The sequence below is a fragment of the Bacillus sp. PS95 genome, from assembly GCF_037963565.1.
Taxonomy (GTDB): Bacteria; Bacillota; Bacilli; order Bacillales; family Bacillaceae; genus Bacillus; species Bacillus subtilis.
Genome location: NZ_CP150160.1, coordinates 2674476 through 2905161, shown reverse-complemented (window position 1 = coordinate 2905161; position 230686 = coordinate 2674476). Strand labels below are relative to the sequence as shown.

Below are 230686 nucleotides of genomic sequence, written 5' to 3'. Positions count from 1 at the left end.
AGGGGCGCCGATTATTTTATACGGTACGAAAACAACCATTCAAACGAAGGCCCCGTCTGCACTGTTCGCTGATCTGGATCTATTAAAAGCGGCACCGCAGTCAATGGTGGCGGCTGGATTTGGTGACATGCTCGGTAAAATCACGTCTTTAGCAGATTGGGAAATATCCCGGAATCTTGCCGGTGAGCCTTATTCGCCTGCAGGAGCTAAGATTGTTCAGGAGGCGCTTGCTGCCTGCATTGAACACACAGAAGACATTGCGATGAAAACGGAAACAGGCATACGGGTTTTGATGGAGTCTTTACTTGTATCGGGGCTTGTCATGCTGGCATTAGATCATTCCCGCCCGGCATCAGGCGGAGAGCATCATATTTCACATTGGATTGAGATGGAATTAATGGAGAAAAAACGGCCACAGATTCTTCATGGGGCAAAGGTGGGCTGTGCAGCTGTTTTATTAACTGACACATACAGAAAGCTCGCTCAGGATGACGGGCTGAACGAATTTTCACCGAGTCGGCGGCAAGCCATCCAATCGGCTTATCAAACTCTCCCGGAAGGAGAAGTGCTGGCTGATTGGCTGAGATCAGCCGGAGGCCCTGCGTATTTTGACGAAATCGGTGTCGGGCAGGATTCCGTCAAGAATGCCTTCAGACATGCGCACACCTTAAGAGACCGCTGCACCGGATTAAGAATCATCAATGAAAACAAAACGCTGATCAACCATGGTCTATATGAATAGCCCGCACCTCGAATGGAAGGGGTAACGCAGATGAAAAAAATGACTGTCTGTTTTCTTGTGCTCATGATGTTGCTGACATTGACATTACTCATTGCCGGGTGTTCAGCAGAAAAATCATCCGGCAAATCGGGTGAAACTGAGCTGACCTTTTGGACATTTAACGGGCTTCATGAGCAGTTCTATGTGGAAATGGTGAAGGAATGGAACAAAAAATATCCTGACCGCAAAATTAAGCTGAATACGGTCGTTTATCCATATGGACAAATGCACGATAACTTATCTATCTCCCTAATAGCGGGAGAAGGCGTTCCTGATATTGCAGATGTCGAATTGGCCCGTTTTTCAAACTTTTTGAAGGGCTCTGACATACCGCTTGCCGACTTGACTCCGCTGATTGAAAAGGATCGCGATAAATTCGTTGAGGCGCGGCTGACATTGTACAGCAAAAACGGCAAGCTTTACGGACTCGATACACATGTAGGGACAACGGTCATGTTTTATAACATGGATGTTATGAAAAAAGCCGGCGTCAATCCTGACGATATTAAAACATGGGATGATTACCATAAAGCCGGACAGAAAGTGCGCAAAGTGACCGGGAAGCCGATGGGAACGGTGGAAACAAATGATTCCGCAACGTTCTTATCTATGATTTCACAGCAAAACTCAGGCTATTTTGATAAAAACGGCAAGCTGATCCTCAATAATGACACCAACGTAAAAACACTTCAATATTTAAAAGACATGATCAATGATAAAACGATGATTCCTGCGCCGGGCGGCGGGCATCACAGTGAAGAATACTACGGTTTTATGAACCAAGGAGGAGCTGCTTCAGTCCTCATGCCGATTTGGTATATGGGAAGATTTATAGATTATATGCCTGATCTGAAAGGGAAGATTGCCATCAGGCCGCTCCCGGCATGGAAAGAGGGAGGCGACCGCTCGGCAGGTTTGGGCGGTACGGCAACCGTTGTGCCGAAGCAAGCCAAGCATGTTGAGTTAGCAAAAGAGTTTTTGGCCTTTGCGAAGGGCTCTGAAGAAGGAAATAAAAAACTCTGGAGCGTACTCGGCTTTGACCCGCTTCGCTGGGATGTTTGGAGCTCCAAGGAATTGAAAGAGAAAAACAAATACACGGATTACTTCCAAAACGGAACAGGCATTTTTTCTGTGCTGCTCGATATCAAGGATGAAATCAATCCAATTTATTTACATGAGGATTTTGCCAAGGCTTCAGACCTTGTCAACAGAAGCGTATTGTTCGACGCGCTTAAATCTCAGCAAAAAACGCCTAAACAAGCCTTGGACAGAGCGGCAGGTGAACTGAAACAGAAATAGAATCCCATTCAAAAAGTGAAAGCGGGGAGGTTCTCATGAAACCTGTGAAAACAGGAACGGTTCATCCCGTTCCTTCAGCTGCGAAACAATCAGGCTGGCGAGATGTATTTTATTCGAAAAAAGCGGCGCCCTATCTGTTTACAGCGCCATTCGTTTTATCCTTTCTCGTATTTTTTCTATACCCCATCATTAGTGTCTTCATCATGAGCTTTCAAAGAATATTGCCGGGAGAGGTGTCCTTTGTCGGATTGTCTAATTATACAGCGCTAAACAACCCGACGTTCTATACCGCCCTTTGGAATACGCTGGAATACACCTTTTGGACGCTGATCGTGCTGATTCCTGTTCCATTGCTTCTGGCCATATTCCTGAATTCAAAGCTGGTCAAATTTAGAAATATATTTAAATCAGCACTATTCATCCCGGCATTGACCTCCACCATTGTCGCGGGGATCATTTTTCGGCTGATCTTCGGAGAAATGGAAACGTCTCTGGCCAATTCCATCCTACTCAAACTCGGCTTTTCACCTCAGAACTGGATGAACAATGAACATACCGGCATGTTTTTGATGGTGCTGCTTGCTTCATGGAGATGGATGGGAATCAACATCCTTTACTTTTTAGCCGGTTTGCAAAATGTGCCGAAAGAGCTGTACGAAGCCGCTGATATAGACGGTGCGAATACAATGAAAAAATTTATGCACATCACGCTGCCGTTTCTCAAGCCTGTAACCGTATATGTGCTGACCATCAGCATTATCGGCGGCTTCAGGATGTTTGAGGAAAGCTACGTCCTTTGGCAGAATAATTCCCCGGGTAATATTGGTCTGACGCTTGTCGGATATTTGTATCAGCAGGGACTTGCCTACAACGAAATGGGGTACGGAGCGGCCATCGGCATCGTGCTTTTGATTGTGATCCTTGTTGTCAGCCTGATTTCATTAAAGCTGTCAGGCTCGTTTAAGGGGGAGGGATAAATGTTGCGGCACAGTCCTCAGTTTAGCGTTTATAGAATTGCGCTAACCCTGTTTTTTATTATGCTGAGCCTATTGTATCTTTTTCCGATTTTCTGTTTGCTTTTAGGATCATTAAAGCCGTCATCTGAGCTTTTGCGTGTGGGGCTGAATCTTGAAATTGATCCAAAAGTGATGAGTTTTGATAACTACACATTTCTGTTTAATGGCGGCAGCATTTATTTCAAATGGTTTTTTAACAGTCTTGTACTCGGACTTTTTACGACCGTGCTCACTCTGTTTTTTTCTTCGATGATCGGGTACGGGCTTGCGGTTTATGATTTTAAGGGCAGAAATATCATCTTTGTTCTTGTGCTGATTATCATGATGGTTCCGCTGGAAGTGATGATGCTTCCTTTGTTTAAGCTTACTGTCGGACTGCACTTGATCGATTCATATACAGGTGTCATATTGCCGTTTATCGTTTCACCTGTTGCCGTTTTCTTTTTCAGGCAATATGCTCTTGGCCTTCCAAGAGATCTGCTGGACTCTGCAAGGATGGACGGCTGTACGGAATTCGGCATCTTTTTCAGGATTATGGCACCGCTGATGAAACCGGCTTTCGGCGCGATGATTATCCTTCAGTCCTTAAACAGCTGGAACAACTTCTTATGGCCGCTGATTGTGCTTCGGTCGAAAGAAATGTTTACGCTTCCAATAGGGCTGTCCAGCTTGCTGAGCCCTTATGGCAACAACTATGACATGCTTATATCCGGCTCAGTATTTGCGATTTTGCCGGTGATTATCATTTTCTTGTTTTTCCAAAAGTACTTTATCTCCGGCCTGACGGTAGGGGGAGTCAAAGGTTAATGAAGGAGGAAACGTGTGATGAAAAAAGCGCGAATGATTGTAGACAAAGAATATAAAATCGGTGAAGTAGATAAACGGATTTATGGCTCGTTTATCGAACATATGGGTCGTGCGGTATATGAAGGCATATACGAGCCTGATCACCCTGAAGCGGATGAAGATGGATTTAGAAAAGATGTCCAGTCGCTGATCAAAGAATTACAGGTTCCCATCATCCGCTATCCGGGCGGAAACTTTTTATCCGGATACAACTGGGAGGACGGTGTCGGACCAGTCGAAAACCGCCCGAGACGGCTTGACTTGGCATGGCAAACGACAGAAACCAATGAAGTGGGAACAAATGAATTTTTATCTTGGGCCAAAAAGGTGAACACTGAGGTCAATATGGCCGTCAACCTTGGCACAAGAGGCATAGATGCCGCCCGTAATCTCGTTGAATATTGCAACCATCCGAAAGGCTCTTACTGGAGTGATTTAAGAAGATCGCATGGCTATGAACAGCCGTATGGCATCAAAACATGGTGCTTAGGAAACGAAATGGATGGACCATGGCAGATCGGCCACAAAACAGCTGATGAATACGGACGGCTTGCCGCAGAGACAGCAAAGGTCATGAAGTGGGTTGACCCATCAATTGAACTCGTTGCCTGCGGCAGCTCAAACAGCGGCATGCCGACCTTTATCGATTGGGAAGCGAAGGTGCTTGAGCATACGTATGAGCATGTCGACTATATCTCTCTTCACACTTACTACGGAAACCGGGATAACAATCTGCCAAACTACTTGGCACGTTCTATGGATTTGGATCATTTTATCAAATCAGTCGCTGCGACCTGTGACTATGTAAAAGCGAAAACACGCAGCAAGAAAACTATCAATCTCTCTCTGGATGAATGGAACGTATGGTACCACTCAAATGAGGCTGATAAAAAAGTCGAGCCGTGGATCACTGCGCGTCCGATTTTAGAGGATATTTACAATTTTGAAGATGCCTTATTAGTCGGCTCTCTGCTCATTACGATGCTGCAGCACGCAGACCGTGTGAAAATTGCGTGTCTTGCACAGCTTGTCAATGTCATCGCGCCGATCATGACGGAAAAAGGCGGAGAAGCATGGAGACAGCCGATTTTCTATCCATACATGCATGCTTCTGTTTACGGAAGGGGCGAGTCACTGAAACCGCTTATTTCTTCTCCTAAGTACGATTGTTCTGATTTCACTGATGTGCCATATGTTGATGCTGCTGTTGTGTACTCTGAAGAGGAAGAAACACTCACTATTTTTGCGGTAAACAAGGCTGAGGATCAGATGGAGACGGAGATTTCGCTCAGAGGCTTTGAATCCTACCAAATCGCAGAGCACATCGTACTTGAGCATCAGGATATCAAAGCAACAAACCAGCATAACAGAAAAAATGTCGTTCCGCATTCCAACGGATCATCGTCTGTCAGCGAAAACGGCTTAACTGCTCATTTCACGCCGCTTTCCTGGAATGTGATTCGCCTGAAAAAACAGTCATAAGAATAGCAAAGCCGGAGAGATATCTCCGGCTTGTCTTTCAACTGCCACGAGCCGGCCCGTTCAAGCCGGCTTTTTGTATAGGAAAAAATGACCGCTTTTCACCATAAAATTATGATATATTTATGAAAAACAGCAAAGGGGATGGGAGAAAATGAATGCGGTTACAATTGTGATAGCATCAATGTGTATTTTGGCTATTGCCTATCGTTTATACGGAACATTTATGATGGTGAAGGTTCTCAAAGTGAATGATGACAAGCCAACACCTGCTCATGCGCTTGAGGATGGGAAAGACTATGTGCCTACAAATAAATGGGTTTCGTTCGGCCACCACTTTGCCGCGATCGCAGCGGCCGGGCCGCTGGTGGGACCAATTCTGGCGGCGCAGTTTGGCTATTTGCCGGGATTATTGTGGCTGTTAATCGGGGCGGTAATTGGGGGAGCCGTCCATGATATTGTGGTGTTGTTTGCATCGATGCGCAAAAACGGAAAATCGCTGTCGGAAGTGGCAAAGGATGAGCTTGGCCCTGTTGCAGGATTTTGTACAGGACTGTCCATGCTGTTTATCATCACGATCACAATGGCGGGCCTGTCGATGGTTGTCTTGCATGCGCTTGAACGTAATCCATGGGGAACATTTGCGGTAGGGATTACGATTCCGATTGCGATGGGTGTGGGCTTATTTTATAAGAAAACGGGAAATTTAAAGCTCGCTTCAACGGTCGGCTTTCTCTTTTTAATGGCAGGAGTCTTTATCGGTCCATGGGTACAGACTACCGCGCTCGGTGACTTTTTAACGCTAGATACGAAAACGCTTGCAATCGCGCTTCCTGTTTACGCGTTTTTTGCGGCTGCGCTTCCCGTTTGGCTGCTTCTGGCTCCGCGTGATTATTTAAGCAGCTTTATGAAAATCGGTGTTTTTATCGCTTTGATTGTTGGTGTGTTTGTCGTCAATCCGTCCATTCCGTTCCCTGCGTTTACAGAATTCGTAAAAGGCGGCGGGCCGGTGCTGGCAGGACCTGTCTGGCCGTTCATCTCAATAACCATCGCCTGCGGGGCGATCTCTGGGTTCCATGCCTTTGTCGGTTCAGGAACGACACCGAAAATGCTGAATAAATGGAGTGATATGAAGCCGGTTGCGTTTGGCGCAATGCTTGTTGAGTGTCTTGTCGGCATCATGGCGCTGATTGCAGCGACCGCTTTACAGCCTGCTGATTACTTTGCGATTAACAGCACGCCTGAGGTTTTCCGTACGCTTGGCATGAATGTCGTACATTTGCCTGAATTGAGCAGGGAAATCGGTTTGGACTTAGAAGGAAGAACAGGGGGAGCCGTCACGCTTGCGGTGGGGATGACTTATATTTTTACCGGAATGCCGTTTTTCAGCCATTTGGCCTCATACTTTTTCCAATTTGTCATTATGTTTGAAGCGGTCTTTATTTTAACAGCGATTGACGCCGGCACACGTGTCGCCCGTTATTTGATTCAGGACTTCTTCGGGGAGGTGTATAAGCCGCTGAAGAAAACAGACTGGATTCCGGGATCTGTATTTGCCAGCGCGCTTGCCTGTTTGATGTGGGGGTACTTGCTGTATTCAGGAGATATCGGTTCCATTTGGGCGCTGTTCGGCGTTTCTAATCAGCTGATGGCTTCAGTGGGGCTGATTATCGGAGCGACGATCGTGCTGAAAATCGCCGATAAACGCCGGTACATTCTGACCTGTCTTATCCCGCTTGCCTATTTATATGTCACTGTCAATTATGCGGGCTATTGGATGGTGCGCAATGTGTATCTCAATCCTGAAGCAGCAGGATATAGTGTATTGAATGGCGTATTATCTATCATCATGCTGGTGTTAGGCTTCATCATTATTGTGGCGGCTGTGAAAAAATGGGCGCAGATGTGGAAAGATCCGAGCTTAAGGATGGAAGCATCTATACCGGGCTAGAAGGACTATTGAAAATGCTGAGGGGGGGGGTTGGCAATGAATCTATCAATGAAATATCTTATTCTATACGTATCGGACAGCAAGCGGGCTATTCATTTTTACCGGGATATTTTAGGACTGCCGATTCGTGCTGAACACGGCACGTATGTCGAATTTGATACAGGGTCTACGATATTGGCGTTTAATACGCGGGAAAGCGCCAGAGACATCACGGCGCTGGACATTCCGGATTCATCTGCTTCAAACACATTTGAAATCGGGTTTGTTACTGAAAATGTAGAAGCGGTCATCAAAAGGATGAGAGAACAAGGCGTATCGATTATCGGGGAGCCGAAAGTGAAACCATGGGGGCAGACGGTCGCCTATATCGCTGATCCGGATGGACATTATATCGAAATTTGCAGTCCGATGGAATAACGCACAAAAGCCCAAAACAATATCTGTTTTGGGCTTTCTCATGATGTTTTGTGCCCGGCTGCTTCCAATAGCAAATCAGCCAGGTGAACGGCTCTGACTTTACCGCTTAGTCCTTCGCGTTCAATGCCGAGCTTCATCTGCAGCAGGCAGCCGGGATTTGCTGTTACAATGAGGATCGCTTCGGTTGCTTTAACGGCAGCCATTTTGCTGTCCAGTATTCTCATAGACATTTCAGCTTCGACGATGTTGTAAATTCCCGCTGACCCGCAGCAGCTGTCTGCTTTCTCCATTTCTTTGAATTCAGCCCCTTTGATGCTTTTAAGAAGCTGGCGGGGCTCAAGCGACGTATGCATTACATTTCTAAGGTGGCATGAATCTTGGTAGGTAACGACCTGAGGCGTCTCGAGCGCTAAGTCCATTTGATGGAAATCAAGTTCAACCAAAACGGAAGAAAAATCCTTTAGCTTTTGAACAAAAGCGGCGGCCCGCTCCGACCATTCCGGGTCATCCTTCAGCAAATGATCATATTCGGTCAGAAAGGCTCCGCATCCTCCTGCGTTTGTAATGACAGCATCCACATCTAACGCTTCAAAAGCAGCGATATTTTGTTTCGCGAGCTCTTTCCCTGTGTTTTTTTCACCGCTGTGTCCATGAAGCGCCCCGCAGCAAGCCTGTTCAGGCGGAATGACAATGTCGCAGCCTGCCAGCTGTAAAAGCTTCAATGTGGCGTTGTTGGTCGGTAAAAACATTGTATCCATTAAGCAGCCCGAAAAAAAGGCGACCCGTTTTTTCATGGGACCAATGGACGGCAGGAAACGCGGCCGATGTTTCATGTCTTTGCTTTTTGGAACATCAGGAAGAACAGCTTCCATCGTCCGCAAATGCTCAGGCAGGACCCGAAGCATGCCTGATTTTCGCACAGCGGTTTGCAGTCCTGAACGCTGATACAAACCGATAAGGCTTACAGCTGAGCGCATGCGGTTTTGATGCGGAAACAGCTCGTGAAAAGCCGTCTTTCGCATGACACGTTCACCAAGCGAGTGTTTTTTATTTTGGTGGATAATATCTCTGGCTTCCTCAAGCAGCTGCCCGTATTTCACGCCAGACGGGCATACAGGCTCACAGGCGCGGCAGCCGAGGCAAAGTGACAGCGACCGTTCGACATCTTCATCCGGTTCAATCATACCGTCGGCTACGGCTTTCATTAAGGCGATACGCCCGCGCGGAGAGTGTGTTTCCTGAAATCCCGATTCGATATAGGTCGGACAGGAAGGAAGACAGAAACCGCAGCGCATACAATTTAATAACTCGCCTTCATCCATACGCTCTTTAAATTCATCTTGGATCTGTTTCATTTCTTTTTCTGTTGTCATCTTTCCGCCACCACACGTTTTCTGGCATCTTTCGCAAACATTTTGCCGGGATTTAATATGTTCCGGGGGTCAAATGCCGCTTTCAACGCTTTCATCGCATCAATGCCTTCTTTTTTCAGCTTCATTTCCAAGTAAGGCGCTTTCATTTCCCCGACTCCGTGCTCTCCGGTTATCGTCCCGCCAAGTTCAATCGCTTTCTCAAAAATCTCGGCAAAAGCCTGTTCGACACGTTCCATTTCATCCTTATTTCTTATGTCTGTCGTGCATGTCGGGTGAAGGTTCCCGTCTCCCGCATGGCCAAAGGTGCAGATGGAAATATCATATTTAGCAGCAATATCATTAATCGCTTTAACCATATTGGCGATTTCTGAGCGAGGAACGGTCGCATCCTCTAAAATCGTCGTCGGTTTGAGGCGGGCTAGGGCAGAAAGTGCAGAACGCCGGGCTTCAGTCAGGGCAAACGCTTCCTCCTCTGTTTGTGCGGTCTGAACGGAAACGGCGTCGCCTTTTTTGCAGATCGCCTCAATCTTTTCCATATCCCGTTCAACAGTTTCAAATGGCCCGTCTTGTTCAATTAACAGAACTGCTTTTGCGCTTGTCGGAAGTCCGATTTTGGCATAATCCTCAATCACCAAAAGTGTAGGCTGGTCGAGAAATTCAAGCGTAGCGGGTATAATTTTTGCGGCAATAATGTCCGATACCGTTTGAGCAGCGGCATCGATGTTTTCATAAAGGGCAAGCAGCGTCTTCTTTGTTTCCGGCTTTGGAACAAGTTTGACGATGGCTTCTGTCACAATGCCGAGTGTTCCTTCTGAGCCGACAAAAAGACGTGTGAGATCGTATCCGGCCACATCCTTTGCGAGTTTTCCCCCGGTGCGGATGATGTCACCATTTGCGAGCACAACCTCCAGTCCAATAACATAGTCGCGGGTGACGCCGTATTTTAATCCGCGGAGCCCGCCGGAATTTTCATTGATGTTTCCGCCCATGGTTGATATTTTCATAGAACTCGGGTCAGGCGGATAAAACAAACCTTTGCTTTCAACCGCGCGGATCATATCCAGCGTAATGACGCCCGGCTGAACTGTGGCAGTTAAATTTTCTTCATCAATTTCAAGAATCTGGTTCATGTGCTTAAAGAGAAGCACAAGTCCGCCTTCAGTCGGGCACGTGCCGCCGCACAGGTTTGTCCCTGATCCTCTTGGAACGATCGGCACTCGATGTTCGCTGCAAATTGTTAAAATGCGTGATACTTCATCAGTATTCCTCGGAGCAATCACGGCATCAGGCATAGACTGATACTGAGGCGTCGCATCATATGAATAGACGAGACGGCCGGCATTCGAGTCATCAAAGTTTTCTGGTCCGGAGACCTGAATCAGCTGTTCCTTTACATCCTTGGTGATCATTTCACCCATCCCCCTGTCAAAAAACGCTTCCAATCTATTGTAAGAGAAAAAAAGCAAAGCCTTCCATGGAGAAACATACAAAAAATGAAACTGAAACTCTCTCTATTTTGTATCTTGATCTAAAAAATAGAGGGCGACGTACATCGTGACGATGTCCTCGGTACGGTCAAAACGTAAACCCGTCAGCTGTTCAGCCTTAGACAGACGATAACGCAATGTATTGATGTGTATATGCATGTCTTCAGCGGTTTGTTTCAAAGACAAATCGTGATGAAAGAAAGTCCGTATCGTATTCATAAGTTCCTGATGCTCTAGCGCCTCTCCTAATACTCTTTGCGGAAATTCGTTTCGGGTTCCCGGGCTGATCTCCGTCAGACACATATCAAGCTTCAGATCCTCTTCAAATATGGGCGTTTTTCGCTTAAGGCTGACAGCCAGCGCTTTTTCCGCTTGCTCGTATGAATCTGTCAGGCTGGAGCTTGCGACAGCCCTTCCGGCGCCAGCTGCTGCAAATTGGCTGTTTGCGGTATTGGCAAACGAACAAATGTGAAGGATCTTCCGTAAAAGCCGATCCCTTTGTTCATGCTGCGGCACTTCATGATTAATCAAAATCCGTTCATTTCCCCACCTGATGAACAAATCCGCAGGGTACGAGGATTTCCAGCTGCGTGCCATTTGTTCAATATCATGACGTGACCACTCATACCCCTGAATAAGAATCATTTGGCGCCGGGAAGAAAGGTCAACACCAAGAAGCTGAGCTTTCTCAAGAAAACTGGGAGACCACTCCTTTAATTGCAGCCAATCGATCATAAAGGACTCCAGCATTCTCTCACGCCACTGGGATTGCTCTAAGTGCCGCGATTCCTTAATGAACAGTTCTGTCATTTTTCGAAGCAGTTCTCCGAATGGCTGAATCTCTGCAGGCTCACCTGTCAGCCCGAAGACGGCAATCACATCATGGTCAAAAAATACAGGGAGGTTTATGCCTGCTTTCACTCCTTTTAACCTTGTTTCATCTTCTTTTGTAATAATCACGCTGCGTCTTTCTTTTGCGCAGATAAGCGCTCCCTCATGAAATTGTCCGACACGCTCATCGTTTGTGCCTGCCATAATAAGACCGTCCGTGTTTACAATAATGACTTCACGTTCGTACATTTTTTTAACTTCAGCAATAATTTTTTTCGCTAATAACGGCTGTAAAAACATGGCGTTCCCCCTCATCATGTTTTTATTATATAAGAAAAAAACCGGGCGCTGTCACCCGGTTTCATGTCTTATTCGGCGGGTTTTAATCCGCCTTCAAGCGTTTTCAGCATTTCGTTTTTCTCACTTTCGGATGCGTGCTGCCAAATGACTTCGAATAATACGCCGAGCCCTGGAAGCATTTTTTCTTCACCGCTTTGAATCGCATCTACGATTGTATGCTCAAGCTGCTCCTGATTATTGCCGGTGACATTGGAGATGACGGCATGACGTAAATTAAGATCCATGTAAAACGCTCCTTTTTCTAAAATGTAATACGTATATTCTAACCCTGCACCTGGTTTATTATGTGCTGTTCTTGCGATATAATAACATCATGTTAAAAAAAGGAGCGCCACATAGACAGTGAAACAAATAGAATCGGCAAAAAACCAAAAAGTGAAGGATTGGAAAAAGCTTCACACAAAAAAAGAACGAACAAAAACAAATACATTTCTGATAGAGGGAGAACACCTCGTTGAAGAGGCGTTGAAAAGCCCGGGCATTGTGAAAGAAATCCTTGTAAAGGATGAAACGAAGATTCCTTCAGATCTAGAGACTGGTATCCAGTGCTATATGCTGAGTGAAGATGCGTTTTCAGCTGTGACTGAAACCGAAACGCCGCAGCAGATTGCTGCTGTGTGCCATATGCCTGAAGAAAAGCTGGCAACGGCACGCAAGGTGCTGCTGATTGACGCTGTTCAAGATCCGGGAAACCTTGGCACAATGATTCGAACGGCTGATGCGGCCGGTTTGGATGCGGTTGTACTCGGTGACGGCACGGCGGACGCCTTTAACGGAAAAACACTGCGATCTGCTCAAGGATCTCACTTCCATATTCCTGTTGTGAGAAGAAACCTGCCTTCATATGTGGACGAATTGAAGGCAGAGGGCGTAAAAGTATACGGCACGGCGCTGCAAAACGGAGCGCCTTACCAGGAGATTCCTCAGTCTGAATCCTTTGCGCTCATTGTAGGAAATGAAGGTGCAGGGGTAGATGCTGCATTGCTGGAAAAAACGGATTTGAACCTGTACGTGCCGCTTTACGGACAGGCTGAATCACTAAACGTTGCGGTTGCGGCTGCCATCCTCGTGTATCACTTGCGAGGATAGTGTTGCGCCAAGCGTTGGATTTCTCTATAATAGAACATAATATTTCAAAAACCGTGACAGAGGACCTCAATTTCTGATCAACTGCTTTCCAGGGAGAAAATGCCGCTGACTGAGAGCATTTTTAACGCAGCCGGAAATTGGCTTCACCTCTTGAGTTGTCGCCGGGACCGCGTACACTGCGCGTAAAGGTGAACCGGAATCTGATTCCGTTATGTCAATGAAGCTGACGACAGCATCAGTCTGTCTGAAATAAGGGTGGTACCGCGGCCACAACTCGTCCCTTGTACAAGGGACGGGTTTTTTTTATTTTCCAAAGACATATGACGGTTTGTTTACATAAAAGGAGGATGCAAAATGGAAGAAAAGCTAAAACAGCTGGAACAAGAAGCTTTAGAACAAGTAGAAGCGGCAAGCTCATTGAAGGTTGTCAATGATATTCGGGTGCAATATCTCGGAAAAAAAGGGCCGATTACAGAAGTGCTGCGCGGAATGGGCAAGCTTTCTGCTGAGGAACGTCCAAAAATGGGGGCGCTCGCGAACGAAGTAAGGGAGCGTATTGCCAATGCGATTGCTGACAAAAACGAGAAGCTTGAAGAAGAGGAAATGAAACAGAAGCTTGCAGGACAGACAATTGACGTCACGCTGCCGGGGAACCCTGTTGCAGTCGGCGGCCGCCATCCGCTCACTGTTGTCATTGAAGAAATTGAAGATTTATTTATCGGTATGGGCTACACAGTCGAGGAAGGGCCAGAGGTTGAAACGGATTACTACAACTTCGAATCGCTCAATCTTCCGAAAGAACACCCAGCGCGCGATATGCAGGACAGCTTTTACATCACAGAGGAAACTTTGATGAGAACGCAAACTTCTCCTGTCCAAACACGTACGATGGAAAAGCATGAAGGCAAAGGTCCCGTTAAAATCATTTGCCCGGGTAAAGTATATCGCCGTGATAACGATGATGCGACGCACTCTCACCAATTTATGCAAATTGAAGGGCTTGTCGTTGACAAAAACATCAGCATGAGTGATTTAAAAGGAACGCTTGAACTCGTTGCGAAAAAAATGTTCGGGCAAGACCGTGAAATCAGACTCCGCCCAAGCTTCTTCCCGTTTACTGAGCCTTCAGTAGAAGTGGATGTGACATGCTTTAAATGTGGTGGAAACGGCTGCTCAGTATGTAAAGGAACAGGCTGGATTGAAATCCTCGGTGCCGGAATGGTTCACCCGAACGTGCTTAAAATGGCTGGCTTTGATCCGAAGGAATATCAGGGCTTCGCATTCGGAATGGGTGTTGAGCGCATCGCGATGCTGAAATACGGCATTGATGATATCCGCCACTTCTATACAAACGATGTCAGATTTATTTCGCAGTTTAAACAGGCGTAAGAGGAGGATGCAAGGATGTTTGTTTCTTATAAATGGTTAGAGGATTATGTTGATTTAAAAGGCATGGACCCGGCTGTTCTTGCTGAAAAAATTACAAGAGCCGGTATTGAGGTTGAAGGAATTGAATACAAAGGAGAAGGCATTAAAGGCGTTGTCATCGGCCATGTGCTGGAGCGCGAGCAGCACCCGAATGCTGATAAGCTGAATAAGTGCCTTGTGGATATCGGAGCTGAAGCCCCTGTACAAATCATTTGCGGCGCGCCGAATGTGGATAAGGGACAAAAAGTCGCAGTTGCAACAGTCGGAGCGGTGCTGCCGGGCAATTTCAAAATCAAAAAAGCCAAGCTTCGCGGTGAAGAATCAAATGGCATGATCTGTTCCTTACAGGAGCTTGGTATCGAAAGCAAACTTGTGGCGAAGGAGTATGCAGAAGGCATTTTCGTATTCCCGAATGACGCTGAAACAGGAAGCGATGCCTTAGCGGCTTTACAGCTTGACGATGCGATTCTTGAGCTGGGTTTAACGCCAAACCGCGCGGATGCCATGAACATGCTTGGTGTTGCTTACGAGGTTGCCGCGATTTTAGACACTGAGGTAAAGCTTCCGCAAACGGATTACCCGGCTGCTTCAGAACAAGCGTCTGATTACATTTCAGTCAAAATTGAAGATCAAGAAGCGAACCCGCTGTACACTGCAAAAATCATTAAAAATGTCACGATTGCTCCGTCACCGCTTTGGATGCAGACAAAGCTGATGAATGCAGGCATTCGTCCGCACAACAACGTCGTTGACATCACAAATTTTGTCCTGTTGGAATACGGACAGCCGCTTCATGCGTTTGATTATGACAGATTTGGCTCTAAGGAAGTTGTAGTAAGAAAAGCAGCTGAGAATGAAATGATCGTCACTCTTGATGATCAAGAACGTAAGCTGTCCGCCGATCACCTTGTTATTACAAACGGAATGAAAGCGCAGGCCGTTGCGGGTGTCATGGGAGGAGCAGAGTCAGAGGTTCAGGAAGATACGAAAACGATTTTGCTTGAGGCTGCGTATTTCAACGGGCAGACGGTTCGCAAGGCTTCCAAAGACCTTGGTTTGAGAAGTGAATCAAGCGTAAGATTTGAAAAAGGAATTGATCCGGCGCGCGTACGTCTTGCAGCAGAACGGGCTGCGCAGCTGATCCATCTGTATGCCGGCGGTGAGGTGCTTGCTGGAACAGTTGAGGAAGATCACCTGACAATCGAAGCAAATAACATTCACGTATCTGCTGACAAAGTGAGCAGCGTTCTAGGCCTGACGATCAGTAAAGAAGAACTGATCAGCATTTATAAACGTCTCGGTTTTACGGTCGGTGAAGCGGATGAACTTCTCGTTGTGACTGTCCCATCACGCCGCGGCGACATTACAATAGAAGAGGATTTAATTGAAGAAGCGGCAAGACTGTACGGATACGATAACATTCCGTCTACGCTTCCTGAGACAGCGGGAACTACAGGCGGATTAACGCCATATCAGGCAAAACGCCGTAAAGTCAGACGCTTCCTTGAAGGCGCAGGCTTATCACAAGCCATCACTTACTCACTGACAAACGAGAAGAAAGCGGCAGCGTTTGCGATTGAAAAATCACTGAATACTGTGCTTGCGCTTCCAATGAGTGAAGAAAGAAGCATTCTCAGACACAGTCTTGTTCCGAATCTGCTTGATTCTGTTTCTTACAACCTTGCGAGGCAGACTGACTCAGTTGCACTGTACGAAGTTGGCTCCGTTTTCCTGACGAAGGAAGAGGACACAAAACCTGTTGAAACAGAACGCGTAGCAGGAGCTATTACCGGATTATGGCGCAAGCAGCTATGGCAGGGTGAAAAGAAACCAGTTGATTTCTTTGTTGTCAAAGGAATTGTGGAAGGGCTGTTAGACAAACTCAACGTCCTAGACAGCATTGAATTTGTACAGTCTGAACGCAAACAGCTGCATCCGGGCAGAACAGCGAACATTTTATTGAATGGTTCTCTGATCGGCTTCATCGGCCAAGTCCACCCTTCATTGGAAAAAGAACTGGATATAAAGGAAACATACGTATTTGAGCTCGATCTTCATGCGTTGCTCGCAGCAGAAACAGCACCGCTTGTTTACACGGCGATTCCAAAATATCCGTCTGTGACACGTGATATCGCCCTTGTAACAGATAAAACCGTCACGAGCGGCCAGCTCGAGAGCGTCATTAAAGAGGCTGGCGGCAAGCTTCTGAAAGAGGTAACCGTCTTTGACGTATACGAAGGCGAACATATGGAGGAAGGCAAGAAGTCAGTCGCTTTCTCACTCCAGTATGTCAACCCTGAACAAACACTGACTGAAGAAGAAGTGACAAAGGCGCACAGCAAAGTGCTGAAAGCGTTAGAAGACACATATCAAGCTGTTTTAAGAGGCTGATAAAAAAGCTTGCAGAGAAATCTGCAAGCTTTTTTCTATGAGCGTTTTTTATCAGCAAGGCGCTGCGCTTTTTGCGTATTGGCGAAATGGAGTTTTGTAAAGGTTCTGAGTGCAGATGCCCCTTTTTTGAGGATCAGCTTGGCGGCCGCTTCATCGACGTGAGGACCGGCCCCTTTTGGAAGCGTCATTCCTGCCGCGCGTGATAGTTTATCCATTTCCATTAAAAACGAATATCTTGCAATGATTGAAGCAGCGGCGACAGCCAGGTGAATACCTTCAGCTTTTGTGCTAAAATAGGTCCGCTCCTTCACAATGTCTCTGCCCTTTAAATGATTGAAGTAGACGCCTGGCTCAGCGAATTGGTCAATCAAAATGGCTTCAGGCTTTACTCCATCCAATTTTCTTAATAAATGTGTGATCGCCTGATTGTGCAGCAATGCTTTCATTTTCCCTTGGCTCATGCCTTTTTCCTGCATGCTGTTATACTTTTCATTTTTTAAAACCAGCAGGCTATATGGAATAGTTTTGATCAGGTTTCGGGCAATCTCGATGATTTGCGGATCTTTTAAATCTTTAGAATCCTTAACACCGAGTTCCTTCATTAAAGGAAGCATGGTTTTGTCGACGTACGCGCATACAACCGTCATTGGGCCAAAGTAATCTCCGGTTCCGACTTCGTCAGAACCGATAACAGACATTCCGGCGATATCTGCCGGAGGGGCATAGCGGGGATCAGCCGGCTTTTTGGCCATTTTCTTCTTTTCCGGCTCTGCTGTTCCCCAGCGCGCGGATTCTGCCGCTGCGTTTTTGCCTTGAAACAAGACCTTGCCGGATTGATATGCTGTAATGGTACAGCCGGGCGGTTTCGCCTGAAAAACGGCTCCCTGCGGAACAGAGGCTGTAAGCGAACCGCTGTACGTCATTTTCATTTGGTCAATAGCAGACAACGATACTTTTATCACTGAATGGGACACGTAATAATCTCCTTTTTTTACACTTTTCACTGTATATACCAGTGTATCATAACAGCGGGAGGCTCGTCTTTCCATTCATTTAATAAACGTGTTATGATAAGAACTAGGATTCTCGCGGAATGGAGGAGAAACGTTGTCTGACGGCAAAAAAACAAAAACAACCGTTGACATTTACGGCCAGCACTTCACGATTGTCGGTGAAGAAAGCAGAGCCCATATGAGGTATGTCGCCGGAATTGTTGATGATAAAATGAGAGAAATCAATGAAAAAAATCCATACCTTGATATAAATAAACTTGCAGTGCTGACAGCGGTAAATGTGGTGCACGATTATGTCAAATTACAAGAGAAATGTGAAAAACTGGAGCGTCAGCTTAAAGAAAAGGATTGAACAACTATGCTAGATATCATCATCTTAATCTTGCTCCTGATGGGGACTTTACTGGGGTTAAAACGCGGTTTTATCCTGCAGTTTATCCGCTTGACGAGCTTTATTTTATCAATTGCCTTTGCGGCTTTATTCTATAAAAACGTGGCACCGCATTTACATTGGATTCCCGCACCCGATTTTTCAGCGGGACAGCCGGCTCTTTCTTTTTTTACGGGGAATTTGGAAGCAGCGTACTATAATGCGATTGCGTTTATCGTTTTATTTATCATTGCTAAAATCTTACTGAGAATCATCGGCTCGTTCCTGAGTATTGTAGCCGGCATTCCGGTGATTAAACAAATCAACCAGATGCTGGGAGCCGTTCTCGGTTTTCTAGAAGTCTATTTATTTACATTTGTGCTGCTGTATGTCGCATCCGTTCTGCCGGTAGATGCGTTGCAGCAAATGATGGGGCAATCGTCTCTCGCAAATGTGATCATTAACCATACACCGTACTTGTCAGGGCTTTTACAAGAGCTGTGGACACAGTACGGGGCATAAAAAAACTTCTCTTGTCCGGAGAAGTTTTTTTCAAGTATGATGGAAACATATGTGAACGTCTGGGGGTTATGATATGCATAAAAAAGATATTATCCGGCTGCTTGAAACCATTGCAGTCTATATGGAACTCAAAGGGGACAACCCGTTTAAAGTATCCGCCTTCCGAAAAGCGGCGGCAGCTCTGGAACAGGACGACCGAAGCTTATCAGAAATGGACGATATGATGTCGCTGTCCGGCATTGGAAAAGGAACGTACAGCGTCATTAAAGAGTATATAGATGAAGGAAAGTCAAGCACGCTCGAATCGCTTCAGAAAGAAGTGCCGGAAGGACTCGTGCCTTTATTGAAGCTGCCGGGGCTCGGCGGCAAAAAAATCGCAAAGCTGTATAAAGAGCTCGGCGTACACGATGCAGAATCTCTGAAGGAAGCCTGTGAGCAGCAAAAGGTCCAGGGTCTTGCGGGCTTCGGCAAAAAATCGGAAGAAAAAATATTACAGGCGCTCGGGGAAGCCGGAAAACAGCCTGAACGGTTCCCGATCGGATACGCCCTCCGGATCGCGCGGGAAATTGAGGAGCATCTTTCTCAATTTACGCATATCATCAAATTTTCTCGTGCCGGAAGTCTCCGCAGAGCGCGGGAAACGGTGAAGGATCTGGATTATATCATTGCTACAGATCATCCGGCTGAAGTAAGAGAGCAGCTTCTTGAGCTGCCAAACATCAAAAGCGTGATCGCAAGCGGAGATACGAAGGTGTCCGTCATCCTTTCCTTTGAATATGAAACAAGCGTCGATTTCCGTCTTGTGACGGAAGAGCAGTTTCCGACAACACTCCATCATTTTACGGGATCAAAGGATCACAATATTAAGATGCGCCAAATCGCCAAAGAACGCGGCGAGCGGATCAGTGAATACGGCGTTGAGACAGTTGAAACCGGAGAGATCAAAACATTTCCGAGTGAACGTGAATTTTATGCGCACTTCGGCCTGCCGCTGATTCCGCCGGAAATTCGTGAAAGCGGACAGGAAGTGGAAACCTACAGCGACAGCATTGAACTGATAGAGCTCGGGCAAATCAAAGGTGATCTCCACATGCACTCAACGTGGAGCGATGGCGCATTTTCGATCAGAGAGATGGCTGAAGCCTGCATCAAAAAAGGCTATCAATACATGGCGATCACCGATCACTCACAATATTTAAAGGTCGCCAACGGCCTTACTGCAGAAAGACTTAAGCAGCAGGCAAAAGAAATTGACGCGCTGAATGAGGAGTTTGAAAACTTCCGTATTTTGAAAGGCGTTGAGATGGATATCCTGCCTGACGGTACGCTCGATTATGATGACGATGTGCTTGCGGAAATGGATATCGTTATTGCATCGATTCATTCCAGTTTTAATCAGCCGGAACACGTGATTATGAAACGGCTTGAGACGGCACTGACAAACAAGCATGTTGACATTATCGCACACCCGACCGGGCGCCTTATCGGCAGACGGGCCGGTTACGAAATCGATATTGATCAGCTGATTGAGCTTGCGAGGAAAACAAATACGGCGCTTGAACTCAACGCCAACCCTGCGCGCCTTGATCTGCGCACAGAGCATTTAATGAAAGCAAACGAACAAGGGGTTACATTGGTGATTAATACTGATGCCCATAATATTGAGATGTTAGACGATATGAAAACTGGCGTTACTGCCGCGCGCAAAGGATGGACGGAAACGAAAAACGTTCTGAATGCCCGGTCGCTTAAAGACGTAGAGGCATTTCTGAAGCGCAACGATTAAGTAAGGAGGCTCACACAATCGTGCAGCAAAAAGTATTATCAGCTCTTGAATTTCATAAAGTGAAAGAACAGGTTATTGGGCATGCCGCTTCATCGCTCGGAAAAGAAATGCTTCTCGAGCTTAAGCCTTCTGCTTCTATAGACGAAATCAAAAAACAGCTGGATGAAGTAGACGAAGCTTCTGACATTATCCGGCTGAGAGGCCAAGCGCCATTTGGCGGCCTTGTAGATATCAGAGGAGCGTTAAGACGGGCGGAAATCGGCAGCGTTCTCAGTCCTTCTGAATTCACTGAAATCTCAGGCCTGCTTTATGCAGTTAAACAAATGAAACATTTTATCACGCAAATGGCTGAAGACGGTGTCGACATTCCGCTGATCCATCAGCATGCTGAACAGCTTATCACGCTGTCCGATTTAGAGCGGGACATTAATTCCTGCATTGATGATCACGGAGAAGTGCTTGATCATGCATCGGAAACATTAAGAGGAATCCGCACACAGCTCAGAACACTCGAATCAAGAGTCAGAGACCGGTTAGAGTCGATGCTGCGTTCCTCTTCCGCATCGAAAATGCTGTCTGATACGATTGTTACGATTCGGAATGACCGCTTTGTGATCCCGGTCAAACAGGAGTACAGATCCAGCTATGGAGGAATTGTGCACGACACCTCATCCTCTGGTGCGACACTATTCATTGAACCGCAGGCGATTGTAGATATGAACAATTCCCTTCAGCAGGCGAAAGTGAAAGAAAAGCAAGAAATTGAACGGATTTTGCGTGTGCTGACAGAGAAAACGGCAGAGTATACAGAGGAGCTATTTCTAGATTTGCAAGTGCTGCAGACGCTTGACTTTATTTTTGCAAAAGCTAGATATGCAAAAGCGGTTAAAGCGACAAAACCGATTATGAACGACACCGGCTTTATCCGTTTGAAAAAAGCCCGCCATCCATTGCTTCCGCCTGATCAGGTTGTTGCCAATGACATCGAGCTTGGCCGCGATTTTTCAACCATTGTCATCACAGGGCCAAACACCGGGGGGAAAACAGTCACCCTTAAAACGTTAGGCCTGCTAACCTTAATGGCGCAGTCAGGTCTTCATATCCCGGCAGATGAAGGGTCAGAAGCGGCAGTATTTGAGCACGTATTCGCTGATATCGGTGATGAACAGTCGATTGAGCAAAGTTTAAGTACGTTCTCATCCCATATGGTGAATATTGTCGGCATTTTAGAACAGGTCAATGAAAACAGCCTTGTGCTTTTCGATGAACTTGGTGCAGGGACAGATCCGCAGGAGGGGGCGGCCCTCGCCATGAGCATCTTGGATGACGTGCATCGCACCAATGCACGAGTGTTAGCTACGACGCATTATCCGGAATTGAAGGCGTACGGCTATAACAGAGAAGGCGTCATGAATGCCAGCGTTGAATTTGACATCGAAACGCTGTCACCGACCTATAAACTTTTAATTGGTGTGCCGGGTCGAAGCAATGCTTTCGAAATTTCAAAACGCCTCGGGCTCCCGGACCATATCATCGGGCAGGCGAAGTCAGAAATGACGGCCGAGCATAACGAAGTCGATACGATGATTGCGTCGCTGGAACAAAGCAAAAAACGTGCGGAAGAAGAGCTTTCTGAGACAGAATCAATCAGAAAAGAAGCGGAAAAACTGCATAAAGAGCTGCAGCAGCAAATCATCGAGCTTAACAGCAAAAAAGACAAAATGCTTGAAGAGGCAGAACAGCAGGCTGCTGAAAAAGTAAAAGCGGCAATGAAAGAAGCCGAGGACATTATTCATGAATTGCGCACCATAAAAGAAGAACACAAATCCTTCAAGGATCACGAGCTGATTAACGCGAAGAAACGGTTAGAAGGCGCTATGCCTGCTTTTGAAAAGTCCAAGAAACCGGAAAAGCCGAAAACGCAAAAACGCGACTTTAAGCCTGGCGACGAGGTGAAAGTCCTCACTTTCGGGCAAAAAGGAACATTGCTCGAAAAAACAGGCGGCAATGAATGGAACGTTCAAATCGGTATTTTAAAGATGAAAGTAAAAGAAAAAGATCTGGAGTTTATCAAATCAGCTCCGGAGCCAAAAAAAGAAAAAATGATTACAGCGGTCAAAGGAAAGGACTATCACGTATCGCTTGAACTTGATCTTCGCGGCGAACGCTATGAAAATGCCCTCAGCCGGGTTGAAAAATACTTGGATGATGCGGTGTTAGCCGGATATCCAAGAGTGTCAATCATCCACGGAAAAGGAACCGGCGCTTTAAGAAAAGGCGTACAGGATCTTCTGAAAAACCACCGCAGCGTCAAAAGTTCCCGTTTCGGTGAAGCAGGTGAGGGAGGATCAGGCGTTACGGTTGTTGAACTAAAATAAAAGGGAGTATGGCCATGAGTGATTTTTGGGAAAACGAGCTTGTGGAAATCGCGGCATATTACAGTGTCGCGGTTCTCTGCCTCGTCCTCTTTTTGACTGTGTTTGAGCTGGTGACGGCTTATAAAAACTGGGAAGAGATTCAAAAAGGAAATCTTGCGGTGGCAATGGCGACCGGCGGAAAAATTTTGGGAATCGCAAACGTATTTCAGCATTCCATCTCCCAGCATAATTCGCTGCTGCAAATGATCGGCTGGGGCGTTTACGGGTTTGTTATGCTTCTGATCAGCTACTTTATTTTTGAGTTTTTGACTCCGCGGTTTAAAATTGATCAGGAAATCGAAAATGATAACCGGGCTGTCGGCTTTATTTCATTTGTCATTTCTGTCGGGCTTTCTTTTGTGGTGGCAGCCGGAATATAAGGGGACGGAGAATAGATGGAAAAGCTTGCGAAAATACTGCTCGCCGCAGCGGGAATCTTTTTGTTAATTGGTCTTATATATCTGTTCATATTATGAGAAAAAGAAAGATTTACCTTTCTTTTTCTTTTTTTTGCCGTCCATCTGCTATAATGATAAGGTGGATCTCTAAAATCGAAAGGGGAGGTTTTATGCAGTCTCAAAAGCCGTGGCTTGCCGAGTATCCCAACGATATCCCGCATGAGCTTCCGTTGCCGAATAAAACCCTGCAATCCATCCTGACAGACTCCGCCGCACGATTCCCTGATAAAACCGCAATATCGTTTTATGGAAAAAAACTCACCTTTCATGACATTCTGACGGATGCTCTTAAACTTGCAGCTTTTTTGCAGTGCAATGGCCTGCAAAAAGGAGACAGAGTGGCTGTTATGCTGCCCAATTGCCCGCAAACAGTGATTTCTTATTATGGCGTCTTGTTTGCCGGTGGCATCGTGGTGCAGACGAATCCGCTTTATACCGAGCATGAGCTTGAATACCAGCTTAGAGATGCTCAGGTAAGTGTGATCATCACCTTAGATTTACTTTTCCCGAAGGTAATAAAAATGAAAACGTTATCAATAGTCGACCAGATTTTGATAACCAGCGTAAAAGACTATTTGCCTTTTCCGAAGAATATTCTTTACCCGCTGACGCAAAAACAAAAAGTGCATATCGACTTTGACAAAACAGCTGACATTCACACGTTCGCTTCCAGTATGAAGCAGGAAAAAACTGAACTCCTGACAATCCCGAAGATCGATCCTGAGCATGATATCGCTGTCCTCCAGTATACCGGAGGAACAACCGGAGCTCCAAAAGGGGTCATGCTCACGCACCAAAATATTTTGGCAAATACTGAAATGTGCGCCGCTTGGATGTATGACGTGAAAGAAGGCGCTGAAAAAGTGCTGGGCATCGTTCCATTTTTTCATGTCTACGGACTGACGGCAGTCATGAACTATTCGATTAAACTAGGCTTCGAAATGATTCTTCTTCCTAAGTTTGATCCGCTCGAAACACTGAAAATCATCGACAAACACAAACCGACGCTCTTTCCTGGCGCACCGACAATTTACATTGGCCTTTTGCATCACCCTGAATTGCAGCATTATGATCTGTCATCCATTAAAAGCTGTCTTAGCGGATCAGCCGCGCTCCCCGTGGAGGTAAAGCAGAAATTTGAAAAGGTGACTGGCGGAAAGCTTGTGGAAGGCTATGGTTTGTCTGAGGCATCCCCAGTGACGCACGCCAACTTTATCTGGGGAAAAAACAAGCCGGGCAGTATCGGCTGTCCTTGGCCGAGTACGGACGCTGCGATCTATTCTGAAGAGACGGGTGAGCTTGCCGCTCCGTATGAGCATGGAGAAATCATTGTAAAAGGTCCGCAAGTCATGAAAGGATACTGGAATAAACCAGAGGAAACCGCCGCAGTGCTGAGAGATGGCTGGCTGTTCACCGGGGACATGGGCTATATGGATGAAGAAGGCTTTTTCTATATTGCTGACAGGAAGAAGGATATCATCATTGCCGGCGGTTACAATATTTACCCGCGTGAGGTAGAAGAAGCGCTTTATGAACATGAAGCCATCCAGGAAATTGTTGTCGCAGGCGTTCCCGATTCCTACAGAGGAGAAACAGTAAAAGCATTTGTCGTATTAAAGAAAGGCGCAAAAGCCGATGCAGAAGAACTGGACGCTTTTGCGAGATCACGTCTAGCTCCCTATAAGGTGCCCAAAGCCTATGAGTTCAGAAAGGAGTTGCCGAAAACGGCGGTGGGAAAAATTTTAAGAAGGCGTTTACTTGAAGAAGAAACCGAAAATCATCATATCAAATAAAAAAAGAGAACGCCTATGAATAAACTTGACAAACCTGAAAATCCTTCTTATCATGAAATTATGAATGAATAGTCATTCATTTCTATAGGAAGGAACGATGAACATTGAAGCAAAAACGGCCAAAGTATATGCAGATTATTGATGCAGCAGTAGAAGTCATTGCAGAAAACGGCTACCACCAGTCACAGGTATCCAAAATTGCCAAACAAGCCGGGGTAGCGGACGGCACCATCTATCTCTATTTTAAAAACAAAGAAGATATTTTAATTTCTCTTTTCAAAGAAAAAATGGGTCAATTTATTGAGCGGATGGAAGAGGACATTAAAGAAAAAGCAACAGCGAAAGAGAAATTGGCGCTTGTGATTTCAAAGCATTTTTCCCTTTTAGCGGGTGACCATAATCTCGCGATTGTCACGCAGCTTGAGCTCCGCCAATCCAACTTGGAGCTGCGCCAAAAAATCAACGAAATATTAAAAGGCTACTTAAATATTTTGGATGGCATTTTGACGGAAGGTATACAATCAGGCGAAATAAAAGAAGGCCTCGATGTCCGCCTCGCCCGGCAGATGATTTTTGGAACGATTGACGAAACTGTGACAACTTGGGTGATGAATGACCAAAAGTACGATCTCGTTGCGCTTTCAAACAGCGTTTTAGAATTATTGGTATCCGGAATTCACAATAAGTAAAGGAGTTCTGTCCTATGAATGCAATTTCACTTGCGGTTGATCAATTTGTGGCAGTCTTGACGATTCACAATCCGCCGGCAAACGCACTTTCCAGCCGGATATTAGAAGAGCTGTCTTCCTGTCTTGATCAATGTGAGACAGATGCAGGCGTACGAAGCATTATCATTCACGGCGAGGGAAGATTTTTCTCAGCCGGCGCTGATATTAAAGAATTTACATCGCTTAAAGGCAATGAGGATTCCTCATTGCTCGCTGAGCGCGGCCAGCAGTTAATGGAGAGAATCGAAAGTTTTCCAAAACCGATTATCGCAGCGATTCACGGCGCTGCTCTCGGAGGCGGGCTGGAGCTTGCGATGGCCTGTCATATCAGAATCGCAACAGAAGATGCTAAGCTGGGGCTCCCGGAGCTTAATCTCGGTATCATTCCGGGTTTTGCGGGGACACAGCGCCTTCCGAGATATGTCGGTACAGCCAAAGCATTAGAGCTTATCGGATCAGGAGAACCGATATCCGGAAAAGAAGCGCTTGATCTCGGACTTGTCTCAATTGGAGCGAAAGATGAGGCAGAAGTAATTGAAAAAGCAAAAGCACTTGCCGCTAAGTTTGCAGAGAAAAGCCCGCAAACGCTGGCATCTTTGCTTGAGCTTCTTTATTCCAACAAGGTGTATTCCTATGAAGGCAGCTTAAAGCTTGAAGCAAAGCGATTTGGGGAAGCATTTGAGTCAGAGGACGCCAAGGAAGGCATCCAGGCATTTCTCGAAAAAAGAAAGCCTCAGTTCAAAGGCGAATAAAAGGGGATATGATCATGAATCTATTTGTACTGATGAAACGGACGTTTGACACAGAAGAAAAAATTGTCATTGAAACAGGAAAGATTCAGGATGACGGAGCGGAATGGATCATTAATCCATATGATGAGTACGCGATAGAAGAAGCCATCCAGCTGAAGGAAAAGCATGGCGGCACGATCACCGCCGTCACGGTCGGCGGTGAAGAAGCGGAGAAAGAATTGCGTACGGCGCTTGCCATGGGTTGTGACCAAGCTGTTTTAATCAACATAGAAGATGATCTTGAAGAACCCGACCAATATTCCATTTCTCAAGTTTTATACCACTATATGAAAGATCAGGAGTTTGATTTGATTCTCGGGGGAAATGTTGCCATTGACGGAGGATCAGGACAAGTGGCGCCTCGGCTTGCCGAGCTACTGGACATTCCGTGTATCACTACGATCACCAAACTCGAAATCAACGGCACTGATGCAGAAGCAGAAAGAGACGTCGAAGGGGATGTTGAAAAAATCAAAACGACGCTCCCATTGCTTGTCACAGCTCAGCAGGGCTTAAACGAGCCGCGCTATCCATCGCTTCCGGGAATTATGAAGGCTAAGAAAAAGCCGCTTGAAGAGCTTGAACTTGATGATCTTGACTTGGACGAAGAGGATGCCGAACCAAAGCTGAAAACCATTGAACGTTTTCTGCCGCCGAAAAAAGAAGCCGGGAAGCTTCTCCAAGGTGAGCCTGCTGAACAGGCAAAAGAGCTTGTTTCATTGCTCCGCAGCGAAGCTAAAGTCATTTAAAGCTTGGACATTCAAAGAAACAGGGGGATGTTAGAATGGGAAAAAAAGTGATCGTGCTTGGAGAAATACGCGATGGGGAATTGCGGAATGTCACCTTTGAAGCAATAGCTGCAGGAAGAACCATTTCAGGAGATGGGGAAGTCATCGGTGTTCTCATCGGTGAAAATGTACAAAGCATTGCACAAGAGCTTATTCATTACGGAGCAGATAAAGTTCTTACCGCTGAGGACCCGAAGCTGAAAACATACACGGCAGACGGGTACAGCCAGGTCATGAGAGGTGTTATCGAGCAAGAAAATCCTGATTCAGTCATCTTCGGGCATACGGCAATGGGCAAGGATCTTTCACCGAAGCTTGCTGCCCGGCTGCAAACAGGCTTAATTTCTGATGCTATAGATGTAAGCGTTACCGGAGGGAATGTTGTGTTCACACGGCCGATTTACTCGGGGAAAGCTTTTGAACGCGTCATTTCAACCGATCCGATGATCTTTGCAACAATTCGCCCCAATAACATTCAAGCTTCAGAAAAAGACACCAGCAGATCGGGAAGCATCGAAAGCATAAATGTCTCTCTTACTGACCTTCGCACCGTGATTCAAGAGGTCGTCAAAAAAACGGCGGACGGTGTTGATCTCTCCGAAGCGAAAATTATCGTTGCGGGCGGCCGAGGAGTCAAAAGCATGGAAGGATTTCAGCCTCTGCAGGAGCTTGCAGAGGTGCTAGGGGCCGCAGTCGGGGCTTCTCGCGGGGCATGTGACGCTGATTATTGCGATTATGCTCTCCAAATCGGGCAGACGGGGAAAGTCGTTACTCCGGATTTGTACATTGCATGCGGCATTTCCGGCGCCATCCAGCATTTGGCCGGCATGTCAAACAGCAAGGTGATCGTCGCCATCAATAAAGACCCCGAAGCCGATATCTTTAAAATAGCGGATTACGGCATCGTCGGTGATTTATTTGAAGTTGTCCCGTTATTAACTGAGGAATTCAAACAATTGAATATACACTCATAAAGGAAATCCCGGACTTTAAAAGTTCGGGATTTTTTCATATTTATAAATACATACGTACAAATATAAAAACAATAGAAAATATCGTTGACATGTACGAACATATATAATATGGTTACTTTAAAAGCGCTTACATTCATGCTGACTCCTCAGGCAAACGACAGATCACATATTTGACTGTGGTGCTTTTCATATTCGTATGAAAGGAATGATCAGAGGCATGTCTGAACATCAAGCAGTGATTCAAACAGATATCGCAAAAGGAACCATTAACAAAAATATATACGGTCATTTTGCTGAGCATTTAGGAAGAGGGATTTATGAGGGGATCTGGGTCGGAACGGACTCAGACATCCCCAATATCAACGGGATACGAAAGGACGTGCTGGAGGCGCTCAAACAGCTGCACATTCCTGTCCTCAGGTGGCCGGGCGGGTGTTTTGCGGACGAATACCATTGGGCAAACGGTGTCGGTGACCGTAAGACAATGCTGAACACTCACTGGGGCGGTACAATTGAATCAAATGAATTCGGAACGCATGAATTTATGATGCTTTGCGAGCTGCTTGAATGCGAGCCATATATTTGCGGCAATGTCGGAAGCGGAACCGTTCAGGAAATGTCGGAGTGGATTGAGTATATGACATTTGAAGAAGGCACGCCGATGTCAGACTGGAGAAAGCAAAATGGAAGAGAAGAGCCTTGGAAGCTGAAATATTTCGGTGTGGGCAATGAAAACTGGGGCTGCGGCGGCAACATGCATCCCGAATACTACGCAGATCTGTACCGGCGTTTTCAGACTTATGTCCGCAATTACAGCGGGAATGACATTTATAAAATTGCAGGCGGCGCAAATGTGGATGATTTTAATTGGACGGACGTGCTTATGAAAAAAGCCGCTGGCCTGATGGACGGGTTGAGTCTTCATTATTACACGATTCCGGGGGATTTCTGGAAGGGCAAAGGATCAGCCACAGAATTCACGGAAGATGAATGGTTTATTACGATGAAAAAAGCCAAATACATCGATGAATTGATTCAAAAACACGGCACGATTATGGACCGGTACGATCCGGAGCAGCGGGTCGGGCTGATTATTGATGAATGGGGCACGTGGTTTGATCCCGAGCCAGGCACGAATCCCGGTTTCTTATATCAGCAAAACACCATTCGTGATGCACTGGTGGCGGCTTCTCATTTCCACATTTTCCATCAGCATTGCCGCCGGGTGCAAATGGCCAACATCGCCCAAACAGTAAACGTTCTGCAAGCGATGATTTTGACTGAGGGAGAGCGGATGCTTTTGACACCGACGTACCATGTATTCAATATGTTTAAGGTGCATCAGGACGCTTCTCTTTTAGCCACAGAGACAATGTCTGCCGACTATGAATGGAACGGTGAAACGCTTCCGCAAATCAGCATTTCAGCGTCGAAACAAGCTGAAGGCGATATCAATATCACAATTTGCAACATCGATCACCAAAACAAAGCGGAGGCGGAAATCGAGCTGAGAGGCCTACACAAGGCAGCGGACCATTCCGGAGTCATTCTTACGGCAGAAAAAATGAATGCGCATAACACGTTTGACGATCCTCATCATGTCAAACCGGAATCCTTCAGGCAATACACGCTCAGCAAAAACAAACTGAAAGTAAAACTCCCGCCAATGTCAGTCGTCTTACTTACGCTGCGTGCTGATTCTTAATCGCGCAAGAGCGCCGGAGCTTCATGCCGGCGCTCTTTTTCAGGTTTTAAAACAGCTCCGGCAGGGCATGGTAAAGTACATGACAGTGAAGAGGAGATGTGATCTTATGCTTCGTACCATTTTAATGATTATTGGGGCAATTGTTGTGATCGGGGCCATTATCAGATTTGTGTTTTAAAAAAAGAGCATATCCCATTCAACCATATAAAAATGAGTAAACCGGCTGTGATCAGGAAAAAATAATTTGTAAGCATTAAAATAGCGTGAACGAATGGGAGATGCTATACTAAAAATCATCATTTCACATTGGAGGAATTCAATAATGGCTATCGTAAAAGCAACTGATCAATCTTTCTCAGCTGAAACAAGTGAAGGCGTCGTACTGGCAGACTTCTGGGCTCCTTGGTGCGGACCTTGTAAAATGATTGCACCTGTTCTTGAAGAATTGGATCAAGAAATGGGAGACAAACTGAAAATCGTAAAAATTGATGTAGATGAAAACCAAGAAACTGCCGGAAAATACGGCGTTATGAGCATCCCGACTCTTCTTGTGTTAAAAGACGGCGAAGTAGTTGAAACTTCAGTCGGCTTCAAACCAAAAGAAGCGCTTCAAGAGCTTGTAAACAAACATCTTTAATTTTCCGCTGCTTACATGCCAGAGCGATTCCGATTGAGGGATCGCTTTTTTTATTCGCCAATTGTGAATCATAGAGAAAAACAAACGTTCGTGTTAAACTGGAAATAAAGGATTAAACATAAGGAAGGGTAACATATGAACAAACAACTGAAAGAAAAACTCGCCCTCCTTCCTGATCAACCGGGTTGTTATCTCATGAAGGACCGGCAGCAGACTGTGATCTACGTAGGGAAAGCAAAAGTGCTGAAAAACAGAGTGCGCTCCTACTTCACCGGTTCTCACGACGCGAAAACCCAAAGGCTTGTGACGGAAATCGAGGATTTTGAATATATCGTGACGTCCTCCAATCTTGAAGCGCTTATTTTAGAAATGAATCTGATCAAAAAGCATGATCCGAAATACAACGTCATGCTCAAAGACGACAAAACCTATCCTTTCATAAAACTCACCCATGAACGCCACCCAAGGCTGATTGTCACCCGCAATGTCAAAAAAGACAAAGGGCGCTATTTCGGGCCGTATCCGAATGTACAGGCAGCAAGGGAAACAAAAAAACTGCTCGACCGTCTGTATCCTCTCAGAAAATGCTCCAAGCTCCCGGACAGAGTGTGCCTTTACTATCATCTGGGCCAATGCCTCGCTCCGTGTGTAAAGGATATTTCCGAAGAGACGAACAGAGAGCTGGTTGAAAGCATTACACGTTTCTTAAGGGGCGGCTATAATGAGGTCAAAAAAGAGCTTGAAGAGAAAATGCATGAAGCTGCTGAGAATCTTGAGTTTGAACGAGCAAAAGAGCTTCGTGACCAAATGGCCCATATTGAATCAACGATGGAAAAACAAAAAATGACGATGAACGATCTAGTCGACCGTGATGTATTCGCGTACGCGTACGATAAAGGCTGGATGTGCGTGCAGGTCTTTTTCATCCGCCAAGGAAAGCTCATTGAACGCGATGTCAGCATGTTCCCGCTTTATCAGGAAGCAGATGAAGAGTTCCTCACGTTCATCGGGCAGTTCTATTCAAAAAACAACCACTTCCTTCCGAAGGAGATTTTAGTTCCGGACAGCGTAGATCAATCTATGATCGAGCAGCTGCTGGAAACAAACGTTCACCAGCCGAAAAAAGGCCCGAAAAAAGAACTGCTCATGCTTGCCCATAAAAATGCGAAAATCGCATTGAAAGAAAAATTCTCTTTAATCGAACGGGACGAGGAGCGTTCAATCGGGGCAGTGCAGAAACTAGGTGAGGCATTAAATATTTATACGCCGCACAGAATTGAAGCGTTTGACAACTCAAACATACAGGGGACAAACCCGGTTTCCGCGATGATTGTGTTTATCGATGGCAAACCATACAAAAAGGAATACCGCAAATATAAAATCAAAACTGTTACAGGGCCGGATGATTACGGTTCTATGAGAGAGGTTGTCAGAAGACGCTATACGAGAGTGCTTCGTGAGAATCTGCCGCTGCCCGATCTGATTATCATTGACGGAGGAAAAGGGCAGATCAACGCAGCAAGGGATGTCATTGAAAATGAACTCGGCTTGGATATCCCGATCGCCGGTTTAGCGAAAGATGAAAAACACAGAACCTCAAATTTACTGATCGGTGAGCCGCTGGAGGTGGTGTATCTGGAACGAAACAGCCAGGAATTTTACCTCCTGCAGCGCATTCAGGACGAGGTGCACCGTTTTGCAATCAGTTTTCACAGGCAAATCCGCGGCAAAAGCGCGTTTCAATCCGTTTTGGACGACATCCCGGGTATCGGAGAGAAAAGAAAGAAAATGCTGTTAAAGCATTTCGGTTCCGTTAAAAAAATGAAGGAAGCAAGCCTTGAGGACATCAAAAAAGCCGGTGTTCCCACAGCGGCGGCTCAGCTCCTTTACGACAAATTGCAAAAATAATGTTGTCCTTTTAAATAAGATCTGATAAAATGTGAACTAATTTCATAGTTAGATCGTGTTATATGGTGAAGATAGAGGTGCGAACTTCAAGAGTATGCCTTTGGAGAAAGATGGATTCTGTGAAAAAGGCTGAAAGGGGAGCGTCGCCGAAGCAAATAAAACCCCATCGGTATTATTTGCTGGCCGTGCATTGAATAAATGTAAGGCTGTCAAGAAATCATTTTCTTGGAGGGCTATCTCGTTGTTCATAATCATTTATGATGATTAATTGATAAGCAATGAGAGTATTCCTCTCATTGCTTTTTTTATTGTGGACAAAGCGCTCTTTCTCCTCACCCGCACGAACCAAAATGTAAAGGGTGGTAATACATGGGTCTTATTGTACAAAAATTCGGAGGCACTTCCGTCGGCTCAGTCGAAAAAATTCAAAATGCGGCAAACCGCGCAATTGCAGAAAAACAGAAAGGCCATCAAGTCGTTGTCGTCGTTTCAGCAATGGGAAAATCCACTGACGAATTGGTCAGCCTTGCAAAAGCTATTTCTGACCAGCCGAGCAAACGCGAAATGGATATGCTGCTGGCGACAGGCGAGCAGGTCACGATTTCACTCCTTTCAATGGCATTGCAGGAAAAAGGCTATGATGCTGTGTCTTATACTGGCTGGCAGGCGGGAATCCGTACGGAGGCCATTCACGGAAACGCCAGAATTACAGATATCGACACTTCGGTTTTAGCAGACCAGCTTGAAAAAGGAAAAATTGTCATTGTTGCAGGATTCCAAGGCATGACAGAGGATTGTGAAATTACGACATTGGGCCGGGGCGGTTCAGATACAACAGCAGTTGCTTTGGCTGCCGCTTTAAAAGCTGATAAATGTGACATATACACAGACGTGCCAGGCGTGTTTACAACTGATCCGCGCTATGTGAAATCAGCGAGAAAACTTGCGGGCATCTCATACGATGAAATGCTTGAGCTTGCCAATTTAGGCGCCGGCGTTCTTCATCCAAGAGCAGTTGAGTTCGCGAAAAATTACCAAGTGCCGTTAGAAGTGCGTTCAAGTACAGAAACCGAAGCGGGAACATTAATTGAGGAGGAATCATCCATGGAACAGAATTTAATTGTCAGAGGCATTGCATTTGAAGATCAAATCACAAGAGTAACCATTTACGGGCTGACTAGCGGCCTGACAACTTTGTCTACTATTTTTACGACACTTGCCAAAAGAAACATAAACGTGGATATCATTATCCAAACGCAGGCCGAGGACAAGACTGGAATTTCCTTCTCTGTCAAAACAGAAGATGCAGACCAAACCGTTGCGGTGCTTGAAGAGTATAAAGACGCGCTGGAATTTGAGAAAATCGAGACAGAAAGCAAATTGGCTAAAGTATCCATTGTTGGATCCGGCATGGTCTCAAATCCTGGTGTAGCGGCTGAAATGTTTGCTGTACTGGCGCAAAAAAACATTTTAATCAAAATGGTCAGCACTTCTGAAATCAAAGTGTCAACAGTCGTAAGCGAAAATGACATGGTGAAAGCAGTCGAGTCGCTTCACGATGCATTTGAGCTTTCAAAACACCCTTCAGCTGTGTAATGACAATCAAAAAGGCGGGACTATGCAGTCACCGCCTTTTTGATTACACTGGGTCTTTCATATCCCATTTCACAGTCAGAACCACTTTATCGGCTCTCTTTTTCACTTGTTCATATGATTCGGCAATCTGATCATTCATCAATTGAATTTGTTCAGCGATAAAACCAGCCTCCAGCTGAAAGCAAGGTTCTTTCTGATGTTTAAGCCGGTTGGAAATAATCGGCCCTTCAAGTTCAAATTCAAGCTCCTGTTTTTTAGCGCTTACGTTGGTGAGGGTTCCCCAGCCCGCTTCTTCAAAGAAGGCCGGAAATTCCTCCCATGATTTAAGAGGAAACTTACGGGCGAGATGTTTTCCTGCCCAATACATCATGGAAGAGTAATCTTGGCCAAGCATATCTGGGAGAACGATCTCTCGTATTAGTTCGTAGGCATAGGCGTTCATTTCAATTTCTTTTAGGTTGTCAATAGATGCTTCAAATTTAGACTTCATATCTGTCTCCCCTCTCTCCTGCGTATATTATAGCTCAAACAGGGGGGAGGATTACAGAATGATCCTGTAATTCTTATGAAAAATTAAGCAAGAAATATATATTGATAAAATAAAATTTTTCAATCAACTAATCAATTCGGAAAATTATAATTTATGTACGCGTTTTCTTGACGCCCTTTTGAGGGAGGAGTAAAATGAAATTGTCAATAAATCTTAATAAAGTGCTTACAATTGAAAGAAGTGGGGGAAGAGATTTAGCACATTTCGCACTTATCAAACAGGGGGTAAAGTAATGTCTGGGAACAGAGAGTTTTATTTTCGAAGATTGCATTCCTTGCTTGGCGTCATACCGGTCGGCATCTTTCTTATTCAGCATTTAGTCGTCAACCAGTTTGCCGCAAGGGGCGCTGAAGCATTCAATAGCGCTGCTCATTTTATGGATAGCCTGCCTTTCAGGTATGCCTTGGAAATTTTTATTATCTTCTTACCATTAATTTATCATGCAGTTTATGGTGTGTACATAGCGTTTACTGCGAAAAATAACGCAGGCCAATACAGCTACATGAGAAACTGGCTATTCGTCCTGCAGCGTGTAACCGGTATCATCACCCTCATTTTCGTCAGCTGGCACGTGTGGGAAACCCGCATTGCCGCACAAATGGGTGCTGAGGTCAATTTCGACATGATGGCGAATATTTTGAGCTCTCCGGCTATGCTTGGTTTTTACATTGTCGGTGTTTTATCAACAATTTTCCACTTCTCGAACGGTTTATGGTCTTTCGCTGTTACATGGGGCATCACGGTAACGCCTCGTTCTCAAAGAATTTCGACATACGTTACGCTGATTATTTTTGTTGCACTGTCATACGTAGGCTTAAAAGCGATTTTCGCATTTGTTTAAGAGTACTAGATTACTAGAGGGAGAGGGGCTATCATGAGTCAATCAAGCATTATCGTAGTCGGCGGGGGTCTTGCCGGCCTCATGGCGACAATTAAAGCAGCGGAATCAGGAATGGCGGTTAAGCTGTTTTCCATCGTTCCTGTCAAACGTTCTCATTCGGTTTGTGCGCAAGGCGGCATAAACGGAGCGGTCAATACAAAAGGGGAAGGTGACTCTCCGTGGGAACATTTTGATGACACGGTATACGGGGGAGACTTTCTTGCCAACCAGCCGCCAGTCAAGGCGATGTGTGAAGCGGCGCCTTCGATCATCCACTTATTAGACCGGATGGGCGTCATGTTTAACCGGACGCCTGAAGGCCTGCTTGATTTCCGCCGATTCGGGGGTACACAGCACCACAGAACTGCTTATGCTGGTGCGACGACGGGACAGCAGTTGCTTTACGCACTGGACGAGCAAGTGCGCAGATACGAAGTTGCGGGTCTGGTCACAAAATACGAAGGCTGGGAATTCCTTGGCGCTGTTTTAGATGATGACAGAACCTGCCGTGGAATTGTTGCACAAAACCTGACAAACATGCAAATTGAATCCTTCCGTTCAGACGCTGTCATTATGGCGACGGGCGGACCGGGAATCATCTTTGGAAAATCAACGAACTCCATGATTAATACAGGATCTGCTGCATCAATCGTTTATCAGCAGGGAGCTTATTATGCAAACGGAGAATTCATTCAAATCCACCCGACAGCCATACCGGGCGATGACAAACTAAGACTGATGAGTGAATCAGCGCGTGGTGAAGGCGGGCGCGTGTGGACATATAAAGACGGCAAACCATGGTATTTCCTGGAGGAAAAATATCCGGCATACGGAAACCTGGTGCCGCGTGATATTGCAACACGCGAAATATTTGATGTGTGTGTGAACCAGAAGCTCGGCATTAACGGTGAAAACATGGTATATCTCGATCTGTCTCATAAAGATCCGAAAGAGCTTGATATTAAGCTTGGCGGCATCATTGAGATTTATGAGAAATTCATGGGAGACGACCCGCGTAAGCTCCCAATGAAAATCTTCCCGGCGGTCCATTATTCTATGGGCGGTTTATGGGTGGATTACGATCAAATGACAAATATCCCTGGACTGTTTGCGGCTGGGGAATGTGATTATTCTATGCACGGCGGCAACCGCTTGGGAGCGAACTCCCTGCTGTCTGCGATTTACGGAGGCATGGTGGCCGGTCCGAATGCGGTGAAATATGTAAACGGCTTAGAATCTTCAGCGGAAGACATGTCTTCATCTTTATTCGACGCTCACGTTAAGAAAGAAGAAGAAAAATGGGCTGATATTATGAGTATGGACGGAACCGAAAATGCCTATGTTCTTCACAAAGAGCTCGGTGAGTGGATGACGGCGAACGTAACGGTTGTCCGCCATAATGACAAGCTTTTGAAAACGGATGACAAAATTCAGGAGTTAATGGAGCGCTTCAAAAAGATCAACATTAATGACACGACAAAATGGAGCAACCAGGGAGCGATGTTCACACGCCAGTTCTCAAACATGCTTCAGCTTGCTAGGGTGATTACCCTTGGCGCATACAACCGTAATGAAAGCCGAGGCGCCCATTATAAACCGGATTATCCTGAACGTAATGATGATGAATGGCTCAAAACAACAATGGCTAAACATGTAAGCCCGTATGAAGCGCCGGAATTTGAGTATCAGGATGTCGATGTATCACTGATAACGCCTCGGAAACGGGATTACTCGAAGAAGAAGGTGGCGAAATAATCATGAGTGAACAAAAAACCATACGATTTATTATCACACGTCAAGATACAGCCGACAGCACGCCTTATGATGAAGAATTTGAGATTCCATACCGCCCGAATCTGAACGTCATTTCCGCTCTGATGGAAATCCGCCGGAATCCGGTTAATGTCAAAGGTGAGAAGACAACCCCTGTCACATGGGATATGAACTGCCTTGAGGAAGTATGCGGCGCATGTTCAATGGTCATAAACGGAAAACCCCGCCAGTCTTGCACGGCGCTTATCGACCAGCTTGAACAGCCGATCCGTTTAAAACCAATGAAAACATTCCCAGTCGTTCGTGATTTGCAGGTTGATCGCAGCAGAATGTTTGATTCATTGAAAAAAGTAAAAGCGTGGATACCGATTGACGGTACGTACGATTTAGGACCGGGGCCGAGAATGCCGGAAAAACGCCGTCAATGGGCATATGAATTATCAAAATGCATGACATGCGGCGTCTGCCTTGAAGCTTGCCCGAATGTGAACAGCAAATCGAAGTTCATGGGGCCTGCACCGATGTCGCAAGTCCGCCTGTTTAACGCGCATCCGACAGGCGCCATGAATAAATCTGAACGATTAGAAGCATTAATGGATGAAGGCGGCCTTGCAGATTGCGGCAACTCGCAAAACTGTGTTCAATCCTGTCCGAAGGGGATTCCGCTTACCACTTCGATTGCAGCCTTGAATAGAGATACAAACTTACAAGCGTTCCGCAATTTCTTCGGAAGCGACAGAGTATAAGAAGAAAAAACCTCTTCCGCATGGGAGAGGTTTTTTTAAACAATAAGGAGATGAAAAAAGATGAAGCTTCCCGCTTATATTGATATGCCGTTTCAAGAGTGGAAAACATCCTTTTCTTTTTTTAATGAGGTATCCGTAAGATTTTCCGAGACAGACATGTTTGGGCATATGAATAATGTAACCCCTTTTATATATTTTGAGGAGGCGCGGATTTCTTATTTTAAACAGCTGAATATGATGAGTGAAAACAAACAGACCATGACAGTCGTGGCAAGCCAGCAATGCGATTATTTGCGCCAAGTCATGCCTTATGAAGAGTTGCGCATCTATGTGAAAACAAGCGCAGTCGGCAGTTCATCTCTTACCTTGCACTATCTCGGAGAGAACCTCGAAGGCGAACCCTGCTTCACCGGGGCAGTCGTGATGGTTCAAGTCTCAAAGGAAAGCGGCAAGGCTGTCAGCTGGACGGATGAGGAGAAAGAAACGCTTCTTCATACACGATAAACTAATTATCTTGTAAACGTCACCTCCTGCGCCCTTCTTACATATGATATCTCGACTATATCAAAACCCATTCGTTTCTGATTCGCTCTCACCTTAGCAAGGAGGGTTACAATACTTGAAGGAGAAAGAATTTCAATCGAAGCCGCTGCTAACGAAAAGAGAAAGAGAAGTGTTCGAATTGCTCGTTCAAGATAAGACAACAAAGGAGATTGCAAGCGAGCTATTTATCAGTGAGAAAACCGTTCGAAACCATATTTCAAATGGTATGCATACCGGTCGCAAACTAAGAGCCCTTTAGAGGCTCTTTTTTTATATGATGAGTCGTTTTTTATTGAAGTACATATTGATGCGGGTCATCGCAAATGACTCTGGAACCTTGAAGGCATCGGCAATGACTTGAACTGCGTCGTATAGATTACGGGGGATGTCCATTGCTCGGAGCATGAAAGTAGGTATACAAAAGTGATACGCAAAATAATTGGCCTGGTACTCTAAATATCGTTTCCACGAAGCAGGCATGATCTTATCATCGTTCATGTGTCTAAAATCATGGCAAACCTCATGAGCAAAATCCAGCCACTGTTCCTGTCGTGTCTTTCGTGAATCTAAAGAAATTGTATACATGCCGTTGAATCGCAGAGCAAAACTCGTTTCCGGATTGTAAACAATTAAGATGTCCAAGGCCTGAGCAATTCTATCAAAATTAATCTCATGTGGCTTTGTAATATTGATCTCCCTGTAAAGCTGTTCAATCCAATCTTCTAAATGGCTGTTAGTGTATCTCAAAGATGAAACCTCCCTTAAATAACCAAATATGTGACTTTTATCATAGGCTTTATTGTATCTTATCACCTATTTTGTCGAAGGTGAACAAACATATGTTCCTTTTTTAGCGAAAAGAAAAGCCCCCTTTAGGGGCTCAATTTAATTTGAATCTTTTTTCTTAGCTTCTTCAAAACTCAAGATATCAAAATCTAGTCTTTTCTCGCTTCCTAAATCATCATAGGTTTTTGCATCACTTGGAGGAGAAATAATCATTTTCAAACTAGTGATATCTTTTGAATTATCTTTAAGTATCCACCATGCCTGGCCTTCTTTTTTAACTTTTCCTAAGAAGTCTCCGCCTACTTCACCCATTAATCCCATTTCAGATTCAAGCTGTTCTCCTGTATTTGTAACAATAACAGCTTGGTTAGGGTCAAACGTTACGTCCTTAGAAGAAGTGTTTTCGGCCTTCATATCGACAACAATAGCCCGAACCTTATCTTGATCATTAAAATAAAGTGATTTTGCATCATCATCTGGTTGAATTTCGAGAACGTCGACACTGTTAATATAAAGCTTCATGCTGCCCATCGTAACAGGTTTTATAGGAGTGTCTTTACCGTCAATTCCGACTTCGTCGTTATATCCAACGCCGATATCTTTAACGTGGCCCAGTCCTTCAATATCACCTTCGCCAGTTTTTTCAAACTGTTCTTTTAGTGCAGCATCTTGTTTAGCTTGCTCTTTTTCTTTATCAATTTTATCGACGTAAACGGCTTTCACTTTAGGAAGGGCACTTCCTTCAGCTCTGCCTTCATATGTACCATAAATTTTAACCGTATCGTTTAGTTTGAACTTATCAGCGCTTTTATTGCTTACTGTGTAAACTTCAGATCCATCGCTATTTTTACTTACAGTAAACTCAACATTTTTAGAAACTGTATCCCCATCATCATTGACGTTATCGGCATAAGTAACATCGCCTTCAATGACAATTTTTGTCCCTTTCTTAATGCCTGCGCTATTTACTTTTTCATAGGCATATGATTTTGCATCTTTTTTAAACTGGTCTTCAGCACTAAGTGAGCTTGTCTTGCTTGAAGAAGATTTTTCATTACTACTTGAAGAGTCAGAACTACATGCAGCTAAAGAAAAACTAAGAGTCAATGCTCCAATACCTAATAACCATTTTTTCAATTGTAATTTCCCCTTTTATAATGAAGTGCAATCTCTTTCTTTGTATCGTCTAAATAAAGGATTTTTTTACTTTTTCTCTCTAAAATCTGAGTGAAAAACCCTGAATGTTTTACCTCAAAATTTGCGGTTGAATGCAGAAATAACCTCACGGATCACCTCAAAAATTGAGGTTGAAATGGTTTCAACTGAATAGTTTACCTCAAATTTTGAGGCGAAGTGTTCAGCATTAATTAAACTAAACTAAACAATAATAATAAATAAAGATAAAGAGATCCTTATGTAACTATTTTTTGTTTCCGTTTTTTATATCTCCGGGTTGTCTACCTGATTTTAATTGCTCAGCAATAATTCTTTGAGCTGCCTCTAAAATTGAAGCTGTTATCTTTCCATCAGCAGCAGCTACCAGAGTATCAGGATCTTCAAGAATCTTTCTTGCTTGTTCGTTGAAGATTTCATCTTGTGTCTCCTGGCTTTCTCCTCTCAAAAGAAAATCAATAGTGACGTTATAGTAGTCAGCAATTTTTATTAGAGTCTCATGATCTGGCTCTCTTTTCCCTTGCTCATATGAAGCGTAGGTTGTACGAGCAATACCTAGCTTATCTGCTACTTCCTGTTGCTTCATCTTCTTTTCTTCTCTTAATTTCTTTATTTTGGTTGAAAAGTTCATATTTTATCGCCTCTCACATTTTGTGGCACTAAGAACATTATAACTACACAATAAGCGTAGTATATTAAATTACTCGAAAAGAGTATTTTTTTTAGGGAAAGGGGTTTACATTACTCTAAATGCGTAGTATATTATATTCAACGACACGAAATGAGTAGTGGAGGTGAAAGGAATGGCCACTAAATCAAAACAGCGAGAATGGTTAAAGTGTCATCGTTTAAACAAAGGATTAACTCAAAAAGATGTTGCTGCTAAAGCAAAGATCGCACGAACTACTTACGCTTCAATTGAACAAGGCGAGCGTAATGCGGGAGTTCAAACAGCTAAGTCTATAGCAGAAGTTCTTGATTTTAACTGGACTCTTTTTTTTGATGATCAAGTACGCATTTCGAGTAATGAGCGTAATGCAGTACATTCTGCTTAATTTCTTGGTTAGTCCAACCGTCCAACACGAATACACTGACGTGAGGTGATCACATGGCGAAACAAACTAAGAAAAAAACAACAAACATCAAGATGGGCAAAGAATATTACGGAACGATGGACAGAGAAGAGTGTTTCCGTAAAGCTCTTGAGCCGTACTTCACTTCTAAAAAAGAATTAAGGCTACACGCTTAATTATCTGCTTCACCTTTTTTTGGTGGACAAGCAAGGAGGTAACAGCATGAATCAAATTGTTTTTATTGAAGGCAACCAAGCCGTAACAGACAGCCTAACAGTGGCTGAGGTATTCGGAAAACGACACGCCGATGTAATAAAAAGCATTGAAACACTGAATTGCTCTAAAGATTTTACTGAACGAAATTTTTCGTTGAGTGAATATGAAGATCCAACAGGACGATCATTGAAAAAATATCTGATCAAACGTGATGGACTCGCATTTTTGGTTTTTGGTTATACGGGTGCAAAAGCAGCAGTGTTCAAAGAAAAATACATTGCTGAATTTAACCGGATGGAAGCCGAGCTTCAAAAAATGACTCAACCGTCCTACATGATCGAAGATCCAGTCAGCCGGGCAAAGCGATGGATCAGCGAGCAGGAAGAACGGCAGCAACTTGAACAAACAGTGAAAATTCAAGAACCATTGGTCAACTTTGCACAGAGTTGCATGGCGGCTGAAAAATCATTGCTTGTGAGAGAACTGGCAAAGCTTGCTTCGAAAAACGGCATCATGATTGGTGAAAAGCGATTGTTCCAGAAGCTGCGCGAATGGAAGATGATCATGACCAACAAGAATGAGCCATACCAGGAATACATCGAGCGAGGTTTCTTTGAGATCACACAGGGGGTGCGCCAAGTAAAAGGTACGCCGAAGTCCTGGCTGACAATGCGCATTACTCCGAAGGGACAAGCCTTCATCATCAATAAGCTGAAAAAACAGCAAGCCAGCTAGTTCCTTCATTACTTAAATTTTACCAGTTAAAACTAAATATATCAGGGGGCGAACATATGTCGAACAATCCATACAATATGGACAATTTACCCCGCATTCTCAAGCAGGAGCGTAAAAGGGCGGGATTGTCGCAGTATCAAATTGGCAAGGTTATCGGGAATAGAGATCAATCGTATGTCTCCAATGTCGAAAACGGTATTTTTCCTCTAACGCCTGATCTGTGTATCAAGTGGTTTGAAGCTTGCGGAGCATATGAACATATTGATTTAGTGCACTTCTTGTTTAAGCTTCATCCAACAGCGGCGGCGCCTATTGATCCAGCGTTAAACGAGAGCGCAAGTAGCGCAGTTATCAATATGATTCATCAGCTCGAAGAGGCATTGCAAGCGACAAAACATCTGGCACGTTGGTTGGCAAATGATCGGCCCGGAAGGTCAGATGATATACCGATGGGGGACATCAAACAAATATTTGATCTGATCCCAGCAAATAAAACGCTGATTTATTCATTAGTGCGGAGTCACGGTTTAAGCATGCAAGAGCTGGCCGATAGGTGGACGCGTAAAGCATTAATGGATCGGGTTGCAATGGCAAAACAAGAAGAAAGAAAGGCGGTACTGGCATGAAAACTAATCAATTTTTGAAGTCAGATGTAAATGCTGCAAAAAGAAAAATTGAATCAGCGGAAGAGCTTTCTATCATGCTTTCAGAGGCATTGCGTGATGGTGATTATGAAGAGGCAATTAGTCTAGCCGGAAGTATCAAAGTTCTTACAGAGGATATCAGCCGACTGGCGAATAAAGGGCGGTTGTATGAAACAGCTATGAAAATGCAACAGCGGGGAATCAATTTGGCAGTGATAAGTAGGTGTTTGGGATGAATCTCAGAAAATTTGAGCTCGCGGCAAGCTTCTTGCGACATGCCCAAAAGGCGGCATATTCAGAGGAAGATATCAAAGGAGCTGTGAGCATTCTGCATAAGGAATTTTACTCTTTAGAAAATGCAATCGACAGTCTTGCTGAACTTGCTAAAGCAAAAGAAGGAGCTGAGGAAAATGGAAGTCGAAAACCCAATGATTCTGAACAACTGGCACGACAGGCTGACTGAGCCGGAAACGCAAAAGGATTTTTTCGGGGATGAAGTTACGCCAGTCGATGATTACGTGATAGATAACGCTGAGGGTGAAGTCATCTTGAGAGAAAACCTTGAGCGGTACTTAAAAGAGCATCTTGGTTTTGAATTTAAAAATGAGCAATAAAAAAGCCCACTCTGGCAAGTGGACTCAAATAAAAGCTATCTGAAAACTCATGTACCAATAGTTTACCAGATAGCCTCAAGAAAATCAATGGAGGTTTTATACATGGCTAAAGCAGTAAAAGTGGCATTCAGCGAGCGTGCGGAGGATCAGCAACGTTTAAGACAGGTCGGCGGTTCAATTGTATTCGCCAAAAACGGTAAAGCGCAGTTTAGTTTCCCTTCAATGGACCATTACCGGGAATGGCAGCGGCTTGGTGCGGAAGAGTACAAAAGAAAGGTAGGGCTGATCTGATGCTTGCACAAGTTTACATGCCGACGGACAACATGACGGAGGATCAATGGCTTGAGGCTCGGCGCGCTGGCATCGGGGGTTCCGATGCTGCGGCAATTGCTGGGCTGAGTAAGTGGAAAACGCCAATGTCAGTTTATCTGGACAAGCTCGGACAGGCACCTAAAGAGCATATAACCAGTGAGGCGGCATACTGGGGGCACATTCACGAAGAAACCGTTGCCCGGGAATTTTCAAAGCGGACTGGTAAAAAGGTGCGGAGGCGGAAAGCGATCTTACAGCATCCTGATTACCCGTTTATGCTTGCGAACGTTGATAGATTAATAGTCGGCGAACGAGCAGGACTAGAATGTAAAACAGCATCAGAATACTTGAAAGGTGAATGGGACGGCGAGGAGGTGCCGGACGCGTATCTGGTTCAATGTCAGCATTATATGGCTGTTACTGGGTTAAGCGCTTGGTGGATCGCTGTTCTGATCGGCGGCAACAAGTTTGTTTACAAAAAGGTTGAACGAGACGAAGAGCTCATTGCATACCTGATTCAAATTGAACAGGACTTTTGGAAAAACCATATTGAGAATGAGATCCCTCCTATGTTTGATGGTTCTGAGGCTTCTGCTGAGCTTTTAACGCATATGTACCCTGTAGGATTCGAAGATGAAACAGAGCTTCCTCTGGCAGCAAATAAGCTCATTGAGCAATACAAATCAGCTAAGGCTGAGGAGAAAAATGCCAAAGAAAGGCTCAAAGAAGCTGAAAACCAATTAAAAGGGATGCTCGGGGAGTATGAGGTAGGCAATGCTGAAAAAGCGCTTGTTACTTGGAAAACCGTAACGACGAACCGTTTTGATACAAAAGCATTTGCTGCTGAACACCCTGAGCTCTTTGAAAAATTCAGTAAAGTATCGACTCATAGACGATTCAATGTGAAGGAGTTAAAAGACAATGGCTAAAAATGACGACATTCGCAATCAGTTAGCAAACAAAGTGAATAGCGTTCAAAAAGAGGATAAGCCTAAAACGTTAGCTGATTATCTCAATGATATGAAACCGGAGCTTCAAAAGGCTTTACCTGAACATATCACACCTGAACGGATCACAAGGATTGCTTTAACAACTATTAGAAGCAACCCGGGATTGCAGCAGTGTTCCCCAGCTTCATTGCTCGGTGCAGTCATGCAGTCAGCTCAATTAGGACTCGAACCTGGGTTGGTTGGACATTGTTATTTTGTACCGTTCAACAAAAAGATCAAAGGTCAAAATGGGGCGCCGGATCAATGGGTAAAAGAGGTTCAATTCATAATCGGCTATAAAGGAATGATTGATCTTGCCAGGCGTTCGGGACACATCGAAAGCATATATGCTCATGCAGTTTATGAAAAAGACGAATTTGACTACGAATTGGGTCTGCATCCTAAGCTGGTTCATAAGCCGAGCACGGGACACAGAGGCGAAATGACTCATGTTTATGCGGTTGCTCACTTCAAAGACGGCGGGTATCAATTCGATGTATTCAGCAAACAAGATATTGAAAACGTACGTTTGAGAAGTAAATCAAAAGATAACGGGCCATGGCAAACAGACTATGAAGAAATGGCGAAGAAAACAGTTATTCGTAGAATGTGGAAGTATCTGCCGATCAGTATTGAGATTCAAAGACAAGTAGCTCAAGACGAGACGGTCAGAAAAGATATTACAGCAGAAGCTCAGTCCGTATATGACGATAATGTTTTAGATTTAGGCGGCAATCAGTTTTTGAGTGAGCCTCAACAGCCGAATGAAAAACCAAGTGCGCAGGATGCTGACCCTTTTGACGGTAAGCCTGTAGACATCAGCGAAGATGACCTCCCATTTGATTAAGGTCGGCATCCCCTTCTGTTACAAGTGGCTGACGGAAGGGGCGCCAAATCGCGCGCAGCTGTTCCGTGCTTATGTCGAAGGCTATCTCAGAACAAATGAACCTGGCTTACGTTTAGTCCGCATCAGCGGAATGACAGCACTGTGTGAAAGGAAGTAGGTGAGCCATGAACTACCTGAAAGAAATGAACGGCTTCATGAATTGGCTAGAAACGAATCCGTTGTCTGCTACAACTCAAGCATTATGGTTTCATCTTTTGCACATCAACAATAAAGCAGGGTGGCGGGAGTGGTTCACCACTTCAAATACCACTCTGCAAGCAAAGATTGAGATTTCCGAAAATACGTTGATCAAACACCGAAAGATGCTGATTGATCTTAAAAGAATTGAATATAAGCCGCAGGGGAGGAAGGCAGGACAATACAGGCTGATCTCATTTGAAACTCCTGTATCAGAGCAGGAACCATCAGAAAAGCCTGTTCCTGAACTTGCACCAGCACCACAAGAAACGCAGGAGGTTGATCCGAAAATGAAAAACGCTTTTGAGCTATTCGAAAATAAGGTCGCTCGTTCTATCGGCTCCATTGAGGCGCAAAGAATCGGCTACATGGTGGATGATTACGGCGAAGAGAAGGTCATCGAGGCAATGAAAAAGGCTTTCAGAAATAAAGGCAGCAACGTTGGCTTGAACTACATTGAGGCGATCCTGTCCAACCCATTAAGCCAAAAGAGAAAGGAGAAACAACAGTATGGCAATAAACAAAGCAGTCAGTATAGACACAGCGTTCCAAGCAATGATGAAGGGTCTTCAAGCAAGATCGCGTTCCTGGGAAACAGAACAGGCCGAATCAGAAGAAAAGGTTGAATATGAATGCTCTGAGTGCAAGGATCGCGGCGTTGTGATCTACCGCATCCACAAAGACACTGAGCTGCGGTTGAGAAAAGAACACAAGCCATTGGATAGCCTATCACTTGATGAAATGGTTCTTGAAGATGATTACCTTGCAGGAAAGGTTTGCACGCCGGATAAGGCTCGGGAATGGAAAACGACGTATTCCAAACAATGTGAGTGTGTGAAACAAAAGAAAATAGCGAAGCTCATGGCAGCCAGCGGCATTACAGAAAAGTTCGAAAAGCTGTTGTTTGGCAACTTCAAATTAGATGGCAAACCCCAAATGATTAAAGATGCCTATGAATGTGCGGTCGAATACTTCAAAGACTTTGAAAAGATCAAGGGAGAGCGTGCCAATAGCATTGCTCTGCTGGGACAGCCAGGCAGCGGCAAAACGCATCTGTTAACGGCCATCATGAACAATCTCATTAAGAAGAAATCAACTCATTGCCTGTACTTCCCTTACGTTGAGGGCATGAGTGATCTGAAAAATGACTTTGACCAGCTGGAAACAAAGCTGAACGCCATGAGAAAAGCAGATGTGCTGTTCATTGATGACTTATTCAAGCCAGTTGATGGGAAGCCAAGGGCAACTGAATGGCAAGTCGAACAGATCCAGTCAGTTGTGAATTATCGCTACCTGAACCATAAACCTCTGCTGATCTCTTCTGAGCTCACAACGGACGATCTGCTGGACGTTGACGAGGCGCTAGGGTCACGGATTTACCAGATGTGCAAGTATTACACGGTGATCATTCAGGGCAACCGGATGGAATTAAATCATAGATTGGGTGATTGGGATTGAACGAGAAAACGAACGTTATAGGATCCAAAGGAATGTATTTGTTCGGGCCTACTGAACAAAAGGGCGGCAAGGACCTCACACCGGTTATTCGGGTGCTTGAGGAAAAGATCAGACAAATGGAGCTGATGCGCAGTGCTTAAAGCGGTGATCCTGCTGCCGGCCATCATACTCACGGCGCCAGCAAAAGAAAAGCAGATTCAGCAATGGGAAGAAAATGACGGGAGGTAAGGAGAATGAGGGAAATCAAGTTTCGGGCTTGGAGCAATAAATATCAGCACATGTTTAGGGTGAGTGAGATTTCACAAGACAGAAGCGGTTATACACACGGAATAGTCGATGCAGAGTTTAAAAATGAATTTGAACCGGAATTTGACAGTCCGTTTGCTTGGATTGGCCGTGTAGATTTTAAAAAGTCATCTGATGGACGTGTTGCTGCTTTAGGTCAGAACCCAGATGATGAACCCTTTTATTTGATGCAATACACCGGATTTAAGGACAAGAACGATCGAGAAATTTATGAGGGAGATATTGTGAAAGTCACTAACGGCGCGGAAGAGTTAGGCGGAGTTGATACCGGTATAGGAAAAGTTGAATGGTTAACTAAATGGGGATTTTGGAACGTTTCAAAAATAGAAAATGGTCTGGGCGATTTGCTTTTTAACGGTTATGTGGAAGTCATCGGCAACATATACGAAAATCCTGAGCTTTTGGAGGCGGCAGAATGATGCCAAGATTCTTCTGGGGATTGGCATTGCTAAATTGGAATATCGGTTTTGAAATCCTTTCAGTTGGCGGGATGCGGTTTATAAAATTCTCATTCCTTCCTCTTACACTACTAATCAGAATAGGGGAGGCACCACATGCCAGCAAATAAGTACGGCGCCAGAAAAACACAGGTGGATGGCATCACGTTCCACAGCATCGCCGAAGCCAAATACTATGAGCAGCTGAAATGGCTCAAGGTGAGCAAGCAGATCAAAGATTTTAAGCTGCAGCCACGGTTCCTGCTGCAAGAGGCATTCAAAAAGAACGGCAAAACTTTTCGGAAGATTGAATATATTGCAGATTTTGAGGTTCATAATTTGGACGGCAGTATCGAGATCATTGACATCAAAGGCGTGGAAACAAAAGAATTTGCCATCAAACGCAAGTTGTATGAGCGGCGTTATGAAAATCCACTCAAGGTACTGGCTTTAGATGATTTTTTAGGCTTCATCGAGCTGGACGAGTTGAAAAAACTCAAAAGAAAGGCGGGAAAGTCCACTGCTAAACGTGGTAATCGCAGACGATCGGCCGTTGTGGGTGCAGGAAGAAGATAAGCTCATGGCCTGTATGACACGTTGCTCTCAGTTTAAGGCATGCGCCAGCCGAATGGGTTCTGATTGCAAGAAGCTCGGCGGCACGGAAATTCCCAAGATCAATTCAGGAGGTAGATACCATGGAACAGCAAAGCATCAATCCTTACAAGCCAGGACCGGTTGAAGAATGGAAGATGACTCCGGAACAACTGGCGGAATACGTGAAAAAGCATCCAATCGTTTACAGGGAGGATCTGAAACCATCGCCAGCATTCACGATGGCCGGATGGAAACCGGATCACTATTAAACACAAAAAAAGCACCGAAGCAGAGCCCCGGCGCTTTGATATGAACTGGTACTTCTATCATAGCACAGGGGGCGCTAAGAATGTACAACCCAAGAGAAATTAATTTAAGCAAAGATACAACAATCGAACAGGCAATGGAGCCAGACAAAATACAGATTATCGTTTTAGACGGGAGCCAGGGCACCGCACATGTCTTGGAAGCCCCGGAGCATGGCAAAACAATCATTCAAACGGCAAAGGGAAGCTTTGCTCGAGTTGATCATGAAATAGGTTTCAAAATCAAATAGCAGGGGCTTTCCCCTGCGGGGGAGGAACGGCATGAATAAATTGGATGAAGTTAAAAAATTTGATATTACCATCTTCACGAGTTGGTTAAAGAAATACGCCGAATGCGGGGAAGGTTTAGAAAAAGCTTGGCACTTTCTGATTGAACAAGCTGAACTGGCTGAAAAGCGTCAGGAAATCATCGAGGAAAACAAGCGTCAGCAGGAAGTAACGGTTCATCAATTCCGGCAGGCTCAGAAAGAAATTCAGCGGATCACTAAAGAGAGTGATGGTTTCAAACAAGCATTAGAAAAAATCGCTACTCTCAAGCCTTCGACTAACAATGATATTAACGCTTGCAACTTTCAATTTGCAATTACTACAGCCAATTTGGCATTGGAAGGTGTTGCGGAATGATCCCTTTACAAGTTGAGCTTCAACGGGCAGTCAAAGCCGCGAAAGACGAAGCGATGACAGTTGAGCAGGCGGCGGAACTTCTAAAAGTGCATCCAGATTACATACCGGTGCTCGTGGCAAAGTCAGATGACCTGAAAATGATCGGTGATGAAACCATCATTGCAAAGCGTGATAAGACAAACGGTTGGCTCATTGGGGCGATGGTTTTGGTTTTATTCTTTGCAATCGCAGTCGGCTGGGAATAGGGGGATGACAGCATGATCGAATACAGCTGCCCTGAATGTGGTCACAAAGAATTAGATATAATAATCCGCCCAGATGCACGCTGCCCGCATTGTGGCTGCAGCATGGGCGTTGAGGAGGAAATAGCGTGAGCGAAATCGACTATAACAATTGGAAAGCAATGATCAAAAAGATGAACGAGGGCCAGCCTAGTGTTTTGGATCTGGTTAACGAACAAATTGAGTCCTATGAAAAGGAAAAGGAGGCCGAAAACAAATGAACACAGCATACAGAGTTTGGGACGGCGAGCAGATGCATTATTGGGACGAGGATCATTTAAGCCTAACTTTAAAAAATGACGGAAGTTGGCTTTTATGGCACAGTTCTGGCGGTGGTTGTGTCGTATCCAGTGATGATGAAGAGGCGGTGCTCATGAAAGGGACAGATCAATTTGATATTTGGAAAGATGAACAGGAAGAAGAAGCTCGCATTTATGCAAGGGACATCGTCCAGCAGGAGGAAACAGCGATCGGAAGTGTATATGGCCCGGAACCGTTCATAGGCGAAGTGAAAATGGTTGACGGCTCATGGTGCATCGTCAATGAGAAAAAAGAAGAGTGCCGACCGTTGTTTTCCGAGACAGCAACAAACACAATTCTAGGGGATGTATTTCAAAATCCTGAGTTATTGGAGGGCGCGGAGTGATGAACGCAAATGACAAATTAGGTGCTTATGTCTTGCTGGCGATGCATGGATTCAAGAAAGATGAAATCAAGGACATTATGAAAAAGGTTGAGTCTGATATGAAAAATAAGGAGGGCGCGGAGTGAAATTCACATTAAGAATATTGGCTGTTATCTTGTTTCTGTTAATCTCTGATTCTATAGGTATAATTCTGGCGTATTATTTCGACAATCCGAGTTTGAGATTAAACTGTGTGTCAGTTACTGCGGCGATCAGTGGGTACTTAGTTCGTGGATGGTGGCCGCCGGAAGAGAAGGAGGGCGCGGAATGACAAAAGATGAATTGCATAGCTACTATTGCGAGGATTGTGAAGAATGGACATATATCGAAGAGCTTAAATATCCAAATGGTGTTCATTGTGCACACTGTGGAACGGAAGGTGTTTCTATAAGCTCGGAAGATTACAACAGATTGAAATGGGCATCAGAACAAAACTAAATAAGTCCAAGATGGAAAGCCTGCGGACACTGAACTTACAGCTTAAGCGCTGTTTGTTTGGTGTCCGTTTTTTATTTGAGCGGAGGGATGACATGAAACAGGAAAAGAAAAAGCCCAATAAAAACGCGCAGGAGCGTTCTGAACGGTTTTGGCGGCAAATGATGGGGCAAGACAGGCAAACACTCAGAAGAGGCAAAGGCGGCGCTTTTAAGCGTAAATAAGAGGAGGATAAACATGCAGGATTTAATCATTGAATACAAAAGAGCGTTAAAAGAAGCGAGAAAGATGTACCGAGCATTCTCGGAAACACCAGAAATTGAAATGACAGCAGAACAAAAGAACGATAAGAAAATCATTGGCAGTATGATCAGCGATATTGAATTCACTCTCGAATGGCTGCAGAACGGGAGACAACCAGGAGCGCGCCGGGGAGCTGACAGAAGGGACGTTTACCAAAGAACGATTCTTGCTGATCCTCGTATCATTGATGCAATGCCAGAAGAATATGCGATCAATCAGGAGCCAGAAGGAGAGGTAAGCGATTGGGACAAAGAAAGAATTGCTGATGCCCTTTCTGTCCTTACCGAAAGAGAAAAGGACATTTTCATCATGCACACTGTGCAAAACATGTCTTTCGAAGAGATCGCCCAGCTGCTGAACATAAAAAAAGGAACAGTGCAGAAAAACATTGAGCGTTCCCGTTTGAAAATGAAAAATAGAGCAGAACACAGCCTATTCTGTTTAGCATGAATAGGTTGTTTTTTGTGAGAATAAAGGAAAAAAATTCTCTAATTAACTTGACGTGAGTAAAGTTATCGTATATAATTAAAGTATAGAAAGGAGGGAACGAAAGTGGCTAAAATCGCAGTGATACTGGGCATCATACTTACAGCACTCACTATCTTTGAAAAAATTCTCATCATCAGAGAAAAGCTTAAAACAAAAAAGCCCAAAATCAAAAAACGCCAACGTCCTAGAAAGCGCAGATGATTTTGAGCCGAGGGAGAAGGTGGAGCTTCTCCCTTGGTAAAATTATAACAGAAACAAAAAATAATGAAAAATTAATACAGCCACTTTCAACAAATGGAAAAACTCAGAACGTCAACTGATATTTTTGTCCTTCTTGCTTTGGGATACATGTTATTTGTTCGGCAGCATGTCGCAGCCAGTCCATTAAAGACAACTTTAGATATATGCATAATTGTTTTGTTTGCTGTTTCAATTGTGGAAAAGTCAATTTCCCTTTATCAAAAATATCGAGAAAAAAGAGGGTGATGCTTGGTGTACAGCCTTAAAGAACGTGATGCAATTAAAAAGTTTTTGAATGAGGAGATCGTTAATACAAGTGAAGCAATTGAAATATTGGGCTTTACTCGTCAATATCTTAATCAGCTAATTAAAACCGGTCAACTTGAACCGGTTAAAGAAATGCCGAGGGACAGGCTTTTTATTAAAGAGGATATATTGGAATTCCAAAAGCATAGGAAGAAATGAGCACCCGTAGCTAAAGGGTGCTTTCGTTCGACAAATTTTGCAAATGGTTCCTATCCTTACAATTTCACCGATAATAAACTGGGAGGGTAAGGTATGAAATTAACAGATATTAAACCCGAAAAAATAGATACTGAACATGATTTAGACTATCTTATTTCTAAATTAAAAAGCAAAAAGAAAATAAAATCACTCTATCATTATACAAATATCTATGGAGTTGAAGGGATTTTAAAACGTCAAGAATTCTGGTTATCTGATGCAAATTTTTTAAATGATAAAAATGAACTTTGGTATACTTACAATTTGTGCGAAGAGGTAATATCAGAGATTTGTGGTAAATCAAAAGGCAATTTTTTAGATCGTTTTAATTATGCTATAGCATCTGAGGATTTAAAAAAACCAGTCTACGTAATGTCACTTACTACAAATTCAGATTCAAATTTACTTTGGTCTAATTATACAAATAATGATGGTTATAATATTATCCTTGACCCCAAAAATTTATTCAATGAATTAAAATTGGATAATTATAATTTATTAAAATTCCCTGTTATTTACGATAAAAAAGTACAAAAGAAAATTATAGTGGAACTAATGAGTAAGTTTATTGGAGTAACTATGTTTTTTCAAAACAAATTAGATAAGCTTGACCATGATTTGAGTGATTTGAGTGATTTGAGAGATTTGAGTTACGAATGGGGTTTTCAGGATGGGGTTTTAGCACTATTGGTAAAAGCTTTTTCTATATTTTTTAAGGATTCATGTTTTTCTCAGGAAGAGGAGTATAGAATAGCATTAGTCCCTAAAAATTGGAAGTCGCAATGCTTAGACTATTCTTGTAGAGTTTCAAATGGTACTTTTATTCCTTATCTCACTGTGCCAATTCATGATAAAAATGCAATTAAAGGTTTAACAATTGGTCCAAAGAATAATATGGATATAGCAAAAGACGGAATACTGAAATTTTTAGAAGTCAATGGTTATGACCATCTTGATGAAAACTCAGTTAATAAATCTAAAATACCTTATAGATATTAGTGATTCAAAGTGGTTTTTTGTCTTACGACTGCCACCTATTTATGAAGGGCGCTTTCGTTCGACAAATTTTGCAAATACTTCCTTTGTTACGCTCCTTAACCGATAATAAGGTGGGAGGTGAGAACATTGGCTTTTTCAGAAGAACTAAAAAGAAAGATACAAAAATCTATACAAGAAAAAGGTGCTCTTCGTCCATGTGACAAATGTGGTTGCCAAGATATTATCCTTCTAGACCAATACGTAAGGGTAGATATGCAAGACAGTCCATATGATACGGTTTTAGGAGGGCATCATATCCCTGCAATTGGTCTTGTTTGTGACAGATGCGGGAATATTAATTTGTTTGCAGCAAAATCGATTATACCTTCAGAAATTTAATCAAAAGCATCCTTCGGGGTGCTTTTTTGTTCTTTGTTCCCTGTAAACTGCTTCCGGTAAGTCTCAGGATAGACAATTGGCGGTTAACGGCTTGAGCACGGTGGTGGTTTAGAGGGAATATCTTTTCCAAAACAACTCAATTCAAAAGGGGGCGGCGGTGAATGTAGATGGCTGAGAAGCACATTCAGGCGCAGAAAGATTACGTCAAAGGTATGAAATACAAGGACCTTGCCGAGAAATACGGGGTGTCAGTGAACACCATAAAATCGTGGAAACAGCGGCATGGGTGGGAAAGAAAAAAGGGTGCACCCACTGAAAAAAGTGTGCACACAAAAAAGGCAGGCGCACCACCCGGCAATAAGAATGCATTAGGGAACAACGGCGGCGCACCACAGAGGAATCAAAACGCTGTGACTCACGGCTTTTTCTCTAAATTCCTGCCAGAAGAGACGCTTGAAATCATGGAAGAGATTCAAGAGCGTTCGCCAGCTGATATGATATGGGATCAAATTCAGATTCAATATGCGGCTATTCTTCGGGCGCAGCGCATTATGTTCGTGCAGGATAAGGACGACATGACTAAGGTTTTGAAAAAAGAGAAGCCAGGTATGTTTGGTGATGAGCGAGAATGGGAGTTTCAATTCGCTTGGGATCGTCATGCTACATTCTTGAATGCCCAATCACGGGCAATGGGAGAGCTAAGAGGCTTGATTAAACAGTTTGACCAGCTGGCTCACGAAGCAGACGAGCGGCGCCTTAAATTGGAGCAAATGCGCTTGAATATCGAGAAGGCGAAGAAAGATATTGACGGTGATAACGGAAACTCTCAAGAAAATGAAGTTGCTGCCATGTTGCGGAAGATGGTGAAACCTTATGGAACTTAACTCCAAGCAACAAGAGGTATGGAATAGCTTTATTGAAGAGCAGCCAAAAATCTTAATATGCAGCGGGGCGAAAAGGGCAGGAAAAACATTCGTGCTCCTTTTGACGTTCCTCGGGCATATCAGCAAGTATCAAAACATGGGGCTTTCGTTTATCATCGGAGGGGCAACTCAGGCTTCTATAAAGCGGAATATCCTAAATGATTTAGAACTGATCCTGGGGAAAGAATTGCGGCTTGATAAAGCGAATGCCGTTGAAATATTCGGCAACCGTGTTTATTGTTTCGATGGCGCAAATGCAGACTCATGGAAAAAGGCACGGGGTTTCACATCAGCTGGCGCATTCTTAAACGAAGCGACGGCCCTGCATGATTCATTCGTGAAAGAAGTTATTTCTCGTTGCTCCTATAAAGGCGCAATGGTCATGATGGATACAAACCCGGAAAACCCGATGCACACCGTCAAAACTGATTATATTGACAAAGACGGGCAACGGCTGAAAAACGGCCGGCTGAATATCCGTTCTTTTCACTTCTCATTGTTTGATAACAACTTTCTTGATCCTGAGTATGTCGAAAGTATTGTTGCTTCAACACCAAGCGGCATGTTTACGGACCGAGATATTTACGGCTACTGGGTTGCTCCGGAAGGCGTAATATACAAGGATTTCAAAAAAGACATACACTATATCAGTTCTAAAGAATTGGAAAATAGAAAAGTCAACTTCACAAAATACTTTGCTGGCGTTGACTGGGGATATGAGCACCCGGGTTCTATTGTCGTAATTGGACAAGATGACCAAGGGTGTTTTTATTTGCTCGAAGAACATTGCAAACAGCACGAAGAGATTGACTACTGGGTGAAGGTAGCAAAGGACATCAAAGAGCGGTATGGCAACATTAATTTCTATTGTGATACAGCTCGGCCTGAACATATCGTGCGTTTTCGCAGAGAGAAGCTGCGTGCGTTAGATGCTGATAAAGCAGTTGTTTCAGGTATCGAAGAAGTGGCGCGGCTGTTCAAGCGGGATCTGATTTTTATTGTTGAAGATAAAGTTAGTCGCTTTAAAAAAGAGATATTTATGTATGTTTGGAATCCGAATACAGGCGAGCCGGTTAAGGAATGGGACGATGTTCTGGACTCCATACGTTATGCCATTTATACACACAACAAACCTATGAGACGCAAAGGAAAGGGGTGAGAACATGAACAAGTTTTTAAATTATCTTCGAAATAATGAGATAGACGGTCCAATCATTGAACAGATTATTGAAGAGCATAAGCCGATCAAAGATAAAGCCATAGCTCAGTATGAACGATATATGGCTAGTGTTGCCGGTGTGCCGATCTTACAGCGTGAGGCAGCTCAATTCGAGGATTTTGAAACAGGAAAGGTTCGGCGTATTGACCATCTGGTAAACAATCGCCTGAATAATGCTTTTGATGCTGAGATAGTGGATACAAAGGTTGGGTATATGTTCGGCCATCCAATCTCATACGAGACGGAGAAAGACGGGGAAAACAAAAATACGGCCTTGGCAGAGCAAATCAATAACTTTAACACCATAAATAACATTGCTGATGCTGATAGCGAATGGGGTAAGAAAGCAGCTATTTGTGGATATGGTGCTAGACTTGTGTATATCGCTCCTGACGGCTTGGTAAGAGTTGCGAATGTAAATCCATGGGAAGTTGTCATTATTGCTGAGAATGACATCACAGAGCCTTCTTTCGCACTTAGATATTATAAGGTATTTGATTGGGTTAATAATCAAAGCATAGAGCGTGAAAAAGCGACTTTTTACGATGACAAGATGGCCTATTTTTTTGAAAAACAAAAAGGTGGCTGGACTTTATTAGAGAAGAAGCTCCACTTGTTTGATTATTGTCCTTTATTCGGGTTGCCTAACAATGATGAACAGATGGGCGACGTGGAAAAGGTAATTAAACTTATAGATGCATACGATCGCACACTTTCAGATGCATCAAACGAGATTGAACAGCTACGGCTAGCTTATTTGATTTTAAAGGGCGCTGGTATGGATGATGAAGACATCCAAGAACTGAAAAAGACCGGTGTGCTTGAAATGTTTGGGAAAGATGATGATGCCAAATTCCTGACAAAAGACATTAATGACACCATGATCGAAAACCATCTCAACAGGCTTGAAGAAAACATTCTTCGTTTTGCAAAGTCGGTCAATTTCTCTGATGAATCATTCGGCGGGAATGTGACAGGCGTTGCAATGAAATACAAGCTGATGGCCCTTGAAAATAAGTGCATCACGATGGAGAGGAAAACGACTGCTGCCCTTCGGTATCAGTACAAATTGCTTTGCTCAGCATGGGCGAAAAAAGGTCTTGTGTCAGCAGGTGATTATTTAAAGGTATGGTTCTCATTCAAGCGCAATCTGCCGTCAAATCTCTTGGAAGAGGCTCAGACATCCGGACAACTTAAAGGCCAGGTAAGCGAAGAGACACGCCTTTCAACACTCTCTATTGTCGATGATGTGCAATACGAGATTGAGAGAATGAAAGCTGAACAAGATGCTTATGATTTTGAGGATGAAAAGGACAATGATGACATTCGAGGTGTAAGTAATGACGTTCTTTGAAGTTGAGTACACGAGTGATGATTATTATGACTGTTATCCCCATAAGGTAGGAATCTACCCTACATTCGAAAAAGCTATGGAGAAAGCAATTGCGTTGTCAAATGGAGAGAATCCGCCTGCTGAAATAGATATATGGCAATGGGAATTAGCGAAAAATGAATACAATACAACGAGAAACTGGCATAAGAATCGACATGATGATGACTTCAAAGAGGTTGCAAAGTGATCATCTGTATTTGTCCTGAGCATGACTTTAAAAAGGCTTATTTTTCATGCACTCATAACAGGCGCGCACTGTAGAGGGCGAAGGAGGAAGAAACGTAATGCCAACTTTAGAAGAAGTGAAAAAATTTCTCGAAGAAAATAAAGACAATGAAGAAGTAAAAGCATTTGTAGGAGAACTTTCGGCCGTATCAGCAGATAAGGTGAAAGGGTTCCTTGAGACAGAAGAGGGAAAACGATTCATTCAGCCACGGCTGGACTCTTACTTCACAAAAGGTCTTGATACATGGAAGTCAAACAATCTTGAAAGTCTGATTGAAGAGGAGTTGCAAAAACGTAACCCTAGCAAGACACCAGAACAGATTGAATTGGAGAAATTAAGAAGCGAGATTGAACGAGAAAGAGCAGCACGTAATCGTGAAGCGCTAGTCAATAAAGCCTTGAATGTAGCTGATGAAAAGCAGTTGCCTAAAGGAGTTATTGACTATTTTATTGGCGAAGACGAGGAAACAACGCTTGCCAATCTCAGTAAGTTTGAAGAGACATTCAATGCAGCAGTTCAGAATGCCGTAGATATCAAGTTTAAAGAGAGCGGCACTAACTTCGAAAAAGGTGATCCAACACCAGCTGGCGGGGCGGTTGATATTGGGGCACTCGCTAACCAAGCAAATATCAGAAAATAAGGAGGGCTATTATGCCAACATTTAATCCCAAAACAGTATTACTACAAGATGCAGTAACTGGGAAAATCCCAGAAGAACAAGCAGAAATTGTGTTGAAAGAATTTATGCAGACATCTGCAATCACACAGCTTGCTAAATATGAACCGATGACAAAACCGGTAAAGACATTCACGTACTTAGCAGAAGGACCTGGCGCTTACTGGGTTGGTGAAGGTGAACGCATTCAAACAAGCAGCGCCAAATGGCTCACAGCAAAAATGACATCGAAGAAACTTGCGGTTATCATTCCAGTTTCAAAAGAATTCTTACGCTACACAGTTGCTGACTTCTTTACTCAAATGCAATCAGCTATTAGAGAAGCTTTTGCAATCAAGTTTGACCAAGCCGCACTGTTTGGGGTGGGATCGCCTTTTGAGACAGGTGTATCAATCATGGAAAGAGTCAACAAGTCCGGCCAAAAGATCACATCTGGTACTGGTGCGGGTTCAGGGGCAACTGTTTATGACGATCTCGCTGCAGTAATGGCGCTTGTAGAAGATGCAGACAAAGATCCTGATGCATTTACAACTATTAGACGTTTCCGTCAAAAGTTACGCGCTGCAAAAGATAATAACGGGCTGCCACTATTTAACCAAGTGACAGCAGATGCAACACCTCAAGCTCTTGGGTTGCCTATTGGGTTTGTTGACAGCAAATCATGGGATAAAACAAAAGCTGACCTTATTACAGGGGCTTGGGACTATGCGCGTTATGGTATTCTTCAGGACATTGAATATACCATTTCTCAGGATGCAACGTTGACAACAACTGTAGATGAAGCCGGCGAACCTCTAAACTTATTCGAGCGTGACATGTTCGCACTTCGAGCAACTATGGAAGTCGGATTCACTACTCTTGCAGAGGATGCCTTTGCAGCCTTAGTCCCTGCTGTTGATGGAGGTGCCACTGCCTAATGGTTAGGATCAAGAAGGGGAGAGACTCTTTGGAAGTGACGGAACGTGCTTTCGAGGTAATTTATAAGGGACTTGGATATAAGCTGGACAAGGGCACAAATAAAAAAGAAGCCGAGGACACACAAGAGTCTGACGCCAAAGAAACAGCCGAGGAGTAGGAGGGTAAGCGGTGGATAAAGAACAAACTGAAAAAGAGCTTTTGAAGCCGTTGAACCGTAAAACCAAGGAATTCTTACGGAAACTCAAGCGGCTTTTTCAGCGTGCTTCAAAAGATGTGCTGTCAAAGCTGACTGCGTTATTCGTCAAGCTTGATCAAATCGAAGAACCGACACTTGCTGACGCTAATCGACACGGTGATCTAAACCGTATAAAGCGGGAAATCACATCGTTGATTAGTGATCTTTCAGCGAAAGTCAAAGCTATGATTATAGAATTCCTCGAAGAAACCTACAAATCATCTTACAGTTGGCTGATCCTTGGCGTTCTGGCTTCGTTAGGGATAAAACTTGTGCAGCCAAAAGCAACACTAAATCAGCCGAATTTGCCTGCTGAATGGGCTCCTAAAGATGTTCGGCAGGCCATTAAAAGTAAACAAATGGACAAAGCCATTGAAACTGATCGCAAAAAGACAATACAGCAGATTAACAAGACAATCGAACGCGGTTTTATTGAGCGGAAACGCTTTGCTCAGATAGCGAAGGAGCTGCAGACAGATGTCGGGCTGAGTTACAGCCGTTCGAAGCGCATAGCCAATACAGAAATGCATCGCACAAGGGAAAAAGCAACGCTTGACGCTGCTAAAAAAGCTCAGTCACGGGGCATCAACATGAAAAAGACCTGGCACAACGTTGGGGATGAAAGAGTACGTGAGACAAAACATGCGGATCATGTCCATTTAGAAGGGCAGGAACGCATGGTCAATCAGTTGTTTGATCTTGGCATTAATAAAAATGGTGTTCATGTAACAGCAGAAGCGCCGGGGCAAAGCGGTAATCCATCAAATGATATTAATTGCCGATGCTTTGCGACATATGAACCGGTTCTTTGAAAGGAATGAGAGAAATGGACTTGGCAGAATTAAAAGTCAGGTTAGGGATTCCAGCTGATGACACATCCCAGGATGCAAAGCTACAAATAGACCTTACAGACGCGATTTCTTTCGTTAAGGAGGAGTGCAATAACTCTTTTGTCGGTCCAGATGGGGTTGAATCACTACCAGGACCAGTGAAGAAAGGAATTGCTCTCATGATTGAAATTGATCGGGACAGCCCGAAAGGTGTTCAGTCTGAATCAATTGGCGGAATGAGCAAGACATACACGGCGGATGACGTAAGGTATAAACCAGCACTTGATTTTTTTCGGCCATACAAAAAAATTCGTTTTAAACCACTGAGGTGATCAAATGGCACGTAGAAACATTCGGGTACGAGATAGAAACCGTATTCCAGAAGTCATAAGAAACCTCGGTTCTGTCGGTAAGGTGAAAGTTGGAATCCTGGACAGTGAGCGGCAAATGATCGCGGCTGTTCATGAATTCGGCTGCCGTATTGCTGTAACTGATCGCATGCGGAATTATCTTGCTGCAAAAGGGCTGTACCTCAAGAAAGAAACTCAATATATCAACATTCCGGAGCGTTCTTTCATCCGTGCTGGATGGGACGAGAACGAGGAAGAGATCGTTCGAAAGGTAGAGGATCTGGTCAATAGAGCGTTAGAGAATGGCGATTCGATGAATGACATCATGGAAACAGTCGGCCTGCTTGCGAAAGGGCGGCTTCAAGTGTATGCCCGAGACTTGCGGAACCCGGCAAACCATCCATTTACAACCAAGGAAAAAGGCTCTTCAAACCTATTGGTTGATACCGGGGAAATGATTGGCTCTATGGATTATGAGGTTGAAAGCTGATGGGGAATCATTTCATATTTTCTGATCTGATTAAGCGGTACAGCGTTGATTTTACATTGCTTATTCCATCTGAAGAGGGTTCATATGATGATCTCGGCGAATGGGTGCCACCGAAACCGACGAAGTCAGACGAAAGAGGGGCAATAGTACCTCTACAGTCACAATTGATCTATCAATCTGGCGGCCGACTTACATCTATGGACAGGCAGCTATTTATCAAGAATGAAATTCCTCTGAAAGCTCAGGTGATTTTTGATGGTGCCACCTTTGATGTTGAAGCGATGACGCCTTATGGGACATATGCCGATTTCAACAGCTATATCTTAAAGGCGGTGATCAATTCAGATGGACTACAACAGCATAATACAAACAGTCTTGGGACTGATTAGAGAGAAAACAGGCCATGTCGTAATCGTTGCAAATGGTACAGGGAAACAACCTGTCTATCCTTTTTGTACGTATACCGTGACTTCCCCGTATTTGCCCCAACATAGAGGCATTGAAGAACAGGGAGTGTTAACGGAAGACATCGAGCTTGTTTTCTCTTTTACATGGGTTTCAAACAGCCATATTGAGGCCATTTCTCTTGCTCAACAAACAGCAGCGTACTTCAAAACAGCTGAAGCACGTCAAAAGCTTCATGATAATGGGCTGGCATGGGTCAGGAACGACGGTTTCGGTAATCGAGATACATTTATCACGATTGACACAGAACGCCGTCATGGCTTTGATACGCGCTTTAGAACGCGTGTCACTCATGGAGAAGCAAATGCAGAGGTTTTCGACTCTGTACGAATTGAAAATACAGGAGGGTAATTCATATGCCACTTAGTGACGTTACAGTCAAAATTGACTTAGTGAAACCGTCCAGCCTTAAAGGATTGGGAACACCTCTGATTCTCGCAAAGGTAGACGGCCACAACACATATAAAGAATATGGCTCATTAGAAGCTATTAAGGCAGACTATGCGGAAACGACAGCAGCATATAAAAAGGCTGCGGCTATCTTTGCTCAGGGTGACAATGCACCGTCAAAGGTTGCCATCGGTACGTATGGAGGCAGCACAGAAACGCCAGAAGAAGGAGCGACTACACAAGCAACATTCTCCATTCGGAATGCGTTTGACGAGTATTTCGACAAGGACTGGCACTTCTTGATCCTTGCTGATGCTACAGCGGACGAAAGAATGGAAGCGGCAAAAGCGATGGAAGAGAAATCATATAAATTTGTAGTTTTACAGGTCACTGACCGGGAAGAAGTTGCTTCTTACAAAGGCAAGGATCGCACAATCGTTTTCTATCACCCGTTAAATGACGAGCATCCGGACGCTGGTCTTGTTGGTTCGGTTGCATCTCACACAGTGGGATCAGTAACTTGGAAGTTTAAAAATATCGTAGGTATCACGCCTCAAGATATTAAGGCAGACGAGTTGAAAAAGCTGCATACAGAAGGGGCTATTGCTTATGTAACCAAAGCGGGCCACAACGAGACATCCGAGGGCATTACTGCATCCGGGGAATATATCGACGTGCTGCACGGCAAAGATTGGGTGAAATTGAATATTGAAACCTCAATTCAATCAGCATTCTCAAACAACGGCAAAATCCCGTTCTCGAATGCTGGTTTTTCATTGCTGAGTGTACAGGTCACAAATGTTCTGCAAACAGCCTTTGCAAATGGCATTGTTGCCGAAGATGCAGACGGACAGCCGGTGTATTCAATCAGCACTAAAACCCGTGATCAAATCACAGATGAAAACAGAAAAAATCGTGTATACGACGGCCTGTCATTTACTTTTGAACTGGCTGGCGCGGTTCATTCTGCTGAAATCACTGGTGAAATCTCAATTTAAGGAGGATATAAAGCATGTACGTTTATGATGCGAACGAAGTCAACACGAACATTGACGGGAAAATCGTAACCGGTTATTCCGAGGGCACAATGGTTTCTTGTGCAAAAGACGAAGAAAAGTTCTCGACTAAAGTCAGCGCCAAGGGTGATGTCAGTGTTGCAACGAAAAACAACCCACTCGGAACAATTACACTGACTCTTTCCATGGGATCGCCATTTGTACCATACCTGAATAAAATGGCAAACACGGCCCAGCGTTTCCCTATCTGGGTTACGGGCGGACAGGAAAAAATCGGCGGCACAGAAGCGATGGTCAAAAAGCCTGCTGATGCAGAATTCAGTGACGAGATTGGAGATCGTGAGTTCGAGATTCAAGTCTTTGACTATACAGTATTGGAACAGTAATTAAGCTATGGCAAAAAAGAAGAAATCAAACGCGCGAAAGCAGTCCAATAGGGCTGCTTTTCAATATATGCAAACTAAACAAGCGGAGGGAAAACCTATGTCAAAATTCGGTAAACAAAAGAAAGTAACTATCCACGAAACTGAGTACACTCTTCAACACCCGGGAACACGTCGTTCAATTGAATTTAACGATGAGGCTATCAATATCAATACAGGGATGTTTTCGTCTGCGAAACTGTATGAACTGTACATGAAAGAAGTAGTTGTTGAACCGAAAGTAAGCTATGACTATTTTGATAAGAAACCTGGTTTCCTTGAGCTGATGAAAGAGGTTCAAACCTTTCTTAGCGCCGAAACCGAAGCCGAAACAGTTCTACAAAAAGAAGGCGCGTGATAACTGGCCTATGTATCGGCTCGTGATGTCTGAGAAGTTTTCCTTCTCGGAGGTCGCGGCGATGGATCTCGACACGCTGCTGGAAGCAAACGCAGCCCTCGACATCCATATTGAGCAAGAAAACAAGAGGAACAAGAAGAAATGAGGGGGTATGAACGTTGTCAGACGCATTGAGAAGTACGCATATTGACGTTGAATTGAACGTTGATACCTCCCCTCTAGAAAGAGCAAATCAGCAAATAGATAGACTCGTTGATCATGTCGGCGATGCTGGCGGCAGTTTTTCACAGATGCGTACACGGATGGCTCAGGTTCAAAGGCAACAGCGGAATTTTAGAGACATCCATATGAGTATGATTTTGGACAACTCATCGTTGCAAACTGCCAGCCAAACAATTGAACGGCTAGGGCCTCAAATCGACTTAGTTACATCCCGTTTGAGCCAGCTGAATACTCAGGTACAAGAGACAAGCCGACTTATTCAAAGCCTTCCGTCTGAGGTCAATATCAATGTTGATCAGACGTCGATAACAAACGCCAATGAATCAATTGATCAACTCAGGCAGAATTTGAATAACGTCGATATGAGCCGTATCGGTACGCCCGCAGCAAACGTTACGCAGCAGAACACGCAAAGTGTTCAGAATAACGTGGCGGCGGTAGCTGTCCCTGCCCCGGACTACCGGGGAATCCGGCAGTATAGTCGGGAAATGGACTTTTTGCGCGGCTCCACCCGTGGACTAGAAGCCGATACAATACAAATGCTCAATGAAATGCGTCGAGCTTGGTATGAAGAACGATACGGCATGAACGGTTTCCGGAATGAATTAATCCGAGGTCAGTATGGTTTCTTTCAGCTAGGGAACCAGATGGACAGCTGGTCCGGTACCAATCAGCAGTTTATGGATGAAGTATACAGGCTAGGACGTGCTCACAAGCAAGTAACAGACAACATGATGAAAAACAACAAAATGATGCGCATGAGCATGCTGCAGACTGTAGGGACATTGATGGCCCGGTCCACTCAATCCGAGAAGATCGCTGCGAACTATGACCGAATGGGAAACCCGTTATATCAAGTCAATAAAGCGGGGCTTGCCGTATCGAATACGCTTGAGAACATGGCAAAGCAGGGTACTGCTGCGCATTTGGCTCTGAAAATGCTCGGACCTACTGCCAACATGAAAGAGCTTAACGATATGACAATGATGATTACTCAGGGTTATATGCGTTTTCAAATGGTGGCACTGGGCGCGGCTTTTACAAACTTTTTCATGTTCCAAGGGCTTCATAAAGCGGCAACACAAACAGTTCCCGGCTATTCAAAAGCATGGGAAGAGATGTGCAGTACACTACTGAAAGCCATTCAGCCAGCAATCGAAGTGTTTGCGGCGTTTGCGATGGCGATATACAAGGGCATTACAGCCGTTGCGAAACTGATCATTCAGTTTAATGAGGCACACCCTGTACTCTCGAAAATGATCCAAGGATTTATGCTTCTCATCCCTGTTTTAACCCTACTTTTATCGCCATTAGCGATAGGGGTAGGGTTAGTTAATGGGTTCCTTGGGGCTCTCAGCAGTTTGTGGATGTTCATTGGTCCAGTTGTAACTGGGCTGGCTGCTATGTCGGGCACGGTGTATGTCGTAGCTGGGGCCATCGTTCTCCTTGTAACCGGCATTTATTTGCTGTACAAGAATTTCGATAAGCTTCAGGAAAGATTCAAGCCAGCGACAGACGCGATGAAACGGTTTGCTAACATGGGGAAATCGGCGGTTGTCGGTGCATTTCATACAATGATCAAAGAGGCTGAGGGGTTAAAGCCTGCCTTCATGAAAGGATTCAAGGACGCACAAAGCGTGGCGATTACAGCCATTCATAAAATGCAGGCTGAATCCTTGAAGTTATGGGATCGTCTCAGTGAATCGCATCCACAGTTAGTGGCTGGAATTGAGTCGGCCTATAAAACGGCTGTGAAAACCGTGTCAGGCTTCATTCATAATGCCGGAAAGACAGTCTCTGATTTCTTCGGAAAAGGGCTGTCAGACGGTCTAAACGGCATCGTAAAAGGATTCATGGAGCAGTTGAAAGTCGGTCTATCCAGCTTTAAAGGAATGGTTTCTCTTGTTGCTCCGTTTGTCGCGGCGATCGGACTTGCATTCCTCGGAGTGTCAGGACCAATCGGTGTGGCTGTCGGTGCTATTTTGAGTGTTGCCGGCGCCTTGTATCGCATGCAACAAACAAACCAAAATGTAAGCCAGGCCTTAAAGACAGCATGGACATCGGTACAATCTGTTCTAATGAGTGTTTTTCAGGCATTGCAGCCAATCATCAACACGATTCAACAGTCTTTCGGGCAATTAGTCACACAATTGACACCACAGTTCCAGCAGCTGGCCGGACAACTTCAGCAGGCTTTCGTTCAAATAGGCGGCACGCTTGTTTTGTTTGCTGCAGCTATCTCGCAAACGTTCCAGACAATCGGTCCACAAATCATGCCACTGATTCAGCAATTGCTTTCAGCTTGGATGCAGTTGTCAGGTACTTTATGGACGAGTGTCTTGCAAATAGCAAGCAGCATTTTGCCGTTACTTGTTCAAGGCTTCCAGACGATTTTCCCGGTTATTCTGAGCGTAATTAATGCAGTGCTGCCAATCATTATTCAATTGATAGGCAGTTTCTCAGGAATCCTTGTTTCAATTGTGCAAAATGCCTTACCGATTTTGGTTCAGATGATTCAACTTGCATTCCCATTGATCCTGAGCATTGTACAACAAGCTCTTCCGATTGTTTTGCAACTGATTCAGCTATTAGGTTCATCCATCGGACAAATAGCGGTTCAAGTGCTGCCGTTAATTTTATCAGCGGTGCAGCAAGTGTTCCCGATTATTAAACAGGTCATTATGGCTGTTCTTCCAATCGTGGCTCAATTGCTTACTGTAGCGGCAACAATCATTTTACAGTTGGCACAAGCGGCACTTCCTATCTTGATTCAAGTCGTGCAGCAGGTATTCCCACAGATCATGCAAATCATACAAGCTGTTCTTCCGATTGTTGTTTCTCTTTTGCGACTTGTGGCGAATATCATCACGACTGTTGTTATTCCAGCGATCCGTTTCATCTTAAATATCGTGACGGCTGTGTTCCCGGTTGTACTCTCAATAATTCAAGTTGCCCTGAAAAATATCATTGCGATCATACAGGGTGCAATTGGCATTATTATGGGGATCGTGAAGATTTTCAAAGGCTTATTCACTGGGAATTTCCGGATGATGTGGGACGGTGTGAAGCAGATTTTCTCTAGTGCTGTTGGTATGGTGAAAAAGCTGGTGTCTAACGCAGCAGATGGAATTATCAAAGGATGGACTTATATCAGAACAAAAGTCGGTGATTTGGCACACAGTCTGTGGAAGAAGGTCACTGATAAGTTTTGGGATATTGTCGATGCTGCCAAGGCTCTACCGGGTAAAATCGGCGATGGTATCAAGAATATGGCCCATAAGGCCACGTCTGGCGTGACTAGCTTAGCGAACAAACTTGCTGGTGCACTCGGAAAAGGTGTAAATGGTGTAATCGGTGGAGTGAACTGGGTCCTTGATAAGATTGGTTTGAAAGATAAGCATATCCCTAAATGGGAAGTACCTAAATATGCACACGGAACCGGAGGGCACCCAGGAGGCCCGGCGATACTTGGGGACGGTAAAGGGGCAAACGCTGGTCCCGAAATGTATCGTACTCCATCAGGTCATGTGGGACTCAGCCCTGCAAATGATACACTGATGAACCTTCCGAAAGGCACTGAGGTGTTATCTGCAAAACAGACAAGAGCTGCTTTAGCGGGAGTTCCGGCTTACGCAAAAGGCACAGAAGGAAATATATTCACAAAAGCATGGAATGGTGTAAAATCCGTTGCCGGCAAAGTGAGAGATGTTGCTCTTGATGTTTTTGATTACATCGGGCACCCATCTAAGCTTTTAACAAAAGTTTTAGAAAAAATGGGTGTCTCTGCACCTTCTATGGCTGGCTCGTTCGGTGATCTCGCAAAAGGGGCTTTTAACTTTGTCAAAGATAAGGCTGTAGGTTTTGTCAAAGACAAAATGTCCAGTTACTCTGCAAGCTTTTCAGGCGGCGGCTCAAAAGCCGTTAAAAAATGGGTAGCTCAAGCGCTATCAATCAAGGGCCTTGGGTCTGAGTATGCTGGCGCACTTGAAACCATTGCCATGAAAGAATCAGGCGGGAATCCTAATGTTGTGAACAATTGGGATTCGAATGCGAAAGCTGGCCATCCATCACAAGGGCTTATGCAGTTTATACCAAGTACATTCAACGCTCACAAGGAACCGGGTCACGGAAATATCAAAAATCCAGTTGACCAGATCCTTGCTGCTATCAATTATTTGAACAGCAGATACGGCGGCATTTTAAAACATCCTGGGCTCGTTTCTATGGCTCATGGTGGGCCGTATAGAGGTTATGCGACAGGTGGAGTCATAAACAGCCCGCAAGTCGCTGCGCTTGGTGAAAACGGCTTTAGGGAGTATGTCATCACAACTGAGCCACGATACAGAAACCAATCACTCGGAATGTATGCTGCACTCGGTCGGGAGCTTGGCGCGGATACTGGATACACACCAGAAAAAGCTGCTACAAGCTCAAGCAGTTCATCTGTCAATATCACGTTTAACCCGTCGATCAATGTAAAAGTTGAGGGTGGCAGTGAAGGAGCAGAAACCAAGGTGAAAAAGGCTGTAACTGAAACATTTGACGAAGTTTTCGACATGCTGAAGTCGCTTTATCCACCAGAGGGGGCTTATTAATTGGCGAAGCTCGGAAAGATTAATCTTGTAAATGAAAAGGAATCTGACGGCGCGGATGTGGAGGTAACTTCATATCCCGTTGAAAAAGGGGTCCCGATCACGGACCATGTACAAAGAAAGCCAGAGACTACAACAGTCTCTGGCTATTTATTAGGCAAAACAGCAAATAGTGATTATGAATATCTGAAAAAGCAGGCTTATGCCGGTACTCTCTTGACTTATACCGGGCGTAAGGTTGCTAAAAATGTGATCATCACAAAGATAGATCGCGACACAGGCGATTACACAAACGGTTTTGCTATTTCAATTGAGTTGCAAGAAATCCGTATTGCAAAAAGCCCGTGGGTTAAGAAGAAAGTGAAAACAGCCGGAAAAAAGAAGAAAGCTAGCAAGAAGAAAACAAAAAAATCCAGCAAGCTATACCACAAGGTCAAGAAGGGTGACACTTACTGGGGCTGCGCTCGTAAATACGGCACCACTGTAAATGCTTTGCGTCGGTTAAATCCCTGGCCGGACCGAAGAATTCCGATAGGGGTCAAAATGAGGATCAGATGAAGGAGGGAAAGGCATGGCATCGAGAGATTACATTCCTTTTGACAAAGAGGACATACCCCAGCAGTTTGAATTTGATTTAGCAGATGACACGTTCATTTTGCGTATCAATTACAACCAGACAGACGATAGTTTCTCACTTGATTTATACGATCAGGACATGGAACCAATCGTGCTGGGTGAAAAATTGATTTTGAACGTTCCTTTGTGGGAAGACATTGTAAACGAGAAGCTGCCGGCACCCTCCTTAATCCCTATGGATGAATCGAATACAGAAACACGGGTTACATACGAGAATTTTATGCAAACCGTGTTTCTTTATATTGATGATGTCTCGGACGATGCGGAGGGCGAAGACGATGGCGACGAATAAAATGCTATTTGGGCGTGTCGTTAAGGTCACGATAGATAACGGCAGTTCACAAACCACTTTCGATTATAAAGACTTAGAGATTCATTTTGAGGTCCCGTTCGATGATGACTTCAAACCGAATGAAACAAAGGTTGAAATATACAATCTAAGCAAAGATTCAATCAGCAAAATTAAAAAAGGCAGCACTATCACTGTTCAAGCTGGTTATAAAGACGATTACGGTGTTTTAACTATCGGTAAAGTTACCAAGGTGCTGAATAATTGGGACGGTTTGAATAAGGTAACGGCCATCTATTCAAAAGATGGCGATGATTACACCCATATGAAAGTAACCACTGAAAACGCTGATCCTGCTGAAAAATATTACGTGAAAAAGCGGTACAAGCTCGCAAAGCCTGTGGTGACTTATAAAAAAGACAAGAACGGCCGGACATATAAAACGGTCAGGAATTACGGCACCCGAACAGAGGTCAGATACCGTAAGAGATATATGAAAATTACGTTCAAGGCAGGCACAACCTCAAGGCAAATTGTCGATAAGCTTCTGCGGGTACTCGGTATTAAAGTGAAAAATATCATTCTGCCTAAAAATAAAGTTTATAAAAAAGGCTATCGTGTCACCGGATTGATCGAAAACAATCTTGAAGAGGTCATTCATGATGCTGGGGCAGTCATGTATTATCGGCGGGGCCGTCCTGTTATTCGGCCACTCAGTCAAGGGGATGACGAACGTTTCAAGCTCGAAGAAGCAACAGGACTGGTGGAAACGCCAGAACAATTTGAGGAAGATGATCTCAAAGGGTATAAGGTGAAATGCCTTTTACAGCATCGTATCGCAGTTGCTTCAATCATAGAAATAAACAGCAAGACAGCGAAAGGGAAATATCGTGTGAAAGATGGCTCTCATTCCTTTGACGGTAAAGACTTTTTCACAGAATGTAGGGTGATTTAATGAGTAAAGCGACAAAGTTCTTTGACGGATTCGAACAGCGGATAAAACAATCAATCCATACAACGGCTCCAGCACGGGTTGTAAATTACAATGCTGATAAACACACTGCCGATCTGAAATTGCTGTTTCAAACCAATGATGGTGAGTATCTACATGAATACCCTTTAATCGAACATGCGCCTGTTTTGAAACATGTCGAAGCTGATATTAAAGTAGGGTCCTGCGTGTTTGTTTCATTTGCTGAACGTTCACTGGATAACCTGGACGGCAATAAAACCTTTGATCCGGATTCGAGGCGCACACACAGTATAAACGATCCAGTTGTTATAGGAGTGTGGGAAGGATGAAAACTCTCAAGCTTAAAGACGGGGATCTTTGTTTTGAAAATGGTGACTTACAAATGGTTGAGGGTGATGCTGAGCTGGCTCAATCAGTAGAAATGATCCTTAGAACAAGTTTAGGAGAGTTTGAGCTTGATGAACATGTCGGCCTTGATCGCAGCAACATTTTAAGAAAGCAGTTTGATCAAGAAGAGGCGCAATATGACATTATAAATGCCATTTCTCAAGAAGAGCGTATTGCCAGTGTGGAATCGGTGAACTTTCTAATGGATAAAGAGTCTCGCAGTCTTGCATTGCATGTGAAAATGACAAAAGAGGATGAAGAAACAATTGAGATAGGGGGGGTTGATCTTGCTTGATGAAACGGGCTTTCAACGGCAAACATATTCCGAGCTTGTTGATAGTATGGAGGACCGGGCGCGGGAACAATTCGGGGAGGATGTAAACACATCCAGTAAAACGCCATTAGGAATTATTATTCGTATCTTTGCTTGGTTTCTGGCCGGCTTGTGGGACATTGCAGAAAGGGTTTATAACAGCGGCTTTGTCAGTAAGTCTGAGGGCGTGCAGCTCGATCGTCTTGGCAGCAACTCGGGAATCACCCGGGAGCGAGCTGCGGAGTCAGTTGTGACTCTGTCCTTTACTGGAGAACCCGGCATCGTAATTGAAGAACAAACTCAGTTTACTACGGAATCAGGCATTTATTTTGAATTGATTGAGGACGTTGTTATTGAGGAGAATGGGACAGGCTTAGGGACGGCTGTCTCGCTTTCTAAGGGCGTTATAAACAATGTTGCAGCAAATACCATTACCGTGCAGGCAGAGCCCTCAGAGGGCGTGTATTCAGTTACAAATCCGGAACCATCGGCTGGCGGTGCTGACGAGGAAACAGATTCGGAATTCAGGGCGCGTATAAAGAAATCTGTGGAAGGCAGTTCAGCATCTACTAACGGAGGTATTATTTCAGCCCTGCTAAACGTTTCAGGCGTCCGTTCAGCGAACATTGTTGCCAATAATACCATGCAGACAGATGCAGAAGGTAACCCGCCTAAAAGCATTCATGCTTATGTACTTGGCGGCACAAAAGATGATGTTGCGCAAGCACTGTTTGACAGTGTTGCTGCCGGAATTGAAACGGTCGGGGAGCAAGTTGTCACCATAACTGACGCCAGCGGGCTTGATCATGCTGTTAAATTTGATTTTGCAAGGGAAGTCAAAATATATCTGCAGTTGGATTTAAAAACAAATGCTTCTTTCCCAATTGATGGAGTGAGCCAGATCAAAAACAACCTCGTTTATAAAATCGGGGGAATTGATGCGAACGGCTCTTACTATACCGGCTCACAAATGGGCGATGATGTTATATTGTCGCAGTTATTCAACGCGGTATATCAAGTAGATGGTGTCTTTGATGTAACAATCAAGATGGGGAAAGATGCGACAAGCGTTTCACAGTCAAACATTGAGATTGAACCTAAAGAGGTTGCCCAGGTACATTTTGATGAAATAGTGGTGAATCTCATATGATTAAAGACTTAATAGGAAAGCTGACCGATGCCTTTTTGAAAGATGAAAAGAGCAATATCGGTAAGCTTTTTCTAATTGTCGATGAACAGCTGACAGCACTTAAAAGCGCACTGATTACGGCTGAGAACTGGCGGGATATTGACGCAGCAAAAGGAAAGGCTCTGGATCTACTTGGTGACAACGTGTCGCAGGATCGGGGCCGTGCCACTGATGAAATTTATCGAGTGCTTATTCGCGGCAAGATTGCCAGAAATGTATCAGATGGCACCACTAACCGGATCATTGAAGCTTTAGCCAAAACACTGAACTGCAAGCCAAGTGAAATACACATTGTCAGTAGCAAGGAAAACAATGAAGATGAACCGGCTGCCATTATCGTAAAAAAGGCACCCATTGAGGCTTTGAGCAAAGTTGGAATGAGTGCAACACAGTTTTCGAATATCGTTCAAAAAACAGTAGCTGCAGGCGTACGGGTGGCTTATGTAGATTTAAACGGCACCTTTCGTTTTTCATCCTCTGCTAACTCTATAGAAACGAGTCAATATGGATTTTCAACAGACGGGACAGATGGGGGAACACTCGGCGGAATTTTTCAGCCTGAAGATGATTACCCTTTACCGATTTAAGGAGTGATTTTTATGCCTTTTACAAAAGAATTGCCTGAATGGGGGAACGCCGGGCAGAGGCCCCCGCAGTCCTCCATTGATGAAGGATACAAACCAATGGATCATCCCCCTGCGGATTGGTTCAACTGGTATCAGTATACCGCCTATCATGCACTAAAGGAATTGCAAGAAATAGCAGCAACGCAGGATGACGTTTCCACTGCTTTAAAAACAGCAAAAGCTTATACAGATGAATTTGCTGCACGTAGGGATAACCCCAACCAGGTTACAAAGGCCCAAGTAGGTTTAGGAAACGTAGACAACGTGCAGCAAGCAACAAAAACAGAATTCAACGCACACAATACAGATTCCATACGCCATATCACGGTCACAGAGCGTTCAAATTGGAATGCGAAGGAAACGACTACAGGGGCGCAAAACAAAGCTGATACAGCCGAAAAAAATGCAAAAACGTATACTGATCAACACATTAATGATAAAAGCAACCCTCATGGGGTGACAAAAGATCAAGTCGGACTCAGTAAAGTTACCAATGACAAACAGGCAACCAAAACAGAATTTGATGATCATGTAAAAGATACGACTGCTCATATAACTGCATCAGAGCGAACAAAGTGGAACGAGGCTCAACTATCTAAAATTACTAATGATGGGGGAGGAGTCCTAATATCCATAGCAGACACAGATGATTTTCTAAGTAAAATTGTTGAAACTGGAAAGACATTCGGAACCTTTTATTCAACAGGAAAGCCTACAAATGCGCCTTCTACATTATCAACTAGGGGATTTTTTCACTTTACCTCAGTCGATAGTCATGGAAAGGGGACATTTGGTTATGTGGTTGCAATTGATTATAAAAACAATGTTTTCACAAATTATTTGGACTTAAATCAAGGATGGGCTGGATGGTCTAAAGTAGAAACTGAAGCCCGTGCAAAGTCATACACTGATAACCTAGAAAAAAAACTAACCGAATTAACATGGTTCTCACCAGTTTTACAAAATAATTGGGTTAACTATACTGATGTAAATGAAACAGATCAAACAAAGTTTAAAGTTCGATATGCCAAGGATATTACTGGAACAGTAATTGTAGAAGGCGCTATTGCTAAAGGTACCATTGGGTTCGGGGTGCCTGCTTTCGTGCTACCGGTAGGGTATAGACCTGCTAGGGCAATTCAGTGGGTTGGAGTAGCTTCACAAGGTGGCATGTCAGGTATTCCACAAACACATAGGCTACTTGTAAATACTGATGGGAAAGTGATTATTGAAAATTGTACGAACACTGTAAAACCAAACGTTTTTATCAGTTTAGGGTTTAGTTTTAAGGCGGTTTAAGGAGGTTTTTTAGAATGATACAAGTCTATAAATACGACGATGACTATATATTTGAAACTCCTATGATTATTAATGAAATAGGTACTGATGAAGAAGTAAATCTACCTAAAAATTGTACAACAATTGCGCCTCCTGATGGTATGTTTAAGCCGCAATTTCATCCAGAATTAAATGAATGGTGGGAGGCAGCATCCGAGGACTATATTTTAAGTTTGGAGCCCAAAAAAGAACCTTCTGATTTGGATTTACTTAAACAACAAAATGCATTACTTATCTCCCAATTAGCTGAAACTCAATCGATGGCTCAACAACAGGCCAAAATGTATGCTGATTTAATATTATCACTTACGCAAAAAGGAGTAATTTGAATGGATTGGTATGAAAGCATTCGTGCATGTTATAACTGGGGATGTTATTCAAGGGATGACGTTAAAGCTTTTGTCTCATACAATAAAATAACCGAGAGTGAATATGAAGAAATAGTTGAGGAAGATATTGTTATTACAGATTAAATATGATATTTTAACTTTATGAAAAATACTATCTATTTACTTTTTATAGTTTCCATAATTTTAAGTGGGTGTTCAACATATGAAGGTTCAGTTGTGAAGGGTTCTGGACAACCTTCAAAAACACCTAATTATCATCCATTAATAATCGCACATAGGGGCGCTTCAGCATTAGAACCGGAACATACATCACTCTCATATAAGCGTGCAATAAAAGATAAAGCAGATTTTATTGAAATTGATCTAAGGCAAACTAAAGATCATGAGTTGGTTGCAGTCCATGATAAGGATGTTGAAAGAACAACAAACGGAAAAGGGAAAATTCAGGATCTTACTCTGTCTCAATTAAAAAAATTCAATGCAGGTAAGGGTCAAAAAATATTGACAATAGAAGAGATAATAAAAGAATTTGGTCTTTCAACAAAGTATTATATCGAAACGAGAGAAGATAATAACGGCAATTTAGTAATGGAACAAAAACTCATTGACATTCTAAATAAATACAATCTATTAGCCGAACACAAAGTGGTATTACAATCATTCAGTGAAAAGAGTTTAAAGAAGATACATTCTATTAATAAAGAGATACCACTGGTGCGTTTACTTCGTGATGGGGAAGTGAAGGATTTAAATAGTGATAAGCTAAAGCAGATAAAAAGTTATGCTTATGCAGTAGGCCCCAATGCTAAATTAGTTGATAAATCCACTGTTGAAAAAGTTCATGCAGCGAATTTACAGATTCATGTATTTTTTGATGCGGAGAATGAGAAAAAACTAACAATGAAAATGATTAATTTAAGGGTCGATGGATTTTTTTCCAATAATCCGGCTTATACTGAGAAACTATTAAACTCGTCAAATTGACGGGTTTTTTATTTTGCCTCAAAGGAGGTGAAATCGAATGAAATAGATAAAAGGAGGGTGTACTAATGTCACAATTGACGGAGGTACCAGATATGAATGTGTTTCAGCAGGATTTAACAGTCATGAAAGGTGAGCATAAAGCGCTTGAGCAGCGAGTTTCCGCACTGGAAAGAGTATCTGACCGACAAGACCAGCAAATCATGACGCTGAACGAAAAGCTCAACAAAATTGAAGAGAACACAACTTGGATCAAGCGCACCATAACGGGTGCAATTATCACAGCGATTTCCACCGGAGTTATAGGGGGAGCAATTGCTATTTTTTATACCGTTTTGCAAAAATAAGGAGGAATACACAATATGAAAAACTTTGACAAAGGCACGGTCGTCCGGACGGTGCTTCTTTTAATTGCGCTTATCAACCAAACAATGCTGATGTTTGGTAAATCACCCTTGGATATTACTGATGCACAAGTGAACCAACTTGCGGATGCGCTGTACACTGCGGGCTCTATAGCCTTTACTATTGGCACGACATTTACAGCATGGTTCAAAAACAACTATGTGACTGCAAAAGGCCATCAGCAAAAAGCTGTCCTGAAAAATCACAATCTAACCAAGTGAGCTGCCAGCTGGCGGCTCTTTCTAATTCAAAAACAGAATAGGAGAGATCATTTATGACAATCGCAGTGAAAAAGAACCTTGTATCAGAAGCAAAATACGCTTTAAAATGCCCTAATCCGATGACCGCGGAATACATCACCATTCATAACACTTACAATGATGCATCTGCTGCTAACGAGGTCAGCTATATGATCGGAAACACAAGTTCAACGAGCTTTCACTTTGCTGTTGATGATAAAGAGGTAAGGCAGGGCATCCCAACAGATCGCAATGCATGGCATACAGGAGACGGAACAAACGGTACCGGGAACCGTAAGTCTATTGGCGTTGAAATCTGCTACAGCAAGTCAGGAGGGCCTAAATACAGGGCTGCTGAAAAGTTGGCTATCAAGTTTGTTGCTCAGCTGCTTAAAGAACGCGGATGGGGTATTGATCGAGTGCGGAAGCACCAAGATTGGAGCGGAAAGTATTGCCCGCATCGTATTTTAGACGAGGGACGCTGGAATGAGGTTAAAGCGGCTATTGATGCTGAATTAAAAGCACTTGGCGGCAAATCATCCAGCAAGAAAACAACTTCGTCCAAGGCAGTGAAAAAACCAAGCTCAAGCAAAAAGAAAACATCTTTTAATCTGCCTTCTGGCATCTTTAAAGTAAGAAGCCCATTGACGCATAGTGATGCTGTTGAACAGATTCAAACAGCGTTGGCGGCATTGCATTTCTATCCGGATAAGAAAGCCAAAAACTTTGGTATCGATAGCTATTACGGACCAAAAACAGCTGATGCAGTAAGACGGTTCCAGCTGATGAATGGTTTAAATCCTGATGGCATTTATGGACCGAAAACGAAAGCGAAACTAGAAGCTTTGCTCAAATAAGGATAAATAAAAAGCCCTCATGAATTGAGGGCTTTTATATAAATAACCCCTGAGTATGATACCCAGGGTGATTTGCTCGTGACGAGACGAGCGAAGTATAATTTATCATATGCAATTTATCGAAAAAAAACACTAAAATACACTGTTATAAAGGAAAAAACCGAATGTTAGATAAACAATCCGGTTTTTTCAGACAGAATCACGCATTCATGAGCGTGCGAATTGTCCATGACTATGATGGACGAAGTATTTGTCTATAATATACTGCAGTTTTAGTGTTTTGTCAACAATCAGTTATGAAATCGTCCAGTTTACTCGTGTAATTATTCTTTTAAAGTCCTCTTTAGAAATTTCGCCTAACTTCTTGTTTAATCTGACCTTACTTACAGCTTTCATTTCCTCAGCTTTAATAGCAGAATCATAAGTCAAAAATGAATATTTTTTTGTGAATAAGAAATAATGACTTCTATATTTGGGAATGTTGGTTCCTTTTCTAAATTTTAAAGTTTTAGATAAAGGCGCAACAATAATATTTTCACCAGTTGAATTGATAGTATTATTTGATAAAACTATCACCGGCCTGTCTTCTCCGATATTTGAGTTTTGTTCAGAGCCTAAATTTTCCCCAAGCTCACACAAATAAATTCCACCTTGGACAATTCCCCTGCCTCTTAAACTTTGTTTGTTTTCAATCCAGTTTTTTGCTAACTCTTTTTTTCTGATGTTCCACTCTTCAAGCTTCTGATGTTTAGTAATCACTAACTGATTTTCTGACAATTTGACCATCCCTTTTTTTAGTATCATTTAATTATAAATGATTTTTAAAATAAAAAGAGAATTAAAGTGGGAATTTATTAAAAAGTCAGTAGGTTATCTCATTTCAACATTTATCATGGAACTTAAATTAATAAAATTTGTATCACCTTTTAAATCCTTCACATGTAACCTCTGGTTCACTTCATCTATGTAATGAACATGTCCTGTGACTACTTCAATAAAACCGTCTCTGTATACACTGATGACCAGAACCGAGTTGAATTCCATCGCCTCGCAAATAACACGGGCCATTTCTTCCAGTTGGTATTCATCTAGGATGGGTTTTTCAATTTTTTGGACTTGTTTCTTCCTATTTAATAGCGCTGCCCTTTGCTCAGGCAAAATAAATTTTTGTTCCCATCTCTTGTCGTAAATACCCTCGTTCATTCTGATCAACTCCCTGAACAAATTATACAAGAACAAATGTTCGAAAATCAACCGGAAAAGTATAGGAGGTTCGTAATCATTATGCTATAATCACACTAAAATGTACCAAATGCAAAATAATGGGGTGGTTTAGTGTTCTTCAAAGAGACAGAAACACAGGAGATCATCAAATATGAAGATTACCCTTATGCAGTTTACGCAAGGGTTTCCTCAGAAAAGGATGAACAGGTGACATCAATAGCCAACCAAATTGATATTTGTCATCATTGGATTGAGAAAAATAATTACGAATGGAAAGATGAAGCAATCCAATTAGATGATGGGATAAGCGGAACAGTCCTGCTTGATCGGAAAGCGATGCAGCTTATTTTAGATAAGGCGCAAAAAAGAAAGTTGAAGATGGTTGTTTTTAAATCAATCAGCCGGCTTGCACGTGATCTTAAAGATGCCCTTGAAATTCGAGAGGTTTTATTGGCCCACGGTGTAAGAGTTGTGACGCTTGAAGAGGGCTACGATAGTCTATATGAAGGCAAAAACTCAATGAAATTTGAAATGTTTTCAATGTTTGCAGCCCAATACCCTCAAACAATTTCAGTGGCAGCCAGTGGGGCGCTAGCAGCAAAAGCCCGCCGTGGTGAACATTCCGGCCGTGTACCTTTTGGATTTAAGAAAGAAGGTAAATTCCTAGCTATCAATGAAGAAGAAGCAAAAGTCGTACGTTTTATTTTTGATCTTCATAATAATCATGGATATGGACATAAAAGGATCGTTCTCAAGCTTAACGAAGAATTGGCACTTGGAAACATTGTAAAGCCTCAAAAGACTGAGTTTTGGCAGCTGTCTACAGTACAAACGATTTTAAAGAATCCTATTTATTGTGGCGTGTTTATTGCCAATAGACATACTCAAGTCAAAATAGGGGGACGGAAAAAATTTATCCGCAACCCAAAAGAAAAATGGACTGTTTACAAAGACTGGTGTCCTAAGATCATATCAGAAGAAGAGTATGAGAAAGCTAATAACAAAGAACACAAGATGCGTAAAAAGCGTTTTAACCCTCGGAATGAGCTACGAGGAATGATGAAATGTGGTGTGTGCGGTTGCAATATGGTTGTGCTGCCGTCGTACAAATACAATCAGAAACGTGAGAAGAAAGAGTTTAATTATTTGAAGTGTAGCGCCTATAGACGAGGTGGAACTGCTCTTTGTGTAAACCATGCTCCGATGCAATATAAGGACTTGCGGGCTTTTGTTATTAAAACACTGAAACAAAAGGGCAAGAAGTTAAAATTGGATGTAAAGTCGGATTTTGAAGAGCAGAAGAAAAACCGGATCAAGCGAACGAAAATAGAAATTGAAAACGCAGAAAACAAGAAAAAACGTCTAATCGAATTGTACTTGGAAGATCAGCTGATCACTAAGGCGGAATTCCAGGCGAAGCGAAAAGAGCTTGAAGAACAAATTGAAAAACTGAACGATAAGCTGTTCATGCTTGAGCGTGAGGAAGAAGAAACAATCGACATATCAAATATAAAGAATGCATTCGCGCAGCTGGAAAGAACTGATCAGGATTTATTCGAAGCATTTTCAGCGCTTATTGATAAACTTGTAATATACGAGGATGGAACAGTCGATTTCCATTATAAATTCAAGTGATTATTATTGTTTTAGTTTGCGATAGATATGCATATCAAATGCCATGCAGAAATTGGGTGTGAAAGGGCGTTCGCAAGCCGTTGTTGAGCTTCTTAGAATGGGTGAGCTAGAGCTTTAATCCTTGCCGGTATTCCTTCTTTTGGAAGGAGCCGGTTATTGCTGTTTGTTTGGAACATTCGAAACCATATTTGGAATGCTGTGCAAAACGTAGGCAAGTCATAAATTAAATTTTATTTCTTGATGTTGTTTGACTAAAGTCCTCTATTTCTCTCCTGCGAGTCTTGCATTTTCTTCAAAAAAGAAGGAAAATAGACACGGAACGCTTTTGTGCGTAAGAGATCCTTGAGTGAGGGATGGACAAATGACATCAAAACCTTTGGAGCATGTTGCGGATATTGAAAAGTCACTCCGCCACATTGCCGCGATCATTAAGCAAAAAGGACGAGAAATCCTTAACCAATATGCGATTACGCCGCCGCAATTTGTCGGCTTGCAATGGCTTTATGAATTAGGAGATATGACAATCGGTGAATTATCGGGCAAAATGTATCTGGCATGCAGCACGACAACGGACTTAATCGACCGCATGCAAAAAAATGAGCTTGTTGAGCGGGTCAAGGACCCGGCGGACAGACGTGTTGTCAGGATACATCTGCTGCCTGAAGGAGAACGGATTATCCAAGAGGTCATTACAAAAAGACAGGAATATCTGCGTGATATGTTCGAATCGTTTACAGATGAAGAAATAGCCATCTTCGAAAAATCTTTGATGAAACTGCAGCATGAAATGAAGAGAAAATGAGGCGATTTTGTTGGAACAACCAATAGGAGTCATTGATTCCGGGGTTGGCGGTTTAACCGTTGCGAAGGAAATCATGAGACAGCTACCTAAAGAAAATATTATCTACGTCGGGGATACGAAACGGTGTCCTTACGGGCCGCGCCCTGAAGAAGAGGTGCTTCAATATACGTGGGAGCTGACGAATTATTTACTCGAAAACCACCACATCAAAATGCTCGTGATCGCCTGTAATACAGCAACAGCGATCGCTTTGGATGACATCCAGCGCAGCGTCGGTATACCGGTGGTCGGAGTCATCCAGCCTGGTGCGAGAGCAGCGATAAAAGTGACGGATAATCAGCATATCGGTGTCATCGGCACAGAGAATACGATTAAGAGCAATGCATACGAAGAAGCGCTTTTGGCATTAAACCCTGATTTGAAGGTTGAAAACCTTGCCTGCCCGCTGCTTGTGCCTTTTGTAGAAAGCGGGAAGTTTCTCGACAAAACAGCAGACGAGATTGTCAAAACCTCGCTGTATCCGTTAAAAGACACATCGATTGATTCGCTGATTTTAGGCTGCACCCACTATCCCATTTTGAAAGAAGCCATTCAAAGATATATGGGAGAACACGTTAACATTATTTCGTCCGGCGATGAAACAGCCCGGGAAGTCAGCACGATTCTCTCGTATAAAGGGCTGCTGAACCAGTCTGCGAATGCCCCGGATCATCAGTTCCTGACAACAGGGGCGCGTGATCAGTTTGCAAAAATCGCAGACGATTGGTTTGGCCATGAAGTCGGCCATGTGGAATGCATCTCACTGCAAGAACCGATTAGAAGATAGTTTTCCCCGCAACGGTATGTTGCGGGTTTTTTTCTGTTTTGCCGGAATTCTTCGGTCTATTTCCTAAAGAGGCTCGTATACATAATAGTACAAACATCCTTAGGAGGGAAAAGTATGCTGAAAAAAGGACCTGCAGTCATTGGTGCCACTTGTCTCACCTCTGTCTTGCTTTTATCCGGATGCGGTTTGTTTCAATCTGATAAGGCAGCCGAGGAAATTGATCCGCCTCAAGACGTTACATTCGTGAACGATGAAGCGGGTGCCAATTCAAATACAACAGCAGCCAAAAAAACAGAAAGTGAAAAAAGCGATACAGCAAAAGCGGATCAAGCCTCATCTACTGTCATGAGGGAGCTTTATCTCATTGATAAAAACGGGTATGTTGTTGCGCAAACGCTGCCTCTCCCTAAAAGTGAGAGCACGGCTAAGCAGGCGCTTGAATACCTCGTACAGGGCGGGCCTGTGTCTGAAATTCTTCCGAATGGCTTCAGAGCTGTATTGCCGGCTGACACCACCGTTAACGTTGACATCAAAAAAGATGGAACCGCGATAGCTGATTTCTCTAATGAGTTCAAAAATTATAAGAAAGAAGACGAACAGAAAATCGTTCAATCTGTGACGTGGACGCTGACGCAATTTAGTTCGATAGATAAAGTGAAGCTGAGAATAAACGGGCATGAACTGAAGGAGATGCCTGTAGGAGGGACGCCGATCTCAGATGATTTAAGCCGCAAAGACGGCATTAATTTGGAGACAGCCGGTGTAAATGATCTCACTGCTACCCATCCGCTGACAGTCTACTACTTGGCGGAAAACGAAGACAGTGAATACTACGTGCCGGTGACCAAACGAATCGACAATTCGGAAAAAGACGACATCACAGCAGCCATTAATGAATTGGCTAAAGGGCCAAGCAAGGTGAGCGGGCTGTTAACAGACTTCAGTGAAGATGTAAAGCTTGTCAGCAAACCGAAAATCAAAGACGGGCGCGTGACGTTGGATTTCAATCAATCTATATTCGGCAGCGCCGATGAGAAGACGAAAATGATTTCTTCAGAAGTGCTGAACAGCATTGTGCTGACGTTAACGGAGCAGCCGGATGTAAAAAGCGTCTCTGTTAAAGTGAACGGAAAATCAGAGCTTGTAAATGAAAAAGGCGAAAAGCTCACAGAACCGGTCTCCAGACCTTCTCAAGTGAATACGGGTAGTTTTTAAATTGGGATTTTTGATATACTAGGAAGAAAGAGGTTAGCGTTCCGGCTGCCTCTTTCTTTATTCAATTCCGGGACAAAAATGGTTTATGTACATACAATCGGAGGTAAAACATGAGACATGACGGAAGACAACATGATGAGCTGCGCCCAATCACATTCGATTTGGATTTTATCAGCCATCCGGAAGGTTCTGTTCTAATAACAGCGGGAAATACAAAAGTAATCTGCAATGCGTCCGTTGAGGATCGCGTGCCGCCGTTTTTGCGGGGCGGGGGAAAAGGCTGGATTACTGCTGAATACAGCATGCTGCCGCGGGCAACAAACCAAAGAACAATCAGAGAATCTTCTAAGGGGAAAATTTCCGGCAGAACAATGGAGATCCAACGCCTGATCGGCCGCGCGCTTCGAGCTGTTGTAGATCTGGAAAAGCTCGGTGAACGGACGATTTGGATTGACTGTGATGTCATTCAAGCTGATGGAGGAACTAGAACAGCTTCCATTACAGGCGCATTTCTTGCTATGGCGATTGCGATTGGCAAGCTGATCAAAGCAGGAACAATCAAGACAAATCCGATCACTGATTTTCTTGCTGCGATCTCTGTTGGAATTGATAAGGAACAGGGAATTTTGTTAGATTTAAATTATGAAGAAGATTCCTCCGCTGAAGTTGACATGAATGTCATCATGACAGGCAGCGGCCGTTTTGTGGAACTGCAGGGAACCGGGGAAGAGGCGACTTTTTCAAGAGAGGATCTGAACGGTCTTCTGGGTCTTGCGGAAAAAGGAATTCAAGAGCTGATTGACAAGCAAAAAGAAGTGCTGGGTGATTCTCTGCCAGAACTGAAATAAAGACAGAAAGGCTTGATCATCATGAAAGAAGCAATTATTGCAACACATAATCCGGGAAAAGTGAAGGAATTCAAAGAAATTCTTGAGCCAAGAGGCTATGATGTCAAATCTTTAGCTGAAATTGGATTCACAGAGGAAATTGAAGAAACAGGCCATACATTTGAAGAAAATGCCATTCTGAAAGCGGAAGCTGTTGCCAAAGCAGTGAACAAAATGGTGATTGCGGACGACTCCGGTCTATCCATCGATAATCTTGGCGGCAGACCCGGGGTTTATTCAGCCCGCTATGCAGGGGAACAGAAAGACGACCAGGCAAATATCGAAAAAGTGCTCAGCGAGCTGAAAGGTATCGAAAAAGAACAGCGCACCGCCCGTTTCCGCTGCGCACTGGCCGTGAGTATTCCCGGAGAGGAAACAAAAACAGTCGAAGGCCATGTTGAAGGGTATATTGCCGAAGAACCGAGAGGAGAATATGGCTTTGGCTATGACCCAATTTTTATCGTGAAAGATAAAGATAAGACAATGGCTGAACTGACAAGTGATGAAAAAAATAAAATCAGCCATAGGGCTGACGCGCTTAAAAAGCTGTCTAAGCTTTTGGAGGCATAAGGAGGAAGCTTGTACATGAACGTGCTGATTATCAGTGACAGCCATGGGCTTGAAGAAGAACTCCAAACCATTGCGAAACGGCATGAGGCAGAAGTTGATCTCATGATTCATTGCGGGGACTCTGAGCTTGAAACGAGGCATCCTGCATTGGAGCCTTATGCGGTTGTAAAAGGCAATTGCGATTTTGCCGGCGATTTTAAGGACGAGCTTCTTCTGACTGCCGGCTCAAGAAAAATACTGGTCACACACGGCCACCTTCACGGTATAAAACAGACCTTGTTAAACGTATACTATCGTGCAGAGGAGCTCGGAGCGGATGTTATCTGCTTCGGGCATTCGCACATCGCGGGCAGCGAAGTGCTGCGCGGAAAACTGATGATTAACCCAGGCAGCATCCGGCTTCCGAGGGTGCGCAGGACAGAAAGCTATGCTATACTGACATTAGAAAATGATGCTGCGTCAGTCCGTTTTTACGACCAAGCAGGCAATGAAATTGAGGATCTGCAAAATCGAGTCACACTATGAAAATGTCATGAGGAAGAAAATTTTCTTCCTCATGAAAAAAATTCTAAAAAACCGTTGACTTATTATTGCATCCCATATATAATAAATCTTGTCGCTGATAGTTAAAGCGAAAAACAAAAAACAAAACGTGTCCCAGTAGCTCAGCTGGATAGAGCAACGGCCTTCTAAGCCGTCGGTCGGGAGTTCGAATCTCTCCTGGGACGTACCAAAAGAAAAACCTCAAATCCATTTAGGATTTGAGGTTTTTTTGTTGTCGTCTTATGATTTTCATTTGTTATTTAACGGATCATCATCCAAGCCGTCAACTTTTCCTTCTTTATTCAGACGAGGTTCTTCTTTTTTCACAGTTTCAGAAATATGTTCATTTTCTTCAACAGTGCGTTTGCCGACAACCACTTCATCAGTGACAACCGGTTTTTTAGTCACTTCAAGCTTTTCCTCAACGATTGGAACTCTAATCTCTTCCGAATCGTTGACGGGAGCAGCGTCCGTTTTATTTTCATCCACTGGACGGCGTTCGACATAAATTTCATCATGTCTCACAGGAATGTCCATATCTCTTTTTTCTGTTTTCACTTCTTTTCCTATTTCTACTTCGCCGGTTTGAACGTCTTCCTTATCGACCTTCAGCTGTTCTTCCCGGAGCGGCATCGTTTTTTCTTCTTTCGTTGTATAATCCAATTCATTTGTGCTTGAAAAGCCGCCTGAAAGGGCATTGCCGTTATCAATAGGAGCATTTACATTTGCATCTGTATCGACGGCTACCAGAAGTTTTCCGTCATCCAAATCTTCTTGATACTTGTCTATTTCATCAGTTTTAATATCCAAGTCGGATAATGCTTTGCTGTGTGTAGAAGTATCATCCATTGTGAAATAATCTTTCAGTTTATCGAAAAAAGATTCAGATTCGTCCTGATGTGCATCGATGGCTTGATTGACTTCTGTTCCTGTACGTGACTCCAAATAATCTGTATCTCGCCGGCTTGTCACAACAGAAATGTCATCAGAATCATAGCCTTTTGTGAGTAAGCCTTCAATCGCTGCGATGGTTTCCTGCGGAGTTTCATATACACCAACTATGCTTTTCATATCAATCTCCTCCTTTATGAATTTGCATTATATCGTTCATGTCGTTTGTAATTCCCGCTGTTCTTTGAATTAAACAAAATTGAAAACATTGGCGTGTATCATAAAGGTGAAAAATGTGTGAATATAAAAAAAGATAGATAAGACAGACCTTCCCCTGCACTTATCTATCCTTATAAAATCGTCTCACAATTCCTTCGTCATAAACACACTGGTTGGATCTTCACTGTAGTCTGCAAACGGTTCACAATACTGGAAACCGAAGCTTTCATACAATTTTCTTGCCGGCTCAAATGAAGCCATTGAACCCGTTTCTAAGCTTAACCGCTCATAGCCTCGCTTCTCGGCTTCTTCAATGATGTGCTGGAGAACTTGTTTGGCAACGCCTTTTCTTAAATGTGATGCAGATGTTCGCATTGATTTGATTTCTCCATGCCGGGTGTCCAGTTCTTTTAGCGCTCCGCAGCCAGCTAGTTCATCACCTTCCCATGCGCTCCAAAATGTTATTTCAGGCCCTCTTAGTTTTTCTAAACCTAAGGCATGAATACTTTCTGGCGGGGACATAAGCATCATGCTATGTAAATGCTCATTCACAAGTGAGACCACCTGACGTCCAGTTAAATCGTCTATTTTTATATGCAATTTTATTCCTCCTCGAAAACTTACGGGTTGTGCAGAATATCGTTCAATTCATCTTAATCATATTCCATCCTGTTTCCAAATATAAAGACAGAAAATGTGACTGTATTTGTGAAGTCGTTTTAAAACAATAAAAGGACCGCAATAGATGTTCGGCCCTTGTGGTCTTCTTTAATATCTAAAGCCTCCGTGTACGCCTGGCGCCCCGCTGAATCCGCCGGCATGTATCGCTGGAGCACTTAAGCTGCCGCCATGGCCGCTAAAGCCTGCACCTGAAAATTGCTGTCCGTAAAATCCTGAAGCGTATGGGAATGAGGAGTACATTCCAGAGGGAGTGGTTAACGGGCTGTATGCCTGGCTGAACGGCTGTCCGTATCCGTAGCCTCCAAATGGCTGCTGGCTTTGCTGGTAAAAGGGAGGGACAGCAGGATAGTACTGCTGCGGAAAGTTGGGGAAGCTTGGAAAGCCCGCAGGAAATCCTTGCATGTCTGCAAATGATTTATTCATCGTATCACCTTTTCTTTGCAAGATATCATTAATGTATGCCGAGGGAACAAGAGAAGTGCCTATCCGAAATTGAAATGGATTGCAAGATGATCTGTCAGACTCAATCCATATACGAACCATAGCGTGTTATAAAATCTTACATGTTTATATAAAATTAAATAATTCTGGTTTATTCTTGATAGATTAATAAAAAAATTATAAAAACTTTTAACATTTGCAATTCCTTTTGTACCAATAATGAAAGCGTATACAATATAGTTTGATTAATCGAAATTGTCTAATAATTTTAAAAAATGCTGTTGACACTGCGTCCAAAGCGGCGTAATATGAGTTCAACAAAAGATAAACGCAAGCTTCACAAGCGAAAATCATCGCAGTATGATTCTAAAAAAATGAAAAACAAACGACCTTCTTGAACAGCTGGAAAGCCGTTCCGAAGGCTGAATATGAAAAGCGCAGATGAGGATAAGTAGCCTTGAAAAAGCTTTCCACAGAGAACCGGGTTAGCTGAGAACCGGCGAAGCTTTACAAGGTGAACTCGCCTCAGAGTGCCAGTCTGAAATGACAGTAGGACTTGGCCGGGTGAACTTGATTCACTCGTTACTAAAGCGGATAGAAATATCCATGAGACGGCCGATTAACAGGCCGTAAACAAGGGTGGTACCGCGGAAAGAAAAGCCTTTTCGCCCCTTTTAGCTATCGCAGTTACTGCGCGGCTGATTGTGGGCGGAAGGGCTTTTTTTATTGAATAATCAGCTATATAGCTAATGAAAAGATGATCTTTAAAGGATGAAAATCCAAAAGGAGGAACTAAAATGGGGACTAATGTACAGGTGGATTCAGCATCTGCCGAATGTACACAGACGATGAGCGGAGCATTAATGCTGATTGAATCATTAAAAAAAGAGAAAGTAGAAATGATCTTCGGTTATCCGGGCGGGGCTGTGCTTCCGATTTACGATAAGCTATACAATTCAGGGTTGGTACATATCCTTCCCCGTCACGAACAAGGAGCAATTCATGCAGCGGAGGGATACGCAAGGGTCTCCGGAAAACCGGGTGTCGTCATTGCCACGTCAGGGCCGGGAGCGACAAACCTTGTTACAGGCCTTGCTGATGCCATGATTGATTCATTGCCGTTAGTTGTCTTTACAGGGCAGGTAGCAACCTCTGTAATCGGGAGCGATGCATTTCAGGAAGCGGACATTTTAGGGATTACGATGCCAGTGACAAAACACAGCTACCAGGTTCGCCAGCCGGAAGATCTGCCGCGCATCATTAAAGAAGCGTTCCATATTGCAACAACTGGAAGACCCGGACCTGTATTGATTGATATTCCGAAAGATGTAGCAACGATTGAAGGAGAATTCAGCTACGATCATGAGATGAATCTCCCGGGATACCAGCCGACAACAGAGCCGAATTATTTGCAGATCCGCAAGCTTGTGGAAGCCGTGAGCAGTGCGAAAAAACCGGTGATCCTGGCGGGTGCGGGCGTACTGCACGGAAAAGCGTCAGAAGAATTAAAAAATTATGCTGAACAGCAGCAAATCCCTGTGGTACACACCCTTTTGGGGCTCGGAGGCTTCCCGGCTGACCATCCGCTTTTCCTGGGGATGGCGGGAATGCACGGTACTTATACAGCCAATATGGCCCTTCATGAATGTGATCTATTAATCAGTATCGGCGCCCGTTTTGATGACCGTGTCACAGGAAACCTGAAACACTTTGCCAGAAACGCAAAGATTGCTCACATCGATATTGATCCAGCTGAAATCGGAAAAATCATGAAAACACAGATTCCTGTAGTCGGAGACAGCAAAATTGTCCTGCAGGAGCTGATCAAACAAGACGGCAAACAAAGCGATTCAAGCGAATGGAAAAAACAGCTCGCCGAATGGAAAGAAGAGTATCCGCTCTGGTATGTAGATAATGAAGAAGAAGGTTTTAAACCTCAGAAATTGATTGAATATATTCATCAATTTACAAAAGGAGAGGCCATTGTCGCAACGGATGTAGGCCAGCATCAAATGTGGTCAGCGCAATTTTATCCGTTCCAAAAAGCAGATAAATGGGTCACGTCAGGCGGACTTGGAACGATGGGATTCGGTCTTCCGGCGGCGATCGGCGCACAGCTGGCCGAAAAAGATGCTACTGTTGTCGCGGTTGTCGGAGACGGCGGATTCCAAATGACGCTTCAAGAACTCGATGTTATTCGCGAATTAAATCTTCCGGTCAAGGTAGTGATTTTAAATAACGCTTGTCTCGGAATGGTCAGACAGTGGCAGGAAATTTTCTATGAAGAACGTTATTCAGAATCTAAATTCGCTTCTCAGCCTGACTTCGTCAAATTGTCCGAAGCATACGGCATTAAAGGCATCAGAATTTCATCAGAAGCGGAAGCAAAGGAAAAGCTGGAAGAGGCATTAACATCAAGAGAACCTGTTGTCATTGACGTGCGGGTTGCCAGCGAAGAAAAAGTATTCCCGATGGTGGCTCCGGGGAAAGGGCTGCATGAAATGGTGGGGGTGAAACCTTGAAAAGAATTATCACATTGACTGTGGTGAACCGCTCCGGGGTGTTAAACCGGATCACCGGTCTATTCACAAAAAGGCATTACAACATTGAAAGCATTACAGTTGGGCACACAGAAACAGCCGGCGTTTCCAGAATCACCTTCGTCGTTCACGTTGAAGGAGAAAATGATGTTGAACAGTTAACGAAACAGCTCAACAAACAGATTGATGTGCTGAAAGTCACGGACATCACAAATCAATCGATTGTCCAGAGGGAGCTGGCCTTAATCAAGGTTGTCTCCGCACCTTCAACGAGAACAGAGATTAATGGAATCATAGAACCGTTTAGAGCCTCTGTCGTTGATGTCAGCAGAGACAGCATCGTTGTTCAGGTGACGGGTGAATCTAACAAAATTGAAGCGCTTATTGAGTTATTAAAACCTTATGGCATTAAAGAAATCGCGAGAACAGGTACAACGGCTTTTGCGAGGGGAACCCAGCAAAAGGCGTCATCCAATAAAACAATATCTATTGTATAAAACATAACAAGGGAGAGATTAAAATGGTAAAAGTATATTATAACGGTGATATCAAAGAGAACGTATTGGCTGGAAAAACAGTAGCGGTTATCGGGTACGGTTCGCAAGGCCACGCACATGCCCTGAACCTTAAAGAAAGCGGAGTAGACGTGATCGTCGGTGTTAGACAAGGAAAATCTTTCACTCAAGCCCAAGAAGACGGACATAAAGTATTTTCAGTAAAAGAAGCGGCAGCCCAAGCCGAAATCATCATGGTTCTGCTTCCGGATGAGCAACAGCAAAAAGTATACGAAGCTGAAATCAAAGATGAATTGACAGCAGGAAAATCATTAGTATTTGCTCATGGATTTAACGTGCATTTCCATCAAATTGTTCCTCCGGCGGATGTAGATGTATTCTTAGTGGCCCCTAAAGGCCCGGGACACTTGGTAAGAAGAACATATGAGCAAGGAGCTGGCGTACCGGCATTGTTCGCAATCTATCAAGATGTGACTGGAGAAGCAAGAGACAAAGCCCTCGCTTATGCTAAAGGAATCGGCGGCGCAAGAGCGGGCGTATTAGAAACGACATTTAAAGAAGAAACAGAAACAGATTTGTTCGGTGAGCAAGCAGTTCTTTGCGGCGGATTAAGCGCGCTTGTCAAAGCCGGATTTGAAACATTAACTGAAGCAGGTTATCAGCCTGAACTTGCATACTTCGAGTGCCTTCATGAGCTGAAATTAATCGTAGACCTTATGTACGAAGAAGGACTTGCAGGAATGAGATATTCAATCTCTGACACAGCACAGTGGGGAGATTTCGTATCAGGTCCTCGCGTTGTGGACGCTAAAGTAAAAGAATCTATGAAAGAAGTATTAAAAGATATCCAAAACGGTACATTCGCAAAAGAGTGGATCGTCGAAAACCAAGTAAACCGTCCTCGTTTCAATGCTATCAATGCAAGCGAGAACGAACATCAAATCGAAGTAGTGGGAAGAAAGCTTCGTGAAATGATGCCGTTTGTGAAACAAGGCAAGAAGAAGGAAGCGGTGGTCTCCGTTGCGCAAAATTAATTTTTTCGATACGACGCTTCGTGATGGTGAACAGTCCCCTGGAGTGAACTTGAATACACAGGAGAAACTTGCCATAGCTAAGCAGCTCGAAAGACTCGGGGCAGATATCATTGAAGCGGGATTTCCCGCTTCGTCCCGAGGTGACTTTTTAGCTGTTCAGGAAATCGCAAGAACCATTAAAAATTGTTCAGTAACTGGTCTGGCCCGTTGTGTAAAAGGTGATATTGATGCTGCTTGGGAAGCGTTAAAAGAAGGTTCTCACCCGAGAATTCATGTTTTTATCGCCACATCGGACATTCATTTGAAGCACAAGCTGAAAATGACACGTGAGCAAGTCATTGAAAGAGCGGTTGAAATGGTGAAATACGCAAAAGAACGTTTTCCGATTGTGCAATGGTCAGCTGAAGATGCCTGCCGCACTGAACTGCCGTTTCTAGCAGAAATCGTCGAAAAAGTGATTGACGCAGGCGCCAGTGTTATCAATCTTCCGGACACTGTCGGCTACCTGGCCCCGGCGGAATACGGAAATATCTTTAAATATATGAAAGAAAACGTTCCGAACATTCACAAAGCAAAGCTTTCAGCCCACTGTCATGATGATTTGGGAATGGCAGTCGCAAACTCTCTTGCTGCGATTGAAAATGGCGCTGATCAAATCGAATGCGCTGTGAACGGGATCGGTGAAAGAGCCGGAAACGCGGCATTAGAGGAAATTGCTGTAGCCCTTCATACCAGAAAAGATTTCTACCAAGTCGAAACAGGTATTACACTGAACGAGATTAAGAGAACAAGTGATTTAGTAAGCAAACTGACAGGCATGGCTGTCCCGCGCAACAAAGCGGTTGTTGGAGATAATGCATTTGCTCATGAATCAGGCATCCATCAGGACGGCTTTTTAAAGGAAAAATCGACTTATGAAATTATTTCACCGGAGCTTGTCGGCGTAACCGCAGATGCGCTTGTCCTAGGTAAACATTCCGGACGCCACGCATTTAAAGACCGGCTGACTGCTTTAGGATTCCAATTTGACAGTGAAGAGATTAATAAATTCTTTACGATGTTCAAAGAGTTGACTGAGAAGAAAAAAGAAATCACTGATGAGGATCTTGTTTCTCTTATTTTAGAAGAAAAAGTAACAGATCGCAAGATTGGGTATGAATTTCTTTCTCTGCAAGTACATTACGGAACAAGTCAGGTCCCTACGGCTACTCTTTCGTTGAAAAATCAAGAAAACGCAGAGCTTATTCAGGAAGCTGCAACTGGAGCTGGAAGTGTGGAAGCAATCTACAATACGCTTGAGCGCTGCATCGATAAGGACGTGGAGCTCTTAGACTACCGCATTCAGTCTAACAGAAAAGGCGAAGATGCATTTGCCCAGGTGTATGTAAGAGTTTTGGTGAACGGAAAAGAATCAGCAGGTCGGGGCATAGCGCAAGACGTATTAGAAGCATCAGCGAAAGCCTATTTGAACGCAGTCAACCGTCAATTGGTTTTCCAGTCGAATATGAGCGGATTGAAAAACCACACAGCTGTCGGATCATAAAAGAAAGGAGAACGGTTAACTTGAAGAAACGTATTGCTCTATTGCCCGGAGACGGGATCGGCCCTGAAGTATTAGAATCAGCGACAGACGTACTGAAAAGTGTTGCCGAACGCTTTAACCATGAATTTGAATTTGAATATGGCCTGATTGGAGGGGCGGCTATTGATGAACATCATAACCCCCTCCCGGAGGAAACCGTTGCTGCTTGTAAAAATGCAGACGCGATATTGCTTGGCGCTGTCGGCGGACCGAAATGGGATCAAAATCCTTCGGAACTGAGACCGGAAAAAGGGCTGCTCAGCATCAGAAAACAGCTTGATTTGTTTGCGAATTTACGGCCTGTGAAGGTATTTGAAAGCCTTTCTGACGCTTCGCCTTTGAAAAAAGAATATATAGATAATGTTGATTTCGTTATCGTTCGTGAACTCACAGGCGGCTTGTATTTCGGCCAGCCGAGCAAACGCTATGTAAACACTGAAGGTGAGCAGGAAGCAGTAGATACACTGTTTTATAAGCGAACGGAAATTGAACGAGTGATCAGAGAGGGCTTCAAAATGGCGGCAGCCAGAAAAGGCAAAGTGACCTCTGTAGATAAAGCGAATGTTCTTGAATCAAGCCGGCTGTGGCGTGAAGTGGCTGAGGACGTTGCGAAAGAATTTCCTGATGTGAAGCTTGAGCACATGCTTGTGGATAACGCGGCCATGCAGCTAATCTATGCACCGAATCAATTTGATGTCGTTGTGACTGAAAATATGTTCGGTGATATTTTAAGCGATGAAGCGTCCATGCTTACAGGCTCGCTCGGAATGCTCCCGTCAGCCAGCCTATCAAGCTCTGGTCTTCATCTGTTTGAACCTGTTCATGGCTCCGCGCCTGATATTGCTGGTAAAGGGATGGCAAATCCGTTCGCAGCCATATTGTCAGCGGCAATGCTTTTGAGGACATCTTTCGGGCTTGAAGAGGAAGCGAAAGCTGTAGAAGATGCGGTAAACAAAGTCTTGGCTTCCGGAAAAAGAACAAGAGACTTGGCACGGGGTGAAGAGTTCAGCAGCACTCAGGCCATTACAGAGGAAGTTAAGGCAGCAATCATGAGTGAAAATACAATGTCTAATGTGTGACAGCTTACGTTAAGCGGTCTTAGCTCTAGGTAGAGGGAGGAAATAAAAGATGATGCCTCGAACAATCATCGAAAAGATTTGGGATCAGCATATTGTAAAACATGGTGAGGGAAAGCCGGATCTTCTCTATATTGATTTGCACCTCATTCATGAGGTGACGTCTCCTCAGGCATTTGAAGGCTTGAGACAAAAGGGAAGAAAGGTCAGAAGACCCCAAAATACATTTGCGACAATGGACCACAACATCCCGACTGTCAATCGTTTTGAGATAAAGGATGAAGTTGCGAAACGCCAGGTAACGGCGCTTGAAAGAAACTGTGAGGAATTTGGCGTGCGCCTTGCCGATCTTCACAGTGTGGATCAAGGGATTGTTCATGTCGTCGGCCCTGAACTGGGCTTAACGCTTCCAGGGAAAACGATTGTGTGCGGTGACAGTCATACATCAACACATGGCGCTTTCGGCGCTCTTGCATTTGGAATCGGGACGAGTGAAGTTGAACATGTCCTTTCCACACAGACACTTTGGCAGCAGCGTCCAAAAACACTTGAAGTGCGCGTAGATGGAACGCTGCAAAAAGGGGTAACGGCAAAGGATGTCATCCTTGCTGTCATCGGCAAATACGGTGTGAAATTCGGCACAGGCTACGTCATTGAATACACTGGGGAAGTATTCAGAAATATGACGATGGATGAACGAATGACTGTTTGTAACATGTCAATTGAAGCAGGAGCAAGAGCAGGTTTGATTGCACCTGACGAGGTGACGTTTGAATATTGCAAAAATCGCAAGTACACGCCAAAAGGCGAAGAATTTGACAAGGCCGTAGAGGAATGGAAGGCGCTGCGCACAGACCCGGGCGCTGTTTATGATAAATCTATCGTCCTTGACGGTAACAAAATTTCCCCTATGGTGACATGGGGCATTAACCCGGGAATGGTTCTTCCTGTCGATTCTGAAGTTCCTGCGCCGGAAAGCTTTTCTGCAGAAGATGATAAAAAAGAAGCGATTCGCGCTTATGAATATATGGGACTGACTCCTCATCAGAAAATCGAAGACATTAAAGTGGAGCACGTATTTATCGGTTCCTGCACGAATTCCCGCATGACTGACCTTCGCCAGGCTGCTGACATGATCAAGGGGAAGAAGGTAGCTGACAGCGTAAGGGCCATCGTCGTGCCCGGATCCCAAAGCGTGAAGCTTCAGGCTGAAAAAGAAGGGCTTGACCAGATTTTCTTGGAAGCTGGATTTGAATGGAGAGAGTCAGGCTGCAGCATGTGTTTGAGTATGAATAATGATGTTGTTCCTGAGGGAGAGCGCTGTGCATCAACCTCTAACCGCAACTTCGAGGGCAGACAAGGAAAAGGTGCAAGAACACATCTCGTCAGCCCGGCAATGGCTGCGATGGCTGCCATTCACGGACACTTCGTTGATGTCAGAAAGTTTTATCAGGAAAAAACAGTTGTGTAAGGAGTGCGCGAGATGGAACCTTTGAAATCACATACGGGGAAAGCAGCCGTATTAAATCGGATCAATGTGGATACAGACCAGATTATTCCTAAGCAATTTTTGAAGAGGATTGAAAGAACAGGCTACGGGCGTTTTGCATTCTTTGACTGGAGATATGATGCGAATGGTGAACCGAACCCTGAATTTGAATTAAACCAGCCTGTTTATCAAGGAGCTTCCATTTTAATAGCAGGAGAAAACTTCGGCTGCGGGTCATCGCGTGAACACGCTCCGTGGGCACTTGATGATTATGGGTTTAAAATTATCATTGCGCCGTCATTCGCTGATATTTTCCATCAGAACTGCTTTAAAAACGGCATGCTTCCGATCCGCATGCCATATGACAATTGGAAACAGCTTGTCGGCCAGTATGAAAACCAGTCATTGCAAATGACTGTTGACCTTGAAAATCAGCTGATTCATGACAGTGAAGGCAATCAAATTTCATTTGAAGTTGATCCGCATTGGAAAGAGATGCTGATCAACGGATATGATGAAATTTCATTAACGCTGCTGCTGGAAGATGAAATCAAGCAATTTGAATCACAAAGAAGCTCTTGGCTTCAAGCCTGAAAAAGCGGCCGGTATTTGTCCGGCGGCTTTTTTTGCCTGGTGAAACCTTTCATTTCTTGTGTTTGTTCACAGGTGTTGATACACTTGAACAAAATAAATGCCTGAAAGGAATATAGGTATGACGCATGACAAGAAAAACGCAAAAATTATTCCTTTTCCTCATCTGAAAGACCGCCTTGTGGAAAAAGGGATGTCATCACTCAAGGAAAAAAAGTATCAAGAAGCGCTTGAACTGTTTTCAGAAGCGATGAAATATGATGATACTGAATCCGATCTTCACTTAGGGATGGCCATCTGCTTTTTAGAGCTGGGCGAGCTGGAAGAGGCAGAAAGCGTGTGCGAGAAGATGCTCAAAGAAGGTTATGGCCATTATTTTACGGTTTTGCAGGTGTACATGACCATCTTAATTCAGCTCAAAAAGTACGAAGAAGTCAAAAGCACCATTGAAGCCGTTTTGGAAGAAAATCAGCTGCCGGCAGAAAGCGCCGAGCAATTTTATAAGCTGCTGGATTTCAGCCGGAAAATGACCGATCCGGATCGTGAGGACGAGGCTTGGGCCGAAGAATATGAGGATACAATTGACACCGAGAAAGTGCTGGCAAGCCCTGAGGAGCAAATGAATCTCATTCATTCCTTAAAAGACCGTAACGTAGCAAAGTATACAGGATTGCTCAAAACAATCCTCCAAGACCCCTCAGCCCATCCGATTATCAAAACGATGATTGTCATGCTGTTGGCTGAGCATGAGTACAGTAAACCTGTACACATTAGCAAATTTGGCGAGTCGTTGACAATTGAACCGTCTGAGATTGTTCCGCCTGATGCCGCCCCGATTCTGCACCGTGTTCTCAGGGTGCTGGATGAGACACTTGGAAATGAAAATCCAACCTTATATGCGGCAGTAGAAGAATTGTGGAGAAGACATTTGTACGTTTTATATCCGTTCCAGCCGAAATTGCTGTCGGCTGACCTTTGGGCGGCTGCCCTTCATAAAGTCGGTTACGAGATGCACGGGATTGAAATTGAAAGCGAAGAACTTCATATGATGTATGAATTTACCGACAGAGAACTCGATGAAGCTTGCACAATGTTAAAAGATATTGAAGAAATTTCTTATTTGTAAATCGCGCCATATAGTTGAAAGCGCTATGTGTTATGTTATAATATAGTGGTTGTATTTGTGTATAACGGGTTATAAGAAATACGGTTGGACAGGCTTTGCAGTTCATTATTAACATCTATACATAATGATTCTGATCTTTGGCAGCTTTGTTTTTGTTGGACGAAGCCGAATGATTGCTTTAGAATGGAAGACCGACACAACCTGAATAGATTTTTGGAGGGAAACACATGTCTGTAAAATGGGAAAAACAAGAAGGCAACGAAGGCGTTTTAACGGTTGAAGTTGATGCTGAAACGTTTAAAACAGCACTTGATGATGCATTTAAAAAAGTAGTAAAACAAGTTTCAATTCCTGGATTCCGTAAAGGTAAAATTCCTCGCGGATTATTCGAACAGCGCTTTGGCGTAGAAGCTCTTTACCAAGATGCTTTGGATATTCTTCTTCCTGTAGAATACCCTAAAGCGGTTGAAGAAGCTGGAATCGAGCCTGTAGACCGTCCTGAAATCGATGTTGAAAAGATCGAAAAAGGCGAAAGCTTAATCTTCACTGCGAAAGTAACAGTAAAACCTGAAGTGAAGCTTGGCGAATACAAAGGTCTGGGCATTGAAAAAGACGACACAACTGTAACTGACGAAGATGTTCAAAACGAACTAAAAGCCCTTCAAGAGCGTCAAGCTGAACTTGTTGTAAAAGAAGAAGGCGCTGTTGAAGAAGGAAACACAGTTGTTCTTGATTTCGAAGGATTCGTTGACGGCGAAGCTTTCGAAGGCGGAAAAGCTGAAAACTACTCTCTTGAAGTAGGATCTGGCTCATTCATCCCTGGCTTCGAAGATCAGTTAGTTGGTCTTGAAGCAGGCGCTGAAAAGGATGTTGAAGTGACATTCCCAGAAGAATACCACGCTGAAGAGCTTGCAGGCAAACCAGCTGTGTTTAAAGTGAAAATTCACGAAATCAAAGCGAAAGAGCTTCCTGAGCTTGACGATGAATTCGCAAAAGATATCGATGAAGAAGTGGAAACACTTGCTGAATTAACTGAAAAAACAAAGAAACGTCTAGAAGAAGCAAAAGAAAACGAAGCTGACGCTAAATTGCGTGAAGAGCTTGTTCTGAAAGCTTCTGAAAATGCTGAAATCGATGTTCCGCAAGCAATGGTCGACACTGAGCTTGACCGCATGCTGAAAGAATTCGAACAGCGTCTGCAAATGCAAGGCATGAACCTTGAGCTTTACACTCAATTCTCAGGCCAAGATGAAGCTGCGCTTAAAGAGCAAATGAAAGAAGATGCTGAAAAACGCGTAAAATCTAACCTGACTCTTGAGGCGATTGCGAAAGCGGAAAACCTTGAAGTATCAGATGAGGAAGTTGAAGCTGAGCTTACTAAAATGGCTGAAGCATACAACATGCCTGTTGAAAATATTAAACAAGCCATCGGTTCTACTGACGCGATGAAAGAAGATTTAAAAGTTCGCAAAGCGATTGATTTTCTTGTAGAAAACCGTTAATATGGTGCATAATAATAGTACTAATAAAACAGGGCGCGAATCATTCGTGCCTTGTTTTGTACAATTATGAGTTATCTCTTTTTCTTGGGGCAATATAGTTAATGCAGGGCTGTTTTTTGTCATACATATAGAATGTGCAAGTCAGAAACACATTGTTACCGTCTTTTTGGAAAGTATGGTAAAATGCAATACATACTCGTTCGTTTCAAGAATCATTTTCTTTTGCTCTGCCGGTAAAAGAAAAAGTGAGACAAGATTAAGGGGTGAAAGAATGTTTAAATTTAACGAGGAAAAAGGACAATTAAAATGCTCGTTCTGTGGAAAAACACAAGATCAGGTTCGTAAGCTTGTAGCTGGACCTGGTGTATATATATGTGACGAATGTATCGAACTCTGCACTGAAATTGTAGAGGAAGAACTCGGAACAGAAGAAGAAGTAGAATTTAAAGACGTACCAAAGCCTCAGGAAATTCGCGAAATTTTGAATGAATATGTCATCGGCCAAGATCAAGCGAAGAAATCACTTGCTGTTGCTGTGTATAACCACTATAAGCGCATTAACTCTAACAGCAAAGTTGATGATGTTGAGCTCTCAAAAAGTAATATTTCATTAATCGGCCCTACGGGAAGCGGTAAAACCCTTCTGGCGCAAACATTGGCTCGCATTTTAAATGTGCCGTTTGCGATTGCGGACGCTACATCTTTGACTGAAGCTGGATACGTGGGTGAAGATGTAGAGAATATTCTCTTGAAGCTCATCCAAGCTGCTGATTATGATGTGGAAAAAGCCGAAAAAGGCATTATCTATATTGATGAAATTGATAAAGTGGCTAGAAAATCTGAAAACCCGTCTATCACACGTGATGTGTCAGGTGAGGGTGTACAGCAGGCATTGCTTAAAATTCTTGAGGGTACAGTGGCAAGCGTGCCGCCTCAAGGTGGACGTAAGCATCCTCATCAAGAATTCATTCAAATTGACACAACAAATATTTTGTTCATTTGCGGCGGAGCTTTCGATGGTATCGAACAAATCATCAAACGCCGTTTAGGCCAAAAAGTGATTGGATTCGGTGCCGACAATAAAGCTGCTGATCTTGAGAAAGAAGATCTTCTTTCCAAAGTGCTTCCTGAAGATTTGCTCCGTTTCGGGTTAATTCCTGAATTTATCGGACGTCTTCCGGTTATTGCAAGCCTTGAAAAGCTTGACGAAGAAGCATTGGTTGCGATCTTAACAAAACCGAAAAACGCTCTAGTTAAGCAATTCAAGAAAATGCTTGAGCTTGACAACGTTGAGCTTGAGTTTGAAGAAGAAGCGCTTTCTGAAATTGCTAAAAAAGCAATTGAACGCAAGACTGGAGCACGCGGACTCCGTTCCATCATTGAAGGCATCATGCTTGATGTGATGTTTGAGCTGCCTTCTCGTGATGACATTGAAAAATGTGTAATCACCGGGGCAACTGTGACACACGGAGAGCCTCCTCGCCTCTTATTAAAAGACGGCACTGAGGTAAGCCAAGATAAAACATCTGCATAAAGATAAGCACAAACCTCCTGAGTGGTAACACTCAGGAGGTTTTTTTGCATGCAACTCTTCCGGAAAAACGTTTATTCCCGTCTTCTATGGGAGATACTAGCAATCAGAGGAATGAATTGGATACATAAATTGTTTTTCAGGAGGGACCACCATGAGTTGGACAGGGATCGCGTTATTTATTCAGCTGTTTTTTGGGATCATCATCGGTTTGTATTTTTGGAATTTGCTTAAAAATCAAAGGACACAAAAGGTCACGATAGATAAAGAATCAAAGAAGGAAATGGAGCAGCTTCGGAAAATGCGCGCTATCAGCTTGTCCGAGCCATTATCTGAGAAGGTCCGCCCCAAAAGCTTTAAAGATATCGTCGGACAGGAAGACGGCATTAAAGCATTAAAGGCGGCTTTATGCGGGCCAAATCCTCAGCATGTGATTGTCTATGGGCCACCGGGAGTTGGGAAAACGGCTGCTGCGCGGCTTGTGTTGGAAGAAGCAAAAAAACATAAACAATCACCGTTTAAAGAGCAGGCTGTCTTTGTGGAACTCGATGCGACAACAGCCCGTTTTGATGAAAGAGGAATTGCCGATCCACTCATCGGCTCTGTCCATGACCCGATATACCAAGGGGCCGGAGCGATGGGACAGGCTGGGATTCCGCAGCCGAAGCAGGGAGCTGTCACCCATGCCCATGGCGGTGTGCTGTTTATTGATGAAATAGGGGAGCTGCATCCTATTCAAATGAATAAAATGCTGAAGGTGCTTGAGGACAGAAAAGTCTTTTTAGATAGTGCGTATTACAGTGAGGAAAATACACAAATTCCGAATCATATTCATGATATTTTTCAAAATGGGCTGCCGGCTGATTTTCGCTTGATTGGCGCGACCACGAGAATGCCAAACGAAATTCCGCCAGCTATCCGGTCCCGCTGTTTGGAGGTTTTTTTCCGCGAGCTTGAAAAGGACGAGTTGAAAACGGTTGCCAAAACAGCAGCGGATAAAATTGAAAAAAATATCTCCGAAGAAGGATTGGATCTTTTGACCAGCTACACGCGGAACGGGCGGGAAGCCGTCAATATGATTCAAATCGCAGCGGGGATGGCTGTAACGGAGAATCGAAAGGACATTACGATTGAGGATATTGAATGGGTCATTCACTCCAGTCAGCTTACTCCAAAGCACGAGCAAAAAATCGGTGTTGAACCACAGGTTGGCATTGTAAATGGGCTTGCAGTCTATGGGCCTAACAGCGGATCGCTTCTGGAAATCGAAGTAAGTGTAACCGCGGCTCAAGATAAAGGATCAATTAACATCACAGGAATAGCTGAAGAAGAAAGCATCGGCAGCCAATCAAAATCGATCAGGCGAAAAAGCATGGCGAAGGGTTCGGTTGAAAATGTATTAACCGTGCTCCGGACAATGGGAATGAAGCCTTCTGATTATGATATTCACATCAATTTCCCAGGAGGGATTCCGATTGATGGGCCGTCAGCAGGCATTGCGATGGCGGCGGGGATTTTCTCGGCGATACACAAAATTCCTATTGACAATACCGTTGCGATGACGGGCGAAATCAGCCTGAACGGTCTTGTGAAACCCATCGGAGGCGTCATTCCGAAAATAAAAGCGGCCAAGCAGTCCGGTGCGAAAAAGGTGATTATCCCATATGAAAATCAGCAGGCCATCTTAAAGCAGATTGACGGGATCGAGATTATTGCAGTGAAGACGTTCCAAGAAGTGCTTGATGAAATTTTGGTGAATCCGCCAACGGAACAAAAACCGTTTCATATCGAAATCAATAAAGAATCCGTTTAAACCCTATTTTGATAATAGGGTTTTTTTCATGAAGGACATCTTTTCCTTTTTCATATCAGAAAGAAAGGGTATACTACGAGGAGACTGTTTTATAGAAAATGGAACCATGCCGTTTATTGTACAAGGATGAAAAAGTTGTATTATAATGGTTCATACTAAAGTCACGGAGGTGTCAGTCACATGGCAGAAGAATTAAAACGCAGCATCCCGCTCCTCCCTTTAAGAGGTTTATTAGTGTACCCGACGATGGTTTTGCATTTAGATGTAGGACGTGACAAGTCGGTTCAGGCTCTTGAACAGGCAATGATGCATGATCATATGATATTTTTAGCCACTCAGCAGGATATTTCGATAGACGAACCTGGTGAAGACGAGATTTTCACTGTCGGCACCTATACAAAAATTAAGCAAATGCTGAAGCTTCCGAACGGTACGATTCGTGTGTTGGTGGAGGGCCTCAAGCGCGCCCATATCGTCAAATACAATGAACACGAGGATTACACGTCGGTTGACATTCAACTTATTCATGAAGATGATTCAAAAGATACAGAAGACGAAGCATTGATGCGGACTTTGCTAGACCACTTTGATCAGTACATAAAAATTTCTAAAAAAATCTCGGCCGAAACGTACGCCGCGGTTACTGATATCGAAGAGCCGGGGAGAATGGCAGACATCGTTGCTTCTCATCTGCCCCTTAAACTAAAAGATAAGCAGGATATTTTAGAAACGGCTGATGTCAAAGACAGGCTGAACAAGGTCATTGATTTTATTAATAATGAAAAAGAAGTGCTGGAGATTGAGAAAAAAATCGGCCAGCGCGTCAAACGTTCGATGGAGCGTACGCAGAAGGAATACTACTTGCGTGAACAAATGAAGGCGATCCAAAAAGAGCTTGGCGATAAAGAAGGCAAAACTGGCGAAGTTCAGACGCTGACGGAAAAAATCGAAGAAGCAGGCATGCCTGATCATGTGAAGGAAACAGCGCTTAAAGAATTGAACAGATATGAAAAAATTCCGTCAAGTTCTGCGGAAAGCTCCGTGATCCGCAACTATATCGACTGGCTGGTTGCTCTTCCGTGGACGGATGAAACAGATGATAAGCTTGATTTGAAAGAAGCAGGACGTCTCTTGGACGAAGAGCACCACGGGCTTGAAAAAGTAAAAGAACGTATTTTAGAATATTTGGCTGTCCAGAAGCTGACCAAATCCCTGAAAGGCCCGATTCTCTGTTTGGCAGGACCTCCAGGTGTCGGAAAAACGTCTTTAGCCAAATCAATTGCAAAAAGCTTGGGACGCAAATTCGTCAGAATCTCACTCGGAGGAGTTCGGGACGAATCAGAGATACGCGGACACAGACGGACCTATGTCGGAGCAATGCCTGGACGTATTATTCAAGGGATGAAAAAAGCGGGCAAGCTGAATCCGGTCTTCTTATTAGACGAAATTGACAAAATGTCATCTGATTTTAGAGGAGACCCATCATCCGCTATGCTTGAAGTGCTTGATCCAGAGCAAAACAGCAGCTTCAGTGATCACTATATTGAAGAAACCTTTGATTTATCCAAAGTGCTGTTTATCGCAACGGCGAACAATTTGGCCACAATCCCGGGCCCGCTCAGAGACAGAATGGAAATTATTAATATCGCAGGCTACACAGAAATAGAAAAACTTGAAATCGTAAAGGATCACTTGCTTCCAAAGCAAATCAAAGAACACGGGCTGAAGAAAAGCAACCTGCAGCTGCGTGATCAGGCGATTCTTGATATTATCCGCTACTATACGAGAGAAGCTGGTGTGAGAAGCCTTGAACGCCAGCTTGCCGCGATTTGCCGTAAAGCTGCAAAAGCCATTGTTGCTGAAGAGCGAAAACGGATTACGGTTACTGAGAAGAACCTTCAAGACTTTATCGGAAAACGTATTTTCAGATATGGACAAGCTGAGACAGAGGATCAGGTTGGTGTAGTGACAGGGCTTGCTTATACAACCGTTGGCGGAGATACGCTGTCGATTGAAGTATCGCTTTCTCCGGGGAAAGGGAAATTGATCCTGACAGGAAAGCTCGGAGATGTTATGAGAGAGTCTGCTCAGGCTGCATTCAGCTATGTGCGATCCAAAACAGAAGAACTTGGCATTGAACCTGACTTTCATGAGAAGTATGATATTCATATACATGTACCAGAGGGTGCGGTGCCAAAAGATGGTCCGTCAGCCGGTATTACGATGGCAACAGCGCTTGTTTCTGCTTTAACGGGACGGGCGGTTTCGCGTGAAGTCGGCATGACTGGGGAAATCACGCTTCGCGGGCGCGTGCTGCCGATCGGCGGCTTAAAGGAAAAAGCGCTTGGCGCACATAGAGCGGGATTAACGACCATTATTGCGCCTAAAGATAATGAAAAAGATATAGAGGATATTCCGGAAAGCGTCAGAGAGGGGCTGACATTTATATTGGCGTCCCACTTAGACGAGGTTTTGGAACATGCCTTAGTAGGAGAGAAGAAATGAAAGTCACAAAGTCAGAAATCGTGATCAGTGCAGTAAAACCGGAACAGTACCCTGAAGGGGGGCTTCCGGAAATCGCATTGGCCGGAAGATCGAACGTAGGAAAATCGTCTTTTATCAATTCATTAATCAATCGCAAAAATCTTGCGAGAACGTCATCAAAGCCGGGAAAAACACAAACGCTTAATTTCTACATTATCAATGATGAGTTGCATTTTGTGGATGTGCCGGGCTACGGTTTTGCCAAAGTGTCAAAGTCTGAGCGTGAAGCATGGGGCAGAATGATTGAAACCTATATCACGACACGCGAGGAATTAAAAGCTGTGGTGCAGATCGTTGATTTGCGGCATGCGCCATCTAATGATGATGTACAGATGTATGAATTCTTAAAGTATTACGGCATTCCTGTTATTGTTATCGCTACAAAGGCGGATAAGATCCCGAAAGGCAAATGGGACAAACACGCGAAGGTTGTCCGACAAACATTAAATATTGATCCGGAAGACGAGCTGATTCTCTTTTCCTCAGAAACGAAAAAGGGAAAAGACGAAGCTTGGGGAGCGATCAAAAAAATGATAAACCGGTAGAGAATCCTCTACCGGTTTTATTTATCGTATAGATTTTTTCCGTTTTATCAATAATAACAATAAACTGATTCCAATAAAGACAAACGGCCAATACTCCTTCAGAAGCGCTGTTGGAATATGCGCAGACTCAAGCCACGCCATAATTTGTTTGAAAAAGTACAAAAACAGGGAAAAACAAATCATCGACACAGCCTCATATACATATTCTTTTTTTTGAACGGTTGAAACGAGTAGTGAGAAGCCGATCATAAAGAGAAGCATTTCAAAATCATCCGGCCACCATACCCATTTCGGCTTGGCAAAAAAGTGTAAACCGATCCCGAAGAGAAGCAAACCGATAAAGAAATGGGGTGCAACGGCTTCTTTTTTTCCTTGATATACAAAGGCTGCTCCTAACAGCATGAGGAGAACAGGCCATTGATCCTGTCCCGAAAACAGTTCAGCTTGGCCGCTTTCAAGCCATGCATATACAGAAGCGGCAAGCAGCAGGCAAGGGAATAAAATTGATTTTTGTTTCATGCATATCACCTTCTTGTTTTTTAGAGCTGATGTGTAGTAAATTTCTGCTGTTTTTGGTATTGTCAATAGGAATGCTTCTTTTCCCTGAAGCTTTTTCTAATATAGCATAAGAATTTTAAAATCTGTTCACATTTTGTGAAAGAAACTATGTTATAATTATTATAAATAATGAGTTCTATGTTAGAATGATTATAAATTAAGATTGGGTGTTGGGGGTGTAATTAGAGCGATGCATATACTTGTTGTGGGAGTAGATTATAAATCCGCCCCTATTGAGATACGTGAAAAAGTAAGTTTTCAGCCGAATGAGCTGGCAGAAGCAATGGTGCAGCTGAAAGAAGAGAAAAGCATTCTTGAAAACATCATTGTCTCAACCTGCAACCGCACTGAAATTTATGCGGTAGTCGACCAGCTCCATACCGGCCGTTATTATATAAAAAAGTTTTTAGCTGATTGGTTTCAATTAAGCAAAGAAGAGCTGTCACCGTTCTTAACGTTTTATGAGAGCGATGCCGCTGTTGAGCATTTATTCCGTGTAGCCTGCGGACTTGATTCTATGGTGATTGGCGAAACGCAGATTCTCGGACAGGTACGCGACAGCTTTAAAACAGCTCAGCAAGAAAAAACGATCGGGACTATTTTTAATGAGCTGTTTAAGCAGGCGGTTACAGTGGGCAAACGGACTCACGCCGAAACAGACATTGGCTCAAATGCGGTGTCAGTAAGCTATGCTGCAGTTGAACTTGCTAAAAAAATCTTCGGAAATCTTTCAAGCAAGCACATATTGATTCTCGGTGCGGGAAAAATGGGCGAGCTTGCTGCGGAAAACCTGCACGGACAGGGAATCGGCAAGGTCACTGTCATTAACCGAACATACTTGAAAGCGAAGGAGCTTGCAGACCGTTTCTCAGGTGAAGCGAGAAGCTTGAATCAGCTTGAAAGCGCGCTTGCGGAGGCTGATATTTTAATCAGTTCAACCGGTGCAAGTGAATTTGTCGTGTCCAAAGAGATGATGGAAAACGCGAATAAGCTTCGCAAGGGACGTCCGCTGTTTATGGTCGACATTGCCGTGCCTAGAGATCTTGATCCGGCGCTGAATGATCTTGAAGGTGTTTTTCTTTATGATATCGACGATCTGGAAGGCATTGTAGAAGCGAACATGAAAGAGCGGAGAGAAACAGCTGAAAAAGTTGAACTGTTAATTGAAGAAACCATTGTGGAATTTAAACAATGGATGAATACACTTGGTGTTGTGCCGGTTATTTCTGCATTGCGCGAAAAGGCGCTTGCTATCCAGTCAGAAACGATGGACAGCATTGAGCGTAAGCTGCCTCACTTAAGCACAAGAGAGAAAAAACTGTTGAACAAACACACCAAAAGTATTATTAACCAAATGCTTCGTGATCCGATTTTAAAGGTGAAAGAGCTTGCGGCAGATGCTGATTCTGAAGAAAAGCTCGCGTTGTTTATGCAGATTTTTGATATTGAAGAAGCTGCGGGCCGTCAAATGATGAAAACCGTGGAAAGCAGCCAGAAGGTCCACTCTTTTAAGAAGGCTGAATCAAAAGCGGGCTTTAGCCCACTTGTAAGTGAGTGAAAGCTGAATGATTGATACTGCAATGGCAAGACTTAATGAGGGGACAATCGTCATTTACGCGTTAAGTGTACTCTTTTATTTTATAGATTTTCTTCAACACAACCGGAAGGCTGGAAAAATGGCCTTCTGGTTGCTTTCTATTGTCTGGACTCTGCAAACCGTGTATTTGGCCTATTTTATGTGGGTGACGGGGCGGTTTCCGGTATTAAATGTGACGGAGGCGCTTTATTTTTATGCCTGGGTGCTTGTCACGCTGTCACTTGTACTGACAAAGCTTTTACGTGTTGACTTTATCGTGTTTTTTACAAATGTTATAGGATTTTCTATGATCGCCATTCACACATTTTCACCGACAGAGCAGCAGTCAGCTGCTTTTTCCGGGCAGCTTGTATCCGAGCTTTTGGTGATTCATATTACAATGGCGATTCTTTCATACGGCGCTTTTTCCCTTTCTTTCGTTTTTTCTGTGCTATATATGTTTCAATATCATCTGCTGAAAAAGAAAAAGTGGGGAAAATGGCTGTTGAGAATAGAAGATTTATCTAAGCTTGATTATATGGCGTATGTTTTAAATGTCATCGGGGTTCCGATGCTGCTGCTGAGTTTGATTCTCGGCGTCATATGGGCATATGTCTCACTAGAAACGCTGTATTGGTTTGACGCCAAAGTGCTTGGTTCGTTTGTCGTCCTGCTGCTGTACAGCTATTATCTTTATATCAGGCTGATTAAAGAGCTGCAAGGAAAGGTCGCTGCACTGTGGAATACGGCTTGTTTTCTGGTGCTGATGATCAATTATTTCCTGCTTGGAAGCCTGTCGCAATTCCATTGGTTCAGTTAAACGATGTCCCAAGCAGATTCGGGAGGAAAGAAATGATGAGAACGATTAAAGTAGGTTCCAGACGAAGCAAACTCGCTATGACTCAAACAAAATGGGTTATTCAAAAACTGAAGGAAATCAATCCTTCGTTTGCTTTTGAAATTAAAGAGATCGTGACAAAGGGCGACCGGATTGTCGATGTTACACTCTCAAAAGTGGGTGGAAAAGGGCTTTTTGTCAAAGAAATTGAACAAACGCTTTTAAACGAAGAGATTGATATGGCGGTGCACAGCATGAAGGACATGCCTGCTGTTTTGCCTGAAGGCCTTGTGATCGGCTGTATTCCTGAACGGGAGGACCCGCGTGATGCCCTTATTTCAAAGAATCGCGTAAAGCTTTCAGAAATGAAGGAAGGTGCTGTCATTGGCACAAGCAGTTTAAGAAGAAGCGCACAGCTTTTGATTGAGCGCCCTGACCTTACAATTAAATGGATTAGAGGTAATATAGATACAAGGCTTCAAAAGCTGGAAACAGAGGATTATGACGCGATTATTTTAGCGGCTGCAGGACTTTCTAGAATGGGGTGGAAGCAAGATGTCGTAACCGAATTCCTTGAGCCTGAGCGCTGTTTGCCTGCTGTGGGGCAGGGAGCACTGGCGATTGAGTGCCGAGAATCGGATGAAGAGCTGTTGGCGTTGTTTTCTCAGTTTACAGATGAATATACAAAACGGACTGTCTTAGCGGAACGTGCTTTTTTAAACGCGATGGAGGGCGGCTGCCAGGTTCCGATCGCGGGCTACTCCGTGTTAAATGGACAGGATGAAATTGAAATGACAGGTCTTGTCGCTTCACCTGACGGCAAAATCATTTTTAAAGAAACCGTCACCGGAAACGATCCTGAGGAAGTAGGAAAGCGCTGTGCCGCTCTTATGGCTGACAAAGGAGCAAAAGATTTAATTGATCGTGTAAAACGGGAGCTTGATGAGGATGGAAAATGATTTTCCGTTGAAAGGAAAAACAGTGCTTGTCACCCGGAATAAGGCACAGGCAACATCATTTCAGCAAAAAGTGGAGGCGCTTGGCGGTAAAGCGGTTTTAACCTCTTTGATTACGTTTCGCCGCGCTTTGCCGAATGATGTTGCGGAACAGGTAAGAGAGGATCTTGCCGCGCCAGGCTGGCTTGTTTTTACAAGTGTGAACGGGGCAGACTTCTTTTTTTCTTATCTGAAGGAAAATCAGCTTATTCTCCCTGCGCATAAAAAAATTGCAGCCGTCGGTGAAAAAACCGCCCGCCGTTTAAAAACGCATAACGTATCGGTTGATGTGATGCCACAGGAGTATATTGCTGAACAATTGGCTGACGCTCTTAAGCAGCATGCTGAACCGGGGGAGCCCATTACCGTGATGAAAGGGAATTTGTCACGTGATGTGATAAAACAAGAGCTTGTCCCGCTCGGTTTTGAAGTAAAGGAATGGGTTCTCTACGAAACGATTCCGGATGAAGAAGGCATTGAGGCACTGAAAGACGCTGCGGGTCAATATTCCTTTGACTATGTAACATTTACGAGTTCATCAACCGTACATACGTTTATGCATGTCTTGGGAGAAGAATTAAAAAAGTGGAAGGCGAATGGGACGGCCTGTATCAGCATTGGACCTTTAACAAATGATGCCCTTCTGACGTACGGCATCACATCGCATACGCCTAATACATTTACAATAGATGGCATGCTTGAATTAATGTGCAGCATGTCAAGAGAGGAAGAGAGAATATGAGTCAATCATTTAATAGACACCGCCGCCTGCGGACATCAAAAGCAATGAGAGAAATGGTAAAGGAAACACGTTTGCATCCATCAGATTTTATTTATCCGATTTTTGTCGTTGAAGGGCTGGAAGGCAAAAAAGCTGTTCCGTCAATGCCTGATGTTTACCATGTATCATTAGATTTATTGAAGGATGAAGTAGCGGAGCTGGTCAAACTGGGCATTCAATCTGTTATCGTGTTCGGCATCCCGGAAGAAAAAGATGATTGCGGAACACAAGCGTACCATGATCACGGAATTGTCCAAAAAGCCATCACAGAAATTAAAGAACACTTCCCTGAAATGGTTGTTGTCGCTGACACGTGCCTGTGTGAATATACAGACCACGGCCATTGCGGACTGGTCAAAGACGGGGTCATCCTCAATGATGAATCGCTGGAACTTTTGGCGCAGACAGCTGTCAGCCAAGCGAAAGCAGGTGCGGATATCATTGCGCCATCAAACATGATGGACGGATTTGTTACAGTGATCAGAGAAGCACTTGATAAAGAAGGATTCGTCAATATTCCAATCATGTCTTACGCTGTGAAATATTCTAGCGAGTTTTACGGTCCGTTCCGTGATGCAGCAAACAGCACACCGCAATTCGGAGACCGCAAAACATATCAGATGGACCCTGCCAACCGTATGGAGGCACTCCGCGAAGCACAATCAGATGTCGAGGAAGGCGCGGACTTTTTGATTGTCAAACCTTCGCTTTCTTATATGGATATCATGCGTGACGTAAAAAATGAGTTTACTTTGCCGCTCGTCGCTTATAATGTAAGCGGAGAGTATTCAATGGTGAAGGCTGCAGCGCAGAACGGCTGGATCAAAGAAAAAGAAATTGTGTTGGAAATTTTGACAAGCATGAAGCGCGCGGGTGCCGACCTGATTATTACGTATCATGCGAAAGACGCAGCGAAATGGCTTGCGGAGTAATTTTATTCAGTTGACAGGAGTTGAGGCAGATGAGAAGCTATGAAAAATCAAAAACGGCTTTTAAAGAAGCGCAAAAACTCATGCCGGGCGGTGTGAACAGTCCCGTTCGCGCATTTAAATCGGTAGACATGGACCCGATTTTTATGGAGCGCGGAAAAGGCTCGAAAATCTTTGATATTGACGGGAATGAATATATTGACTACGTCTTGTCATGGGGGCCTTTAATTTTAGGGCATACAAATGACCGCGTCGTAGAAAGCCTCAAAAAAGTGGCTGAATACGGGACAAGCTTCGGTGCTCCGACTGAAGTAGAAAATGAACTGGCTAAGCTCGTCATTGATCGTGTGCCATCTGTAGAAATTGTACGAATGGTAAGCTCCGGAACAGAGGCTACAATGAGTGCCCTCCGTTTGGCAAGGGGCTATACGGGCCGCAACAAGATTTTAAAATTTGAGGGCTGCTACCACGGACACGGCGATTCTCTCTTGATTAAAGCTGGTTCAGGTGTTGCCACTCTCGGTCTGCCTGACAGCCCGGGGGTGCCTGAAGGCATTGCGAAAAACACCATCACCGTTCCGTACAATGATTTAGAAAGTGTAAAGCTTGCTTTCCAGCAATTCGGTGAAGACATTGCAGGAGTCATTGTAGAGCCAGTTGCCGGAAATATGGGTGTTGTTCCGCCGCAAGAAGGTTTCCTGCAGGGTCTGCGTGATATCACTGAGCAGTACGGCTCCCTGCTGATTTTTGATGAAGTGATGACTGGCTTCCGGGTCGATTATAACTGCGCTCAAGGCTACTTCGGCGTAACGCCTGATCTGACTTGTTTAGGAAAAGTAATCGGGGGCGGACTTCCTGTCGGCGCTTATGGCGGAAAGGCAGAAATCATGGAGCAGATCGCTCCAAGCGGCCCGATCTATCAAGCTGGTACATTATCAGGCAACCCGCTTGCGATGACGGCTGGCTTAGAGACATTGAAACAGCTGACACCTGATTCCTACAAGAAATTCATCAAAAAAGGCGACAGACTGGAAGAAGGAATTTCAAAAGCCGCCGAGGCTCATGGCATTCCGCATACCTTTAACCGTGCAGGTTCGATGATCGGTTTCTTCTTTACAAACGAACCAGTCATCAATTATGAAACGGCGAAATCATCTGATTTGAAGCTGTTCGCAAGCTATTATAAAGGGATGGCAAATGAAGGGGTATTCCTTCCGCCATCACAATTCGAAGGTCTTTTCCTCTCAACGGTCCATACTGATGAAGATATTGAAAACACAATCCAGGCAGCTGAGAAAGTATTTGCTGAGATCAGCCGCAGATAAGAGTGAAAACCGGTATCAAGGACTCCTTGTGCCGGTTTTTTCGTGCTCTGCCACTCATATTTTCTCCAGTTCATACATACACCTTTAGTGACATCTAATTTTAAGGATTAGATGAAAGGAGGATATGAACTTGCCGCAAAATCATCGATTGCAATTTTCTGTAGAAGAATCGATCTGTTTCCAAAAAGGACAGGAAGTTTCTGAACTGCTTTCTATTTCATTAGATCCTGATATTAGGGTTCAGGAAGTAAATGATTATGTATCAATCATAGGATCGCTTGAACTTACAGGTGAGTACAACATAGATCAAAACAAACATACCGAAGAGATTTATACAGATAAGCGGTTTGTTGAACAAGTCAGAAAGAGAGAGGATGGAAGTGCGGAACTGACTCACTGTTTTCCTGTGGATATTACCATTCCGAAAAATAAAGTGAGCCATTTACAGGATGTCTTCGTCTTTATTGACGCATTTGACTATCAATTGACGGATTCGCGCATTTTAACAATTCAAGCTGATTTAGCGATCGAAGGGCTTTTGGACGATACGCAAGACAAAGAGCCGGAGATACCTTTATATGAAGCTCCTGCGGCATTCAGGGAGGAAGAGCTTTCAGAGCCGCCGGCACATAGTGTAGTAGAAAAACCGGGTGCATCATCGGCAGAGGAAGCAGTTCTTCAGCATGAACCGCCAGCCGAACCGCCAGAACTTTTTATCTCGAAAGCGGGGCTCCGTGAAGAACTGGAGACAGAAAAAGCAGAATCTGAGCCGCCTGAATCGGTTGCTTCAGATCCAGAGGCCAGAGAAGATGTGAAAGAGGAAGAAGAGTCAGAAGAGCTTGCTGCGGAAAAGGAGGTTCGTGCTGAATCGGAAACAGAAGAATCTGAGCCAGAACCTGATCCTTCAGAAATAGAGATTCAAGAGATCGTTAAAGCAAAAAAAGAAACGGCTGAGCCGGCAGCTGCAATAGCGGATGTTCGTGAAGAAGCAGACTCTTCAGCAGAGACTGAGCCTCGTGAACACGCTGGAGCAGAAGAATCGCCTGCTTTGGAAGCTGAGCTTCATTCAGAGACTGTGATTGCAGAGGAAAAAGAGGAAACAACAGTGTCTCCTAATCATGAATATGCGCTGCGCCAAGAGGCTCAAAATGAAGAAGCAGCTCAATCGGATCAGGCTGATCCTGCGCTTTGCCATGAAGAGGCGGAACCGGATGAAGCTTTGGAGAGTGTATCAGAGACCGCTCTCTCCATAGAAGATAGCAGAGAAACAGCTTCAGCTGTATATGTGGAGAATGACAAAGCCGATTTACATTTCCATTTCAATCAAAAAACAAGCTCGGAGGAGGCATCTCAAGAAGAATTGCCTGAACCGGCATACCGTACCTTCCTGCCTGAACAAGAAGAGGAGGATTCTTTTTATTCAGCGCCTAAGCTGCTGGAGGAGGAAGAACAAGAGGAAGAGAGCTTCGAAATTGAAGTGAGAAAAACACCATCAGCTGAAGAGCCTAAGGAAGAAACACCTTTTCAATCCTTCCAGCTGCCTGAATCTTCTGAGACTGAAAGGAAGGAAACGGATGCTGTTCCTAGGGTTGCTCCTGCTGCTGAAACGAAGGAACCTCAAACAAAGGAAAGTGATAATTCTCTTTATTTAACAAAACTCTTTACAAAAGAAGCGGATGAGTTTTCGAGAATGAAAATTTGTATTGTGCAGCAGGAAGATACGATCGAGCGTTTATGCGAACGGTATGAAATTACATCCCAGCAGCTGATCAGGATGAATTCTTTAGCCTTGGATGATGAATTAAAAGCAGGACAGATTCTCTATATTCCTCAATATAAAAATAGCCATGCGTAAACCGTAAGTGATCGGAAAATGTGGTGAATGAAATGGAAGATACCCAATCGGTTCTTCGGGAATACGGACTGACTGCTCAATTTATTGAGCCTGTCAGTCCTCTTGTTTGGAAAGTGTATACAGACTACGGCGTATTTGCCCTGAAAAAATTGAAAGAGGGTCGCGGCAAGCATTTTACAGATCATATGGTGGCGATTGAGGAAAAAGGCTTTCGTTCATTCGTTCCCGTGTACAGAACAAATAGCGGTGAGTTTTTCTCAGCAGGTATACAATACGGAGATACCTACTATTTAATGCCTTGGCTCCAATTTGACCAAGAGGAAGAACGGGATCAGAAACATGCTTATTTATTTAGAGAAACAGCCCGTCTTCACGAGAGAACCGCGCAGGAACTAAAGATTAGACGTGATGAGATTGAACGTTATTACGGGCAAACGAAAAAAAAGTGGGAACAAGATAAAATTTTCTATGAGCAGTTTGTGGATAGAGCGGAGAAGGAATGGTACCTTTCTCCTTTTGAACTCCAGGCCATAACCTATTTTTCAGAAACCATTTCCGCGGTGAACTTTGCGCTGGAACGGCTGGAGGACTGGTATGAGTCCGCAAAGGAAAAGGACGTTTCAAGGGTTGTAATGAACCACGGCAGCCTGTCTATACACCATTTTCTGTATAATGACGCCGGGACCGGATATTTTACAAACTTCGAAAGAGCATCTGTCGGTCCGCCGCAAAACGACCTGCTCGGCTTTTATACAAAAATGTTCAGAGGCTTTCCGAAAGCTTGTCCGGAATGCGTCGAATGGTTTTATGGATATACGAAATCATTCCCTTTGCGTGAAGCGGAAGTCAGTCTTTTTCTCAGCTATATGGCATATCCGGCAGCCATGTACAAGGTGCTGAACGGTTATCAAACTGGGAAAAGACAGCATGAAAAAGAGGAATGTACACAATTATTAAAGGCTTATTGGCAAATGAAAAACATAGAGCCGTTTGTGATGAAAATTCATCAGATTGAACAAGAGAAAAAATTTCAGGCTGAAAACGAGTCCACGTCTTAATGGCGCGGACTTGTTTGTTTATATCCATTCTAAATGAAGGGCGCAAGCTAAAAAGATTAGGATTGCGAGCAGCAAAACATCAAAGGTTGTCGGAAAGAAAATGGTTCTGATTCCTTGAAAAATCGTAATGGGAATAATCACTTGTGCGGATACAAGCCGAATTTGCCTTACCCATGGCGGCAGTGAATAAGAGCTGAAACGTTTCTTCACGGTGCATCCTCCTCTACGCATTTACAAGCATCATATGTAAACTTGGGCAATAGGTGCCTGCCCATCTGTATAGAAAGCGGTGTTTTTGGAAAAGATGATTGACGAATCAAAAACACTTTTACTATAATAAAGAACATAAATAATGTACAATGAGCTGATAAATACACCTGCTTAGAACGGGAAGAGTACAAAAAAGGCGCATGCAGAGAGAGAAGCCGTTTGCTGAAAGGCTTCTTATGTTGTCTGATTGGAAGGTCGCCCGGGAGCATAATTTCTTGAAAGAAGAGTAGAGAAATTCGGGAAACACCCGTTATCCGTTATAAGTGCATGAACTGATAGAGTTCATGAAAAAAGGTGGTACCGCGAAAGAGCTTTTCGTCCTTTTACAGGGATGAAGAGCTCTTTTTTCGTTCTCAGCCATTTTTAAACATGCTGGAGGGTTATGATGGAAACGAATGAACAAACAATGCCGACGAAATATGATCCGGCAGCGGTTGAAAAAGACCGATATGATTTTTGGCTAAAAGGCAAATTTTTTGAAGCGGGCAGTGACCAGACAAAAGAGCCATACTCTGTTGTCATCCCGCCGCCAAACGTAACAGGAAGACTTCACCTTGGCCACGCATGGGACACAACGCTGCAAGACATTGTAACAAGAATGAAACGCATGCAGGGCTATGATGTGCTGTGGCTTCCTGGCATGGACCACGCCGGCATCGCGACACAGGCTAAAGTAGAGGCGAAACTTCGTGAAGAAGGCAAATCCCGCTACGATTTAGGCCGTGAAAAATTCCTCGAAGAAACGTGGAAGTGGAAGGAAGAATATGCTGACTTTATTCGCAGCCAGTGGGCGAAATTAGGTCTTGGCCTAGATTATTCCCGTGAACGTTTTACGCTGGATGAAGGCTTGAGCAAAGCGGTAAGGGAAGTATTCGTTAAGCTTTATGAAAAAGGCCTGATCTACAGAGGCGAATATATTATTAACTGGGACCCAGCGACAAAAACAGCCCTATCCGACATTGAGGTGATTTACAAGGATGTTCAAGGCGCATTCTATCATATGAGCTATCCGCTTGCTGACGGTTCAGGCTCAATTGAAATTGCGACTACACGTCCTGAAACAATGCTCGGTGATACAGCTGTTGCCGTTCACCCTGAAGACGAGCGCTATAAACACCTTATCGGAAAAACGGTGATCCTGCCGATTGTAAATCGTGAAATTCCGATTGTCGGTGATGACTATGTTGATATGGAATTTGGGTCTGGTGCCGTGAAAATTACGCCTGCTCATGATCCGAACGACTTCGAGCTTGGCAACCGACACAATTTAGAACGCATCCTTGTCATGAATGAAGATGGCACGATGAATGAAAATGCGCTCCAATATCAAGGTATGGATCGTTTTGAATGCCGCAAAAAGCTCGTGAAAGATTTACAGGAGGCGGGAGTTCTCTTCAAGATCGAGGATCATATGCACTCTGTCGGCCATAGTGAACGAAGCGGGGCTGTTGTGGAGCCTTATCTTTCTACACAATGGTTTGTGCGCATGCAGCCGCTTGCTGATGCAGCGATTGAGCTGCAAAAGAAAGAAGAAAAGGTCAACTTTGTGCCTGACCGTTTCGAAAAAACGTATTTACACTGGATGGAAAACATCCGCGACTGGTGTATCTCCCGTCAATTGTGGTGGGGCCATCGTATTCCTGCCTGGTATCATAAAGAAACAGGCGAGCTATATGTCGGGCTTGAAGCGCCGGAAGACAGCGAAAATTGGGAACAGGATACAGACGTACTGGATACATGGTTCAGTTCTGCGCTATGGCCTTTCTCCACAATGGGCTGGCCTGATGTAACGGCTGAAGACTTTAAACGCTACTATCCGACAGATGTTCTCGTGACAGGGTACGATATCATTTTCTTCTGGGTATCACGCATGATTTTCCAAGGCATTGAATTTACAGGCGAGCGCCCGTTCAAAGATGTTTTAATCCACGGCTTAATCCGTGACGAGCAAGGCCGGAAAATGAGTAAATCTCTTGGCAACGGTGTCGACCCGATGGATGTGATTGACAAGTACGGAGCCGATTCTCTGCGTTATTTCCTTGCGACTGGAAGCTCTCCTGGCCAGGATCTGCGCTTCAGCTATGAAAAAGTGGAATCGACCTGGAATTTTGCCAATAAAATTTGGAACGCCTCCCGTTTTGCATTAATGAATATGGATGGCATGACGTACGATGAGCTTGATCTGTCAGGCGAAAAGTCAGTCGCTGACAAGTGGATTTTAACGCGATTAAATGAAACGATCGAGCACGTGACCCAGCTTGCTGACCGATATGAATTTGGTGAAGTAGGACGCCATTTATATAACTTTATTTGGGATGATTTCTGTGATTGGTATATTGAAATGGCGAAGCTTCCGCTTTATGGAGAAGACGAAGCGGCTAAGAAAACTACCCGTTCCATCCTTGCTTACGTACTTGATCAAACGATGCGTCTGCTCCATCCGTTTATGCCATTCTTAACGGAGGAAATTTGGCAGCACCTTCCTCACCAAGGGGAATCGATTACAGTAAGTCAATGGCCTGTAGTAGTGCCGGAGCATACCGATACTGAAGCTGCAGCTGACATGAAGCTTCTTGTTGAGCTGATCCGTTCTGTGCGCAATATCCGCAGTGAAGTCAATACGCCAATGAGCAAGCAGGTTGAACTGTACATTAAAACAAGCACAGACGAAATAGCAGCCCGCCTCGAAGCGAACCGTTCATATGTTGAACGCTTCACGAATCCGAGCGTGCTTAAAATCGGCACCGATATTGAGGCTGTTGATAAGGCGATGACGGCCGTTGTCTCAGGAGCAGAGGTTATTCTTCCGCTTGAAGGCTTAATCAATATTGATGAAGAAATTGCCCGTCTGCAAAAAGAATTTGATAAACTGACAAAAGAAGTTGAGCGTGTCCAAAAGAAACTTGGAAATGAAGGATTTATGAAAAAAGCGCCTGCACACGTAATTGATGAAGAACGTGAAAAAGAAAAAGATTATGTGGCGAAGCGTGACGCTGTTCAAAAACGAATGGCTGAGCTGAAGGGTTAATGAAAAGCCGGGGCGGTTTCTAGAGAAACCGCCTTGTCTTATAAAAGAGGGGATTATCATTGTTTACTGCATATCAAGATGCGCGCAGCTGGATTCACGGGAGGCTGAAATTCGGGGTGAAGCCCGGACTTGGCCGAATGAAACAGCTGATGGCGCGGTTAGGACATCCTGAAAAAAAAATCCGAGCGTTCCACGTTGCAGGAACAAACGGTAAAGGATCAACTGTCGCTTTTATCCGTTCTATGCTGCAGGAAGCCGGATATACGGTTGGAACATTTACATCGCCTTATATTATTACGTTTAATGAACGGATCAGCGTAAACGGGATACCGATTTCTGATGAGGAATGGACAGCACTCGTCAATCAAATGAAACCGCACGTTGAAGCCCTTGATCAAACGGAATACGGACAGCCGACAGAATTTGAAATTATGACAGCTTGTGCATTTTTATATTTTGCAGAGTTTCATAAGGTCGATTTTGTTATTTTTGAAACAGGTCTGGGCGGTAGATTCGATTCTACTAATGTGGTTGAACCGCTCTTAACTGTGATTACAAGCATTGGACACGATCATATGAATATTTTGGGAAACACCATTGAAGAAATTGCAGGAGAAAAGGCCGGTATTATTAAAGAAGGTATTCCAATCGTTACAGCAGTTACCCAGCCGGAAGCTTTACAGGTCATCCGCCATGAAGCCGAACGGCATGCTGCGCCGTTCCAGTCATTGCATGATGCATGTGTTATTTTCAATGAAGAGGCTCTGCCTGCAGGAGAACAGTTTTCATTCAAAACGGAAGAGAAATGCTATGAAGATATTCGGACATCTCTGATTGGCACCCATCAAAGACAAAATGCTGCTTTGTCCATTTTGGCTGCGGAGTGGCTCAATAAGGAGAATATCGCCCATATCAGTGACGAAGCGTTAAGGAGCGGGCTTGTGAAGGCTGCTTGGCCGGGACGGTTAGAGCTTGTTCAGGAACATCCTCCGGTATATTTAGACGGTGCGCATAACGAAGAAGGTGTTGAAAAGCTGGCGGAAACGATGAAGCAGCGTTTCGCCAATTCACGCATTTCTGTGGTGTTTAGCGCGTTAAAGGACAAACCGTATCAGAACATGATTAAAAGACTGGAAACCATTGCTCATGCGATTCATTTTGCTTCTTTTGATTTCCCGCGTGCTTCCCTTGCAAAAGATCTCTATGATGCAAGTGAAATCAGCAATAAAAGCTGGAGTGAAGATCCAGACGATGTGATCAAATTCATAGAAAGCAAAAAGGGCTCAAATGAAATTGTGCTGATTACCGGATCTCTTTACTTTATTTCTGACATTCGAAAAAGGTTGAAATAAAAGCATCCGGCTCCGGCAGAATCAAAAAAAAAGATTCTGCCGTTTTTTTTTATGTGTAAAATTGAATATTCCCAATTGGAGCTCAGGATGTCCCTTTTGCTACAATCCATACCAGAACTCAATGAGTAAAGGTGTGTTGTCTATGCTATCCATTCTTTTTATCTTCGGACTTATCCTTGGTTCTTTTTACTATACGGCCGGGTGCCGTATCCCCTTACATCTATCTATTATTGCGCCCCGTTCATCATGCCCGTTTTGCCGGCGGACATTAACTCCTGCAGAATTAATTCCCATCCTGTCATTCCTATTTCAAAAAGGTAAATGTAAAAGCTGCGGGCATAGGATTTCTTTTATGTATCCCGCAGCAGAGCTTGTGACAGCGTGTTTATTTGCTGCCGCAGGAATACGCTTTGGCACATCGCTGGAACTGTTTCCCGCTGTGGTGTTTATCTCTCTTCTCATTATTGTTGCAGTGACAGATATTCATTTTATGCTGATTCCAAATCGAATATTGATTTTCTTTCTTCCCTTTTTGGCGGCCGCGAGATTGATTTCTCCGCTTGATTCCTGGTATGCAGGCCTGCTAGGTGCGGCAGCCGGATTTCTATTTCTGGCTGTAATTGCCGCAATCACCCATGGGGGAGTAGGGGGAGGAGATATTAAATTATTTGTGGTGATTGGCTTTGTGCTTGGTGTGAAAATGCTGGCAGCTGCCTTTTTCTTTTCTGTTTTGATAGGTGCATTATATGGAGCGGCAGCCGTTCTGACTGGTAGACTCGCTAAAAGGCAGCCGCTTCCCTTTGCCCCCGCTATAGCCGCAGGGAGCATTTTAGCCTATTTATACGGTGACTCTATCATTTCTTTTTATATCAAAATGGCATTGGGCTGACTGCTGAAAAATTTGACGAACGTTTTTTGGACAAGGCGACAAAAGTCTTGTTCTTTTTTTCTTTGCCTGTGCTAAAGTGTGTAGCATGAAAAGCCGACAAGAACGGTCAAGCAAATGAAGGGAGGAAGCGGAATTGAAAAAAAGAAAGAATAAAAAAAACAGTAAAGCCGCAGAAAAAGCCCTCAAGGTGACGATTAATGGAAAAGAAGAGACGGTTTACGAACAAGAGACACCAGATACAGAGGCAGATAGAAGCATGACATTTTCAAATTGGGAGGAAAAAAGACAGGCAGAACAAGAGGTTGCGGCATCCCAGGAACACCCTGATGAAGATGAATTCAATTGGGATTCCGAGGAGGACAAGGTGTTTAAAGAGGATCCAAAAGTTGTTCCTCCTTATCAAAAGAAAAAAACAAAGTCTTATGCAAAAGGAAAGACCGGGACTGCCAAACCAGTAAAAAGAGTGGCTGCGACGATTGCCTTCGCGGCTGTCATTGGCACTGGATTAGGGCTATTCGCGTTAAGCATATCGGGGAATAAAGAAGCGTCAGCACCGGCCTCTTTAGAGGATTCTCTAGGCAGCCAAACGGCAAAAGCAGGGGATACTTCAACTGATAAACAAACTTCAGGCACAGAAAAACAAGCGGCGCGAACTGAAGGTACATATAAAACATACGCTGTACAAGCCGGAAAATTTTCAAATGAAAAGGGTGCCGAAACGTTAACAGAACAATTGACCGAAAAAGGATATTCCGCCGTGTCACTGTCAAAGGATGACGGGTATACGTATGTCATCGCGGGCTTAGCCAGTGATAAGGATGTCTCACAGCAGTTAGGACAGGTTTTAATCGACAGTGATTTTGAAGCCTGGGGAGGCAAGGAGCTTTCCTTATCAATAGAGTCAGATATGACAGATTCTTTTAAGGAAACAGCGGAGCTTGCAGCAAAGGCGATTCTCGGCGAAGACATTACAAAAGCGAGTGTAGAGAAAATAGAAAAGTCTCTTGGTGAAATAAAAGCGTCAGAAACAGGAGAGAAAAAAGCGATTTTGCAGGCTTTAAAGGAATTAGAGGATCCAAGTGCTGAAGCCGGGTGGAAGGCTCAGCAGGAGCTGTTAGCCGTCGTAAAATAAGAGATAGTGCCCTGAGCCTTCGTCCTTTAGTGACAGGCTTTTTTTATTTTGTCATGAAAAAGTTATTTTTCTGAAATTGTGACAAGCCTCGTGATTTGGTAGGATAAACGAGTATCTTTTTTTCTTAAGCAAACCCTGAAAGGATGACGAACATGACAAAACCGCTAATACTTGCATCACAATCTCCGCGCAGGAAAGAACTCCTCGATCTTCTCCAGCTGCCCTACTCCATTATTGTCAGTGAAGTAGAAGAAAAATTAAATCGAAACTTTTCACCAGAAGAAAACGTCCAATGGTTGGCAAAACAAAAAGCTAAGGCTGTAGCTGATCTCCACCCGCATGCAATCGTTATCGGTGCTGATACAATGGTATGCCTTGACGGCGAATGTCTTGGCAAACCGCAGGATCAAGAAGAAGCTGCTTCTATGCTGCGGAGGCTATCAGGCCGAAGTCACTCAGTAATAACCGCGGTCAGCATTCAAGCTGAAAATCACAGCGAGACTTTTTATGATAAGACAGAAGTTGCGTTTTGGTCCCTCAGTGAAGAAGAGATTTGGACGTATATTGAAACAAAAGAGCCGATGGATAAAGCAGGTGCATACGGCATCCAAGGAAGAGGCGCGCTTTTTGTAAAGAAAATAGACGGAGATTATTATTCAGTCATGGGCCTTCCTATATCAAAAACAATGAGAGCTCTTCGCCATTTTGATATAAGGGCATGACGGTTCTATAAACGGGAAGGGAAAGAAAAGGAGTGCTTGGTCATACACGATCTGCCATTAAAACTCAAAGATTTCCCAATGAGAGAAAAGCCAAGAGAACGGCTCCTGAAAGTCGGAGCCGAGAACTTAGCGAATCATGAACTTTTGGCTATATTATTGCGGACAGGGACTAAACACGAATCTGTTTTGGACCTGTCAAACCGGCTGCTGCGCTCATTTGACGGGCTGCGCCTGCTCAAGGAAGCATCGGTTGAAGAGCTGTCAAGCATCCCGGGAATCGGTATGGTAAAAGCGATTCAAATACTGGCAGCAGTTGAGCTTGGAAGCCGGATTCATAAATTAGCCAACGAAGAACATTTCGTTATTCGCTCCCCGGAAGACGGCGCTAATCTTGTCATGGAGGATATGCGCTTTTTAACCCAGGAGCATTTTGTCTGTTTATACTTAAATACAAAAAATCAAGTCATCCATAAACGCACCGTATTTATCGGAAGCCTGAATTCATCTATTGTCCACCCGCGAGAGGTGTTTAAAGAAGCGTTTAAACGATCTGCCGCTTCCTTTATCTGTGTTCATAATCATCCTTCTGGAGATCCGACGCCTAGCAGGGAAGATATTGAAGTGACAAGACGGCTGTTTGAATGCGGAAACCTGATTGGCATCGAGCTGCTTGACCATTTGGTGATCGGGGATAAAAAATTTGTGAGTTTAAAGGAAAAAGGATATTTGTAACACTTTTTTTTTCGTCGAATTAAGCTATAATAGAGTTTATGAGTTTTTCCCTTTAGGGTATTTTTGCTTTAAGAAAGGAAGATACATACATATGTTTGGAATTGGTGCTAGAGACCTTGGTATAGATCTTGGAACTGCGAATACGCTTGTTTTTGTAAAAGGAAAAGGAATTGTTGTGAGAGAGCCGTCAGTTGTCGCTTTGCAGACGGATACGAAATCGATTGTCGCTGTCGGAAATGATGCGAAAAATATGATTGGACGGACACCGGGCAACGTGGTGGCTCTGCGCCCGATGAAAGACGGCGTTATCGCTGATTATGAAACAACGGCGACGATGATGAAATATTACATCAATCAGGCCATAAAAAATAAAGGCATGTTTGCCAGAAAACCATATGTAATGGTATGTGTCCCATCAGGCATTACAGCTGTTGAAGAACGCGCTGTTATCGATGCGACAAGACAGGCGGGAGCGCGTGACGCGTATCCGATTGAAGAGCCTTTTGCCGCAGCAATCGGAGCCAATTTGCCAGTTTGGGAACCGACTGGAAGCATGGTTGTTGATATCGGGGGCGGTACGACAGAAGTTGCGATTATTTCCCTCGGAGGCATCGTAACGTCTCAGTCAATCCGTGTAGCCGGTGATGAGATGGATGACGCGATTATCAACTACATCAGAAAAACGTACAATCTGATGATCGGTGACCGTACGGCTGAAGCGATTAAAATGGAAATCGGATCTGCAGAAGCTCCTGAAGAATCCGACAACATGGAAATCCGCGGACGCGATTTGCTGACAGGTCTGCCGAAAACAATTGAAATTACAGGAAAAGAGATTTCTAATGCTCTACGCGACACTGTATCTACAATTGTCGAAGCAGTGAAGAGCACACTCGAAAAAACACCGCCTGAGCTTGCAGCAGATATCATGGACAGAGGTATAGTGTTAACCGGCGGCGGAGCGCTTTTGCGCAATTTGGACAAAGTCATCAGCGAAGAAACAAAAATGCCGGTTCTTATCGCCGAAGATCCGCTTGATTGTGTAGCGATCGGAACAGGGAAAGCACTGGAGCACATCCATCTTTTCAAAGGGAAAACTAGATAATCGGGAGTTCAATAGAAGAGGTGTAACACGATGCCGAATAAGCGGTTAATGCTATTACTTCTGTGTATTATCATATTGGTGGCTATGATTGGATTTTCGCTGAAGGGCGGCCGCAATACCACCTGGCCTGAGAAAGTGATCGGCGATACGACGGGAGTATTTCAAAATATTTTTCATACGCCTGCCGAATTTTTTGCAGGAATATTTGAGAACATCAATGATTTAAAAAACACATACAAAGAAAACGAGCGTCTAAGAGAAAAACTTGACGGACAGACACAATATGAAGCCAAGCTTCAAGAGCTTGAAGAAGAAAACAAATCCTTGCGTGACGAGCTTGGCCATGTCAAATCGATTAAAGATTACAAGCCGATTTTAGCAACGGTCATCGCCAGAAGCCCTGATAATTGGGCCAAACAGGTCACCATTAACAAGGGGACTCAGCAAAACGTAGCGAAAGATATGGCCGTTACAAACGAAAAAGGCGCATTAATCGGCAAGATCAAAAGCTCCGGACTTAACAATTTTACGTCTGCTGTTCAGCTTTTAAGCGATACTGACCGCAATAACAGAGTCGCGACAAAAATTTCCGGAAAAAAAGGCAGCAAAGGCTACGGCTTGATCGAAGGATATGACAAAGAGAAAAAACGTCTTAAGATGACAATTATTGAGCGTAAGGATAAACAAGACGTGAAAAAAGGCGATCTTATTGAAACATCAGGGACAGGCGGTGTTTTCCCAGAAGGGCTGACAATCGGTGAAGTGACTGATATCGAGTCAGATTCCTATGGACTAACGAAGGTTGCTTATGTAAAACCTGCGGCTGACCTTACAGATTTAAATAATGTGATCGTTGTAAACCGTGACGTGCCGACTGTCGATACAGAGGAGGAAGGATCGTGAAACGTTTCCTTCTCCCTTTCGTTATGATGCTTGTTTTTTCTGCGGAAAGCATTTTTACAGATTTGGTGCATTTTCCTTTCGTTACAGATGACCAAGTGCTCGCCCCGCGTTTTTTGATGCTTGTATTGATATTCATGTCGGCTTTTATCAACCAAAAACACGCGATGATTTACGGATTTATTTTTGGTTTTCTATATGACATGAACTATACAAGTCTATTAGGCGTTTACATGTTTGGTTTTGCAGGGCTATGCTATTTGGCTTCAAAAGCGTTTAAAGTGTTACATACAAACGCATTTGTAGTGATATTGATAGCGGTTCTGGCTGTCTGTCTGCTCGAATTTTATGTATTCGGCATTCAGTCTTTGATTCATAAAGATATTATGACGTTTAACGGATTTGTGCTTGACCGGTTTATACCGACAATTTTATTAAATATTGCAGCAGCTCTTATTCTTGTTCTGCCATTTAGATTGTTTTTTATGAGTCTAAAGAAAGAATTGAGAGATGAGTAAAAAGGATTTTATCTTTTTTTGACGAAATGAGTATGTTGTTGAGGTGAATATTGTGAAGGCCAAAAAGCAGCAATATGTAACAATAAAAGGAACAAAGAATGGACTAACATTGCATCTGGATGATGCGTGTTCTTTTGATGAGCTTCTCGATGGTCTTCAGAATATGCTGTCAATTGAACAATATACCGATGGAAAAGGCCAGAAAATCAGCGTTCATGTTAAGCTGGGAAATCGCTTTTTATATAAGGAGCAAGAGGAACAGCTAACCGAATTAATTGCGTCAAAGAAAGATTTGTTTGTTCATTCTATTGACAGTGAAGTCATTACTAAAAAAGAAGCACAGCAGATAAGAGAGGAAGCCGAAATTATTTCTGTTTCAAAAATTGTCCGTTCAGGCCAAGTGCTGCAGGTAAAAGGCGACTTGCTCCTGATCGGTGACGTGAATCCCGGCGGAACAGTCAGGGCCGGAGGGAACATTTTTGTTCTGGGCTCACTGAAAGGAATTGCGCATGCTGGATTCAATGGAAATAATCAAGCGGTCATCGCCGCCTCTGAAATGCTTCCGACACAATTAAGAATCAATCATGTGTTAAATCGCTCCCCAGACCACATTCAAAAAGGGAACGAAATGGAATGTGCTTATTTAGATACAGATGGAAATATGGTCATTGAACGCCTTCAACATTTGGCTCATTTAAGACCTGATCTAACAAGGCTTGAGGGAGGAATGTGAATTGGGTGAGGCTATCGTAATAACTTCGGGAAAAGGCGGAGTAGGTAAGACAACAACATCTGCGAACCTCGGTACCGCCTTAGCCATTTTAGGGAAGCGTGTATGCTTAGTAGATACTGATATAGGACTGCGCAACCTTGATGTTGTAATGGGTCTTGAAAATAGAATTATTTACGATCTGGTAGACGTTGTAGAGGGCAGATGCAAAATGCATCAGGCGCTCGTAAAAGACAAACGTTTCGATGATCTGCTCTATTTAATGCCCGCTGCTCAAACGAGCGATAAGACAGCTGTTGCTCCTGAACAAATTAAAAACATGGTCCAAGAGCTCAAACAGGAATTTGACTATGTCATCATAGACTGTCCTGCCGGAATCGAGCAAGGGTACAAAAATGCCGTTTCCGGAGCTGATAAAGCGATTGTGGTCACTACGCCTGAAATCTCAGCTGTTCGTGATGCTGACCGTATTATAGGGCTGCTGGAGCAAGAAGAAAATGTTGAATCGCCGCGGCTTGTTGTAAACAGAATCAGAAATCACCTGATGAAAAACGGTGACACGATGGATATCGACGAAATCGTACAGCATCTGTCGATCGATTTGCTCGGAATCGTGGCTGATGATGATGAAGTCATCAAAGCTTCCAACCATGGTGAACCGATTGCGATGGACCCGAAAAACCGCGCTTCTATTGCATATCGCAATATTGCCCGCCGCATCTTAGGTGAATCTGTTCCTTTACAGGTGCTTGAAGAGCAAAACAAAGGAATGATGGCTAAGATTAAGTCATTTTTCGGAGTAAGATCTTAATGTGATAGAATCAAAGAGAAGAATCTGACAAAGCATATGCTGTGTCAGGTTTTTTTGTTTTTGCCTGCTTTGTTCTTGACTAAACCGAATATTTGCCATGGACAAGACATATGATGTACAAACCCAACGAATGCAAAGGATGATGGCAATGAGTCACAGAGCAGATGAAATCAGAAAACGATTAGAGAAAAGAAGAAAGCAGCTTTCCGGCTCAAAACGTTTCTCTACTCAGACAGTTTCTGAAAAGCAGAAACCCCCGTCCTGGGTGATGGTAACGGATCAGGAAAAGCATGGAACACTTCCGGTCTACGAAGATAACATGCCAACATTCAACGGAAAACACCCATTGGTGAAAACAGATTCAATTATCCTGAAATGTCTTCTGTCGGCCTGCCTTGTTCTCGTTTCAGCTATAGCCTATAAAACAAACATTGGACCCGTCAGTCAGATTAAACCCGCCGTAGCCAAAACCTTTGAAACTGAATTTCAATTTGCTTCAGCAAGCCATTGGTTCGAAACCAAATTCGGAAATCCGCTTGCTTTCCTGGCTCCTGAACACAAAAATAAGGAACAGCAGATTGAAGTAGGCAAAGATCTGATCGCGCCTGCATCCGGGAAAGTACAGCAGGATTTTCAGGACAATGGGGAAGGAATTAAAGTCGAAACAAGCAGTGATAAGATTGATAGCGTAAAAGAAGGCTATGTGGTTGAAGTCAGCAAAGACAGCCAAACGGGACTGACGGTTAAGGTGCAGCATGCTGACAACACCTATAGTATCTATGGCGAGCTCAAAGATGTGGATGTTGCTTTATATGATTTTGTGGATAAAGGCAAAAAGCTCGGTTCGATTAAGCTTGATGATCATAATAAAGGGGTCTATTATTTTGCCATGAAAGACGGCGATAAATTTATTGATCCGATTCAGGTGATTTCATTTGAATAAATGGCTCGACCTTATCTTAAAGATCCATGTGCATCCTTTTCTTTGGATTATTGCGGCGCTGGGCTTGCTCACAGGCCATATGAAAGCATTATTATGTCTGCTCCTGATTGTATTGATTCATGAGCTGGGGCATGCTGCTCTGGCTGTGTTTTTTTCTTGGAGAATCAAGCGTGTTTTTTTGCTGCCGTTTGGCGGAACGGTCGAAGTGGAAGAGCACGGGAATCGGCCGTTAAAGGAAGAGTTTGCGGTCATTATTGCCGGCCCTCTTCAGCACATCTGGCTTCAGTTTGCCGCCTGGATGCTTGCAGAAGTCTCAGTGATTCATCAGCATACCTTTGAACTCTTCACCTTTTATAATCTTTCTATCTTATTTGTCAATTTACTGCCGATCTGGCCGCTGGATGGAGGAAAACTGTTATTTTTGTTGTTTTCCAAACAGCTGCCTTTTCAAAAGGCTCACCGGCTTAATCTAAAAACGTCGCTCTGCTTCTGCCTGCTGCTCGGGTGCTGGGTTTTATTCGTGATTCCTCTGCAAATCAGCGCATGGGTTTTGTTTGTCTTTCTGGCTGTTTCCTTGTTTGAGGAATATCGGCAAAGGCACTATATCCATGTGAGATTTCTCCTCGAAAGGTATTACGGAAAAAACAGGGAGCTTGAGAAACTTCTGCCGCTGACAGTAAAGGCGGAGGATAAAGTCTATCATGTGATGGCCGAGTTCAAACGTGGCTGTAAGCATCCGATTATTATAGAAAAATCAGGCCAAAAGCTCAGCCAGCTTGACGAGAATGAAGTGCTGCACGCTTACTTTGCCGATAAGCGGACGAATTCTTCCATGGAGGAACTGCTTCTGCCCTACTAAAACTGATTGACAAACGCCTTGTATTTTGGTATATTTTTTAATGTTATGGATGTAGCACCATTGCTACAACCGCTCAGTACAGGTGTTAAGAGCTTTTACAGCCCCCTGGTATCTGGCGAGTCTTAGTCTAATAGGAGGTGCAGAGAATGTACGCAATCATTAAAACAGGCGGTAAACAAATCAAAGTTGAAGAAGGCCAAACTGTTTACATCGAAAAACTTGCTGCTGAAGCAGGTGAAACAGTTACTTTTGAAGACGTTTTGTTTGTTGGCGGAGACAACGTGAAAGTCGGCAACCCTACAGTTGAAGGCGCAACAGTAACGGCTAAAGTTGAAAAACAAGGCCGCGCGAAAAAAATCACTGTTTTCAGATACAAACCAAAGAAAAACGTTCATAAAAAACAAGGTCATCGTCAGCCTTACACTAAAGTGACGATCGAAAAAATCAACGCGTAAGCATGATTCAGGCAACAATCAGAAGGTCTCATGATAAAGGCATATTGTCTTTTGAAATGACGGGCCATGCGAATTTTGCTGAACATGGACAAGATCTTGTTTGTGCCGGAGTGACAGCCGTTGTGTTTGGAGCCGTTAACGCGGTCATTGTGCTCGCGGGCTTCGAGCCGCTTCTTGATATAGGGGAGGACGGGGGTTATTTTTATTTTGAATTCCCTGAATCTCTTGATCCAGAGGCACGCCAAAAAGCTCAGCTGCTGATTGAAGGCATGATTGTTTCGCTGGAGACAATCGAACGGGATTACAAAGACAACTTGCGTGTGACCACAAACATAATATAGGAGGTGAGCTACATGCTTAGATTAGATCTTCAGTTTTTCGCTTCTAAAAAAGGAGTAGGTTCTACAAAGAACGGACGTGACTCTGAGGCTAAACGTTTAGGTGCTAAACGTGCTGACGGTCAATTCGTAACAGGCGGTTCTATCCTTTACCGTCAACGCGGAACAAAAATTTACCCAGGTGAAAACGTGGGCCGCGGCGGAGATGACACTCTATTTGCGAAAATCGACGGAACTGTTAAATTCGAACGTTTCGGCCGTGACCGCAAAAAAGTGAGCGTATATCCTGTAGCTCAATAATGATTCAAAAAACTCCGGTCGATGATGACTGGAGTTTTTTTTGCAATATGCGGAGTAAACACCTAGAATGAAATGCAGAGTATGTGCGAGCAGACCCCGCCAAGAATGAGAATAAACATCTCAAACCCACTGGATATGTTCCCCAAGCAGTAATACATAAAATGTTCTGCCTGGCTGCAAATCAACAAAAGCCAGAAAAAAGGAACATGATATTTCTGGGAAAAACAATTGTTTTTCTAACAAAGCCTTCTCTGTTATAATTCATAATACACACTTATACAGACTCCTAAATAAGAAATTAAATGATTGGGAGTGCGAAAATGAAGGATGTTTCAAAAAATCAAGAAGAAAATATAAGCGACACGGCATTAACAAACGAACTGATTCATCTGCTTGGCCATTCCCGGCATGATTGGATGAATAAGCTGCAGCTGATTAAAGGAAACTTAAGCTTACAGAAGTATGACCGTGTCTTTGAAATGATTGAAGAAATGGTTATAGACGCAAAGCACGAATCAAAGCTCTCAAACCTGAAAACACCGCATTTGGCGTTTGATTTTCTTACGTTTAATTGGAAAACCCATTATATGACGCTTGAATATGAAGTTCTCGGAGAAATTAAGGATTTGTCGGCTTATGATCAAAAGCTGGCGAAACTGATGAGAAAGCTGTTTCATCTGTTTGATCAAGCAGTCAGCAGAGAGAGTGAAAATCATTTAACGGTTTCGCTTCAAACGGATCATCCTGACAGACAGCTGATTCTGTACCTTGATTTTCACGGCGCCTTTGCCGATCCATCTGCTTTTGATGATATTCGGCAGAATGGATATGAGGACGTTGATATCATGCGTTTTGAAATCACGAGCCACGAATGTCTGATTGAAATTGGGTTGGACTAGCGGAGTTTTTAACGGTTTAGAACGGAGGACATTATGTTTGTAGATCAGGTCAAAGTATATGTAAAAGGCGGCGACGGCGGCAACGGTATGGTTGCGTTTCGCCGTGAAAAATATGTGCCGAAAGGCGGCCCTGCCGGCGGTGACGGAGGAAAGGGAGGAGACGTCGTTTTTGAAGTAGATGAAGGTCTCCGCACCCTGATGGATTTTAGATACAAAAAACACTTTAAAGCGATTCGCGGCGAGCATGGCATGTCCAAAAACCAGCACGGGCGAAATGCTGATGATATGGTCATTAAAGTTCCGCCGGGCACCGTTGTGACAGACGATGATACAAAACAGGTCATCGCTGATTTAACAGAGCACGGACAGCGGGCTGTCATTGCAAGAGGCGGAAGAGGAGGAAGAGGGAATAGCCGCTTTGCTACACCGGCTAATCCCGCGCCTCAGCTTTCAGAAAACGGCGAGCCGGGAAAAGAACGCTACATTGTTCTTGAATTAAAAGTGCTTGCAGATGTCGGACTTGTCGGGTTCCCAAGTGTGGGAAAATCTACTTTGCTGTCTGTTGTCTCATCTGCAAAACCGAAAATTGCGGACTATCACTTTACAACGCTTGTCCCGAATCTCGGCATGGTTGAAACGGATGACGGACGCAGCTTTGTCATGGCTGATTTGCCGGGGCTGATTGAAGGCGCACACCAAGGCGTCGGACTGGGCCACCAGTTTTTGCGCCATATTGAACGGACGAGGGTTATTGTTCATGTCATTGACATGTCAGGCTTAGAAGGCCGTGATCCATATGATGATTATCTTACGATTAACCAGGAGCTGAGCGAGTACAATCTGCGTCTCACTGAGCGTCCGCAAATTATCGTTGCAAATAAAATGGACATGCCGGAGGCTGCGGAAAATCTCGAAGCCTTTAAAGAAAAGCTGACGGATGATTATCCGGTATTCCCGATCAGTGCGGTGACAAGAGAAGGTCTGCGTGAGCTTCTGTTTGAGGTTGCCAATCAGCTTGAGAACACACCGGAATTCCCGCTGTATGACGAGGAAGAGCTTACACAAAACCGTGTCATGTACACGATGGAAAATGAAGAAGTGCCATTTAACATTACACGCGATCCAGACGGTGTATTTGTGCTTTCAGGAGACAGCCTTGAGCGGTTATTCAAGATGACTGATTTCTCACGTGATGAATCGGTTAAACGGTTTGCAAGACAGATGCGCGGAATGGGTGTTGATGAAGCACTCAGAGAACGCGGAGCCAAGGATGGAGATATAATCAGGCTTCTGGAATTTGAATTTGAATTTATTGATTAATGAATGTTGGCTGAAAAGAGAGCCTGGTGTCAGGCTCTCTATTTTAAAGGGGGGATGCAAATGAAAGAGGAGACATTTTATCTTGTCCGTGAAGATGTATTGCCCGATGCAATGAGAAAAACATTAGAAGTCAAAAAGCTGCTTGATCGAAAAAAAGCAGATTCAGTAGCAGATGCCGTTCAAAAGGTCGATTTAAGCAGAAGTGCGTTTTATAAATACAGGGATGCTGTTTTTCCATTCTACACCATGGTAAAAGAACAAATTATCACACTTTTCTTTCATTTGGAGGATAGGTCAGGTGCGTTATCTCAGCTTCTTCAGGCTGTAGCTGATTCTGGAAGCAACGTTCTTTCCATTCACCAGACCATTCCGCTTCAAGGCAGAGCAAATGTGACACTGTCTATCAGTACGTCGGCAATGGAAGAAGACATTCATACATTAATGAATAAGCTCAGGAAGTTTGATTTTGTAGAAAAGGTTGAAATATTAGGTTCAGGTGCATAAGGGAGAGAAAATCGTCATGAAAGTCGGTTATTTAGGTCCAGCAGCTACATTTACACATCTAGCAGTCAGTTCTTGTTTTCAAAACGGCGCCGAACATGTTGCTTACCGCACCATTCCGGAGTGTATAGATGCAGCCGTTGCAGGCGAAGTTGATTTTGCTTTTGTTCCTTTGGAAAATGCATTAGAAGGATCTGTTAATCTAACAATAGACTATTTAATACATGAACAGCCCTTGCCAATCGTGGGTGAAATGACGTTGCCGATTCATCAGCACTTGCTCGTCCATCCCTCTAGAGAGAATGCATGGAAAGAGCTCGACAAAATTTACTCACATTCACACGCGATTGCGCAATGCCATAAATTTCTTCATCGACATTTTCCTTCCGTTCCATATGAATACGCCAATTCTACCGGGGCGGCAGCAAAGTTTGTCAGTGACCATCCCGAGCTGAATATCGGGGTCATTGCCAATGATATGGCAGCTTCTACATACGAATTAAAAATCGTGAAACGGGATATACAGGATTATAGGGACAATCATACAAGATTTGTTATCCTGTCTCCTGATGAAAACATATCTTTTGAAGTGAATTCAAAATTGAGTTCTAGGCCCAAAACGACCTTAATGGTCATGCTGCCGCAGGATGATCAGTCTGGGGCGCTGCATAGAGTGCTGTCTGCATTTTCTTGGAGAAATTTAAACTTGTCAAAAATTGAGTCACGTCCGACTAAAACCGGATTAGGCCATTATTTCTTTATTATTGATATTGAAAAAGCGTTTGATGATGTATTGATTCCAGGGGCCATGCAGGAGCTTGAAGCGCTCGGCTGCAAAGTGAAGCTCCTGGGTGCATACCAGTCTTATCAATTATAAAAAAGCCCTCTAGAGGGCTTTTTTTAGTCTTTAATTAAAATGCCGGCTTCTTCGAGGGCTTGGCAAGCTTGATCGATGCGATGTTCATCAGGTGCTGTCAGTGTATGCAGGTGCACGCCGTCGGTCAGCTGTGATAAGTAGGCAGCATTCGTAGAATTGATTTTTTTAATGAAATGGCTAACTTCCTTCCGGGTGCCTACTTGGATGGCTGCAGTTAAATCTCCATACACGGGATGCTCGATTTTTACGTCTTTTACTGTAACGCCTTCGTCGACGATGAGCTGCAGTTCCTCTTCTGTCCGTTCAGGACCGTGCAGACATGCTATGATTCTTTCTGCCTGCTGGTGCTGCTGAGCGGCTGCATCCATGTATACATATCCTTGGCTTGTGGCGATAATCGGTACATTTTTCGCTTTCAAGAGCGATATATCCTGTACAATAACCTGTCTTGAAACGTTCGCTTTTTTTGCGAGTTCTCCTCCTGTCAGCGGTGATTTAGATTCCTTCAGCCACAGAAGAAGCTGGTCACGCCTGTTGGCGCCCATTAGCTTTAATTCTTCGGTCAATATCAAATTCTCCTTTCTTTTGTTCCCAAAGCACTGTAAACGTATGTAATAACTGTTCCAGCTGTTCAGCTGTTGTATGCCTGCCAAAAGAGATGCGGATAAATTGCAGAGCTTCTTGTTCGGTTTTTCTTAATGCTTTCATTGTTTCAGACGGACCGTGGTAACCTGCAGAACAAGCGCTGCCGGTTGAAATGCAAATATTACTCCGATTACATTCTAACATAACATATTGTCCTTCAAATGAGTGAAAAAAACACCCTATAATATGCGGAAGACATTCTGCTTGCGAAGTGTTTGCCGCAAGGGTTACAGGGAGAGACCGAATACGGATTTGGTCTAGAAAGTATGTTCTTAATGCCTCATTGCGGGATATCTGTTTTTCCATTTCGCTTACGATCAATTCTGCAGCGGCAGTGAAGGCACCGATCCCGGGAACATTTACGGTGCCGGCTCTGAATCCGTATTCGTGAGTAGTCAGAGGATAAACGGGTTTCCAAGGGACATCCGGACGGATATAGACCGCCCCTACTCCTTTTGGACCGTGGATTTTATGGCTGGACATTGAGAGTGCATCTACTCCCAGATTTTTTGTATTGATCGGGATCTTTCCAAACGTTTGAACAGCGTCGCAATGAAGAAGAATGCCCTTATTGTGCAGGTATGAAGACAGGCGGTGAATGGGCTGAATGATCCCGGTTTCAGAATTTGCATGCTGAATAGATACAAGGCCTGTTTCCGACCGGATATGGGCTAGTAATATTTCCTCGGTAATAAGCCCGTATTCATTCGGTTCAATGACTGTTACATCATATCCCTGCTGTTCCAAAAAAGCAGCGCAATTGTGAATGGACTGATGCTCCATGGCAGTCGTAATAAAATGTCTTTTCGTTTTTGGCAGGCCGTTTAGCAATGATTGAATGGCCAGAAAATTGGATTCAGTGCCGCCGCTTGTAAAATAGATGCCGCTTGCTTCTCCGCCAATGATGTTGGCGATTTTTTCACGGCAGTACTCCAGTATGTGCTTTGCTTTTCCTCCTGCATCATGCAGGCTGCTGGCATTTCCGTACATATCCATACTAAGCTTCTGATATACAGTAAGGGCTTCCTCACAAATAGGCGTTGTCGCTGCATAATCTAAATAAATCATCCGGTCTTCCTCCATCCGTTCTCCATAAAAAACTCTTGAGTTTATTTTATCCTTGTGTAAATATAGGTGTCAAGACAGGTGTAAACAACAGGAGGATGGCATATGTCTAAAAAGACGATTGCAGTCATCGGTTCAGGGGCGGCGGCACTTTCCTTAGCTGCAGCTTTCCCGCCCTCATACGAAGTGACTGTTATCACAAAAAAAAGCGTCAAAAACAGCAATTCTGTCTATGCACAAGGCGGGATTGCTGCGGCCTATGCAAAAGATGACTCGATTGAAGCCCATCTGGAGGATACGTTATACGCAGGGTGCGGCCATAATAATCTAGCTATTGCAGCAGACGTATTACATGATGGAAAAATGATGGTTCAAAGCCTATTGGAGCGTGGATTTCCATTCGACCGCAATGAACGAGGCGGTGTTTGTCTTGGAAGAGAAGGGGCCCACTCATACAACCGCATATTTCATGCAGGCGGAGACGCAACAGGCAGGCTGCTTATCGATTATTTGCTCAAACGGATCAACAGCAAAATCAAGTTAATCGAGAATGAAACGGCAGCAGATTTGCTTATAGAGGACGGACGATGTATCGGCGTCATGACAAAAGACAGCAAAGGGCAGCTCAAGGTAAGGCACGCAGACGAAGTTGTGCTGGCTGCCGGCGGCTGTGGAAACCTGTTTCTTCACCATACGAATGATCTCACTGTCACAGGTGACGGTCTTTCTCTGGCTTACCGGGCCGGGGCGGAATTAACGGATTTGGAGTTTACTCAGTTTCACCCGACACTGCTTGTGAAAAATGGTGTTTCCTACGGGCTTGTTTCAGAAGCTGTCAGAGGGGAAGGCGGATGTTTAGTAGACGAAAACGGCCGCAGGATTATGGCTGAACGGCATCCTTTAGGTGACCTGGCTCCAAGAGATATTGTCTCACGGGTTATTCACGAAGAAATGGCAAAAGGAAATCGCGTTTATATAGACTTCAGTGCGATTTCTGATTTTGAAACGCGTTTCCCTACCATCACCGCTATTTGTGAAAAAGCAGGGGTTGATATTCACAGCGGAAAAATTCCTGTTGCTCCGGGAATGCATTTCTTAATGGGAGGTGTTTCAGTTAATCGCTGGGGAGAAACGACAGTGCCGGGACTTTATGCGATTGGCGAGACAGCATGCTCCGGTTTACATGGAGCAAACCGGCTTGCAAGCAATTCTTTATTGGAAGCGCTGGTATTTGGAAAAAGGGCAGCAGAGCATATTATCCAAAAACCGGTTTATAACAGGCAATATCAATCAGGGCTAGAAACCAGTGTCGTCTACGAGGTGCCGGATATAGAGATGCATGAACTGCAAAGCAAAATGACAAGTCACATGTCTATTCTGCGGGAACAAAGCAGTTTGATTGAGCTTAGCATCTGGCTTCATACGCTGCCTTTTCAGGAAGTGAATGTGAAGGATATCACAATTCCGCAGCTGGAGCTTTCTCATCTATGGCAAGCTGCAAAGCTGATGACGTTTTCTGCGCTTTTGCGGGAGGAAAGCAGAGGGGCTCACTTCCGCACCGATTTTCCTCATACTGAGGTGGGCTGGCAAGGAAGACAAATTGTCCATACAAAAAAAGGAACGAAGATCAGAAAAAACGAGGGGATTTGGAACAATGAATCATTTACAGCTGAAAAAATTACTGAATCACTTTTTTCTTGAGGATATTGGGACAGGGGATCTTACATCGCAGTCTATTTTTGGAGAACAGAGCTGTGAAGCGGAGATTGTTGCAAAGTCAGAGGGCATTTTTGCAGGAGCAGCGATCATAAAAGAAGGCTTTTCGTTATTGGACGAAAATGTTCAAATCATTTTACACAAAAAAGATGGGGACATGTTGCATAAAGGTGAAGTGATTGCCGAGTTACACGGTCCCGCGGCTGCGCTCCTTTCAGGAGAGCGGGTCGTATTAAATCTTATTCAGAGGCTGTCAGGAATTGCGACAATGACAAGAGAGGCTGTTCGGTGTCTGGATGATGAACAGATTAAAATTTGTGACACGAGAAAAACAACACCGGGGCTCAGAATGCTGGAGAAATATGCTGTCAGAGCCGGCGGCGGGTATAATCATCGATTCGGTTTGTATGACGGCATCATGATTAAAGATAATCATATCGCAGCATGCGGCTCTATTTTAGAGGCGTGCAAAAAAGCCCGTCAGGCCGCAGGGCACATGGTAAATATCGAGGTGGAAATTGAAACGGAGGAACAGCTGCGGGAAGCAATTGCAGCTGGAGCGGATGTTATTATGTTTGACAACTGTCCGCCTGATACGGTCCGTCATTTTGCAAAGCTCACACCGGCTAATATAAAAACTGAAGCCTCTGGCGGGATTACGTTAGAATCTTTGCCTGCTTTTAAAGGGACGGGTGTGAATTATATTTCATTAGGATTTCTGACTCATTCCGTCAAAAGTTTAGATATCAGCATGGATGTTACGTTATCAAATGAATCTGTGGAGGAATGCTGTTATGTCAATTCTTGATGTGATCAAACAATCGAATGATATGATGCCCGAAAGTTATAAAGAACTATCGAGAAAGGATATGGAAACGCGCGTTGCCGCCATTAAGAAAAAGTTCGGCAGCAGGCTCTTTATACCAGGCCATCATTATCAAAAGGATGAAGTGATACAATTTGCTGACCAAACAGGCGACTCCCTGCAATTGGCCCAAGTAGCGGAAAAAAACAAAGAAGCGGATTATATCGTATTTTGCGGCGTTCACTTTATGGCAGAAACCGCCGATATGCTGACAAGCGAGCAGCAAACGGTCGTCCTGCCAGATATGAGAGCTGGATGTTCTATGGCTGACATGGCTGACATGCAGCAGACCAATAGGGCATGGAAGAAGCTTCAGCATATATTTGGAGATACGATCATACCTTTAACTTATGTGAACTCCACTGCGGAGATCAAGGCATTCGTCGGAAAGCATGGCGGAGCAACTGTAACTTCTTCAAATGCGAAAAAAGTGCTTGAATGGGCGTTTACACAGAAAAAAAGAATTTTATTTTTGCCTGATCAGCATTTAGGGAGAAATACGGCTTATGATCTGGGCATTGCGCTTGAAGATATGGCTGTGTGGGATCCGATGAAAGATGAATTAGTAGCTGAATCCGGGCATACGAATGTGAAAGTGATTTTGTGGAAAGGGCATTGCTCTGTTCACGAGAAATTCACCACTAAAAATATCCATGATATGAGAGAGCGAGACCCCGACATTCAGATCATTGTGCACCCGGAATGCTCACACGAAGTCGTGACACTAAGCGATGATAACGGATCAACGAAATATATTATCGACACAATCAATCAGGCTCCGGCGGGAAGCAAGTGGGCAATCGGGACAGAAATGAATCTTGTTCAGCGGATCATTCACGAGCATCCAGATAAACAAATCGAATCACTCAACCCTGACATGTGCCCTTGCCTGACAATGAACCGAATTGATTTGCCGCATTTGTTGTGGTCGCTGGAACAAATTGAAAAAGGAGAACCTTCAGGCGTCATCAAGGTGCCAAAAGCCATTCAGGAAGATGCACTCCTTGCCCTGAATCGAATGCTTTCGATCACGTAGATCAGAAATATTTTCCCTTCCTTTACTCATAACTTCTTTTGTTCAGGCATATGTTGTGAAGAAACATATTGTAATCACAGCTGAACTGTTCACGTTTTGCATAGGAGGGGAAAACGTTGAAAATCCATATCGTTCAAAAAGGCGATTCGCTCTGGAAAATAGCTGAAAAGTACGGAGTCGATGTTGAGGAAGTGAAAAAACTCAATACACAGCTTAGTAATCCAGACTTAATCATGCCTGGAATGAAAATAAAAGTGCCGTCAGAAGGAGTCCCGGTCAGAAAAGAGCCAAAAGCGGGCAAAAGTCCTGCGGCCGGGAGTGTGAAGCAAGAACATCCATATGCGAAAGAGAAGCCTAAATCCGTTGTCGATGTAGAAGACACAAAGCCGAAAGAAAAGAAGTCCATGCCGTATGTCCCGCCGATGCCTAATTTGCAGGAAAATGTGTACCCTGAAGCTGATGTGAACGATTATTATGATATGAAACAGCTTTTCCAGCCTTGGTCGCCTCCTAAACCGGAGGAGCCGAAAAAACATCATGACGGAAATATGGATCATATGTATCATATGCAAGACCAATTTCCACAACAGGAGGCTATGAGTAATATGGAAAATGCAAATTATCCGAATATGCCTAATATGCCAAAGGCGCCAGAGGTAGGCGGTATAGAAGAGGAAAACGTTCATCACACAGTTCCGAATATGCCGATGCCGGCTGTTCAGCCTTATTATCATTATCCGGCTCATTTCGTACCGTGTCCGGTGCCTGTTTCGCCAATTCTTCCAGGATCAGGATTATGCTATCCGTACTATCCGGCACAAGCTTTTCCAATGCATCCGATGCATGGATACCAGCCAGGCTTTGTATCGCCTCAGTATGACCCGGGTTATGAAAACCAGCATCATGAAAACAGCCATCACGGACATTACGGTTCATACGGTGCGCCGCAATACGCATCTCCGGCTTATGGATCTCCGTATGGACATATGCCGTATGGCCCTTATTACGGCACTCCCCAAGTAATGGGAGCATACCAGCCTGCTGCGGCTCATGGTTACATGCCATACAAAGATCATGACGACTGCGGCTGTGACGGTGATCATCAGCCATATTTCTCTGCGCCTGGCCATTCGGGAATGGGAGCTTATGGAAGCCCTAATATGCCATATGGCACAGCTAACCCAAATCCAAACCCATATTCGGCAGGAGTTTCTATGCCAATGACGAACCAGCCTTCTGTAAACCAAATGTTTGGCCGGCCGGAAGAAGAAAATGAGTGATCGTTCGGAACGATGTAAATCGTTCCTTTTTTTGTTTTCAAGCAGATCACTGCCAAATGGAGAGAACTGACACGCTTAACATGCCCCCCATACGCACATGATAAAAGCGAGCAAACATGCTCAATTCGTCCACGGGGGGTTTTTCCATTGGGTAAAAAAATGACGATCGCTAGCCTGATTCTAATGACAGCCGGCTTAACAGCATGCGGAGCAAACGATAATGCTATGAATGATACGCGCAATAACGGCAATACCCGTCCAATCGGATATTATACAAATGAAAATGACGCCGATAGACAGGGAGACGGAATCGACCACGATGGTCCTGTTTCTGAATTAATGGAGGATCAGAACGACGGTAACCGAAACACCACGAATGTAAATAACCGTGACCGTGTTACTGCTGACGATCGTGTTCCTTTGGCAACTGACGGAACATATAACAACACGAATAACCGAAACATGAATCGGAATGCAGCGAACAACGGGTATGACAACCAAGAAAACAGAAGACTGGCTGCAAAAATTGCCAACCGTGTGAAACAAGTGAAAAACGTCAATGACACACAAGTTATGGTATCGGATGACCGAGTAGTTATCGCAGTCAGAAGCCATAGAGAGTTCACAAAGTCTGACAGAGATAATGTCGTAAAAGCAGCGCGCAACTATGCAAATGGCCGTGATGTCCAGGTATCAACAGATAAAGGGCTGTTCAGAAAACTTCATAAAATGAACAACCGCTAGGAAGGAAGGGCTGCCGGAAGTGATATTCGGCAGCCTTTTTCTTTGCATCAGCGAACAATTCCCATTAAAGTGTACATAGAAAATGTAAAAGAAGGTGAAAACATGGCAGGCCATTCCAAGTGGAAAAACATTCAAAAAAGAAAAAATGCACAGGATGCAAAGCGCGGGAAAATATTTATGAAGCTGGCAAAAGAAATCTATGTGGCAGCGAAAGAAGGCGGAGCGGATCCAGAAGCAAATTCAGCATTGCGTCTTGTCATCGAAAAAGCAAAAGGCGCCAATATGCCGAATGAAAATATAGATCGGGCCATTAAAAAAGCTGCGGGAGGCCAAGACGGAAGCAGCTATGAAGAAATCACCTATGAAGGCTACGGCCCTTCAGGGATTGCCGTCATGGTTGAATGCGTAACAGATAATAAAAACCGAACGGCGTCAAATGTGCGGACAGCCTTTAATAAAAATGGCGGAAGTCTGGGAGAAAGCGGATGTGTAGCCTTTTTATTTGAACGAAAGGGGTTCATTACGATAGACCGTACTGAACGGCAAATAGAAGAAGATGAGCTCATGCTTGATGTTCTTGAAGCAGGAGGAGAAGAGCTGCAAATTGAAGAAGACCTATATGAGGTTTTCACAGAGCCTGAGCATTTTGAAGAGGTGAAAACAGCCCTCGAATCGAAATATCTAATTTCTTCGGCGGAGGTGACCATGCTTCCCAATACCTATGCAGAAGCCGATGATCAGGCTGTTGAGAAGCTGGAAACATTAATAGACGTCCTTGAAGATGACGATGATGTTCAAGAAGTGTATACAAACTATCGTTCATAAAAAACCGGCACGAGGTCATATCGGGCCGGTTTTAGTATGTTCAGGAGACACGTTCACTTTCATGAGTGTATTCTTTCTCCCAGAAATCAGCGTTTTTGATACCCAGCGCTTTTGGATCAAAGATCGGGTCTAAGCCCTGCTTCTTTTGGCGCTCATAATCCTTTAAAGCAAGGAGCGCCGGCTTGGCAAGCAGCACAATGGCAATGACGTTCAGCCATACCATAATGCCAAGCCCTGCATCCCCTAATGCCCAAGCAAGTGAAGCTGTTTTCACAGTACCATAGAACGTGGCGGCTAAAATAATCAGTTTTAAGCCAAGCATCGCCCATTTGCTTTCTCTGCCTCGTGCTAAATAGGCGATATTTGTTTCTGCGATGTAGTAATACGCCATAATTGTTGTAAAAGCGAAGAAGAATAAAGCGATGGCAACAAAGCCTGCACCGAATCCGGGAAGAACACTGTCAATTGCCGCTTGTGTGAAACCAGGTCCTGCTTCTACGCCTTTAAGCTGGTGAACGATAAAGGAACCATCTGCAGCCTGGGTATTGTACATGCCGGTAAACAAGATCATGAAAGCTGTAGCGGAACATACAAACAAGGTGTCAATATAAACAGAAAATGCCTGAACCAGTCCCTGCTTGACCGGATGAGAAACCTCTGCAGCAGCTGCCGGATGCGGGCCTGTTCCCTGGCCGGCTTCGTTTGAATAAATGCCACGTTTAACGCCCCAGGAAATCGCCATGCCGATCAAGCCGCCAAAAGCGGAATCCAATGCAAAGGCGCTTTTGAATATTAATGAGAGCACAGCAGGTAATTCAGACACATTCATGACAATAATAATCAAAGACAGCAGGATATATCCAATGGCCATAAATGGAACAATCATTTGCGCCGCACTGGCAATTCGTTTGACGCCGCCAAAAATAATAAACCCTAATAATAAAACCAGACCGCACCCTGTGACGAAAGGAGAGATGCCGAATGCATTTTGGATCCCAGCCGCAATGGAGTTGGACTGTACGCCCGGCATTAGAAAGGCCATTGCAATAAGGGCAGCAGCGGCAAATAAGACGGCAAACCACTTAATGCCTAAGCCTTTTTCTATATAATAAGCAGGGCCGCCCCGATATTGACCGTCTTGTTTCACTTTGTAAATTTGAGCAAGCGTTGATTCTACAAAGGCACTCGCCGCCCCGATAAAGGCAATCGCCCACATCCAGAACACTGCACCGGGTCCGCCGAATGCAATTGCTGTCGCCACTCCCGCGATGTTTCCTGTGCCCACACGGCCGGACAGCGCAATCGATAACGCTTGGAAAGATGAAACGCCGGCTTCAGAGCTCTTGCCTTTGAACATCTGAACAATCATTTCTTTTAAATGTCGGACTTGTAAAAAACGGGTCATAATTGAAAAGGCGAATCCAATTCCCAATAAAATATAAATGACGGGCGTACTCCATAAGACCGCATTCAAACTAGCAACAAAATCTGCCATCAAGCTTCCCCCTCACTTCAAATTCGAATACATGTATAAAAAGGATTTTGGTCTAATCGAACTATTTCTACAATCGATTTGTCACATTATATGACCTGTAATTATCAATAAGAAGAGGAAGGGAAAAGAAAAAACGCGGCGTATCGACTACGCTGCGTTTTTCTACAGAGGCAAACTTATGGCAATTGTTATAAAATCCTTCAGCAACAAATAGCCTAGTTCAGTCAAACCGTATATAAAGGATAAAGCAATCACAAAATGATTGAAATGCTTGTCATCATTTGTTCCGTTTATCTTATTCATGTTTCATCACCTCGCTGACGCCTGCGGCGGTTCTTCACGGATCCAATGATCATCTTTTCGCCAATCATACGTTTCACCAGTATCAAGATGTAAAGTCTGATTGCCGATTTTCACTGTATTGTGATTGATCCACGTCACTGCTGGGCGGCTGTCTGGGTAATTCCAGTAGATTGTTCTCTTGACAAGTGTTTTTTCATTTACAAGTTCACCTCTGGCTGCATCTAAGCTCAAGGTGTTTTCGGATACATAAGTGTTTAACGTATAGCTGCCGTCCGGCGATTCAACCGATTGGACGAGATTGCCTTTCGGAACGTTTTTTAGTGAAAATAACATCCAATAGATGGCGCCGCCGAAGAAGACCAGCAGGGCAAACATAATAAGCGGGATGTTGCTGCGTGTCTTAATGTGACTCTCTCCCTTTTTTTCTCTCATTTTACTATATATCGGATTCATATGATCTTTACATTTCTTTAAAATTACCTTAATAAAGCAATGATAAGATGAAATAAAGCCAATAAAGGGTGAGGGGAGACAGAAATGGAGAAAACGTATTGTCATTCCGGCGAGAAGGACCCAGAAGCGGTCTACTTAACTGTGAGAGGCTATCGAATTAAGCTGTCGCCTGAACAAATGAAACTGATTTCTGCCGTCAGAAAGTAAAAAATACATGATAAAGGCAGCCGCTTGTGCGGCTGCCTTTTTGATTTAAGAATATTTTCTTTTCCGCTGTGCGAAATGCTTTTGAAACCAATCTTTCTTATATAAAAATGCGATGATCTCCAGCCAAAAACCCGGAATCTTTTTGGGGAATATCGGTTTTTTGTAGAGTGCATGATATGCGGATTTTAAGTCGTCCCACTGCGTGCATGTTTTTGTCTGCTCAAATCTCGCAACATCAATCACCCGCACCGCCCCGGTTTCTGTCAATATCAGATTCCGCAAATGAATATCTGACGGGTTCAGTCCGGCTGCCCGGGCGTCAGAAAGCGCTTCTTCAACCTGCTGAATCATGTCATCACTGATTGCAATGCCTTTCTTCAGACAGTTATAAAAGGTTTCACCTTTAATATATTCCATGAGAATAAATGAATCGCCAGTTTCGTAAATGTCAGGATAGAATGCGGACCCGGCTAATTTTTCATAGATCGCTGCTTCTTTGACTGCTGTCGCTTGATATTCCGGAAAAAATACTTTCAGCGCCATTTTTCGACCGCCTTCTGTTAAGGCAAACACATAGGCGCTTCTTCCCTTGCCGATTAGTGTTAATTCCTCGGATTTCTCTTTGACTTTATCAAATCTGCTGTTCTTGCGGTATATGACGGTATGGGCCAGTGCCTCTGCTTTTGTCAGCATTTCATTCACCTTCTTTGCTCTATTTTATGCAGCTGTTTATAGGAAAATCATAAACTGTTCAGGAAAAAGAGCCTAATTCTAGTGTATCTGGTCTTGAAGAAGAAGGCTACTTATAAGCATGAATTGTGATAAAAGAGACATAGAACGTTTAATTTCCATTCTTGAAAAGCGCTTACAAATGGGATAGTATTAATTTTAAATAAAGCGCTTTCGTGAATGATCAAGGGGGAAGAAGCCATGACAAAACAGATTGTGACAGGGATTATCGGTGCAGGCCGCATCGGCAAACTTCATGTTCAAAATATAAGCCGGATTCCTCACATGAAAATAAAAGCAGTCTCTGACATTCAGGCAAGCCGTATAAAAAGCTGGGCCGACAGTCATCAGATTGAATACATAACCTCTGATTATCGTGATTTATTACATGATCCTGATATTGATGCTATTTTTATTTGCTCTCCTACAGCCGTACATGCACAGATGATCAAAGAAGCAGCCGAGGCGAAAAAGCATATATTTTGTGAGAAGCCCGTTAGTTTCTCTCTGGACGAAACGAGTGAAGCGCTTGCGGCTGTCCGGAAACACGGTGTAACACTTCAAGTCGGATTTAACCGCCGCTTTGATCCTCATTTTAAGAAAATCAAAACGATTGTTGAAAATGGTGAAATTGGTACACCTCATTTATTAAAAATCACGTCCCGGGACCCAGAACCCCCGAATATAGATTATGTCCGTACGTCAGGCGGATTGTTTATGGATATGTCGATCCATGATTTTGATATGGCCAGATATATTATGGGAAGCGAAGTGACGGAAGTGTATGCCAAAGGGGCGGCTTTGGTGAATCCTTCTTTTGCGGAGCTGGGTGATATTGATACAGCTGTTATTACACTGACTTTTGAAAACGGTGCCATGGCTGTGATTGATAACAGCCGCCAAGCTGTGTACGGATATGACCAGCGGGTTGAGGTTTTCGGGACGAAAGGCTTTGCAGCGGCTGACAATAGCAGGCCGACAACGGTTGAGGTGTCAACAGCTGATTTTGTGATGAAGGATAAACCGCATTTCTTTTTCCTTGAACGCTATAAGGATTCATATGAGGAGGAGATTCTCCGTTTTGCAGAAGCGATCGGCACAAACCAGGAGACTCCCTGCACCGGCAATGACGGTTTACAGGCCGGAAGGATCGCCAGAGCAGCACAGCAATCGCTTGCTTTTGGCATGCCTGTCAGCATTGAGCACACTGAAAAAATCGCTTTTTAATCTAACAGGATTACAATTCAGCAAGCTTGGGTATATACTCCATTGATACTTTAAGTAGGCGGTGGAGAAAATGAATACAGTACATGCTAAAGGAAATGTTTTGAACAAAATCGGAATTCCTTCTCACATGGTTTGGGGTTATATTGGCGTTGTCATCTTTATGGTTGGAGACGGCCTCGAACAAGGCTGGCTGTCTCCTTTTCTCGTTGATCATGGTCTCAGTATGCAGCAATCCGCATCGTTATTTACCATGTACGGCATTGCTGTCACCATCTCAGCTTGGCTTTCAGGAACGTTTGTCCAAACTTTGGGGCCGAGAAAAACGATGACTGTCGGATTGCTTGCATTTATCCTCGGTTCGGCCGCTTTTATCGGCTGGGCGATTCCTCATATGTATTATCCGGCTCTCTTGGGCAGCTATGCTCTTAGAGGCTTGGGATATCCGCTGTTTGCATACTCTTTTCTCGTATGGGTGTCATACAGCACCTCTCAAAATATTCTCGGCAAAGCCGTCGGCTGGTTTTGGTTTATGTTTACGTGCGGCCTTAACGTGCTGGGCCCGTTCTATTCCAGCTATGCAGTTCCGGCCTTTGGAGAAATCAATACGCTTTGGAGCGCTTTACTGTTTGTGGCGGCAGGCGGAATTCTTGCCTTATTTTTTAACAAAGATAAATTTACTCCGATACAAAAACAAGATCAGCCGAAATGGAAAGAACTGTCGAAGGCATTTACGATTATGTTTGAAAACCCTAAGGTAGGCATCGGCGGAGTGGTCAAGACGATTAATGCGATAGGACAATTTGGATTTGCCATCTTTCTTCCTACTTATTTAGCACGATACGGGTATTCGGTTTCGGAATGGCTGCAAATATGGGGGACGCTGTTTTTTGTGAATATTGTGTTTAATATCATTTTCGGTGCAGTCGGAGATAAACTTGGCTGGCGCAATACGGTCATGTGGTTTGGCGGTGTCGGATGCGGTATTTTTACGCTGGCGCTGTATTACACGCCTCAGCTGATCGGGCATCAGTATTGGGTGCTCATGATTATCGCCTGCTGCTACGGCGCGGCTTTAGCAGGGTACGTTCCATTAAGCGCGCTTTTGCCGACGCTTGCACCTGATAATAAAGGTGCTGCCATGTCAGTGTTGAATTTGGGATCTGGTTTATGTGCGTTTATCGCGCCGGGCATCGTGAGTCTTTTCATTGGGCCGCTCGGTGCAGGCGGCGTGATTTGGATCTTTGCGGCATTGTATTTTTTCAGTGCCTTTCTGACGCGATTCTTGACAATTTCTGAGCAAAGCACAGATGTGTATACGGAGGAACGGTTTGTCAGGGAAAATGTGCAGACAAATTTTGATAAAACGGTTAAGCAGTAGCCTCTTTGGTCAAACTAATCATAAACGTGTGCAAAGAGGTGTAGAGGGTGAAACGATTCAGCACGGCGTATCTTTTGCTGGGCATTCTTTGCTCAGCGGCAGTATTTTTAATAGGAGCTCCTTCCCGCGCACTTGGCGCGGAAGTGGAGCACTATGAGCCGCTGCAGGTGCATGTGCAGCTTGAAAAGGTGTATTTGGACGGCGATGTCAGCATTGAGCATAAGCATGAAAAAGTGTTTTCTATGGATGATTTTTGGGCAGCTTATGCCGGGTGGACGCTTGTGGAACAAAAAAAGGGATATGTGCTCTTCCGGAAGCAAATGGACGATATATCTCCGCTCAGCAAGGTCAACGGGTATATCGGTGTATCGGATAATGGAGTGATTTCCACTTTTCATGGGCGGCCTGAGCCAGCTTCCGAACCAATTCAGTCTTTTTTTCAAATTGATTTAGAAAGGCTGGAAAGCCATATGCAAAAAAATCTGCTGAAAGGCATTCCATTTCGGACAAAAGCGGAGTTTGAGGATGTCATCGAACATATGAAGACATACAGCGGGTAACGTCCGCTGATTGAAGACATGTATTCATGTCTTTTTTTTCGTGAAAGAATGAGAGAGAAGCGAACATATGTTAACTTTTCTATAAGACTTTGGCTGTTTTTATGGTACAATGAAGAACAGTCAAAGAGGTGAATTTGCGTGATTGAATTTGTTAAAGGGACGATTGATTATGTATCTCCCCAATATATTGTCATAGAGAACGGCGGCATCGGCTATCAGATTTTCACGCCGAATCCGTTTATATATAAGGAGAGAAGCCAAGAAACGATTTTTACATACCATCATATCAGAGAGGATGCTTTTTCGCTTTACGGTTTTTCAACAAGAGAGGAGAAGGCGCTCTTTACAAAGCTGTTAAACGTGACCGGAATTGGCCCGAAAGGAGCACTTGCCATCTTGGGATCGGGTGATCCCGGAGCGGTCATCCAAGCAATTGAAAATGAAGATGAAGCTTTTTTGGTCAAGTTTCCTGGAGTAGGAAAGAAAACCGCACGCCAGATTATTCTAGATTTAAAAGGAAAGCTGGCAGATGTTGTGCCTGAAATGATTGAAAATCTGTTTAATCATGAAGAAAGGCTTGAAAAGCAAACAGCGGAAACGGCTCTTGAAGAAGCGCTTGAAGCCCTCAGGGTTCTCGGATATGCTGAAAAAGAAATCAAAAAGGTGCTTCCTCACCTTAAAGAAGAAATTGGGCTGACAACAGACCAATATGTGAAAAAAGCATTACAAAAACTATTAAAGTAAGGTGATGTTCATGGATGAACGGCTCGTCTCAAGTGAAGCAGACAACCATGAATCAGTGATAGAGCAAAGCCTGAGGCCGCAAAATCTGGCACAGTATATCGGGCAGCATAAGGTAAAAGAAAATTTGCGCGTGTTTATAGATGCGGCGAAAATGAGACAGGAGACGCTGGATCATGTTCTTCTGTACGGGCCGCCCGGACTCGGAAAAACAACGCTTGCTTCGATTGTTGCTAATGAAATGGGAGTGGAATTGCGGACGACCTCAGGGCCTGCGATTGAAAGGCCTGGTGATTTGGCTGCTATATTAACGGCGCTGGAACCGGGAGATGTATTATTTATTGATGAAATACATAGGCTGCACAGATCGATCGAAGAGGTGCTTTATCCTGCAATGGAAGACTTTTGCCTGGACATTGTGATTGGCAAAGGCCCATCTGCCCGCTCGGTTCGGCTCGACCTTCCGCCTTTTACGCTGGTGGGAGCCACGACGAGGGTGGGGCTTTTGACGGCTCCTTTAAGAGACAGATTCGGCGTCATGTCTCGCCTTGAGTACTATACACAAGAAGAACTGGCGGATATTGTCACAAGAACCGCTGATGTATTCGAGGTTGAGATTGATAAACCGTCGGCGCTTGAAATTGCAAGAAGATCGAGAGGGACGCCCCGCGTGGCGAACCGCCTGCTGAGAAGGGTGCGCGATTTCGCCCAAGTGCTGGGTGACAGCAGGATTACGGAAGACATTTCTCAGAATGCGCTGGAGCGGCTTCAGGTTGACCGCCTCGGTTTGGATCATATTGATCATAAGCTGCTGATGGGCATGATCGAAAAATTCAACGGCGGCCCAGTAGGCCTTGATACGATTTCAGCTACCATCGGCGAGGAATCGCATACGATTGAAGACGTATATGAACCATATCTGCTGCAAATTGGATTTATACAAAGAACGCCGCGTGGAAGGATCGTGACACCGGCCGTTTATCATCATTTCCAAATGGAGGCTCCCCGATATGACTGAATTTCCTAAGATCATTATGATTCTTGGTGCTGTTTTGCTTATTATCGGAGCAGTTTTGCATTTTGTCGGCAAGATGCCGGGAGATATTTTTGTAAAAAAAGGAAATGTTACGTTTTTCTTCCCGGTTGTCACTTGTATTATTATAAGTGTGGTATTATCAATTTTGCTCAATCTTTTTGGCAGAATGAAATAACAAAAGACTAGAATAAAGGTGAAATCATCATGAAAGTCGATTTATTTGATTTTGAACTACCAGAACGTTTAATTGCACAAGTACCGTTGGAGCAGCGTGATGCTTCAAGGCTGATGGTGCTCGATAAACATACAGGAGAGCTTACTGACAGCTCGTTTAAACACATTATCAGCTTCTTTAACGAAGGCGATTGTCTAGTCCTGAACAATACCCGGGTACTGCCTGCGCGGTTATTCGGCACAAAAGAGGATACCGGCGCGAAAGTGGAACTTCTTTTGTTGAAACAGGAAACCGGTGATAAATGGGAAACACTTGCCAAACCGGCGAAACGGGTGAAAAAAGGAACTGTTGTCACATTTGGAGACGGAAGATTGAAGGCAATCTGCACGGAAGAGCTTGAGCACGGCGGCAGAAAGATGGAATTTCAATATGACGGTATTTTCTACGAGGTGCTTGAATCCCTTGGAGAGATGCCGCTCCCTCCATATATCAAAGAACAGCTTGATGACAAAGAGCGCTACCAGACAGTGTATTCAAAAGAAATCGGCTCTGCTGCTGCGCCTACAGCTGGCCTTCACTTCACGGAAGAAATCTTACAGCAGCTGAAAGACAAAGGCGTGCAAATTGAGTTCATCACACTGCACGTAGGCCTTGGAACGTTTCGCCCTGTGAGTGCCGATGAAGTGGAAGAGCATAATATGCACGCAGAGTTTTATCAAATGTCAGAAGAAACGGCTGCAGCCTTAAACAAAGTAAGAGAAAATGGCGGTCGGATCATTTCTGTCGGCACGACCTCGACACGCACGCTTGAGACGATTGCCGGGGAACATGACGGGCAATTTAAAGCATCAAGCGGCTGGACATCTATTTTTATTTATCCGGGCTATGAATTTAAAGCCATTGACGGAATGATTACAAACTTCCATTTGCCGAAATCGTCATTGATTATGCTGGTCAGCGCGCTTGCTGGAAGAGAAAACATTCTGCGTGCCTATAACCATGCAGTGGAAGAGGAATACCGTTTCTTCAGCTTCGGAGACGCGATGCTGATTATATAATTTGAGAACAGGAGGCCTCATCAAAAGTGGCTGAACAACCAATACGCTATGAATTTATAAAAGAATGCAAACAAACAGGAGCGCGGCTGGGCAAAGTGCATACGCCTCACGGCTCCTTCGAAACGCCGGTTTTTATGCCGGTCGGCACACTGGCGACAGTCAAAACAATGTCGCCTGAAGAGCTGAAAGCAATGGATGCAGGCATCATTTTGAGCAACACTTATCATCTATGGCTTCGTCCGGGCCAAGACATTGTCAAAGAAGCGGGCGGGCTCCATAAATTTATGAACTGGGACCGCGCAATTTTAACCGATTCAGGCGGTTTTCAGGTCTTTTCTTTAAGCAAGTTTCGTAATATAGAGGAAGAGGGTGTCCATTTCCGCAATCATCTAAATGGAGACAAGCTGTTTTTATCTCCGGAAAAAGCGATGGAGATCCAAAACGCACTCGGCTCTGATATTATGATGGCGTTTGATGAATGCCCGCCATACCCGGCGGAGTACGACTACATGAAGAGGTCAGTTGAGCGGACAAGCCGTTGGGCGGAACGCTGCCTGAATGCCCACAATCGTCAGGATGAACAAGGGCTGTTTGGTATTGTACAAGGCGGAGAATATGAAGATCTGCGGACACAAAGTGCGAAGGACTTGATTTCGCTTGATTTTCCGGGATATGCTATAGGCGGATTGTCTGTAGGTGAACCGAAGGATGTCATGAACCGTGTACTCGAATTTACAACACCGCTCTTGCCGAAGGATAAACCGAGATATCTGATGGGAGTAGGTTCTCCGGATGCACTGATCGACGGAGCGATCCGCGGGGTCGATATGTTTGACTGTGTGCTGCCTACACGGATTGCAAGAAACGGCACAGTGTTTACTGCTGAAGGACGACTCAATATGAAAAATGCGAAATTTGAAAGAGACTTCCGTCCGATTGATGAAGAGTGTGATTGCTATACATGTAAAAACTACACTCGCGCGTACATTAGGCACTTGATTCGCTGTAATGAAACATTCGGCCTTCGATTAACAACTTACCATAACCTTCATTTTCTGTTACACTTAATGGAGCAGGTAAGACAGGCTATTCGCGAGGATCGTCTGGGTGATTTCAGAGAAGAGTTCTTTGAGCGTTACGGCTATAACAAGCCAAATGCGAAAAGCTTCTAAATAAAACATAACAGGCTTACAGAAAGGGGTGAAAATGATGACTGGTACTTTAGGTACATTGGTTCCTATTATTTTAATGTTTGCGGTCCTTTACTTCTTGCTGATTCGTCCTCAGCAAAAGCAGCAAAAGGCTGTACGCCAAATGCAAGAGGAACTGAAAAAAGGCGATTCAGTAGTGACAATCGGGGGATTGCACGGTACTGTTGACTCTATCGACGAAAGCAAAGTCGTAATTAAGACTGGTGATAACACACGTCTTACGTTCGACCGCCGCGCGATCAGAGAAGTTTCTGCTGCTGAATAACAGCAGGAGCTATACATAGCAAACAAAAAAGAGTGGGCAAGTGAGCCCGCTCTTTTTTATGTGGAAGACCTGTTTCCCCTCATGTTCACGCCGAAAATCCCGCCCAGCATGCACACCCCTAAAAATCCCAGATGGAAGATCAGCTGTTCTGCTGTAAATGTCTTTCCGAATCCTAAATACTGAAACAATAAGATAATCAGAGAAAAACTTAAGGCAGTCAATGCTCCAATCATCCAGCCTCTTTCCTTGCCTTTCCCGCCTGAAATGAACCCGCCGATAAATAAAGAGAGAAATGAGATAGCTGTGATCAGCCAGTTAAATGATGATTCTTCCAGCGAGGTTGCGGTCAATAAAAGTGAAACCGCCAAACTTGTCAGGAGCATGGCTGCAAATATGGCGATTAAGCCGTAAAGAATGCCTTTTCCAACTTGTTTCGTTTCCTCCATGATTGTCTCCTCTCTGCCTGTATTAAAAGGCTTCTGTTCTTTTTGTTCAAAACCGTCAGACATGCTGATGGCTCGTCTTTGTAAAAATGTATTCCCTTATCCCTTGAATTAGACGTAAAAGCTTTGTGAAATGCAATCGGTTTTTCTTACATAAATTGATCATTTTGTTGCAACCTATAATGAGTTGGAGGTGCATGATGGAAGAGCTTCTCACTATTGCGTTTCGCACAGTCGTATTGTATTTTGTGATATTGGTCATTTTTCGTTTCATGGGCAAACGGGAGATCGGAGAGCTTAGTATTTTAGATCTCGTTGTCTTTATCATGATGGCTGAAATTGCCGTTTTAGCCATAGAAAACGTAGACGATCATCTATTTCATACCATTTTGCCAATGCTTGTATTAATGATCATTCAAGTGACTTTGGCATACTTTTCTTTAAAAAACCGAAAAGTCCGCCAGCTTCTTGACGGTAAGCCGACCATAATTATCAAATATGGAAAAATTGACGAAGAAGCCATGAAATCACAGCGATATAATTTTGATGATTTAATGGTTCAACTCAGAGAAAATAGCGTCGACAGAGTAGCTGACGTATCATTTGCCATATTAGAGCCGTCGGGCAAACTGACTATTGTAAAGAAAGAAAATAGCGGAGAGCATCGGCAGCTCGAAATGCCGCTCATTATAGACGGCTTCATTCAAACAGAAAACCTGTCCAGAATCAGTAAAGATAAAAAATGGCTGCTTGAAAGTTTGCAAAAACACGGATACACAAACCCTTCAGATATTTCATTTTGCTCGTTTACAGACGGAGAATTATTTATTGATGAAAAAGATGGGCACCGCCCGTAACCGTTATCGGACGATTAGACGTCCGATAATGGGAATGCGGCGAAGCTCATCTTTTTTAATTAAACGGAAAACGAGCAGGAGGATTATATAAATGGCGGCGCTCACCGCAATCCATCCGGCTAGATTGACAGCCTCAGATGCTCCAAAGCTTATATATTGTTTGATGGCGGAGCTGATAAATCCGCAAATTACAATAACAGCGAAGCTGAGCGCATACTCCTTGATTTTGATGCTGATCGGCAGCACTTTGCTTACGGTTGCTGCGTGCAATAGCGTGACGAGCACCATGCCTGTCACAATGGCTAATGCCGCGCCCATAATGCCAAGAGAAGGCCTTGTGGCAAGGACAAAAATAAGGCCTGTTTTGACAAGCGCTCCGATTAAGCTGTTCATCATCGCAGCTCCAGCCAAATTAAGCGCCTGCAGCACAGCTTGAAGCGGGCCTTGGAAATAATAAAGCAGAAAAAATGGGGCCATTACTTTTATAAATACAGCTGCGCCTGAGGAACCGTACATCACTCTCATCAGCTCATCTGCAAATACAAATAAAATAACAACTGAAATGCCTCCGCTGAGCAGACAGAGACGCATCGCCTGTTCCAAGCGGTATTCCACCACCTGCAATTTTTTCTGCTCCATTCCTTCACTGATCGCAGGAACAAGCGCGGTCGACAAAGAATATGTAATAAAGCTGGGCAGAGTCAGCAGCGTCATGGCAAAGCCGGTCAGTTCCCCGTATTGCTTTGTTGCGGCAACTGTTGCCACACCGGCGATGGCAAGGCTTTGAGCGACGACGATTGGCTCGAAAAACCAAGAGAGGTTTCCGATAAAGCGGCTCCCGGTCGTTGGAAGGGACACGCTCATTAATTGGGTAAAGGTTTGTTTTCCGTTTTTAATTGACTGGAAAAAATGCTTTCTGATTTTAATTGTCTTTTTATACTTAAAGCAAACGAATAAATAAAGAAGTGATGCCAGCTCCCCTGCCACTGAGGATAGCATTGCCCCCGCTGCAGCATATTCAATTCCGTAAGGGAGAAAAATCGTTGTGCAGACAGCCACGAGTGAAATGCGGACGACCTGTTCAAGGACTTGTGACATAGCAAGCGGGTTCATATTCTGTTTTCCTTGAAAGTATCCCCTCAGCACACTCGATATAGCAATAATCGGCACAATCGGCGTAATGGCCAAGAGCGGATACAGTGTTCGCTTATCTGTCAGCATCGTTTCAGCCATAACCGGGGCGAAAAACAGAAACAGCGGTGTAAAGATGAGGCTGAGCACTCCCGTGATGGTCAGAGACATGACTAAAATATTTTTCGTTTTTTGATGATCTCCGCGCGCACTGGCTTCAGCGACTAGCTTACTGATCGCGACCGGCAGACCGAATTGAGTTAATGTAGTGGCCAAGAAGAAGGTAGGCGCCGCCATCATGTAAAGCCCGACTCCTTCTTCACCGATAAAACGGGCGATAACCACCCGGTTGACAAACCCGAGCATTCTTGTAACCATTCCTGCTGCGATAAGGATAAGAGTGCCCTTTAAAAACGTCTGTTTCGCCATTTTTACCCCCTGCCTTCTCAAACTACCTGGAATCATATACAATAAAGATATGCGTATATATCGTCCAAGCATGACAAGTCTTCTTGAAAAACAATAAAAAAGGAGCGTGGAATTCGTGGAGAAGCATCCAGCCGATCTATATAAAGACCACGTCAGGCCGTTTCTTTACAGCAAACTGGAAGAGTTTAAGATTCTCGGGTATGATGATGTTGAACTCGAAAGTTTGTGGTCATACTTAACAGATAAGAAGTGGAAAAAGAAAACGGAACTGAGCATTTATGAACTGGCGAGTGATATTTTATCAGTGAAAATTGGCGAATTTATGAACTATGCAACCGTTGAGTCATTTAAAACGTCTAATTGGCTGGGCAGTGAAGAGGGCCAGGAAGCATTGGAAGAACTGCTGAGATAGCAGGTTGATTCGCACAGGTTTAAGGGAGGATATACATAATGAAAAAAGGACGCTTGATTGCGTTTTTCCTTTTCGTTCTATTGATTGGCACGGGCTTGGGCTACTTTACGAAGCCTGCCGCTAACAATATTACGTTAGGATTGGATTTGCAAGGCGGATTTGAGGTGCTGTATGATGTACAGCCTGTAAAAAAAGGTGACAAAATCACAAAAGATGTTCTGGTCAGCACAGTAGAGGCATTGAACCGCCGGGCCAATGTTCTCGGTGTCAGCGAACCGAACATCCAAATTGAAGGGAATAACCGGATTCGCGTTCAGCTCGCTGGTGTGACAAACCAAAACAGAGCGCGTGAAATTTTGGCGACTGAAGCGCAGCTTTCTTTCAGAGATACGAATGACAAAGAATTGCTGAATGGCTCTGACCTCGTCGAAAACGGAGCTAAACAAACGTATGACGCCAAAACAAATGAACCGATTGTCAGCATTAAACTGAAAGATGCTGATAAATTCGGCGAAGTGACCAAAAAGGTCATGAAAATGGCGCCAAACAACCAGCTTGTTATTTGGATGGATTACGAAAAAGGGGACTCCTTTAAAAAAGAGGTTCAAAAAGAGCACCCTAAATATGTATCCGCCCCAAATGTAAGTCAGGAATTAAACACAACTGATGTTACAATTGAAGGGCAATTTACGGTTCAAGAAGCAAAAGATTTAGCCAGCATTTTAAATGCAGGCGCACTTCCTGTGAAACTGACTGAAAAATATTCGACATCAGTAGGCGCACAATTCGGCCAGCAGGCTCTCCATGATACGGTGTTTGCCGGTATTGTCGGTATCGCAATTATTTTCTTATTTATGCTTTTCTATTACCGTCTGCCGGGATTAATCGCGGTGATTACGCTGTCTGTTTATATCTACATTACACTCCAGATCTTTGACTGGATGAATGCCGTACTCACGCTTCCGGGAATTGCCGCTCTCATTTTAGGTGTCGGGATGGCTGTTGACGCCAACATTATTACCTATGAGCGGATTAAAGAAGAGCTCAAGCTAGGAAAGTCAGTCCGCTCTGCCTTCCGTTCAGGAAACAGACGGTCATTTGCGACGATTTTTGACGCGAATATTACAACCATTATTGCAGCGGTTGTGCTCTTTATCTTTGGGACAAGCTCTGTTAAAGGGTTTGCGACAATGCTGATCCTATCGATTTTGACAAGCTTTATCACTGCCGTTTTCTTATCGAGATTTCTCCTCGCTCTCCTTGTGGAAAGCAGATGGCTTGATCGGAAAAAAGGCTGGTTTGGTGTCAATAAGAAACATATCATGGATATTCAGGATACGGATGAAAATACAGAGCCGCATACGCCATTCCAAAAATGGGATTTCACGAGCAAACGCAAATACTTCTTTATTTTCTCCAGTGCGGTCACGGTTGCCGGGATTATTATCCTGCTTGTGTTCAGGCTGAATCTTGGCATTGACTTTGCAAGCGGTGCACGGATTGAAGTACAAAGCGACCATAAGCTGACGACAGAGCAAGTTGAGAAGGATTTTGAATCTCTGGGTATGGACCCTGATACTGTAGTTCTGTCAGGCGAAAAGAGCAATATCGGTGTTGCCCGTTTTGTCGGGGTGCCAGATAAAGAAACCATAGCAAAAGTAAAAACGTATTTTAAAGACAAATACGGGTCTGAGCCAAATGTCAGCACAGTTTCACCGACAGTCGGTAAGGAGCTGGCGAGAAATGCGCTGTACGCAGTTGCTATAGCTTCTATTGGCATCATTATTTACGTTTCAATCCGATTCGAATACAAAATGGCGATTGCTGCCATTGCTTCATTGCTATATGACGCATTCTTTATCGTCACATTCTTCAGTATTACAAGGCTTGAAGTAGATGTTACGTTCATCGCGGCCATCTTGACGATAATCGGGTATTCCATTAACGATACAATCGTTACATTTGACAGGGTCCGCGAGCATATGAAAAAGCGTAAGCCGAAAACATTTGCCGATCTGAACCATATAGTAAACCTGAGCCTGCAGCAAACCTTTACACGTTCAATTAACACTGTATTAACCGTTGTGATTGTTGTTGTGACATTGCTGATCTTTGGAGCATCTTCTATTACTAACTTCTCAATTGCTTTATTGGTCGGGCTGTTAACAGGCGTTTATTCTTCTCTATACATTGCCGCACAAATTTGGCTTGCATGGAAAGGAAGAGAACTGAAAAAAGATTCGGCACAATAAAAAATATCAGGCTGTCCTCTGCAGGGCAGCCTGTTTTTTGAAGTTTCATTGAACTTAAAATAGACATTTGCTATAATGACATACGCTTACATTTAAACATATATATGGTGTTAAAAGTGTTTATGACTGGTTTTCAGATATGTAGGAGGGTTTATATATGAGGGTTCGCGAATCAGAGCTGCCGGGCATAGGACAAAAAGTTGAAATGATTACTAGAAACCGTGATAAAATTTCAATTATCATTCATCATGACGGACGGAGAGAGCTTTACTATTTTGACGAAAACGACCATGAGGAATGTGTTGCCTCCGTGCAGTTTGATGACGCTGAAGCAAGGCAAATGTCTGCAATTCTTGGCGGAATGGCATATAAACCGAAAGCATTAGAACAGGTCGAGTCAGCCCTTGATGATTTGATTATAGAGTGGTGTAAAGCAGAGGCGGGAGCGCCTGCCATTCATCAGACGATTGGTGATTTGAATGTGGGTCAGGAATATCATGTGACTATCATTGCAATTGTTAAAAAGAATCAGGATAAACAACTGAATCCGAGCTCTGAAACAGTCATTGACGAAGGCGATACACTTGTGATTTCCGGTGAGGGAACCGGACTGAAGAGGCTGATCAGGGAAAAATTAACAGCAAAGGGAGCTTAACCTAGTGTTAAGCCATGTTTAAAACCAGTCTTGATGGGGAAAGTTACCTCAATAAGAAGTTTGGGGGAAAAGAGAATGAATAAACAATGGACCATTATTTTCGCACTTATTTTCACCTTAATTGTCGCTATTTTCGCAGTCATTAATGTTCGATCCGTAGAAGTTGATTACCTGTTTGGAAGATCAGAATGGCCGCTCATTCTTGTTATTTTGGGCTCAGTTTTAATGGGAGCGCTGATCGTATTTTCTGTCGGCATTTTTCAGGTAATGAAATTGAAGCGGGAAATAAAAACCTTGCGGAAAGAAAATAGAACAGCAATACATAAACAAGAGGATACTCATCTTGCTGATCAGACTGACACACAGGATGCATCAGCCATGATTGAGAAAAAAGACTAGTTTTCGAATATTATTTGAAACCCCTCAGCCTGCTCTAGTATAATAGGGTGGTTGAGGGGTGAATTTATGTTAGCGTCAAAAATGCGATGGGAAATCCAGCGACCAGATCAGGATAAGGTCAAATCACTCACAGAACAATTGCATATAACACCTCTTGTTGCGTCCCTGCTTGTAAAAAGAGGCTTTGATACGGCAGAAAGCGCTAGGCTGTTTTTACATACAAAGGATGCCGATTTTTATGATCCTTTTGAAATGAAAGGCATGAAAGAAGCGGCAGATCGAATAAAACAGGCGATTTCACAACAAGAAAAGATTATGATATATGGCGATTATGACGCCGATGGGGTTACAAGTACGTCAGTGATGCTTCACACGCTGCAAAAACTGTCGGCTCAAGTTGATTTTTATATACCTGACCGTTTTAAAGAAGGATATGGACCTAATGAACAGGCGTTTCGTTCGATTAAAGAACGGGGCTTCTCTTTGATCATTACGGTTGATACAGGAATTGCCGCTGTGCATGAAGCGAAGGTGGCAAAGGAACTCGGACTGGATGTCATCATTACCGATCATCATGAACCGGGACCGGAGCTTCCGGATGTCCATGCGATCGTCCACCCGAAGCAGCCTGGCTGCACTTACCCGTTTAAGGAGCTTGCCGGGGTTGGAGTCGCGTTTAAGCTTGCCCACGCTTTATTGGGTGAACTTCCTGATGAACTGCTTGACCTGGCGGCTATCGGTACTATTGCCGATCTAGTCCCGCTGCATGACGAAAACAGATTAATTGCAACACTAGGACTTGAAAGGCTTCGACGGACAAATCGGCTCGGCTTAAAAGAGCTGATTAAGCTGTCAGGCGGAGACATCGGAGAAGCGAACGAAGAAACAGTCGGATTTCAGCTCGCACCAAGGCTGAATGCCGTCGGAAGAATCGAACAGGCGGATCCCGCTGTTCATTTGCTTATGTCAGAGGATTCGTTTGAAGCGGAAGAGCTTGCCGCAGAAATTGACCAGCTGAACAAAGAGCGCCAAAAAATGGTCAGCAAAATGACGGATGAAGCGATTGAAATGGTTGAACAGCAAGGGCTCGATCAAACTGCAATTGTCGTGGCCAAAGCCGGATGGAACCCGGGAGTCGTCGGGATTGTGGCTTCAAAGCTTGTGGACCGTTTCTACCGACCGGCCATTGTTCTTGGCATTGATGAAGAAAAGGGAATCGCTAAAGGTTCGGCCCGAAGCATCAGAGGATTTAATTTATTTGAGAGCCTTTCTGAATGCAGAGATATTCTTCCTCATTTCGGCGGCCATCCAATGGCTGCGGGGATGACGCTGAAAGCCGAAGATGTGCCGGATTTGCGAAGCAGGCTGAATGAAATAGCGGACAATACGCTTACGGAAGAGGATTTTATTCCCGTACAGGAAGTCGACCTTGTCTGCGGCGTCGAAGACATTACAGTTGAAAGCATCGCAGAAATGAACATGCTGTCTCCTTTTGGCATGCTGAACCCGAAACCGCACGTTCTCGTAGAAAACGCAGTACTGGAAGATGTCCGCAAGATAGGGGCAAATAAAACTCATGTCAAAATGACGATCAGAAACGAGTCGTCCCAGCTTGATTGCGTCGGTTTTAATAAAGGCGAGCTTCAAGAAGGCATCGTACCGGGTTCAAGAATTTCCATTGTCGGTGAGATGTCAATCAACGAATGGAACAATCGAAAAAAGCCGCAGCTTATGATAAAGGATGCCGCTGTTTCTGAATGGCAGCTGTTTGATTTAAGGGGAAAACGGACGTGGGAAGACACAGTTTCCGCCCTTCCATCTGCTAAACGGGCCATTGTCTCTTTCAAAGAAGACTCAACAACATTACTTCAAACTGAAGACCTTCGCCGAGAAGTGCACGTCATCAGTTCTAAAGATCAAGCAAAGGCGTTTGACCTCGATGGTGCATATATTGTATTACTGGATCCGCCGCCTTCGCTGGACATGCTCGCACGTTTGCTGGAAGGCAAGGCGCCTGAGCGGATATATTTTATTTTTCTCAATCATGAGGACCACTTTTTATCAACTTTTCCCGCAAGAGACCACTTTAAATGGTATTATGCGTTCTTGCTGAAAAGAGGCGCTTTTGACGTGAAAAAACACGGTTCAGAGCTTGCAAAACATAAAGGCTGGTCCGTTGAAACAATCAATTTCATGACAAAGGTGTTTTTTGATCTCGGTTTTGTTAAAATAGAGAATGGTGTGCTGTCTGTTGTGAGCGGAGCAAAGAAACGCGACTTAACAGACTCACAAACATATCAGGCGAAACAGCAGCTGATGGAACTGGATCAAAAGCTGAATTATTCTTCTGCTGAAGAGCTGAAGGAATGGCTGAATAAGCTGATGAAACAAGATTCAGAGGCTTATGAAAGTACGAGGAGGACATAAAACAGATGGATTTAAAACAATACGTAACAATTGTACCGGATTACCCGAAAGAGGGCGTGCAATTTAAAGATATTACGACACTGATGGATAAAGGCGATGTATACCGCTATGCCACAGATCAAATTGTTGAATATGCGAAAGAAAAGCAAATTGATTTGGTCGTTGGCCCTGAAGCGCGCGGCTTTATTATCGGCTGTCCCGTTGCTTACGCGCTTGGCGTAGGTTTTGCGCCGGTCCGCAAAGAAGGCAAGTTGCCTCGTGAAGTAATCAAAGTGGATTATGGCTTGGAATACGGAAAAGACGTATTAACGATCCACAAAGATGCGATTAAGCCTGGTCAGCGTGTGCTTATTACAGATGACCTGCTTGCGACAGGCGGCACAATTGAAGCGACAATCAAACTTGTTGAAGAACTTGGCGGCGTTGTTGCTGGTATCGCTTTCTTAATCGAGCTTTCTTACCTTGACGGCAGAAATAAGCTCGAAGATTACGACATCTTAACATTGATGAAATACTAAGGATAACCGCATAACGAAAAAGCACTCCATGTCAGGGTGCTTTTTTCCTATTGTTTTGCATTTATTTTATATAATATTTGGCTATTTGAACTTCTGCTCTTTACATCTTTCGTTTTTTTCTTGATAATAAACTACAATACAGTTTACATTTTAAAAAAGGTGATTCCATGGCGAACGAACAAGTATTGACTGCCGAGCAAGTTATAGATAAAGCGCGCAGCTATCTATCTGATGAGCATATCGCATTTGTCGAAAAAGCATATCTGTACGCTGAAGATGCTCATCGCGAGCAATACCGCAAATCGGGCGAGCCATATATTATTCATCCGATTCAGGTTGCGGGGATACTCGTTGATCTTGAAATGGACCCTTCCACAATCGCGGGCGGATTTTTGCACGATGTCGTGGAAGATACAGATGTGACGCTCGATGACCTGAAAGAAGCATTTTCCGAAGAAGTGGCAATGCTTGTAGACGGCGTAACGAAACTCGGCAAAATTAAATATAAATCTCAAGAGGAACAGCAGGCGGAAAATCATCGCAAAATGTTTGTCGCTATGGCTCAAGATATCAGGGTCATATTGATCAAGCTGGCGGATCGTCTTCACAATATGCGGACACTGAAACATCTGCCTCAGGAAAAACAGCGGAGAATCTCCAATGAAACGCTGGAAATTTTTGCTCCTTTGGCGCATCGTCTCGGGATTTCAAAAATTAAGTGGGAATTGGAAGATACGGCGCTCCGTTATTTGAACCCTCAGCAATATTACAGAATTGTCAACCTCATGAAGAAGAAACGTGCAGAACGAGAGCTTTATGTCGATGAGGTTGTCAATGAAGTGAAGAAACGTGTCGAAGAAGTAAATATCAAGGCTGACTTCTCGGGACGCCCGAAACATATTTACAGCATTTATCGAAAAATGGTGCTGCAAAATAAGCAATTCAATGAAATTTACGATTTGTTGGCTGTCCGTATTCTTGTGAATAGCATAAAGGACTGCTACGCGGTGCTTGGCATCATTCACACATGCTGGAAACCGATGCCAGGCAGATTCAAAGATTATATCGCAATGCCGAAGCCGAATATGTATCAATCGCTTCATACAACGGTTATTGGGCCTAAAGGCGATCCGCTTGAAGTGCAGATCCGCACCTTTGAAATGCATGAAATAGCGGAATACGGGGTTGCGGCTCACTGGGCTTATAAAGAAGGGAAAGCAGCCAATGAAGGTGCAACCTTTGAGAAAAAGCTTTCTTGGTTCCGTGAAATTTTAGAATTTCAAAATGAATCGACAGATGCAGAAGAATTTATGGAATCGCTCAAAATTGATTTGTTCTCTGACATGGTGTATGTCTTTACGCCAAAAGGAGATGTAATCGAGCTTCCGTCCGGTTCTGTTCCGATTGACTTTTCTTACCGGATTCACTCTGAAATCGGCAATAAAACAATCGGTGCCAAAGTAAACGGAAAAATGGTTACGCTTGACCATAAGCTTCGGACAGGTGATATCGTTGAAATTCTCACCTCTAAGCATTCCTACGGTCCGAGCCAGGATTGGGTGAAGCTTGCCCAAACATCCCAAGCGAAGCATAAAATCCGTCAATTCTTTAAGAAACAGCGGCGTGAAGAAAATGTCGAAAAAGGCCGTGAGCTGGTCGAAAAAGAAATTAAAAACCTGGATTTTGAATTGAAGGATGTTTTAACGCCGGAGAATATTCAAAAGGTTGCTGACAAATTTAATTTCTCAAATGAAGAGGATATGTACGCGGCGGTCGGTTACAACGGCATCACAGCTCTGCAGGTGGCGAACCGCCTAACAGAAAAAGAGAGAAAGCAGCGCGATCAGGAAGAACAGGAAAAGATCGTTCAGGAAGTCACTGGGGAACCTAAGCCATACCCGCAAGGAAGAAAACGGGAAGCTGGCGTTCGTGTCAAGGGTATTGACAACCTCCTTGTCCGTTTATCAAAATGCTGCAATCCTGTGCCAGGTGATGATATTGTCGGCTTTATCACAAAAGGCAGAGGGGTTTCGGTCCATCGCGAAGACTGTCCGAATGTCAAAACGAATGAAGCCCAAGAGCGGCTGATCCCGGTAGAGTGGGAGCATGAGTCACAAGTTCAAAAGCGCAAGGAATACAATGTTGAGATAGAGATTCTTGGGTATGACCGCCGCGGATTGCTGAACGAGGTGCTCCAGGCAGTGAATGAAACGAAAACAAATATTTCATCTGTCTCTGGCAAATCGGATCGCAATAAAGTGGCAACCATTCATATGGCGATTTTTATTCAGAATATCAATCACTTGCACAAAGTCGTCGAGCGTATTAAACAGATTAGAGATATCTACTCTGTGCGCCGCGTCATGAACTAAAGGGGTTAGAAAATGAGATTAGTTGTTCAGCGAGTAACAGAAGCAAGCGTTACAGTGGACGAAGAGGTCGTCGGCCAAATTGGACAAGGCCTTATGGTGCTGGTCGGCATCACTCATGATGATACAGAAGATGATGCAGCTTATTTAGCCGATAAAGTTGTCAATCTCCGTATTTTCGATGACAGTGAAGGAAAAATGAATCTGTCTCTTGTAGATATAGGAGGAGAGATTTTATCCGTCTCACAGTTTACGCTTTATGGAGATACGAAAAAAGGGCGCCGGCCGAACTACATGAACGCGGCCAAACCTGATAAAGCTTTAGGTCTTTATGAAAAATGGAATGACCTGCTTCGTGAAAAAGGAATCAAAGTGGAGACCGGAACGTTTGGAGCAATGATGGATGTTCAGCTTACAAACTCCGGACCGGTCACGCTCATTATGGATTCAAAATAAAAAAAGCTGCCAAAAGGCAGCTTTTTTTATTGGAAGTATTTCTCTAATCCGCTTTCGATCCCATCTGTTACTTTTTCTTGGTATGAATTGCTATGTACAATGGCTTCTTCCTGCGGATGGCTTACATATCCCAGCTCGTACAGCATAGCGGGCTGTCTGTTTTCCCGGAGCACATAATAATCTCCGAATAATACGCCGCGGTCTGGAATGGAAGAACGCTTCACCACTTCTGAGTGGACATCTGATGCGAGTTCCTGATCTTTGGCAGGACTGTAGTAATATGCTGTACTGCCTCTTGTAGAGGTATCCGCATAGCTGTCATAATGAATGCTGATAAAGGCGTCAGCGTTACGGTAGTGAGAGGTAGAGACCCGTGACTGCAGGCTGACAAAGGTATCATCCTGGCGTGTCACATATACATCCGCTCCAGCCGATCTAAGTTTGCTGGCGAGCAGTTTTGCCGTTTTGATCGTCAGGTTTTTCTCGAATTTCCCCGAATACCCGATCGTTCCGCTGTCTTTTCCTCCATGTCCCGGGTCAACAATAATCGTTTTATTGTTTAGAGAGCCGTTTCCAGACGGGGAATCAGAGACTGGCGGTTCACCTGCTTCTTCTGCGCTTTTAGACGTTTGGACCACCCAATTGGCTACATAAGCAGTTTGCCCGTTATCAAGCTTTATTTCATACCAGCTTCCCTTTGAACCGGTAATGGTGTATGAATCTCCTTTGGCAGCGCGCTCAACGATCGAAGCTGATGTTGACGCATCACTTCTTAGATTCGTTCCTCCGTACATGATATAGGCTTTTTTAGCGGAGGATGAACTGCCGGCATTTGCTGAATCATCAGCTGGAACAGAACTAGTCAAAAGGTAATGGCTTGCAACCCAGCCTTTTAGCCCGTTCACCTCAATGTGAGCCCAGCCATTTTTCTCGTTGAGAACCGTCAGTTTCGTTCCGCGATCAAGTTTTGTTATAATTGCCGCGTCATGTGAGGCGGAGGCTCTTACATTTAGCGAAGAAACACCGACTGTGCCCGTCGTTGACGCACCGGAATCCTCGGTTTGGTCACTCTCATCAGACGCTGAACTGCTGCCTCCTGATGTGACATATTCAGATGATACCCATCCGGTGGCACTGTGATAGGATATCTTCATCCAGCCCGAATCTTTATCAATGACAGATGCTTGGCTGCCTTGCGGGAATTTGCCGATGACTTCGTAGGAAGTGCCCGGGCCGCTTCTCATCCGCAGATCGGGGTCTGTTGATGTCACAGTGTCACTGCTTCCTGAGGAGCTTGTGCTGGCCTGGTCTTCCTTTGTAATAAGCCAGGAGACTACCCAGCCCTTTTTTCCGGAACCAAGCTGTATCTGCACCCAGTCTCCATCTTCCTTTAAAATTGGATAGCGTTCTCCCTTTTTTACTTCCGCTGTAATGCCGTAGCTAAGCCCCGGGCCGCTTCTGACGTTCATTTCATCTGTTGCGATGACCGCTTCTCCTTGAGCAGCTGTAACGGATGAAAAGGTCGGGAATAGCGCTGCGGTGAAAATAATACATACAATAAGGACAAAGTATTTCTTGTTCATTGTGTCCTCCTTTCTGATGATCATTAAAAAAGCATTCTTGTTTAATATCGTAAAGTCCTTTCTGATTTTTAAATAAAAATAAAATGATTTGTTTATACTAAGCGTAAATACAATCAAAAAGGTGTGCAAATCATGAAATATCATCCAAAAATGGGACGTGCATTTCACGACGGTGAAGCGAATCTGCATTACAGCGATCACGCAGATCCCGATACGACTGGTTATCTTACGGAAACAGCATCTGAATTTGGTCTTATGTCCAAAGAAGCAGCGCTGAGGAAAAACAACCGGAATAAAGCTTGACAGAGAACCCCAATCCCATTATTATAATAGAAATTGAGTACATAGCAAATGATGAAAGATTTGAACCAATAATGGAGAAGAGTAGGTCAGATTGCATGATTAGAGAGGAACCCGCCCTAGGCTGAAAGCGGATCCCATTGCGTCTTTCTCGAAACAACACTCCGGAGGTTTCCTGCTGAACGCGTGAATAACGCCATTAGGCAGTGAACGTGAACCTGCGTTAAAGGATCGAGCGGGAATATGAACGTATTCCAACTAGGGTGGCACCACGGGTATAACTCTCGTCCCTACTATCATGTATAGTAGGGGCGGGAGTTTTTTTCATTTTCATCATTAACGATCATTGGATATTTTATAAGGAATACATAAGGAGGTCTACCTATGGGATATAACATTCCGAGAGGAACACAGGATATTCTGCCTGGAGAATCAGATCGCTGGCAGTATGTTGAACAAATTATGAGAGACACTTGCCGCACTTATCAATATAAAGAAATCCGCACACCGATTTTTGAGCATACAGAACTGTTTGCCAGAGGCGTCGGAGAATCAACGGATATCGTACAAAAAGAAATGTATACCTTCGAGGACCGCAAAGGCAGAAGCCTGACGCTTCGTCCGGAGGGAACAGCTGCTGCGGTTCGCGCCTTTAATGAAAACAAGCTGTTCGCAAATCCTGTACAGCCGACAAAGCTTTATTATGTCGGGCCGATGTTCCGTTATGAACGTCCTCAGACGGGCCGTTACCGCCAGTTTTATCAGTTTGGAATTGAAGCGATTGGTTCGAAAGACCCTGCAATCGACGCTGAAGTAATGTCGCTTGCGATGAGTATTTATGAAAAAGCAGGTTTAGAAAACGTTAAGCTAGTCATAAACAGTCTCGGCGATCAAGATAGCCGCAAAAGCTACAGAGAAGCGCTCGTGAAACACTTCGAGCCTCGCATCGAAGAATTTTGTTCAGACTGCCAGTCACGGCTGCACACGAACCCGCTTAGAATCTTGGACTGCAAAAAAGATCGAGATCATGAGCTGATGAAATCAGCGCCTTCGATTTTGACATATTTAAATGAAGAATCAGCCGCTTATTTTGACAAAGTGAAACAATACTTAAATGATCTTGGCATTTCGTATGAAATCGATCCGAACCTTGTGAGAGGGCTGGATTATTACAACCACACCGCATTTGAAATTATGAGCAATGCGGAGGGCTTTGGCGCGATTACGACACTAGCCGGCGGCGGACGCTACGACGGGCTTGTCGAACAGATCGGCGGACCTGAAGCACCGGGCATCGGATTTGCGATGAGCATCGAACGCTTGCTTGCCGCAATTGATGCTGAAAAAAGAGAGCTGCCTGTTGATAAGGGAATCGACTGCTATATCGTCACACTCGGCGAAAAAGCAAAGGATTATTCTGTTTCATTGGTGTACAAACTGAGAGAAGCAGGCATTTCCAGTGAAATCGATTATGAAAATAAGAAAATGAAAGGCCAGTTTAAAACAGCTGATCGCTTAAATGCCAGATTTATTGCGATTTTGGGTGAAGATGAGCTTGCCCAAAACAAAATAAATGTAAAGGATGCACAGACGGGCGAACAGATTGAAGTGGCACTTGATGAATTTATACATGTGATGAAGGCAAACCAAAAGGGATAAGGAGTGAAACGCATTGTTTGGAAGAACATATTATTGCGGTGATATAACTGAAAAAGCAATTGGCGAATCTGTAACGCTGAAAGGCTGGGTCCAAAAAAGACGAGACCTCGGCGGATTGATTTTTATTGACTTGCGTGACCGTACGGGCATTGTTCAAGTCGTTTTTAACCCTGATGTGTCAAAAGAAGCGCTTGCTATTGCGGAAGGCATCAGAAATGAATACGTGCTTGATATTCAAGGAAAAGTGGTGGCGCGTGAAGAGGGAACAGTTAATCCGAATTTGAAAACAGGCGCGATCGAAATACATGCTGATGGAGTGAACGTATTAAATGCTGCAAAGACACCTCCATTTGCGATTTCTGATCAAGCTGAAGAAGTGTCAGAGGACGTTCGTTTAAAACACCGTTACTTAGATTTGCGCAGACCGGCTATGTTCCAGACGATGCAGCTGCGCCATAACGTGACGAAAGCTGTTCGCAGCTTTTTAGATGAAAATGGGTTTCTTGATATTGAAACGCCGATTTTAACAGGAAGCACGCCTGAAGGCGCACGTGACTACCTGGTGCCGAGCCGTGTGCACGAAGGTGAGTTCTACGCGCTGCCGCAGTCCCCGCAGCTATTTAAACAGCTTCTGATGGTATCAGGCATTGAACGATATTATCAAATTGCCCGCTGTTTCCGCGATGAAGACTTGCGTGCGGACCGTCAGCCTGAGTTTACGCAAATTGATATTGAAATGTCCTTTATGAGCCAGGAAGACATTATGTCATTGGCTGAGGAGATGATGGCAAAGGTTATGCGTGAAACAAAAGGTGAGGAACTTCAGCTTCCTCTTCCTCGAATGACGTATGACGAAGCAATGAACAAGTACGGGTCTGATAAACCGGATACGCGTTTTGACATGCTTTTGACAGATGTGTCTGACATTGTAAAGGATACGGAATTTAAAGTGTTCTCATCAGCTGTAGCAAACGGCGGCGTGGTCAAAGCCATCAATGTAAAAGGCGGTGCCGGCGATTACTCCAGAAAAGACATCGACGCTCTTGGCGCTTTTGCTGCAAACTACGGGGCAAAAGGGCTTGCCTGGGTGAAGGTTGAGGCAGACGGAGTGAAAGGCCCGATCGCTAAATTCTTTGATGAAGAAAAGCAGTCTAAGCTGATTGAAGCACTTGATGCTGCTGAAGGTGATTTGCTGCTGTTCGGAGCGGATCAATTCGAAGTTGTGGCCGCATCACTCGGCGCCCTGCGCTTAAAGCTTGGGAAAGAGCGCGGGCTGATTGACGAAAAATTGTTCAATTTCTTATGGGTCATCGACTGGCCGCTATTAGAGCATGATCCGGAAGAAGGCCGTTTTTACGCAGCGCACCATCCGTTCACAATGCCTGTCCGAGAAGACCTTGAGCTGATTGAAACAGCGCCTGAAGACATGAAAGCGCAAGCTTATGACCTCGTCTTAAACGGCTATGAGCTTGGCGGCGGTTCAATCCGTATTTTCGAAAAGGATATTCAGGAAAAAATGTTTGCGCTTCTCGGCTTCTCACCAGAAGAAGCGGCTGAACAGTTTGGATTCCTGCTGGAAGCATTTGAATACGGCGCTCCTCCGCACGGCGGAATCGCACTTGGCTTAGACCGTCTCGTTATGCTTCTCGCAGGACGTACGAACCTGAGAGATACGATTGCATTCCCGAAAACGGCAAGTGCAAGCTGCCTGATGACAGACGCGCCAGGCGAAGTAAGCGACGCCCAGCTTGACGAGCTTCATCTTTCTATCAAGAAAAAAGTTAAGAACTGATTGGGCAGTTCGATTCTTGAAAATCAAAATCGTCTGTGATATGATTTTGACAAGTTAAATAAAGTCCTGATGTGTTAGTTGTACACCTAGTTTTGACCGAACATTTTTTTGATTTGGGAGCCCGCATTTTTAAATGGCGTACATGCCTCTTTTCATTCGGTAAAGAGGACTTACAAGATTTAAAAGAGGGCACCCACCTGCTGAGAGCGGGTTCAAAACAAAGGAAAGCTGCAACGGCACTATTGGGACTTTATTTTTTGTGCGCAGAAAAAACGGCTGCTCATGGATCAGCCATTTTATAGATGAAACCAGAATACGAATGTGGAGTGAGGTTCTTGTTACACCAGTTTTCACGCAATGAATTAGCTATCGGAAAAGAAGGCCTTGAAACGCTGAAAAACAGCACAGTTGCTGTGCTTGGAGTCGGGGGGGTCGGATCGTTCGCGGCGGAAGCTCTCGCGCGGTCAGGCGTCGGCCGCATTCTGCTTGTCGACAAAGATGATGTCGACATTACAAATGTAAACCGTCAGCTTCACGCGCTGCTTTCAACTGTCGGACAGCCGAAAGTTGATTTAATGAAGGCACGGATCGCAGACATTAACCCTGAGTGTGAAGTAATCTCGTTAAAGATGTTCTATACGGAGGAAACGTATGAGCAGTTTTTTGACTATGATCTTGACTATGTCATTGATGCGTCAGACACCATCTGTTATAAAATTCATTTAATGAAGGAATGTCTGAAACGGGATATTCCGCTCATCTCCAGCATGGGTGCAGCAAATAAAACGGATCCGACACGCTTCCAAATCGCTGATATCTCAAAAACGCACACTGATCCAATTGCGAAGGTCGTCCGTACGAAATTACGCAAAGAGGGTATCAAAAAAGGCGTTCAAGTGATTTTCTCTGATGAAAGCCCGATTGTCATTCGGGAAGATGTCAGAAAAGAAGTGGGGAATGACGAAGCGAAAATACGTAAAGCAAAAATGCCGCCTTCCTCTAATGCTTTTGTGCCGTCAGTTGCAGGTTTGATTATGGGCGGACATGTTGTCATGGATCTTTTGAAAGACATTGAAATCAAACGTGTGAAGGATAAATAATGCATAAAAACAGCCTTGATGATCAAGGCTGTTTTTTTGTTTTATTTTCTTTTCATTAATTTATCGTACACCTGCTTTAAGGCGGATTCGAATTTTCCTGTCTGTTTCGGCTTATAGTATTGCTTATTTTTCAGAGGATCAGGGAGGTATTGTTGTTCGACCCAACCGTTGTCGTAATTGTGCGGGTATTTATAGTCGATTCCTCTTCCTAATTCCTGAGCTCCTTTATAATGCGCGTCTTTTAAATGCTTCGGGACATCCCCAATTTTTCCGGCTCTGATATCTGCCAGGGCCTCATCGATTGCCAGAATGGCAGAGTTTGATTTCGGTGAGAGGCAAAGCTCAATAACTGCGTTGGCCAGCGGGATTCGCGCTTCAGGAAACCCGACTCGCTCAGCGGTCTGAATAGCGTTCAGCACTCTAGGACCGGCTTGCGGGCTTGCTAAACCGATATCTTCATAGGCGATAACAAGCAATCGTCTTGCGATGCTCTCCAGATCACCGGCTTCAATTAATCTAGCCAAATAGTGAAGAGCAGCGTTGGCATCAGAGCCGCGGATCGATTTTTGAAAAGCGGACAGTACATCATAATGCGCGTCACCATCTTTATCGTGAGAAAAGCTTTTTTTCTGCAAGCATTCTTCCGCGGTTTCTAATGTAATGTGAATTTCACCGTCTGCTGACTCCTTCGTTGACAACACGGCAAGCTCAAGCGCATTTAAAGCGGAGCGGACATCTCCTCCGCATCCGTGGGCAAAATGCTCCATCGCCTGATCATCAATGGATACAGAATAGGTGCCAAGGCCCCGATGCTCATCATGGAGCGCACGTTCCAGTGCCTGTTTAATCAGATCAGGTGTTAACGGTTCAAGCTCAAAAATCTGGGTCCGGCTTCTGATCGCCGGATTAATGGCATGATACGGGTTAGCCGTCGTTGCTCCGATCAAAATGATCATTCCGTTTTCTAAATAGGGTAATAGAAAATCCTGTTTTCCTTTATCCAGCCTGTGGACTTCATCCAGAATCAAAATCACTTGGCCGGACATCTTGGCTTCCTGAGCTACGATTTCCATATCTTTTTTATTGTTAATGACAGCATTCAGCTTTCGAAAAGCAATACTTGTTGAACCGGCGATTGCTGTTGCGATTGATGTTTTTCCAATTCCGGGCGGCCCGTACAAAATCATGGATGACAAATGTTTTGCCTGGACCATTCTGCCAATAATTTTATCTTCAGCCACCAGATGCTGCTGGCCGATAATATCCTCTATTTTTGTCGGACGCATCCGATATGCCAATGGCTTCATCTATCATCTCTCCTTACTTAATTACAGGGTAACGGAAAACCGTACATTAGAAAAGGGTAAAGGCCCCTTTCCTTCTGCCTCAATGAAAATTCGCTGAAGGTATGTTATAATAACAGTTGGTCTATAAGATAATAAACGGACGAAACATATAGAAATTACCATTATAAATGTGGAAAATCATGAAATAACAGAGGTGTTCATGTTGAAAATATCAACTAAGGGAAGATACGGGCTCACCATTATGATCGAGCTTGCAAAAAAGCACGGTGAAGGCCCGACTTCATTAAAAAGCATCGCACAGACGAATAATTTGTCCGAGCATTATTTGGAGCAGCTGGTATCGCCGCTCAGAAATGCCGGTTTAGTGAAAAGCATCAGAGGCGCATATGGCGGATATGTATTAGGCAGTGAGCCGGATGCCATTACTGCGGGAGATATTATCCGTGTGCTTGAGGGGCCGATCAGCCCTGTTGAAGTGCTGGAAGATGAGGAGCCTGCCAAGCGTGAGCTCTGGATTCGCATCCGGGATGCTGTAAAAGAGGTTTTAGACAGTACAACATTAGAGGATCTTGCCAGCTATACAGACGGAGAGCAAGAAGCTTATATGTTCTATATTTAGATCAGAGGTGTAAACATAATGGAACGGATTTATTTAGATCATGCCGCAACGTCTCCGATGGATGAGCGCGTGCTGGAAAAAATGATACCGCACTTCTCCGGCAGTTTCGGTAATCCCTCCAGTATTCATTCATTTGGCAGAGAATCTCGAAAATGGGTGGATGAAGCAAGAGCGCAGATCGCAGCAGAAATCGGAGCGGCAGAGCAGGAGATCATTTTTACAAGCGGGGGAACGGAAGCTGATAACTTGGCGATCATGGGAACCGCACTTGCAAGAAAAGATCTTGGCAGACATATCATCACAACAAAAATTGAGCATCACGCCGTGCTTCACACATGTGAAAAACTTGAGGAAGACGGATTTGACATAACGTATCTGGACGTTGACCAAAATGGAAGAGTCAGTGCAAAACAGGTGAAAGAAGCACTGCGTGATGATACAATCCTTGTGACAGTGATGTATGGAAATAATGAAGTCGGAACAGTGCAGCCGATCGAAGAAATCGGTGAGCTGTTAAAGGAACACAAAGCTTATTTTCATACCGATGCTGTTCAGGCATTCGGGTTGCTGCCAATTGATGTGAAAAACAGCCATATTGACCTTCTGTCTGTTTCCGGGCACAAGCTCAACGGGCCAAAAGGGACAGGCTTTTTATATGCTAGTAAAGATGTGAAGCTTTCACCCCTTTTATTCGGAGGAGAGCAAGAAAGAAAACGCCGTGCCGGAACGGAAAATGTTCCAGGCATTGTCGGGCTGAAAGAAGCGATCAAGCTGTCAAGTGAAGAACGTGACGAAAAAAACGAGAAGTATCAATCGTTTAAAGCAATCTTTGCCGACACGCTTAGAGATGCAGGCGTGGCATTCGAGGTCAACGGGGACAAAGAGCATAGTCTGCCGCATGTTCTGAATCTTTATTTCCCCGGTGTGTCAGTGGAAGCGCTGCTGGTCAATCTTGATATGGCTGGTGTCGCTGTCTCCAGCGGTTCAGCGTGCACGGCCGGTTCAGTCCTGCCGTCACATGTTCTGACTGCTATGTTCGGCGAAGAGAGTGACCGGCTGACGTCCTCTATTCGAATCAGCTTCGGCCTCGGCAATACGGCTGAGCAAGTGAAAACTGCTGCCAAACATGTGGCCGACGTTGTCAAACGGCTGACACAATAAGGCGGCGTAGTAATTGGAGTGAATGAAATGGAAAAACGGCCGGAGGATACAAGAGTCGTTGTCGGCATGTCCGGCGGAGTAGACTCATCTGTGGCGGCCCTGCTGTTAAAAGAACAGGGCTATGATGTAATCGGAATCTTTATGAAAAACTGGGATGATACGGACGAAAACGGTTTTTGCACGGCGACAGAGGATTATGAAGATGTGATCCGCGTCTGCAACCAAATCGGAATTCCGTATTATGCCGTAAACTTTGAAAAGCAATATTATGAGAAGGTATTTCAATACTTCCTTGATGAATATAAAGCAGGCAGAACACCAAACCCGGATGTATTGTGCAACAAAGAAATTAAATTCAAAGCCTTTTTGGAGCATGCATTGTCACTTGGCGCCGACTATTTAGCGACTGGCCACTATGCAAGAGTAGACAGAAGCGGCGGAAAAATCCAAATGCTGCGCGGCATTGATGAAAACAAGGATCAAACGTACTTCCTGAATCAGCTGACAGAAGATACGCTGAGCAAAGTCATGTTCCCGATCGGCGAACTTCAAAAAAGCCGTGTGCGTGAAATCGCCAAAGAAGCAGAACTTGCAACGGCGACGAAAAAAGACAGTACAGGCATCTGCTTTATCGGCGAACGCAACTTCAAAACGTTTCTCAGCCAATATCTCCCTGCACAGCCGGGCGATATGATGACGATGGACGGCGAAGTAAAAGGCCGCCACGACGGGTTGATGTACTATACGATCGGACAGCGTCACGGCCTTGGCATCGGCGGAAGCGGCGAGCCGTGGTTTGCGGTAGGCAAAGATCTTGAAAAGAACATCCTCTACGTGGATCAAGGGTTCCATAACCCGCTTTTATATTCCGACAAAATCACAGCAACAAATATCAGCTGGGTACGTTCGGATATCATAAAGGGCGAAGAGATTTCCTGCACGGCTAAATTCCGTTACCGCCAAGAAGATCATAAAGTAACGGTGCGCATGACTGGCGAGGGTGAAGCGGAAGTCATCTTTGATGAACAAGTCCGCGCTGTAACGCCGGGACAAGCCGTTGTCTTCTATGACGGCGAAGAATGCCTTGGCGGCGGGACAATTGATGATGTGTACAAAGACGGAACAAAATTGTGGTACGTATAAAAGATGAAAAACCTCAACACTGAGTTGGGGTTTTTTAATGAAAGGAAGATGATCAGTGGATTATAATCAACTCGGTATAGAGGCGATGCAGGAAGGCGATTACGAGAAAGCGGCAGAGGCATTTACAAAAGCGATTGAAGAAAATAAAGAAGACGCGATTCCGTATATCAATTTTGCCAACCTTCTTTCATCCGTAAACGAGCTGGAACGTGCGCTTGCGTTTTATGATAAAGCGCTTGAATTAGACAGTAGCGCAGCCACTGCTTATTATGGAGCAGGAAATGTCTATGTTGTAAAAGAAATGTACAAAGAAGCGAAAGACATGTTTGAAAAAGCGCTACGTGCGGGGATGGAAAACGGTGACCTGTTTTACATGCTCGGAACGGTACTTGTCAAGCTCGAACAACCTAAGCTTGCACTGCCATATTTACAAAGAGCTGTCGAACTGAATGAAAACGATACGGAAGCGCGCTTTCAATTCGGGATGTGCTTAGCCAACGAGGGCATGCTGGACGAAGCGCTCAGCCAATTCTCAGCTGTGACAGAGCAAGACCCGGGGCATGCAGATGCATTTTATAATGCCGGTGTCGCTTATGCTTATAAAGAAAACCGAGAAAAAGCGCTGGAAATGCTGGACAAGGCAATCGATATCCAGCCAGATCATATGCTTGCGCTTCATGCTAAAAAACTGATTGATCCATCATAACAGGCACAGGAGGAGGGACAGCTCGTGCAGCAGCATCCGGATCAGCTTAAACTGGAGGAAGAGCCCTATATAAAAGGGACAGTCAACACAGTCATCTATCATAATGACACCAATTTATATACGGTTCTGAAAGTGAAAGTCACAGAGACCTCCGAAGCCATTGAAGATAAAGCCGTATCCGTGACGGGCTACTTCCCTGCGCTTCAAGAAGAAGAGTCCTACACGTTTTACGGAAAGATCGTAACCCATCCAAAATTCGGGCTCCAATTTCAGGCGGAGCATTTCAAAAAGGAGATTCCAACGACTAAGGAAGGCATCATTCAATATTTATCGAGTGATTTATTCGAGGGAATCGGCAAAAAAACTGCTGAAGAAATTGTGAAAAAGCTGGGCGACAGCGCCATTAATAAAATATTGGCTGACGCTTCAGTGCTTTATGATGTTCCAAGACTCTCAAAAAAGAAAGCAGACACGCTGGCTGGCGCATTGCAGCGGCATCAGGGACTGGAGCAAATCATGATTTCCTTGAATCAGTTTGGCTTTGGCCCGCAGCTGTCTATGAAAATCTATCAAGCCTATGAATCCGAGACGCTTGAAAAGATTCAGGAAAATCCTTATCAGCTTGTGAAGGATGTAGAAGGCATCGGGTTTGGGAAAGCGGATGAGCTGGGCAGCAGAATGGGTCTTTCGGGTAACCATCCTGAGCGGGTAAAAGCTGCTATTTTGTACACGCTTGAAACGACTTGTCTGTCAGAGGGGCACACGTACATAGAAACAGAACAGCTGATCATTGACACCCAATCTCTGTTAAACCAGTCAGCAAGGGAAGGGCAGCGCATCACAGAAATGGATGCCGCTAACGCAATTATTGCCCTTGGAGAAAATAAAGACATTGTCATAGAAGACGGCCGCTGTTATTTTCCGTCGCTGTTTTACGCAGAACAAAACGTTGCAAAGCGTGTGAAACATATCGCTAGTCAAACCGAATATGAGAACCAGTTTCCCGAATCAGAGTTTTTGCTCGCGTTGGGAGAACTGGAAGAACGGATGAACGTTCAGTATGCCCCCAGCCAGAAGGAAGCGATTCAAAAAGCCCTTTCCTCGCCGATGCTTCTTTTAACAGGCGGTCCGGGAACAGGGAAAACGACGGTAATCAGAGGGATTGTCGAGCTCTACGGAGAGCTTCACGGTGTGTCACTAGACCCGTCAGCTTATAAAAAGGATGAAGCTTTTCCGATTGTTTTGGCCGCTCCGACAGGGAGAGCAGCAAAACGGATGAGTGAATCAACGGGACTTCCTGCAGTCACGATACACAGGCTGCTTGGCTGGAACGGCGCTGAAGGCTTTACTCATACAGAGGATCAGCCGATCGAAGGGAAACTGTTAATTATCGATGAAGCCAGTATGCTTGATATATGGCTGGCGAATCATTTGTTCAAGGCGATCCCTGATCATATACAAATCATCATTGTCGGAGACGAAGATCAGCTGCCTTCCGTCGGTCCGGGACAAGTGCTCAGAGACCTGCTGGCATCCCAGGTGATTCCGACTGTGAGACTGACAGACATCTATCGCCAGGCGGAGGGGTCATCAATCGTCGAGCTTGCCCACCAGATGAAAAATGGATTGCTGCCGAACAATTTGACTGCCCCGACAAAGGACCGTTCCTTTATTCGCTGCGGAGGCTCGCAAATTAAAGAAGTTGTTGAGAAGGTTGTCGCCAATGCATTGAAAAAAGGCTATACGGCAAAGGACATTCAGGTCCTCGCTCCGATGTACAGAGGAAAAGCCGGCATCAATGAATTGAATGTGATGCTGCAGGACATTTTAAATCCTCCTAAAGAAAAACGGAGAGAATTGAAGTACGGGGATGTTGTCTACAGAACCGGAGATAAAATTTTGCAGCTTGTCAATCAGCCGGAAAACAATGTATTCAACGGAGATATTGGCGAAATTACGTCGATATTTTATGCAAAGGAAAATACAGAAAAAGAAGACATGGCTGTCGTTTCTTTTGACGGCAATGAAATGACATTTACGAAAAAAGATTTTAATCAATTTACCCATGCGTATTGCTGTTCTATTCATAAATCGCAGGGAAGTGAATTTCCGATTGTGGTTTTGCCTGTTGTGAAAGGTTATTATAGAATGCTCAGAAGAAACCTTCTTTATACCGCGATTACAAGAGCGAAGAAATTTCTCATTTTATGCGGTGAGGAGGAGGCGCTGGAGTGGGGCGTGAAAAATAATGATGCAACTGTCAGACAGACCTCCTTAAAAAACAGGCTGTCCGTACAGGTTGAGGAAATGGATGCCGAGCTTGAGGCTCTCCAAAAAGAGCTCCCGTTCAGCGTACACGACGCCAACATTGGCATGGAAGGCATTACACCATTCGATTTTATGAAAGAAGAACAGCAATAAAATGCTCCCGTGCAAGCGGGAGTTTTTTTCATTTGCAGTGGAATTGATTTCATCGTATGAGTCTAAGGCGCAAAGCAAAACCTAAGCCTGTTCAACAAAAGGTGGTTGATCACACTTTGAGAACATGCCATGAAGTAGAAGGATTCCCAGTATACTCAGAACGAACTTCTTGTTATCTCGGGGCAATTTCCGATATTTGTTTTTCTCTGAAAGGAGATTGTCTTGGGTTTATTCTTGCACAAAAACGCTTTTTGCATCATCATCATGCGCTATTACGGGCGTGTGATATCTCTTCCATTCTTGATGACCGCATATTGGCTTCGGTCAGTTCAGAACAGCTTTTGCCTCTTCCGAAATCATGCTTCACATACGAGCAGATGAAGATGAAGCTTGTGAAATCGCAAGAGGGCGATATATTGGGGATGCTGGAAGATGTATACTTTTGTTTGGACAGGGGCATAATCGTAGCATATGAACTCTCGGACGGTTTCTTTTCTGACCTGGCGGGAAGCAAGCGCCAGATCCAAAGAGCGGATTCGCTTGTCGAGGTGAGGAAAGACGAGATCGTTCTGAACGGATAGAGGTGTGAGGTATGCTTATATGCCCGAATTGCAAAAGTAAGGATATCGGCAAAATCGGCGTGAACCAATATTATTGCTGGGGCTGTTTTATTGAACTGACAGTGGCGAAAGGGAAGATTGCAACTCATCAGGTGGAAGAAGACGGAACGTTAAGCAGCTTGGATGATTTGTTTTCTGAGGATGAACGCAGCATCAATTTTTAATCATGAAAGGAGATGCGCAGGATGAATCGGACGATGACTTCTCTTTTGGCAATGGGAGCCGGAGCTCTCGTGTACCGAATGGCGACTCAATCTGACATGCTGAATAATCGAAGCATGAAGCGGATGAGAAGAAGAATTACGAAAATGTTTTAATGCAAAAAGGATACTCTCCAAAGAGTATCCTTTTCTATGTTTGCCGGACCTCGAGGCGTCTTGCTGCGAGTGAAAGGCTGTAGTTGACTGCGAAATACATAAGGGCCGCAAGTAAAAAGATCGGGAAAAAATAACTGCCGTCTGCGCTTTGGCCGTTTATAATTTGCGCGTTGTGAATCAGTTCAGGCAAGGCGATCACAACAGCGAGCGATGTATCTTTTAATAAAGAAATAAACTGGCTTACGATGGGCGGAACCATGCGGCGAAGCGCTTGCGGCATGACGATAAAGAACAGGGTCTGTGTATAGCTCAGCCCGGAGGAGCGCGCCGCTTCAATTTGTCCTTTGTCAATTGATTTCAGTCCGCTTCGGATAATTTCAGATAGCATAGCGGATTCAAAAATCGTTAGTGCTGTAATTGCAGCAGCTGTAATTTCAAGCTTAATCCCAATTTCCGGAAGGGCAAAAAACGTAAAGAAAATAATTAACAGCAAGGGGAGGTTTCTGATCGTTTCAACGAGAACCGCAATCAATTGAGAAAGAACGGGAACTTTCGCATAACGCAGGGTTCCTGCGATTAAACCGAAGAAAAAGCTCAGAATGATGGAGATGAAAGCAACGTACAAGGTGACGAGAAAGCCATCCCATAAAAATGCTAAATGCTCCTGTGAATAAGCACCAATGAAATCCAATGTAACTCACTCCTTATCAATAGCTTTTTTCCAGCCGTTTTTCCAGATAGTTAACACCGATGCTAAGCGGAATCGTCAGCACTAAGTAAAAAAGCGCCACAAAAATATAAACATCAAATACAACGAGTGTGCTCGACGAAACTAAATCGGCTTGGTACATAAGATCCAATCCGGCCACAACCCCAAGAATCGAAGAGTTTTTGACTAAGTTTAAAAATTGATTGCCTAAAGGCGGAATGACGATTTTGATTGCCTGCGGCAAAATGATATGGAGCATGGCTTGGCTGTAGGTAAAGCCTGACGAGCGTGCCGCTTCCATCTGCCCTTTTGAAACAGACTGGATGCCTGCTCTGATGGCTTCAGCGATAAACGCAGAGGTATAAATGGTGAGAGCAACCGTTCCCGCTTGAAAACCGTCAAGCCTCAGGCCTGCGTTTGGAAGTCCGAAATAGAAAACAAAGGTAATTAAAAGAAGAGGGATGTTGCGGATGAATTCTACATAGGCGGTCCCGAGCCATTGCAGCGGCTTAAAGACTGTTATTCTCATAACCGCTACAGCAACGCCGAGGACAAAACTGCCGACCAGCGCGATAACACTTGCGAGCAAGGTATGGTAAAAACCGTCCATATACATGCCGAAGTTATCGAAAAGAATTGACACATTCATCTGCCTATTCACTCCTTATCAAATTGGGATGAGCATCGCCTGCTCATCCCGGGATGGTTGTTATTCAGCTGGGTCTTCTTTGATCCATTTTTTATAAATTTCATCGTATCTGCCATCCGACTTCATCTTTTTAAGTGAAGCGTTGATTTCTTTCGCGAGAGCAGATTGCCCTTTTTTCACGGCGATCCCGTAAGGCTCATCTGTAAAAGGCTTTCCTGTTAATTGATAATTTTTATTTTCATCAGCCATTCCATATAAAATCGCATTATCTGTGGTGAGGGCATCGCCTTGCCCCGATTTAAGGGCTGTAAAGGCTTCTGCGTAGTTTTCAAATTCTAAAACAGATGCTTCAGGCGCCTTTTCACGAATGTTTTGAGAGGAGGTGGAGCCTTTTACTGCAAGAACTTTTGAGCCTTTGCCAAGATTCTCGACACTCTTGATTTTGCTGCCTTTTTTCACGAGAAGCGATTGCCCGGCCTCGAAATAGACATCAGAAAAGTCAACTTCCTTTTTTCGTTCTTCAGTGATCGTCATTGTGGCGACAATGGCGTCGATATCCCCGTTTTGCAGCATAGGAATCCTTGTTTTTGAGGTGACCTCTTTAAATTCAGCTTTTTTCTCATCACCTAAAATGTCTTTAGCGATTTGTTTAGCAATATCAATATCAAAACCCTCAATCTCACCTGAGCTTGGATTTTTAAGACCGAACAGTCGAGTGTCCGTTTTTACGCCGAAGACAATTTTGTCATTGTCTTTAATGGCGGCTAGCGTATCTTTTTTGTTCTCCTTTGAGGCTTCTCCGTTTGATCCCTTGCTGCCGCAAGCGGCAAGCAAGATGACAGCGAATAAAGAAATCAATGCTAAAGAAAAAATCTTTTTCATACAAGCTCCCCCATTTCTGTTTTAATGATTTAAAATACGGCTTAAGAATAAGCGGGCCCGTTCTTCCTTCGGGTTCGCGTAAAATTCAGCCGGCACTGCTTCTTCTAAAATTTTTCCTTCGTCAATGAAGACAATCCGGTCGGCAACTTCTTTGGCAAACCCCATTTCGTGTGTCACGACAACCATTGTCATGCCTTCTTTGGCGAGTGTTTTCATGACATCCAGCACCTCACCGATCATTTCAGGATCAAGTGCTGATGTCGGCTCGTCAAACAGCATGACCTCCGGCTTCATCGCCAGTCCTCTTGCGATGGCAACACGCTGCTGCTGCCCGCCGGAAAGCTGGGAAGGATAGGCGTCAGCCTTGTCTGGGATGCCGACTTTTTCAAGATAGTACCGCGCCGTTTCCTTTGCTTGTTCAGGTGATTGTCTAAGCACTTTTACCGGAGCCAGCATGATGTTCTGCAGCACTGTTTTATGCGGATATAAATGAAAGTGCTGAAACACCATCCCGATATTTTGCCGCACTTTATTGATATCAGTTTTTCTGTCGTTAATGGCGGTGCCGTTTACTGTGAGCACTCCCTCATTGATCGTCTCAAGTCTGTTGATGCATCTGAGCAATGTGCTTTTACCGGAACCGGATGGGCCGATGATAACAACGACTTCACCTTTTTCGATTTGAAGATTAATTTGTTTTAACACGTGAAAATCTCCGTAATGCTTGTTTACATTTTGAAATGTGATCATCGCAATCCTCCTATCAGAAAATTTGACCAAAAAGTAAATGATCAAACTTTTCTGAAAATTAAATGTGAAAAAATGTCCATGACTTCTGACTGACTAAAGAAACATAATAGAATAATTCCGTGTAAACCTCAAAAGATATAGATGAGGTGAAAGCAGATGCTCCAAAAACCGGTGCAGCTTTTGTTGTGGGTGGCTATTTGTTTGCTGGTTCTGTTAACAGTCTATGTCTTTTTTATGCTTGATATGTTATGGTCACCCTTTTGGCTCGTCATAAAAACGATCTTTATTCCCTTGATCATTTCTATTTTTATATCTTATTTATTGCTTCCGGTCACGGAATGGCTGCATGGCAAAGGATTGCCTAGGACTTTGAGCATCTTGGTCATTTATGTTCTTTTTTTTGGCGGGATTGGCTGGGCGTTGTATAAAGGGGTGCCTGTTTTAATCGTGCAGCTGACGGATTTGTCAGAAAATATACCCATGTTTGCTGAAACGTATAATGGGCTTCTTCTTCATGTGCATAACCATACGGATGACTGGCCTGATGGTATGCATCACCGTATAGATAAAATGATCCGCCAGACGGAGGCGTTTTTTGCGGGAACGATCGAGGGTGCGATCAGCGGGATCCGCAATGTGCTTGATTACTTCTTAATTGCTGCAACAATCCCTTTTCTCGTGTTTTATATGGTGAAGGACATTGAGTTAATGAAAAAGACAGTATGGTACTTGACTCCGAAGTCGTGGAGAAAGCGGGGCAGCGCCTTTTTGCGGGATGTGGATGATTCGCTTGGCGATTATATCCGCGGCCAGCTTTTGGTCTGCTTGATTCTTGGTGTGATTGCAGGCATTTCGTTCTGGGTATTTGGGCTTCCGTATCCGCTGATACTTGGCCTTATCTCTGGAGTAACGAATGTCATCCCGTATTTTGGCCCTTTCATCGGAGCTGTTCCTGCGTTGTTAATTGCGATGACGATCTCAGTCAAGGCTGTTCTTGTTGTGGTGATTACGGTGTTTATTCTGCAGTTTATGGAAGGAAATATCCTCAGTCCGTTCATTGTCGGCAGAAGCCTTAAAATGCATCCGGTCGTTATCATGCTTGCACTCCTTGCCGGAGGGGAGCTTGCGGGTATCGTCGGGATGATTCTGGCTGTTCCTGCGACGGCTGTTTTAAAAGTAATGATGATCCATTTTTTGCGGATGAGGACGGAGCATTGACATCGGCGTGCCGCTTGTCTATAATTTCTCGTAGAATACATACGAATCTCGAGTGACGGATCTGAGTACGCCGAAGCCCTGTTAAAGAGAGAAGCTCCATAAGCTGAAAGGAGCTTTATCAGAAGATCGGAGGAAGCTAATCCTGAGTGCAGTTAATCACTGCCGCTTATCCTGCGTTACAGGGTTAAAGGTGACGGGCGCATGAATGCCCGTAATCAGGGTGGTACCGCGAGACAGCTCTCGTCCCTGTGTAAACGTTGGTTTGCATAGGGGGAGGGCTTTTTTGCTGTCACTGAAGAGAATTTCGATTTTTATAGAGGAGGAAATACAATGAAACACTTAACTTCTGCGGAAGTGCGTCAAATGTTTTTGGATTTCTTTAAAGAAAAAGGACATGCGGTAGAGCCAAGCGCGTCATTAGTGCCTCATGAGGATCCTTCACTGCTTTGGATCAACAGCGGTGTTGCGACGCTGAAAAAATATTTTGACGGCCGTGTCGTGCCGGAAAATCCAAGAATCGTAAACGCTCAAAAAGCGATCAGAACAAACGATATAGAAAATGTAGGTAAAACTGCGCGCCATCACACTTTCTTTGAAATGCTCGGAAACTTTTCCATCGGCGATTATTTCAAAGAAGAAGCCATTACATGGGCTTGGGAGTTTTTAACGAGCGACAAGTGGATTGGCTTCGACAAAGAGCTTCTCTCTGTTACGGTTCATCCTGAAGATGAAGAGGCATATGAGTTTTGGGCGAAAAAAATCGGTATTCCTGAAGAAAGAATTATCCGTCTGGAAGGGAACTTCTGGGATATCGGTGAAGGGCCGAGCGGACCGAATACGGAAATCTTTTACGACCGCGGTGAAGCATACGGTAATGATCCAGAAGATCCGGAGCTTTACCCAGGCGGGGAAAACGACCGTTACCTGGAAGTATGGAACCTTGTGTTCTCAGAGTTCAACCATAACCCTGACGGCACGTACACACCGCTTCCAAAGAAAAACATTGATACAGGCATGGGTCTTGAAAGAATGGTATCTGTCATCCAGAATGTTCCGACAAACTTTGACACCGATTTGTTTGTTCCGATCATTAAAGCAACAGAATCGATTTCTGGTGAAACATATGGCAAAGACAATGTGAAAGACACTGCGTTTAAAGTGATTGCCGACCATATCAGAACGGTTGCCTTTGCTGTCAGTGACGGTGCGCTGCCGTCAAATGAAGGCCGCGGCTATGTATTAAGACGCTTATTACGCCGTGCCGTGCGTTATGCCAAAACGATCAACATCCATCGTCCGTTCATGTTTGATTTAGTGCCGGTTGTCGCAGAAATCATGGCTGATTTCTATCCTGAAGTGAAAGAGAAAGCGGATTTCATCGCAAAAGTCATTAAAACCGAGGAAGAACGCTTCCATGAGACCCTTAATGAAGGGCTTGCGATCCTGTCAGAAATGATCAAAAAAGAAAAAGACAAGGGCAGCAGCGTTATCTCAGGTGCTGATGTGTTTAAACTGTATGATACGTATGGATTCCCGGTTGAATTGACTGAAGAATATGCAGAAGACGAGAACATGACGGTTGACCATGAGGGCTTTGAGGAGGAAATGAGCCAGCAGCGTGAACGGGCAAGAAACGCTCGCCAGGATGTCGGCAGCATGCAGGTGCAGGGCGGCGCACTGCGCGACGTGACAGATGAAAGCACATTTGTCGGCTACTCTCAAACCAAAGCTGATGCCAATATCATTTTGCTTCTTCATGACGGCCAATTAATCGAAGAGGCTCATGAAGGAGAAAGCGTTCAAATCATTCTTGATGAAACACCGTTCTATGCAGAAAGCGGCGGCCAAATTGGCGATAAAGGCTATCTCCGAAGCGAGCAGGCAGTTGTAAGAATTAAAGATGTTCAAAAAGCGCCGAATGGCCAGCATGTGCATGAAGGTGTTGTGGAGAGCGGTACTGTTCAAAAAGGCCTGCATGTTACGGCTGAAGTTGAAGACCATATGAGAAGCGGCGTCATTAAAAACCACACGGCAACGCATTTATTGCATCAGGCTCTAAAAGACGTTCTTGGAACTCATGTCAATCAGGCGGGCTCTCTTGTAACGGAAAACCGTCTTCGTTTTGACTTCTCGCACTTTGGCCAAGTGACAAAAGAAGAGCTCGAACAAATTGAAAGAATCGTAAACGAAAAGATCTGGGCGAGCATCCCGGTCAGCATTGATTTGAAACCGATCGCTGAAGCAAAAGAAATGGGTGCGATGGCACTGTTCGGCGAAAAATATGGCGATATTGTCCGTGTCGTTCAAGTTGGAGATTACAGCTTAGAGCTGTGCGGCGGCTGCCATGTCAGAAATACAGCAGAAATCGGTTTGTTTAAAATCGTTTCTGAATCCGGAATCGGAGCAGGCACAAGACGGATTGAAGCTGTAACGGGACAAGGCGCTTACGTCGAAATGAACAGCCAGATTTCTGTATTGAAGCAGACCGCTGACGAGCTGAAAACAAATATCAAAGAAGTGCCGAAACGGGTCGCGGCTCTGCAGGCTGAACTGAAGGATGCACAAAGAGAAAATGAATCTCTTCTTGCAAAACTAGGCAACGTGGAAGCAGGAGCAATCCTGTCGAAAGTAAAAGAAGTTGACGGCGTAAACGTGCTTGCGGCAAAAGTAAATGCAAAAGACATGAATCATCTCCGCACTATGGTCGATGAACTCAAAGCAAAGCTTGGCTCTGCGGTGATCGTGCTTGGTGCGGTACAAAACGATAAAGTTAATATCTCTGCCGGAGTCACAAAGGACCTCATTGAGAAAGGCCTTCACGCCGGCAAGCTGGTTAAACAAGCTGCGGAAGTTTGCGGCGGAGGCGGCGGAGGCCGTCCGGACATGGCGCAGGCAGGCGGCAAACAGCCGGAAAAATTAGAAGAAGCCTTGGCTTCTGTAGAAGATTGGGTGAAATCCGTTTTATAATTCGCCCATGTAGTGTAGAATGATGGTAAGATTAGGACCCCAGGCTGAACTTTGCCTGCGAATTTGGGAAAGAGGTGCAAAACGGTGAGCTCGTTTGATAAAACGATGAAATTTAATTTCTCCGATGATTCTGCTGAGACTAACGTAAATGAGGTGCTGATTACAGTGTATGACGCGCTTCAGGAAAAGGGCTACAATCCAATCAACCAGATTGTCGGATACTTGCTGTCAGGTGATCCCGCTTATATTCCTAGGCATCGTGACGCTCGCAATTTAATTCGCAAACTTGAAAGAGACGAATTAATCGAGGAATTGGTAAAGTCTTATTTAGAACAGCATAAAGAGGCGTAAATAAAGAATGAGAATATTAGGACTCGATTTAGGAACCAAAACACTCGGTGTAGCTCTGAGCGATGAAATGGGCTGGACTGCTCAAGGCATTGAGACCATAAAGATAAATGAAGCAGAAGGCGATTATGGTTTATCCCGTTTATCTGAACTGATAAAGGACTATACTATAGATAAAATCGTGCTTGGCTTTCCTAAGAACATGAACGGAACAGTCGGCCCGAGAGGCGAAGCCAGCCAAACATTTGCGAAAGTGCTTGAAACAACGTACAATGTTCCTGTTGTGCTGTGGGACGAGCGTCTTACCACAATGGCGGCTGAAAAAATGCTGATTGCAGCTGACGTCAGCAGGCAAAAACGAAAAAAAGTCATTGATAAAATGGCGGCTGTTATGATTTTACAAGGATATCTTGACAGCTTAAATTAAAGCCAGAGGTGAAGAAAATGGAACACGGCGAAAAAAATATTACAATTGTTGACGATCAAGGAAATGAACAGCTTTGTGAAGTGCTGTTTACATTTGAAAACGAAGAGTTTGGCAAGTCTTATGTCTTGTACTATCCAATCGAATCAAAAGATGACGAAGAAGTAGAAATTCTTGCTTCCAGCTTCACGCCAAACGAAGACGGTGAAAACGGTGAGCTATTCCCGATTGAAACTGACGAAGAATGGGATATGATCGAAGAAACACTAAACACATTCTTAGCGGACGAAGACGAAGAGTAAAACATCGCGCCAAATCAAAGCCGGAGCTATACTGCTCCGGCTTTTTTCTGCTTTATGCAGGCCTCTTTTTGTAATAAATTGCCGAAATACAATGAATCATGTAGTATAAGAGCTGATGGGAGGAGACCTAATGTATATCAATCAGCAAAAAAAATCGTTTTTTAATAAAAAAAGAATCATACTGTCTTCCATTGTTGTGCTGTTTCTCATCATTGGCGGGGCATTTTTATATGGGAAATCATTGCTTGAACCTGTTGAAAAAGACAGTAAAACGACAGTTAATATTAACATTCCGAGCGGTTCGTCTGTTTCAGCCATCGCATCGATATTAAAGAAAAATGATGTCATAAAAAGCGAGAAGGCGTTTCAGTACTATGTGAAATATAAAGGTGCTTCCGGGTTTCAGGCCGGATTCTACCATCTGAATAAAGGTATGGATTTAGATGCCATTATTCAGAAGCTGACAAGCGGGGCTACAGGCTACGCTTTTCAAATCACAGTGACTGAGGGAGCACAGCTGACCCAAATCGCGGCTGCTATTGCTGATGAAACAAAATACTCTAAAAAACAAGTCATAGCGAAGCTGGACGATGAAACATTTATCAATCAGCTGAAGAAAGAATTCCCGGACACTGTGACAAATGATGTTTTCAATAAAAACATTAAGCACCCGCTTGAAGGGTACCTATTCCCGGCTACATACCCTTTTAACGATCCGGACACATCACTTGAAGACATTATCAAGGCAATGATTAAGCAGACAAATTCTTATGTGGAAACATATAAATCAGAAATGAAGAAAAACAAACTTTCTGTGCATAAGCTGCTGACGATGGCTTCTTTGATAGAAGAAGAAGCGACTGAAAAAGCCGACCGCCACAAAATTGCGAGCGTCTTTTATAACCGCCTGAAAAAGAAAATGCCGCTCCAAACAGATCCGACCGTCCTGTACGCGGCAGGCAAGCATAAAGATCGGGTTCTTTATAATGATCTGGAAATCGATTCACCATACAATACGTATAAAAACACAGGGCTGACGCCAGGGCCGATTGCCAATGCCGGCATGTCGTCATGGGAAGCGGCGCTGCATCCGGATAAAACGGACTATCTGTATTTCTTGGCCAAATCAAATGGTGAGGTCGTATTTACAAAAACGCTAAAAGAGCATAATAAAGCAAAAGAAAAATACATTTCCTCAAAAAATGAGAAATAAAAGGAGAGCAAAAAGCTCTCCTTTTGTTCGCTTTCCGCAAGGTTTTATGATAAAATATATCGGGTTGTTTACCGATGTATCATGATGTATTCAGAGAGTGTCCTGCGCATAAGACTGGGGCACTCCTTTTTAGAACGGGAGGCTGTTTGTAGTGACTGACCGGTATGAACAAATAAATGACTATATAGAAGCATTATTAAAGCCTCGGCCGGATAACGTGAAGAAGCTTGAAGCATATGCAGAAGAACATCATGTCCCGATTATGGAAAAAGCGGGCATGGAGGTGCTGCTTCAAATTTTGTCTGTGAAACAGCCGAAAAAAATACTAGAAATCGGAACGGCCATTGGTTATTCAGCCATTCGAATGGCGCTGGAGCTGCCGTCTGCTGAAATATATACAATTGAACGCAATGAGAAACGGCATGAAGAAGCGGTAAACAATATCAAGGAATTTCAGCTTGATGACCGGATTCATGTTTTTTACGGAGATGCGCTTGAATTAGCCGACGCCGTTCATGTAACCGCGCCTTACGATGTCATTTTTATTGACGCTGCAAAAGGTCAGTATCAAAACTTTTTTCATTTATATGAACCGATGCTTTCACCGGACGGGGTGGTTATAACAGACAACGTGCTGTTTAAAGGTCTGGTGGCAGAGGATTACAGCAAAATAGAACCGAAGAGAAGGCGCAGGCTTGTAGCAAAAATTGATGAATATAATCATTGGCTGATGAATCATCCGGATTATCAAACTGCGATTATTCCTGTCGGGGACGGACTTGCGATTAGTAAAAAGAAGAGGTGAACGTCATGAAAAAACCAGAGCTCTTAGTGACGCCGACAAGTACAGCGGACATTTTGCCGCTCATACAGGCTGGGGCAACTGCGTTTTTAGTTGGGGAACAGAGATACGGCTTGAGATTAGCCGGAGAATTTTCTCGTGAAGATGTAACAAAAGCCGTAGAGATTGCTCACAAAGAAGGGGCAAAAGTATACGTTGCTGTAAATGCAATTTTCCATAATGATAAAGTGGGTGAGCTTGGCGAATATCTGGCTTTCTTAGCAGAAGCCGGTGTCGATGCAGCGGTATTCGGCGATCCTGCCGTGCTGATGGCTGCCCGTGAATCTGCGCCTGATCTGAAGCTTCATTGGAGCACAGAAACGACAGGCACCAACTATTATACATGCAACTACTGGGGACGCAAGGGTGCGGCGCGTTCTGTGCTTGCCAGAGAATTAAACATGGACAGCATTGTTGAGATTAAAGAAAATGCTGAAGTCGAAATTGAAATCCAGGTGCATGGAATGACGTGCATGTTCCAATCGAAGCGTTCTTTGATTGGAAACTATTTTGAATATCAGGGCAAAGTCATGGACATTGAAAGAAAGAAAAAAGAATCAGGCATGTTTTTACACGATAAAGAACGCGATAATAAATATCCGATTTTCGAAGATGAAAACGGCACTCACATCATGAGCCCGAACGATGTGTGCATCATTGATGAGCTCGAGGAATTGATAGATGCCGGAATTGATTCTTTCAAAATCGATGGTGTTTTGAAAACGCCTGAATACCTAATAGAAGTCACCAAAATGTACAGAGAAGCAATTGATTTGTGCGTGGAAAACCGTGACGAATACGAAGCGAAAAAAGAAGACTGGATCGAACGCATTGAAAGCATCCAGCCTGTAAACAGAAAAATTGATACCGGATTCTTCTTCAAGGAAACGGTTTATTAATCAAAAGGAGGTTAAGCTATGACTGCCGTAAATGATAAAATATCCACAATCGTTAATGGAAAGCGTGTGATTACGAAAAAGCCGGAGCTTCTCGCACCTGCGGGTAATCTTGAAAAGCTGAAAATCGCTGTTCATTACGGAGCGGACGCGGTCTTTATCGGGGGACAGGAATACGGGCTGCGCTCGAATGCCGATAACTTTACGATCGAAGAAATTGCAGAAGGCGTTGAATTCGCAAAGAAATATGGCGCGAAGATCTACGTAACAACGAATATTTTCGCTCATAATGAAAACATGGACGGGCTTGAAGACTATTTAAAAGCGCTTGGAGACGCCAACGTTGCCGGTATTATTGTGGCAGATCCGCTTATTATTGAAACATGCCGCAGAGTGGCGCCGAATGTTGAGGTTCACTTGAGCACACAGCAGTCTCTTTCAAACTGGAAGGCTGTCCAGTTCTGGAAGGAAGAAGGTCTCGACCGCGTCGTGCTGGCACGTGAAACTAGCGCTCTTGAAATCAGAGAAATGAAAGAAAAGGTAGATATCGAAATCGAATCCTTCATTCATGGCGCAATGTGTATTGCATATTCCGGCCGCTGCGTGCTGAGCAATCACATGACAGCGCGGGATTCCAACCGCGGAGGCTGCTGCCAGTCATGCCGCTGGGATTATGATCTCTACCAAACAGACGGTGCCAACGCCGTTGCTTTGTATGGTGAAGAAGATGCACCATTTGCGATGAGCCCGAAAGATTTGAAGCTGATTGAATCCATTCCAAAAATGATTGAAATGGGGATCGACAGCTTAAAGATTGAAGGCCGCATGAAATCCATTCACTATGTAGCAACTGTTGTCAGCGTATACCGCAAAGTAATCGATGCTTATTGCGCTGATCCAGAGAACTTTGTGATTCAAAAAGAATGGCTTGAAGAGCTTGATAAGTGCGCCAACAGGGACACTGCGACAGCTTTCTTTGAAGGAACGCCAGGCTATGAAGAGCAAATGTTCGGCGAACACGCCAAGAAAACGACATATGATTTTGTCGGCTTAGTGCTGAATTATGATGAAGATACACAAATGGTCACGCTTCAGCAGCGCAATTTCTTCAAAAAAGGCGACGAAGTGGAATTTTTCGGACCAGAAATCGAAAACTTTACACATACGATTGAAACCATTTGGGACGAAGACGGAAATGAGCTAGATGCTGCCCGCCATCCCCTGCAAATTGTCAAATTCAAACTAGACAAAAAGATTTATCCGAGCAACATGATGAGAAAGGGGAAGTAACAGCCCATGGGTAAGAATCCAGTAGTCATTGGAATCGCAGGAGGTTCCGGTTCAGGAAAAACGAGTGTCACACGGTCCATTTATGAACAGTTTAAAGGACACTCAATTTTAATGATCCAGCAGGACCTTTATTATAAAGACCAAAGCCATCTTCCGTTTGAAGAAAGGCTGAACACAAACTATGATCATCCGCTTGCGTTTGATAATGACTATTTAATCGAGCATATTCAAGATCTATTGAATTACCGCCCGATTGAAAAGCCGATTTATGACTATAAGCTTCACACACGTTCAGAAGAAACGGTTCACGTAGAGCCAAAGGATGTTATTATCCTTGAAGGCATTCTTGTTCTTGAAGACAAAAGGCTTCGTGATCTGATGGATATCAAGCTTTATGTTGATACGGACGCTGACTTGCGTATCATCAGACGGATTATGAGAGATATTAATGAGCGCGGACGCTCTATTGATTCTGTCATTGAACAATATGTGTCAGTGGTCCGTCCGATGCATAACCAATTCGTCGAGCCGACGAAACGATACGCTGATATTATTATCCCGGAAGGCGGTCAGAATCACGTCGCAATTGATCTGATGGTCACAAAAATTCAAACCATTCTTGAACAAAACGCGATTTTGTAATACCATAGCATAGACATAAATAACTCTGACCATATTATGTATAGGCAGGAAGGGAATGTGCGAATTCCCTTCTTTCCCTGTTTATAAACGCGAAATATTTGCAGAACGACACGATTCAGTTTAAGATAAACAGTACCTATATGGGAGAGAAGAACGAGGACTGCCCTGTGTTCTCATTCTTGTATTTTTTAGTTTATGCTCTCATACATAATCGAAGATGTTGAGGGACAACCAGAAGGAGTGAAGGGACATGGCACAAGAGAAAGTTTTTCCTATGACTGCAGAAGGAAAACAAAAACTTGAACAAGAATTAGAATATTTGAAAACGGTTAAACGAAAAGAAGTAGTAGAGCGAATCAAAATTGCGAGAAGCTTCGGAGACCTTTCCGAGAACTCTGAATACGATTCAGCGAAAGAAGAGCAGGCATTTGTAGAGGGCCGCGTGACGACTCTTGAAAATATGATTCGCAATGCGAAAATCATTGAAGATGACGGCGGCTCTAACGTTGTCGGTTTGGGTAAAACCGTCACTTTCGTCGAACTGCCTGACGGTGATGAAGAATCATATACGATCGTCGGAAGCGCGGAAGCTGACCCGTTTGAAGGGAAAATCTCAAACGATTCACCGATCGCAAAAAGCCTCTTGGGCAAAAAAGTAGATGAAGAAGTCACAGTACAAACACCGGGCGGAGAAATGCTCGTGAAAATTGTGAAAATTTCATAATATCTGTTTAGCAGCGAAACACCTCGTCCACAATGTGGGTGAGGTGTTTTTTTATGAAGATATCGAAACGAATGAAGCTGGCAGTCATCGCTTTTTTGATTGTATTTTTTCTGCTTCTGCTGAGACTTGCAGAAATCCAGCTGTTTTTCACAGAATCATTTTCTAAAAAGAAAATTAATTTGATTCAAGAAAGTGTGAAACAGCGGACGGAGGAAGTGCTCATTTCAGATGGAAGAGGCTCTTTTTTAGATCGAAACGGGCGGGCGCTGACAGGACAAAGCGAGCCTGCGGTTGTTTTGTTCCCTTTTCTGCTGACGCAGGATTGGCCGATCAAAAAAGTTGCGGACATCCTCGGCATGTCTGAAGATGATTTGCGCCAGACACTAGGTCAGGCAAAAAAACCGGTCATTTTGCAGCAAAAGAAAATCAAAACACTTTCAAAACAATCTATCACAAAAATCAATTCTTTGAAATATCCCGGCATTTACGGCGTATATATGGAGAATGAAGACAAGCCCAGCCTTGCTTCACATACGATAGGGAGCACGAACCAAGATCCGGCGCTGCTTCGCAAGAAATATCCTGACAAGGAGAGCCTTCCGATTACAACAGAAATCGGAACAACCGGTTTAGAACGGACATTTGACGAGTTTTTGCTTCCGGAACAAGACACAAAGCTTTTATATCATGTGGACGGAAAAGGAAACCCTTTGTTTGGCATGGACGTCAAATATACAGCTGAAGCCAATACATTTTATCCGCTCCAGATCAAAACAACGATCGATCAAAGCATTCAAAAAGCGATGGAGGAGGTATTGGATGAACAGGGGCTGAAAAAGGGAGGAGCTGTGCTGCTGGACATCGAAAATAGCAGTGTTCTGGGAATTGTAAGCAAACCAGATGCAGACGTGTCCCGGCAAAACACACTTCAAAATTATATGCTGACGCCAATCTATCCCGGATCAGTTTTTAAAACAGTCATTGCCGCAGCTGCAATCGAAAATAATATGGTGAAGCCTAGTCAAACCTTTAATTGCAATTTAAACCTGTACGGGGAACCGGGGGACGACAAAGGCACCTTGTCTTTTGATGAAAGTTTTGCCCAAAGCTGTAATTACACATTTACGAGTCTTGCAGAACAATTAATGAAAAAAGACAGCTCGGTTATTGAAGATATGTCCGAGAAGCTGGCTCTCACTGATCGGGCAGGCTGGGAGGGAAAACTGTACCACGAAACCGATTTCCGCCAGCTGTATAACGAAAAAAGCGGCGTGATTTGGGGGGATGAAAAAGACAAATCAGTCAAAAAAGCCATTGCGCAAACAGCAATCGGGCAGAAAAATGTAAAGGTAACGCCGCTGGAGGTAGCCAATATGATGGCGACAATCGCCCGCGGCGGAGAAAAACGGCAGGTGAAAATTGCCGAACAAATTGAGTATAAGAACGGCACAACGCTCGTTACGTTTAAAGATCAGAAGCTCAAAGGGGAAACGATAGACAAATATACGTCACAGCAGCTTCAAAAAATACTGCGGCGGGTAGTAGAATCTCCTTCCGGAACGGGCAGAAGGTTTCAAGATCTTCCGTATACTGTAGCAGGGAAGTCGGGCACAGCCCAGACAGGCAAGCTTTCAAAAGAGAAGGAAACGCTCTACGAAAAATGGTTTGCCGGATATTTTCCCGCGGATAAGCCGAAATACGCTCTAGTTGTTTTACACATGGATACACCGGGAGATAAGGCTCTGACAAATTCGGTGTTTTATGATATTGTTAAAAAAGTACACGAAATTGAAATCAATCAGAAATAGAACAACTTCTCAGCACATGTTAAAATATATGCTGAGCCAAGAGGGATAAAGGAGTGCAGAATTATTGAGCAATAATCAATCTCGTTATGAAAATCGTGATAAACGCAGAAAAGCCAATTTAGTGCTTAACATTTTAATCGCAATCGTATCCATACTAATTGTCGTAGTAGCAGCGAATCTCTTCATTAACAGTCCTTCTAGCAAAGATGTCAGCAAGGATTCTGAAACGGCGCAAAAACAGGAATCTCCGGCTTCAGGAAAGACGGAAAAGAAATCGGATGAGGATATAAAAGACAGCAAGAAAGATACATCTGACAGCGAAAAGGATTCTGAGAAGTCTTCTGACTCTGATTCCAAAAAAGATGATTCTTCTTCTAAAAAAGATGACTCTGATTCAGATTCAAGCTCAGATTCAGCCGGTGACGGGCTTAAAGATGCAAAAGTAACAGAAGGCGGCTCATCGAGCGATGTGGAAAAAACGTATGAAAATCCTGACTGGAAAGCAGTCGGAACTGAGCAGACTGGCGAGCATGCCGCTACTTATGATTCAAGCTCACAAGACTGGGCTGAGATGCTGAAAGCCATTTCGTACGCAACTGGTGTCTCAACAGATAACATGACGGTGCTCTGGCTTGGAAATAACGGCAGCCCTCAGGATGCCAAAGGCAAGATTTTGGACAAGGCGACTGGGAATAAATATCAAGTCACGATTACATGGGTCGATGAAAAAGGCTGGAAGCCGACAAAAGTAGAAAAGCTAAAATAAACAAAAGCAGCCGGGTTAAAACCGGCTGCTTTTGTTTTAGGCTTCAGCTGAGAAATGAACCACCGCGCTGTACAATATTCTTCCTTCTGCCACAGCAGTTTGGTGTGAAACAGATTTCACCCGGAGCATGATGGCTTTATTGTTTTCAATTTGTGTATTGATTTTCTTTTCAAGCTCCTGCAATGAAGCCGCTTCAAAAAATTCCACTTTGTCTTTAATCAGATCTAATTGAAAATTCATGTCTTGACCCTCCAGCTTTCACAAGTCATATGAAGTATAAGCTTTTTTGCGGTCAATGCGCAATATGAGATGGCATAAAATACACAAAGTGTTTTAGTACCTGCTTTTCAGAAGATGTGGTATTATAGGAACTGTTCCATCATTAATCCATAGTATACTTATAGGAATTATTAAATATGGAGTGTGACAAATATGGGCCGTGAATTTATCCCTCTCTTTGAAGATTGGGCAGCAACTTATGATCAAACAGTACAAGGTTTAGATATTCAGTATAAAGAAGCGTTCAGAGGCTACGATCATATCCTTGATGCCATCGTCAGCAAATCTGGAACGCATGTGTTAGAATTTGGCCCGGGGACCGGGAATTTGACAGCTAAGCTGCTCGATGCAGGCAAAACTGTATTTGGAATCGAACCTTCTCCAGCAATGCGTAAACTGGCTTCTGACAAGCTCTCAGGCAGGACGGAAATCGTTGATGGAGACTTCCTGACATTCCCTGAGCCGCCATTTCAGGCTGATACGATTGTCAGTTCATATGCTTTTCATCATTTGACTGACGAAGAAAAGCGGGCTGCCATAAAGCAATATGGCAAATACCTTCACTTGCATGATAAAATAGTGTTTGCCGATACCGTCTTTGAAAATGCGCAAGCGTATCAACAGGCTATCGATAAAGCCCGTTCTCAAGGCTTTTATCAGCTTGCAAATGATTTAGAGACAGAGCATTATCCTACATTGGATGCGTTGAAAGAAATGTTTACAGCTGAAGGTTTTGCAGTCCGATTCACTCAGCAAAACGACTTCGTGTGGATAATGGAGGCGATCAAACGGTAAAGTGAAGGGAATGTGAATAGATGAGACTAGCAGTCATCGGAGCAATGGAAGAGGAAGTTACCATCTTAAGAAACAAACTTGAAAATGCAAAAACAGAAACGATCGCACACTGTGAATTTACAACAGGCGAATATGAAGGAACTGAAGTGATTCTTTTAAAATCAGGAATTGGAAAAGTAAATGCTGCTATCAGCACGACGCTTCTGCTTGACCGTTACAAGCCTGATTATGTCATTAACACAGGCTCAGCCGGCGGATTTCATCATACATTGAATGTAGGGGATGTCGTCATTTCCACTGACGTTCGCCACCATGATGTAGACGTAACGGCTTTTGACTATGAATACGGCCAAGTGCCGGGTCTTCCGGCTGCTTATGCGGCGGATGAAAAGCTGATCAGCATCACTGAAGAAGCGGTATCTGAACTCGACGGCATTCAGGTTGCAAAAGGAACGATTGCAACAGGCGATTCTTTCATGAACGATCCGAAGCGGGTTGAAGAGGTGCGTGCGAGATTTTCTGATCTGTACGCGGTTGAAATGGAGGCTGCGGCAGTGGCTCAAGTATGCCATCAATTTAAAACGCCGTTTGTCGTCATCAGAGCGTTATCAGATATCGCAGGAAAAGAATCACATGTTTCATTTGACCAATTTTTAGAGCAGGCGGCTGTTCATTCAACAGAGCTTGTGTTAAAGGTGATCAAACGAATTCATTAAAACGGGGAGAACGTTCTCCTCCGTTTTTCTCTAAAAACAACCTCTATTAAGGAGGAGGACATATATGACAGTGATTACGGACATTACCGAGCTGATTGGGAATACACCGCTTCTCCGCTTGAAGAACTTTGATGTTCCAGAAGGAGTCGCGGTGTATGCCAAGCTTGAAATGATGAATCCAGGGGGAAGCATCAAAGACAGACTGGGAGATATGCTGATTCGTGACGCGCTCGATTCAGGCAAAGTGAAACCCGGCGGAGTGATTATAGAAGCTACGGCAGGCAATACAGGGATCGGCCTTGCGTTAAGTGCCAGAAAATATGGGCTGAAAGCGATTTTCTGTGTCCCTGAACATTTCAGCAGAGAGAAACAGCAAATTATGCAAGCGCTTGGCGCATCAATCATTCATACACCGCGTCAAGACGGAATGCAGGGAGCCATTCAAAAAGCCATTCAGCTGGAGACTGAAATTGAAAATTCTTATTGCGTTTTGCAATTTAAAAACCGAGTAAATCCATCGACTTACTATAAGACGCTTGGACCTGAAATGTGGGAAGCGCTTGACGGGAATATTCATACATTTGTCGCAGGGGCAGGATCAGGGGGCACATTCGCAGGGACAGCTTCCTTCTTAAAAGAAAAAAATCCAGCAGTCAAAACGGTGATTGTTGAACCGGAGGGCTCGATTTTAAACGGAGGAGAGACCCACGCTCATAAAACAGAGGGCATCGGCATGGAGTTTATCCCCGATTATATGGATAAGAGCCATTTTGACGAGATCTACACCGTAACAGATGAGAATGCGTTTAGACTTGTGAAAGAAGCGGCAGAAAAAGAAGGCCTGCTGATCGGAAGCTCTTCAGGTGCAGCGCTTTATGCGGCATTGGAGGAAGCGAAAAAAGCATCCGCTGGAACTAATATTGTCACAGTATTTCCTGACAGCAGCGATCGATATATCAGCAAACAAATATACGAAGGAGGCATCTGATATGAAGAAAAAAACATTGATGATACATGGCGGAATCACAGGTGATGAGAAAACAGGCGCAGTTTCCGTGCCGATTTATCAAGTAAGCACGTACAAGCAGCCGAAAGCAGGGCAGCATACAGGCTACGAGTATTCAAGAACGGCCAATCCGACTCGAACCGCTCTCGAAGCACTTGTGACAGAACTGGAAAGCGGGGAAGCAGGCTATGCGTTCAGCTCAGGAATGGCTGCCATTACAGCAGTTATGATGCTGTTTAACAGCGGAGATCATGTCGTGTTGACTGATGATGTGTACGGCGGAACATATCGCGTGATGACAAAGGTGCTTAACCGTCTTGGCATTGAATCAACATTTGTTGATACGAGCAGCAGGGAAGAAGTTGAAAAAGCGATTCGCCCTAATACAAAAGCCATTTATATTGAAACTCCGACAAACCCGTTGCTCAAAATCACTGACCTGACGCTCATGGCTGATATCGCAAAAAAAGCGGGTGTTCTGCTTATCGTAGACAATACCTTTAATACTCCTTATTTTCAACAGCCGCTTACTTTAGGCGCTGATATCGTACTGCACAGTGCGACAAAATATCTTGGCGGACACAGTGATGTCGTCGGAGGTTTAGTTGTGACAGCTTCGAAAGAGCTTGGAGAAGAGCTGCATTTTGTGCAAAACTCCACAGGCGGCGTGCTCGGCCCTCAAGATTCCTGGCTGTTAATGAGAGGAATCAAAACGTTGGGACTCAGAATGGAAGCGATCGATCAAAATGCGCGGAAAATCGCAAGCTTTCTTGAGAATCACCCTGCTGTCCAAACGTTATATTACCCTGGTTCTTCAAATCATCCCGGACATGAGCTTGCAAAAACGCAAGGATCGGGCTTCGGCGGCATGATCTCCTTTGATATTGGCAGTGAAGAACGGGTTGATGCGTTTTTAGGAAATCTGAAACTGTTTACCATTGCTGAAAGCCTAGGGGCGGTTGAAAGCTTAATTTCTGTTCCTGCAAGAATGACACATGCCTCTATTCCGAGAGAACGCCGGCTTGAGCTCGGCATTACGGACGGCTTGATCAGAATTTCTGTAGGAATTGAAGATGCGGAAGACTTGTTGGAAGATATCGGCCAAGCGCTTGAAAATATATAACAAATGGATAGAATTACTTTCTCTGTAAGCCGCCGGATTATATTATAATAGTCGTATACTATGAATCTGGCAGGTGATTCTTTTGAACAAAAATAGAATGAAATCTTTAAAAGAAGACTACAAGCATTTTGCTTTTACATTGCTTGCAGTCAGCACTTTTTTATATATAGGCGCAGTTCTCCCTGATCAAGGTTTAACATTAGGCCAGAAATCGACGATGTTTTTAGCGGATTGCGTATTTTTAGCCGGTGCCTTCTTTTGCGCTGACCGTTCACTTATTTACAAGAAGCGTTTGGAAGAAGCCGACGAATAAAAAAACAGCCATCATCAGCGATGGCTGTTTTTCTGTTATTGTTCTCGAAGTTCTTTTCCCATGCCTTTTAAAAACTGAAGGCCGAAGCCGACGGCTCTGTTGATATCAGGATCGTTCATTGCTTTTAACAGGTCGAGAATCCCGACTTTCTTGTCTTCTTTTAAAAAGCTTTGTGCCTGTTCAGTCCCAGCCATTACGCTTTCTAAAAGCTTTGCTGTAAACTCAGGATCGGCTTTTGTCAATGCGCCTCCGGCAGCCATCATCGTGTTGATGAGGTTGGTGACAGGCTCGCGGGAAACTTGGCCAAGCGCAATCTTGGCAATGTCTTCCTTCGCTCTGAGCATGCTTGTTGCCGCATCAAAAATTCCAAGATCATTGAGTTCATTCATTAACGTCATCGTTTTAGAGACGGCGTCCTCATTTTCCGCCAGCAGCTCTTTCAGTTCTTCTATTTTTTCAAGCTTAATTTGCTCAGCTGTTTTTGTTTCTTTTTTGATCGTCGTAATCGGAGTGGCCATTCGTTTTCCTCCTATCGTTTAATCAGTCAGATGGACATAGCCAGGGCGGTTCCATTTTCTTTCTGCTTCGACTCCGTTTTGCGGATGCCGTTTTTTGTTGCGCGGATTTGTTTTTGGAAGCGGCGCTGTTTCACAGCCGCCAAGCACTTCCATGCGGACCTTTGTCTGTTTATAAGCAGGCGTGTTCGTCCGTTTATCAGCTGCAGGGCCCGTCAAGAAGTTAATCGCTGACTCCTTGTCTGTCGAGTTCATTGGCAGATAGAGTTCATTTTTCCGTACCCGGTCTGTGATCAGCGCGTTCAATTTGACTGCTCCGAACGGAGAAACGAGCCGTACAAGCGAACCGTCACAAACACCTCGCTCTTGTGCAAGCTCAGGTGAGATCTCAACGAATACATTCGGCACTTTCGCTTGGATGCCTTTCGATTTATTTGTCATGTTTCCTTCGTGGAAATGCTCCAGCATCCGGCCGTTATTGATATGAAGGTCATATTCCTCCGGAAATGCCGCTGGCTCGGTCCAATCAGAAAGGGCAAAGCGGGCTTTTTTGTCAGGGAAATTAAATCCGTCTTCATACAGAAGCGGTGTGCTTTCACCTGTGAAGCTGCCCCATAGGAAGCTGTTCCAGCCTTCAAGCACCTCATAGCTTGCTTTGGCAAACAGAGGAGAAAGACTCGCCATTTCAGAGAAAATGTCACTTGGATGGCTGTAATTCCAATTCGCTCCTAAACGGTTTGCCACCTCTTGAATAATCCACCAGTCCGGTTTTGCGTCACCAAGCGTCGGAAGCGCCTGATACAATCGCTGGACACGGCGTTCTGTGTTGGTAAATGTTCCGTCTTTTTCAAGTGAAGGAGTGGCCGGCAAGACGACATCAGCATATTGAGCTGTTCTTGACAGGAAGATGTCCTGTACCACGAAGAAATCAAGGCTTGATAAAATATCATGCACATGGTTCGCGTTTGAATCGACCAGTGCCATATCCTCACCGACAAGATACATAGCTTTCATTTTTCCTTCTTCAATGGCATGAAGCATTTGAATATTATCTAAACCAGGCTTTCCATCAATCTCGACACCATATGCCTCTTCAAATTTAGCGCGTGCTTTGTCATCTGTAATATGCTGATATCCCGGCAGCCAGCCAGGCAATGTTCCCATATCACATGCGCCTTGCACGTTATTGTGTCCGCGCAGAGGATAAGCGCCGGCACCTGGACGGCGATAGTTGCCCGTAGCGAGAAGCAGGTTTGAAATGGCTGCTGATGTATCAGAACCGCCTGTATTTTGTGTGACACCCATTCCCCAAAGGACACAAGTGCCGTCAGCATCACGAATCATTTCAGCAATTTGAATGATGTTTTCTTTTGAAAGGCCTGTGATGCGTTCTGCATAATCAAGCGTATACGTTTTAAGGGTTTCTTTATAATCTTCAAAGTAATTGACGTTCTCATCAATAAACGCCTGATCGTGCCAGCCTTGGTCGATCATATATTTCGTAACAGCCATCAGCCAAACTTGGTCTGTGCCTTGTTTAGGGCTGATGAACAGATCAGATCGCTCAGCCATCTCATTTTTACGCAGGTCAGCAACAATCAGTTTTTGACCGTGGAGCTTGTGTGCCCGTTTGACGCGTGTTGCGAGCACTGGGTGTCCTTCCGCCGGATTGGCACCGACAATGATGACCAGGCCTGCTTTGGCAATATCTTTAATCGTGCCGGCGTCACCGCCCATGCCGACAGTGCGGAACAATCCGTCTGTAGCAGGAGACTGGCAGTAGCGTGAGCAGTTATCGACGTTGTTTGTTTCAAATACCTGACGCGCTAGTTTTTGAATGACGTAGTTTTCTTCATTCGTAATTTTAGAAGAAGAAATAAACCCTACAGAGCCTTTACCGTACTGCTCTTTAATTGATCCTAATCTGCTTGCGACAAGATCGAGGGCTTCTTCCCAAGAAGATTCCACAAAGGCTCCGTTTTTACGGATTAAAGGCTTTGTGATCCGCTCTTTTGAATTGACAAAATCCCAGCCGAATTTCCCTTTGACACATGTGGAAATTGCGTTAACCGGAGCATCAGAAACAGGCTGGATCTTTAAAATATCCCGTCCTTTTGTCCATACTTCAAATGAACATCCGACACCGCAGAACGTACATACAGTTTTCGTTTTTTTCGTTCTCGTTTCACGCATTGCCGCTTCGACTTCAGAAATGGCAAAAATGCTGCCATACCCCGGTTCAACATTTTTCACGAGATCAATCATCGGTTCCATGACGTCCTCTTTAATGCCTGTCATAAAACCAGCCTGCCCGAGCATTGATTTTTCCATCAGTGCATTACATGGACATACTGTTACACACTGACCGCAGCTGACACAGGAAGATTCATTGATCGGAACTCCCTCATCCCAAATGACGCGAGGGCGTTCGCGTTCCCAGTCGATTGAGAGTGTTTCATTTACCTGAAGGTTTTGACAGACCTCAACACACTGGCCGCAGGCAATACATTGGTTTGGATCATAGCGGTAAAAAGGATGAGACATATCAACCGCGCAAGAAGGATCTTCTTTTGGCGTGTATGGGTATTTTTGATGCTCGATCCCCATCATTTCCGCTGTATTATGCAGCGTACAGTTTCCATTGTTGTTATCGCAAACTGTACAATACAGCAAATGATTTTCAAGAAGGCGGTCCATCGCTTCGGTTTGCGCTTCTTTCACTCGATTTCCTGAAAGATCAATAGACATCCCGTTTTCTGCAACCGTCGCGCATGAACGAACCAGCTTGCCGTTTGCCTCTACTATGCAAGTATCACAAGTTTGAATCGGGTCAACCTCTGGTACGTGGCAAATCTGCGGGTACTCAATTCCGTTTTCATTTAAAATATCTAAAATTGTGGCCCCTGCTCGTGCTTGAATTTCTGTTCCGTCTACACGGACACTGATCGACTTAACGTCCATCATATTCATATTCCCCTCCATCTTTCTTTCAAGAAGTCAAAAAAAGCCATGTATAGATACACCTGCCCTTAATTCTAAGAAGGTGTAAACACACATGGCGGAATAGTTCACTAGCAAGTCTTACTAACAGACCAATCCTTGATTTTTATAAAACGATAGACTCATAACAAGATCCTATTACAAATCCATCAACACTGCTTTTATTATAATGTGATATTTATTATAATACAATATGGCAGGAAAATTTTAACCAAGTGAAATGTCCTGAGGGGAACCGGGAAAAGCCTTTATAAGGCAATATCGGAAGGGGTAATCAGCATGTCTAAAAAAATTCATGAATTCAATGATATCATTCGAAAACTTCGCAAAGAATTGTTCGGAAAAGGGCCTGAGAGAATTCATACTGTATTTGTAGAAAACATGGCAGTTTCAACACTATACGGAAATCTGAGTGCAAGCGAGCAGTTTATCGCCCGCACGCCTGAAGGAAGAGAGATGGTACATGCGGCCCGGACAAGCCTAATTCAAGACCTTTATTCCAAACAAACACCGGAAGGAATGGAGGAACTCATGGGAGCTAAGCTAGTCCATTTGTTTTCTGATATTAAAATTGAGGAAAACATCGCTGTATCTGTATTTGTTTTTGACCGAAAAATAGATGAGCAAAAAGAAGCTCTGCAAAGCTAGTATATTTGTTATTGACACAAATTTGTCACATTTGATATGATGTTGCTACAGTTATAGAAGGCTAAAGCAATGGAATGTATGCACGAACTGTATATATTCTCTTTCAATATCTTCATACTGCTTGATATTGTTGTATGGGTATGCATACAAGTTAGGCAGCATTCAAACGCCTGGTTTGACACAGGTTATTTGAGTGCTGCCTTTTTTATTGCCTTTCTTGCATAACTGTGAGAAAAGAAGAAGTAATGGAGGCGTTTAATTATGGCTTTTCGAAAACCGGATGAAATAGCGGAAGCAGCAATTGAAGCAGGGATGAAAAAAATAAAGCTTCCGCTGCCGTCACTGCTCGTGCTGGGGTTTTTAGGCGGTGCATTTATCGCGCTTGGGTATTTGCTTGATATCAGGGTAATCGGCGATCTTCCGAAAGAATGGGGGAGCCTGTCCAGTTTGATTGGAGCAGCAGTATTTCCAGTCGGCCTGATCCTTGTCGTACTCGCTGGCGCTGAACTGATCACAGGCAATATGATGTCAGTTGCGATGGCGCTATTTTCGAGAAAAATCTCAGTAAAAGAGTTAGCGATTAACTGGGGAATCGTCACAATTATGAACTTAATCGGCGCATTGTTTGTTGCGTACTTTTTCGGGCATTTGGTTGGATTGACTGAAACAGGTCCTTATTTAGAAAAAACGATTGCCGTTGCCCAAGGAAAGCTTGATATGAGCTTTGGCAAGGTTCTCATTTCCGCCATCGGCTGTAACTGGCTTGTATGTCTTGCAGTGTGGCTTTCTTTCGGCGCCCAAGACGCAGCAGGAAAAATCCTTGGCATCTGGTTCCCAATCATGGCTTTTGTGGCTATCGGATTTCAGCACGTTGTCGCCAACATGTTTGTGATTCCTGCTGCCATTTTTGCAGGCTCATTCACGTGGGGGCAGTTCATCGGAAACATCATTCCGGCTTTTATCGGTAATGTCATCGGCGGAGCTGTATTTGTCGGTCTCATTTATTTTATTGCATATCATAAGAAAGACCGTTCCAGAAAAGAAATGAAGCAGGTGTCATGACCAACGGGCAAATCCATTCGATGATTTGCACAATTTCCGTCCATTTTTAGAAAAAGATGTTTACAAAATGGAATTTGGTGGATATACTTACAAAGTAAGAAAAAAAGCAAAGGAGGCTGAACCAAAATGACAATGAGACAACGACGTCAACCTGTACGTGATACACATGTAAAAGTTCATGGTTTATTCAGCCTGTGGAAGAGTTCGTGTCCTTCCTTAACCGATGCTTATCGCACGCATTAAATTCGGAATAGTCGGACATACGCAACTCCCCGCAGGCAGTAGAGGCATTGGTGTCTTCTTTGTCTGCGGTTTTTATTTGCCCGCGGCAGAAGGGGTGTGCCGCGGGTTATTTCGCTTGATGCGGACTTTGAAAGGGGGTGAGCGATATGACGATTAACCTATTCTTTTTAACGTTAACGATTAAAAAACGGTTTAAAAGCCTGGAAGAATTCGAACGAGAACAGCAGATTGAACAAATTTATGATGAAATGAAAGAGTCTCAGTTAAAGCATCTTTATTTAACAAACTGGCGCTAAAAGCAACGAAAAAAACTGAAGGGGGAATGGCATATGCTTAGAATGGAACTATTGATGCATTATACTATGGAGAAGGACCAAGTTTAGCGAAACAGCTGTCAAGAAAATGCCTGCCTGCATACAATAAATCAACGTTACTGTGAGGCAGGTGATGGCATGATGAACGATTATCAAAAAAGGCTGCCGTCGATTGGCCATGGTTATGCGTCCATGCCGCATTCCTTCAAACATGGTTATGGAAATCCATTCCGACAGCAGAGGCTGATGGCAATGCAGCAGCAAAGGCTGTATGTATTCCCTTATCATTGGCATTAGAAAGAGGGCAGAAAACATTTTGTTTTCTGCTTTTTTTGCGGAAAAAAATGAAAAAGTTTAGTTCTATTGAAACATTTTTCAATACATTGCCGTCTAGTTGATACCTTCCTTCACTTTTAGAATGAAGATGATGTTTATTTTTTTAAGATAATAAATAAACATAGGAAACCAAAAGCAGGTGTTTAAAATGCTAGAAAATAGACTCTATAAACGATCAGATTTTTGGAAATTATTTTCTCGGAAATATAAGCTAACCAAAACAATTGAGCATATGATGATTGACTCTATAGATATACAAGAAAATGACAGAATTTTAGAAATTGGAATTGGAAACGGCACTGTCTTTAAAAGCATAACCAAGAAACTAGAAAAGGGAAGCCTAAAAAGCATTGATCCTTCAAAACGAAAGGTAAGACAGATATCACGTGCGAATCGAAAGAACATGGGGAACGGGGAGGTTTTTCATGGCTATCCAGAGGACATTCCCTTTGATGACCGTACCTTTAATAAAGTCTTTTCTTTACATACGGTTCAAAGCTGCACCAATATTAGGCTTGCATTAAGAGAAATTTACAGGGTACTTCAAATTGACGGCCGGTTTTATATCAGTATTGACACAAATACCGGTGAAAAAGAGAAAACGTATATTCAACTGCTGAAAGACCAGCATTTCAGGGATCTTTCTGTTATCAGGCGTGATTCCTGTCTATGTATTGTGGCTGTCAAATAAAAAATTTCTCGGGAAATATATCCAAGATCCTCGCATTAGGATTTGGGTATATTTTCTTAATTTTTTATTTTTTGCATATACTTTATATTAAAAAAAGTTTTTTTCATATAAACTTATAACAGAAGAAAGAACAAAGAGGTGATATCAGACAGGGCAGACATTCTTTGTGAACAAAAGGAATGAATATTCATTCCGCAAACGAATCGGAGGTTGTAGATTACATGTTATCCGCATCCAGCAGTAAATACGACATGATTATAAAAGCGTCAGTCTCACTTTTTACGGAAAGGGGTTTTGACGCTACCACTATTCCTATGATAGCTGAACGTGCTCATGTAGGGACAGGAACGATCTATCGTTATTTTGACAGCAAAGAAACACTCGTCAACGTACTGTTTCAAGAAAGCATCCAGCGATTTACGGAAAAACTGAAGCAAGACGTTTCAGAATTGCCTGTCAGAGAAGGCTTTCACCACGTATTTTGCTGTCTCGTTCAGTTTACGAAAGAGAGCGACTATGCGCTTTTTTTTCTTGAAACCAAAAAAGACGCTCATTACTTAAATCATACAAGCAAAAAAATGATAGAAAATCTGACTCAAATGCTTGATGACTATTTTAATAAGGGAAAAGCGGAAGGCGTGATTCGCAGCCTGCCCTCTAATGTGTTAATTGCGATTGTATTAGGGGCGTTTCTCAAGATATATCAGCTCGTTCAAACAGGTGATATAGAGATGGACACTGATTTAATTACTGAATTGGAACAATGCTGCTGGGACGCCATTAAGCTTCATTCATCACAAAAATAGGAAAGGGAGATGTTAATGAAACAGGCAAGCGCAATACCTCAGCCCAAAACATACGGACCTTTAAAAAATCTTCCGCATCTGGAAAAAGAACAGCTTTCTCAATCCTTATGGCGGATAGCTGATGAATTGGGGCCGATTTTCCGTTTTGATTTTCCGGGAGTATCCAGTGTTTTTGTCTCGGGCCACAATCTTGTGGCTGAAGTGTGTGATGAAAGCCGCTTCGACAAGAACCTTGGCAAAGGCTTGCAAAAGGTGCGCGAATTCGGGGGAGATGGCTTATTTACAAGCTGGACGCACGAACCGAACTGGCAAAAAGCCCACCGCATTTTGCTGCCGAGTTTTAGTCAAAAAGCGATGAAAGGCTATCATACTATGATGCTGGATATCGCAACCCAGTTGATTCAAAAGTGGAGCCGGTTAAACCCTAATGAAGAAATTGATGTAGCAGACGATATGACACGTCTGACGCTTGATACGATTGGGTTGTGCGGGTTTAACTATCGATTCAACAGCTTTTACCGTGATTCACAGCATCCGTTTATCACCAGTATGCTCCGTGCCTTAAAAGAGGCGATGAATCAATCAAAAAGACTGGGCCTGCAAGATAAGATGATGGTGAAAACGAAGCTGCAGTTTCAAAAGGATATAGAAGTCATGAACTCCCTGGTCGATAGAATGATAGCGGAGCGAAAGGCGAATCCGGATGAAAACATCAAGGATCTCTTGTCTCTCATGCTTTATGCCAAAGATCCAGTAACCGGTGAAACGCTGGATGATGAAAACATAAGGTATCAAATCATCACATTTTTAATTGCTGGACATGAGACGACAAGCGGTTTGCTTTCCTTTGCGATTTATTGTCTGCTTACACATCCGGAAAAACTGAAAAAAGCTCAGGAGGAAGCGGATCGCGTGTTAACGGATGACACGCCTGAATATAAACAAATCCAGCAGCTCAAATACATTCGGATGGTTTTAAATGAAACCCTCAGACTGTATCCAACAGCTCCGGCTTTTTCTCTATATGCGAAGGAGGATACTGTTCTAGGCGGGGAATATCCGATCAGTAAAGGGCAGCCAGTCACTGTTTTAATTCCAAAACTGCACCGGGATCAAAACGCTTGGGGACCGGATGCGGAAGATTTCCGTCCAGAACGGTTTGAGGATCCTTCAAGTATCCCTCACCATGCGTATAAGCCGTTTGGAAACGGACAGCGCGCTTGTATTGGCATGCAGTTTGCTCTTCAAGAAGCGACAATGGTTCTCGGTCTTGTATTAAAGCATTTTGAATTGATAAACCATACTGGCTACGAACTAAAAATCAAAGAAGCATTAACGATCAAGCCGGATGATTTTAAAATTACTGTGAAACCGCGAAAAACAGCGGCAATCAATGTACAGAGAAAAGAACAGGCAGACATCAAAGCAGAAACAAAGCCAAAAGAAACCAAACCTAAACACGGCACACCTTTACTCGTTCTTTACGGTTCAAACCTTGGGACAGCTGAGGGAATAGCCGGTGAACTGGCTGCTCAAGGCCGCCAGATGGGCTTTACAGCTGAAACGGCTCCGCTTGATGATTATATCGACAAGCTCCCTGAAGAAGGGGCAGTCGTCATTGTAACGGCTTCTTATAATGGGGCGCCGCCTGATAATGCTGCCGGCTTTGTAGAGTGGCTGAAAGAGCTTGAGGAAGGCCAATTGAAAGGTGTTTCCTATGCGGTATTCGGCTGCGGAAACCGGAGCTGGGCCAGCACGTATCAGCGGATTCCCCGCCTGATTGATGACATGATGAAAGCAAAGGGGGCATCGCGTTTAACAGAGATTGGGGAAGGTGACGCCGCCGATGATTTTGAAAGCCATCGTGAGTCTTGGGAAAACCGCTTCTGGAAGGAAACGATGGACGCATTTGATATTAACGAAATAGCCCAGAAAGAAGACAGGCCTTCATTATCGATTACTTTTCTCAGTGAAGCGACGGAAACGCCGGTTGCTAAAGCATATGGCGCGTTTGAAGGGATTGTGTTAGAGAATCGCGAACTCCAGACAGCTGACAGCACGCGTTCAACCCGCCATATCGAATTGGAAATTCCGGCTGGTAAAACATATAAAGAAGGCGATCATATCGGAATCCTGCCGAAGAACAGCAGGGAGCTTGTTCAGCGGGTTCTCAGCCGATTCGGTTTGCAGTCCAATCATGTGATAAAAGTAAGCGGAAGCGCTCATATGGCTCATCTGCCGATGGATCGGCCGATCAAAGTAGTGGATTTATTGTCGTCCTATGTAGAGCTGCAGGAACCGGCATCAAGGCTTCAGCTTCGGGAGCTGGCCTCTTATACAGTCTGTCCGCCGCATCAAAAAGAGCTGGAACAGCTCGTTTCAGATGCTGGCATTTACAAAGAGCAGGTACTTGCAAAACGTCTTAACATGCTTGATTTTTTAGAGGATTATCCTGCCTGCGAAATGCCGTTTGAACGGTTTTTAGCACTTTTGCCATCACTAAAACCGAGATACTATTCCATTTCAAGTTCACCGAAAGTTCATGCTAATATCGTGAGCATGACGGTAGGAGTTGTGAAAGCCTCAGCATGGAGCGGCCGAGGTGAATACCGGGGTGTCGCCTCTAATTATTTAGCAGAATTGAATACAGGTGATGCAGCAGCCTGTTTCATTCGTACGCCGCAGTCCGGATTCCAGATGCCGGATAATCCTGAAACGCCTATGATTATGGTCGGGCCGGGCACAGGAATTGCGCCATTCAGGGGCTTTATTCAGGCAAGATCGGTTTTGAAGAAGGAAGGAAGCACTCTTGGTGAAGCGCTTTTATACTTCGGCTGCCGCCGCCCGGACCATGACGACCTTTACAGAGAAGAGCTGGATCAAGCGGAACAGGACGGTTTGGTCACAATCCGCCGATGCTACTCACGCGTCGAAAACGAACCAAAAGGATATGTCCAGCACTTGCTCAAGCGAGATACGCAGAAATTGATGACACTCATTGAAAAAGGGGCTCATATTTACGTATGCGGTGATGGATCGCAAATGGCTCCTGACGTAGAGAAAACTTTGCGATTGGCGTATGAAGCTGAAAAAGGAGCAAGTCAGGAAGAATCAGCTGAATGGCTGCAAAAGCTGCAAGATCAAAAACGTTATGTAAAAGACGTTTGGACAGGAATGTAAAATATAAAATCCCGCCAATCTGATTGGCGGGATTGCTTTGCATATGAGAAAACCGGCACGATAATGAAATCTACTGAAAAGGATGTTATAGGGAGTATCGCGCCGGCCTTATTATTCATATCGGCATGCAGAGGCAAAAGTTTAGTTCTTTTTACCTTATTTTTAAAAATAAATAGTCTGAAAGTCTTGTTTTTGATTTTCAACTCAGGCTTTTGGCATTTTGTTCTTTCTTATTCCTTAAGATCAGTCATCTGTTGAAGATTGATGCTTGAATTGCTGTTCCACATGCTTACGGTAATGAAAGTCATGAATCAGCCGAATGGTCGGCCTGATTAACAGCAGCAAGCTTCCGATCGCAAACAGCCATATCCCTGCCGACATTAATCGGTCATAAAAAAAGAAAAAGCTCCCTACGAGAAACAAAGCACCAATGATAAAATCGTTTACTGTATAAAGAATCTTATATCGTTTTTTGAAAAAAAGCTCATATCGTTTCAGCTCTTTTTGGATGTCACGTTCTTCATTTCCTTTCATTATCATCCCTCCATTCAATTTTGGCTTACCCTTACGTAAACGGCATGTAAACATAAGGGCTGCCTTGCTGAAAGGAGACATAATCAACGATCAGAAACTAAAGTGAAAAAGTAATCCGCATAGGATCTCTTTTTTATGATTTCATCGCCTGAACAATAAGAGCAGTCAAAGCTTTTGCCCCTTTAGGAACCAAGTGAACACCATCAGGGGTAAAATATTCTGGATGCTGAAGAGCTTCTGTATGCCAGTCAACTAACGTAACATTTTGATGTGCGTGGGCCTGGTGCTGTAAAGACTCATTAACCTTGCTTTCCCATTGGCGGGGAACCCGTGTATTGACAAGATAGATATGAGCTTTTGAGAAAGATTGAAGCAGTTGTTCGATTTGGCTGTTTGTAAAGTAGCCATTGGTTCCAAGCTCAATGATGACAGCCTTGTTCGGCTGATTAAAAGACTTGTATTCCCTTGCGAGTTCCAAAGCTTGAGACATTTGTCTCCCCACCTTTCCATCAATCGTCACATGTGAAAGTGACTGACGCAGGTGTGAAGAAATATCAAGCATGACGGAATCTCCTATAGCTAACACCTCTTTCGCAGTGTCTGCTGGTTTTTTCGCCTGTTGAGATTGCGTGTCTTTCTTTTTATGAGTCTCTTGCCCACTATCTTTGTTTTCCTTTTGACGTTGATCGGATTCTGTTGTCTTTTGTTCAGGATTGTGTTTTTTATCTGCTGCAGCGTTCTTTTTATCCCCAGAAGCCTGGCTGGTGTCAGCATTTGTTTCTTGTGAGCTATATGTCCATTTGGTAGGGTGCTTTTGCTCGCCGGCTAGCCCTGACAGCCCGCCTGCAAAAATAAGTATAGCGAAAATGATGAAACCAATTGACATTTTGCTGATGACAGATGTCGTTTTCCATTCCTTGATTCTATGTATAAAAACACGGCGGAAAAATGACCTAAATCCCTGTGTCCGTATCGGCTTCTCAATAAAATGGTAGGAAAGCTCGGCAAGTATACATGTCACAATGACCTTTAGCACGATATGCCAAAAAACAGGGTTTCCGATTTCTTGAACTGGCGTGCTTAACACAATAACAGGGTAGTGCCAAAGATAAATTCCGTAAGACCTCGTTCCAAGCCACCGAAGCGGCCTCCATGAAAGCAGATTGCCTAAAAAGCTGCTCGGATGGCAAACACATGCAATAAGGATTGCGGCAGTCACGCTAATGAATAGCATTCCGCCTCTGTAAAGAAAAGGCTCGTATTCATCTGTGAAATAGACACACAACACTAAAATACAAAATGCCGAAAATTCAGTGGCGTGCAAAGTGTGCTTCAGTTTGCTAGGCAGCCTGTTGGAAGACAGCCTTTTCATCGGCCATACCAAAGCCAAGGCACATCCGATGAGAAGTCCAAACGAACGAGTGTCTGTGCCATAGTAAACGCGGCTCGGATCTCCGCCAGGTTCATACAGTACGCTCATCATCACGGCTGAACAAAGCGCAAGCAATGATATCACCGCAGCCAATCTGGCGCGGCTTTTCATTATGTACATTCCAACAACTAAGAACATCGGCCATATGATATAAAATTGTTCTTCAATCGCCAGCGACCAAAGGTTTTTTAGAGGTGATGGGGAACCGAAACTATCAAAATATGATAGCTTGTGAAAAATAAACCACCAATTGCTCATATAAAAGAGAGAAGAGATCGCATCTCCACGTAGAGTGTGCAATAGTTCTCGATCAAACAATACGACCCACACAACAGTGGAAAAGATCATAAGGTACGCTGCCGGCAGAAGCCGCCGAATGCGGCGCACCCAAAAATCCCGAAAATCAAGATTGATATCATTTCCATATGCCGGTAATAGAATAGATGTAATCAAATATCCGGATAAAACAAAAAAGATATCAACTCCGATAAAACCACCGTTAGCCCAATTGAAATTTAGGTGATAAGCGATAACTGACAGGACGGCAAAAGCGCGAAGGCCATCAAGTCCAGGGATGTATCGATGATGCTCTGTCTTGTGATACATGGGTATTCCTCCAATAGTATGCAAATATTCTCGTTGTTTTTGGTAGCGAGGTTACGACCTCGAATAGAGAAGAGAGAAAACATCCATAATCTTAGATGGATGTTTTTATTTTATCGAATATAACGTTCTCCCACGAGCAAGTTTGAAATGACGCCGGTTGGAATTGTAAACTCTGTAACGCCCATATAGCCGGGGGCGACTTCATATTCGTCAAATGAGATCACAAGTTTATGGTCTTCAGTAATGTAAAACGTCTGATCAGGAAGAATCGTTTTGAACGGTTCTGCATCTTCGTCAGTGAGCCAATATATTTTATTTGGATCTTCCTTCATTTGCTGTTTCATTTGTTCTTTGATGTTTTGACTGATGACTTTGATATAGCGCTCATCTTTGAATAAGCTTTTTAATGTAAGTAAAATATCATTCTTTTTGTCAATTGTAATATAACGGCTTTGTGTGTAGGAAGATGCTTGTGTTGTTTCAATATTGCGCCGGATAGAGAGTAAATCTGGCGTGTCTGTGACCGTCTCGTAATCACTGTAGATGCTGAGATGCCCTTTTTTGTTTTTGGATGTGGACTGTATAAACTCTTTATACAGCTGCTGGCTTTCTTTCAAGTATTTCTGGTTAATGCTGTTTTCAAGCTCTTTATTAGAAAGCCCGGACAAAGCAGGTGTTTTGACATCAATGCTTGATTGGTCTTTTTCCTCTTTGATTTCAATAAAGGTGATCGCTTTGACGATTTTGCCGATGACAGGGATCTTGGACATAGCCTGAGCGGCGTCCGGGTTGATATTAACAAGCGCAGTGAATAAAATAGCTGCAGCGATTGCTGCTGATGTCGGCCACATGACGATTCTTTTCTTTTTTGGTTCTTGCTGAAGGGCTTTTTCAACAATGATATCCAATTCTTTAGGAATCTGAACATTTTTATATTCTTCTCTTAATTGCTGTAATCTCTTATCCATTAAGAAAGATCCTCCTTCGTCAATTGAATGCGCATCAGCTTCAATGCTCTGTATAGGCGCGTTTTGACGGTATTCGTGTTTTCTCCTGTAATTTCCGCAATTTCTTCTAATTTGAGGTCTTCAAAAAAACGTAAAATAATAATGGTTTTATAGCGGTACGGCAATTCGTCAAGCGCTTCATGGAGATCAGTATCCTTGTAATGGTCTTCCTTTCCTTTGCTTAAAAATTCTATCGTTTCGTCGTCCATCACTCTTATCTTTTTTTGTTTGCGCAAAAAATCAATGGCTGTCCGTACTAAAATTTTATAAAACCAGCTTTTTATCGTCCCAGGGTTCCTGACCGTTTCAACTGAGCTCAGCGCTTTTTTTATCGATTCCTGAACAATATCTAATGCGTCATCTTGATTTTTCACATAACTGAAAGCCAACCTGTAGAAATCTTGCTTATGGTCAGTTATGCATGTGACAAGCAACGCTTTTGTTGTTTGTTTTTTCTTCATTGCAATAAAGGGCTCCTTTTTGAATATACGTATATCGTAGGCTGTTACCTAGGATAGACGCGGCAGGCTGAAAAATAGTTTGCGCAGAATCACATTTTTTTAAAAGAGAGAAGTAAATCAGCATGGGGGGTTTATGCATAAAAAAACAAGGCTTGTTTTGTACAAGCCTTGTTTTGGTTAAGCGATGCGAATATTATTCCAAATAATGTTTTTTGAAATCTGAATGGATAGAAAATTTACGGCGCAACTGGATGAGATTTTTCCCGAAGCTCTCTTCTAAAAGCTCTCTATGCTTTTTCAGAATTTCCATGAGGTACAGATCATGAATGATCACTTCAGTAATAGGCATGACTAAACCTACATGCATCGTCCATGCAGCACGGCTGTCGTTGCCAAGTGAGACAATGCCTGCTACTACTTCTGAATCGTCTCCGCTATAGACAAGCCACCGTCCGTCATACTCTTCTGTAATTTCACTGCTCATATCATGAAGGTAAACATTGGAAAAATCAGATACGATGTCTCCGTACGCAATAATGGTGACAATAACGCCTTGTTCTGCCGCCTGTTTTAGCTCTGATTCTATCTCCTCAAAATCCTCTTTCCATATTTCTAAGAGGATTCTTTTTTTGGCAGATAAAATACAAGCCTTCACCTTTTCAAGAATTTCACTGCGGCCGGTGATATTCCAGATGTTTTCCCGGTCATTAGCAGTCTGCTCGAACTTTTCAAAATATTTCTCAGCCTGATCAAAATGCTCTTCCGCTTTGAGCCGGCGGTTTTTAATCAGTTCTTTTGCGGGGACTGGAACATACTGAGGTGTATTTCCATGACTGACAAAAACATCTCCCCTTATGACAAGGCTTTCCAAGACTTCATAAATTTTAGAACGGGGCACTCCGGATTTTTTGGCAACGGCATAGCCTGTTAAAGGTGATTCTTGCAATAATGCCAAATACGCTTTCGATTCATATTCTGTAAAATTGAGGTTTTTTAAAATGTCTAACATATTTTCTTTCATATATCCTCCAATATAAAGAGCAATCGCTGCCTTAGTAATCGCTATTTTAACAAACCATATTGATTTATTCCAAATGCATTGATACACTTTTATAAGTAGTTACTTTTGTAGTCACTATATGATTGAGGGGATTTTTAAAGGGGGAGAGAACAATGCACAGCTTACTCGCATACATACCGATCGCTGCCATGATGGTTATCATGCCGGGGGCAGATACGATGCTTGTGATGAAAAATACGCTTAGGTATGGTCCGAAAGCCGGCCGTTATAACATTCTCGGATTGGCGACAGGACTTTCCTTTTGGACGGTGATTGCCATTTTAGGATTATCAGTGGTAATCGCAAAGTCAGTGATTCTTTTCACAACGATCAAATATTTGGGAGCGGCATACTTAATTTATTTAGGTGTAAAAAGCTTTTTTGCTAAAAGTATGTTTTCGTTAGATGACATGCAATCCCAAGCAAAAAATATGGCAAGTTCTCCGAAACGTTATTATAAAACTTCCTTTATGCAAGGATCACTCAGTAACATTCTCAATCCTAAAACTGTTTTGGTGTATGTTACAATCATGCCCCAATTTATCAATTTGAACGGAAATATAAACCAGCAGCTCATCATTTTAGCTTCAATCCTAACCTTATTAGCGGTGTTGTGGTTCCTGTTTCTTGTTTATATTATTGATTACGCAAAAAAATGGATGAAAAACTCGAAGTTCCAGAAAGTGTTTCAAAAAATTACCGGAATAATATTAGTAGGTTTCGGCATCAAAACTGGTTTGAGTTAACACTTAAATGAAGTGAATGAAATTTGAAACCAAAGTTTAATTTAGTGTTTGACACATAAAAAAAGACAAGGGAGTGAGTATCCCTTGTCTTTTTTTATTTCATCTTATGTCCTCTGCGGGTTTGCACCTTATACAAAATAATCAATAAAACAAACCAGACCGGGGTGACAAACAAAGCAATACGTGTATCATTCGCCAGTGCCAATATGACAAGAATGAACGCGAGAAATGCAAGTGTTAAATAGTTGGATAATGGGTAAAAAGGCATTTTGAATTTGTTTGCTTTCGCTTCATGCTGCCTTGTTTTTCGATATTTCAAATGGCAAATCACCGTGATGCCCCAAATAAAAATGAAGCATATTGTTGAAACACTTGTAATCAGCGTGAAGACTTGCTCGGGCATTAAATAATTCAGACTAACGCCAATCAGAATGGCGATGGATGAAAAGAACAGCGCATTGCTTGGCACGTTAGAAGAAGTTAATTTCTTTAATAGTCCAGGTGCGTGATGATCCTTTGCAAGTGAATAGACCATTCGGCTTGTGCTGAATAAAGCGCTATTTGCAGCTGATGCGGCTGATGTTAATACAACAAAATTGATCAAACTGGCAGCCACAACGATGCCTACTGCAGAGAAGACCTGAACAAATGGGCTTTCGTTTGGATTCAACACATTCCAAGGATAGATACACATAATCACGAAAAGTGCGCCAACATAAAAAAGTAAAATCCGGACAGGAATTTGATTGATGGCTTTAGGGATCACTTTTTGGGGATTTTCTGTTTCACCTGCTGTCAGTCCAACAAGTTCAATACCCACGAAAGCGAAGACGACCATTTGGAAAGATAGGATAAACCCATGCCATCCATTTGGGAACATGCCGCCGTGGCTCCAAAGGTTGTTGAGGCTGGCAGGGCCGGAAGCTGCGGAAAAACCTTTCGCAATCAGGAGAATACCAGTTACGATCAGAGCCAGTATGGCAATGACTTTGATCAATGCAAACCAAAATTCTAATTCTCCGAAAAGTTTAACGGTGGCAAGGTTCATGATCAGCAGGATAATAAGCGCAAGAAGACCCGGCAGCCATTGAGGCACATCGGGAAGCCAATATTGCGTATAAATGCCGACCGCCGTTAAATCAGCCATCGCGAGGGAAATCCAACAGAACCAGTAGGTCCACCCAGTGATAAATGCTGCCATGTTTCCTAAATAGTCCCTTACAAAATCAACAAAAGAGTGGTATCCCGCATTTGATAAGAGCAGTTCTCCGAGCGAACGCATAATGAAAAAGCAAAATACGCCGGTGATCAAGTAAGCAAATAAAATGGATGGTCCTGCAAAATGGATGGATTTACCTGAACCTAAAAATAAACCTGTACCGATTGCACCTCCAATCGCCATTAATTGTATATGCCTGTTTTTAAGGCCTCTAGACAATTTCTGTTGCTGGCCAAAATTGTCTTTGCTAGAATTGCCTATCAATTTTATTTTCCTCCAGTAATAAAAAGATGAGTAAAGTTTTATCGGATATTATAACATTTAAAAGAATAGATACTTTTATTTTTAAATTTTAAAACTATTTTAAGTGCTGTTACATGTCTTGTGGCTCTATTTTTCACTCGTGATTCTACCTGAATAGCAGAGTAAAACAGGAAAGTCATTTGGACAATCTGACAGGCTAGTTTTAATCGGTAACGATTTGTATAATTGCATACCCACTATGTTTGAGACCTGCAGGGGGGATCAAATCGAGAGAATCGGAGATAAAGTTTTTAAGCTTACAGATTCCTTAACTTTGCAAAAATGACGAAGTTTTGCAAATTGTAATACTGTGGCGGTCACATATTGTGTCCGTCTTTTTAGTTGTGAGCGAACTTAAGGGGTTATATTTGGGTAATTTGTCATGATCTATAAGATTCATTTTTTGTCATTGATGATTTTGACATCATTACATTCCCCGAGAATGATAAACTGTTTACTGATTATTACTTTTGAAGGGGACTGGCCCTCCAGAACTGAGCATCTATCATACTAATATGAGATGCAAATGATTCAACATGTAAACATATACGCATAAAAGCCAGTTTTGTCAATCTGCTATAGAGACCTTTTTAAACGTGTATCAGCAGATAATCTCAACGCGGACTATAAAGTTTCGAAATATTCTTGTTAATGGCTTATCTAATAAGGACAAAGGATGATAGACGTGAGAAGAATAGATAAAATATACCATCAGCTCAAGCATAATTTTCATGATTCAACCTTAGATCATCTTTTAAAAATACAAGGGAATTCAGCAAAGGAGATTGCCGAGCAGCTGAAAATGGAGCGGTCCAATGTCAGCTTTGAATTGAACAATCTCGTCCGGTCCAAAAAGGTCATCAAAATTAAAACATTTCCTGTAAGATACATCCCAGTCGAGATAGCAGAAAAATTATTCAACAAGAAATGGGATACAGAGATGATGGAAGTGAAAGACCTTCAGGCGTTTTCCGGAAATTCAAAGCAAAATCATCAACACATTTCCACGAATCCCCTAGAGCTTATGATAGGGGCAAAAGGGAGTTTGAAGAAAGCGATCTCCCAGGCAAAAGCAGCTGTCTTTTATCCGCCGAACGGTCTGCATATGCTCCTCCTAGGGCCGACTGGTTCCGGTAAATCCCTTTTTGCGAACCGAATTTACCAGTTTGCCATTTACTCTGACATATTGAAGGCCGGCGCACCATTTATTACATTTAACTGTGCAGACTACTACAACAACCCTCAATTATTGCTTTCTCAATTATTCGGACACAAAAAAGGTTCATTTACAGGTGCTGCCGAGGATAAGGCGGGTTTAGTCGAACAGGCCAATGGGGGCATTCTTTTTATGGATGAAATCCACCGTCTCCCTCCCGAGGGACAAGAAATGCTGTTTTATTTTATTGACAGCGGTTCTTATAACAGGCTTGGAGAATCTGAACATAAACGAACATCGAACGTATTGTTTATTTGTGCGACTACAGAAAATCCGAGTTCTGCACTATTGAAAACGTTTTTGCGAAGAATCCCAATGACCATTCATATTCCTTCGCTTGAAGAACGATCGCTTAAAGAAAGAGTGGATCTGACGACGTTTTTATTAGGGAAAGAAGCAGAGCGAATTAAGAAGAATCTGAGTGTGCATATCGATGTCTATAATGCGCTTATTCACTCTGCGAAATTTGGGAATGTCGGACAGCTGAAATCAAATGTCCAGTTAGTTTGCGCACACGGATTTTTGCATAACCTTGACAGAAATGAAGTTATTGAACTGACTGTTCGCGATCTGCCTGATGAAATCAAGCAAGAATGGATGTCCAGCAGCAAAAACATGCAAAGAAGCAAAGCCATTTCTGAATATGTCAATATTACAACGATTATCTCTCCGATTGTAGAAGATGAAACAACAAAAATTGACGAAGACCTCTCATTTAACTTATATCATTTGATTGAGGAAAAAGTGAAAACGCTTATGAAAGAAGGTTTATCCAAAAAGGATATTAACCAATACATCTTGACTGATGTCCATTTGCATGTCAGAAGTTTTTTTCATCATCAAACTTTTCAAAAAGACAACCTGCTGACATTCGTTGAAGATGACGTGATTCAAATGACAAAACAGTTAAAAGAAATAGCTGAACATGAGCTGGATTGCACATTTGACCGTAAGTTTATTTATTTCTTGAGTATGCATATTGACGCATTTTTAAAGCGAGGAAAGCAAATTGATGTTTTGAATACACAGGAGACAGATGAAATTCGTGATACTCATGTGAAAGAATATCGGGTGGCGATGATTTTTAAAGATAAAATTCAGGAATATTTTAAAGTGGCTATTCCTGAAATAGAAGTCATCTACTTAACGATGTTAATTCATTCCATCAAATCGTTAAAGGAGAACAAAAGAGTCGGTATTATCGTGGCTGCTCATGGAAACAGCACGGCGAGTTCGATGGTTGAAGTCGCGACAGAACTGCTAGGGAGCACGCCGATTGCAGCAGTCGATATGCCGCTTTCTGTTTCACCTTCGGACATTCTTGAATGCGTAGCAGAAAAAATGAAACAGGTTGATGAAGGTGAAGGTGTTTTAATGCTGGTAGACATGGGGTCGCTTGCAATGCTGGAAAGCAGGCTGGAGGAAAAGACAGGAATTTCCATTAAAACGATCAGCAATGTTACGACTTCAATGGTGCTGGATGCTGTCAGAAAGGTCAACTATTTGAATTTAAATTTGCATGCGATCTATCAATCGGTCACGAAGGATTTTATCGAGTTGTGGGAGCGTCAGCCAGCGGCACCCGGCAAAAAGAAGGCATTGGTATCCATCTGCACGACGGGCAGCGGGACGGCCAAAAAGCTGGAAGACATTCTAACCACGATCGTAAACAAGGCCTCCGATACACCGATTCACATATTGACCGTATCATCGATTAAGCTGGCCAACAGCATAAAAGAAATCGAAAAAGAGTATGAAATCCTTGCGACAGTCGGAACGAAAGACCCTAAAATCAATGCTCCGCATGTATCTTTAGAAGTGTTAATTGAAGGGGAGGGAGAGAAGCTGATTCAACAGGCCATTACAAAAGGAAGCATCTCCTTGAGCAATGGATTGAACGAAGCAAATATTATTGTCAGGGAGCTTTGCGAGGATAGCCTGAAAAAATACCTTGTCTTCTTGAATCCCCACCATGTGATCGAAATGTTATTGGAGTGGCTGCAAACCGTTCAAGATGAGCTGGGGGTCATTTTCAATAATGCGGTTTTGATCAAAGTCATTATGCACACGGCTTTCGCCTTTGAAAGGGTAATTAAGCAGAATCCGATCGCTTTCTCAGAGGAAGAAGAGATCAATGATCAGCTGAAGGAAATGGTGTACGTGACAGAGCGAACATTAGCCCCTTATGAAGAAAAGCTCGGACTTCGCATAAGTGATGATGAAAAATTATTTATAGCCGTCATATTTGCTGAAGAAGTGCATGGCCAGCTGTTTTAAAAACAGTTTTTTCATATGAACCTGTATTAAATGGAACACCATTTTAATACAGGTTTATTTTTTTCGTTTTAAGTGTTTCAACAACAAATTGCTGTTGGCTGAAATAACAATGAAAACGCTTAACCCACCTGTGTTGGCACGATCCTTGCATTATATTTGGATGTACAAAACAGGAAAGGAGCAATAGATATGATTTCAGTTATTATCAGCGGTCATGGAGATTTTCCCATAGCATTAAAAGAGTCTTCAGGGATGATATTCGGTGAAGAAAATAACCTGATTGCAGTGCCGTTTTTTAAAGGGGAAGGAATACAAACGCTGCAAGAAAAATATCATCAGGCGCTCAAGGATATCCCGGAAGAACATGAAGTGCTTTTTTTAGTCGATATTTTTGGAGGGACGCCATATAACGCGGCAGCTTCCTTTATTGCTGAGGATCAAAGAATGGATATGGCAGCCGGCGTAAACCTACCGATTCTGCTGGAGGTATTAAGCCTGAGAGAACATCTGGCTCTCAAAGATTTGCTGAACAACTTAAAAGCAATGAGTCAGCAAAGCTTTCAAGTGTGCAGTGAACATTTAGAAAAAGTAAAAACAGCCAATCAAGATACAAGAGAGGATGAATTATGATGAACATTGTGTTAGCAAGAATTGATGACCGCTTTATTCACGGCCAAATCCTGACAAGGTGGATAAAAGTCCATGCAGCCGACCGAATCATCGTTGTCTCCGACGATATTGCTCAGGACGAAATGAGAAAAACGCTGATCCTTTCTGTTGCTCCTTCAAATGTAAAGGCAAGTGCCGTCTCGGTTTCTAAAATGGCAAAAGCATTTCATAGTCCGCGCTACGAAGGGGTAACGGCAATGCTCTTGTTTGAAAATCCGTCTGATATTGTATCTCTTATAGAAGCAGGTGTACCGATCAAAACCGTAAACGTCGGGGGAATGCGTTTTGAAAATCATCGCAGGCAAATCACAAAATCAGTCAGTGTCACAGAACAAGATATAAAGGCATTTGAAACATTAAGTGACAAGAGCGTGAAACTGGAATTGAGGCAGCTGCCTTCAGATGCCAGTGAGGATTTTGTACAGATTTTACGGAACGTAACAAAATAATCAAGGGGATGAGAATATGTCTTCATTACAAATTATTTTGTTGTTAATCATTGCAGCAATCACCGGAATCGCAAGTGTATTGGATGAAGGGCAGACACACCGGCCGCTTGTGGCCTGTACGTTAGTTGGCTTGGTGCTCGGGGACTTAAAAACGGGAATTATTCTTGGAGGCACACTGGAGCTGATGGCGCTCGGCTGGATGAACGTCGGGCTTGCCATGGCACCTGATACAGCGATCGCCTCTGTCATCTCAACCATTTTAGTTATTACCGCTGATCAGGGAATTGGCGAAGGGATTGCTGTCGCTGTTGCTTTAGCAGCTGCGGGTCAGGCGCTGACGATTTTTGTTCGGACGATCACTGTCTTTTTCATCCACCGCGCTGATCAATATGCAAAAGCGGGAAATATAAAAGGAATTGAAATTATGCATATTACCGCGATGGTGTTTCAAGCTTTGCGCGTCATGATTCCTACATTGATTGTTGCTTTAATTAGTGTCAGCGCTGTTCAGGCGTTCCTGGGAAATATTCCTGATGTCATTACAAAAGGACTGCAAATAGGCGGAGGCATTATTGTGGTTGTCGGGTATGCCATGGTGATCAATATGATGAATATTCCTTATTTAAAGCCATTTTTCTATATTGGTTTCTTATTAGCGGCGTTTACCGATTTTAACTTAGTGGGATTTGGAGCCCTTGGTCTCTGTCTGGCGCTTTTATACCAGCAGGTGATGCAAAAACAAAGCGCTCACGGAGCAGTCGCGGCCGCATCAGACAGTGGCAGTGTTGCTGTTTATGATGACGATGATGATCTTGATGCCTAAACGATGAGGGGGGAAGAAAAAATGGAGAAAGAAAAACGATTAACGAAAAAAGAAATTTTCAGCATGTTTATTCGTTCAAATTTTTTGCTCGGTTCCTTTAACTTCGAACGTGTGCAGGCAATGGGATATTGTTATGTCATGATACCGGCGATCAAAAAATTGTACGGTCCCGGAGCGAAAAGAAACGAAGCCTTGCAGCGGCATTTGGAATGGTTTAATACACATCCGTGGCTGACAGCGCCTATATTTGGCGTGACGGCAGCCATGGAAGAAGAAATGGCGAACAATAAAGGAATTGACGGAAAAGCGATAAGCGGAATGAAAATTGGTTTGATGGGACCAATAGCGGGCGTAGGCGACCCAATTTTCTGGGGAACGATTCGTCCTGTCTTAGCTGCGCTAGGAGCCTCCCTTGCTTTAGGAGGAAACATTGCCGGCCCTTTGCTATTCTTTTTCTTGCTGAATGCCATAAGATTAAGCACAAAATATTACGGATTAAAGTATGGCTATGTGAAAGGAATGGAGATTCTTCAGGATTTAGCGGGGAATCGCATTCAAAAGCTTACAGAGGGCGCTTCGATTCTCGGGTTATTTGTTATGGGGGCTCTCGTGTCCAAATGGACCACCATCAACATTCCAATCGTTGTATCCAGGATTAAGGATGAAAGCGGAAAAGTAGATGTTCAAACGGTACAAAACGTGTTAGACAGCATTATGCCGGGTGCGCTGCCTCTCGGATTAACGTTATTGGTGGCATGGATGCTTCGCAAAGGGGTGAATCCTCTTCTCATTATTTGCGGCATCTTTGTCATCGGGATTCTCGGGTATTGGGCTGGATTCTTAGCATAAGGTGTGTGAAGGAAAAAGAGAGAAACTGCAGCAGTCTTTTCATATATAAATCATTCGGATAACAGCGAAACAGAGGAGAATTGCCAGAAACGGACCAGCTTGCGCAGCAGTCTCTCTTGAAAGTGTTCAAACATGAAGAGAGGAGCGAAGGAACAAATGAAAAAGAGACTTATTCAAGTCATGATCATGTTCACCCTGCTGTTGACTATGGCATTTTCGGCAGATGCAGCCGATTCAAGCTACTATGATGAGGATTACCGTCCTCAATATCACTTCACACCGGAGGCAAACTGGATGAATGACCCAAACGGAATGGTATATTATGCTGGGGAATATCACTTGTTCTATCAATACCATCCATACGGGCTTCAGTGGGGGCCCATGCATTGGGGGCATGCCGTCAGCAAAGATTTGGTTACATGGGAACACCTTCCTGTTGCGCTGTATCCGGATGAAAAAGGCACGATCTTTTCTGGAAGCGCAGTTGTAGATAAAAATAACACAAGCGGTTTTCAAACAGGCAAAGAGAAGCCGCTTGTGGCCATTTATACACAGGATCGGGAAGGCCATCAAGTGCAAAGTATTGCCTATAGCAATGACAAAGGAAGAACATGGACGAAGTACGCTGGCAACCCTGTCATTCCAAACCCGGGTAAAAAAGATTTTCGCGATCCAAAAGTCTTTTGGTATGAAAAAGAAAAAAAGTGGGTGATGGTGCTTGCGGCCGGTGACCGAATCCTCATTTATACATCAAAAAATCTGAAGCAGTGGAGGTATGCAAGTGAATTTGGACAGGATCAAGGAAGCCACGGGGGAGTATGGGAATGCCCGGATTTATTTGAGCTTCCGGTAGACGGCAATCCGAATCGAAAAAAATGGGTCATGCAGGTCAGTGTCGGAAACGGAGCGGTCTCGGGAGGATCAGGCATGCAATATTTTGTAGGGGACTTTGATGGAACTCATTTTAAAAATGAAAACCCGCCAAACAAAGTTCTCTGGACGGATTACGGCAGAGACTTTTATGCGGCTGTATCCTGGTCTGATATTCCATCCACAGACAGCCGCCGGCTATGGTTAGGGTGGATGAGCAATTGGCAATATGCGAATGATGTTCCGACATCCCCATGGAGAAGTGCAACGTCCATTCCAAGAGAGTTAAAATTGAAAGCGTTTACCAAAGGGGTTAGAGTGGTCCAAACACCGGTGAAAGAGCTGGAAACCATTCGCGGAACCTCTAAGAAGTGGAAGAATCTGACCATATCGCCTGCAAGTCATAATGTGTTAGCGGGGCAATCTGGAGATGCCTATGAAATAAATGCAGAATTTAAAGTAAGCTCTGGTTCAGCTGCTGAATTTGGTTTTAAGGTCCGAACAGGTGAAAATCAATTTACGAAGGTCGGTTATGACCGAAGGAACGCCAAATTGTTCGTTGACCGGAGCGAGTCGGGCAACAATACCTTTAATCCGGCCTTTAACACCGGAAAAGAAACAGCCCCATTGAAGCCGGTAAATGGGAAGGTTAAGATGCGCATTTTTGTTGACCGCTCCTCGGTTGAAGTATTTGGGAATGACGGAAAGCAGGTCATAACGGATATTATTCTCCCAGACCGATCAAGCAAAGGGCTTGAATTATATGCTGCAAAGGGCGGTGTAAAGGTAAAATCTTTAACGATACACCCTTTGAAAAAGGTATGGGGAACGTCACCTTTTATGTCCAATTTGACTGGCTGGACGACTGTAAATGGCACATGGGCAGACACAATTGAGGGGAAACAAGGGAGGTCGGACGGAGATTCCTTTATCTTGTCTTCAGCATCCGGGTCAGACTTCACTTATGAATCTGATATCACCATTAAGGATGGAAACGGAAGAGGGGCAGGAGCACTAATGTTTCGCTCTGACAAAGATGCCAAAAACGGTTACCTTGCCAATGTGGATGCGAAGCATGATCTAGTGAAATTCTTTAAATTTGAGAACGGTGCTGCTTCTGTCATTGCTGAATACAAAACACCGATAGACGTTAATAAAAAGTATCATCTGAAAACAGAGGCCGAGGGCGATCGCTTTAAAATCTATTTAGATGATCGTCTTGTGATTGATGCACATGATTCCGCATTTTCAGAAGGCCAATTTGGCTTGAATGTGTGGGACGCGACTGCTGTCTTTCAGAATGTAACGAAGGAGTCTTAATGTTAAAAAAGGCACAGACCCGAACAGTCTGTGCCTTCTCGTTATTTTAACAAGTTTAAAGATTCGCGGTTAAATGCTTCCAAATCATCAGGTGTTCTGCTTGTGACAATGTTGTGGCTGACGACTACTTCTGCATCTTTGTAGTTTGCACCGGCATTGATTAAATCTTTGCGGATGCTGCGGTAGCCTGTGATATCTTTGCCTTTTAGAAGATCCGTATCAATCAGTACTTGCGGGCCGTGGCAAATTGCGAAAACAGGTTTTTTGTTTTCGATAAATGCTTTTGCGAATTCACCCGGACGGTCATCTGCACGAAGCAAATCCGGAGAGAATCCTCCAGGAATTAAAAGTGCATCAAAGTCACTTGCATCCACATCAGAGATGGCTTTGTCAATCTTTACTTTCTCGCCATGCTTACCGGTAACTTCTTTGCCGGCTTCCAAATCGATAGCCACAACACTGTAGCCAGCTTCTTCGTATGCTTTTACTGGACTTGTATATTCGATGTCTTCGAATTGGTCTGTAACAAGAACTGCGATTTTTTTGCTCATAAAAAACCCTCCTAATAACTCTCTATTCATAGAATAACAGGAAGATTGACCGGCCTTCAAAATATTTGCTTAACGAGATCGTTTTTCGTGAGTTTCAATAAAAGCGGGTCAGCCCCATATAAGGAATAACCTATTACAATGTGGAAATATCAATCACAAATCGATAACGGACATCGCTTCGGAGGATACGTTCGTATGCTTCGTCCACTTGGTCAGCTCCGATGACTTCGATTTTAGGTTCGATGCCATGCTCAGCTGCGAAATCCAGCATCTCTTGAGTTTCTTGAATTCCGCCGACTAGAGAACCTGCAATGCTGCGGCGCCCCATGATTAGGGAAAACACACTGTATGTGTCCGGCTTGGCAGGAGCTCCAACGTTTACAAGTGTCCCGTCTATACGAAGCATTGATAAATAGGCATCTACATCGAGATTTGCCGATACCGTATTTAAGATCACGTCAAAACGCCCGGCCAATGCAGTGAATGTAGCTGGGTCACTTGTTGCAAAGTAATGATTTGCACCGAGTTCCAGAGCTTCCTCTTTCTTATTCATGGAACGGCTCAGAACGGTTACCTCTGCACCCATCGCATGTGCAAATTGAATCGCCAAATGTCCAAGGCCACCCACGCCTACAATCGCAACTTTTTTACCAGGGCCAACATTCCAGTGTTTCAGCGGGGAATACGTGGTGATACCTGCACACAACAGCGGACTGGCAACATCCATTTCCAAACGATCTGGTATGCGAACAACAAATCTGTCAGTGACAACGATTTTTTGGCTGTACCCGCCATAAGTGGGGTTTCCGTCGTAGTCTACTGAGTTATACGTTTGAACAACACCCTTCGTGCAGAATTGTTCCTCTCCGTTGAGACAGTATTCGCATTCTCCGCAAGAGTCAACAAAACAGCCGACACCAACGCGGTCTCCGACAGCAAACTTGGTGACTTCTGCTCCAACGGCTGTTACGACACCGGCTATTTCATGTCCAGGCACCATTGGGAAGATGCCACCGCCCCATTCATCAAAAGCGCTATGAATGTCTGAATGGCAAATACCGCTGAATTTAATATCGATTAAGACATCGTGCGGCCGTAATCCTCTTCGCTCAATCGTCGTTTGTTCAAATTTGGCTTTTGCATGTGACACGCTTAATACACGGGTTTGATGTTGATTACACATATGAACCTATCCTTTCTTCATCATAAGTGTTGTAAATAAAAACATGCACTTATTTATGTTTTATGGTGTCTTCAACATAACGATAAACCTTAAAGTCTGCTTTAAGGCAAGGGTTTTTTAAAAAAACCATTTAAAATAAACCTGATTTATAAGCTGAGAAACAGTCAGTAATTAATGCAGAAACTGTAATCATGCTGCGATCCCGGGATGAAAGTTCTTCTTCTCTTGCCCAAATGTCACCGAAACATCATCATTAAGTTCAGCAAACTTTGGCGCAAATTCTCCTAATTGTTCTCTTCCGGCAGTGTGTTTATTTGCCATTCAGCAATCCCTCCAACTACACTGTTTTTAGTGCATGGAGAAGTATAGAGTTTAAAGTGTGCTTTAAGGCAAGTCCCGAATATATAAACCCAGATTCAGCAGCTAACCACTTGTTTTGAGCTTGACTTAAAGTTAACTTTAAGTGTTACCTTCACAACATACAGGATAGAGAGGTGAAGATCATGAATATTGCTCAGGTGGCAAAGCAGTTTGGCCTGACAGCCGCAACACTCCGATATTACGAACGTGTAGGATTAATCCCGCCTGTAAAACGAAAAAACAGCGGCATTCGCGACTATGATGAAGAAGATATCAAATGGATTGAATTCATTAAATGCATGCGAAATGCGGGACTATCGATAGAAGCGCTAATTGAATATACAACATTATTTACCGAAGGTGACCGTACAGTAGAAGCTCGAAAAAATATCCTGGCTGACGAACGACAGCGGCTGATAGAGAAGCGGAAAGAAATTGATGAAACAATTAAAAGATTAGACACAAAAATTAAAGATTATGATGGGAAATTGCGCGAAAACGAGGCAAAGCTCAAAAGCAGGCCTAAAACGGAAAGTCTTCACGGATCAGTGGAGCAAAGAAGGTAGCATTCTTTGCGTGTGAAGAGGGCAGGTCAAAAACGAAGGATTTTGTTTCTGGCCTGTTTTCTCCATCAAGAGATCGCATAAAAAGAGGTGGTTACGATTCCTTATTTGGATTGGAGAATTTGCAAACATTATCGGAGATCAGATGGAGAAAAGCGGTTAATCTATTTACGGTCATAGGACCCGAACAAACAGTGCTCATTTTGAAGCTGAGGAACAGTTGTGGCCAATCAATACTGTTCCTCAGCAAATCAGTCATTGTATGTTAAAGGGTTGGCAATTGAATGGCTGTATCAATATTTTTTAAATTCAGCTTGACTTGTTCGTCAGGGTTCCAAGGATGGTACCAGCCTTTTTCCATCATATAGCTTGAGAGTTGTTCGTGCATATCGAGTGCTTCTTCCAAATGGCGGATAAGGACCTCTTTTACTTCAGGTGTTCCGGCTTCAGTGGCTGCCATCGCATAATTTCTGACTCCGTTCTTTGCTGAAATTAATAAGTCCAT

General features: G+C 43.8%; 252 protein-coding genes, 1 tRNA gene, 1 other RNA gene, 3 pseudogenes, 1 riboswitch and 4 other annotated features (2 of these 262 only partly in view). Of the genes and pseudogenes, 210 read left to right on the top strand and 47 right to left on the bottom strand.

Going from position 1 to position 230686, the window contains the following annotated elements:
* From egsA to NSQ12_RS15205, 8 genes are all read left to right on the top strand, one after another.
* A protein-coding gene (egsA, locus tag NSQ12_RS15240) for a sn-glycerol-1-phosphate dehydrogenase (RefSeq protein ID WP_160221731.1) crosses the window boundary here: on the top strand, window positions 1-742 show its 3' portion. The gene continues 443 nt to the left of window position 1, outside the view; the window shows 742 of its 1185 coding nt (coding positions 444-1185); its start codon lies off the left edge, out of view; its stop codon occupies window positions 740-742.
* 30 nt (window positions 743-772) lie between these two features.
* Window positions 773-2080, top strand: coding sequence for an ABC transporter substrate-binding protein (locus NSQ12_RS15235; RefSeq protein WP_326132395.1), 1308 nt, complete (start codon window positions 773-775; stop codon window positions 2078-2080).
* Between the two features lie 35 nt (window positions 2081-2115).
* Window positions 2116-3057 (top strand): sugar ABC transporter permease, encoded by a 942-nt coding sequence (locus NSQ12_RS15230; protein ID WP_087961011.1) that lies wholly within the window; start codon window positions 2116-2118, stop codon window positions 3055-3057.
* Window positions 3058-3903 (top strand): arabinose ABC transporter permease AraQ, encoded by an 846-nt coding sequence (gene araQ, locus NSQ12_RS15225; RefSeq protein ID WP_029318216.1) that lies wholly within the window; start codon window positions 3058-3060, stop codon window positions 3901-3903.
* 18 nt (window positions 3904-3921) lie between these two features.
* Window positions 3922-5424: an alpha-L-arabinofuranosidase AbfA gene (gene abfA, locus NSQ12_RS15220; protein WP_004398747.1), complete on the top strand. Its 1503-nt coding sequence runs from the start codon at window positions 3922-3924 to the stop codon at window positions 5422-5424.
* A gap of 151 nt (window positions 5425-5575) precedes the next feature.
* Entirely contained in the window at window positions 5576-7372 is a 1797-nt protein-coding gene (cstA, locus tag NSQ12_RS15215) for a carbon starvation protein CstA (RefSeq protein WP_014477607.1), read from the top strand.
* A complete protein-coding gene (locus NSQ12_RS15210; protein WP_339175077.1) occupies window positions 7315-7506 on the top strand; it encodes a hypothetical protein in 192 nt (63 codons plus the stop codon). Before cstA ends, NSQ12_RS15210 begins: the two co-directional genes overlap by 58 nt.
* Entirely contained in the window at window positions 7421-7789 is a 369-nt protein-coding gene (locus tag NSQ12_RS15205) for a VOC family protein (protein ID WP_339176688.1), read from the top strand. The genes NSQ12_RS15210 and NSQ12_RS15205 overlap by 86 nt, the downstream gene beginning before the upstream one ends.
* A gap of 38 nt (window positions 7790-7827) precedes the next feature.
* On the opposite strand, the gene NSQ12_RS15200 is transcribed toward NSQ12_RS15205, so the two are convergent.
* From NSQ12_RS15200 to sspI, 4 genes are all read right to left on the bottom strand, one after another.
* Window positions 7828-9162 (bottom strand): (Fe-S)-binding protein, encoded by a 1335-nt coding sequence (locus NSQ12_RS15200; RefSeq protein ID WP_339175075.1) that lies wholly within the window; start codon window positions 9160-9162, stop codon window positions 7828-7830.
* Complete coding sequence (glcD, locus tag NSQ12_RS15195; protein ID WP_032722325.1) at window positions 9159-10571, bottom strand: glycolate oxidase subunit GlcD; 1413 nt, start codon at window positions 10569-10571, stop codon at window positions 9159-9161. Before glcD ends, NSQ12_RS15200 begins: the two co-directional genes overlap by 4 nt.
* Before the next feature lie 102 nt (window positions 10572-10673).
* Window positions 10674-11780: a CdaR family transcriptional regulator gene (locus NSQ12_RS15190; RefSeq protein WP_032722324.1), complete on the bottom strand. Its 1107-nt coding sequence runs from the start codon at window positions 11778-11780 to the stop codon at window positions 10674-10676.
* 68 nt (window positions 11781-11848) lie between these two features.
* A complete protein-coding gene (gene sspI / locus NSQ12_RS15185) occupies window positions 11849-12064 on the bottom strand; it encodes a small acid-soluble spore protein SspI (protein ID WP_021480275.1) in 216 nt (71 codons plus the stop codon).
* Window positions 12065-12182: 118 nt separating this feature from the next.
* Here sspI and NSQ12_RS15180 point away from each other — a divergent pair, with 118 nt between their 5' ends.
* Window positions 12183-12929, top strand: a complete 747-nt coding sequence (locus NSQ12_RS15180) for an RNA methyltransferase (protein WP_015714484.1) — start codon at window positions 12183-12185, stop codon at window positions 12927-12929.
* 66 nt (window positions 12930-12995) lie between these two features.
* Here NSQ12_RS15180 and NSQ12_RS15175 read toward each other — a convergent pair whose 3' ends face one another.
* Window positions 12996-13202, bottom strand: a complete 207-nt coding sequence (locus NSQ12_RS15175; RefSeq protein ID WP_004398812.1) for a hypothetical protein — start codon at window positions 13200-13202, stop codon at window positions 12996-12998.
* Window positions 13203-13283: 81 nt separating this feature from the next.
* Here NSQ12_RS15175 and pheS point away from each other — a divergent pair, with 81 nt between their 5' ends.
* Both pheS and pheT read left to right on the top strand, forming a co-directional pair.
* Window positions 13284-14318, top strand: a complete 1035-nt coding sequence (pheS, locus tag NSQ12_RS15170) for a phenylalanine--tRNA ligase subunit alpha (protein WP_004398818.1) — start codon at window positions 13284-13286, stop codon at window positions 14316-14318.
* 15 nt (window positions 14319-14333) lie between these two features.
* Entirely contained in the window at window positions 14334-16748 is a 2415-nt protein-coding gene (pheT, locus tag NSQ12_RS15165; protein WP_163138230.1) for a phenylalanine--tRNA ligase subunit beta, read from the top strand.
* A gap of 35 nt (window positions 16749-16783) precedes the next feature.
* Here the strand turns inward: pheT and rnhC are convergent, their stop codons facing one another.
* A complete protein-coding gene (gene rnhC, locus NSQ12_RS15160) occupies window positions 16784-17722 on the bottom strand; it encodes a ribonuclease HIII (RefSeq protein ID WP_088326691.1) in 939 nt (312 codons plus the stop codon).
* Window positions 17723-17855: 133 nt separating this feature from the next.
* Between rnhC and zapA the strand changes: the two genes are divergently transcribed.
* The 14 genes from zapA (at window position 17856) to NSQ12_RS15090 (ending at window position 34234) form a co-directional block, all read left to right on the top strand.
* The gene (zapA, locus tag NSQ12_RS15155; RefSeq protein WP_003229534.1) at window positions 17856-18113 is read left to right on the top strand and encodes a cell division protein ZapA; all 258 of its coding nucleotides are present in this window, start codon (window positions 17856-17858) and stop codon (window positions 18111-18113) included.
* A 6-nt stretch (window positions 18114-18119) separates the two neighbouring features.
* The gene (locus NSQ12_RS15150; RefSeq protein WP_003229537.1) at window positions 18120-18653 is read left to right on the top strand and encodes a CvpA family protein; all 534 of its coding nucleotides are present in this window, start codon (window positions 18120-18122) and stop codon (window positions 18651-18653) included.
* 73 nt (window positions 18654-18726) lie between these two features.
* Window positions 18727-20439, top strand: coding sequence for a DNA polymerase/3'-5' exonuclease PolX (polX, locus tag NSQ12_RS15145; protein ID WP_088326689.1), 1713 nt, complete (start codon window positions 18727-18729; stop codon window positions 20437-20439).
* A gap of 20 nt (window positions 20440-20459) precedes the next feature.
* Window positions 20460-22817 (top strand): endonuclease MutS2, encoded by a 2358-nt coding sequence (locus NSQ12_RS15140; protein WP_003229541.1) that lies wholly within the window; start codon window positions 20460-20462, stop codon window positions 22815-22817.
* A 14-nt stretch (window positions 22818-22831) separates the two neighbouring features.
* Window positions 22832-23236 (top strand): DUF350 domain-containing protein, encoded by a 405-nt coding sequence (locus NSQ12_RS15135; RefSeq protein ID WP_003237674.1) that lies wholly within the window; start codon window positions 22832-22834, stop codon window positions 23234-23236.
* Between the two features lie 188 nt (window positions 23237-23424).
* A complete protein-coding gene (gene lcfA, locus NSQ12_RS15130) occupies window positions 23425-25107 on the top strand; it encodes a long-chain-fatty-acid--CoA ligase LcfA (protein WP_088326687.1) in 1683 nt (560 codons plus the stop codon).
* A gap of 104 nt (window positions 25108-25211) precedes the next feature.
* The gene (gene fadR, locus NSQ12_RS15125) at window positions 25212-25796 is read left to right on the top strand and encodes a fatty acid metabolism transcriptional regulator FadR (RefSeq protein WP_003229547.1); all 585 of its coding nucleotides are present in this window, start codon (window positions 25212-25214) and stop codon (window positions 25794-25796) included.
* A 14-nt stretch (window positions 25797-25810) separates the two neighbouring features.
* Window positions 25811-26587: an enoyl-CoA hydratase gene (locus tag NSQ12_RS15120; protein ID WP_038828015.1), complete on the top strand. Its 777-nt coding sequence runs from the start codon at window positions 25811-25813 to the stop codon at window positions 26585-26587.
* Between the two features lie 14 nt (window positions 26588-26601).
* Entirely contained in the window at window positions 26602-27375 is a 774-nt protein-coding gene (etfB, locus tag NSQ12_RS15115) for an electron transfer flavoprotein subunit beta (protein WP_014480500.1), read from the top strand.
* A gap of 35 nt (window positions 27376-27410) precedes the next feature.
* Window positions 27411-28388 carry an electron transfer flavoprotein subunit alpha gene (gene etfA, locus NSQ12_RS15110; RefSeq protein WP_173614223.1) on the top strand — a complete coding sequence of 326 codons (978 nt, stop codon included), beginning with the start codon at window positions 27411-27413 and terminating at the stop codon, window positions 28386-28388.
* A 217-nt stretch (window positions 28389-28605) separates the two neighbouring features.
* Window positions 28606-30093, top strand: coding sequence for an alpha-L-arabinofuranosidase AbfB (abfB, locus tag NSQ12_RS15105; RefSeq protein WP_004398654.1), 1488 nt, complete (start codon window positions 28606-28608; stop codon window positions 30091-30093).
* A 322-nt stretch (window positions 30094-30415) separates the two neighbouring features.
* Window positions 30416-30730 (top strand): thioredoxin, encoded by a 315-nt coding sequence (trxA, locus tag NSQ12_RS15100; RefSeq protein WP_003222500.1) that lies wholly within the window; start codon window positions 30416-30418, stop codon window positions 30728-30730.
* 135 nt (window positions 30731-30865) lie between these two features.
* Window positions 30866-32638, top strand: a complete 1773-nt coding sequence (gene uvrC / locus NSQ12_RS15095; protein ID WP_044052482.1) for an excinuclease ABC subunit UvrC — start codon at window positions 30866-30868, stop codon at window positions 32636-32638.
* 64 nt (window positions 32639-32702) lie between these two features.
* A riboswitch (Lysine riboswitch) is annotated at window positions 32703-32882 on the top strand.
* A gap of 125 nt (window positions 32883-33007) precedes the next feature.
* On the top strand, window positions 33008-34234 hold the full coding sequence (locus tag NSQ12_RS15090; RefSeq protein ID WP_024572581.1) for an aspartate kinase: 1227 nt from the start codon (window positions 33008-33010) through the stop codon (window positions 34232-34234).
* A 43-nt stretch (window positions 34235-34277) separates the two neighbouring features.
* Here the strand turns inward: NSQ12_RS15090 and NSQ12_RS15085 are convergent, their stop codons facing one another.
* Entirely contained in the window at window positions 34278-34724 is a 447-nt protein-coding gene (locus tag NSQ12_RS15085; protein ID WP_088467308.1) for a YslB family protein, read from the bottom strand.
* Window positions 34725-35016: 292 nt separating this feature from the next.
* Between NSQ12_RS15085 and sdhC the strand changes: the two genes are divergently transcribed.
* The 5 genes from sdhC to NSQ12_RS15060 all read left to right on the top strand — a co-directional run bounded on the left by sdhC (window position 35017) and on the right by NSQ12_RS15060 (window position 38985).
* Window positions 35017-35625, top strand: a complete 609-nt coding sequence (gene sdhC, locus NSQ12_RS15080) for a succinate dehydrogenase cytochrome B558 (protein WP_003222512.1) — start codon at window positions 35017-35019, stop codon at window positions 35623-35625.
* Between the two features lie 33 nt (window positions 35626-35658).
* A complete protein-coding gene (gene sdhA, locus NSQ12_RS15075) occupies window positions 35659-37419 on the top strand; it encodes a succinate dehydrogenase flavoprotein subunit (protein WP_003229567.1) in 1761 nt (586 codons plus the stop codon).
* A 2-nt stretch (window positions 37420-37421) separates the two neighbouring features.
* Window positions 37422-38183: a succinate dehydrogenase iron-sulfur subunit gene (sdhB, locus tag NSQ12_RS15070; RefSeq protein ID WP_003229569.1), complete on the top strand. Its 762-nt coding sequence runs from the start codon at window positions 37422-37424 to the stop codon at window positions 38181-38183.
* A gap of 60 nt (window positions 38184-38243) precedes the next feature.
* A complete protein-coding gene (locus NSQ12_RS15065) occupies window positions 38244-38687 on the top strand; it encodes a thioesterase family protein (RefSeq protein WP_077671534.1) in 444 nt (147 codons plus the stop codon).
* Between the two features lie 115 nt (window positions 38688-38802).
* A complete protein-coding gene (locus NSQ12_RS15060; RefSeq protein ID WP_032722321.1) occupies window positions 38803-38985 on the top strand; it encodes a LuxR C-terminal-related transcriptional regulator in 183 nt (60 codons plus the stop codon).
* An 11-nt stretch (window positions 38986-38996) separates the two neighbouring features.
* Here the strand turns inward: NSQ12_RS15060 and NSQ12_RS15055 are convergent, their stop codons facing one another.
* From NSQ12_RS15055 to NSQ12_RS15045, 3 genes are all read right to left on the bottom strand, one after another.
* Window positions 38997-39473: an ImmA/IrrE family metallo-endopeptidase gene (locus tag NSQ12_RS15055; protein ID WP_032722320.1), complete on the bottom strand. Its 477-nt coding sequence runs from the start codon at window positions 39471-39473 to the stop codon at window positions 38997-38999.
* 138 nt (window positions 39474-39611) lie between these two features.
* Window positions 39612-40649 carry a hypothetical protein gene (locus NSQ12_RS15050; RefSeq protein ID WP_032722319.1) on the bottom strand — a complete coding sequence of 346 codons (1038 nt, stop codon included), beginning with the start codon at window positions 40647-40649 and terminating at the stop codon, window positions 39612-39614.
* A gap of 283 nt (window positions 40650-40932) precedes the next feature.
* Entirely contained in the window at window positions 40933-41316 is a 384-nt protein-coding gene (locus tag NSQ12_RS15045; RefSeq protein ID WP_032722318.1) for a helix-turn-helix transcriptional regulator, read from the bottom strand.
* Between the two features lie 172 nt (window positions 41317-41488).
* Here NSQ12_RS15045 and NSQ12_RS15040 point away from each other — a divergent pair, with 172 nt between their 5' ends.
* From NSQ12_RS15040 to NSQ12_RS14755, 58 genes are all read left to right on the top strand, one after another.
* Window positions 41489-41740, top strand: a complete 252-nt coding sequence (locus NSQ12_RS15040) for a helix-turn-helix transcriptional regulator (RefSeq protein ID WP_032722317.1) — start codon at window positions 41489-41491, stop codon at window positions 41738-41740.
* 53 nt (window positions 41741-41793) lie between these two features.
* Window positions 41794-41934 carry a hypothetical protein gene (locus NSQ12_RS15035; protein WP_017696669.1) on the top strand — a complete coding sequence of 47 codons (141 nt, stop codon included), beginning with the start codon at window positions 41794-41796 and terminating at the stop codon, window positions 41932-41934.
* A 46-nt stretch (window positions 41935-41980) separates the two neighbouring features.
* Window positions 41981-42709, top strand: coding sequence for a phage regulatory protein/antirepressor Ant (locus NSQ12_RS15030; RefSeq protein WP_032722316.1), 729 nt, complete (start codon window positions 41981-41983; stop codon window positions 42707-42709).
* 56 nt (window positions 42710-42765) lie between these two features.
* A complete protein-coding gene (locus NSQ12_RS15025; protein ID WP_032722315.1) occupies window positions 42766-43335 on the top strand; it encodes a helix-turn-helix transcriptional regulator in 570 nt (189 codons plus the stop codon).
* Window positions 43332-43589 carry a YqaH family protein gene (locus NSQ12_RS15020; protein WP_032722314.1) on the top strand — a complete coding sequence of 86 codons (258 nt, stop codon included), beginning with the start codon at window positions 43332-43334 and terminating at the stop codon, window positions 43587-43589. Before NSQ12_RS15025 ends, NSQ12_RS15020 begins: the two co-directional genes overlap by 4 nt.
* 174 nt (window positions 43590-43763) lie before the next feature.
* On the top strand, window positions 43764-43967 hold the full coding sequence (locus NSQ12_RS15015) for a hypothetical protein (RefSeq protein ID WP_032722313.1): 204 nt from the start codon (window positions 43764-43766) through the stop codon (window positions 43965-43967).
* Window positions 43968-44069: 102 nt separating this feature from the next.
* A complete protein-coding gene (locus NSQ12_RS15010; RefSeq protein WP_032722312.1) occupies window positions 44070-44258 on the top strand; it encodes a hypothetical protein in 189 nt (62 codons plus the stop codon).
* Window positions 44258-45208, top strand: a complete 951-nt coding sequence (locus tag NSQ12_RS15005) for a YqaJ viral recombinase family protein (RefSeq protein ID WP_169058016.1) — start codon at window positions 44258-44260, stop codon at window positions 45206-45208. Before NSQ12_RS15010 ends, NSQ12_RS15005 begins: the two co-directional genes overlap by 1 nt.
* Entirely contained in the window at window positions 45201-46115 is a 915-nt protein-coding gene (gene recT, locus NSQ12_RS15000) for a recombination protein RecT (protein WP_169058015.1), read from the top strand. Before NSQ12_RS15005 ends, recT begins: the two co-directional genes overlap by 8 nt.
* 164 nt (window positions 46116-46279) lie before the next feature.
* A complete protein-coding gene (locus NSQ12_RS14995) occupies window positions 46280-46978 on the top strand; it encodes a DnaD domain protein (protein WP_163136152.1) in 699 nt (232 codons plus the stop codon).
* On the top strand, window positions 46863-47810 hold the full coding sequence (locus tag NSQ12_RS14990; RefSeq protein ID WP_128484036.1) for an ATP-binding protein: 948 nt from the start codon (window positions 46863-46865) through the stop codon (window positions 47808-47810). The genes NSQ12_RS14995 and NSQ12_RS14990 overlap by 116 nt, the downstream gene beginning before the upstream one ends.
* Window positions 47807-47950, top strand: a complete 144-nt coding sequence (locus NSQ12_RS14985) for a hypothetical protein (RefSeq protein WP_169058014.1) — start codon at window positions 47807-47809, stop codon at window positions 47948-47950. The genes NSQ12_RS14990 and NSQ12_RS14985 overlap by 4 nt, the downstream gene beginning before the upstream one ends.
* Before the next feature lie 93 nt (window positions 47951-48043).
* Window positions 48044-48535 (top strand): YopX family protein, encoded by a 492-nt coding sequence (locus tag NSQ12_RS14980; protein WP_032722307.1) that lies wholly within the window; start codon window positions 48044-48046, stop codon window positions 48533-48535.
* Window positions 48536-48670: 135 nt separating this feature from the next.
* Window positions 48671-49129: a DUF1064 domain-containing protein gene (locus tag NSQ12_RS14975; protein ID WP_169058013.1), complete on the top strand. Its 459-nt coding sequence runs from the start codon at window positions 48671-48673 to the stop codon at window positions 49127-49129.
* Window positions 49130-49248: 119 nt separating this feature from the next.
* Window positions 49249-49416 carry a hypothetical protein gene (locus NSQ12_RS14970; RefSeq protein ID WP_017697393.1) on the top strand — a complete coding sequence of 56 codons (168 nt, stop codon included), beginning with the start codon at window positions 49249-49251 and terminating at the stop codon, window positions 49414-49416.
* A gap of 80 nt (window positions 49417-49496) precedes the next feature.
* Window positions 49497-49703, top strand: a complete 207-nt coding sequence (locus NSQ12_RS14965; RefSeq protein ID WP_041345368.1) for an XtrA/YqaO family protein — start codon at window positions 49497-49499, stop codon at window positions 49701-49703.
* A 31-nt stretch (window positions 49704-49734) separates the two neighbouring features.
* Window positions 49735-50097: a VWA domain-containing protein gene (locus NSQ12_RS14960; protein WP_339175052.1), complete on the top strand. Its 363-nt coding sequence runs from the start codon at window positions 49735-49737 to the stop codon at window positions 50095-50097.
* A complete protein-coding gene (locus tag NSQ12_RS14955) occupies window positions 50094-50342 on the top strand; it encodes a hypothetical protein (RefSeq protein WP_339175050.1) in 249 nt (82 codons plus the stop codon). The genes NSQ12_RS14960 and NSQ12_RS14955 overlap by 4 nt, the downstream gene beginning before the upstream one ends.
* Window positions 50343-50467: 125 nt before the next feature.
* Window positions 50468-50599 (top strand): hypothetical protein, encoded by a 132-nt coding sequence (locus tag NSQ12_RS14950; RefSeq protein WP_272516060.1) that lies wholly within the window; start codon window positions 50468-50470, stop codon window positions 50597-50599.
* Window positions 50596-51024, top strand: a complete 429-nt coding sequence (locus NSQ12_RS14945) for a YopX family protein (RefSeq protein WP_095252451.1) — start codon at window positions 50596-50598, stop codon at window positions 51022-51024. The genes NSQ12_RS14950 and NSQ12_RS14945 overlap by 4 nt, the downstream gene beginning before the upstream one ends.
* Window positions 51024-51149 (top strand): hypothetical protein, encoded by a 126-nt coding sequence (locus tag NSQ12_RS14940; protein WP_269886522.1) that lies wholly within the window; start codon window positions 51024-51026, stop codon window positions 51147-51149. The genes NSQ12_RS14945 and NSQ12_RS14940 overlap by 1 nt, the downstream gene beginning before the upstream one ends.
* Window positions 51150-51330: 181 nt before the next feature.
* A complete protein-coding gene (locus NSQ12_RS14935) occupies window positions 51331-51501 on the top strand; it encodes a hypothetical protein (protein WP_015715374.1) in 171 nt (56 codons plus the stop codon).
* Between the two features lie 92 nt (window positions 51502-51593).
* A complete protein-coding gene (locus NSQ12_RS14930) occupies window positions 51594-51722 on the top strand; it encodes a hypothetical protein (RefSeq protein ID WP_015715375.1) in 129 nt (42 codons plus the stop codon).
* A gap of 13 nt (window positions 51723-51735) precedes the next feature.
* Window positions 51736-52251 carry a sigma-70 family RNA polymerase sigma factor gene (locus NSQ12_RS14925; protein WP_032722297.1) on the top strand — a complete coding sequence of 172 codons (516 nt, stop codon included), beginning with the start codon at window positions 51736-51738 and terminating at the stop codon, window positions 52249-52251.
* 102 nt (window positions 52252-52353) lie between these two features.
* Window positions 52354-52491 (top strand): hypothetical protein, encoded by a 138-nt coding sequence (locus NSQ12_RS14920; RefSeq protein ID WP_339175040.1) that lies wholly within the window; start codon window positions 52354-52356, stop codon window positions 52489-52491.
* A 291-nt stretch (window positions 52492-52782) separates the two neighbouring features.
* Complete coding sequence (locus NSQ12_RS14915) at window positions 52783-52995, top strand: helix-turn-helix domain-containing protein (RefSeq protein WP_024713902.1); 213 nt, start codon at window positions 52783-52785, stop codon at window positions 52993-52995.
* 93 nt (window positions 52996-53088) lie between these two features.
* Entirely contained in the window at window positions 53089-54033 is a 945-nt protein-coding gene (locus NSQ12_RS14910) for a DUF2971 domain-containing protein (RefSeq protein WP_339175038.1), read from the top strand.
* A 126-nt stretch (window positions 54034-54159) separates the two neighbouring features.
* Window positions 54160-54411: a hypothetical protein gene (locus NSQ12_RS14905; RefSeq protein ID WP_339175036.1), complete on the top strand. Its 252-nt coding sequence runs from the start codon at window positions 54160-54162 to the stop codon at window positions 54409-54411.
* Between the two features lie 167 nt (window positions 54412-54578).
* Window positions 54579-55295, top strand: coding sequence for a phage terminase small subunit (gene terS, locus NSQ12_RS14900; protein WP_339175034.1), 717 nt, complete (start codon window positions 54579-54581; stop codon window positions 55293-55295).
* Window positions 55285-56493, top strand: a complete 1209-nt coding sequence (locus NSQ12_RS14895; protein ID WP_213399988.1) for a PBSX family phage terminase large subunit — start codon at window positions 55285-55287, stop codon at window positions 56491-56493. Before terS ends, NSQ12_RS14895 begins: the two co-directional genes overlap by 11 nt.
* Window positions 56494-56497: 4 nt before the next feature.
* Window positions 56498-57907, top strand: a complete 1410-nt coding sequence (locus NSQ12_RS14890; protein WP_167559357.1) for a phage portal protein — start codon at window positions 56498-56500, stop codon at window positions 57905-57907.
* Window positions 57894-58133, top strand: a complete 240-nt coding sequence (locus NSQ12_RS14885) for a hypothetical protein (RefSeq protein ID WP_032722291.1) — start codon at window positions 57894-57896, stop codon at window positions 58131-58133. The genes NSQ12_RS14890 and NSQ12_RS14885 overlap by 14 nt, the downstream gene beginning before the upstream one ends.
* A gap of 97 nt (window positions 58134-58230) precedes the next feature.
* Window positions 58231-58812 carry a DUF4355 domain-containing protein gene (locus tag NSQ12_RS14880; protein WP_172480875.1) on the top strand — a complete coding sequence of 194 codons (582 nt, stop codon included), beginning with the start codon at window positions 58231-58233 and terminating at the stop codon, window positions 58810-58812.
* A gap of 11 nt (window positions 58813-58823) precedes the next feature.
* Window positions 58824-59765, top strand: coding sequence for a phage major capsid protein (locus tag NSQ12_RS14875; RefSeq protein ID WP_017696635.1), 942 nt, complete (start codon window positions 58824-58826; stop codon window positions 59763-59765).
* Window positions 59766-59794: 29 nt separating this feature from the next.
* Window positions 59795-59923 (top strand): hypothetical protein, encoded by a 129-nt coding sequence (locus NSQ12_RS14870; protein WP_257437960.1) that lies wholly within the window; start codon window positions 59795-59797, stop codon window positions 59921-59923.
* A gap of 11 nt (window positions 59924-59934) precedes the next feature.
* A complete protein-coding gene (locus NSQ12_RS14865; protein WP_339175026.1) occupies window positions 59935-60813 on the top strand; it encodes a phage minor head protein in 879 nt (292 codons plus the stop codon).
* 14 nt (window positions 60814-60827) lie between these two features.
* A complete protein-coding gene (locus NSQ12_RS14860) occupies window positions 60828-61163 on the top strand; it encodes a phage head-tail connector protein (RefSeq protein ID WP_339175023.1) in 336 nt (111 codons plus the stop codon).
* Window positions 61164-61167: 4 nt separating this feature from the next.
* The gene (locus NSQ12_RS14855) at window positions 61168-61671 is read left to right on the top strand and encodes a hypothetical protein (RefSeq protein ID WP_339175022.1); all 504 of its coding nucleotides are present in this window, start codon (window positions 61168-61170) and stop codon (window positions 61669-61671) included.
* On the top strand, window positions 61671-62060 hold the full coding sequence (locus tag NSQ12_RS14850; RefSeq protein ID WP_041906578.1) for a hypothetical protein: 390 nt from the start codon (window positions 61671-61673) through the stop codon (window positions 62058-62060). The genes NSQ12_RS14855 and NSQ12_RS14850 overlap by 1 nt, the downstream gene beginning before the upstream one ends.
* Window positions 62017-62487, top strand: a complete 471-nt coding sequence (locus tag NSQ12_RS14845) for a hypothetical protein (protein ID WP_064670954.1) — start codon at window positions 62017-62019, stop codon at window positions 62485-62487. Before NSQ12_RS14850 ends, NSQ12_RS14845 begins: the two co-directional genes overlap by 44 nt.
* 5 nt (window positions 62488-62492) lie before the next feature.
* Entirely contained in the window at window positions 62493-63524 is a 1032-nt protein-coding gene (locus tag NSQ12_RS14840) for a DUF3383 family protein (protein WP_074794604.1), read from the top strand.
* Between the two features lie 14 nt (window positions 63525-63538).
* The gene (locus NSQ12_RS14835; protein ID WP_041339434.1) at window positions 63539-63928 is read left to right on the top strand and encodes a hypothetical protein; all 390 of its coding nucleotides are present in this window, start codon (window positions 63539-63541) and stop codon (window positions 63926-63928) included.
* A gap of 97 nt (window positions 63929-64025) precedes the next feature.
* The gene (locus tag NSQ12_RS14830; protein WP_085186916.1) at window positions 64026-64322 is read left to right on the top strand and encodes a hypothetical protein; all 297 of its coding nucleotides are present in this window, start codon (window positions 64026-64028) and stop codon (window positions 64320-64322) included.
* 158 nt (window positions 64323-64480) lie between these two features.
* Window positions 64481-69139: a transglycosylase SLT domain-containing protein gene (locus NSQ12_RS14825; protein WP_339175019.1), complete on the top strand. Its 4659-nt coding sequence runs from the start codon at window positions 64481-64483 to the stop codon at window positions 69137-69139.
* Window positions 69140-69694: a LysM domain-containing protein gene (locus NSQ12_RS14820; RefSeq protein ID WP_015715399.1), complete on the top strand. Its 555-nt coding sequence runs from the start codon at window positions 69140-69142 to the stop codon at window positions 69692-69694.
* Window positions 69695-69707: 13 nt separating this feature from the next.
* Window positions 69708-70064: a hypothetical protein gene (locus tag NSQ12_RS14815; RefSeq protein ID WP_032722280.1), complete on the top strand. Its 357-nt coding sequence runs from the start codon at window positions 69708-69710 to the stop codon at window positions 70062-70064.
* On the top strand, window positions 70051-71016 hold the full coding sequence (locus NSQ12_RS14810) for a hypothetical protein (RefSeq protein WP_015715401.1): 966 nt from the start codon (window positions 70051-70053) through the stop codon (window positions 71014-71016). The genes NSQ12_RS14815 and NSQ12_RS14810 overlap by 14 nt, the downstream gene beginning before the upstream one ends.
* On the top strand, window positions 71016-71363 hold the full coding sequence (locus NSQ12_RS14805; RefSeq protein ID WP_015715402.1) for a Gp138 family membrane-puncturing spike protein: 348 nt from the start codon (window positions 71016-71018) through the stop codon (window positions 71361-71363). Before NSQ12_RS14810 ends, NSQ12_RS14805 begins: the two co-directional genes overlap by 1 nt.
* Complete coding sequence (locus NSQ12_RS14800; protein ID WP_085186920.1) at window positions 71360-71716, top strand: DUF2634 domain-containing protein; 357 nt, start codon at window positions 71360-71362, stop codon at window positions 71714-71716. Before NSQ12_RS14805 ends, NSQ12_RS14800 begins: the two co-directional genes overlap by 4 nt.
* Window positions 71709-72884: a baseplate J/gp47 family protein gene (locus NSQ12_RS14795; protein ID WP_085186922.1), complete on the top strand. Its 1176-nt coding sequence runs from the start codon at window positions 71709-71711 to the stop codon at window positions 72882-72884. Before NSQ12_RS14800 ends, NSQ12_RS14795 begins: the two co-directional genes overlap by 8 nt.
* Window positions 72881-73510, top strand: coding sequence for a DUF2612 domain-containing protein (locus NSQ12_RS14790; protein WP_085186924.1), 630 nt, complete (start codon window positions 72881-72883; stop codon window positions 73508-73510). Before NSQ12_RS14795 ends, NSQ12_RS14790 begins: the two co-directional genes overlap by 4 nt.
* Window positions 73511-73522: 12 nt before the next feature.
* Window positions 73523-74848: a hypothetical protein gene (locus NSQ12_RS14785; RefSeq protein ID WP_198887134.1), complete on the top strand. Its 1326-nt coding sequence runs from the start codon at window positions 73523-73525 to the stop codon at window positions 74846-74848.
* A 14-nt stretch (window positions 74849-74862) separates the two neighbouring features.
* Window positions 74863-75216, top strand: a complete 354-nt coding sequence (locus tag NSQ12_RS14780) for a hypothetical protein (protein ID WP_198887133.1) — start codon at window positions 74863-74865, stop codon at window positions 75214-75216.
* Window positions 75217-75360, top strand: a complete 144-nt coding sequence (locus NSQ12_RS14775) for an XkdX family protein (RefSeq protein WP_198887132.1) — start codon at window positions 75217-75219, stop codon at window positions 75358-75360.
* A gap of 18 nt (window positions 75361-75378) precedes the next feature.
* Complete coding sequence (locus NSQ12_RS14770; RefSeq protein WP_198887131.1) at window positions 75379-76221, top strand: glycerophosphodiester phosphodiesterase family protein; 843 nt, start codon at window positions 75379-75381, stop codon at window positions 76219-76221.
* Between the two features lie 74 nt (window positions 76222-76295).
* The gene (locus NSQ12_RS14765) at window positions 76296-76565 is read left to right on the top strand and encodes a hemolysin XhlA family protein (RefSeq protein ID WP_063336264.1); all 270 of its coding nucleotides are present in this window, start codon (window positions 76296-76298) and stop codon (window positions 76563-76565) included.
* Between the two features lie 15 nt (window positions 76566-76580).
* The gene (locus NSQ12_RS14760) at window positions 76581-76844 is read left to right on the top strand and encodes a phage holin (RefSeq protein ID WP_116315356.1); all 264 of its coding nucleotides are present in this window, start codon (window positions 76581-76583) and stop codon (window positions 76842-76844) included.
* A 53-nt stretch (window positions 76845-76897) separates the two neighbouring features.
* On the top strand, window positions 76898-77719 hold the full coding sequence (locus NSQ12_RS14755) for an N-acetylmuramoyl-L-alanine amidase (protein ID WP_339175012.1): 822 nt from the start codon (window positions 76898-76900) through the stop codon (window positions 77717-77719).
* Between the two features lie 294 nt (window positions 77720-78013).
* Here the strand turns inward: NSQ12_RS14755 and NSQ12_RS14750 are convergent, their stop codons facing one another.
* Entirely contained in the window at window positions 78014-78496 is a 483-nt protein-coding gene (locus tag NSQ12_RS14750) for a type II toxin-antitoxin system PemK/MazF family toxin (RefSeq protein WP_250540607.1), read from the bottom strand.
* A 93-nt stretch (window positions 78497-78589) separates the two neighbouring features.
* The gene (locus tag NSQ12_RS14745; protein WP_339175009.1) at window positions 78590-78922 is read right to left on the bottom strand and encodes a YolD-like family protein; all 333 of its coding nucleotides are present in this window, start codon (window positions 78920-78922) and stop codon (window positions 78590-78592) included.
* A 132-nt stretch (window positions 78923-79054) separates the two neighbouring features.
* Here NSQ12_RS14745 and NSQ12_RS14740 point away from each other — a divergent pair, with 132 nt between their 5' ends.
* From NSQ12_RS14740 to NSQ12_RS14700, 9 genes and pseudogenes are all read left to right on the top strand, one after another.
* Window positions 79055-80578: a recombinase family protein gene (locus NSQ12_RS14740; RefSeq protein WP_064670963.1), complete on the top strand. Its 1524-nt coding sequence runs from the start codon at window positions 79055-79057 to the stop codon at window positions 80576-80578.
* 31 nt (window positions 80579-80609) lie between these two features.
* Window positions 80610-80696 (top strand): annotated as a pseudogene (gene gerE / locus NSQ12_RS14735) (spore germination transcription factor GerE); the annotation flags it as partial.
* 243 nt (window positions 80697-80939) lie between these two features.
* Entirely contained in the window at window positions 80940-81380 is a 441-nt protein-coding gene (locus tag NSQ12_RS14730) for a MarR family transcriptional regulator (protein ID WP_003229573.1), read from the top strand.
* Window positions 81381-81387: 7 nt separating this feature from the next.
* Window positions 81388-82206: a glutamate racemase gene (racE, locus tag NSQ12_RS14725; protein ID WP_015251521.1), complete on the top strand. Its 819-nt coding sequence runs from the start codon at window positions 81388-81390 to the stop codon at window positions 82204-82206.
* Between the two features lie 114 nt (window positions 82207-82320).
* On the top strand, window positions 82321-83421 hold the full coding sequence (gerM, locus tag NSQ12_RS14720) for a spore germination protein GerM (protein WP_076458233.1): 1101 nt from the start codon (window positions 82321-82323) through the stop codon (window positions 83419-83421).
* 110 nt (window positions 83422-83531) lie between these two features.
* Window positions 83532-84269, top strand: a complete 738-nt coding sequence (gene rph / locus NSQ12_RS14715; protein WP_003246039.1) for a ribonuclease PH — start codon at window positions 83532-83534, stop codon at window positions 84267-84269.
* 12 nt (window positions 84270-84281) lie between these two features.
* Window positions 84282-84878 carry an XTP/dITP diphosphatase gene (locus tag NSQ12_RS14710; protein ID WP_015251523.1) on the top strand — a complete coding sequence of 199 codons (597 nt, stop codon included), beginning with the start codon at window positions 84282-84284 and terminating at the stop codon, window positions 84876-84878.
* A 15-nt stretch (window positions 84879-84893) separates the two neighbouring features.
* On the top strand, window positions 84894-85403 hold the full coding sequence (locus NSQ12_RS14705) for a metallophosphoesterase (RefSeq protein WP_017697219.1): 510 nt from the start codon (window positions 84894-84896) through the stop codon (window positions 85401-85403).
* A 129-nt stretch (window positions 85404-85532) separates the two neighbouring features.
* Window positions 85533-85606 (top strand) — tRNA-Arg (locus tag NSQ12_RS14700).
* A 64-nt stretch (window positions 85607-85670) separates the two neighbouring features.
* Here the strand turns inward: NSQ12_RS14700 and NSQ12_RS14695 are convergent.
* The 3 genes from NSQ12_RS14695 to cotQ all read right to left on the bottom strand — a co-directional run bounded on the left by NSQ12_RS14695 (window position 85671) and on the right by cotQ (window position 87635).
* Complete coding sequence (locus NSQ12_RS14695; RefSeq protein WP_213414573.1) at window positions 85671-86492, bottom strand: YsnF/AvaK domain-containing protein; 822 nt, start codon at window positions 86490-86492, stop codon at window positions 85671-85673.
* Window positions 86493-86675: 183 nt separating this feature from the next.
* Window positions 86676-87131 carry a GNAT family N-acetyltransferase gene (locus NSQ12_RS14690; protein WP_339175005.1) on the bottom strand — a complete coding sequence of 152 codons (456 nt, stop codon included), beginning with the start codon at window positions 87129-87131 and terminating at the stop codon, window positions 86676-86678.
* A 168-nt stretch (window positions 87132-87299) separates the two neighbouring features.
* Complete coding sequence (gene cotQ / locus NSQ12_RS14685; protein ID WP_004398743.1) at window positions 87300-87635, bottom strand: inner spore coat protein CotQ; 336 nt, start codon at window positions 87633-87635, stop codon at window positions 87300-87302.
* 447 nt (window positions 87636-88082) lie between these two features.
* Window positions 88083-88329: a binding site (T-box leader), on the top strand.
* Window positions 88330-88450: 121 nt separating this feature from the next.
* Between cotQ and ilvB the strand changes: the two genes are divergently transcribed.
* The 13 genes from ilvB (at window position 88451) to yihA (ending at window position 105541) form a co-directional block, all read left to right on the top strand.
* The gene (ilvB, locus tag NSQ12_RS14680) at window positions 88451-90175 is read left to right on the top strand and encodes an acetolactate synthase large subunit (protein ID WP_029726372.1); all 1725 of its coding nucleotides are present in this window, start codon (window positions 88451-88453) and stop codon (window positions 90173-90175) included.
* Window positions 90172-90690: an acetolactate synthase small subunit gene (gene ilvN, locus NSQ12_RS14675; protein WP_004399096.1), complete on the top strand. Its 519-nt coding sequence runs from the start codon at window positions 90172-90174 to the stop codon at window positions 90688-90690. The genes ilvB and ilvN overlap by 4 nt, the downstream gene beginning before the upstream one ends.
* Before the next feature lie 23 nt (window positions 90691-90713).
* Window positions 90714-91742: a ketol-acid reductoisomerase gene (gene ilvC, locus NSQ12_RS14670; RefSeq protein ID WP_003222549.1), complete on the top strand. Its 1029-nt coding sequence runs from the start codon at window positions 90714-90716 to the stop codon at window positions 91740-91742.
* Window positions 91729-93285: a 2-isopropylmalate synthase gene (locus NSQ12_RS14665; RefSeq protein ID WP_100506482.1), complete on the top strand. Its 1557-nt coding sequence runs from the start codon at window positions 91729-91731 to the stop codon at window positions 93283-93285. The genes ilvC and NSQ12_RS14665 overlap by 14 nt, the downstream gene beginning before the upstream one ends.
* A gap of 20 nt (window positions 93286-93305) precedes the next feature.
* Window positions 93306-94403 (top strand): 3-isopropylmalate dehydrogenase, encoded by a 1098-nt coding sequence (gene leuB, locus NSQ12_RS14660; protein WP_015714468.1) that lies wholly within the window; start codon window positions 93306-93308, stop codon window positions 94401-94403.
* A gap of 49 nt (window positions 94404-94452) precedes the next feature.
* Entirely contained in the window at window positions 94453-95871 is a 1419-nt protein-coding gene (gene leuC, locus NSQ12_RS14655) for a 3-isopropylmalate dehydratase large subunit (RefSeq protein WP_003229604.1), read from the top strand.
* A gap of 12 nt (window positions 95872-95883) precedes the next feature.
* Entirely contained in the window at window positions 95884-96483 is a 600-nt protein-coding gene (gene leuD, locus NSQ12_RS14650; protein WP_003229606.1) for a 3-isopropylmalate dehydratase small subunit, read from the top strand.
* Between the two features lie 118 nt (window positions 96484-96601).
* Window positions 96602-97606, top strand: coding sequence for a DNA damage checkpoint antagonist DdcA (gene ddcA, locus NSQ12_RS14645; RefSeq protein WP_003229609.1), 1005 nt, complete (start codon window positions 96602-96604; stop codon window positions 97604-97606).
* Window positions 97607-97833: 227 nt separating this feature from the next.
* Complete coding sequence (tig, locus tag NSQ12_RS14640; protein ID WP_339175001.1) at window positions 97834-99108, top strand: trigger factor; 1275 nt, start codon at window positions 97834-97836, stop codon at window positions 99106-99108.
* Between the two features lie 271 nt (window positions 99109-99379).
* On the top strand, window positions 99380-100642 hold the full coding sequence (clpX, locus tag NSQ12_RS14635) for an ATP-dependent protease ATP-binding subunit ClpX (RefSeq protein ID WP_003229613.1): 1263 nt from the start codon (window positions 99380-99382) through the stop codon (window positions 100640-100642).
* Between the two features lie 151 nt (window positions 100643-100793).
* Window positions 100794-102452 (top strand): ATP-dependent protease LonB, encoded by a 1659-nt coding sequence (gene lonB, locus NSQ12_RS14630; protein WP_004398923.1) that lies wholly within the window; start codon window positions 100794-100796, stop codon window positions 102450-102452.
* A 180-nt stretch (window positions 102453-102632) separates the two neighbouring features.
* Window positions 102633-104957 (top strand): endopeptidase La, encoded by a 2325-nt coding sequence (gene lon, locus NSQ12_RS14625; protein ID WP_003229618.1) that lies wholly within the window; start codon window positions 102633-102635, stop codon window positions 104955-104957.
* On the top strand, window positions 104954-105541 hold the full coding sequence (gene yihA, locus NSQ12_RS14620) for a ribosome biogenesis GTP-binding protein YihA/YsxC (RefSeq protein ID WP_003229621.1): 588 nt from the start codon (window positions 104954-104956) through the stop codon (window positions 105539-105541). The genes lon and yihA overlap by 4 nt, the downstream gene beginning before the upstream one ends.
* Window positions 105542-105562: 21 nt before the next feature.
* On the opposite strand, the gene NSQ12_RS14615 is transcribed toward yihA, so the two are convergent.
* The gene (locus NSQ12_RS14615; protein ID WP_015714465.1) at window positions 105563-106060 is read right to left on the bottom strand and encodes a hypothetical protein; all 498 of its coding nucleotides are present in this window, start codon (window positions 106058-106060) and stop codon (window positions 105563-105565) included.
* Between the two features lie 229 nt (window positions 106061-106289).
* On the opposite strand from NSQ12_RS14615, the gene hemA reads away from it, so the two are divergent.
* The 8 genes from hemA to cotN all read left to right on the top strand — a co-directional run bounded on the left by hemA (window position 106290) and on the right by cotN (window position 115456).
* Window positions 106290-107657, top strand: a complete 1368-nt coding sequence (gene hemA / locus NSQ12_RS14610; protein ID WP_004399038.1) for a glutamyl-tRNA reductase — start codon at window positions 106290-106292, stop codon at window positions 107655-107657.
* 7 nt (window positions 107658-107664) lie between these two features.
* Window positions 107665-108495: a cytochrome c biogenesis protein gene (locus NSQ12_RS14605; RefSeq protein WP_003222575.1), complete on the top strand. Its 831-nt coding sequence runs from the start codon at window positions 107665-107667 to the stop codon at window positions 108493-108495.
* A gap of 32 nt (window positions 108496-108527) precedes the next feature.
* Window positions 108528-109472, top strand: a complete 945-nt coding sequence (gene hemC / locus NSQ12_RS14600; protein ID WP_163138306.1) for a hydroxymethylbilane synthase — start codon at window positions 108528-108530, stop codon at window positions 109470-109472.
* Window positions 109462-110250, top strand: coding sequence for a uroporphyrinogen-III synthase (hemD, locus tag NSQ12_RS14595; protein ID WP_042975049.1), 789 nt, complete (start codon window positions 109462-109464; stop codon window positions 110248-110250). Before hemC ends, hemD begins: the two co-directional genes overlap by 11 nt.
* Complete coding sequence (hemB, locus tag NSQ12_RS14590) at window positions 110247-111221, top strand: porphobilinogen synthase (protein ID WP_015483525.1); 975 nt, start codon at window positions 110247-110249, stop codon at window positions 111219-111221. The genes hemD and hemB overlap by 4 nt, the downstream gene beginning before the upstream one ends.
* 29 nt (window positions 111222-111250) lie before the next feature.
* Window positions 111251-112543, top strand: coding sequence for a glutamate-1-semialdehyde 2,1-aminomutase (gene hemL, locus NSQ12_RS14585; protein WP_163138232.1), 1293 nt, complete (start codon window positions 111251-111253; stop codon window positions 112541-112543).
* A gap of 130 nt (window positions 112544-112673) precedes the next feature.
* On the top strand, window positions 112674-114398 hold the full coding sequence (gene spoVID / locus NSQ12_RS14580; protein WP_110109452.1) for a spore coat morphogenetic protein SpoVID: 1725 nt from the start codon (window positions 112674-112676) through the stop codon (window positions 114396-114398).
* A gap of 32 nt (window positions 114399-114430) precedes the next feature.
* Window positions 114431-115456, top strand: coding sequence for a spore coat protein CotN (gene cotN, locus NSQ12_RS14575; RefSeq protein WP_110109451.1), 1026 nt, complete (start codon window positions 114431-114433; stop codon window positions 115454-115456).
* 18 nt (window positions 115457-115474) lie between these two features.
* On the opposite strand, the gene NSQ12_RS14570 is transcribed toward cotN, so the two are convergent.
* Window positions 115475-115666 carry a hypothetical protein gene (locus NSQ12_RS14570; RefSeq protein WP_003222590.1) on the bottom strand — a complete coding sequence of 64 codons (192 nt, stop codon included), beginning with the start codon at window positions 115664-115666 and terminating at the stop codon, window positions 115475-115477.
* Between the two features lie 163 nt (window positions 115667-115829).
* Window positions 115830-116052, top strand: a binding site (T-box leader).
* 59 nt (window positions 116053-116111) lie between these two features.
* Between NSQ12_RS14570 and valS the strand changes: the two genes are divergently transcribed.
* The 16 genes from valS to rpmA all read left to right on the top strand — a co-directional run bounded on the left by valS (window position 116112) and on the right by rpmA (window position 130540).
* Complete coding sequence (valS, locus tag NSQ12_RS14565; protein WP_017697542.1) at window positions 116112-118754, top strand: valine--tRNA ligase; 2643 nt, start codon at window positions 116112-116114, stop codon at window positions 118752-118754.
* A 59-nt stretch (window positions 118755-118813) separates the two neighbouring features.
* Entirely contained in the window at window positions 118814-120106 is a 1293-nt protein-coding gene (locus NSQ12_RS14560) for a folylpolyglutamate synthase/dihydrofolate synthase family protein (protein WP_003229640.1), read from the top strand.
* 142 nt (window positions 120107-120248) lie between these two features.
* Window positions 120249-120995 carry an A24 family peptidase gene (locus tag NSQ12_RS14555; protein ID WP_163138233.1) on the top strand — a complete coding sequence of 249 codons (747 nt, stop codon included), beginning with the start codon at window positions 120249-120251 and terminating at the stop codon, window positions 120993-120995.
* A gap of 133 nt (window positions 120996-121128) precedes the next feature.
* Window positions 121129-122127 carry a stage II sporulation protein SpoIIB gene (gene spoIIB / locus NSQ12_RS14550; RefSeq protein ID WP_230488304.1) on the top strand — a complete coding sequence of 333 codons (999 nt, stop codon included), beginning with the start codon at window positions 121129-121131 and terminating at the stop codon, window positions 122125-122127.
* 152 nt (window positions 122128-122279) lie between these two features.
* On the top strand, window positions 122280-122849 hold the full coding sequence (locus NSQ12_RS14545; RefSeq protein ID WP_004398496.1) for a Maf family nucleotide pyrophosphatase: 570 nt from the start codon (window positions 122280-122282) through the stop codon (window positions 122847-122849).
* Between the two features lie 36 nt (window positions 122850-122885).
* A complete protein-coding gene (gene radC, locus NSQ12_RS14540; RefSeq protein ID WP_041351757.1) occupies window positions 122886-123581 on the top strand; it encodes a DNA repair protein RadC in 696 nt (231 codons plus the stop codon).
* A 91-nt stretch (window positions 123582-123672) separates the two neighbouring features.
* A complete protein-coding gene (mreB, locus tag NSQ12_RS14535; protein ID WP_003229650.1) occupies window positions 123673-124686 on the top strand; it encodes a cell shape-determining protein MreB in 1014 nt (337 codons plus the stop codon).
* A gap of 30 nt (window positions 124687-124716) precedes the next feature.
* On the top strand, window positions 124717-125589 hold the full coding sequence (gene mreC / locus NSQ12_RS14530) for a rod shape-determining protein MreC (RefSeq protein ID WP_009967915.1): 873 nt from the start codon (window positions 124717-124719) through the stop codon (window positions 125587-125589).
* Window positions 125586-126104: a rod shape-determining protein MreD gene (mreD, locus tag NSQ12_RS14525; protein WP_004398811.1), complete on the top strand. Its 519-nt coding sequence runs from the start codon at window positions 125586-125588 to the stop codon at window positions 126102-126104. Before mreC ends, mreD begins: the two co-directional genes overlap by 4 nt.
* A 52-nt stretch (window positions 126105-126156) precedes the next feature.
* Window positions 126157-126837 carry a septum site-determining protein MinC gene (minC, locus tag NSQ12_RS14520; RefSeq protein ID WP_339174991.1) on the top strand — a complete coding sequence of 227 codons (681 nt, stop codon included), beginning with the start codon at window positions 126157-126159 and terminating at the stop codon, window positions 126835-126837.
* Window position 126838: 1 nt separating this feature from the next.
* The gene (gene minD, locus NSQ12_RS14515; protein WP_014664846.1) at window positions 126839-127645 is read left to right on the top strand and encodes a septum site-determining protein MinD; all 807 of its coding nucleotides are present in this window, start codon (window positions 126839-126841) and stop codon (window positions 127643-127645) included.
* Between the two features lie 148 nt (window positions 127646-127793).
* Complete coding sequence (spoIVFA, locus tag NSQ12_RS14510) at window positions 127794-128588, top strand: stage IV sporulation protein SpoIVFA (protein ID WP_004398684.1); 795 nt, start codon at window positions 127794-127796, stop codon at window positions 128586-128588.
* On the top strand, window positions 128581-129447 hold the full coding sequence (gene spoIVFB, locus NSQ12_RS14505; protein ID WP_004398649.1) for a stage IV sporulation intramembrane metalloprotease SpoIVFB: 867 nt from the start codon (window positions 128581-128583) through the stop codon (window positions 129445-129447). Before spoIVFA ends, spoIVFB begins: the two co-directional genes overlap by 8 nt.
* Before the next feature lie 57 nt (window positions 129448-129504).
* Window positions 129505-129580: a sequence feature (ribosomal protein L21 leader region), on the top strand.
* A 13-nt stretch (window positions 129581-129593) separates the two neighbouring features.
* Entirely contained in the window at window positions 129594-129902 is a 309-nt protein-coding gene (rplU, locus tag NSQ12_RS14500; RefSeq protein ID WP_003229668.1) for a 50S ribosomal protein L21, read from the top strand.
* A 2-nt stretch (window positions 129903-129904) separates the two neighbouring features.
* Complete coding sequence (locus NSQ12_RS14495) at window positions 129905-130243, top strand: ribosomal-processing cysteine protease Prp (RefSeq protein WP_003229669.1); 339 nt, start codon at window positions 129905-129907, stop codon at window positions 130241-130243.
* 12 nt (window positions 130244-130255) lie between these two features.
* Window positions 130256-130540: a 50S ribosomal protein L27 gene (rpmA, locus tag NSQ12_RS14490; protein WP_003222623.1), complete on the top strand. Its 285-nt coding sequence runs from the start codon at window positions 130256-130258 to the stop codon at window positions 130538-130540.
* A 120-nt stretch (window positions 130541-130660) separates the two neighbouring features.
* On the opposite strand, the gene NSQ12_RS14485 is transcribed toward rpmA, so the two are convergent.
* Window positions 130661-130783 (bottom strand): hypothetical protein, encoded by a 123-nt coding sequence (locus NSQ12_RS14485; RefSeq protein WP_339174989.1) that lies wholly within the window; start codon window positions 130781-130783, stop codon window positions 130661-130663.
* Between the two features lie 77 nt (window positions 130784-130860).
* Between NSQ12_RS14485 and spo0B the strand changes: the two genes are divergently transcribed.
* Genes spo0B through pheA form a run of 4 tightly spaced genes read left to right on the top strand, consistent with a single transcriptional unit; the run spans window position 130861 to window position 134137 of the window.
* The gene (gene spo0B / locus NSQ12_RS14480; RefSeq protein ID WP_004399131.1) at window positions 130861-131439 is read left to right on the top strand and encodes a sporulation initiation phosphotransferase Sop0B; all 579 of its coding nucleotides are present in this window, start codon (window positions 130861-130863) and stop codon (window positions 131437-131439) included.
* 33 nt (window positions 131440-131472) lie between these two features.
* Window positions 131473-132759 (top strand): GTPase ObgE, encoded by a 1287-nt coding sequence (gene obgE, locus NSQ12_RS14475; RefSeq protein ID WP_003246161.1) that lies wholly within the window; start codon window positions 131473-131475, stop codon window positions 132757-132759.
* Window positions 132760-132819: 60 nt separating this feature from the next.
* Entirely contained in the window at window positions 132820-133263 is a 444-nt protein-coding gene (gene thrR, locus NSQ12_RS14470; RefSeq protein ID WP_003222630.1) for a transcriptional regulator ThrR, read from the top strand.
* Between the two features lie 16 nt (window positions 133264-133279).
* On the top strand, window positions 133280-134137 hold the full coding sequence (pheA, locus tag NSQ12_RS14465; protein ID WP_014477545.1) for a prephenate dehydratase: 858 nt from the start codon (window positions 133280-133282) through the stop codon (window positions 134135-134137).
* 23 nt (window positions 134138-134160) lie between these two features.
* Here pheA and NSQ12_RS14460 read toward each other — a convergent pair whose 3' ends face one another.
* Together NSQ12_RS14460 and nifS are read right to left on the bottom strand one after the other, a co-directional pair.
* The gene (locus NSQ12_RS14460; RefSeq protein WP_004398582.1) at window positions 134161-134703 is read right to left on the bottom strand and encodes a transcription repressor NadR; all 543 of its coding nucleotides are present in this window, start codon (window positions 134701-134703) and stop codon (window positions 134161-134163) included.
* Window positions 134663-135850 carry a cysteine desulfurase NifS gene (gene nifS / locus NSQ12_RS14455; protein WP_339174987.1) on the bottom strand — a complete coding sequence of 396 codons (1188 nt, stop codon included), beginning with the start codon at window positions 135848-135850 and terminating at the stop codon, window positions 134663-134665. The genes NSQ12_RS14460 and nifS overlap by 41 nt, the downstream gene beginning before the upstream one ends.
* A 102-nt stretch (window positions 135851-135952) precedes the next feature.
* Here nifS and nadB point away from each other — a divergent pair, with 102 nt between their 5' ends.
* The 6 genes from nadB (at window position 135953) to NSQ12_RS14425 (ending at window position 142313) form a co-directional block, all read left to right on the top strand.
* Complete coding sequence (gene nadB, locus NSQ12_RS14450) at window positions 135953-137548, top strand: L-aspartate oxidase (protein ID WP_339174985.1); 1596 nt, start codon at window positions 135953-135955, stop codon at window positions 137546-137548.
* A complete protein-coding gene (nadC, locus tag NSQ12_RS14445) occupies window positions 137502-138371 on the top strand; it encodes a carboxylating nicotinate-nucleotide diphosphorylase (RefSeq protein WP_033882942.1) in 870 nt (289 codons plus the stop codon). Before nadB ends, nadC begins: the two co-directional genes overlap by 47 nt.
* Window positions 138358-139464: a quinolinate synthase NadA gene (gene nadA / locus NSQ12_RS14440; RefSeq protein WP_003229691.1), complete on the top strand. Its 1107-nt coding sequence runs from the start codon at window positions 138358-138360 to the stop codon at window positions 139462-139464. The genes nadC and nadA overlap by 14 nt, the downstream gene beginning before the upstream one ends.
* Before the next feature lie 116 nt (window positions 139465-139580).
* Complete coding sequence (safA, locus tag NSQ12_RS14435; protein WP_131227743.1) at window positions 139581-140744, top strand: spore coat assembly protein SafA; 1164 nt, start codon at window positions 139581-139583, stop codon at window positions 140742-140744.
* A gap of 147 nt (window positions 140745-140891) precedes the next feature.
* Entirely contained in the window at window positions 140892-141488 is a 597-nt protein-coding gene (gene sgpA / locus NSQ12_RS14430; RefSeq protein ID WP_038829633.1) for a spore germination protein SgpA, read from the top strand.
* Window positions 141489-141590: 102 nt separating this feature from the next.
* Window positions 141591-142313 carry a YebC/PmpR family DNA-binding transcriptional regulator gene (locus NSQ12_RS14425; RefSeq protein ID WP_339176687.1) on the top strand — a complete coding sequence of 241 codons (723 nt, stop codon included), beginning with the start codon at window positions 141591-141593 and terminating at the stop codon, window positions 142311-142313.
* A gap of 40 nt (window positions 142314-142353) precedes the next feature.
* On the opposite strand, the gene NSQ12_RS14420 is transcribed toward NSQ12_RS14425, so the two are convergent.
* The 4 genes and pseudogenes from NSQ12_RS14420 to NSQ12_RS14405 form a co-directional block, all read right to left on the bottom strand.
* Complete coding sequence (locus NSQ12_RS14420; RefSeq protein ID WP_003229701.1) at window positions 142354-143808, bottom strand: alanine/glycine:cation symporter family protein; 1455 nt, start codon at window positions 143806-143808, stop codon at window positions 142354-142356.
* 162 nt (window positions 143809-143970) lie between these two features.
* A complete protein-coding gene (locus NSQ12_RS14415) occupies window positions 143971-144111 on the bottom strand; it encodes a hypothetical protein (RefSeq protein WP_017696343.1) in 141 nt (46 codons plus the stop codon).
* Between the two features lie 6 nt (window positions 144112-144117).
* A complete protein-coding gene (locus NSQ12_RS14410; RefSeq protein ID WP_308154100.1) occupies window positions 144118-144486 on the bottom strand; it encodes a DUF5412 family protein in 369 nt (122 codons plus the stop codon).
* Window positions 144487-144489: 3 nt separating this feature from the next.
* Window positions 144490-144564: pseudogene (locus tag NSQ12_RS14405) on the bottom strand (hypothetical protein); the annotation flags it as partial.
* Between the two features lie 84 nt (window positions 144565-144648).
* On the opposite strand from NSQ12_RS14405, the gene NSQ12_RS14400 reads away from it, so the two are divergent.
* Complete coding sequence (locus NSQ12_RS14400; RefSeq protein ID WP_003229707.1) at window positions 144649-144771, top strand: hypothetical protein; 123 nt, start codon at window positions 144649-144651, stop codon at window positions 144769-144771.
* 45 nt (window positions 144772-144816) lie between these two features.
* Here NSQ12_RS14400 and NSQ12_RS14395 read toward each other — a convergent pair whose 3' ends face one another.
* Entirely contained in the window at window positions 144817-145464 is a 648-nt protein-coding gene (locus NSQ12_RS14395; protein WP_003246159.1) for a phosphotransferase, read from the bottom strand.
* 237 nt (window positions 145465-145701) lie between these two features.
* On the opposite strand from NSQ12_RS14395, the gene iolG reads away from it, so the two are divergent.
* From iolG to yajC, 9 genes are all read left to right on the top strand, one after another.
* Window positions 145702-146727, top strand: coding sequence for an inositol 2-dehydrogenase (iolG, locus tag NSQ12_RS14390; RefSeq protein ID WP_339174980.1), 1026 nt, complete (start codon window positions 145702-145704; stop codon window positions 146725-146727).
* A 70-nt stretch (window positions 146728-146797) separates the two neighbouring features.
* Window positions 146798-148105, top strand: a complete 1308-nt coding sequence (locus NSQ12_RS14385) for an MFS transporter (protein ID WP_339174978.1) — start codon at window positions 146798-146800, stop codon at window positions 148103-148105.
* 47 nt (window positions 148106-148152) lie between these two features.
* Window positions 148153-148665, top strand: coding sequence for a sporulation cell-cell signaling protein BofC (bofC, locus tag NSQ12_RS14380; RefSeq protein WP_003229715.1), 513 nt, complete (start codon window positions 148153-148155; stop codon window positions 148663-148665).
* 138 nt (window positions 148666-148803) lie between these two features.
* On the top strand, window positions 148804-149409 hold the full coding sequence (gene ruvA / locus NSQ12_RS14375) for a Holliday junction branch migration protein RuvA (protein WP_003229717.1): 606 nt from the start codon (window positions 148804-148806) through the stop codon (window positions 149407-149409).
* A gap of 10 nt (window positions 149410-149419) precedes the next feature.
* Complete coding sequence (gene ruvB, locus NSQ12_RS14370; protein ID WP_003229718.1) at window positions 149420-150424, top strand: Holliday junction branch migration DNA helicase RuvB; 1005 nt, start codon at window positions 149420-149422, stop codon at window positions 150422-150424.
* A complete protein-coding gene (locus NSQ12_RS14365; protein ID WP_003222669.1) occupies window positions 150417-150617 on the top strand; it encodes a DUF2905 domain-containing protein in 201 nt (66 codons plus the stop codon). The genes ruvB and NSQ12_RS14365 overlap by 8 nt, the downstream gene beginning before the upstream one ends.
* A 29-nt stretch (window positions 150618-150646) precedes the next feature.
* On the top strand, window positions 150647-151675 hold the full coding sequence (gene queA, locus NSQ12_RS14360; RefSeq protein WP_003229723.1) for a tRNA preQ1(34) S-adenosylmethionine ribosyltransferase-isomerase QueA: 1029 nt from the start codon (window positions 150647-150649) through the stop codon (window positions 151673-151675).
* Window positions 151676-151701: 26 nt separating this feature from the next.
* Window positions 151702-152847, top strand: a complete 1146-nt coding sequence (gene tgt, locus NSQ12_RS14355) for a tRNA guanosine(34) transglycosylase Tgt (protein WP_003229725.1) — start codon at window positions 151702-151704, stop codon at window positions 152845-152847.
* A gap of 37 nt (window positions 152848-152884) precedes the next feature.
* Window positions 152885-153151, top strand: coding sequence for a preprotein translocase subunit YajC (gene yajC, locus NSQ12_RS14350; RefSeq protein WP_004398708.1), 267 nt, complete (start codon window positions 152885-152887; stop codon window positions 153149-153151).
* Window positions 153152-153207: 56 nt separating this feature from the next.
* Here yajC and NSQ12_RS14345 read toward each other — a convergent pair whose 3' ends face one another.
* The gene (locus tag NSQ12_RS14345) at window positions 153208-153597 is read right to left on the bottom strand and encodes a TIGR04086 family membrane protein (protein WP_031315243.1); all 390 of its coding nucleotides are present in this window, start codon (window positions 153595-153597) and stop codon (window positions 153208-153210) included.
* 197 nt (window positions 153598-153794) lie between these two features.
* Here NSQ12_RS14345 and NSQ12_RS14340 point away from each other — a divergent pair, with 197 nt between their 5' ends.
* Window positions 153795-154451, top strand: a complete 657-nt coding sequence (locus tag NSQ12_RS14340; RefSeq protein ID WP_015251561.1) for a DUF421 domain-containing protein — start codon at window positions 153795-153797, stop codon at window positions 154449-154451.
* Between the two features lie 3 nt (window positions 154452-154454).
* Here NSQ12_RS14340 and spoVB read toward each other — a convergent pair whose 3' ends face one another.
* The gene (spoVB, locus tag NSQ12_RS14335; protein ID WP_339174976.1) at window positions 154455-156011 is read right to left on the bottom strand and encodes a stage V sporulation protein B; all 1557 of its coding nucleotides are present in this window, start codon (window positions 156009-156011) and stop codon (window positions 154455-154457) included.
* Between the two features lie 115 nt (window positions 156012-156126).
* On the opposite strand from spoVB, the gene comN reads away from it, so the two are divergent.
* From comN to dtd, 8 genes are all read left to right on the top strand, one after another.
* Window positions 156127-156423 carry a post-transcriptional regulator ComN gene (comN, locus tag NSQ12_RS14330; RefSeq protein ID WP_004398498.1) on the top strand — a complete coding sequence of 99 codons (297 nt, stop codon included), beginning with the start codon at window positions 156127-156129 and terminating at the stop codon, window positions 156421-156423.
* Window positions 156424-156461: 38 nt separating this feature from the next.
* Window positions 156462-158675, top strand: a complete 2214-nt coding sequence (secDF, locus tag NSQ12_RS14325) for a protein translocase subunit SecDF (protein WP_015714442.1) — start codon at window positions 156462-156464, stop codon at window positions 158673-158675.
* 157 nt (window positions 158676-158832) lie between these two features.
* Window positions 158833-159330: a cation:proton antiporter regulatory subunit gene (locus NSQ12_RS14320; protein ID WP_339174974.1), complete on the top strand. Its 498-nt coding sequence runs from the start codon at window positions 158833-158835 to the stop codon at window positions 159328-159330.
* 75 nt (window positions 159331-159405) lie between these two features.
* Window positions 159406-159729, top strand: coding sequence for a lipopolysaccharide assembly LapA domain-containing protein (locus NSQ12_RS14315; RefSeq protein ID WP_003229740.1), 324 nt, complete (start codon window positions 159406-159408; stop codon window positions 159727-159729).
* Window positions 159730-159795: 66 nt separating this feature from the next.
* On the top strand, window positions 159796-162156 hold the full coding sequence (gene recJ, locus NSQ12_RS14310; protein ID WP_032726300.1) for a single-stranded-DNA-specific exonuclease RecJ: 2361 nt from the start codon (window positions 159796-159798) through the stop codon (window positions 162154-162156).
* 5 nt (window positions 162157-162161) lie between these two features.
* Complete coding sequence (locus tag NSQ12_RS14305) at window positions 162162-162674, top strand: adenine phosphoribosyltransferase (protein WP_003229745.1); 513 nt, start codon at window positions 162162-162164, stop codon at window positions 162672-162674.
* A 167-nt stretch (window positions 162675-162841) separates the two neighbouring features.
* Window positions 162842-165046, top strand: coding sequence for a GTP diphosphokinase (relA, locus tag NSQ12_RS14300; protein ID WP_003229747.1), 2205 nt, complete (start codon window positions 162842-162844; stop codon window positions 165044-165046).
* A 12-nt stretch (window positions 165047-165058) separates the two neighbouring features.
* Window positions 165059-165499, top strand: coding sequence for a D-aminoacyl-tRNA deacylase (dtd, locus tag NSQ12_RS14295; protein WP_004398689.1), 441 nt, complete (start codon window positions 165059-165061; stop codon window positions 165497-165499).
* Between the two features lie 26 nt (window positions 165500-165525).
* Here dtd and NSQ12_RS14290 read toward each other — a convergent pair whose 3' ends face one another.
* On the bottom strand, window positions 165526-167082 hold the full coding sequence (locus tag NSQ12_RS14290; RefSeq protein ID WP_339174972.1) for an SH3 domain-containing protein: 1557 nt from the start codon (window positions 167080-167082) through the stop codon (window positions 165526-165528).
* A gap of 132 nt (window positions 167083-167214) precedes the next feature.
* Here NSQ12_RS14290 and NSQ12_RS14285 point away from each other — a divergent pair, with 132 nt between their 5' ends.
* The 5 genes from NSQ12_RS14285 (at window position 167215) to NSQ12_RS14265 (ending at window position 171933) form a co-directional block, all read left to right on the top strand.
* Window positions 167215-167385 carry a YrzK family protein gene (locus tag NSQ12_RS14285; protein WP_004399157.1) on the top strand — a complete coding sequence of 57 codons (171 nt, stop codon included), beginning with the start codon at window positions 167215-167217 and terminating at the stop codon, window positions 167383-167385.
* A gap of 59 nt (window positions 167386-167444) precedes the next feature.
* Window positions 167445-167677, top strand: a binding site (T-box leader).
* A gap of 89 nt (window positions 167678-167766) precedes the next feature.
* The gene (hisS, locus tag NSQ12_RS14280; RefSeq protein WP_326227525.1) at window positions 167767-169041 is read left to right on the top strand and encodes a histidine--tRNA ligase; all 1275 of its coding nucleotides are present in this window, start codon (window positions 167767-167769) and stop codon (window positions 169039-169041) included.
* Between the two features lie 13 nt (window positions 169042-169054).
* Window positions 169055-170833: an aspartate--tRNA ligase gene (gene aspS, locus NSQ12_RS14275; protein WP_326145907.1), complete on the top strand. Its 1779-nt coding sequence runs from the start codon at window positions 169055-169057 to the stop codon at window positions 170831-170833.
* A gap of 60 nt (window positions 170834-170893) precedes the next feature.
* Window positions 170894-171086, top strand: a non-coding RNA gene (gene ssrS / locus NSQ12_RS14270) — 6S RNA.
* Window positions 171087-171168: 82 nt separating this feature from the next.
* Entirely contained in the window at window positions 171169-171933 is a 765-nt protein-coding gene (locus NSQ12_RS14265; RefSeq protein WP_014480428.1) for a tRNA threonylcarbamoyladenosine dehydratase, read from the top strand.
* Window positions 171934-171974: 41 nt separating this feature from the next.
* Here NSQ12_RS14265 and NSQ12_RS14260 read toward each other — a convergent pair whose 3' ends face one another.
* Window positions 171975-173240 (bottom strand): replication-associated recombination protein A, encoded by a 1266-nt coding sequence (locus NSQ12_RS14260; protein ID WP_015714437.1) that lies wholly within the window; start codon window positions 173238-173240, stop codon window positions 171975-171977.
* Window positions 173241-173442: 202 nt separating this feature from the next.
* Between NSQ12_RS14260 and cymR the strand changes: the two genes are divergently transcribed.
* The 8 genes from cymR (at window position 173443) to NSQ12_RS14220 (ending at window position 180227) form a co-directional block, all read left to right on the top strand.
* The gene (gene cymR, locus NSQ12_RS14255; protein WP_003225879.1) at window positions 173443-173859 is read left to right on the top strand and encodes a cysteine metabolism transcriptional regulator CymR; all 417 of its coding nucleotides are present in this window, start codon (window positions 173443-173445) and stop codon (window positions 173857-173859) included.
* Window positions 173860-173877: 18 nt separating this feature from the next.
* Window positions 173878-175020 carry a cysteine desulfurase family protein gene (locus NSQ12_RS14250; protein ID WP_003229769.1) on the top strand — a complete coding sequence of 381 codons (1143 nt, stop codon included), beginning with the start codon at window positions 173878-173880 and terminating at the stop codon, window positions 175018-175020.
* Window positions 175021-175047: 27 nt separating this feature from the next.
* The gene (mnmA, locus tag NSQ12_RS14245; protein ID WP_339174967.1) at window positions 175048-176163 is read left to right on the top strand and encodes a tRNA 2-thiouridine(34) synthase MnmA; all 1116 of its coding nucleotides are present in this window, start codon (window positions 175048-175050) and stop codon (window positions 176161-176163) included.
* Window positions 176164-176248: 85 nt separating this feature from the next.
* The gene (locus tag NSQ12_RS14240) at window positions 176249-176869 is read left to right on the top strand and encodes a tetratricopeptide repeat protein (protein WP_211197310.1); all 621 of its coding nucleotides are present in this window, start codon (window positions 176249-176251) and stop codon (window positions 176867-176869) included.
* A gap of 24 nt (window positions 176870-176893) precedes the next feature.
* Window positions 176894-179290: an ATP-dependent RecD-like DNA helicase gene (locus NSQ12_RS14235; protein WP_339174965.1), complete on the top strand. Its 2397-nt coding sequence runs from the start codon at window positions 176894-176896 to the stop codon at window positions 179288-179290.
* Between the two features lie 56 nt (window positions 179291-179346).
* Window positions 179347-179871 carry a PRC-barrel domain-containing protein gene (locus NSQ12_RS14230; RefSeq protein WP_072692710.1) on the top strand — a complete coding sequence of 175 codons (525 nt, stop codon included), beginning with the start codon at window positions 179347-179349 and terminating at the stop codon, window positions 179869-179871.
* A gap of 11 nt (window positions 179872-179882) precedes the next feature.
* Window positions 179883-180074 (top strand): hypothetical protein, encoded by a 192-nt coding sequence (locus NSQ12_RS14225; protein ID WP_003225893.1) that lies wholly within the window; start codon window positions 179883-179885, stop codon window positions 180072-180074.
* Window positions 180075-180095: 21 nt separating this feature from the next.
* A complete protein-coding gene (locus NSQ12_RS14220; protein ID WP_003229780.1) occupies window positions 180096-180227 on the top strand; it encodes a YrzQ family protein in 132 nt (43 codons plus the stop codon).
* 34 nt (window positions 180228-180261) lie between these two features.
* On the opposite strand, the gene NSQ12_RS14215 is transcribed toward NSQ12_RS14220, so the two are convergent.
* Genes NSQ12_RS14215 through NSQ12_RS14200 form a run of 4 tightly spaced genes read right to left on the bottom strand, consistent with a single transcriptional unit; the run spans window position 180262 to window position 183217 of the window.
* Window positions 180262-180918 carry an amino acid ABC transporter permease gene (locus NSQ12_RS14215; RefSeq protein ID WP_003229784.1) on the bottom strand — a complete coding sequence of 219 codons (657 nt, stop codon included), beginning with the start codon at window positions 180916-180918 and terminating at the stop codon, window positions 180262-180264.
* A 16-nt stretch (window positions 180919-180934) separates the two neighbouring features.
* Window positions 180935-181585 (bottom strand): amino acid ABC transporter permease, encoded by a 651-nt coding sequence (locus tag NSQ12_RS14210; protein WP_160221711.1) that lies wholly within the window; start codon window positions 181583-181585, stop codon window positions 180935-180937.
* A 60-nt stretch (window positions 181586-181645) separates the two neighbouring features.
* The gene (glnH, locus tag NSQ12_RS14205; protein ID WP_038429393.1) at window positions 181646-182467 is read right to left on the bottom strand and encodes a glutamine ABC transporter substrate-binding protein GlnH; all 822 of its coding nucleotides are present in this window, start codon (window positions 182465-182467) and stop codon (window positions 181646-181648) included.
* Window positions 182468-182488: 21 nt separating this feature from the next.
* Window positions 182489-183217, bottom strand: a complete 729-nt coding sequence (locus NSQ12_RS14200) for an amino acid ABC transporter ATP-binding protein (RefSeq protein WP_110109448.1) — start codon at window positions 183215-183217, stop codon at window positions 182489-182491.
* A gap of 156 nt (window positions 183218-183373) precedes the next feature.
* Here NSQ12_RS14200 and NSQ12_RS14195 point away from each other — a divergent pair, with 156 nt between their 5' ends.
* From NSQ12_RS14195 to NSQ12_RS14135, 13 genes are all read left to right on the top strand, one after another.
* On the top strand, window positions 183374-184435 hold the full coding sequence (locus NSQ12_RS14195; RefSeq protein ID WP_009967889.1) for an AI-2E family transporter: 1062 nt from the start codon (window positions 183374-183376) through the stop codon (window positions 184433-184435).
* A 330-nt stretch (window positions 184436-184765) separates the two neighbouring features.
* On the top strand, window positions 184766-187402 hold the full coding sequence (gene alaS, locus NSQ12_RS14190; RefSeq protein WP_339174961.1) for an alanine--tRNA ligase: 2637 nt from the start codon (window positions 184766-184768) through the stop codon (window positions 187400-187402).
* An 84-nt stretch (window positions 187403-187486) separates the two neighbouring features.
* The gene (locus tag NSQ12_RS14185; protein ID WP_003225903.1) at window positions 187487-187753 is read left to right on the top strand and encodes an IreB family regulatory phosphoprotein; all 267 of its coding nucleotides are present in this window, start codon (window positions 187487-187489) and stop codon (window positions 187751-187753) included.
* A 7-nt stretch (window positions 187754-187760) separates the two neighbouring features.
* Window positions 187761-188177, top strand: coding sequence for a Holliday junction resolvase RuvX (gene ruvX / locus NSQ12_RS14180; RefSeq protein ID WP_003229795.1), 417 nt, complete (start codon window positions 187761-187763; stop codon window positions 188175-188177).
* Between the two features lie 17 nt (window positions 188178-188194).
* Window positions 188195-188476 carry a DUF1292 domain-containing protein gene (locus NSQ12_RS14175; RefSeq protein WP_003246199.1) on the top strand — a complete coding sequence of 94 codons (282 nt, stop codon included), beginning with the start codon at window positions 188195-188197 and terminating at the stop codon, window positions 188474-188476.
* Between the two features lie 130 nt (window positions 188477-188606).
* On the top strand, window positions 188607-189689 hold the full coding sequence (gene mltG, locus NSQ12_RS14170) for an endolytic transglycosylase MltG (protein ID WP_088326642.1): 1083 nt from the start codon (window positions 188607-188609) through the stop codon (window positions 189687-189689).
* Between the two features lie 151 nt (window positions 189690-189840).
* The gene (locus NSQ12_RS14165) at window positions 189841-190494 is read left to right on the top strand and encodes an O-methyltransferase (RefSeq protein ID WP_015251578.1); all 654 of its coding nucleotides are present in this window, start codon (window positions 189841-189843) and stop codon (window positions 190492-190494) included.
* Window positions 190495-190499: 5 nt separating this feature from the next.
* Complete coding sequence (locus NSQ12_RS14160; protein ID WP_015714428.1) at window positions 190500-191429, top strand: peptidase U32 family protein; 930 nt, start codon at window positions 190500-190502, stop codon at window positions 191427-191429.
* A gap of 18 nt (window positions 191430-191447) precedes the next feature.
* Window positions 191448-192716 (top strand): U32 family peptidase, encoded by a 1269-nt coding sequence (locus NSQ12_RS14155; protein WP_003229802.1) that lies wholly within the window; start codon window positions 191448-191450, stop codon window positions 192714-192716.
* 6 nt (window positions 192717-192722) lie between these two features.
* Window positions 192723-193358: a uridine kinase gene (udk, locus tag NSQ12_RS14150; protein WP_003225916.1), complete on the top strand. Its 636-nt coding sequence runs from the start codon at window positions 192723-192725 to the stop codon at window positions 193356-193358.
* A gap of 250 nt (window positions 193359-193608) precedes the next feature.
* Window positions 193609-194082, top strand: a complete 474-nt coding sequence (gene greA, locus NSQ12_RS14145; protein WP_004399078.1) for a transcription elongation factor GreA — start codon at window positions 193609-193611, stop codon at window positions 194080-194082.
* 53 nt (window positions 194083-194135) lie between these two features.
* Window positions 194136-195890 carry a penicillin-binding protein 2 gene (locus NSQ12_RS14140; protein WP_004398903.1) on the top strand — a complete coding sequence of 585 codons (1755 nt, stop codon included), beginning with the start codon at window positions 194136-194138 and terminating at the stop codon, window positions 195888-195890.
* Window positions 195891-195954: 64 nt separating this feature from the next.
* Window positions 195955-196656 carry a YrrS family protein gene (locus tag NSQ12_RS14135; protein WP_003246156.1) on the top strand — a complete coding sequence of 234 codons (702 nt, stop codon included), beginning with the start codon at window positions 195955-195957 and terminating at the stop codon, window positions 196654-196656.
* A gap of 36 nt (window positions 196657-196692) precedes the next feature.
* Here the strand turns inward: NSQ12_RS14135 and NSQ12_RS14130 are convergent, their stop codons facing one another.
* A complete protein-coding gene (locus tag NSQ12_RS14130; protein WP_003229806.1) occupies window positions 196693-196896 on the bottom strand; it encodes a YrzA family protein in 204 nt (67 codons plus the stop codon).
* Between the two features lie 192 nt (window positions 196897-197088).
* Here NSQ12_RS14130 and NSQ12_RS14125 point away from each other — a divergent pair, with 192 nt between their 5' ends.
* The 5 genes from NSQ12_RS14125 (at window position 197089) to NSQ12_RS14105 (ending at window position 200888) form a co-directional block, all read left to right on the top strand.
* Window positions 197089-197730 carry a class I SAM-dependent methyltransferase gene (locus NSQ12_RS14125; protein WP_029318171.1) on the top strand — a complete coding sequence of 214 codons (642 nt, stop codon included), beginning with the start codon at window positions 197089-197091 and terminating at the stop codon, window positions 197728-197730.
* A gap of 20 nt (window positions 197731-197750) precedes the next feature.
* A complete protein-coding gene (gene mtnN / locus NSQ12_RS14120; RefSeq protein ID WP_009967881.1) occupies window positions 197751-198446 on the top strand; it encodes a 5'-methylthioadenosine/S-adenosylhomocysteine nucleosidase in 696 nt (231 codons plus the stop codon).
* A gap of 64 nt (window positions 198447-198510) precedes the next feature.
* Window positions 198511-199434 carry an O-acetylserine dependent cystathionine beta-synthase gene (locus NSQ12_RS14115; RefSeq protein ID WP_339174957.1) on the top strand — a complete coding sequence of 308 codons (924 nt, stop codon included), beginning with the start codon at window positions 198511-198513 and terminating at the stop codon, window positions 199432-199434.
* 1 nt (window position 199435) lies between these two features.
* On the top strand, window positions 199436-200575 hold the full coding sequence (locus NSQ12_RS14110) for a bifunctional cystathionine gamma-lyase/homocysteine desulfhydrase (RefSeq protein WP_017696065.1): 1140 nt from the start codon (window positions 199436-199438) through the stop codon (window positions 200573-200575).
* Between the two features lie 82 nt (window positions 200576-200657).
* Window positions 200658-200888, top strand: coding sequence for a YrhC family protein (locus NSQ12_RS14105; RefSeq protein WP_003237358.1), 231 nt, complete (start codon window positions 200658-200660; stop codon window positions 200886-200888).
* A gap of 35 nt (window positions 200889-200923) precedes the next feature.
* On the opposite strand, the gene NSQ12_RS14100 is transcribed toward NSQ12_RS14105, so the two are convergent.
* Window positions 200924-201406, bottom strand: a complete 483-nt coding sequence (locus NSQ12_RS14100; protein WP_003246168.1) for a DUF1641 domain-containing protein — start codon at window positions 201404-201406, stop codon at window positions 200924-200926.
* An 18-nt stretch (window positions 201407-201424) separates the two neighbouring features.
* Window positions 201425-204367, bottom strand: coding sequence for a formate dehydrogenase subunit alpha (fdhF, locus tag NSQ12_RS14095; protein WP_010886582.1), 2943 nt, complete (start codon window positions 204365-204367; stop codon window positions 201425-201427).
* A gap of 315 nt (window positions 204368-204682) precedes the next feature.
* On the opposite strand from fdhF, the gene NSQ12_RS14090 reads away from it, so the two are divergent.
* The 7 genes from NSQ12_RS14090 to cypB all read left to right on the top strand — a co-directional run bounded on the left by NSQ12_RS14090 (window position 204683) and on the right by cypB (window position 211683).
* Window positions 204683-205051: a DUF2294 domain-containing protein gene (locus NSQ12_RS14090; RefSeq protein WP_004398508.1), complete on the top strand. Its 369-nt coding sequence runs from the start codon at window positions 204683-204685 to the stop codon at window positions 205049-205051.
* A 261-nt stretch (window positions 205052-205312) separates the two neighbouring features.
* On the top strand, window positions 205313-206113 hold the full coding sequence (locus tag NSQ12_RS14085; protein WP_003229815.1) for a formate/nitrite transporter family protein: 801 nt from the start codon (window positions 205313-205315) through the stop codon (window positions 206111-206113).
* A gap of 389 nt (window positions 206114-206502) precedes the next feature.
* Complete coding sequence (locus NSQ12_RS14080; RefSeq protein WP_004399102.1) at window positions 206503-206652, top strand: YrzI family small protein; 150 nt, start codon at window positions 206503-206505, stop codon at window positions 206650-206652.
* Window positions 206653-206808: 156 nt separating this feature from the next.
* Window positions 206809-206967: a hypothetical protein gene (locus NSQ12_RS14075; RefSeq protein WP_003229817.1), complete on the top strand. Its 159-nt coding sequence runs from the start codon at window positions 206809-206811 to the stop codon at window positions 206965-206967.
* A gap of 187 nt (window positions 206968-207154) precedes the next feature.
* Window positions 207155-207697 (top strand): methyltransferase domain-containing protein, encoded by a 543-nt coding sequence (locus NSQ12_RS14070; protein WP_029727148.1) that lies wholly within the window; start codon window positions 207155-207157, stop codon window positions 207695-207697.
* Window positions 207698-207918: 221 nt separating this feature from the next.
* Complete coding sequence (gene fatR / locus NSQ12_RS14065) at window positions 207919-208503, top strand: transcriptional regulator FatR (RefSeq protein ID WP_339174953.1); 585 nt, start codon at window positions 207919-207921, stop codon at window positions 208501-208503.
* A 15-nt stretch (window positions 208504-208518) separates the two neighbouring features.
* Window positions 208519-211683, top strand: coding sequence for a bifunctional cytochrome P450/NADPH--P450 reductase CypB (gene cypB / locus NSQ12_RS14060; protein ID WP_339174951.1), 3165 nt, complete (start codon window positions 208519-208521; stop codon window positions 211681-211683).
* Between the two features lie 243 nt (window positions 211684-211926).
* Here the strand turns inward: cypB and NSQ12_RS14055 are convergent, their stop codons facing one another.
* The 5 genes from NSQ12_RS14055 to NSQ12_RS14035 all read right to left on the bottom strand — a co-directional run bounded on the left by NSQ12_RS14055 (window position 211927) and on the right by NSQ12_RS14035 (window position 216744).
* Window positions 211927-212217, bottom strand: a complete 291-nt coding sequence (locus NSQ12_RS14055) for a YrhK family protein (RefSeq protein ID WP_339174949.1) — start codon at window positions 212215-212217, stop codon at window positions 211927-211929.
* 133 nt (window positions 212218-212350) lie between these two features.
* Complete coding sequence (gene oatA / locus NSQ12_RS14050) at window positions 212351-214255, bottom strand: peptidoglycan O-acetyltransferase OatA (RefSeq protein WP_339174947.1); 1905 nt, start codon at window positions 214253-214255, stop codon at window positions 212351-212353.
* Between the two features lie 110 nt (window positions 214256-214365).
* Window positions 214366-215223, bottom strand: coding sequence for an anti-sigma-V factor RsiV (rsiV, locus tag NSQ12_RS14045; RefSeq protein WP_003229823.1), 858 nt, complete (start codon window positions 215221-215223; stop codon window positions 214366-214368).
* Window positions 215223-215723 carry an RNA polymerase sigma factor SigV gene (gene sigV, locus NSQ12_RS14040; protein ID WP_015251591.1) on the bottom strand — a complete coding sequence of 167 codons (501 nt, stop codon included), beginning with the start codon at window positions 215721-215723 and terminating at the stop codon, window positions 215223-215225. Before sigV ends, rsiV begins: the two co-directional genes overlap by 1 nt.
* A 193-nt stretch (window positions 215724-215916) precedes the next feature.
* Window positions 215917-216744, bottom strand: coding sequence for a TrmB family transcriptional regulator (locus NSQ12_RS14035; protein ID WP_029727150.1), 828 nt, complete (start codon window positions 216742-216744; stop codon window positions 215917-215919).
* 152 nt (window positions 216745-216896) lie between these two features.
* On the opposite strand from NSQ12_RS14035, the gene NSQ12_RS14030 reads away from it, so the two are divergent.
* Window positions 216897-217529 carry a LysE family transporter gene (locus NSQ12_RS14030; RefSeq protein WP_014477480.1) on the top strand — a complete coding sequence of 211 codons (633 nt, stop codon included), beginning with the start codon at window positions 216897-216899 and terminating at the stop codon, window positions 217527-217529.
* 94 nt (window positions 217530-217623) lie between these two features.
* Here NSQ12_RS14030 and NSQ12_RS14025 read toward each other — a convergent pair whose 3' ends face one another.
* Together NSQ12_RS14025 and NSQ12_RS14020 are read right to left on the bottom strand one after the other, a co-directional pair.
* A complete protein-coding gene (locus NSQ12_RS14025) occupies window positions 217624-219012 on the bottom strand; it encodes an amino acid permease (RefSeq protein ID WP_077671553.1) in 1389 nt (462 codons plus the stop codon).
* A gap of 38 nt (window positions 219013-219050) precedes the next feature.
* Window positions 219051-219191, bottom strand: a complete 141-nt coding sequence (locus tag NSQ12_RS14020; RefSeq protein WP_119123073.1) for a hypothetical protein — start codon at window positions 219189-219191, stop codon at window positions 219051-219053.
* Window positions 219192-219736: 545 nt separating this feature from the next.
* On the opposite strand from NSQ12_RS14020, the gene levR reads away from it, so the two are divergent.
* The 7 genes from levR (at window position 219737) to sacC (ending at window position 227524) form a co-directional block, all read left to right on the top strand.
* A complete protein-coding gene (levR, locus tag NSQ12_RS14015) occupies window positions 219737-222544 on the top strand; it encodes a transcriptional regulator LevR (RefSeq protein WP_339174942.1) in 2808 nt (935 codons plus the stop codon).
* 189 nt (window positions 222545-222733) lie between these two features.
* Entirely contained in the window at window positions 222734-223174 is a 441-nt protein-coding gene (gene levD, locus NSQ12_RS14010) for a PTS fructose transporter subunit IIA (protein ID WP_003246144.1), read from the top strand.
* Window positions 223174-223662 (top strand): PTS fructose transporter subunit IIB, encoded by a 489-nt coding sequence (gene levE / locus NSQ12_RS14005; RefSeq protein WP_029318159.1) that lies wholly within the window; start codon window positions 223174-223176, stop codon window positions 223660-223662. The genes levD and levE overlap by 1 nt, the downstream gene beginning before the upstream one ends.
* A 16-nt stretch (window positions 223663-223678) precedes the next feature.
* The gene (gene levF / locus NSQ12_RS14000) at window positions 223679-224485 is read left to right on the top strand and encodes a PTS fructose transporter subunit IIC (protein WP_014477476.1); all 807 of its coding nucleotides are present in this window, start codon (window positions 223679-223681) and stop codon (window positions 224483-224485) included.
* Between the two features lie 21 nt (window positions 224486-224506).
* Window positions 224507-225334 carry a PTS fructose transporter subunit IID gene (levG, locus tag NSQ12_RS13995; RefSeq protein ID WP_003229834.1) on the top strand — a complete coding sequence of 276 codons (828 nt, stop codon included), beginning with the start codon at window positions 224507-224509 and terminating at the stop codon, window positions 225332-225334.
* Between the two features lie 80 nt (window positions 225335-225414).
* Window positions 225415-225582 (top strand): hypothetical protein, encoded by a 168-nt coding sequence (locus tag NSQ12_RS13990; RefSeq protein WP_225722062.1) that lies wholly within the window; start codon window positions 225415-225417, stop codon window positions 225580-225582.
* On the top strand, window positions 225515-227524 hold the full coding sequence (gene sacC, locus NSQ12_RS13985) for a levanase (RefSeq protein ID WP_339176686.1): 2010 nt from the start codon (window positions 225515-225517) through the stop codon (window positions 227522-227524). The genes NSQ12_RS13990 and sacC overlap by 68 nt, the downstream gene beginning before the upstream one ends.
* Before the next feature lie 41 nt (window positions 227525-227565).
* On the opposite strand, the gene yraA is transcribed toward sacC, so the two are convergent.
* The 3 genes and pseudogenes from yraA to NSQ12_RS13970 form a co-directional block, all read right to left on the bottom strand.
* The gene (yraA, locus tag NSQ12_RS13980) at window positions 227566-228075 is read right to left on the bottom strand and encodes a cysteine protease YraA (RefSeq protein WP_085186606.1); all 510 of its coding nucleotides are present in this window, start codon (window positions 228073-228075) and stop codon (window positions 227566-227568) included.
* 133 nt (window positions 228076-228208) lie between these two features.
* Entirely contained in the window at window positions 228209-229258 is a 1050-nt protein-coding gene (gene adhA, locus NSQ12_RS13975) for a formaldehyde dehydrogenase AdhA (RefSeq protein WP_014480388.1), read from the bottom strand.
* A gap of 130 nt (window positions 229259-229388) precedes the next feature.
* A pseudogene (locus NSQ12_RS13970) lies at window positions 229389-229579 on the bottom strand (carboxymuconolactone decarboxylase family protein).
* Window positions 229580-229761: 182 nt separating this feature from the next.
* Between NSQ12_RS13970 and adhR the strand changes: the two are divergent.
* Window positions 229762-230184, top strand: a complete 423-nt coding sequence (gene adhR, locus NSQ12_RS13965) for an aldehyde stress transcriptional regulator AdhR (protein WP_014480386.1) — start codon at window positions 229762-229764, stop codon at window positions 230182-230184.
* A 262-nt stretch (window positions 230185-230446) separates the two neighbouring features.
* Here the strand turns inward: adhR and NSQ12_RS13960 are convergent, their stop codons facing one another.
* Window positions 230447-230686, bottom strand: partial view of a spore coat protein gene (locus tag NSQ12_RS13960; protein ID WP_003246006.1) — the 3' portion only. It continues 60 nt past the right edge of the window; the window shows 240 of its 300 coding nt (coding positions 61-300); the start codon falls outside the window, past its right edge; it ends in the stop codon at window positions 230447-230449.

Excerpts from the sequence above, each read along its gene's own strand:
- NSQ12_RS15235 (WP_326132395.1), top strand. The coding sequence starts at position 773 with ATGAAAAAAATGACTGTCTGTTTTCTTGTGCTCATGATGTTGCTGACA.
- NSQ12_RS15230 (WP_087961011.1), top strand. The coding sequence starts at position 2,116 with ATGAAACCTGTGAAAACAGGAACGGTTCATCCCGTTCCTTCAGCTGCG.
- araQ (WP_029318216.1), top strand. The coding sequence starts at position 3,058 with ATGTTGCGGCACAGTCCTCAGTTTAGCGTTTATAGAATTGCGCTAACC.
- abfA (WP_004398747.1), top strand. The coding sequence starts at position 3,922 with ATGAAAAAAGCGCGAATGATTGTAGACAAAGAATATAAAATCGGTGAA.
- cstA (WP_014477607.1), top strand. The coding sequence starts at position 5,576 with ATGAATGCGGTTACAATTGTGATAGCATCAATGTGTATTTTGGCTATT.
- NSQ12_RS15210 (WP_339175077.1), top strand. The coding sequence starts at position 7,315 with ATGGGCGCAGATGTGGAAAGATCCGAGCTTAAGGATGGAAGCATCTAT.
- NSQ12_RS15205 (WP_339176688.1), top strand. The coding sequence starts at position 7,421 with ATGAAATATCTTATTCTATACGTATCGGACAGCAAGCGGGCTATTCAT.
- NSQ12_RS15200 (WP_339175075.1), bottom strand. The coding sequence starts at position 9,162 with ATGACAACAGAAAAAGAAATGAAACAGATCCAAGATGAATTTAAAGAG.
- glcD (WP_032722325.1), bottom strand. The coding sequence starts at position 10,571 with ATGATCACCAAGGATGTAAAGGAACAGCTGATTCAGGTCTCCGGACCA.
- NSQ12_RS15190 (WP_032722324.1), bottom strand. The coding sequence starts at position 11,780 with ATGTTTTTACAGCCGTTATTAGCGAAAAAAATTATTGCTGAAGTTAAA.
- sspI (WP_021480275.1), bottom strand. The coding sequence starts at position 12,064 with ATGGATCTTAATTTACGTCATGCCGTCATCTCCAATGTCACCGGCAAT.
- pheS (WP_004398818.1), top strand. The coding sequence starts at position 13,284 with ATGGAAGAAAAGCTAAAACAGCTGGAACAAGAAGCTTTAGAACAAGTA.
- pheT (WP_163138230.1), top strand. The coding sequence starts at position 14,334 with ATGTTTGTTTCTTATAAATGGTTAGAGGATTATGTTGATTTAAAAGGC.
- NSQ12_RS15150 (WP_003229537.1), top strand. The coding sequence starts at position 18,120 with ATGCTAGATATCATCATCTTAATCTTGCTCCTGATGGGGACTTTACTG.
- polX (WP_088326689.1), top strand. The coding sequence starts at position 18,727 with ATGCATAAAAAAGATATTATCCGGCTGCTTGAAACCATTGCAGTCTAT.
- NSQ12_RS15135 (WP_003237674.1), top strand. The coding sequence starts at position 22,832 with ATGAGTGATTTTTGGGAAAACGAGCTTGTGGAAATCGCGGCATATTAC.
- lcfA (WP_088326687.1), top strand. The coding sequence starts at position 23,425 with ATGCAGTCTCAAAAGCCGTGGCTTGCCGAGTATCCCAACGATATCCCG.
- NSQ12_RS15120 (WP_038828015.1), top strand. The coding sequence starts at position 25,811 with ATGAATGCAATTTCACTTGCGGTTGATCAATTTGTGGCAGTCTTGACG.
- etfB (WP_014480500.1), top strand. The coding sequence starts at position 26,602 with ATGAATCTATTTGTACTGATGAAACGGACGTTTGACACAGAAGAAAAA.
- etfA (WP_173614223.1), top strand. The coding sequence starts at position 27,411 with ATGGGAAAAAAAGTGATCGTGCTTGGAGAAATACGCGATGGGGAATTG.
- abfB (WP_004398654.1), top strand. The coding sequence starts at position 28,606 with ATGTCTGAACATCAAGCAGTGATTCAAACAGATATCGCAAAAGGAACC.
- trxA (WP_003222500.1), top strand. The coding sequence starts at position 30,416 with ATGGCTATCGTAAAAGCAACTGATCAATCTTTCTCAGCTGAAACAAGT.
- uvrC (WP_044052482.1), top strand. The coding sequence starts at position 30,866 with ATGAACAAACAACTGAAAGAAAAACTCGCCCTCCTTCCTGATCAACCG.
- NSQ12_RS15090 (WP_024572581.1), top strand. The coding sequence starts at position 33,008 with ATGGGTCTTATTGTACAAAAATTCGGAGGCACTTCCGTCGGCTCAGTC.
- NSQ12_RS15085 (WP_088467308.1), bottom strand. The coding sequence starts at position 34,724 with ATGAAGTCTAAATTTGAAGCATCTATTGACAACCTAAAAGAAATTGAA.
- sdhC (WP_003222512.1), top strand. The coding sequence starts at position 35,017 with ATGTCTGGGAACAGAGAGTTTTATTTTCGAAGATTGCATTCCTTGCTT.
- sdhA (WP_003229567.1), top strand. The coding sequence starts at position 35,659 with ATGAGTCAATCAAGCATTATCGTAGTCGGCGGGGGTCTTGCCGGCCTC.
- sdhB (WP_003229569.1), top strand. The coding sequence starts at position 37,422 with ATGAGTGAACAAAAAACCATACGATTTATTATCACACGTCAAGATACA.
- NSQ12_RS15065 (WP_077671534.1), top strand. The coding sequence starts at position 38,244 with ATGAAGCTTCCCGCTTATATTGATATGCCGTTTCAAGAGTGGAAAACA.
- NSQ12_RS15045 (WP_032722318.1), bottom strand. The coding sequence starts at position 41,316 with ATGAACTTTTCAACCAAAATAAAGAAATTAAGAGAAGAAAAGAAGATG.
- NSQ12_RS15040 (WP_032722317.1), top strand. The coding sequence starts at position 41,489 with ATGGCCACTAAATCAAAACAGCGAGAATGGTTAAAGTGTCATCGTTTA.
- NSQ12_RS15035 (WP_017696669.1), top strand. The coding sequence starts at position 41,794 with ATGGCGAAACAAACTAAGAAAAAAACAACAAACATCAAGATGGGCAAA.
- NSQ12_RS15030 (WP_032722316.1), top strand. The coding sequence starts at position 41,981 with ATGAATCAAATTGTTTTTATTGAAGGCAACCAAGCCGTAACAGACAGC.
- NSQ12_RS15025 (WP_032722315.1), top strand. The coding sequence starts at position 42,766 with ATGTCGAACAATCCATACAATATGGACAATTTACCCCGCATTCTCAAG.
- NSQ12_RS15020 (WP_032722314.1), top strand. The coding sequence starts at position 43,332 with ATGAAAACTAATCAATTTTTGAAGTCAGATGTAAATGCTGCAAAAAGA.
- NSQ12_RS15015 (WP_032722313.1), top strand. The coding sequence starts at position 43,764 with ATGGAAGTCGAAAACCCAATGATTCTGAACAACTGGCACGACAGGCTG.
- NSQ12_RS15010 (WP_032722312.1), top strand. The coding sequence starts at position 44,070 with ATGGCTAAAGCAGTAAAAGTGGCATTCAGCGAGCGTGCGGAGGATCAG.
- NSQ12_RS15005 (WP_169058016.1), top strand. The coding sequence starts at position 44,258 with ATGCTTGCACAAGTTTACATGCCGACGGACAACATGACGGAGGATCAA.
- recT (WP_169058015.1), top strand. The coding sequence starts at position 45,201 with ATGGCTAAAAATGACGACATTCGCAATCAGTTAGCAAACAAAGTGAAT.
- NSQ12_RS14995 (WP_163136152.1), top strand. The coding sequence starts at position 46,280 with ATGAACTACCTGAAAGAAATGAACGGCTTCATGAATTGGCTAGAAACG.
- NSQ12_RS14990 (WP_128484036.1), top strand. The coding sequence starts at position 46,863 with ATGGCAATAAACAAAGCAGTCAGTATAGACACAGCGTTCCAAGCAATG.
- NSQ12_RS14980 (WP_032722307.1), top strand. The coding sequence starts at position 48,044 with ATGAGGGAAATCAAGTTTCGGGCTTGGAGCAATAAATATCAGCACATG.
- NSQ12_RS14975 (WP_169058013.1), top strand. The coding sequence starts at position 48,671 with ATGCCAGCAAATAAGTACGGCGCCAGAAAAACACAGGTGGATGGCATC.
- NSQ12_RS14970 (WP_017697393.1), top strand. The coding sequence starts at position 49,249 with ATGGAACAGCAAAGCATCAATCCTTACAAGCCAGGACCGGTTGAAGAA.
- NSQ12_RS14965 (WP_041345368.1), top strand. The coding sequence starts at position 49,497 with ATGTACAACCCAAGAGAAATTAATTTAAGCAAAGATACAACAATCGAA.
- NSQ12_RS14960 (WP_339175052.1), top strand. The coding sequence starts at position 49,735 with ATGAATAAATTGGATGAAGTTAAAAAATTTGATATTACCATCTTCACG.
- NSQ12_RS14955 (WP_339175050.1), top strand. The coding sequence starts at position 50,094 with ATGATCCCTTTACAAGTTGAGCTTCAACGGGCAGTCAAAGCCGCGAAA.
- NSQ12_RS14945 (WP_095252451.1), top strand. The coding sequence starts at position 50,596 with ATGAACACAGCATACAGAGTTTGGGACGGCGAGCAGATGCATTATTGG.
- NSQ12_RS14940 (WP_269886522.1), top strand. The coding sequence starts at position 51,024 with ATGAACGCAAATGACAAATTAGGTGCTTATGTCTTGCTGGCGATGCAT.
- NSQ12_RS14935 (WP_015715374.1), top strand. The coding sequence starts at position 51,331 with ATGACAAAAGATGAATTGCATAGCTACTATTGCGAGGATTGTGAAGAA.
- NSQ12_RS14930 (WP_015715375.1), top strand. The coding sequence starts at position 51,594 with ATGAAACAGGAAAAGAAAAAGCCCAATAAAAACGCGCAGGAGCGTTCT.
- NSQ12_RS14925 (WP_032722297.1), top strand. The coding sequence starts at position 51,736 with ATGCAGGATTTAATCATTGAATACAAAAGAGCGTTAAAAGAAGCGAGA.
- NSQ12_RS14910 (WP_339175038.1), top strand. The coding sequence starts at position 53,089 with ATGAAATTAACAGATATTAAACCCGAAAAAATAGATACTGAACATGAT.
- terS (WP_339175034.1), top strand. The coding sequence starts at position 54,579 with ATGGCTGAGAAGCACATTCAGGCGCAGAAAGATTACGTCAAAGGTATG.
- NSQ12_RS14895 (WP_213399988.1), top strand. The coding sequence starts at position 55,285 with ATGGAACTTAACTCCAAGCAACAAGAGGTATGGAATAGCTTTATTGAA.
- NSQ12_RS14890 (WP_167559357.1), top strand. The coding sequence starts at position 56,498 with ATGAACAAGTTTTTAAATTATCTTCGAAATAATGAGATAGACGGTCCA.
- NSQ12_RS14885 (WP_032722291.1), top strand. The coding sequence starts at position 57,894 with ATGACGTTCTTTGAAGTTGAGTACACGAGTGATGATTATTATGACTGT.
- NSQ12_RS14880 (WP_172480875.1), top strand. The coding sequence starts at position 58,231 with ATGCCAACTTTAGAAGAAGTGAAAAAATTTCTCGAAGAAAATAAAGAC.
- NSQ12_RS14875 (WP_017696635.1), top strand. The coding sequence starts at position 58,824 with ATGCCAACATTTAATCCCAAAACAGTATTACTACAAGATGCAGTAACT.
- NSQ12_RS14860 (WP_339175023.1), top strand. The coding sequence starts at position 60,828 with ATGGACTTGGCAGAATTAAAAGTCAGGTTAGGGATTCCAGCTGATGAC.
- NSQ12_RS14855 (WP_339175022.1), top strand. The coding sequence starts at position 61,168 with ATGGCACGTAGAAACATTCGGGTACGAGATAGAAACCGTATTCCAGAA.
- NSQ12_RS14850 (WP_041906578.1), top strand. The coding sequence starts at position 61,671 with ATGGGGAATCATTTCATATTTTCTGATCTGATTAAGCGGTACAGCGTT.
- NSQ12_RS14845 (WP_064670954.1), top strand. The coding sequence starts at position 62,017 with ATGGACTACAACAGCATAATACAAACAGTCTTGGGACTGATTAGAGAG.
- NSQ12_RS14840 (WP_074794604.1), top strand. The coding sequence starts at position 62,493 with ATGCCACTTAGTGACGTTACAGTCAAAATTGACTTAGTGAAACCGTCC.
- NSQ12_RS14835 (WP_041339434.1), top strand. The coding sequence starts at position 63,539 with ATGTACGTTTATGATGCGAACGAAGTCAACACGAACATTGACGGGAAA.
- NSQ12_RS14830 (WP_085186916.1), top strand. The coding sequence starts at position 64,026 with ATGTCAAAATTCGGTAAACAAAAGAAAGTAACTATCCACGAAACTGAG.
- NSQ12_RS14815 (WP_032722280.1), top strand. The coding sequence starts at position 69,708 with ATGGCATCGAGAGATTACATTCCTTTTGACAAAGAGGACATACCCCAG.
- NSQ12_RS14810 (WP_015715401.1), top strand. The coding sequence starts at position 70,051 with ATGGCGACGAATAAAATGCTATTTGGGCGTGTCGTTAAGGTCACGATA.
- NSQ12_RS14805 (WP_015715402.1), top strand. The coding sequence starts at position 71,016 with ATGAGTAAAGCGACAAAGTTCTTTGACGGATTCGAACAGCGGATAAAA.
- NSQ12_RS14800 (WP_085186920.1), top strand. The coding sequence starts at position 71,360 with ATGAAAACTCTCAAGCTTAAAGACGGGGATCTTTGTTTTGAAAATGGT.
- NSQ12_RS14790 (WP_085186924.1), top strand. The coding sequence starts at position 72,881 with ATGATTAAAGACTTAATAGGAAAGCTGACCGATGCCTTTTTGAAAGAT.
- NSQ12_RS14785 (WP_198887134.1), top strand. The coding sequence starts at position 73,523 with ATGCCTTTTACAAAAGAATTGCCTGAATGGGGGAACGCCGGGCAGAGG.
- NSQ12_RS14780 (WP_198887133.1), top strand. The coding sequence starts at position 74,863 with ATGATACAAGTCTATAAATACGACGATGACTATATATTTGAAACTCCT.
- NSQ12_RS14775 (WP_198887132.1), top strand. The coding sequence starts at position 75,217 with ATGGATTGGTATGAAAGCATTCGTGCATGTTATAACTGGGGATGTTAT.
- NSQ12_RS14770 (WP_198887131.1), top strand. The coding sequence starts at position 75,379 with ATGAAAAATACTATCTATTTACTTTTTATAGTTTCCATAATTTTAAGT.
- NSQ12_RS14760 (WP_116315356.1), top strand. The coding sequence starts at position 76,581 with ATGAAAAACTTTGACAAAGGCACGGTCGTCCGGACGGTGCTTCTTTTA.
- NSQ12_RS14755 (WP_339175012.1), top strand. The coding sequence starts at position 76,898 with ATGACAATCGCAGTGAAAAAGAACCTTGTATCAGAAGCAAAATACGCT.
- NSQ12_RS14745 (WP_339175009.1), bottom strand. The coding sequence starts at position 78,922 with ATGAACGAGGGTATTTACGACAAGAGATGGGAACAAAAATTTATTTTG.
- NSQ12_RS14730 (WP_003229573.1), top strand. The coding sequence starts at position 80,940 with ATGACATCAAAACCTTTGGAGCATGTTGCGGATATTGAAAAGTCACTC.
- gerM (WP_076458233.1), top strand. The coding sequence starts at position 82,321 with ATGCTGAAAAAAGGACCTGCAGTCATTGGTGCCACTTGTCTCACCTCT.
- rph (WP_003246039.1), top strand. The coding sequence starts at position 83,532 with ATGAGACATGACGGAAGACAACATGATGAGCTGCGCCCAATCACATTC.
- NSQ12_RS14705 (WP_017697219.1), top strand. The coding sequence starts at position 84,894 with ATGAACGTGCTGATTATCAGTGACAGCCATGGGCTTGAAGAAGAACTC.
- NSQ12_RS14695 (WP_213414573.1), bottom strand. The coding sequence starts at position 86,492 with ATGAAAAGCATAGTTGGTGTATATGAAACTCCGCAGGAAACCATCGCA.
- cotQ (WP_004398743.1), bottom strand. The coding sequence starts at position 87,635 with ATGAATAAATCATTTGCAGACATGCAAGGATTTCCTGCGGGCTTTCCA.
- ilvB (WP_029726372.1), top strand. The coding sequence starts at position 88,451 with ATGGGGACTAATGTACAGGTGGATTCAGCATCTGCCGAATGTACACAG.
- ilvC (WP_003222549.1), top strand. The coding sequence starts at position 90,714 with ATGGTAAAAGTATATTATAACGGTGATATCAAAGAGAACGTATTGGCT.
- leuC (WP_003229604.1), top strand. The coding sequence starts at position 94,453 with ATGATGCCTCGAACAATCATCGAAAAGATTTGGGATCAGCATATTGTA.
- leuD (WP_003229606.1), top strand. The coding sequence starts at position 95,884 with ATGGAACCTTTGAAATCACATACGGGGAAAGCAGCCGTATTAAATCGG.
- ddcA (WP_003229609.1), top strand. The coding sequence starts at position 96,602 with ATGACGCATGACAAGAAAAACGCAAAAATTATTCCTTTTCCTCATCTG.
- tig (WP_339175001.1), top strand. The coding sequence starts at position 97,834 with ATGTCTGTAAAATGGGAAAAACAAGAAGGCAACGAAGGCGTTTTAACG.
- clpX (WP_003229613.1), top strand. The coding sequence starts at position 99,380 with ATGTTTAAATTTAACGAGGAAAAAGGACAATTAAAATGCTCGTTCTGT.
- lonB (WP_004398923.1), top strand. The coding sequence starts at position 100,794 with ATGAGTTGGACAGGGATCGCGTTATTTATTCAGCTGTTTTTTGGGATC.
- lon (WP_003229618.1), top strand. The coding sequence starts at position 102,633 with ATGGCAGAAGAATTAAAACGCAGCATCCCGCTCCTCCCTTTAAGAGGT.
- yihA (WP_003229621.1), top strand. The coding sequence starts at position 104,954 with ATGAAAGTCACAAAGTCAGAAATCGTGATCAGTGCAGTAAAACCGGAA.
- NSQ12_RS14615 (WP_015714465.1), bottom strand. The coding sequence starts at position 106,060 with ATGAAACAAAAATCAATTTTATTCCCTTGCCTGCTGCTTGCCGCTTCT.
- hemA (WP_004399038.1), top strand. The coding sequence starts at position 106,290 with ATGCATATACTTGTTGTGGGAGTAGATTATAAATCCGCCCCTATTGAG.
- NSQ12_RS14605 (WP_003222575.1), top strand. The coding sequence starts at position 107,665 with ATGATTGATACTGCAATGGCAAGACTTAATGAGGGGACAATCGTCATT.
- hemC (WP_163138306.1), top strand. The coding sequence starts at position 108,528 with ATGATGAGAACGATTAAAGTAGGTTCCAGACGAAGCAAACTCGCTATG.
- hemD (WP_042975049.1), top strand. The coding sequence starts at position 109,462 with ATGGAAAATGATTTTCCGTTGAAAGGAAAAACAGTGCTTGTCACCCGG.
- hemB (WP_015483525.1), top strand. The coding sequence starts at position 110,247 with ATGAGTCAATCATTTAATAGACACCGCCGCCTGCGGACATCAAAAGCA.
- hemL (WP_163138232.1), top strand. The coding sequence starts at position 111,251 with ATGAGAAGCTATGAAAAATCAAAAACGGCTTTTAAAGAAGCGCAAAAA.
- cotN (WP_110109451.1), top strand. The coding sequence starts at position 114,431 with ATGGAAGATACCCAATCGGTTCTTCGGGAATACGGACTGACTGCTCAA.
- valS (WP_017697542.1), top strand. The coding sequence starts at position 116,112 with ATGGAAACGAATGAACAAACAATGCCGACGAAATATGATCCGGCAGCG.
- NSQ12_RS14555 (WP_163138233.1), top strand. The coding sequence starts at position 120,249 with ATGCTATCCATTCTTTTTATCTTCGGACTTATCCTTGGTTCTTTTTAC.
- NSQ12_RS14545 (WP_004398496.1), top strand. The coding sequence starts at position 122,280 with ATGACAAAACCGCTAATACTTGCATCACAATCTCCGCGCAGGAAAGAA.
- mreB (WP_003229650.1), top strand. The coding sequence starts at position 123,673 with ATGTTTGGAATTGGTGCTAGAGACCTTGGTATAGATCTTGGAACTGCG.
- mreC (WP_009967915.1), top strand. The coding sequence starts at position 124,717 with ATGCCGAATAAGCGGTTAATGCTATTACTTCTGTGTATTATCATATTG.
- spoIVFA (WP_004398684.1), top strand. The coding sequence starts at position 127,794 with ATGAGTCACAGAGCAGATGAAATCAGAAAACGATTAGAGAAAAGAAGA.
- rplU (WP_003229668.1), top strand. The coding sequence starts at position 129,594 with ATGTACGCAATCATTAAAACAGGCGGTAAACAAATCAAAGTTGAAGAA.
- NSQ12_RS14495 (WP_003229669.1), top strand. The coding sequence starts at position 129,905 with ATGATTCAGGCAACAATCAGAAGGTCTCATGATAAAGGCATATTGTCT.
- rpmA (WP_003222623.1), top strand. The coding sequence starts at position 130,256 with ATGCTTAGATTAGATCTTCAGTTTTTCGCTTCTAAAAAAGGAGTAGGT.
- spo0B (WP_004399131.1), top strand. The coding sequence starts at position 130,861 with ATGAAGGATGTTTCAAAAAATCAAGAAGAAAATATAAGCGACACGGCA.
- obgE (WP_003246161.1), top strand. The coding sequence starts at position 131,473 with ATGTTTGTAGATCAGGTCAAAGTATATGTAAAAGGCGGCGACGGCGGC.
- thrR (WP_003222630.1), top strand. The coding sequence starts at position 132,820 with ATGAAAGAGGAGACATTTTATCTTGTCCGTGAAGATGTATTGCCCGAT.
- pheA (WP_014477545.1), top strand. The coding sequence starts at position 133,280 with ATGAAAGTCGGTTATTTAGGTCCAGCAGCTACATTTACACATCTAGCA.
- nifS (WP_339174987.1), bottom strand. The coding sequence starts at position 135,850 with ATGATTTATTTAGATTATGCAGCGACAACGCCTATTTGTGAGGAAGCC.
- nadB (WP_339174985.1), top strand. The coding sequence starts at position 135,953 with ATGTCTAAAAAGACGATTGCAGTCATCGGTTCAGGGGCGGCGGCACTT.
- nadC (WP_033882942.1), top strand. The coding sequence starts at position 137,502 with ATGAATCATTTACAGCTGAAAAAATTACTGAATCACTTTTTTCTTGAG.
- nadA (WP_003229691.1), top strand. The coding sequence starts at position 138,358 with ATGTCAATTCTTGATGTGATCAAACAATCGAATGATATGATGCCCGAA.
- NSQ12_RS14425 (WP_339176687.1), top strand. The coding sequence starts at position 141,591 with ATGGCAGGCCATTCCAAGTGGAAAAACATTCAAAAAAGAAAAAATGCA.
- NSQ12_RS14420 (WP_003229701.1), bottom strand. The coding sequence starts at position 143,808 with ATGGCAGATTTTGTTGCTAGTTTGAATGCGGTCTTATGGAGTACGCCC.
- NSQ12_RS14415 (WP_017696343.1), bottom strand. The coding sequence starts at position 144,111 with ATGAATAAGATAAACGGAACAAATGATGACAAGCATTTCAATCATTTT.
- NSQ12_RS14410 (WP_308154100.1), bottom strand. The coding sequence starts at position 144,486 with ATGTTTGCCCTGCTGGTCTTCTTCGGCGGCGCCATCTATTGGATGTTA.
- NSQ12_RS14400 (WP_003229707.1), top strand. The coding sequence starts at position 144,649 with ATGGAGAAAACGTATTGTCATTCCGGCGAGAAGGACCCAGAAGCGGTC.
- NSQ12_RS14395 (WP_003246159.1), bottom strand. The coding sequence starts at position 145,464 with ATGCTGACAAAAGCAGAGGCACTGGCCCATACCGTCATATACCGCAAG.
- iolG (WP_339174980.1), top strand. The coding sequence starts at position 145,702 with ATGACAAAACAGATTGTGACAGGGATTATCGGTGCAGGCCGCATCGGC.
- NSQ12_RS14385 (WP_339174978.1), top strand. The coding sequence starts at position 146,798 with ATGAATACAGTACATGCTAAAGGAAATGTTTTGAACAAAATCGGAATT.
- ruvB (WP_003229718.1), top strand. The coding sequence starts at position 149,420 with ATGGATGAACGGCTCGTCTCAAGTGAAGCAGACAACCATGAATCAGTG.
- NSQ12_RS14365 (WP_003222669.1), top strand. The coding sequence starts at position 150,417 with ATGACTGAATTTCCTAAGATCATTATGATTCTTGGTGCTGTTTTGCTT.
- queA (WP_003229723.1), top strand. The coding sequence starts at position 150,647 with ATGAAAGTCGATTTATTTGATTTTGAACTACCAGAACGTTTAATTGCA.
- yajC (WP_004398708.1), top strand. The coding sequence starts at position 152,885 with ATGACTGGTACTTTAGGTACATTGGTTCCTATTATTTTAATGTTTGCG.
- NSQ12_RS14345 (WP_031315243.1), bottom strand. The coding sequence starts at position 153,597 with ATGGAGGAAACGAAACAAGTTGGAAAAGGCATTCTTTACGGCTTAATC.
- NSQ12_RS14340 (WP_015251561.1), top strand. The coding sequence starts at position 153,795 with ATGGAAGAGCTTCTCACTATTGCGTTTCGCACAGTCGTATTGTATTTT.
- spoVB (WP_339174976.1), bottom strand. The coding sequence starts at position 156,011 with ATGGCGAAACAGACGTTTTTAAAGGGCACTCTTATCCTTATCGCAGCA.
- secDF (WP_015714442.1), top strand. The coding sequence starts at position 156,462 with ATGAAAAAAGGACGCTTGATTGCGTTTTTCCTTTTCGTTCTATTGATT.
- NSQ12_RS14320 (WP_339174974.1), top strand. The coding sequence starts at position 158,833 with ATGAGGGTTCGCGAATCAGAGCTGCCGGGCATAGGACAAAAAGTTGAA.
- NSQ12_RS14315 (WP_003229740.1), top strand. The coding sequence starts at position 159,406 with ATGAATAAACAATGGACCATTATTTTCGCACTTATTTTCACCTTAATT.
- recJ (WP_032726300.1), top strand. The coding sequence starts at position 159,796 with ATGTTAGCGTCAAAAATGCGATGGGAAATCCAGCGACCAGATCAGGAT.
- NSQ12_RS14305 (WP_003229745.1), top strand. The coding sequence starts at position 162,162 with ATGGATTTAAAACAATACGTAACAATTGTACCGGATTACCCGAAAGAG.
- relA (WP_003229747.1), top strand. The coding sequence starts at position 162,842 with ATGGCGAACGAACAAGTATTGACTGCCGAGCAAGTTATAGATAAAGCG.
- dtd (WP_004398689.1), top strand. The coding sequence starts at position 165,059 with ATGAGATTAGTTGTTCAGCGAGTAACAGAAGCAAGCGTTACAGTGGAC.
- NSQ12_RS14290 (WP_339174972.1), bottom strand. The coding sequence starts at position 167,082 with ATGAACAAGAAATACTTTGTCCTTATTGTATGTATTATTTTCACCGCA.
- NSQ12_RS14285 (WP_004399157.1), top strand. The coding sequence starts at position 167,215 with ATGAAATATCATCCAAAAATGGGACGTGCATTTCACGACGGTGAAGCG.
- hisS (WP_326227525.1), top strand. The coding sequence starts at position 167,767 with ATGGGATATAACATTCCGAGAGGAACACAGGATATTCTGCCTGGAGAA.
- NSQ12_RS14260 (WP_015714437.1), bottom strand. The coding sequence starts at position 173,240 with ATGAAGCCATTGGCATATCGGATGCGTCCGACAAAAATAGAGGATATT.
- NSQ12_RS14250 (WP_003229769.1), top strand. The coding sequence starts at position 173,878 with ATGGAACGGATTTATTTAGATCATGCCGCAACGTCTCCGATGGATGAG.
- mnmA (WP_339174967.1), top strand. The coding sequence starts at position 175,048 with ATGGAAAAACGGCCGGAGGATACAAGAGTCGTTGTCGGCATGTCCGGC.
- NSQ12_RS14240 (WP_211197310.1), top strand. The coding sequence starts at position 176,249 with ATGCAGGAAGGCGATTACGAGAAAGCGGCAGAGGCATTTACAAAAGCG.
- NSQ12_RS14230 (WP_072692710.1), top strand. The coding sequence starts at position 179,347 with ATGAGTCTAAGGCGCAAAGCAAAACCTAAGCCTGTTCAACAAAAGGTG.
- NSQ12_RS14225 (WP_003225893.1), top strand. The coding sequence starts at position 179,883 with ATGCTTATATGCCCGAATTGCAAAAGTAAGGATATCGGCAAAATCGGC.
- NSQ12_RS14220 (WP_003229780.1), top strand. The coding sequence starts at position 180,096 with ATGAATCGGACGATGACTTCTCTTTTGGCAATGGGAGCCGGAGCTCTC.
- NSQ12_RS14210 (WP_160221711.1), bottom strand. The coding sequence starts at position 181,585 with ATGAATGTGTCAATTCTTTTCGATAACTTCGGCATGTATATGGACGGT.
- glnH (WP_038429393.1), bottom strand. The coding sequence starts at position 182,467 with ATGAAAAAGATTTTTTCTTTAGCATTGATTTCTTTATTCGCTGTCATC.
- NSQ12_RS14200 (WP_110109448.1), bottom strand. The coding sequence starts at position 183,217 with ATGATCACATTTCAAAATGTAAACAAGCATTACGGAGATTTTCACGTG.
- NSQ12_RS14195 (WP_009967889.1), top strand. The coding sequence starts at position 183,374 with ATGCTCCAAAAACCGGTGCAGCTTTTGTTGTGGGTGGCTATTTGTTTG.
- alaS (WP_339174961.1), top strand. The coding sequence starts at position 184,766 with ATGAAACACTTAACTTCTGCGGAAGTGCGTCAAATGTTTTTGGATTTC.
- ruvX (WP_003229795.1), top strand. The coding sequence starts at position 187,761 with ATGAGAATATTAGGACTCGATTTAGGAACCAAAACACTCGGTGTAGCT.
- NSQ12_RS14175 (WP_003246199.1), top strand. The coding sequence starts at position 188,195 with ATGGAACACGGCGAAAAAAATATTACAATTGTTGACGATCAAGGAAAT.
- mltG (WP_088326642.1), top strand. The coding sequence starts at position 188,607 with ATGTATATCAATCAGCAAAAAAAATCGTTTTTTAATAAAAAAAGAATC.
- NSQ12_RS14160 (WP_015714428.1), top strand. The coding sequence starts at position 190,500 with ATGAAAAAACCAGAGCTCTTAGTGACGCCGACAAGTACAGCGGACATT.
- NSQ12_RS14155 (WP_003229802.1), top strand. The coding sequence starts at position 191,448 with ATGACTGCCGTAAATGATAAAATATCCACAATCGTTAATGGAAAGCGT.
- udk (WP_003225916.1), top strand. The coding sequence starts at position 192,723 with ATGGGTAAGAATCCAGTAGTCATTGGAATCGCAGGAGGTTCCGGTTCA.
- greA (WP_004399078.1), top strand. The coding sequence starts at position 193,609 with ATGGCACAAGAGAAAGTTTTTCCTATGACTGCAGAAGGAAAACAAAAA.
- NSQ12_RS14140 (WP_004398903.1), top strand. The coding sequence starts at position 194,136 with ATGAAGATATCGAAACGAATGAAGCTGGCAGTCATCGCTTTTTTGATT.
- NSQ12_RS14130 (WP_003229806.1), bottom strand. The coding sequence starts at position 196,896 with ATGAATTTTCAATTAGATCTGATTAAAGACAAAGTGGAATTTTTTGAA.
- NSQ12_RS14125 (WP_029318171.1), top strand. The coding sequence starts at position 197,089 with ATGGGCCGTGAATTTATCCCTCTCTTTGAAGATTGGGCAGCAACTTAT.
- mtnN (WP_009967881.1), top strand. The coding sequence starts at position 197,751 with ATGAGACTAGCAGTCATCGGAGCAATGGAAGAGGAAGTTACCATCTTA.
- NSQ12_RS14115 (WP_339174957.1), top strand. The coding sequence starts at position 198,511 with ATGACAGTGATTACGGACATTACCGAGCTGATTGGGAATACACCGCTT.
- NSQ12_RS14110 (WP_017696065.1), top strand. The coding sequence starts at position 199,436 with ATGAAGAAAAAAACATTGATGATACATGGCGGAATCACAGGTGATGAG.
- NSQ12_RS14100 (WP_003246168.1), bottom strand. The coding sequence starts at position 201,406 with ATGGCCACTCCGATTACGACGATCAAAAAAGAAACAAAAACAGCTGAG.
- fdhF (WP_010886582.1), bottom strand. The coding sequence starts at position 204,367 with ATGATGGACGTTAAGTCGATCAGTGTCCGTGTAGACGGAACAGAAATT.
- NSQ12_RS14090 (WP_004398508.1), top strand. The coding sequence starts at position 204,683 with ATGTCTAAAAAAATTCATGAATTCAATGATATCATTCGAAAACTTCGC.
- NSQ12_RS14085 (WP_003229815.1), top strand. The coding sequence starts at position 205,313 with ATGGCTTTTCGAAAACCGGATGAAATAGCGGAAGCAGCAATTGAAGCA.
- NSQ12_RS14080 (WP_004399102.1), top strand. The coding sequence starts at position 206,503 with ATGACGATTAACCTATTCTTTTTAACGTTAACGATTAAAAAACGGTTT.
- NSQ12_RS14075 (WP_003229817.1), top strand. The coding sequence starts at position 206,809 with ATGATGAACGATTATCAAAAAAGGCTGCCGTCGATTGGCCATGGTTAT.
- NSQ12_RS14070 (WP_029727148.1), top strand. The coding sequence starts at position 207,155 with ATGCTAGAAAATAGACTCTATAAACGATCAGATTTTTGGAAATTATTT.
- fatR (WP_339174953.1), top strand. The coding sequence starts at position 207,919 with ATGTTATCCGCATCCAGCAGTAAATACGACATGATTATAAAAGCGTCA.
- cypB (WP_339174951.1), top strand. The coding sequence starts at position 208,519 with ATGAAACAGGCAAGCGCAATACCTCAGCCCAAAACATACGGACCTTTA.
- NSQ12_RS14055 (WP_339174949.1), bottom strand. The coding sequence starts at position 212,217 with ATGAAAGGAAATGAAGAACGTGACATCCAAAAAGAGCTGAAACGATAT.
- oatA (WP_339174947.1), bottom strand. The coding sequence starts at position 214,255 with ATGTATCACAAGACAGAGCATCATCGATACATCCCTGGACTTGATGGC.
- rsiV (WP_003229823.1), bottom strand. The coding sequence starts at position 215,223 with ATGGATAAGAGATTACAGCAATTAAGAGAAGAATATAAAAATGTTCAG.
- sigV (WP_015251591.1), bottom strand. The coding sequence starts at position 215,723 with ATGAAGAAAAAACAAACAACAAAAGCGTTGCTTGTCACATGCATAACT.
- NSQ12_RS14035 (WP_029727150.1), bottom strand. The coding sequence starts at position 216,744 with ATGAAAGAAAATATGTTAGACATTTTAAAAAACCTCAATTTTACAGAA.
- NSQ12_RS14030 (WP_014477480.1), top strand. The coding sequence starts at position 216,897 with ATGCACAGCTTACTCGCATACATACCGATCGCTGCCATGATGGTTATC.
- NSQ12_RS14020 (WP_119123073.1), bottom strand. The coding sequence starts at position 219,191 with ATGACTTTCCTGTTTTACTCTGCTATTCAGGTAGAATCACGAGTGAAA.
- levD (WP_003246144.1), top strand. The coding sequence starts at position 222,734 with ATGATTTCAGTTATTATCAGCGGTCATGGAGATTTTCCCATAGCATTA.
- levE (WP_029318159.1), top strand. The coding sequence starts at position 223,174 with ATGAACATTGTGTTAGCAAGAATTGATGACCGCTTTATTCACGGCCAA.
- levF (WP_014477476.1), top strand. The coding sequence starts at position 223,679 with ATGTCTTCATTACAAATTATTTTGTTGTTAATCATTGCAGCAATCACC.
- levG (WP_003229834.1), top strand. The coding sequence starts at position 224,507 with ATGGAGAAAGAAAAACGATTAACGAAAAAAGAAATTTTCAGCATGTTT.
- sacC (WP_339176686.1), top strand. The coding sequence starts at position 225,515 with ATGATCATGTTCACCCTGCTGTTGACTATGGCATTTTCGGCAGATGCA.
- yraA (WP_085186606.1), bottom strand. The coding sequence starts at position 228,075 with ATGAGCAAAAAAATCGCAGTTCTTGTTACAGACCAATTCGAAGACATC.
- adhA (WP_014480388.1), bottom strand. The coding sequence starts at position 229,258 with ATGTGTAATCAACATCAAACCCGTGTATTAAGCGTGTCACATGCAAAA.
- adhR (WP_014480386.1), top strand. The coding sequence starts at position 229,762 with ATGAATATTGCTCAGGTGGCAAAGCAGTTTGGCCTGACAGCCGCAACA.